202 protein-coding genes and 1 pseudogene (2 of these 203 only partly in view) are annotated in these 230686 nt (G+C 67.1%); 103 read left to right on the plus strand and 100 right to left on the minus strand.

Features of this window, described 5'->3' with window-relative positions:
• The 4 genes from F3087_RS27395 to F3087_RS27415 form a co-directional block, all read left to right on the plus strand.
• Positions 1–45, plus strand: the end of a protein-coding gene (locus F3087_RS27395; RefSeq protein WP_150404940.1) for a hypothetical protein. Its footprint begins 276 nt before the window's first position; the window shows 45 of its 321 coding nt (coding positions 277–321); its start codon lies off the left edge, out of view; the stop codon is at positions 43–45.
• Between the two features lie 281 nt (positions 46–326).
• On the plus strand, positions 327–1145 hold the full coding sequence (locus F3087_RS27400; RefSeq protein WP_223885381.1) for a DUF1460 domain-containing protein: 819 nt from the start codon (positions 327–329) through the stop codon (positions 1143–1145).
• Positions 1146–1159: 14 nt separating this feature from the next.
• Complete coding sequence (locus tag F3087_RS27405; RefSeq protein ID WP_150404941.1) at positions 1160–1672, plus strand: adenylyl-sulfate kinase; 513 nt, start codon at positions 1160–1162, stop codon at positions 1670–1672.
• A 473-nt stretch (positions 1673–2145) separates the two neighbouring features.
• Positions 2146–2793: a TMEM175 family protein gene (locus F3087_RS27415; RefSeq protein WP_150404942.1), complete on the plus strand. Its 648-nt coding sequence runs from the start codon at positions 2146–2148 to the stop codon at positions 2791–2793.
• Positions 2794–3290: 497 nt separating this feature from the next.
• Here the strand turns inward: F3087_RS27415 and F3087_RS47340 are convergent, their stop codons facing one another.
• Entirely contained in the window at positions 3291–5231 is a 1941-nt protein-coding gene (locus F3087_RS47340; RefSeq protein WP_317983937.1) for a lytic transglycosylase domain-containing protein, read from the minus strand.
• Between the two features lie 333 nt (positions 5232–5564).
• Here F3087_RS47340 and F3087_RS27425 point away from each other — a divergent pair, with 333 nt between their 5' ends.
• Together F3087_RS27425 and F3087_RS27430 are read left to right on the plus strand one after the other, a co-directional pair.
• Entirely contained in the window at positions 5565–7148 is a 1584-nt protein-coding gene (locus tag F3087_RS27425; RefSeq protein ID WP_150404943.1) for a beta-N-acetylhexosaminidase, read from the plus strand.
• 78 nt (positions 7149–7226) lie between these two features.
• Entirely contained in the window at positions 7227–8375 is a 1149-nt protein-coding gene (locus tag F3087_RS27430; protein ID WP_223885382.1) for a hypothetical protein, read from the plus strand.
• 80 nt (positions 8376–8455) lie between these two features.
• On the opposite strand, the gene F3087_RS27435 is transcribed toward F3087_RS27430, so the two are convergent.
• Both F3087_RS27435 and F3087_RS27440 read right to left on the minus strand, forming a co-directional pair.
• Positions 8456–8722: a hypothetical protein gene (locus tag F3087_RS27435; RefSeq protein ID WP_150404944.1), complete on the minus strand. Its 267-nt coding sequence runs from the start codon at positions 8720–8722 to the stop codon at positions 8456–8458.
• Between the two features lie 30 nt (positions 8723–8752).
• Positions 8753–9778, minus strand: a complete 1026-nt coding sequence (locus F3087_RS27440; protein ID WP_150404945.1) for an LGFP repeat-containing protein — start codon at positions 9776–9778, stop codon at positions 8753–8755.
• 358 nt (positions 9779–10136) lie between these two features.
• Here F3087_RS27440 and F3087_RS46090 point away from each other — a divergent pair, with 358 nt between their 5' ends.
• The 5 genes from F3087_RS46090 to F3087_RS27460 all read left to right on the plus strand — a co-directional run bounded on the left by F3087_RS46090 (position 10137) and on the right by F3087_RS27460 (position 14665).
• Complete coding sequence (locus F3087_RS46090; RefSeq protein WP_191094163.1) at positions 10137–10289, plus strand: hypothetical protein; 153 nt, start codon at positions 10137–10139, stop codon at positions 10287–10289.
• 2 nt (positions 10290–10291) lie between these two features.
• Positions 10292–11170: a hypothetical protein gene (locus F3087_RS27445; RefSeq protein WP_150404946.1), complete on the plus strand. Its 879-nt coding sequence runs from the start codon at positions 10292–10294 to the stop codon at positions 11168–11170.
• Positions 11171–11305: 135 nt separating this feature from the next.
• Positions 11306–12511, plus strand: a complete 1206-nt coding sequence (locus tag F3087_RS27450; protein WP_150404947.1) for a PucR family transcriptional regulator — start codon at positions 11306–11308, stop codon at positions 12509–12511.
• 153 nt (positions 12512–12664) lie between these two features.
• Entirely contained in the window at positions 12665–13975 is a 1311-nt protein-coding gene (locus F3087_RS27455; RefSeq protein ID WP_150404948.1) for a lipase family protein, read from the plus strand.
• 102 nt (positions 13976–14077) lie between these two features.
• Positions 14078–14665, plus strand: coding sequence for a hypothetical protein (locus F3087_RS27460; protein ID WP_150404949.1), 588 nt, complete (start codon positions 14078–14080; stop codon positions 14663–14665).
• A gap of 3 nt (positions 14666–14668) precedes the next feature.
• On the opposite strand, the gene F3087_RS27465 is transcribed toward F3087_RS27460, so the two are convergent.
• On the minus strand, positions 14669–15553 hold the full coding sequence (locus F3087_RS27465; protein ID WP_150404950.1) for an esterase/lipase family protein: 885 nt from the start codon (positions 15551–15553) through the stop codon (positions 14669–14671).
• Between the two features lie 501 nt (positions 15554–16054).
• Between F3087_RS27465 and F3087_RS27470 the strand changes: the two genes are divergently transcribed.
• Genes F3087_RS27470 through F3087_RS27480 form a run of 3 tightly spaced genes read left to right on the plus strand, consistent with a single transcriptional unit; the run spans position 16055 to position 18607 of the window.
• A complete protein-coding gene (locus tag F3087_RS27470) occupies positions 16055–17167 on the plus strand; it encodes a fatty acid desaturase family protein (RefSeq protein WP_150404951.1) in 1113 nt (370 codons plus the stop codon).
• A complete protein-coding gene (locus F3087_RS27475) occupies positions 17164–18081 on the plus strand; it encodes a DMT family transporter (protein ID WP_191094164.1) in 918 nt (305 codons plus the stop codon). The genes F3087_RS27470 and F3087_RS27475 overlap by 4 nt, the downstream gene beginning before the upstream one ends.
• Positions 18082–18133: 52 nt before the next feature.
• Positions 18134–18607: a nuclear transport factor 2 family protein gene (locus tag F3087_RS27480; protein ID WP_150404953.1), complete on the plus strand. Its 474-nt coding sequence runs from the start codon at positions 18134–18136 to the stop codon at positions 18605–18607.
• 8 nt (positions 18608–18615) lie between these two features.
• Here F3087_RS27480 and F3087_RS46095 read toward each other — a convergent pair whose 3' ends face one another.
• Positions 18616–19758, minus strand: coding sequence for a hypothetical protein (locus tag F3087_RS46095; RefSeq protein WP_191094165.1), 1143 nt, complete (start codon positions 19756–19758; stop codon positions 18616–18618).
• A gap of 158 nt (positions 19759–19916) precedes the next feature.
• On the opposite strand from F3087_RS46095, the gene F3087_RS27500 reads away from it, so the two are divergent.
• Positions 19917–21110 (plus strand): MFS transporter, encoded by a 1194-nt coding sequence (locus F3087_RS27500; RefSeq protein ID WP_223885383.1) that lies wholly within the window; start codon positions 19917–19919, stop codon positions 21108–21110.
• 45 nt (positions 21111–21155) lie between these two features.
• Here the strand turns inward: F3087_RS27500 and F3087_RS27505 are convergent, their stop codons facing one another.
• Complete coding sequence (locus F3087_RS27505; RefSeq protein WP_223885384.1) at positions 21156–24311, minus strand: FAD-dependent oxidoreductase; 3156 nt, start codon at positions 24309–24311, stop codon at positions 21156–21158.
• Positions 24312–24969: 658 nt separating this feature from the next.
• Here F3087_RS27505 and F3087_RS27510 point away from each other — a divergent pair.
• The 4 genes from F3087_RS27510 to F3087_RS27525 all read left to right on the plus strand — a co-directional run bounded on the left by F3087_RS27510 (position 24970) and on the right by F3087_RS27525 (position 31151).
• Entirely contained in the window at positions 24970–26910 is a 1941-nt protein-coding gene (locus F3087_RS27510) for a potassium transporter Kup (RefSeq protein ID WP_150404957.1), read from the plus strand.
• A 325-nt stretch (positions 26911–27235) separates the two neighbouring features.
• Positions 27236–27589: a CATRA system-associated protein gene (locus F3087_RS27515; RefSeq protein WP_150404958.1), complete on the plus strand. Its 354-nt coding sequence runs from the start codon at positions 27236–27238 to the stop codon at positions 27587–27589.
• An 8-nt stretch (positions 27590–27597) separates the two neighbouring features.
• On the plus strand, positions 27598–29310 hold the full coding sequence (locus F3087_RS27520) for a CATRA conflict system CASPASE/TPR repeat-associated protein (protein ID WP_150404959.1): 1713 nt from the start codon (positions 27598–27600) through the stop codon (positions 29308–29310).
• The gene (locus tag F3087_RS27525) at positions 29292–31151 is read left to right on the plus strand and encodes a CHAT domain-containing protein (protein WP_150404960.1); all 1860 of its coding nucleotides are present in this window, start codon (positions 29292–29294) and stop codon (positions 31149–31151) included. Before F3087_RS27520 ends, F3087_RS27525 begins: the two co-directional genes overlap by 19 nt.
• Positions 31152–31195: 44 nt before the next feature.
• Here F3087_RS27525 and katG read toward each other — a convergent pair whose 3' ends face one another.
• Positions 31196–33427 carry a catalase/peroxidase HPI gene (gene katG, locus F3087_RS27530; protein ID WP_150404961.1) on the minus strand — a complete coding sequence of 744 codons (2232 nt, stop codon included), beginning with the start codon at positions 33425–33427 and terminating at the stop codon, positions 31196–31198.
• Between the two features lie 194 nt (positions 33428–33621).
• Between katG and F3087_RS27535 the strand changes: the two genes are divergently transcribed.
• On the plus strand, positions 33622–34197 hold the full coding sequence (locus F3087_RS27535; protein ID WP_150404962.1) for a TetR/AcrR family transcriptional regulator: 576 nt from the start codon (positions 33622–33624) through the stop codon (positions 34195–34197).
• An 11-nt stretch (positions 34198–34208) separates the two neighbouring features.
• Here F3087_RS27535 and F3087_RS27540 read toward each other — a convergent pair whose 3' ends face one another.
• On the minus strand, positions 34209–34808 hold the full coding sequence (locus F3087_RS27540; RefSeq protein ID WP_150404963.1) for an HD domain-containing protein: 600 nt from the start codon (positions 34806–34808) through the stop codon (positions 34209–34211).
• A 141-nt stretch (positions 34809–34949) separates the two neighbouring features.
• Between F3087_RS27540 and F3087_RS27545 the strand changes: the two genes are divergently transcribed.
• Complete coding sequence (locus tag F3087_RS27545) at positions 34950–35741, plus strand: ferritin-like domain-containing protein (RefSeq protein WP_223885385.1); 792 nt, start codon at positions 34950–34952, stop codon at positions 35739–35741.
• A gap of 93 nt (positions 35742–35834) precedes the next feature.
• Complete coding sequence (locus tag F3087_RS27550; RefSeq protein WP_150404964.1) at positions 35835–36173, plus strand: hypothetical protein; 339 nt, start codon at positions 35835–35837, stop codon at positions 36171–36173.
• 22 nt (positions 36174–36195) lie between these two features.
• Here the strand turns inward: F3087_RS27550 and F3087_RS27555 are convergent, their stop codons facing one another.
• The 3 genes from F3087_RS27555 to abc-f all read right to left on the minus strand — a co-directional run bounded on the left by F3087_RS27555 (position 36196) and on the right by abc-f (position 39704).
• The gene (locus F3087_RS27555; protein WP_223885386.1) at positions 36196–37395 is read right to left on the minus strand and encodes a macrolide family glycosyltransferase; all 1200 of its coding nucleotides are present in this window, start codon (positions 37393–37395) and stop codon (positions 36196–36198) included.
• Positions 37396–37405: 10 nt separating this feature from the next.
• On the minus strand, positions 37406–38014 hold the full coding sequence (locus tag F3087_RS27560; protein ID WP_150405319.1) for a CatB-related O-acetyltransferase: 609 nt from the start codon (positions 38012–38014) through the stop codon (positions 37406–37408).
• Positions 38015–38096: 82 nt separating this feature from the next.
• The gene (gene abc-f, locus F3087_RS27565; RefSeq protein ID WP_191094166.1) at positions 38097–39704 is read right to left on the minus strand and encodes a ribosomal protection-like ABC-F family protein; all 1608 of its coding nucleotides are present in this window, start codon (positions 39702–39704) and stop codon (positions 38097–38099) included.
• A gap of 159 nt (positions 39705–39863) precedes the next feature.
• Between abc-f and F3087_RS27570 the strand changes: the two genes are divergently transcribed.
• Positions 39864–40478, plus strand: coding sequence for a TetR/AcrR family transcriptional regulator (locus tag F3087_RS27570; protein ID WP_150404966.1), 615 nt, complete (start codon positions 39864–39866; stop codon positions 40476–40478).
• Positions 40479–40488: 10 nt separating this feature from the next.
• Here the strand turns inward: F3087_RS27570 and F3087_RS27575 are convergent, their stop codons facing one another.
• Entirely contained in the window at positions 40489–41385 is an 897-nt protein-coding gene (locus tag F3087_RS27575) for an NAD(P)H-binding protein (protein WP_150404967.1), read from the minus strand.
• A gap of 69 nt (positions 41386–41454) precedes the next feature.
• Here F3087_RS27575 and F3087_RS27580 point away from each other — a divergent pair, with 69 nt between their 5' ends.
• Positions 41455–42276: a LysR family transcriptional regulator gene (locus F3087_RS27580; RefSeq protein WP_150404968.1), complete on the plus strand. Its 822-nt coding sequence runs from the start codon at positions 41455–41457 to the stop codon at positions 42274–42276.
• Here the strand turns inward: F3087_RS27580 and F3087_RS27585 are convergent.
• Together F3087_RS27585 and F3087_RS27590 are read right to left on the minus strand one after the other, a co-directional pair.
• A complete protein-coding gene (locus tag F3087_RS27585) occupies positions 42273–43034 on the minus strand; it encodes a MerR family transcriptional regulator (protein ID WP_150404969.1) in 762 nt (253 codons plus the stop codon). The genes F3087_RS27580 and F3087_RS27585 overlap by 4 nt on opposite strands.
• Positions 43035–43064: 30 nt before the next feature.
• On the minus strand, positions 43065–43919 hold the full coding sequence (locus tag F3087_RS27590) for an alpha/beta fold hydrolase (RefSeq protein WP_223885387.1): 855 nt from the start codon (positions 43917–43919) through the stop codon (positions 43065–43067).
• Positions 43920–44060: 141 nt separating this feature from the next.
• Between F3087_RS27590 and F3087_RS27595 the strand changes: the two genes are divergently transcribed.
• Positions 44061–44996 (plus strand): helix-turn-helix domain-containing protein, encoded by a 936-nt coding sequence (locus F3087_RS27595; RefSeq protein WP_150404970.1) that lies wholly within the window; start codon positions 44061–44063, stop codon positions 44994–44996.
• Between the two features lie 52 nt (positions 44997–45048).
• Here the strand turns inward: F3087_RS27595 and F3087_RS27600 are convergent, their stop codons facing one another.
• Positions 45049–45453: a hypothetical protein gene (locus tag F3087_RS27600; protein WP_150404971.1), complete on the minus strand. Its 405-nt coding sequence runs from the start codon at positions 45451–45453 to the stop codon at positions 45049–45051.
• A 201-nt stretch (positions 45454–45654) separates the two neighbouring features.
• Between F3087_RS27600 and hrpB the strand changes: the two genes are divergently transcribed.
• The gene (hrpB, locus tag F3087_RS27605; RefSeq protein ID WP_191094167.1) at positions 45655–48096 is read left to right on the plus strand and encodes an ATP-dependent helicase HrpB; all 2442 of its coding nucleotides are present in this window, start codon (positions 45655–45657) and stop codon (positions 48094–48096) included.
• A gap of 360 nt (positions 48097–48456) precedes the next feature.
• On the opposite strand, the gene F3087_RS27610 is transcribed toward hrpB, so the two are convergent.
• The 3 genes from F3087_RS27610 to F3087_RS27620 all read right to left on the minus strand — a co-directional run bounded on the left by F3087_RS27610 (position 48457) and on the right by F3087_RS27620 (position 52289).
• Positions 48457–49440 (minus strand): substrate-binding domain-containing protein, encoded by a 984-nt coding sequence (locus tag F3087_RS27610; protein ID WP_150404972.1) that lies wholly within the window; start codon positions 49438–49440, stop codon positions 48457–48459.
• Between the two features lie 65 nt (positions 49441–49505).
• A complete protein-coding gene (locus F3087_RS27615) occupies positions 49506–50654 on the minus strand; it encodes an ABC transporter permease (protein ID WP_150404973.1) in 1149 nt (382 codons plus the stop codon).
• 54 nt (positions 50655–50708) lie between these two features.
• Entirely contained in the window at positions 50709–52289 is a 1581-nt protein-coding gene (locus F3087_RS27620; protein ID WP_223885388.1) for a sugar ABC transporter ATP-binding protein, read from the minus strand.
• Between the two features lie 240 nt (positions 52290–52529).
• Here F3087_RS27620 and F3087_RS27625 point away from each other — a divergent pair, with 240 nt between their 5' ends.
• Positions 52530–53540: a LacI family DNA-binding transcriptional regulator gene (locus tag F3087_RS27625; RefSeq protein ID WP_150404974.1), complete on the plus strand. Its 1011-nt coding sequence runs from the start codon at positions 52530–52532 to the stop codon at positions 53538–53540.
• A gap of 13 nt (positions 53541–53553) precedes the next feature.
• On the opposite strand, the gene F3087_RS27630 is transcribed toward F3087_RS27625, so the two are convergent.
• Complete coding sequence (locus F3087_RS27630; RefSeq protein ID WP_150404975.1) at positions 53554–54000, minus strand: MarR family winged helix-turn-helix transcriptional regulator; 447 nt, start codon at positions 53998–54000, stop codon at positions 53554–53556.
• 87 nt (positions 54001–54087) lie between these two features.
• On the opposite strand from F3087_RS27630, the gene F3087_RS27635 reads away from it, so the two are divergent.
• The 3 genes from F3087_RS27635 (at position 54088) to F3087_RS27645 (ending at position 55357) form a co-directional block, all read left to right on the plus strand.
• On the plus strand, positions 54088–54477 hold the full coding sequence (locus F3087_RS27635) for a nuclear transport factor 2 family protein (RefSeq protein ID WP_150404976.1): 390 nt from the start codon (positions 54088–54090) through the stop codon (positions 54475–54477).
• 166 nt (positions 54478–54643) lie between these two features.
• A complete protein-coding gene (locus F3087_RS27640; protein ID WP_150404977.1) occupies positions 54644–55123 on the plus strand; it encodes a hypothetical protein in 480 nt (159 codons plus the stop codon).
• A 15-nt stretch (positions 55124–55138) separates the two neighbouring features.
• Positions 55139–55357 (plus strand): helix-turn-helix domain-containing protein, encoded by a 219-nt coding sequence (locus F3087_RS27645; RefSeq protein WP_223885429.1) that lies wholly within the window; start codon positions 55139–55141, stop codon positions 55355–55357.
• A 16-nt stretch (positions 55358–55373) separates the two neighbouring features.
• On the opposite strand, the gene F3087_RS47180 is transcribed toward F3087_RS27645, so the two are convergent.
• From F3087_RS47180 to F3087_RS27655, 3 genes are all read right to left on the minus strand, one after another.
• A complete protein-coding gene (locus F3087_RS47180) occupies positions 55374–55508 on the minus strand; it encodes a hypothetical protein (protein ID WP_263407240.1) in 135 nt (44 codons plus the stop codon).
• A 110-nt stretch (positions 55509–55618) separates the two neighbouring features.
• Complete coding sequence (locus F3087_RS27650) at positions 55619–56416, minus strand: hypothetical protein (RefSeq protein WP_150404979.1); 798 nt, start codon at positions 56414–56416, stop codon at positions 55619–55621.
• Positions 56417–56522: 106 nt separating this feature from the next.
• Positions 56523–57707 (minus strand): serine hydrolase domain-containing protein, encoded by a 1185-nt coding sequence (locus F3087_RS27655; protein WP_223885389.1) that lies wholly within the window; start codon positions 57705–57707, stop codon positions 56523–56525.
• Between the two features lie 249 nt (positions 57708–57956).
• On the opposite strand from F3087_RS27655, the gene F3087_RS27660 reads away from it, so the two are divergent.
• A complete protein-coding gene (locus tag F3087_RS27660) occupies positions 57957–59384 on the plus strand; it encodes a lipase family protein (RefSeq protein WP_150404980.1) in 1428 nt (475 codons plus the stop codon).
• 27 nt (positions 59385–59411) lie between these two features.
• Here the strand turns inward: F3087_RS27660 and F3087_RS27665 are convergent, their stop codons facing one another.
• From F3087_RS27665 to F3087_RS27680, 4 genes are all read right to left on the minus strand, one after another.
• A complete protein-coding gene (locus tag F3087_RS27665; RefSeq protein ID WP_150404981.1) occupies positions 59412–60503 on the minus strand; it encodes a sensor histidine kinase in 1092 nt (363 codons plus the stop codon).
• A gap of 69 nt (positions 60504–60572) precedes the next feature.
• A complete protein-coding gene (locus F3087_RS27670; protein ID WP_150404982.1) occupies positions 60573–61250 on the minus strand; it encodes a response regulator in 678 nt (225 codons plus the stop codon).
• Positions 61250–61450, minus strand: a complete 201-nt coding sequence (locus F3087_RS27675) for a DUF7489 domain-containing protein (protein WP_150404983.1) — start codon at positions 61448–61450, stop codon at positions 61250–61252. The genes F3087_RS27670 and F3087_RS27675 overlap by 1 nt, the downstream gene beginning before the upstream one ends.
• 251 nt (positions 61451–61701) lie before the next feature.
• Positions 61702–62622, minus strand: a complete 921-nt coding sequence (locus F3087_RS27680; protein WP_150404984.1) for an MBL fold metallo-hydrolase — start codon at positions 62620–62622, stop codon at positions 61702–61704.
• 116 nt (positions 62623–62738) lie between these two features.
• Between F3087_RS27680 and F3087_RS27685 the strand changes: the two genes are divergently transcribed.
• From F3087_RS27685 to F3087_RS27695, 3 genes are read left to right on the plus strand one after another with little or no spacing between them, the layout of a single operon-like run.
• Positions 62739–62945: a hypothetical protein gene (locus F3087_RS27685; protein WP_150404985.1), complete on the plus strand. Its 207-nt coding sequence runs from the start codon at positions 62739–62741 to the stop codon at positions 62943–62945.
• A complete protein-coding gene (locus F3087_RS27690; RefSeq protein WP_150404986.1) occupies positions 62932–64320 on the plus strand; it encodes an amidase in 1389 nt (462 codons plus the stop codon). The genes F3087_RS27685 and F3087_RS27690 overlap by 14 nt, the downstream gene beginning before the upstream one ends.
• 9 nt (positions 64321–64329) lie before the next feature.
• The gene (locus F3087_RS27695) at positions 64330–64917 is read left to right on the plus strand and encodes a TetR/AcrR family transcriptional regulator (protein ID WP_150404987.1); all 588 of its coding nucleotides are present in this window, start codon (positions 64330–64332) and stop codon (positions 64915–64917) included.
• On the opposite strand, the gene F3087_RS27700 is transcribed toward F3087_RS27695, so the two are convergent.
• Positions 64907–65539 (minus strand): TetR/AcrR family transcriptional regulator, encoded by a 633-nt coding sequence (locus F3087_RS27700; protein ID WP_150404988.1) that lies wholly within the window; start codon positions 65537–65539, stop codon positions 64907–64909. The two genes, F3087_RS27695 and F3087_RS27700, sit on opposite strands and share 11 nt — an antisense overlap.
• Before the next feature lie 71 nt (positions 65540–65610).
• Between F3087_RS27700 and F3087_RS27705 the strand changes: the two genes are divergently transcribed.
• Together F3087_RS27705 and F3087_RS27710 are read left to right on the plus strand one after the other, a co-directional pair.
• Entirely contained in the window at positions 65611–67752 is a 2142-nt protein-coding gene (locus F3087_RS27705) for a HelD family protein (protein ID WP_223885390.1), read from the plus strand.
• A 116-nt stretch (positions 67753–67868) separates the two neighbouring features.
• Positions 67869–68114, plus strand: coding sequence for a chitin binding peritrophin-A domain-containing protein (locus tag F3087_RS27710; protein WP_150404989.1), 246 nt, complete (start codon positions 67869–67871; stop codon positions 68112–68114).
• Here F3087_RS27710 and F3087_RS27715 read toward each other — a convergent pair.
• Both F3087_RS27715 and F3087_RS27720 read right to left on the minus strand, forming a co-directional pair.
• Positions 68089–69393 carry an MFS transporter gene (locus F3087_RS27715; RefSeq protein ID WP_223885391.1) on the minus strand — a complete coding sequence of 435 codons (1305 nt, stop codon included), beginning with the start codon at positions 69391–69393 and terminating at the stop codon, positions 68089–68091. The two genes, F3087_RS27710 and F3087_RS27715, sit on opposite strands and share 26 nt — an antisense overlap.
• 5 nt (positions 69394–69398) lie before the next feature.
• The gene (locus F3087_RS27720) at positions 69399–70001 is read right to left on the minus strand and encodes a winged helix-turn-helix domain-containing protein (protein ID WP_150404990.1); all 603 of its coding nucleotides are present in this window, start codon (positions 69999–70001) and stop codon (positions 69399–69401) included.
• A gap of 156 nt (positions 70002–70157) precedes the next feature.
• Between F3087_RS27720 and F3087_RS27725 the strand changes: the two genes are divergently transcribed.
• Together F3087_RS27725 and F3087_RS27730 are read left to right on the plus strand one after the other, a co-directional pair.
• Entirely contained in the window at positions 70158–71819 is a 1662-nt protein-coding gene (locus tag F3087_RS27725; RefSeq protein WP_150404991.1) for a bifunctional 3'-5' exonuclease/DNA polymerase, read from the plus strand.
• A gap of 127 nt (positions 71820–71946) precedes the next feature.
• Positions 71947–72690: a MerR family transcriptional regulator gene (locus F3087_RS27730; protein ID WP_150404992.1), complete on the plus strand. Its 744-nt coding sequence runs from the start codon at positions 71947–71949 to the stop codon at positions 72688–72690.
• Between the two features lie 58 nt (positions 72691–72748).
• Here F3087_RS27730 and F3087_RS27735 read toward each other — a convergent pair whose 3' ends face one another.
• The 3 genes from F3087_RS27735 to F3087_RS27745 all read right to left on the minus strand — a co-directional run bounded on the left by F3087_RS27735 (position 72749) and on the right by F3087_RS27745 (position 76117).
• Positions 72749–74269 carry an FAD-dependent monooxygenase gene (locus F3087_RS27735; protein ID WP_150404993.1) on the minus strand — a complete coding sequence of 507 codons (1521 nt, stop codon included), beginning with the start codon at positions 74267–74269 and terminating at the stop codon, positions 72749–72751.
• Positions 74270–74428: 159 nt separating this feature from the next.
• Positions 74429–75094, minus strand: coding sequence for a hypothetical protein (locus tag F3087_RS27740; protein WP_150404994.1), 666 nt, complete (start codon positions 75092–75094; stop codon positions 74429–74431).
• 87 nt (positions 75095–75181) lie between these two features.
• The gene (locus F3087_RS27745) at positions 75182–76117 is read right to left on the minus strand and encodes an alpha/beta hydrolase family protein (protein WP_150404995.1); all 936 of its coding nucleotides are present in this window, start codon (positions 76115–76117) and stop codon (positions 75182–75184) included.
• Between the two features lie 383 nt (positions 76118–76500).
• On the opposite strand from F3087_RS27745, the gene F3087_RS46745 reads away from it, so the two are divergent.
• On the plus strand, positions 76501–76650 hold the full coding sequence (locus F3087_RS46745; protein ID WP_223885392.1) for a hypothetical protein: 150 nt from the start codon (positions 76501–76503) through the stop codon (positions 76648–76650).
• A 72-nt stretch (positions 76651–76722) separates the two neighbouring features.
• On the opposite strand, the gene F3087_RS27755 is transcribed toward F3087_RS46745, so the two are convergent.
• From F3087_RS27755 to F3087_RS27765, 3 genes are all read right to left on the minus strand, one after another.
• The gene (locus tag F3087_RS27755; RefSeq protein WP_223885393.1) at positions 76723–77322 is read right to left on the minus strand and encodes a DUF1120 domain-containing protein; all 600 of its coding nucleotides are present in this window, start codon (positions 77320–77322) and stop codon (positions 76723–76725) included.
• A 71-nt stretch (positions 77323–77393) separates the two neighbouring features.
• Complete coding sequence (locus F3087_RS27760; RefSeq protein ID WP_191094168.1) at positions 77394–78125, minus strand: DUF2071 domain-containing protein; 732 nt, start codon at positions 78123–78125, stop codon at positions 77394–77396.
• Positions 78126–78320: 195 nt separating this feature from the next.
• Positions 78321–83777, minus strand: a complete 5457-nt coding sequence (locus F3087_RS27765) for an ATP-binding protein (RefSeq protein WP_150404997.1) — start codon at positions 83775–83777, stop codon at positions 78321–78323.
• A 355-nt stretch (positions 83778–84132) separates the two neighbouring features.
• Here F3087_RS27765 and F3087_RS27770 point away from each other — a divergent pair, with 355 nt between their 5' ends.
• The 9 genes and pseudogenes from F3087_RS27770 (at position 84133) to F3087_RS27805 (ending at position 92974) form a co-directional block, all read left to right on the plus strand.
• Positions 84133–86847: a LuxR C-terminal-related transcriptional regulator gene (locus F3087_RS27770; protein ID WP_150404998.1), complete on the plus strand. Its 2715-nt coding sequence runs from the start codon at positions 84133–84135 to the stop codon at positions 86845–86847.
• Between the two features lie 80 nt (positions 86848–86927).
• Positions 86928–87614: an alpha/beta fold hydrolase gene (locus F3087_RS27775; protein WP_150404999.1), complete on the plus strand. Its 687-nt coding sequence runs from the start codon at positions 86928–86930 to the stop codon at positions 87612–87614.
• Between the two features lie 251 nt (positions 87615–87865).
• The gene (locus tag F3087_RS27780) at positions 87866–88981 is read left to right on the plus strand and encodes a hypothetical protein (protein WP_150405000.1); all 1116 of its coding nucleotides are present in this window, start codon (positions 87866–87868) and stop codon (positions 88979–88981) included.
• A 33-nt stretch (positions 88982–89014) separates the two neighbouring features.
• A complete protein-coding gene (locus F3087_RS27785; protein ID WP_150405001.1) occupies positions 89015–89710 on the plus strand; it encodes a hypothetical protein in 696 nt (231 codons plus the stop codon).
• 9 nt (positions 89711–89719) lie between these two features.
• Entirely contained in the window at positions 89720–90202 is a 483-nt protein-coding gene (locus F3087_RS27790) for a hypothetical protein (protein WP_150405002.1), read from the plus strand.
• Between the two features lie 107 nt (positions 90203–90309).
• Positions 90310–91622: pseudogene (locus F3087_RS27795) on the plus strand (flavin monoamine oxidase family protein); the annotation flags it as partial.
• Between the two features lie 121 nt (positions 91623–91743).
• Positions 91744–92139, plus strand: coding sequence for a cyclic nucleotide-binding domain-containing protein (locus F3087_RS46755; protein WP_223885395.1), 396 nt, complete (start codon positions 91744–91746; stop codon positions 92137–92139).
• 73 nt (positions 92140–92212) lie between these two features.
• Positions 92213–92653: a protealysin inhibitor emfourin gene (locus F3087_RS27800; protein WP_150405003.1), complete on the plus strand. Its 441-nt coding sequence runs from the start codon at positions 92213–92215 to the stop codon at positions 92651–92653.
• 60 nt (positions 92654–92713) lie between these two features.
• Positions 92714–92974, plus strand: a complete 261-nt coding sequence (locus F3087_RS27805; RefSeq protein WP_150405004.1) for a hypothetical protein — start codon at positions 92714–92716, stop codon at positions 92972–92974.
• Positions 92975–93001: 27 nt separating this feature from the next.
• Here F3087_RS27805 and F3087_RS27810 read toward each other — a convergent pair whose 3' ends face one another.
• Positions 93002–93730, minus strand: a complete 729-nt coding sequence (locus tag F3087_RS27810; RefSeq protein ID WP_223885396.1) for an MBL fold metallo-hydrolase — start codon at positions 93728–93730, stop codon at positions 93002–93004.
• A gap of 265 nt (positions 93731–93995) precedes the next feature.
• Here F3087_RS27810 and F3087_RS27815 point away from each other — a divergent pair, with 265 nt between their 5' ends.
• From F3087_RS27815 to F3087_RS27830, 4 genes are all read left to right on the plus strand, one after another.
• Positions 93996–94931 (plus strand): SDR family NAD(P)-dependent oxidoreductase, encoded by a 936-nt coding sequence (locus tag F3087_RS27815; RefSeq protein ID WP_150405006.1) that lies wholly within the window; start codon positions 93996–93998, stop codon positions 94929–94931.
• A 150-nt stretch (positions 94932–95081) separates the two neighbouring features.
• On the plus strand, positions 95082–95735 hold the full coding sequence (locus F3087_RS27820; RefSeq protein ID WP_150405007.1) for a maleylpyruvate isomerase N-terminal domain-containing protein: 654 nt from the start codon (positions 95082–95084) through the stop codon (positions 95733–95735).
• 296 nt (positions 95736–96031) lie between these two features.
• Positions 96032–97990, plus strand: coding sequence for a cutinase family protein (locus tag F3087_RS27825; protein WP_150405008.1), 1959 nt, complete (start codon positions 96032–96034; stop codon positions 97988–97990).
• Between the two features lie 116 nt (positions 97991–98106).
• Positions 98107–98700 (plus strand): class I SAM-dependent methyltransferase, encoded by a 594-nt coding sequence (locus F3087_RS27830; RefSeq protein ID WP_150405327.1) that lies wholly within the window; start codon positions 98107–98109, stop codon positions 98698–98700.
• A 1-nt stretch (position 98701) separates the two neighbouring features.
• On the opposite strand, the gene F3087_RS27835 is transcribed toward F3087_RS27830, so the two are convergent.
• Positions 98702–100033, minus strand: coding sequence for an aminotransferase-like domain-containing protein (locus tag F3087_RS27835; RefSeq protein WP_150405009.1), 1332 nt, complete (start codon positions 100031–100033; stop codon positions 98702–98704).
• A gap of 86 nt (positions 100034–100119) precedes the next feature.
• On the opposite strand from F3087_RS27835, the gene F3087_RS27840 reads away from it, so the two are divergent.
• Together F3087_RS27840 and F3087_RS27845 are read left to right on the plus strand one after the other, a co-directional pair.
• Complete coding sequence (locus tag F3087_RS27840) at positions 100120–100737, plus strand: DJ-1/PfpI family protein (RefSeq protein WP_150405010.1); 618 nt, start codon at positions 100120–100122, stop codon at positions 100735–100737.
• A gap of 219 nt (positions 100738–100956) precedes the next feature.
• Positions 100957–101943, plus strand: a complete 987-nt coding sequence (locus F3087_RS27845) for an ABC transporter ATP-binding protein (RefSeq protein WP_150405011.1) — start codon at positions 100957–100959, stop codon at positions 101941–101943.
• Between the two features lie 4 nt (positions 101944–101947).
• Here F3087_RS27845 and F3087_RS27850 read toward each other — a convergent pair whose 3' ends face one another.
• Positions 101948–102823: an NAD(P)-dependent oxidoreductase gene (locus F3087_RS27850; RefSeq protein WP_150405012.1), complete on the minus strand. Its 876-nt coding sequence runs from the start codon at positions 102821–102823 to the stop codon at positions 101948–101950.
• Positions 102824–102873: 50 nt separating this feature from the next.
• Here F3087_RS27850 and F3087_RS27855 point away from each other — a divergent pair, with 50 nt between their 5' ends.
• Both F3087_RS27855 and F3087_RS27860 read left to right on the plus strand, forming a co-directional pair.
• Positions 102874–103281, plus strand: a complete 408-nt coding sequence (locus F3087_RS27855; RefSeq protein ID WP_150405013.1) for a MerR family transcriptional regulator — start codon at positions 102874–102876, stop codon at positions 103279–103281.
• 216 nt (positions 103282–103497) lie between these two features.
• Positions 103498–105237 (plus strand): alpha/beta fold hydrolase, encoded by a 1740-nt coding sequence (locus F3087_RS27860; RefSeq protein ID WP_191094169.1) that lies wholly within the window; start codon positions 103498–103500, stop codon positions 105235–105237.
• A gap of 4 nt (positions 105238–105241) precedes the next feature.
• Here the strand turns inward: F3087_RS27860 and F3087_RS27865 are convergent, their stop codons facing one another.
• The 12 genes from F3087_RS27865 to F3087_RS27920 all read right to left on the minus strand — a co-directional run bounded on the left by F3087_RS27865 (position 105242) and on the right by F3087_RS27920 (position 118807).
• Positions 105242–106819, minus strand: coding sequence for a carboxylesterase/lipase family protein (locus tag F3087_RS27865; RefSeq protein WP_150405015.1), 1578 nt, complete (start codon positions 106817–106819; stop codon positions 105242–105244).
• A 4-nt stretch (positions 106820–106823) separates the two neighbouring features.
• Positions 106824–107237 carry a RidA family protein gene (locus F3087_RS27870; protein ID WP_150405016.1) on the minus strand — a complete coding sequence of 138 codons (414 nt, stop codon included), beginning with the start codon at positions 107235–107237 and terminating at the stop codon, positions 106824–106826.
• Entirely contained in the window at positions 107234–108871 is a 1638-nt protein-coding gene (locus tag F3087_RS27875; RefSeq protein WP_150405017.1) for an AMP-binding protein, read from the minus strand. Before F3087_RS27875 ends, F3087_RS27870 begins: the two co-directional genes overlap by 4 nt.
• Positions 108872–108906: 35 nt before the next feature.
• Positions 108907–110082: an acyl-CoA dehydrogenase family protein gene (locus F3087_RS27880; protein ID WP_150405018.1), complete on the minus strand. Its 1176-nt coding sequence runs from the start codon at positions 110080–110082 to the stop codon at positions 108907–108909.
• Between the two features lie 2 nt (positions 110083–110084).
• Positions 110085–110936, minus strand: a complete 852-nt coding sequence (locus F3087_RS27885; protein ID WP_150405019.1) for an enoyl-CoA hydratase family protein — start codon at positions 110934–110936, stop codon at positions 110085–110087.
• A complete protein-coding gene (locus F3087_RS27890) occupies positions 110933–111463 on the minus strand; it encodes a MarR family winged helix-turn-helix transcriptional regulator (RefSeq protein ID WP_223885397.1) in 531 nt (176 codons plus the stop codon). Before F3087_RS27890 ends, F3087_RS27885 begins: the two co-directional genes overlap by 4 nt.
• A 1-nt stretch (position 111464) precedes the next feature.
• Positions 111465–112253, minus strand: coding sequence for an SDR family NAD(P)-dependent oxidoreductase (locus F3087_RS27895; protein ID WP_150405020.1), 789 nt, complete (start codon positions 112251–112253; stop codon positions 111465–111467).
• 5 nt (positions 112254–112258) lie between these two features.
• Positions 112259–114601, minus strand: coding sequence for a bifunctional salicylyl-CoA 5-hydroxylase/oxidoreductase (locus F3087_RS27900; RefSeq protein WP_150405021.1), 2343 nt, complete (start codon positions 114599–114601; stop codon positions 112259–112261).
• 128 nt (positions 114602–114729) lie between these two features.
• Positions 114730–115542 carry a siderophore-interacting protein gene (locus tag F3087_RS27905; protein WP_150405022.1) on the minus strand — a complete coding sequence of 271 codons (813 nt, stop codon included), beginning with the start codon at positions 115540–115542 and terminating at the stop codon, positions 114730–114732.
• A 12-nt stretch (positions 115543–115554) separates the two neighbouring features.
• Positions 115555–116571, minus strand: coding sequence for an ABC transporter substrate-binding protein (locus F3087_RS27910; protein WP_223885398.1), 1017 nt, complete (start codon positions 116569–116571; stop codon positions 115555–115557).
• 122 nt (positions 116572–116693) lie between these two features.
• Entirely contained in the window at positions 116694–118220 is a 1527-nt protein-coding gene (locus tag F3087_RS27915) for a dolichyl-phosphate-mannose--protein mannosyltransferase (protein ID WP_191094200.1), read from the minus strand.
• A gap of 101 nt (positions 118221–118321) precedes the next feature.
• Positions 118322–118807, minus strand: coding sequence for a carboxymuconolactone decarboxylase family protein (locus tag F3087_RS27920; RefSeq protein ID WP_150405025.1), 486 nt, complete (start codon positions 118805–118807; stop codon positions 118322–118324).
• 170 nt (positions 118808–118977) lie between these two features.
• On the opposite strand from F3087_RS27920, the gene F3087_RS27925 reads away from it, so the two are divergent.
• The 4 genes from F3087_RS27925 (at position 118978) to F3087_RS27940 (ending at position 123746) form a co-directional block, all read left to right on the plus strand.
• Positions 118978–119904, plus strand: a complete 927-nt coding sequence (locus tag F3087_RS27925; RefSeq protein WP_150405026.1) for an RNA polymerase sigma-70 factor — start codon at positions 118978–118980, stop codon at positions 119902–119904.
• 77 nt (positions 119905–119981) lie between these two features.
• Positions 119982–120785, plus strand: a complete 804-nt coding sequence (locus F3087_RS27930) for a DUF6585 family protein (protein ID WP_150405027.1) — start codon at positions 119982–119984, stop codon at positions 120783–120785.
• Between the two features lie 219 nt (positions 120786–121004).
• Positions 121005–121301 carry a WXG100 family type VII secretion target gene (locus F3087_RS27935; protein ID WP_150405028.1) on the plus strand — a complete coding sequence of 99 codons (297 nt, stop codon included), beginning with the start codon at positions 121005–121007 and terminating at the stop codon, positions 121299–121301.
• 21 nt (positions 121302–121322) lie between these two features.
• The gene (locus tag F3087_RS27940) at positions 121323–123746 is read left to right on the plus strand and encodes a WXG100-like domain-containing protein (RefSeq protein WP_150405029.1); all 2424 of its coding nucleotides are present in this window, start codon (positions 121323–121325) and stop codon (positions 123744–123746) included.
• 94 nt (positions 123747–123840) lie between these two features.
• Here F3087_RS27940 and F3087_RS27945 read toward each other — a convergent pair whose 3' ends face one another.
• Positions 123841–124263 carry a hypothetical protein gene (locus tag F3087_RS27945; protein ID WP_396897589.1) on the minus strand — a complete coding sequence of 141 codons (423 nt, stop codon included), beginning with the start codon at positions 124261–124263 and terminating at the stop codon, positions 123841–123843.
• Positions 124264–124534: 271 nt separating this feature from the next.
• On the opposite strand from F3087_RS27945, the gene F3087_RS27950 reads away from it, so the two are divergent.
• The gene (locus tag F3087_RS27950) at positions 124535–125500 is read left to right on the plus strand and encodes an Acg family FMN-binding oxidoreductase (protein WP_150405030.1); all 966 of its coding nucleotides are present in this window, start codon (positions 124535–124537) and stop codon (positions 125498–125500) included.
• Positions 125501–125985: 485 nt separating this feature from the next.
• Here F3087_RS27950 and F3087_RS27955 read toward each other — a convergent pair whose 3' ends face one another.
• On the minus strand, positions 125986–127218 hold the full coding sequence (locus tag F3087_RS27955) for an ROK family transcriptional regulator (protein ID WP_150405031.1): 1233 nt from the start codon (positions 127216–127218) through the stop codon (positions 125986–125988).
• A 143-nt stretch (positions 127219–127361) separates the two neighbouring features.
• Between F3087_RS27955 and F3087_RS27960 the strand changes: the two genes are divergently transcribed.
• The 11 genes from F3087_RS27960 (at position 127362) to F3087_RS28010 (ending at position 140263) form a co-directional block, all read left to right on the plus strand.
• The gene (locus F3087_RS27960) at positions 127362–128411 is read left to right on the plus strand and encodes a substrate-binding domain-containing protein (protein ID WP_150405032.1); all 1050 of its coding nucleotides are present in this window, start codon (positions 127362–127364) and stop codon (positions 128409–128411) included.
• Positions 128402–129925 (plus strand): sugar ABC transporter ATP-binding protein, encoded by a 1524-nt coding sequence (locus F3087_RS27965; protein WP_150405033.1) that lies wholly within the window; start codon positions 128402–128404, stop codon positions 129923–129925. The genes F3087_RS27960 and F3087_RS27965 overlap by 10 nt, the downstream gene beginning before the upstream one ends.
• A complete protein-coding gene (locus F3087_RS27970) occupies positions 129922–130980 on the plus strand; it encodes an ABC transporter permease (RefSeq protein WP_150405034.1) in 1059 nt (352 codons plus the stop codon). Before F3087_RS27965 ends, F3087_RS27970 begins: the two co-directional genes overlap by 4 nt.
• Positions 130981–131035: 55 nt before the next feature.
• Positions 131036–131932 carry an SMP-30/gluconolactonase/LRE family protein gene (locus tag F3087_RS27975; protein ID WP_150405035.1) on the plus strand — a complete coding sequence of 299 codons (897 nt, stop codon included), beginning with the start codon at positions 131036–131038 and terminating at the stop codon, positions 131930–131932.
• Positions 131925–132536 (plus strand): bifunctional 4-hydroxy-2-oxoglutarate aldolase/2-dehydro-3-deoxy-phosphogluconate aldolase, encoded by a 612-nt coding sequence (locus F3087_RS27980; RefSeq protein WP_150405036.1) that lies wholly within the window; start codon positions 131925–131927, stop codon positions 132534–132536. The genes F3087_RS27975 and F3087_RS27980 overlap by 8 nt, the downstream gene beginning before the upstream one ends.
• 72 nt (positions 132537–132608) lie before the next feature.
• Positions 132609–133553: a sugar kinase gene (locus tag F3087_RS27985; protein WP_150405037.1), complete on the plus strand. Its 945-nt coding sequence runs from the start codon at positions 132609–132611 to the stop codon at positions 133551–133553.
• Positions 133554–133570: 17 nt separating this feature from the next.
• The gene (locus tag F3087_RS27990) at positions 133571–134326 is read left to right on the plus strand and encodes an SDR family NAD(P)-dependent oxidoreductase (protein WP_150405038.1); all 756 of its coding nucleotides are present in this window, start codon (positions 133571–133573) and stop codon (positions 134324–134326) included.
• Entirely contained in the window at positions 134323–135468 is a 1146-nt protein-coding gene (dgoD, locus tag F3087_RS27995) for a galactonate dehydratase (RefSeq protein ID WP_150405039.1), read from the plus strand. The genes F3087_RS27990 and dgoD overlap by 4 nt, the downstream gene beginning before the upstream one ends.
• A gap of 502 nt (positions 135469–135970) precedes the next feature.
• On the plus strand, positions 135971–136825 hold the full coding sequence (locus tag F3087_RS28000; protein ID WP_150405040.1) for an alpha/beta fold hydrolase: 855 nt from the start codon (positions 135971–135973) through the stop codon (positions 136823–136825).
• Between the two features lie 237 nt (positions 136826–137062).
• Entirely contained in the window at positions 137063–138526 is a 1464-nt protein-coding gene (locus F3087_RS28005) for an MDR family MFS transporter (protein ID WP_150405041.1), read from the plus strand.
• 195 nt (positions 138527–138721) lie between these two features.
• Positions 138722–140263, plus strand: a complete 1542-nt coding sequence (locus F3087_RS28010; RefSeq protein WP_150405042.1) for a M28 family metallopeptidase — start codon at positions 138722–138724, stop codon at positions 140261–140263.
• Positions 140264–140338: 75 nt separating this feature from the next.
• Here F3087_RS28010 and F3087_RS28015 read toward each other — a convergent pair whose 3' ends face one another.
• Positions 140339–140590: a hypothetical protein gene (locus tag F3087_RS28015; RefSeq protein ID WP_150405043.1), complete on the minus strand. Its 252-nt coding sequence runs from the start codon at positions 140588–140590 to the stop codon at positions 140339–140341.
• A 93-nt stretch (positions 140591–140683) separates the two neighbouring features.
• On the opposite strand from F3087_RS28015, the gene F3087_RS28020 reads away from it, so the two are divergent.
• From F3087_RS28020 to crcB (F3087_RS28030), 3 genes are all read left to right on the plus strand, one after another.
• Complete coding sequence (locus F3087_RS28020) at positions 140684–141070, plus strand: sporulation protein (RefSeq protein ID WP_150405044.1); 387 nt, start codon at positions 140684–140686, stop codon at positions 141068–141070.
• Positions 141071–141256: 186 nt separating this feature from the next.
• Positions 141257–141745 (plus strand): fluoride efflux transporter CrcB, encoded by a 489-nt coding sequence (gene crcB / locus F3087_RS28025; RefSeq protein ID WP_150405045.1) that lies wholly within the window; start codon positions 141257–141259, stop codon positions 141743–141745.
• Positions 141745–142107: a fluoride efflux transporter CrcB gene (crcB, locus tag F3087_RS28030; protein WP_150405046.1), complete on the plus strand. Its 363-nt coding sequence runs from the start codon at positions 141745–141747 to the stop codon at positions 142105–142107. The genes crcB (F3087_RS28025) and crcB (F3087_RS28030) overlap by 1 nt, the downstream gene beginning before the upstream one ends.
• Positions 142108–142428: 321 nt before the next feature.
• Here crcB (F3087_RS28030) and F3087_RS28040 read toward each other — a convergent pair whose 3' ends face one another.
• On the minus strand, positions 142429–143505 hold the full coding sequence (locus F3087_RS28040) for a Fic family protein (protein WP_223885399.1): 1077 nt from the start codon (positions 143503–143505) through the stop codon (positions 142429–142431).
• 194 nt (positions 143506–143699) lie between these two features.
• Here F3087_RS28040 and F3087_RS28045 point away from each other — a divergent pair, with 194 nt between their 5' ends.
• Entirely contained in the window at positions 143700–145853 is a 2154-nt protein-coding gene (locus tag F3087_RS28045; protein ID WP_150405049.1) for an acyltransferase family protein, read from the plus strand.
• A 10-nt stretch (positions 145854–145863) separates the two neighbouring features.
• On the opposite strand, the gene F3087_RS28050 is transcribed toward F3087_RS28045, so the two are convergent.
• From F3087_RS28050 to F3087_RS28090, 9 genes are all read right to left on the minus strand, one after another.
• Positions 145864–148155, minus strand: a complete 2292-nt coding sequence (locus F3087_RS28050; RefSeq protein WP_150405050.1) for an ATP-binding cassette domain-containing protein — start codon at positions 148153–148155, stop codon at positions 145864–145866.
• 45 nt (positions 148156–148200) lie between these two features.
• Complete coding sequence (gene asnB, locus F3087_RS28055) at positions 148201–150057, minus strand: asparagine synthase (glutamine-hydrolyzing) (RefSeq protein ID WP_150405051.1); 1857 nt, start codon at positions 150055–150057, stop codon at positions 148201–148203.
• Between the two features lie 26 nt (positions 150058–150083).
• The gene (locus F3087_RS28060; RefSeq protein ID WP_150405052.1) at positions 150084–151565 is read right to left on the minus strand and encodes an aldehyde dehydrogenase family protein; all 1482 of its coding nucleotides are present in this window, start codon (positions 151563–151565) and stop codon (positions 150084–150086) included.
• A gap of 17 nt (positions 151566–151582) precedes the next feature.
• Positions 151583–152638 (minus strand): zinc-dependent alcohol dehydrogenase family protein, encoded by a 1056-nt coding sequence (locus F3087_RS28065; protein ID WP_150405053.1) that lies wholly within the window; start codon positions 152636–152638, stop codon positions 151583–151585.
• A gap of 11 nt (positions 152639–152649) precedes the next feature.
• Positions 152650–153843, minus strand: a complete 1194-nt coding sequence (locus F3087_RS28070) for a cytochrome P450 (protein ID WP_150405054.1) — start codon at positions 153841–153843, stop codon at positions 152650–152652.
• Entirely contained in the window at positions 153840–154901 is a 1062-nt protein-coding gene (locus F3087_RS28075; RefSeq protein ID WP_150405055.1) for a methyltransferase domain-containing protein, read from the minus strand. Before F3087_RS28075 ends, F3087_RS28070 begins: the two co-directional genes overlap by 4 nt.
• Positions 154902–154934: 33 nt before the next feature.
• Positions 154935–156734, minus strand: coding sequence for a gamma-glutamyltransferase family protein (locus F3087_RS28080; RefSeq protein ID WP_150405056.1), 1800 nt, complete (start codon positions 156732–156734; stop codon positions 154935–154937).
• Between the two features lie 11 nt (positions 156735–156745).
• The gene (locus F3087_RS28085) at positions 156746–158209 is read right to left on the minus strand and encodes an FAD-binding protein (RefSeq protein WP_223885400.1); all 1464 of its coding nucleotides are present in this window, start codon (positions 158207–158209) and stop codon (positions 156746–156748) included.
• Positions 158210–158367: 158 nt separating this feature from the next.
• On the minus strand, positions 158368–158847 hold the full coding sequence (locus F3087_RS28090; RefSeq protein WP_150405058.1) for a MarR family winged helix-turn-helix transcriptional regulator: 480 nt from the start codon (positions 158845–158847) through the stop codon (positions 158368–158370).
• Between the two features lie 103 nt (positions 158848–158950).
• Between F3087_RS28090 and F3087_RS28095 the strand changes: the two genes are divergently transcribed.
• The 13 genes from F3087_RS28095 (at position 158951) to F3087_RS28155 (ending at position 175919) form a co-directional block, all read left to right on the plus strand.
• Positions 158951–159703, plus strand: a complete 753-nt coding sequence (locus F3087_RS28095; RefSeq protein WP_150405059.1) for a VOC family protein — start codon at positions 158951–158953, stop codon at positions 159701–159703.
• Between the two features lie 8 nt (positions 159704–159711).
• Positions 159712–160908, plus strand: a complete 1197-nt coding sequence (locus tag F3087_RS28100) for an MFS transporter (protein ID WP_150405060.1) — start codon at positions 159712–159714, stop codon at positions 160906–160908.
• Positions 160909–161199: 291 nt separating this feature from the next.
• Positions 161200–161700 (plus strand): VOC family protein, encoded by a 501-nt coding sequence (locus F3087_RS28105; protein ID WP_223885401.1) that lies wholly within the window; start codon positions 161200–161202, stop codon positions 161698–161700.
• Positions 161697–162602, plus strand: coding sequence for an L-tyrosine 3-hydroxylase (locus F3087_RS28110; protein WP_223885402.1), 906 nt, complete (start codon positions 161697–161699; stop codon positions 162600–162602). The genes F3087_RS28105 and F3087_RS28110 overlap by 4 nt, the downstream gene beginning before the upstream one ends.
• Positions 162599–163483: an LLM class flavin-dependent oxidoreductase gene (locus F3087_RS28115; protein WP_150405061.1), complete on the plus strand. Its 885-nt coding sequence runs from the start codon at positions 162599–162601 to the stop codon at positions 163481–163483. The genes F3087_RS28110 and F3087_RS28115 overlap by 4 nt, the downstream gene beginning before the upstream one ends.
• Entirely contained in the window at positions 163483–164316 is an 834-nt protein-coding gene (locus F3087_RS28120) for a phenazine biosynthesis protein PhzF (protein WP_223885403.1), read from the plus strand. The genes F3087_RS28115 and F3087_RS28120 overlap by 1 nt, the downstream gene beginning before the upstream one ends.
• Positions 164313–165542 carry an aminotransferase class V-fold PLP-dependent enzyme gene (locus F3087_RS28125; protein WP_223885404.1) on the plus strand — a complete coding sequence of 410 codons (1230 nt, stop codon included), beginning with the start codon at positions 164313–164315 and terminating at the stop codon, positions 165540–165542. The genes F3087_RS28120 and F3087_RS28125 overlap by 4 nt, the downstream gene beginning before the upstream one ends.
• The gene (locus F3087_RS28130) at positions 165539–166339 is read left to right on the plus strand and encodes a tryptophan 2,3-dioxygenase (protein ID WP_150405063.1); all 801 of its coding nucleotides are present in this window, start codon (positions 165539–165541) and stop codon (positions 166337–166339) included. The genes F3087_RS28125 and F3087_RS28130 overlap by 4 nt, the downstream gene beginning before the upstream one ends.
• 50 nt (positions 166340–166389) lie before the next feature.
• On the plus strand, positions 166390–167454 hold the full coding sequence (locus F3087_RS28135; RefSeq protein ID WP_150405064.1) for a methyltransferase: 1065 nt from the start codon (positions 166390–166392) through the stop codon (positions 167452–167454).
• Positions 167447–168337 (plus strand): alpha/beta hydrolase, encoded by an 891-nt coding sequence (locus F3087_RS28140; RefSeq protein ID WP_150405065.1) that lies wholly within the window; start codon positions 167447–167449, stop codon positions 168335–168337. Before F3087_RS28135 ends, F3087_RS28140 begins: the two co-directional genes overlap by 8 nt.
• Positions 168334–170166, plus strand: a complete 1833-nt coding sequence (locus F3087_RS28145; RefSeq protein WP_150405066.1) for a non-ribosomal peptide synthetase — start codon at positions 168334–168336, stop codon at positions 170164–170166. The genes F3087_RS28140 and F3087_RS28145 overlap by 4 nt, the downstream gene beginning before the upstream one ends.
• A gap of 1 nt (position 170167) precedes the next feature.
• Positions 170168–174517, plus strand: coding sequence for a non-ribosomal peptide synthetase family protein (locus F3087_RS28150; RefSeq protein WP_150405067.1), 4350 nt, complete (start codon positions 170168–170170; stop codon positions 174515–174517).
• Entirely contained in the window at positions 174510–175919 is a 1410-nt protein-coding gene (locus F3087_RS28155) for an FAD-dependent oxidoreductase (RefSeq protein WP_150405068.1), read from the plus strand. Before F3087_RS28150 ends, F3087_RS28155 begins: the two co-directional genes overlap by 8 nt.
• 10 nt (positions 175920–175929) lie before the next feature.
• On the opposite strand, the gene F3087_RS28160 is transcribed toward F3087_RS28155, so the two are convergent.
• From F3087_RS28160 to prpD, 8 genes are all read right to left on the minus strand, one after another.
• On the minus strand, positions 175930–176658 hold the full coding sequence (locus F3087_RS28160) for a response regulator transcription factor (protein WP_396897587.1): 729 nt from the start codon (positions 176656–176658) through the stop codon (positions 175930–175932).
• 93 nt (positions 176659–176751) lie between these two features.
• On the minus strand, positions 176752–178188 hold the full coding sequence (locus F3087_RS28165; protein ID WP_150405070.1) for a flavin monoamine oxidase family protein: 1437 nt from the start codon (positions 178186–178188) through the stop codon (positions 176752–176754).
• Positions 178189–178723: 535 nt separating this feature from the next.
• Positions 178724–179587, minus strand: coding sequence for an ADP-ribosylglycohydrolase family protein (locus F3087_RS28170; RefSeq protein ID WP_263407241.1), 864 nt, complete (start codon positions 179585–179587; stop codon positions 178724–178726).
• A 91-nt stretch (positions 179588–179678) separates the two neighbouring features.
• Complete coding sequence (locus F3087_RS28175; RefSeq protein ID WP_150405072.1) at positions 179679–180152, minus strand: hypothetical protein; 474 nt, start codon at positions 180150–180152, stop codon at positions 179679–179681.
• A 185-nt stretch (positions 180153–180337) separates the two neighbouring features.
• Entirely contained in the window at positions 180338–181228 is an 891-nt protein-coding gene (locus F3087_RS28180; RefSeq protein WP_150405073.1) for an alpha/beta fold hydrolase, read from the minus strand.
• A 263-nt stretch (positions 181229–181491) separates the two neighbouring features.
• A complete protein-coding gene (locus F3087_RS28185; RefSeq protein WP_150405074.1) occupies positions 181492–182616 on the minus strand; it encodes a bifunctional 2-methylcitrate synthase/citrate synthase in 1125 nt (374 codons plus the stop codon).
• Complete coding sequence (prpB, locus tag F3087_RS28190; protein ID WP_150405075.1) at positions 182616–183530, minus strand: methylisocitrate lyase; 915 nt, start codon at positions 183528–183530, stop codon at positions 182616–182618. The genes F3087_RS28185 and prpB overlap by 1 nt, the downstream gene beginning before the upstream one ends.
• The gene (prpD, locus tag F3087_RS28195) at positions 183527–185032 is read right to left on the minus strand and encodes a 2-methylcitrate dehydratase PrpD (RefSeq protein ID WP_150405076.1); all 1506 of its coding nucleotides are present in this window, start codon (positions 185030–185032) and stop codon (positions 183527–183529) included. The genes prpB and prpD overlap by 4 nt, the downstream gene beginning before the upstream one ends.
• Before the next feature lie 154 nt (positions 185033–185186).
• Between prpD and F3087_RS28200 the strand changes: the two genes are divergently transcribed.
• Together F3087_RS28200 and F3087_RS28205 are read left to right on the plus strand one after the other, a co-directional pair.
• On the plus strand, positions 185187–186608 hold the full coding sequence (locus F3087_RS28200; protein WP_150405077.1) for a short-chain fatty acyl-CoA regulator family protein: 1422 nt from the start codon (positions 185187–185189) through the stop codon (positions 186606–186608).
• Positions 186609–186799: 191 nt separating this feature from the next.
• Positions 186800–188104, plus strand: coding sequence for a hypothetical protein (locus tag F3087_RS28205; protein ID WP_150405078.1), 1305 nt, complete (start codon positions 186800–186802; stop codon positions 188102–188104).
• Positions 188105–188110: 6 nt separating this feature from the next.
• On the opposite strand, the gene F3087_RS28210 is transcribed toward F3087_RS28205, so the two are convergent.
• Complete coding sequence (locus F3087_RS28210; RefSeq protein ID WP_150405079.1) at positions 188111–189694, minus strand: adenylate/guanylate cyclase domain-containing protein; 1584 nt, start codon at positions 189692–189694, stop codon at positions 188111–188113.
• A gap of 162 nt (positions 189695–189856) precedes the next feature.
• Between F3087_RS28210 and F3087_RS28215 the strand changes: the two genes are divergently transcribed.
• Positions 189857–191206: a M20/M25/M40 family metallo-hydrolase gene (locus F3087_RS28215; protein WP_150405080.1), complete on the plus strand. Its 1350-nt coding sequence runs from the start codon at positions 189857–189859 to the stop codon at positions 191204–191206.
• The gene (locus tag F3087_RS28220; RefSeq protein WP_150405081.1) at positions 191203–192726 is read left to right on the plus strand and encodes a YfcC family protein; all 1524 of its coding nucleotides are present in this window, start codon (positions 191203–191205) and stop codon (positions 192724–192726) included. The genes F3087_RS28215 and F3087_RS28220 overlap by 4 nt, the downstream gene beginning before the upstream one ends.
• 25 nt (positions 192727–192751) lie before the next feature.
• Here the strand turns inward: F3087_RS28220 and F3087_RS28225 are convergent, their stop codons facing one another.
• Positions 192752–193735, minus strand: a complete 984-nt coding sequence (locus F3087_RS28225) for an A4/G1 family peptidase (RefSeq protein ID WP_191094171.1) — start codon at positions 193733–193735, stop codon at positions 192752–192754.
• Between the two features lie 207 nt (positions 193736–193942).
• Between F3087_RS28225 and F3087_RS28230 the strand changes: the two genes are divergently transcribed.
• Both F3087_RS28230 and F3087_RS28235 read left to right on the plus strand, forming a co-directional pair.
• Positions 193943–195163, plus strand: coding sequence for a metallophosphoesterase (locus tag F3087_RS28230; RefSeq protein WP_223885406.1), 1221 nt, complete (start codon positions 193943–193945; stop codon positions 195161–195163).
• Between the two features lie 95 nt (positions 195164–195258).
• Positions 195259–195984 carry a L,D-transpeptidase family protein gene (locus F3087_RS28235; protein WP_150405083.1) on the plus strand — a complete coding sequence of 242 codons (726 nt, stop codon included), beginning with the start codon at positions 195259–195261 and terminating at the stop codon, positions 195982–195984.
• On the opposite strand, the gene F3087_RS28240 is transcribed toward F3087_RS28235, so the two are convergent.
• The 3 genes from F3087_RS28240 to F3087_RS28250 form a co-directional block, all read right to left on the minus strand.
• Positions 195964–196509, minus strand: coding sequence for an EF-hand domain-containing protein (locus F3087_RS28240; RefSeq protein ID WP_150405084.1), 546 nt, complete (start codon positions 196507–196509; stop codon positions 195964–195966). The genes F3087_RS28235 and F3087_RS28240 overlap by 21 nt on opposite strands.
• Positions 196510–196769: 260 nt before the next feature.
• Positions 196770–197570, minus strand: a complete 801-nt coding sequence (locus F3087_RS28245) for a crotonase/enoyl-CoA hydratase family protein (protein WP_150405085.1) — start codon at positions 197568–197570, stop codon at positions 196770–196772.
• Between the two features lie 24 nt (positions 197571–197594).
• The gene (locus tag F3087_RS28250; protein WP_150405086.1) at positions 197595–198746 is read right to left on the minus strand and encodes an acyl-CoA dehydrogenase family protein; all 1152 of its coding nucleotides are present in this window, start codon (positions 198744–198746) and stop codon (positions 197595–197597) included.
• A 120-nt stretch (positions 198747–198866) separates the two neighbouring features.
• On the opposite strand from F3087_RS28250, the gene F3087_RS28255 reads away from it, so the two are divergent.
• Positions 198867–199454 carry a TetR/AcrR family transcriptional regulator gene (locus tag F3087_RS28255; RefSeq protein ID WP_150405087.1) on the plus strand — a complete coding sequence of 196 codons (588 nt, stop codon included), beginning with the start codon at positions 198867–198869 and terminating at the stop codon, positions 199452–199454.
• 6 nt (positions 199455–199460) lie between these two features.
• Here F3087_RS28255 and F3087_RS28260 read toward each other — a convergent pair whose 3' ends face one another.
• Positions 199461–200087 (minus strand): LysE family translocator, encoded by a 627-nt coding sequence (locus tag F3087_RS28260; RefSeq protein WP_223885407.1) that lies wholly within the window; start codon positions 200085–200087, stop codon positions 199461–199463.
• A 160-nt stretch (positions 200088–200247) separates the two neighbouring features.
• Here F3087_RS28260 and F3087_RS28265 point away from each other — a divergent pair, with 160 nt between their 5' ends.
• Together F3087_RS28265 and F3087_RS28270 are read left to right on the plus strand one after the other, a co-directional pair.
• Positions 200248–202437 (plus strand): aminotransferase class III-fold pyridoxal phosphate-dependent enzyme, encoded by a 2190-nt coding sequence (locus tag F3087_RS28265; protein WP_150405089.1) that lies wholly within the window; start codon positions 200248–200250, stop codon positions 202435–202437.
• A 301-nt stretch (positions 202438–202738) separates the two neighbouring features.
• Entirely contained in the window at positions 202739–203479 is a 741-nt protein-coding gene (locus tag F3087_RS28270; RefSeq protein ID WP_150405090.1) for a response regulator transcription factor, read from the plus strand.
• On the opposite strand, the gene fabG is transcribed toward F3087_RS28270, so the two are convergent.
• From fabG to F3087_RS28375, 21 genes are all read right to left on the minus strand, one after another.
• Positions 203425–204129 (minus strand): 3-oxoacyl-ACP reductase FabG, encoded by a 705-nt coding sequence (gene fabG, locus F3087_RS28275; protein ID WP_150405091.1) that lies wholly within the window; start codon positions 204127–204129, stop codon positions 203425–203427. The genes F3087_RS28270 and fabG overlap by 55 nt on opposite strands.
• Positions 204130–204149: 20 nt before the next feature.
• Entirely contained in the window at positions 204150–206501 is a 2352-nt protein-coding gene (locus F3087_RS28280; protein WP_150405092.1) for an ABC transporter permease, read from the minus strand.
• The gene (locus F3087_RS28285) at positions 206498–207265 is read right to left on the minus strand and encodes an ABC transporter ATP-binding protein (protein WP_150405093.1); all 768 of its coding nucleotides are present in this window, start codon (positions 207263–207265) and stop codon (positions 206498–206500) included. The genes F3087_RS28280 and F3087_RS28285 overlap by 4 nt, the downstream gene beginning before the upstream one ends.
• Before the next feature lie 3 nt (positions 207266–207268).
• Positions 207269–208096: a class I SAM-dependent methyltransferase gene (locus F3087_RS28290; protein WP_150405094.1), complete on the minus strand. Its 828-nt coding sequence runs from the start codon at positions 208094–208096 to the stop codon at positions 207269–207271.
• Between the two features lie 20 nt (positions 208097–208116).
• Complete coding sequence (locus F3087_RS28295; RefSeq protein ID WP_150405095.1) at positions 208117–208875, minus strand: SDR family oxidoreductase; 759 nt, start codon at positions 208873–208875, stop codon at positions 208117–208119.
• Between the two features lie 6 nt (positions 208876–208881).
• Positions 208882–210174: a beta-ketoacyl-[acyl-carrier-protein] synthase family protein gene (locus F3087_RS28300; protein ID WP_150405096.1), complete on the minus strand. Its 1293-nt coding sequence runs from the start codon at positions 210172–210174 to the stop codon at positions 208882–208884.
• A complete protein-coding gene (locus F3087_RS28305; RefSeq protein ID WP_150405097.1) occupies positions 210171–210644 on the minus strand; it encodes a 3-hydroxyacyl-ACP dehydratase FabZ family protein in 474 nt (157 codons plus the stop codon). Before F3087_RS28305 ends, F3087_RS28300 begins: the two co-directional genes overlap by 4 nt.
• Positions 210645–210652: 8 nt before the next feature.
• The gene (locus F3087_RS28310) at positions 210653–211414 is read right to left on the minus strand and encodes an SDR family NAD(P)-dependent oxidoreductase (protein WP_150405098.1); all 762 of its coding nucleotides are present in this window, start codon (positions 211412–211414) and stop codon (positions 210653–210655) included.
• Positions 211411–211857 (minus strand): holo-ACP synthase, encoded by a 447-nt coding sequence (locus tag F3087_RS28315; protein ID WP_150405099.1) that lies wholly within the window; start codon positions 211855–211857, stop codon positions 211411–211413. The genes F3087_RS28310 and F3087_RS28315 overlap by 4 nt, the downstream gene beginning before the upstream one ends.
• Positions 211854–213188, minus strand: a complete 1335-nt coding sequence (locus F3087_RS28320) for a B12-binding domain-containing radical SAM protein (RefSeq protein ID WP_150405100.1) — start codon at positions 213186–213188, stop codon at positions 211854–211856. The genes F3087_RS28315 and F3087_RS28320 overlap by 4 nt, the downstream gene beginning before the upstream one ends.
• A gap of 16 nt (positions 213189–213204) precedes the next feature.
• Positions 213205–214506 (minus strand): beta-ketoacyl-[acyl-carrier-protein] synthase family protein, encoded by a 1302-nt coding sequence (locus tag F3087_RS28325; RefSeq protein WP_150405101.1) that lies wholly within the window; start codon positions 214504–214506, stop codon positions 213205–213207.
• Positions 214503–214991 carry a hotdog family protein gene (locus F3087_RS28330; protein ID WP_150405102.1) on the minus strand — a complete coding sequence of 163 codons (489 nt, stop codon included), beginning with the start codon at positions 214989–214991 and terminating at the stop codon, positions 214503–214505. The genes F3087_RS28325 and F3087_RS28330 overlap by 4 nt, the downstream gene beginning before the upstream one ends.
• A complete protein-coding gene (locus F3087_RS28335) occupies positions 214991–216307 on the minus strand; it encodes a beta-ketoacyl-[acyl-carrier-protein] synthase family protein (protein ID WP_150405103.1) in 1317 nt (438 codons plus the stop codon). Before F3087_RS28335 ends, F3087_RS28330 begins: the two co-directional genes overlap by 1 nt.
• On the minus strand, positions 216300–217616 hold the full coding sequence (locus tag F3087_RS28340; RefSeq protein ID WP_150405104.1) for a beta-ketoacyl-[acyl-carrier-protein] synthase family protein: 1317 nt from the start codon (positions 217614–217616) through the stop codon (positions 216300–216302). Before F3087_RS28340 ends, F3087_RS28335 begins: the two co-directional genes overlap by 8 nt.
• Positions 217617–217619: 3 nt before the next feature.
• A complete protein-coding gene (locus F3087_RS28345; protein WP_223885432.1) occupies positions 217620–218264 on the minus strand; it encodes an acyl carrier protein in 645 nt (214 codons plus the stop codon).
• Positions 218265–218327: 63 nt separating this feature from the next.
• Positions 218328–219695: an aminotransferase family protein gene (locus F3087_RS28350; RefSeq protein WP_150405106.1), complete on the minus strand. Its 1368-nt coding sequence runs from the start codon at positions 219693–219695 to the stop codon at positions 218328–218330.
• A gap of 130 nt (positions 219696–219825) precedes the next feature.
• Entirely contained in the window at positions 219826–220596 is a 771-nt protein-coding gene (locus F3087_RS28355) for a class I SAM-dependent methyltransferase (RefSeq protein ID WP_150405107.1), read from the minus strand.
• A gap of 6 nt (positions 220597–220602) precedes the next feature.
• The gene (locus F3087_RS28360) at positions 220603–221220 is read right to left on the minus strand and encodes an SRPBCC family protein (protein ID WP_150405108.1); all 618 of its coding nucleotides are present in this window, start codon (positions 221218–221220) and stop codon (positions 220603–220605) included.
• Positions 221221–221244: 24 nt separating this feature from the next.
• Entirely contained in the window at positions 221245–222294 is a 1050-nt protein-coding gene (locus tag F3087_RS28365) for an FAD-dependent oxidoreductase (RefSeq protein ID WP_191094173.1), read from the minus strand.
• Positions 222282–223604 carry an FAD-dependent oxidoreductase gene (locus F3087_RS28370; protein ID WP_150405110.1) on the minus strand — a complete coding sequence of 441 codons (1323 nt, stop codon included), beginning with the start codon at positions 223602–223604 and terminating at the stop codon, positions 222282–222284. The genes F3087_RS28365 and F3087_RS28370 overlap by 13 nt, the downstream gene beginning before the upstream one ends.
• A gap of 12 nt (positions 223605–223616) precedes the next feature.
• The gene (locus F3087_RS28375; RefSeq protein ID WP_191094174.1) at positions 223617–224630 is read right to left on the minus strand and encodes an AfsA-related hotdog domain-containing protein; all 1014 of its coding nucleotides are present in this window, start codon (positions 224628–224630) and stop codon (positions 223617–223619) included.
• Positions 224631–224766: 136 nt separating this feature from the next.
• On the opposite strand from F3087_RS28375, the gene F3087_RS28380 reads away from it, so the two are divergent.
• A complete protein-coding gene (locus F3087_RS28380) occupies positions 224767–225726 on the plus strand; it encodes an ACP S-malonyltransferase (protein WP_191094175.1) in 960 nt (319 codons plus the stop codon).
• The gene (locus F3087_RS28385) at positions 225723–226997 is read left to right on the plus strand and encodes a wax ester/triacylglycerol synthase domain-containing protein (protein WP_150405113.1); all 1275 of its coding nucleotides are present in this window, start codon (positions 225723–225725) and stop codon (positions 226995–226997) included. The genes F3087_RS28380 and F3087_RS28385 overlap by 4 nt, the downstream gene beginning before the upstream one ends.
• 5 nt (positions 226998–227002) lie before the next feature.
• On the opposite strand, the gene F3087_RS28390 is transcribed toward F3087_RS28385, so the two are convergent.
• Positions 227003–228127: an FAD-dependent oxidoreductase gene (locus tag F3087_RS28390; RefSeq protein WP_191094176.1), complete on the minus strand. Its 1125-nt coding sequence runs from the start codon at positions 228125–228127 to the stop codon at positions 227003–227005.
• 147 nt (positions 228128–228274) lie between these two features.
• On the opposite strand from F3087_RS28390, the gene F3087_RS28395 reads away from it, so the two are divergent.
• Positions 228275–228541, plus strand: a complete 267-nt coding sequence (locus F3087_RS28395; RefSeq protein ID WP_223885408.1) for a phosphopantetheine-binding protein — start codon at positions 228275–228277, stop codon at positions 228539–228541.
• 7 nt (positions 228542–228548) lie between these two features.
• On the opposite strand, the gene F3087_RS28400 is transcribed toward F3087_RS28395, so the two are convergent.
• Positions 228549–229235: an FCD domain-containing protein gene (locus F3087_RS28400; RefSeq protein WP_150405115.1), complete on the minus strand. Its 687-nt coding sequence runs from the start codon at positions 229233–229235 to the stop codon at positions 228549–228551.
• Positions 229236–229374: 139 nt separating this feature from the next.
• Between F3087_RS28400 and F3087_RS28405 the strand changes: the two genes are divergently transcribed.
• Positions 229375–230490, plus strand: a complete 1116-nt coding sequence (locus F3087_RS28405) for a mandelate racemase/muconate lactonizing enzyme family protein (protein WP_150405116.1) — start codon at positions 229375–229377, stop codon at positions 230488–230490.
• A gap of 15 nt (positions 230491–230505) precedes the next feature.
• Positions 230506–230686, plus strand: partial view of a cation:dicarboxylate symporter family transporter gene (locus tag F3087_RS28410; RefSeq protein WP_150405117.1) — the 5' portion only. The gene runs 1154 nt beyond the window's last position; 181 of the gene's 1335 nt are visible here — the first part of the coding sequence; the start codon lies at positions 230506–230508; the stop codon falls past the right edge of the window.

Raw genomic sequence — 230686 nt, forward strand, 5'->3', positions numbered from 1 at the left:
GCGAAGGGTGTCTTCAAGAAGAAGCCGTCGTTCGTAGAGGCTTGACGACATCTCGTGGGCCGCTGCGCATTGTGCGCAGCGGCCCATCGTCGTGTGTGCCCCTCATCGGGAGCGCCGCCGATCCCCTCCACCTGCGGCGCTCCCCACACCAGGACAGTGCGTCATTGCACATGTCCCTGTCGGTGCGCTGCCATCATCACCGGCTTCGGGGGCGGGTGGCTTGGACGAATCTGCTGTTGTCGCGACATGGTCGCGGCTCATCGGGGTTGACCTTCGGGCTACCGTGGGGGTGGCACCTCGATCGTTCTAGCCATGTTGGAGGCTTCTTGCGCACCCTCGCTCGCGTACTGCTCGTGCTGCTGGTTCTCGCCGGTGGGACGGCCTCGATGGTGCCTGCGGCGCTCGCTGAGCCCACGGTGCCGCCGGTGATCATCGATGGCGTCACCGTGGAGAAGATCGATGCGGAGCTGGCGGTGCGCAATGGTGCGCCGGCCGGGCAGAGCAAAGGTGAGTTGCTCGAGCTGCTGTCGCGGCAGTTCCTCGGCACGCCGTACGGCGCCAATATGCTCATCGGTTCCGAGACGCAGCGCGAACAGCTCGTCGTCGACTTCCGCCGGGTGGATTGCTTCACCTATCTCGATTACGTCGAAGCGCTCAGTCGATCCGCCGACAAGGACCAGTTCCTCTCGAACCTGGTCGAAACGCGCTACACCGGCGGACGCGTCGAGTTCCTGCAACGCAAGCACTTCTTCAGCGACTGGGTGAGCACGCCGAGAATCGCCGCCACCGACGTCACCGGTGCGGTGAGCACCGGCGCGGTGACCGTGGCCAAACGGCTCAACGCGAAGAGCGACGGCGGAACTTACCTGCCCGGATTGCCGGTCGTCGACCGCAACATCACCTACATCCCGAGCGCCGCCGTGAACGACACCGTCATCGGCGGACTCCGCACCGGCGACTACATCGGCGCATACACCGACGAGCCAGGACTCGACGTCACCCACGTCGGAATCTTCGTCATGACCCCGACCGGCCCCGTCTTCCGCAACGCCTCCTCGCTCGCCGCAAACAACAAAGTGGTCGACTCACCTTTCACCGACTACGTCCAATCGGTCCCCGGCATAGTCGTCTACCGCCCGCAGTAGTCGCCCCGCCGACCATGACAAGGTCCGAACCACTACTCGTCGTCATCCGCGGCAACTCCGCATCAGGGAAGTCGACCGTCGCGACGGCGGTGCAACGCCGATTCGAGCGCGGCGATTGCGCGGTCGTCGCCCAAGACACGGTGCGCCGTCAGATGTTGCGGGAATTCGACGAACCCGGCGCATTCAACATCCGATTGATCGAACAGATCGCCACCGCATGGCTACAGGAGGGCATGGTGGTGATCGTCGAAGGCATCCTCGACGCCCGCAAATACGGCCCGATGCTGAAGCGCTTGACCGACAGCACGCCCCAATCCCTGTTCTATGCTTTCGATCTGACCTTCGAGGAGACCCTGCTCCGCCACGCGACGCGCCCACAAGCAGCATCGATCCCGGAAGCGCTGCTGGCCGACTGGTACCGCGGCTGGCAACCCCTCACCTTCGTAGCGGAGACCAGGATCGATGCCACGTGGAGCATCGACGCGACCATAGATCGGATTCGCCGGGATATCGCACGTCATGGGTGAAGAGCGTTGCCTGAGGTTGTAATCCGCTGTGCTGTAGCAGAATCCACGAATGGTACGACCGCGATTCGCGCCGGTGGGGGACAGCAATCGGGTGCTGTCGCTCGCTACGCGCCGAACCGCCTCTGTGGTAGGCGAGTTCGTGCGCTACGGATCTGGAGTCGGGCCTTCTGGGGCGAGGATATCTTCGGCATCGTTGTATGGATGAGGTGATATCGGAGCGTCGCCGAAACCGCGGAAGTCGCAGCGCACCAATCGATATCCGGCATCGGTGAGGGTGGTCCACCGGGGGTCCCACATTCGCCGGTCGCATACACCTGCGTGCAGCAGGACTGCTGGTGGACCGTCGCCTGCCACATCGTGGGGGAGAGTCATCGCTCGGACGCTAGTTGTCGCCAGTTGTCCGCGCATTCGAATATCGCGGCCGTCGTTTTCGGTCGGCGCGGAAATTTCGGCGCGCTCGGTAGTCTCACACGATGACTGACCCAGTGACCAGCGATGCGCCCAGCCCCATTCGCACGGAACGGGGACTGGAGCGGCTGATCTTCTTCAGCGATGCGGTGGTGGCGATCGCGATCACTCTGATCGTGTTGCCATTGGTCGACAGCGCTCGTGAGGTCGCGGATACGTCTACATCGAAATTCTTGTCCGACAACAGCTATGGACTCCTGGCGGCCGGCGTCAGTTTCGTGGTGATCAGTTCGTTCTGGCGTGAACACCACCGCCTGTTCGAGCGCGCCACCGGCTACACACCACTGCTCGTGCGCCTCAACATGCTGTGGTTGCTCTGCATCGTCGCCCTACCGCTCGCCACGATCCTCGACGTCTACTCCCACCGCGGCGACCGTCTCGCCATCGGCATCTACCTCGGCGTGATGATCGCGGCGATGACACTCAGCCGATTAGCGGAACTGGTCCTCTACCGAGCAAACCTGCTGGCAGACGCACCCCAGGTGACCACGCTCGACATCGCAGTCCGCTGGATCTCCGTGGCAACAGTATGCCTGGCACTGACCATCGCCCTGGTGGTCCCACACGTCGGCCTGTGGTCCCTACTGCTATGGATCGCCGTAGGCCCGATCGAGAGCATGATCAAGCGCCGGAAATCCCACCAAACCACCTGAGCCGCAGCCAAGGCCCGAACGACTCGGTCAGTGATCGTCAGCGGGACATAGTGGAGGTGAAGTGCGAGTAGCGGCTCTGTCATGTCCCGTTGAGTGAGACGTCTGGCGAGGCGATGCTGTCGCTCGCGGGGAGGCCCGGGCAGGCGTCAGCGGAGGGCTGATCGGACTCGCCGAGCCGTAGCCAGTGCCCGAATGGCTCGGGGCGTGATCGTCGGCGGGACTTGGTGGTGGCGGAGTGGGAGTGGAGGCTCTGTCATGTCCCGTTGGGCATTGAGTGTTGGCTGGTGGTGCGAGGGGGCGGCTTTGCTTGCGTGGAGTCGGCGGTGGAGTGCCAACTTTGTCAGCGGAACTGCGGCCTGTGCGCAAGCGCGGGCATCTGTTGTCCGCGCGTGGCGATTGGGGCATGGCTACGTGGGACCTCGTTGAGGAGGAGTGCGAGTAGGGGCGCTGTCATGTCCCGTTGGGTGTCGAGTCGTGCCGTCCGACTGAGGTTGTAGTTACGGAGCTGGTGGCCTGGTGGTGGGGGCCGGCTGGGGTGGAATGGGTTTTGTGGTGGGGGCGGGTGGTTTCGGTTGGGGGGCTGGGGCGGCTGGTGGTTGTTTGGGGGCTGGGGCCGGGTCGGCAGGTTTGGGGGCTGGGGCGGCCGGTGCAGGTGGTGTGGCGGGTTGCTGCTTGGGGGTGGGAGTTGGTGCGGCCGGGTTTTGGTTCGGTGCTGGTGCGGCGGGGGCGGGGGAGGCAGGTTGCTTCGGTGCCGGTGCCGGTGCCGGTGCCGGTGCCGGTGCCGGTGCCGGTGCCGGTGCCGGTGCCGGTGCCGGTGCCGGTGCCGGTGCCGGTGCCGGTGCCGGTGCCGGTGCTAGAGCTGGAGCGGGTGCCGGTGCTGGAGCTGGAGCGGGTGCCGGTGCTGGAGCTGGAGCGGCGGGAGGGGGTGTGGCTGGTTGTTTGGATGCGGGGGTGGTTGGGATGGGGGTGGTCGGTTGTTGTTTGGGGGCGGGTGCGGGGGTGGTTGGGGGTGGTGCGACTGGTTGTTGGCTGGTGGGGTGGATTGGTGGGGTTTGAGTGGGCTTGGGTGCTGGTGGGTTCGGTGTTGTTGTGGGGGGCTGTGATTTGGGTGCTGGTGTGGCGGTGGGGGTTTGGGTTGACTTTTGATTGGTCGTCGGGGGGACCGAGGCGATTGGTGGCTGCGCCTGTGTCGAGGGGGTGGGTGTGGTCTGAGCCGGTGCCGGTGGTGTGGTGGTCGGCGTCGTTGTGGGAGCTGATGTGGTCGAGCTGGGACCAGTAGTTGTCGTCGAGCTGGGAGCCGGTGTGGTCGAGCTGGGTTGTGGTGTCGTCGTGGGGGTTTGGGTGGTTGTGGTGGTCGGCTGGACCGTGGGGGTGCTCGGGGTTGGTGGTGGGCAGAAGATGCCGCAGGGGATTGGTGCTCGGCCGGGGATGTTGATCATCACGTGGATTCTGAGTTCCAGTGTGCCCGTGGGGCTTTGTGGATCGGTGGTGGTGGGGGGATCCGTTGTGGGGAGCGGATCGGTGGTCGATTCGGGTGAGGGGGCGTCCGGTGCGGCGGGATCGCCGGGGGCGGCGGGGTCGGCGATGGTGGCGGTTTCGCCTACGCTCATGCTCGAACCCGCGCCGTCCGGCATGCCGCCGGTGGGGGTGCTGTCGGGGATGGGGGCGAGTTCGCCTTGCTTGGGTGCACCGCCGGTTTTGTAGGCGTTGGACCAGCTGAGCACCTTCGAGGCGTAGTCGAGGGAATTGTTGTAGCGCAGGACCGCGCGGATCTCCTGTTTCGGATCGCGCATATCCAGGTTGCCGGAGCACAGGTATTTACCCGCGCCGAGCACGGCGTCGAAGATGTTGTTCGGGTCGGTTTTACGGTCGCCGTTGCCATCCGCGGCATACAACGTCCAGGTACCGGGCAGGAACTGCATCGGTCCGACGGCGCGCACATAGCCGCCGTCGGACGCTTTGATGATTTCGTTGCCGGGCAACGTTCCGTCCAGCGCCGGACCGTAGATGATGCCGCGGGTGGTCCCGTCGGCGTCGGTGCGCCCGTTACCCGCGTGATTGGACTCGATCTTGCCGATGCCGGCCAGCAGATGCCACGGCATCCCGCAATTCGGCGTCGACGACTGTAACGACAGCTCGGCATTCCGATAAGCGGCGAGCGCGACCTCCGGAATACCCCGGGTCGGCACATTGGGCAGGCCGACATCGTGCAGCGGAACGGTCAGATCCGGCCCGGGATCGCCCGGCGGATCGGATTGCAACCGTAGCGATTCGGCGGAAGTCGGAACCACGCTGACCGATCGATCGGCGCTCTGATCATTGGGCGTCATCGCGGACGCCAGCACACCGTCGGGCACGTGATTACTCGCCACGGACCCGGAAATCAACAACCCGGCGAATACGAGCGCGGATGCGGTAATAGGACCGGAAATTCGCATCGGCACACCAAATCCTTCATCGACGTCGGTGGCGAACTGCACGGCGTCCGCCGATCGACGCGCGGGCGAGCATGAGACCTGTTGTACGAGTGGTTGTCACAGCGCAACGGCCGACCACCTGCCGTCAAGTTCCGAACAACCGGCGCAAGCATGACACGAAAGAACCCGCTCGAGATCCCCAGTAGAAGTGGGGAATCGGAGATGTTCATGTTCCGCCCCCGCGGCGGTGATCGATAAATATCCGCATATCCCCAGTTGGGAAGGTCCCCACTCATATCTTGCACGCTGATCCATACTTCTGGATGCCCCCTAAAGTTGTACCGGAGGTACGCTATGCGAAAGTTTCTATACCCCTTGGCATTCGGCGCCGCCGTGGCCTTGACCACGCTGGTGTTACCGGGTCAAACCGGTTTCGCCGCCGATAACCCGCAAACAACCGAGCGCGCTGTCACCGATATCGTCCCGGTTCCCGTGGAAGCCAAGGCCGATCCCGGCGCGAACTTCAAACTGACCGCCGCCACGGTGATTCGCGCCGAACACCAGGCCAAGGAAGTCGGGGAATACCTCGGCGGGCTGCTCCGGCCCGCCACGGGCTTTCCGCTGCCGGTGGTGGATCGATACGACCTGGCCAAGCCGGGTATCACCCTCGAGCTCGGCGACGCGGGTAACCGGGTCGGCGACCAGGGCTATCAGCTCACCGTGGCCAAGTCCGGGGTCACCCTGAAGGCGAACACCACCGACGGATTGTTCGGCGGCGTGCAGTCGCTGCGCCAGCTGTTCCCGGCGGCGATCAACAAATCGTCCGTGCAGAAACAAGATTGGCTCGTTTCGGGCGGCAAGGTGACCGACTATCCACGCTTCAAGCAGCGCAGCGCGATGCTCGACGTGGCCCGGCACTTCTTCAAGCCCGACCAGGTCAAGCGCTATATCGACCAGATCGCCCAGTACAAGGTGAACACCCTGCACCTGCACCTGACCGACGATCAGGGCTGGCGGATCGAGATCAAGAGCTGGCCGAAGCTGGCCGAGATCGGCGGCCTGACCGCGGTCGGCGGTGACCCGGGTGGGTATTACACCCAGGAGCAGTACAAGGACATCGTCAAATATGCCGCGTCCCGGCATATTACGATTGTTCCCGAGGTCGACATGCCCGGCCACACCAATGCCGCGCAGGCGTCCTACGGCGAATTGAATTGCGACGGAAAGCCCGTGCCGCCGCGCACGGACATCGAGGTCGGCTACAGCTCGCTGTGCATCGGCAGCCCGATCACCTACAAGTTCGTCGAGGACGTCATCCGCGAACTGTCCGCGATCACCCCGGGCAAGTACATCAATATCGGTGGCGACGAGGCCCATTCCACCTCACCGGCCGATTACCAGACCTTCTACAAGAAGGTGACGCCGATGCTGGCCACCTACGACAAGAAGGCGACCGGCTGGCACAACATCGTCGTGACCAACCCGCCCACGTCGGCCATCCCGCAGTACTGGGACACCGCCAACACCAATGCCGATGTCGTGGCAGCGGCCAAGCGTGGCAACAAGATCCTGATGTCGCCGGCCAACAAGGCGTACCTGGATATGCAGTACAACAAGGATTCACCGCTCGGCCTGCACTGGGCCGGTTACGTCGAGGTGCAGGACTCCTACAACTGGGATCCGGCCACCTTCCTGCAGGGCGTCACGGAGAACCAGCTGGCCGGCGTCGAGGCGCCGCTGTGGTCGGAGACCCTGCGGACCAGTGCCGACATCGAGTACATGGCCTTCCCTCGGCTGGCGGGCATCGCCGAGATCGGCTGGTCGCCGCAGGCGACGCACAACTGGGACAAGTATCGGGTGCGGCTGGCCAAGCAGGGCCCGATCTGGACCGCGCAGGGCATCAATTTCTATCGCTCACCGCAGGTGGACTGGAAATAGGAAATCGAATAACCATCGCAAGTTCGGTGTGTCCGAATTACAGGATCGTCCCCAAATACGATCCGGAAGGAGTCCGAGGTGTCGCTTTACAGAAAAACTCTGATCGCTTCATTCGCGCTACTGACCGGGCTGGGGGCGTTTCTCACCCCGGTGACTGCCGTGGCCCAACCCGCGGCCGCGGCAGTCGACACCGACGGTGACGGATTGCCCGACGTGTGGGAAACCAACGGATACGACGCCAACGGCGACGGCAAGATCGACGTCGATCTGCCCAAGATGGGCGCGAATCCGAAGCACAAGGACCTGTTCGTCGAGATGGACTACATGAACGGGCGCCTGCCGACCGCCGCGGCGCTCGACCGGGTCGTCGGGGTATTCGCCGATTCCCCGGTGACCAACCCGGACGGCCGCAACGGGATCGCCATCCATCTGGACGCGGGCAATGCCCGAGGCGCCAAATATGATCTCGGCGGCGGCAATCAGGTGCCCTACGACAGCAACCTGTCGCCGGTGGACGATCAGGTCGCGGCGATCAAGCGAACCAACTTCGCCTCGGCCCGTTCACACATTTTCCATTACATGATCTGGGCGGACTCCTACGACAATGGATGCAGCAGCGGCATTTCGCTGGGCATTCCGGCGGATACCTTCGTCGTCGCGCTCGGCCCGCAGTGCAACTGGAATCCGGGCGACAACGGCAACGTCGGCACGTTCATCCACGAACTGGGACACAACCTCGGCCTGAAACACGGTGGCACCGACCACGTCAACTACAAGCCGAACTACCTGAGCGTGATGAACTACAGCTTCCAGTTCAACGGTGTACCGAAGGTCGACGGCAGTGCGAACTTCGGTTACTCCAGCGTGAATCCTCCTGCCCTGAACGAGAGTTCGTTGCAGGAGCGGCAAGGGCTCGGTGCGGTCGCCGCCGGGTGGCGGACGGACTACTTCTGCCCGGACAACACCCGTAGGCGCACCCCCGGATCGGCGGACCAGCCGATCGACTGGAACTGCAACGGCTCCATCCAGACCGGCACGGTACGGACCAGTGTCAACAACGACCGGAACTACAACACCCTGCAAGCCCAGAACAACTGGGCCTCAGTGGTATTCGACGGGGGCAACGTCGGACCGGTCGGTGTCGAATCCCGGCAGTTGCCGGAGCGGTCGCCGGAGGAGATGACCAAGGCGGAGTTCGACCGGCTGCAATCCAGCCTGCACGAATAACGTTCGACGCCTGAACGATTCCGGCGGTGCACCCCCCACAAGAGGGTGCACCGCCGGGACTCGTTGGGGCGGAAGAAAATCTACCGGTTGACCGTCTCCCGATCGCGGTTCTTCGCGAACATCGCGATCACCGCGGTCAGCACCGCGCCGACCACGCCGCCGCCGGCCACCTGACCGATGACCTGCCCGAGATCCAGACCGGAGCCGGTCGCCGCCTGGATGATCGCGCCGGTGACGCCGCCGCCGACCGCGCCCGCGGCGCTATTTCCGACCAGGCCGAAGCCCTTGCCCGCACCGGCCATGTTCCCGCCGACCAGTCCACCTAGCACGCCCAATAGCCATTCCATTGTCGTTCCTTTCGGTTGGTGGTCAGTTGGCTAGCTGCGCGGTGCGTCGCGATGCATCTCGTGTGCGCCGGCGACTGTCGTGGCACCGCGCTGTGCGGCAGCGGCCGCGGCCGAGGCGGCGGTGGCGTCACCGCGCGGCGGCACGAATCCTTGCCGATTGCCCGTCGTTGTCGCCGTCGTGCGGGTGGTCGGCGTGACCGGTCCCCGGGTCGTGTGGGTCGGGCCCGACCGGCGACGGCCGAGCATGCCGAGCAACCCACCGACGACGGCCGTGATGGCCAGACCGATCGGAATGCCCCACCACCGGTTGATGCCCGAACTGCTGGAGTCGTCGGTGGCCTGGTTGTCGGGGTTCGGCACCGGATTCGGCACCGCGACATCGGGCGCGTTCGCCCGGAATCCCGGCAGGGTCGCGGCTAGCTCGGGCGGCATGGTCGCCAGTCCCTCGCTGTCGGACCACTTGATCTCGGTGCCCGCCGGCCCCACGAAGTTCGCGGTCGCGACACCGTTGTCGACGGTCATGTCCGAGCGCGGGTAGCCGAAAGGCCCGGTGATTCCGCCACTTTCACGCCACGCGTCGAGCACCTTGCCCTTGATGGTCCAGGCGCCCAGCTCCGGCTTCCAGTAGATCGCGGCGCCGCCGGCCTCGGCGAAGTCGTTGAACCGGCCGACGCCGTCGCCCGCGCCGGTCTCGTCGTTGGTGGGGAAGCGCAGCGGTCCGCTCGGTCCGCCGAGCGACTTGTACTTCACCAGAATCTCGCCGTACACCGCCTTCGCCCCGGTATCCGGCGAGAAGTAGATGACGCCGCCCTGGTAGGCGCGTTCGGCGCCGCCGGCCACCTCGGTGGCCGGGCCGAGCGGGGCGCCGAGGAACGATCCGGCTCCGCCGAAGTCGTTGTAGTGCGCGTCGATTGCATTGGTCGCCTCCGCGGATGGATCCGCGACCGCGGCCGGTGCCGTGGCCAGCAGCCCGGAAGCGAGTAGCGCCACCGCGTTGACCGCGAGGGTGGTGCGGCGCCGGGTCTTTCCTCGATGGATATCCAACAGTTCAGGCATGATCTCCTCGATTCGTCAGTGCGATGCGCGAGCCGCAAGGTGAGGGTCGCGCTCGAGTACAGGCGCGGTCGATCAGCTACAGGCGGGCAATTCCCCGCCTTCTCCGAGATCAAACACTGATTCTGCTGGAAATCCGTGGTCAGTGGCGGTAGAAGGAGGAAATCGACGTCCGGGGGCCGGTAGATCAGCTATTTGCGGGCCGACGCGGCGCCTGTCGGACGTTCAGCGGATACCCCGACCGCCGAACGGGGGTGAGCATTGCAGCATGGCGAGAATGCGGACGAAACGTTCCTCTTATCGGGTGGCCGGGCAGCCACCCGCGCGCATCCCGAATTCCACGCGGGGAGTGTGACTTTCGATGGATATCGTGGTCGTGCTGGTCACGCTGGCGATCGGTGCGATTGTGGTCTGGGGCGCGATCAGCGTCTGGACCGAGGACACCTACAAGCGCAACCGCCCGGACCGCACGCCGTGCGGGTTTCGTCGGGACGACGACGAGAGCGGCCGATAGGGATGGACGTCGTCATCGGGCTGCTCATCGCGTGGTCCCTGGGCAAGGCGCGCCGGGTGGGCATGCGCGTCAACGGTCTCACCGATCAGGCACTGGATATCGCGGTCGACCGGGTGTGGAATGTGGTCGCGGCGAAGCTCGGGACCGACCAGACGCTCGCGCGATTGATCGCCGAAGGCCGCACCGGGGTGGTCTCACCGGAGACCTGCGCCGACGCCGAACGCTCGCTCGCCGCGGCCGCGGACGCCGATCCGATGTTCGCCGCGGCGCTGCGCGAGGCGGCGGCCGGGCCGGGGAGCGCACCGCCGGTGCTGAGCACGCAGCAGTTCGCGGGAGTCTCGTTCGGGTCGATCGACTCCGGCGGCGGCTCGGTCGACATCAAGAACGAAAGCAAGATCGTCAACTATGCCCGGCAACATCCGGCGATAACGGTGATCGCCGTGGTTGTCGTGGTGATTCTGGCGGGGCTGCTGGTCGGGCAGCTCGCCGGGAAGGGGCCGCCGACAGCCGCGGAGTCGGCGACCGGTGACGCGCCGACGGCCGTCGCCCCGCGCGCCGAACCCGCGCCGAAAGCCAACCCGCGCGTCGACGCCTCCGCCATGATCGGCACCTGGTCGGCCTCGGACGGAACGGGCACAAAGACATTCAACGGAAGCGGCGGCTCCTGCGACGGCCTCTACTACAACCAGGGCAAACCCCTGGACATCGGCGGCCCGTCGACCTGCGTGCTCTCCAGCAAACCCGACACCACCGGCCGCTACACCCTCGTGGTCACCCAGAGCGTCAATCGCGCCAGCTACAAAGTCGAGTTCACCAGCACCGATCACGCCATCGTCTACGACTCCGCCGGCACCCGCCTCTACGAGCTCGAACGGTTCTGACCCGGGTCACCCTCTTGCGCCGAGGAATCCAACTGACTGAGACTGAAGGTCTGCTAAATTGGCGTTACCGGCGGTACCGGGTTCATTGAACCTTGAACGGCCGGACGGTACCAAACATCGTCGTTGGGAGTTGCCGTGACCGGAGCGGGCACCGTTGCCGCGTTCGACCGCACGACCCGCCGGGTCAGCACCATCGAGCGATTGCTCGCGGATGCGATCGCGTTGGTCGACGGCTTCTCCACGCAATCACCGGTTTATGACGTGCTGCCCAGCTCGCTGGTCGACGCGGACTTCGTGCCGGCCGCCGAGCTGAATGTGCGGCTGTTCTTCCGGTTCTGGCTCGACGGCAACCCGCCGACCGAGGAGGACACCCGCCCGCTGGTCAATCGCGCCGTATCGCTGCTGCACGACGGGATGCCGCTGGAGGAGGTGCTGGGCAATTATCGGGCGGGCGTCGATTTCCTCTGGTCCCAGCTGCCGACCACGGCCTCCCCGGCCGGTCGGGCGGCGCTGGCCGAGATCGGCCGACCGCTCTCGGAATACCTCTCCCTCATGACCGCCCGCATCGCGATGGCCTGTGTCGAAGATGCCCGCCGCCGTCCATCGGACGAGCTCGAACGCCGGCGCGGGATCGTCGACGCTCTGCTGGCCGGACGCGATCCCGGCGATTGGCTGGATGATCCGACGGTGCCGGTCGCGGACGCGTTCGTGGTCGCGGTGATTCGCCCCGGCGACCCAGGACCCGGCACACTGACCGAGCTGCGGCATCGGATCCACGACCTCCCTGGCGCCTTCCTGCGTCGCGATATCCGTGGCTGGACGGCCCTGATCCCGATCGACTCGCGCGCGGACAGCGCGGCGGTCATCGAGAATCTCTCGACTCGATTGGTACCCGGAATCGGTACGGGCGCAACGCCGTTGTGGATCGGCGTATCGCCCGCGGTGACCCGCGCGGCCATCCCGGAATCCTTCGCGGAGGCCCGGGTCGTCGCCGAGCTCGGGCGCTGCCTGGCCCGCAGCGAGGTGATCTGCCGTCGGCAGGACCTGCGGCTGGAGTACGCGGTGGCGGTCGACGGGTCGGTGCGCAAGGAACTGGCCTCGGTGCTGGAGCCGCTCGCGGATCAGCCGGTGCTGGCGGAGACACTCGGCGTGTTCTTCGCCAACGAGTGCAACCAGAATGCCGCGGCCCGGCTGTTGTTCGTGCACCGCAACACCATCACCTATCGACTGGCCCGGATCGCCGAACTCACCGGATACGACCCGCAGCGCCCGACGGAGGCGATGACCCTGTCGGCGGCGCGGACCGCACAACTACTGGAAGCGAAGGCGTTTTCGGCCTGATTCGCGCTCGCGGAGCCGAATTCTATGGATGTGCACAACTGTCCGGGACGGGACTCTGTCTGTTTGTCGGTAGCGAGCCGATCTCGCGCGGGGTGTACTGACACCAGTTCGGTCGTCGCATGACGCCGATCACAGTTGACGAGATGAGGGTGCATGTTCGGGGAGAGATTCACCTGGGCTGCGGTGCCATTGACGGCACTGTGCCTGGCCGTGTCCAGCGCCGGTATCGCGGCAGGCGATCCGTATCCGGCGTTCCCTCCGGACCAGAATCAATTGCCGCAGTTGCCCGCCGAGCCGCAGATCTACGACATGCTGCCGATCCCGGTGCCCGCGGAGGATCCGTGGTACGCCGACCCGGACGATCTGGCGTCCTACGCGCCGGGACAGATCATTCGATCGCGCACCGTGCAGACCCGGATCCTCGGCATCCCGTTCCCGGTCGACACCAAGCAACTGTTGTTCCGCAGCAACGACATTCACGACAATCCGATCGCCACCGCGACCTCGGTGATCACCCCGGGCATCCCCTGGACCGGCGGACCGCGGCCGGTGGTCTCCTTCCAGGAGGCGATCGACTCGACCAACTCGGCGTGCAATCCGTCCTACACGTTGCAGGTCGGCACCATGAAGGAAGCCGCGCTGGCGGTGGGATGGCTGGCGCAGGGCTTCGCGATCAACGTGCCCGACTTCGACGGTAAGTTCAATACTTTCAACACCTTCGACGAGGGCAAGATGGTGCTGGACAGTCTGCGCGCGATGAAAAATGATGCGTCGCTGGGACTTACGGAATCCGGGATCGGCATGTACGGCTACTCCGGTGGCGGTTCGGGGTCGATCCGCGCGGCCGAAATGCGCGAAAGTTACGCTCCCGACGTCAGATTGCTCGGCACCGCCATCGGCGGGACGCCCGGCGACCTGCGCTTGCAGGCGCGGTACGCGACCCAGCAGCAACCGGGGCTCACCGGGATCAGCAACTTCACCATGTGGCTCGGTTTCGCCGGGTTGTCGCGGGAGTTCCCCGAGCAGTTCGATGCGGCGAAGCTGCTGAACAAAGAAGGACAGGCGATTCTGGCGGATATGCAGAGCCGCTGCGTCTATACGGTGGCGTTGTCGGGCATGTACCGACCGATCAGCGACTATTTCAATCCCGGCATGACGTTGGAGAATGCGCCGGGCGTCATGCAGGTATTGCAGGAACAGAGCCTGGGACAGCACATTCCGGACAGCCCGATCTTCTGGTTCCACGGGATCTGGGACGAGCTGATTCCCGCGTCGGTGGTCCTGCCCGCCGTGAACGACTACTGGAATCGGGGCGCGGACCTGCGGTTCTACACGATGCCGCTGCCCGAGCACATCGTCAACGCGGGGGCGGGCTGGCCGCCCGCCGTGGCGTGGATCAGCGCGGTCCTGCGTGGGCTGCCGCCGGGGCCGCGATTCAAGGCTGATTTCCAGATTCCCGGCTAGGGCTTGGCCAGACTTTCGGGGTCTCGTGGTCGATTCGGCGGCCGCTTAGCATCACCTTGTCGATCCGTCGTAATAACGGCACAAACTTGGTGAGGACAGCCCGTGGTTTCGCTGCAACGCACTATCCGACTGGGCGCGACGGCCGGCGTCATGATGGCGCTGGCCTTCGCGGCGGGATGTTCGACCGAACCCGCGTCGGTCGCCGGTTCTCCGTCGGCCGCCGTGCCGCCCGTCGCTGCGGGTACGGCCGTCACGCGGCTGGTCGCGGATCAGGTCGCGATCCTTGGCCCCGTCGGTTACGACGGGATCGACCTCGGCATGACCGTGGCGCAGGCCAGGAACAGCGGGAAGATCGCCGGGATCGAGGGCTCCGACGAAGGTCTCGGGTGCCGGTCGTTCACCACCCGCGCCGGGTGGAGCGGTTATATCAACGAAGGCAAAGTCGTCTCGATCATTCCGGAGACCGTCCCGCGCACGCCGGAGGGGATTACCGCGGGGTCGACGGCCGCCGACGTCCGCGCGGCGTACCCGGATCTGAAACTCGGGGTGAACTGGAGTTCGGCGACCGTGCCCGGCCATCCGGCAAATCGCTACGGATTCATGGGAATTCGCCAGAGCGACGCCGCGACACCGCAAGCTGTCACGGCATTGCTGCTGTTCGCCGCGGACACGAACGTCTGCCACAACTAGCGCCTACTTCTGGGCCGATCCGACGCCGGTTCCGCAGGGAACCGGCGTCTTGTGTTCCGGGTCTAATGCGTTGAGCACCAACTGGATTGCGACCGGGTCGGACGTCATTGCCATGTGCTCGGAGAAGTCTCCGGGGCAGACGTCCTGCAAGGTGATGTTGTCGACGTCGGGGCCGGTGAGGAATCCGGTGGTGTAGGGCGTGGCGAATTCGTCGTATCTGGAGGCGATCACGGTATAGCTGACGCCGGGTTGTGTTTCGCCGCCGCTGTTGAGCTGCGTGATGAAGTCCGAGGTCGGCAGCTGTTCGGTGCAGGACGGGCACACCAGGTCGGTCGCCGGTGGGACGAGGGTGATCGGCAGGCCGACCAAACCCCAAGTGGTGCCGTGATTGTCGGGCGCGAGGCCGACCAGAGTGTGCACCTTCGGCGTGCCGCCGAGGTTCTTCAGGTAGTACCGCGGGAGCATGCCGCCCTGCGAATGGCCGACGATATCGACCTGCTGCGCACCGGTCGTCGCGAGCACACGGTCGACGAAGTCCGAGATCTCTTGCGCGGAGGCGCGCATCGGGCCGACGCCGGACACCGTGCCGGCGAGACCGCGGCCGAAGTCGAGCGCGTAGACGCAGTAGCCGGCCGCGACGAGCCGCGGCGCCATGGCGAACCAGTTGTCCAGGCGGTTCTCGAAGGTGCCATGCGCCAAGACAATTGGCCGCGGGTGGGCGGCATTCGGTTGGCAGGACCAGTTGTTCGCGCCGGGTGGGGACGGCACGACGTCCACATCGGACGAGCCCTGGATCGGTCCGGGCGCGTCGGCGACTGCGGTGGCGGTCGACAGCAAGGTGAGCGCTAATACGCTCAGTCCGGCCGCATGAATTTTGAAACCGCGCACAAAAAGCTCCTCATATCCGGTTCGCCGCGGGCCGAGTCGGGGTTTCTTGCTGGTAGCGCGGTGCCGAGCCTAGCTCGAGCCGCGCTGACCAGCATCTTGTGCGCCGGGAGCTGCGTCACACCGCGCTGCGGATTGGCATCGGGCACAAGTTTTCACGACGGAGCTGGGCACTGACACATCATCCGGTGCTGGAGGCGGTGGCTGTTCCGCGAATTCCTGGCAGCCGATAGAATGGCGTTCGACGGAATTCCGGACACTTTCCTCCGCTTTCCCCAGTTGAAATCCGGGCATGCGTCGCGTTATTCGATGTAAGATGTCGGATTTTGCTTGAATTCTCGTTACCGATACCTCGGAAAACCGGCCAGTCGGAATTACTTTACACACCAGAAATAACGTCGCGACACGCATTCGATCCGCCACTACCATCGTGATCCGGTAGGTCCAGTCACGGCGACCGAATGTGCTGTTGCCGTGCGGTAGTTCAACGGGGTGTATGCGGTAATGCCACAAAAGGACCGGGTTCAGCAGCGGTGTCGAGCGTCGAGACCACCGGTTGGCGGTTTCAAGCGGGAGCTCTCGCCGGAGGTCAAGGAAGCCGTCAAAGATATTCACAACAGCAGGGACAACTGGCACGGTCCGCTCGACCTGTTCGTCGACTGGTTGGTCATCTTCGGTGTGGTCATCACCGTCGTGAGCTGCGACTATCAACCTGTCGTGTACGTGATCGGCGTGCTCGTCGTGGGCGGTAGGCAGCGTGCGCTGCGCAGCCTGATGCACGAGGCCAGTCACCTGAAACTGACTCGGCATGGGCCGCTCAATAAGTGGCTCGGCCGAGTCTTCATCGCCTGGCCGGTTTTCTCCGGGCTGTCGTCGTACACGTGCGCGCATTGCGAACACCATCGCCACCTGTGGGACGATCGCCGGGATCCTAAATTGCTCGGCTATATGCGCCTCGGATTGGTGAATCCGCGCGACATGAAACAATTCGTCCGCCGGCACCTGGTGAAGCCGCTATTGCTGGCGCACGTGCCATTTCAGGTGACCGCGGACCTCATCGGACGGGACGAGGACCGTAAGGAGACACGCCTCCGCATTCTCTTCCTGGTGGTCGTGTCCGCAGGTTTTATTCTGACCGGATTCGGTCTCGACTTCCTGCTGCTCTGGGTGGTGCCGTATGTCACCTTCTACCAAGTTCTGCGGTACTGGAGCGATATCGCCGATCACGCCGGTCTGCGCTCGGACAATCCCTGGCAGGCGACCCGCAGCTGGGACGCGTCCTGGCTGGTTCGGCAATTCCTCGCGCCGCACAATTCCAACTGGCACCTGGCGCATCACCTGTACCCGGCGGTGCCGCACTATCGAATCCATCGTCTGCATAAAACCTTGCAGGCGGCACCGTCCTACCAGCAGGCGCACCACTGCGACGGCTTCTTGTTCACCCGCGGTCAATGTCGTCCCTCGGTGGTGCAGGACGTGCTCCGGCCGGAGCGATTGGCGCAGATCCGCTCCCGTCACCCGGACGGCTGCGAACACCGCGGCTCGGTACTGTCCGACTGTGTCCAGAGCTGCCCGGTGACCGCGCTGCGCCCGGTCGACGCGAGCGAAATCGAATGAGCCTCAGCGTAATCCGGGGCACCGAGCAGCGATCCGGAGTATGGTCCGGATCGCTGCTCGCCTTGGGCTCCAGCGTAGCGGTCGGTTCCGCGATAGCCGCGACGACGGCACTGACGACCTTTCCCATCATGACCGGGCAAGCGGTCAGATACGGCATCGCCGCCGCGCTCATGTTCCTGTGCTTCCGGCGGCAGCTCCCTCGGGTCACCAGGCCGCAACTCGTCCGAATCGGTGTGCTGGGCGCGACCGGCCTGGCCGGCTTCAACATCTGCTTGATACTTGCCCTGCAACGCGTCGACGCCGGAGTGGTCGGCGCGGTCGTCGGCGCCGTGCCCGTGGTGCTGGCGCTGTTCGGTCCGCTGATGGCCCGCCGCTCCCCGTCGGCGCGAGCGCTGCTCGCCGCCGCAATCGTGACCACGGGAGCGGTCGTCGTGCAATGGTCCGGTTCCGCCGACGACCCGGCCGGACTCCTGCTCGCCGCCGGCGCACTCGCCGGCGAATGCGCCTTCTCCCTCGTCGCCATCCCCCTGGTGCGTGAGATCGGCGCAAAGGCCACCGCCACCTACGCTGCGACAGCAGGCGCAATCCTCTGCGGAATCGTCGCCCTGGTAATCGACCTGCCAACCCTGCGCCTACCCACGCTGCCGGAATCCGCCGCCATCGGTTACCTCGCCGTCGTCGCCTCCGCCGGCGCCTTCCTCCTCTGGTACGCCGCGCTGGACCGCATCCCGGTCGAAACCGCCGGCGCCTTCGCCGGCGTCGTACCCGTCTGCGCCCTGATCACCGGAATGCTGCTCGGCGTCTCGCAAGGCTCCCTCGTCCGTTTCGCCGGAGCCGGAATCGTCGGCGTCGGAGTAGTCCTCGCCGCCCGCGGCCCCCGACAGCCCAAGCGGGTGCCGATCGACATCACCTGACCCGGTGGAATTGCGCTCGCGCCCGGAACTCGCCGGGTGCTAGGACATCTCGATGGGAACCGACTCCGATGCACTGACCGTGCTGATCGCCGAACGATCCTGCGAGCGACTGATCGTCGAGTTCGTCAGACGACTCGATCTCGGCGAACCCTCCACCGTCGCCGAGCTGTTCACCCCAGACGGAGTGTGGGAATGGCCCGCCGGCGACCGCCGAATACAGGGCCGTGCGGCGCTGCGTGCCTACTTCGGCTCCCGTCCGCCGGACCGCCTGTCCCGCCGCCTCTGCACGAACATCCTCGTAACCATCACCGCACCGGAAACAGCCACCGCCACAACCTATTTCACCACGTACCGCACCGACGGCCACTCCGGCGGCATGATCCCACCACAACCCCCGGTCAACGTCGGCCACTACGAAGACACCTTCCGCAAACTCGACGAAACCTGGCTGCTCGCAAAGCGCACCACGCACATCGCCTACGGCGGCCCCACCCACCGCCTCGACCAGGCCACGCCGACCCACTGAGCAATGCGTCAGCCGCCGTTCAACCAGCGCTCCTTCAAGAGCAGATGGTTGTCCCACCATGCGCGGACGACCGCGGGGTCCGAACCGGCGGGCGGCGGTGGGGATTCGCCGGGGAAAAGCCAGTTGGCGCTCGGGGCGCCGACGGTGGTGGAGGGTGGTGGGGCAGAGGGTTCGGGGGTGGTCGAGGAGGTCGGTGGTTCGACTCGATCGGTGGTGCGGGCCGGTGGTCTGACTACCGGGGGAGTCCATGTGGGTTCGTCCGGTTGGCTGGTGTCCGGTAGTCGGCTGGGTGGGGGCGGGTCTGCGGTAATCGGCTCCGGGGTGGTCGGTTTCGCCGATGCGTCGAGGACGTGGGCGACCGGTGGTCGCTCGGTGTGGAGCTGAGCGACGGTGAATCCCGAGGCGCCGAGGAGGGCGATGAGTGCGGCGGCGGACAGGACTAGCCGGCGCGGCCTGCGGTGCTCGCGCGGGGTGGGGATCGGCAGGTTCCGGATGTGTTCGGCGGCGACCAGCGCGGCGCCGCGGGCGGTTGTGTTGCTGAAGTCCGGCAGCCGGCGGACCGGTGCGCCGAATGCGTTGTGCAGCACGGTGGCGATCTCGGGTTCGGCGGCCGCCGCGCCGCAGAGCACGACGACGTCGGGGCGCACCGAGATCGCGTCCAGCATCGGCCACACGTGGCCGACCGCCCGGCCTGCCGATTCGGCATCCTGTACGCCGGACGGCCAGGAGTCGGCGGCCAGAATTCGCGCACGATCCGGTCCGATGATCGCGCAACAGGTGCGGTCGCCGAGTGCCTCTACCGCCAAGACATGGTCGAACGTCTCCAGCCCTGGCATGTCCTGAACCACCGCGAGCAGCGCCGACCGGATCGAAACCAGCGACGCCGACTGCCATTTCCGCGACGCAAGGAACGTGACCAGCGCACGTCGCTCGTCCGCCGTGCGATACAGCACGGCGACATCATCGATGGGGAGTTCGGCATCGCCGGTCAGACGATCGAGAACCGCGACGATCGCCGTGGTCGCGGGCCCGTCGTCGACCTGCTCACTGACCTCGCGCAGCAGGTGCGGCCGCGCGTCGGCGACGAATTCGCCGATGAGCAGCACCCCCCGCACAACCGTCCGCTCAGCAGATATTCCGACCGTCGCCATAACCATCACACCTCGAACTCGACAAACATCTCCGCAGAAGTTCGTCACGGGCCGGCCGGGCGATTGGTCGGATCGGCGATCAATCCGGAGCACCGCCCGGAATAAACCTTAGCGGTCATCTACTTAACGTTGATGTTCTTAGATGAGGAGTGATCGACATGATGACTGTTGCCGGCCCCACGGCCGTAGATTCCACCGTCGAAAAGGTGCCGCTACGCAGGTGGTTCGCGGTCGCCGCCGTGGCCTTGGGCACCTTCGCGGTGGTGACCTCCGAGCAGCTGCCTGTCGGCCTGCTCACCTCGGTCAGCGGCGCGCTCGGCATCTCGCCGGGCACCGCGGGCCTGATGGTGACGGTGCCCGGCCTGGTCGCCTCGGCGACGGCGCCGATTCTGCCGGTGGCGATCGGGCGGTTGGATCGCCGCGTCGTGCTGCTCGGCCTGATCTCGCTGATGGTGGCGGCGAATGTGCTGGCCGCGTTCGCACCGAACTTCGGCCTGCTGCTGGCCGCCCGATTCCTGGTCGGCATCGCCATCGGCGGGTTCTGGGCGCTGGCCGCCGGGATCGCGGTGCGCATGGTGCCGGCGAAGTACGTTCCGCAGGCCACGGCGATCGCGTTCGGCGGTGCCACCGCGGCCAATGTGCTCGGCATTCCGGCCGGCACGCTGATCGGCGAATTGACCGACTGGCGAATCGCTTTCGGCTTGCTCGGCGGATTGGGCCTGCTGGTGGTCGTCGCACTGCTGTGGCTGCTGCCCGCGATGCCCGCGACCGAGCCGGTGCGGCTGCGCACGCTTGGCGAACAGTTCCGTAACCCGGTGGTCCGGGCCGGGGTTCTGGTCACGTTCCTGATGGTGAGCGGTCACTTCGCCGCGTTCACCTTCGTCAGCCCGATCCTGCAAGACCTCTCGGGCATCGATAAGGCGATGGTCGGTCCGGCGTTGCTGGCCTTCGGCGTCGCGGGCATCATCGGCAACTTCCTCACCGGGGCGGCGGCCGGTCGCAATATCCGGGTGACCCTCATCGTCATCAGCACACTGCTGGCCGCGGTGCTGGCCCTCGTCGCGCTCGTCGGCGGTACGCCGGTCACCGGTGTAATCCTGCTGGTCGTGTGGGGTCTGGCGTTCGGCGGAATCCCGGTGGGCGTGCAGACCTGGATCTTGCAGGCCGCGCCGGGCTCCACCGAGGCGGCCACCGCGTTGAACACCTCGATGTTCAACCTGGCGATCGCGCTCGGCGCGTTGTTCGGCGGCATCATCGCCGACAACGTGGTCCTCTCGGCGGTCCTCTGGTTCGGTGCGGGACTCAGTGTCCTTGCGTCCCTGGTCGTCTCGACCACCCGGACCGCACGCTGAGGTTGTGCGGTGCCCTGCCTGTCCGAGGGGTCAGGCAGGGCACTGTCACATTGTCCGAACCGGTTGCCCGGCAGGCTTGTTCATGACTTCGCTGTCGAGATGCGCGAGCATCGACCAATCTCCGGCATAGAGGGCGTCCCGCGCGGTGACCGGCACCGGTAGTCGATTGCCCAGCGCCTGTTGTGCCGCAGCCAGATCGCCGGGATGGTGACCGAGGACGGTCGCGCCGACTACCCGCCCGTGCGACAGGATCAGGCGCCGATAAGACTCCGAGCGGTCCAGGACGATCACCTCGTCGCCGAACTCCGGTTCCACCTTTCCGGTCGAGAACAGCTCCAGACCAACACCTTTCAGGATCATGGCGGGCGCGGCACCGGCGAGGGGCCGGTCGTCACCCAGCGCGTTCACCGCCGCGACCTGCGCCTGCTCGGCCGCGATCGGCCACAGTCCGAACACCTGCCCGCCGAGTTCGGCGATGTCACCGGCGGCATAGACGTCGGGGACCCGGGTGCGCATCCGATCGTCCACCAGCACACCGCGTTCGACGGGTACACCCGCGCTGCGGGCCAGGTCGATATTCGGCCTGATACCGGTGGCAGTCAGGAAGAGGTCGCAATCGATCTCGCCTCCGTCCCGTAGCACCACGCGGCGAACTGCCGGATCACCTGTGACACTCTCCGTTTCGGCATGGCGCAGCACCTGAATGCCGGTCCTGGCGAAGTGATCGAGCACCAGTTGCGAGCATCGAGCATCGATCTGCTTGCCCAGCAGCCGATCACCGCGCTCGAGCACGGTGACGTGCAGTCCGAGCAAGTGCAACGCATGCGCGGCCTCCAGCCCGAGCAACCCACCACCGGCGACGACGGCGGTGGCGCAACGGAATTGCTGCGCATAGGAGCGGATCCAGATGGCGTCACTGGCCTCACGGAGTACGAAACACCCCGGCCGCGAGAGCCCTTCGATAGGCGGCAGTGCGCTGCTCGCGCCCATGGCGAGGATCAGCCGGTCGTAGGGGAGCGCCTCGCCGGTGCCGAGGAATACCCTCCGTCCCGCGAGATCGATGCTGGTAGCCAGGGTATTCAGCCAAGTGGTGATCTGATGATCGTCGTACCACTGTTCGGGCAGTAGATGCAGGCCCTGCATGGCCGAGCGCCCGTAGACGAGCCGCGAGATACCCATCCGGTTGTAGAGCGGATGCGATTCCCGTCCGACGAGATGGATCTCGCAATCGGGATGATTGCGCCGCAGGAAGTCCGCGGCCGTCACGCCCGCGATGCCGTTGCCGATCACCGCGACGCTGACGATGGACCGATCGAACCGCGTCGGCCGAAGCCGGTTCGTATTCCCGGGTTCCGGAGTCAGCGACACCTTGACCGCGCCACCGCTGATCCGCGCGCAGCAGGCCATCCGGGTGTTGTCGGCGAAACCCAGCCGCCGCAACGTATTCCGCTCGTCCTGCCCTGGCGGCGACAGACACGACATCCCGTCCAGCACCGCGACCGGATCGGCGCCGCACACGCCCATCCGGCAGCCCGCCTCGATCTCCTGTTTGCCGCGTTCGGCGACATCGAGCAGGCTCATCCCGCCGTCGGCCGCCACCTCGACCCCGTCGAAGCTGACCGAAGCCGCAGGCGCACTGGGCTTTTCCACGTCCTTCGGGCGGACTTTCGGCAACGCCAGTAAAACCGGTTCCGTGCGGGCACCGGTGCTCAGCGCGAATTGCAGTTCGACGACCCGGGTCCGGGCGATCCACACGATGGTTGCAAGCAGGATGAACGCGCTGATCGGCCAATGTAGCCACGGCGCACTGAGTCCCGTGACCGTCCCGAACGACCGAGCCAGCGTCGCCGCGGCGAACCAGTAGAAGATGTTGAGCGCCAGCGCCGAATACCCGACGCTGATCGTCGCGATGCTGAGCGGCGTCATCGCGTCCAGGGCGAAGAACAGGCCGACCGCGACGACCATGAACAGCGCGAGCACCGAATACCGCTGCCCCAGGCTGGTTTCGGTGCGCCCGGCCAGGGTGAAGAACCCGAGCACGAAGCCCGGCAACGCCGCCGCGAACAGCTTGCGCGGCGCGCTCCACGCCAATTCCGGATCGGTCAGATCCGCTTGATAGGCGGATCGCGGCTTGAGGTCGAAGCAATTCTTGGCGCAACCGACACACGGCTCGCAATGGCTGTTGGGCACGGTGACGAACGGTGTCTGCCCGTAGGCGCGTTGCAGCGGGAACAACGGACAGATACTGCTGCACCAGCCGCTCTTGCCTTTGAACAGGAACCCGCCGGTGAACGCGGCGATCAGGACCAGTAGCAGCACGGTGCCCGCGGCCACTCCGTTGCGATCCAAGCCCGCCAGCCTGGCGCCCGCGATACCGAAGAACAACGTGGTCGCCCCGAGATAGCCTCGGGCATATAACCAATCGGGTGGATTCTTACCGCGCGTGAAGCGGAGCACCCGCGGGATCTGATTCGTCGCGGCCAGCGGGCAACTGTTGCGCCACAGCCCCGGCGCGATCAGGAACAGGCCCGGCAGGAGCGGCACGACGACGCCGAAGAAGACGAACAATCCGCCCGCCGGCCGCACGAACATCGCGACGATCATTTCCAGATAGACGGCGATGCTGGCGATGCGCACCAGGTGCCACATTTTCCGCGGCATTCGACTGGGTATTTCGGTGGCGGCGGGGAACAGATTTCGCTTGCCGTCCGGATCGATATCGAGGATCCGGTTGGCCAGGGTGAACAGCCTGGTCGGTGGGGGAGCGACCGGCGTTGGGGCAGTGGGCGGTTCGCTCGGCGTTTCCTCGTCGATCCGGGCCAGCGGTTCGGTGACCGGGTCGTAGAGCACGATGATCTCGGTGTCGCCGAGCTGCACGGTATCGCCGGAGGTCAGCGCGGTGCGTCCGGTGAGCGGGACGCCGTTGACCGTGGTGCCGGTGCGGCTGCCGAGATCGACCACCGAGAGCGCGGTCGGGCTCGGCACTAGTCGTAGGTGACGCGGCGAGATGGCGGTGTCGGCCAATTGTTCGTTGTCGCCGTTGCGGCCGAAGGTGACCGGGCCGCTCAACATCAGCCGGCGGGCGGCCCGGCCCGGTTCTCTGATCTCGATCAGCGGCGGCCCGCTCAGCATTCCCGTGCGTCCGCCGAATCTTCGGAATCCATTGTGCCAGTTGGCTGTTCGATCGGGCGGCGCGCTCATCCGCGGCCTCCGCCCGGCAGCGCTCGATGCCTGCTGCCCTGATCCCCAACCAACCGGCGCCACGCGTCGGCGCGCGTTTGTACCCGTATGCACATCCGGTTTGACCTCGATCGTCACGTAAGTCAGGCGCCAGCATGCACGCAGCACTGACTACCTGTTATCCAATGGTGATGAACTAGCGACCGATCCGCGATGGGACTTGTGTAAAAGGGTACGTGAATTCATATGTCAATGCTGTGAATTCGCCACCGCTTCAACCGGTCCCGGCCTACACCCCGTTAAGTCCGGCTGTAGACCGCCGTGCGCAGCAGGGGCAGGTGACCTGCTTTCGCTTCTGATCTCCGCCGGTGCCGCAACCCCGACCAGCACGGATGCCGCACCGGGTTCGGCTGCGCGACAAGTCTTCTCGACCTCGATCCGAGTCCGGTCCGTGCCGCGGGAGCGTCAAGGGGGATGTCCATTTGCCAGCGCGTTGTCGCATCGCGTGTCGAGGCCACCTCGGGAAGTCACGATCGGGTTCGCGTACCGCGCCTTAACCCCTAGTAGCGGAGACCGAAAGTCGATGCCGCGTGGCGAGAGATCGACTCGCCGCGTGGTTACAGTGACGTGGCGGCAAACCACGGCACGATGGGTGCGTGCCGGGCAGCGAGGAGGCGTCATGAATACAGCGGTCGAGGTGACCCCTGCGGTCCCCGCGGGTGGCGGGGAGCGGAAGGTGCGGGCCGCGGTCGTTGTCGGTGCACTGGGTGTGGTGTTCGGCGATATCGGGACCAGCCCGATCTACACGATTCAGACGGTGTTCAATCCCGGCGATCCGCATCCGGTGCCGATCAGCACGGACAATGTGTACGGGGTGGTGTCGCTGATCTTCTGGTCGGTGATGATCGTCGTCACGCTGACCTACATCTCACTGGTGATGCGGGTGAACAACGACGGTGAGGGCGGGATCATGGCCCTCATCACGCTGCTGCGGCGGCTCGGTGGTGAGCGCGGCGGCCGGGCCGCGACGCTGTTGGCCGGGGTGGGGATCTTCGGCGCGGCACTGTTTTTCGGCGACAGCATGATCACCCCGGCGATCTCGGTGCTGTCCGCGGTGGAGGGCCTCAAGATCGTGCAGCCGGGGCTGGAAGAGCTGATCGTGCCGATCACGGCGGTGATCATCATCGTGCTGTTCACCGTGCAGCGGCGCGGCACGGCGGCGGTCGGCCGGCTGTTCGGGCCGGTGATGATCCTCTGGTTCGGCACGATCGGGGTGCTCGGCATAACCGGCATCGCCCGGCATCCGGAAATTCTGAAGGCGCTGTTGCCGACCTACGCGCTCGGTTTCATGTTCGGGCATTTCGGCATCGCGTTCTTCGCACTGGCCGCGATCGTGCTCGCGATTACCGGCGCGGAAGCGCTGTACGCGGACATGGGTCACTTCGGCCGAAAGGCGATCACCCGCGGCTGGCTCGGTTTGGTGCTGCCCGCCTGCGTGCTGAGTTATCTCGGGCAGGGTGCGCTGATTCTGGGTGACGAAAGCAATGTCGGCAGTCCGTTCTTTCTGCTCGCGCCCGGCTGGGCGCGGTTGCCGCTGGTGTTGCTGGCGACCGCCGCCACGGTGATCGCCTCGCAGGCGGTGATCACCGGCGCGTATTCGGTGGCGTCGCAGGCCGCGCAGCTCGGTTATCTGCCGCGGCTGCGGATCGCGCACACCTCGGAGTCGACCATCGGGCAGATCTACGTGCCGTGGATCAACTGGGTGCTGATGTTCTCGGTGCTGACGCTGGTATTCGCGTTCCGCAGTTCGGCGGCGCTGGCCTACGCGTTCGGCATGGCGGTGACCGCGACGATCTCCATCACGACGTTGGTGTTCTTCTATCTCGCCCGGATCAAATGGAATACGCCGCTGTGGCTGGTCCTGCTGGGCGCGGTCCCGCTGCTGGCGGTCGACGCGCTGTTCCTGGCCGCCAACCTGACCAAGCTCGTGCACGGCGCCTGGCTGCCGCTGCTGATCGGGCTCACCGCGTTCACCGTGATGAGCACCTGGGCCCGCGGTCGCGACGTCGTCACCCGCGCCCGGGAGGAAAAGGAAGGGCCGCTGCGCGAGTTCATCGACGAATTGCAGTATCAGGAGCCACCTTTGGTGCAGGTCCCGGGCACGGCGGTGTTCCTCAACCGCGGCATGGAGACCGCGCCGCTGGCGATGCGGGCCAATGTCGAACACAATCACGTGCGGCACGAGCACGTGGTGATCATGTCGATCAACACCCTCCCGGTGCCGCGGGTGCCGGACGCGGCGCGGACCGAGATCGACGCGCTCGGCTACGCCGACGACGGAATCATCCACGTGACAGCGCATTTCGGCTACATGGAAACGCCGAACATCCCGGAAACCCTGCGGCTGCTCGACCCCGCGCAGACCGAAGGGCGGATCTCGGTCGACGGCGCCTCCTACTTCCTGTCGAAGATCGAGCTGAAGCGCGGGACCGAACCGACGATGGCGACCTGGCGCAAGCGGCTGTTCATCGCCACGTCCTATATCACTGCCGATGCCGCCGAGTACTTCGGGCTGCCGGGGGAGCGGACCGTGATCATGGGCGAGCGGGTCGAGGTGTAGCCCGCCGGGTGCTGTAGATCGTTCGGCGGACACCGGATTCGAGCCGGCGTCAATACGCTGGATGGACTATGGAGCAGCACAGGTCTGTCATCGTCACGCCGCGCGGGGAACGCGGTCCGAGGGCGGCGCGTACGCCCTCGTCGCGGTGCTCGCTGTACGTCGTTCGGTGGACATCGCGCTCGTTCTCGCATCGATAAACTCTTGGTAAGCAAAGAGTTTCGTGATGCACGGTGAACGGTGATCCGGAAATTGACGTTGCGCGCCGGATCTCGCCGAAGGCCCGCGCCGGATCACTCGGCACAGCCCGATAGCTGAGGTGAGTTCCATGAGTGAGTCCGTCGACGGCCCCCTACCGCCCTTGCAGTGGGAGTCGCCGCTCGATGCGGAGACGCGCGACGACCTCGTCGAGGTGCTCGGGGAAATCGCGCAATGGCAGCTGCCCTCGCCACGCTGGGCGCACGTGGTCGATTCGGTCGAAGCCCTCGCCGTGGCGCTGGCGAACGGCGACACCCTCGCCGTCCGGGAGTCCATGGACGAGGTCGAACTGATGGGTCCGGTCCGGGCCACCCGCATCGGCGCCGGCGACCGCTCGGCGGCGCCGCACCGGGTGCTGGACCGAGTGCACAGCCTGGTGCACTCGCTGGGCGGCGATCCGGTCACCGCGGACGAGCACGAGTAGGTGACTCGATGGACGAGAACGGCTTAGCCGACCAGGAATTGGCGGTGCACGTGTTCGCGCCCCTCGACGGACCGTGGGCGGCGACGGCGGTACGACAGGTGCGCGCGATCTGGGCGCGCTGCGCGGATCAGCTCGGTATCGATCGACCGGTGGAAACCGTCGACCTGCCGGTTGTGCTGCCCGAGGGCAGAATTCGCAGTGGCGCCGCCACGGCGCTGGCGCTCGCGGAGGACCGCACCGGCGATTTCCAGATGATCGCCCGGCGCGAGCACGACATCCTGAGCTTCTCCCTGGTGCTCGCCGCGCCGATGGACACCGAGGATCGGCGGCTGCGCATCGGATCCGCGATCGCCCCCGGCTGGCGTCAATTCGACCGCTGGTGGGGGCAGCTGGCGATCGACGGCGCGGACGCCTTCCTCGGCACCGCCGTGCTCTACCAGGCGCAGCTGCCGGACGACGCGACCGTCGCGCTCGCACCGATCATGCAGTCGGCGTTGCCCTTTCGGCTGACCGCGGAACCCTGGTCGCGGCAACCGAGTCCAGAGGGGTCGGCGCTGGCGATGTGGGAGTTCGGCTCGGCCGCCACCGACCCGAACCGGATCTTCGTGGTCGGCGCGCCCGGCGGGCACGCCGCCGAGCTGAGCGCGTGGACCTGGAGCGACGGCGGCGTGGCGATGCCGCCGCTGGCCCGGTACCTCATGCACGCGGCCAGACTCCGCCACGCAGCTCGCGTCATCGGTGATGGAACACAGCTGCGCGAGTTGCAGCAGCAGGCCAGAGACCGAGTCGACGGCTTCACCATGCTGGTGGCCGCCCCGATCACGGTGACGGCGGCCGCGAATCAGATCCGCGGTCTGGCGTCCGCCGAGCTGACCTTGATTGCCACACTGAGTGATTTGCAGGACATGCGGTACACCGTCGAGATCGCCGAGCTCAACATGAAACTCGCGATGGCCGTGTCCTGCCCCGCCGATCACGCCCTCGCCGAACTGCTCCCGCAACGCGTCGGCGAGGCGAACCGCTTTCTCCAGGCGGCGCTGGACCGCGTGCAGCATGTGCGAAAGCTGCTGGCGGACTGGAACATCGGCCCGCAGGGTGCGGCGGGTCGAACGGAATCGGTTCTGGCAGAACGAGGTCCGAGCGAAACCGCACCGCCGTCCCGCGGCGAGCAGGCCGAGCTGCGCCTCGGCTTCGCCGTGGACATAGCCGGATACCGCCGTTGCGCCCCGGCGCAGAACGACGCCCAGCATCGGCTGGCCGCTCTGATCCGTGCGGTGGTGCGCACGCTCGGGTTCGACCTGGACGAAATCGATCGCGAAGGCACCGGCGACGGACTGCGGGTGTTCCTTCCATCGACCACCGAAATCCACACTGCGCTACCGATATTGCTGGGTACCCTGCGCGATCGGCTCGAACTCGACAACCAGCGCTCGCACGATCGCCTGCGGCTACGCGCCTCGGCCGTCGTCGGATCGTTCGGCCCGGGCGAGATCGGCCGCACCGGTGAGCCGGTCCTCGAGCTCATCCGGCTGCTCGACAGCGCACCGCTGTACCAGGCCCTGAACGACAACGCGGACTCCGATCTGGAGTTCATGATCTCGGGCCGGCTGCACGAGATCGCCGTGCCCCCCGAGCACCCGCTGCTCGACTCGGTTCGGTTCGATCGCCGCCGCGTGCGGACGAAGAACTACGACAAGGACGGATGGCTGTGGATCAGGTGACCGGGGTGGCTCGGGACGTGTTCAAGCGCAAGAAGAACCGTATCGACCCGGCGCTGGTGCAGCGGGTGGAGTACCTGAAACAACGCGTCGCCACCGCCGAGGAGGCCCGCACGCCCGACGAGGTACGCGCCGCCCTGGCCGAGGTGAACCTGTTCATCCTGGAGTTCGTGCCGGCGCTGGGCGCCGATCTCGGGAAGGCGCTGATCGCCACGGACGTGCTGCGCTGGGCGGTCATCCTGGAATCGCAACTGCCGGAATGCAATTGGTTCCGGGTCGCGTTGAACTCGACCATGCACGCGGGCGCCTACGCACACGTGACCACCCAGTTCTGGCAGAACGACGAGGCGCAGATGCCGCTGCGCGCGGCTAACCAGGTCGTCTTCGAGCTCGGCGCGTACGCGAACCACCGCTGCTCGATGCCCGCGTTCGCGCCGTTGCTGCTGGAGAACGTCTCGGGCCGCCTGTACAGCGCGACGCAGACCATGACCGCGATCCGCGCTGTCGACCCCGACCCGCAGAAGCTCATCGAGATCGCCCAGGAGAATCAGCGCTGGGGCGCTCAGATCGAGTCCGCGGAATTCGGGGATCCCGGCGACCGGGACACCCGGATGATCAATCGCCGGCTCGAAGAGTTCCGCGTCCAGCAGGTGAAGGCGGTGGAAGCTGCTCCCGCCCAGCGCATCATGCTCGAGGCCGAGGTCCGGCACTGTGTCACCGAGTTGGCCGCGATCCGCTCGGCGCGCGACGTCGTGTACGTGGTCGCCACTGCGCTCGGCGGTGTTGCCTTCCGCACCTATGGCGACGCCGCGCGCATCGGCCGGACGGTCAGCATCGACCTGCCTCGGTTCACCAGCCAGCGGGTGTACGAGTGGCAGGCCCGGATCGCTGACCTCTATCGGCATCAGGAGACCGACGGGCTGAGTGCCGCCGCGTTGTCCGATCAACTCACCGAGATCCTGACCGAACTCGGCGATGCGAGCCTGGCCGCCTTCCGCGTGCAATGGCCCGATCTGGGGGCTTTCGCCCTCGCCCCGGTCGGTGCCGCCGCCACGTTGCCGCTCGGCGGTGCGCTGGTGGACGGCAGGCCCGCGCAGTTGCACTTCGATATGACGGTCGTGCCCAGCGCCGGCATCTTGCTGTGTGCCACTTTGCATGCCAAACCGGCCTCCCGCAATGCGGTTGTCGCGGTCGACCCTTCGACCGGCGAGGACTATCTGCCCATGGTCGGGGCGGAAGGCGACGCGATAGCCGCCATACACGGAACACCGCCGGTGAACCTGAGGCCGAACGGCACTCGATCGGATGACGCTGAGCCAGGCCGTATTCGGTCCATGTCGCCGAACCGGCAACGCGAGATCATCGACGAACTGGCCCTGCACCCGGCGGTATCGCAGCCTGGCGGCGGCCTGCTCGACGCCATCGGGAACGCGTCGGTCGTGCACCTCGCCTGCCACGGCGTGCTGGTGGAGGAATCGGTGTTCAACTCGGTACTGCTCCTCGGCGAGAACCCGCTCTCGCTCAGCGAATTCCTCATCCGGCCGGTCGCGCCGGGTGGGGTCGTCGTGCTGTCCGCCTGCCACGTCGGCGGAGTCGTCACCAGCCTGCCGAACGAGCTACTCGGCTTTCCCGCAGTGTTCCTGTCGGCCGGTGCGCGCACCGTAATCGCCTCTGCCATACCGGTGGTCGACTCCCGCGCGACGCTCACCTTGCTGGAAGACCTTCATCGCGGCCTGCACGCCGGAGAAGAAGGTCACGTCGCCCTCCGGAAGGCCATCGCGGCGTCGTTCGAACGCGGCGACAGTTGCTGCACCTGGGCCGGATTCACCGCTTACGGAGCGTGATACAGCACGGTGACCGACCCGGCAGCCGGTCACCGTGGGATCGTTCAGACCAGGTCGAACCGATCGAGGTTCATCACCTTGTCCCACGCGGAGACGAAGTCCTGCACGAACTTCTCTTTCGCGTCGTCGGTCGCGTAAACCTCGGCGAGCGCACGCAATTGAGAGTTGGACCCGAAGACCAGGTCGACCCGGCTGCCGGTCCAGGTGGTCGCACCGGTGCTGCGATCGATACCGGAGTAGGTGCCCTCGTCCGCCGACGGCTCCCACTTCGTGCCCATGTCGAGCAGGTTCACGAAGAAGTCGTTCGTCAACGACCCGGTGGCGGAAGTGAATACGCCCAGCGACGACTGCTGGTAGTTCGCACCCAGCACACGCAGGCCGCCGACGAGGACGGTCAGCTCGGGCGCGCTCAGCGTGAGCAGGTTCGCCTTGTCGATCAGCAGGTACTCGGCCGGCAGCCGGCTGCCCTTGCCGAGGTAGTTGCGGAAGCCGTCGGCGCTCGGCTCCATCGCGGCGAACGACTCGACGTCGGTCTGTTCCTGCGTGGCATCGGTGCGACCCGGGGTGAACGGCACCTCGATGTCGTACCCGGCGGCCTTCGCGGCCTGCTCGACCGCCGCACAGCCGCCCAGCACCACGAGATCGGCGAAGGACACCTTCGTGTTGCCGGTCTGCGCGGCGTTGAACGACTCCTGGATTCCCTCCAGCACGGGCACGACCAGGGTGAGCTGATCGGGCTCGTTCACGTCCCAGCCGCGCTGCGGCTGCAACCGGATGCGGCCGCCGTTGGCGCCGCCGCGCTTGTCGCTGCCGCGGAACGACGAGGCCGCCGCCCACGCGGTCGAAACGAGTTGCGCGACAGTGAGTCCCGACGCCAGGATCTGGCTCTCGAGCGAGGCGATATCGGCCGCGCCGATCAGGTCGTGCGTCACCGCGGGGACCGGGTCCTGCCAGAGCAGGGTCTCCTGCGGGACCAGCGGGCCGAGGTAGCGGACGATCGGACCCATGTCCCGGTGGGTCAGCTTGTACCAAGCCTTGGCGAACTCCTGCGCGAGCTCCTCCGGGTGGTCGAGCCAGCGCCGGGTGATCTGCTCGTAGATCGGGTCGACGCGCAGCGAGAGGTCGGTGGTCAGCATGACCGGGGTGTGCGTCTTGCCGTCCACGTGCGCGTCGGGCACGGTGCCCGCGCCGCCGCCGTCCTTCGGGATCCACTGCCAGGCGCCGGCCGGGCTCTTGGTCTTCTCCCACTCGTAGCCGTAGAGGGTCTCGACGAAGCTGTTGTCCCAGGTCTTCGGGGTGGGCGTCCAGGCGCCCTCCAGGCCGCTGGTGATCGCGTCCTTGCCGACGCCGGTGCCGAACGAGCTGCGCCAGCCCAGGCCCTGCTCCTCCAGCGGGGCGGCCTCGGGCTCGGGGCCGACGTGATCGGCCGGGCCCGCGCCGTGCGTCTTGCCGAAGGTGTGGCCGCCGGCGATCAGCGCCGCGGTCTCGATGTCGTTCATCGCCATCCGGCGGAACGTCTCCCGGATGTCGGCGGCCGCGAGCAGCGGATCCGGATTGCCGTTGGGCCCTTCCGGATTCACGTAGATCAGGCCCATCTGCACTGCGGCGAGCGGGTTTTCGAGGTCGCGCTTACCGGAGTAGCGCTCGTCGCCGCCGAGCCAGGTGTGCTCGGGACCCCAGTAGACGTCCTCCTCGGGCTCCCACTGATCGACCCGGCCGCCGCCGAAGCCGAAGGTCTCGAAGCCCATCGACTCCAGCGCGACATTGCCGGTGTAGACGATGAGGTCGGCCCAGGACAGCTTCTTGCCGTACTTCTTCTTCACCGGCCACAGCAGGCGGCGCGCCTTGTCCAGGCTCGCGTTGTCCGGCCAGCTGTTCAGCGGCGCGAACCGCTGCATGCCCGCACCGGCGCCGCCGCGGCCGTCGTTGATCCGGTAGGTGCCCGCGGCGTGCCAGGCCATCCGGACGAAGAACGGTCCGTAGTGGCCGTAGTCGGCGGGCCACCAGTCTTGCGAGGTCGTCATGACGGCCTCGATGTCCTGCTTCACCGCGGCCAGGTCGAGTGTCTCGAACTCGGCGGCGTAGTCGTAGTCCGCGTCCATCGGGTTGGCGACGGCGGGGTTCTTCTGCAGGATCTTCAGGTTGAGCTGGTTCGGCCACCAGTCACGGTTGCTGCCGCCCTCGGTCGGGTACTTGAGGCGCGCGGTCGCTACCGGGCATCCGCCGACAGCGGGCTCCGTGTTGGCCTCTCCGATGGGCGGGTGGTCCTCGGGCACGGCAATTCCTTTCATGTGCGGGACAGCGGCGCCGGTAGCGCCGCGCAGCATCCGCTCGAACTCGACCTTATTGGATACGTTCAGAAGTATTACTCATTCCAATCTAGGTCGGAGCGGTTTCGAAAAACTGCTTCCGGCGGCACGATGAGACATATGTCTGTGACAAATGTCTAAGACGCTGATAGGCTCGCAGGATGGGAAATCGCGAAGACCTGTTGGCCGGAGCGCGCAAGGCCGTGCTCGAGCGCGGCCTCGCCAAGACCACCGCCCGCGATATCGCCGGCGCCGCCGGGGTGAGCCTGGCGGCCATCGGCTATCACTTCGGCTCCAAGGATCGGCTGATCACCGAGGCGATCACCGAGTCGATGGGCAGCGGGATCGGGGACGGGATGGACGCGGCGATCCGGGCCGGCGGGGACGGGCGCTCGCTGCGTGAAGCGTTGGCGCCCACCTGGTCCGGGCTGCGCGAGGTGATCGAGAACAACCACGAGGCGTTGCTGTTGAGCGCGGAGAACGCGCTGCTGGTCGCGCGCTCGCCGGAGTCGCAGGAATTCATGGTGCAGGCGACCGAGGTCGCGGTCACCGACCTCACCGCGACGTTCCGTGAGGTGCACCCCGAGTTGTCCGAAGCGCAGGCGCGGGCGGTGGCCACGCTCTACTTCATGCTCTTCCAGGGGCTGGCGATGACGCAGCTGATCGCGCCGGCCGCCACCGCGGGGGTGGACGGCGATCAGCTCGCGCTGGCCGTGCAGACGTTGCGCGACATGTGATTACGTGACCGCTAATCGCGGTCGAGCGGGTTCGCGGCGACTCGGGTGGCCATTCCGCTGCGCAGGGCGGCCGCGGGCGAGGTGTGCGGTTTGCGCTCGGCCTGGGCTCGGAAGCAGGCGAGGAATTCCGCGGGCAGGCCGAGGCGGGGGTGGCGTTCCAGGACGCTGCTGCGGAACTCCGAAGGCACCGCTTCGGCGCCGCGGCCCGAGATGTCCACTGACGTAGCGTATTCCAGCAGATGGCTTTCGGGGTCGAGAGTGACGTCGACGCCGTCGCCCATGTGCTCGACGATCACCTTGGCGACGTGCGCGCGCCGCTGCGCCGGCCACCCGGCGGCGGCGCCGAAAACCCAGGCCAGATGGCCGCCGGAAACCTCGAACGCGAGACCGGCATTGTCGAACTCTTCGACCAGGCCCAGATCGTGCAGCAGTGCCGCGACGTAGAGCAGTTCCGCGTCGAATTCGATGTCGTCGAGCTTCGCGCGCCCTGCGGCCCACAGGTACGAGCGGACCGAATGGTTGAACAGGGCGGGCGTGCAATAGGCCGCCGCTACCTCGGTCGCGGCCCGGCAGGCCGCGGAATCCGGAATAGTCACATCGTCGAGGTTCACGAGGTCATTGTGCCAGCGACGCGCCCGGATTCTCTGCACAGGATCTCCACATTCGACGCCAGGAACCCGCACAACCGTTGTCTAGGTTTGCCTGCACGGGAAGCTCGCCGTCGCGGCGGGCCGACGAATATGGAGGTCGGTATGCAGGGTGTGGACGAATTCTCCCGGTGGGTGGCCGAATTCGAGGCGAAACAGGTCGCGCGGGCCGCGACGGGGGATCCGGATTGGGCGCGGGGCGCGAATCTCGATGCGGCCGTGGCGCGTAGCGTGCAACGGTTTCAGGTCGGCGAGAGCGGGGATGGCGCGAATCTGATCGCCAAGGCCGAGGCGGCCGGCGATGCGCGGTACACCGCCGCGGTGCGATTGTTCATCGCGGAGGAAATCAATCACGCGCGGATGCTGGAGTTGTTGCTGAATGCCTGTAGGTGGAAAAGCATTCGCGCGCACTGGAGTGACGTGGTGTTCGTCCGGCTGCGGCGCGCGCTGGGTTTGCGGTTGGAATTGATGGTGCTGATGGTCGCCGAGGTGGTCGCGCTGCGTTATTACCGGGCGTTGCGCGACGGCACCGATGACGCGTTGACCACGCAGGTCGCCGGGTTGATCCTGAATGACGAATTGCGGCATGTGCCCTTTCATTGTCACCGGTTGCGGGTCGCGTTCGCCGGGTCCTCCCGCGCGGCCCGATTGATACCGGTGTTGCTGTGGTGGGTCGTGCTGATCGGCGCGACGGTGGTGGTCGCCGCCGATCACGGGCCCGCGCTGCGGCGATTGGGCGTCAGCCGAACCGGATTCGTGCTCGATGTGATCGCGTTGTTCAAAGTAATTGTGCCGACCGCCGTTTCGGGCAATTCGGTCACGGTGACCGGTGGTGGGCCGGTTCCGCTGCGGGCCGCGCTCGGGTTGGCGAAACCCGTAACCGGGTCGCGGTCCTGATCTGCGGGTCAAGCGCTTGCTTTACTGAGTGAGATACCCCGGCGCGCACCGGTTTTGGTTCGTCGGCCGGTCTCATCTGGCAGGGTGTCAGGTGTGACCGAGTTCAGCGACAGGGGCAAGCTGATGTACCTGGTCGAAATCTCCGAAGACGACCGAGGGAGCGCACTGTGGTGGCAGGTGACCAATACCGGTGGCGCCGCGCAGGTGGCGGCGGCATTGGTCGAGATGGCGGTCCGTCTGGAACTCGAGCTGCCCTACCATCCGAGTGAGGTCCGCTGCTGGTATCGCTACGAAGTGAGCTGGCCCGACGGGACGATATTGGAAGGGTTCGAGGGTGCGGTCGAACCTTTGCTCATCCCCGATGACCTCCGTGCGCTGGCGCGGTCGGTAATCGCGGTAACGGTTCGTGATCGGCGGCGGCGAACCGAATAAGTCACCCCCGCTTTGCATACCATCATCGGATGAATTTGTGGCCTTGCCTCAATGCATCTTTCTCGATGAGGTCCGCGGCGCGGCGGGTGCCGCCTTCGGCTTGCGTGTCGCTGCGCAGCTGAGCGGAGCGGCGGGCTACCGCCGGGTCGGTGGTGAGGGTGGCCAGGGCCGCTCGGAGGTTCTCGGCGGTGGCTTCGGCGGTGTCGATGCGCCGGGCCACGCCGAGTTCGACGAGTTTGTCGGCGTTCATGAATTGTTCGGCGCCCTGGGGTACGGCGATCATCGGGACGCCGGCCAGTAATCCTTCGCCGCAGCCGCCCATTCCGGCGTGAGTGACGAAGGCGTCTGCCTGGTTCAGGATTGCTCGTTGCGGGACCCAGGAGTGCACTTCGATATTGGGTGGAATGTCGCCGAGTTCTGTTGGGTCGGTGTACTTTCCGATCTGGAGGATGACGTGCCAGCCGGGGAGGTCGCCGAAGGCCTGGATGCACTGGCGGTAGAACTCCGGTTGGCGGGTGTAGGCCGAGCCGAGGGAGATCAGTAGGACCTTGTGCGCGCCCGCTGGACGGTCCCAGGGTTCGTCGGCGTTGTGTGGATTTAAGCAGGGGCCGACGAATGTCACTGTGTCGGTATCGGTTTCGTCGGCGTGCGGTTGCATCGCGCGGGGGATCAGTGCCAGCGCTTGGTCGGGCATGCCGGAGAAGGCGTCCACATCGGTGGTCGTCGCCTGGCAGTCGGCGAGCCACTGCGTGAACTTCGCTCGGTAGGCATCGGCACCCGGCAGCTGCCGAACGTGTGCTGCCACATCCTGTTCATAGCTCTTCCACGCCACGAACGAAGGCGACAGCTGCATGAGCGGGCGACGCTGCGCTTCGGCGAGCGCCCGACCGGCGTAGGCGCCGATGTCGTACAGGTAGAGGTCCGCGGGGTCGCTGTCATAGGCGTCGCGCAACTGCGGGAAGGACTGGATTGCGTTGTCGAGGAACAGCTCCATGGTCGAGATCGGATCCTCGGGCCAGCTATTGTCGGCGACCGGCAGCGTGGAGGTGCACGGGATCAGTTCGGCGCCGGCGCCGGTGATCAGGTCGCCGACGACCGGGTCGTTGGCGTAGGTGACGCGATGACCGCGGGCCACCAGTTCACGGATGATCTCCAGGCTCGGCAGGACATGACTGACTATGGGGATGCCGGCCATCGCGATATGGGCTGGGGGAGTGCGCATATGGGGTCCCTCATTTCAGTTCTGCGGCAGCGGATTCGAGGTCGGCGATGGTGCCCGCCATGATGTCGCGCACGTGGGCGGTGATGTGCTCGACGGGCCAGTCCCACCAGGCCACCGCCAGCAGCCGGGCAATGTCGGTGTCGGCGTAGCGAGTTCGGATGAGGCGGGCCGGATTGCCGCCGACGATGGCGTAATCGGGTACGGCGCCGGTGACCACGGAGCCGGTGCTGATGATCGCGCCGTGGCCGATCCGCGCGCCGGGCATCACCGTCACCCCGTTGCCGAACCAGACGTCGTTGCCGACCACGGTGTCGCCGCGGTTCGGCAGGCCGGTGAGCAGGTCGAAGTGGTCGGTCCAGGAGCCGCCCATGGTGGGGAACGGGAACGTCGACGGGCCGTCCATCCGGTGATTGGCCCCGTTCATGATGAACCGGGTTCCGGTGCCGAGGGCGCAGAACTTCCCGATGATCAGCTTCTCCGGCCCGTAGTGGTACAGCACGTTCCGGGTTTCGAACGCGGTCGCGTCGTCCGGGTCGTCGTAGTAGGAGAACTCGCCGACTTCGATCAGGGGCGAGGTGAGCAGCGGCTTCAACAGCACCACGCGCGGCTGGCCGGCCATCGGGTGCAGCACGGTGGGGTCTGCGGGAAGGTCGTGGGGCACGGCGAATCTCCTTCGGTGCGTGGATGATCGGGCTCGAGCGTCAGGCGGGGACTGATGCCCGGAGGTCGAGATGAGCGCCGCGCCAACGGGAACGCAGCCGGCGATCGTGGCTGACGATCACGAGGGCGCCGGGGTAATCGGCCAGGGCCGTTTCGAGATCCTCGACCAGAGCGGGCGACAGGTGGTTGGTCGGCTCGTCGAGCAGCAGCACATCGACGGGCTCGATGACCAACCGCGCCAGAGCAAGTCGCTGCCGTTGCCCGGTGGACAGGTCGGCCACGCGCGTCGTCAGCTGGGCACGATCGAACAGGCCGAGCGACATCAGGCGTTCGGCATGCCGATCGGTGTCGCCCGTGCGACCGCGGGCGAAGGCGGCCAGCAACGTGTCCCCGGGTTCGGCGGTCAGCGGCTCCTGCGCGAGGTAACCGACCTTTCCGCCACGGGTAACGGTTCCGCTGTCCGGCGCAAGCCGACCTGCCAGCACGCGCAGCAGAGTCGTCTTACCCGCACCATTCGGCCCGGTGATCAGCAGCCGCTCACCCGCGGCGACGGTGAGACTGGTCCGCTCGAGCCGGCCCGAGACCGCGATGCCGGTGGCGTCGAGCATGGTGCCGTGCGCCCGGCCGGCCCGCAGGCTCGGCGCGAAACGCAGCGGTTCCGGCGGTACCGGCACCGGGTTCGCGAGCAGCCGGCGCAACCGTTCCTCGGCATTGCGGACCCGGCTGGCCAGCGACTGCTGCACCCGCCCGCCGGCCCGGTCGTAGGCCATCTTGTTGTTGTCCTTCATCGCCCGGCCCGGAGCGACCTGGCGGGCGGTCGTGGCGGCGGTCTCGCGGAGTTGGCCGATGTCGTTCTGCCACTGCGCGTATGCCTGTACCCACCGCTGCCGCGCGGCCGCCTTCTCGGTCAGGAATCCCGCATAACCGTTGCCGTAGCGGATGATTCGCCGCCGGTCCGGGTCGACCTCGAGCAGGCTGGTCGCGACCCGCTCAAGGAAGGCCCGGTCGTGGGAGACCGTCACCGTCGTGCCGCGGCGGGTGCGCAGGTGGTCTTCCAGCCAGGTCAGGGCGTTGTCGTCGAGATGATTGGTCGGCTCGTCGAGCAGCAATACCTCGGACCCGGCGGCCAGCATGGAGGCCAGCCGCAGCCGGACCTGCTCGCCGCCGGACAATCCGTCGACCGTGCGTTCGCGATCGACCAGACCCAACCCCAGTCCGTGCAGCGCACGTTCCACCCGGGCGTCGGCGTCGTATCCGCCACGAAGCTCGAAAACTGTGGTCAGCTCGCCATATTCGGCCAGCCCGGACTCGTCACCGGCCGCCATCGCGACCTCGATGCGCCGCATCCGCTGTTCGATCGAACGCAATTCGCTCAGCGCCCGATCGATGACCTGCTGCACCGTCATCCGCGGCGGCAACTGCTCGTCTTGCGCGAGATAACCGACACCACCGTCGGCCTGCACGACGATCTCGCCGTCGTCGGGCACCTCCCGCCCGGCGAACATCCGCAGCAGGGTGGTCTTGCCGGACCCGTTCTCACCGATGATCCCGGTGCGCTCGCCCGCGGCGAGCGAACAGGTCACCTCATCGAGAACGAGCCGGCCGTTGAAGGACTTGCTGACCGCGAGCGCGGTGATCTGGGTTGGCATATGCACACTCCGAAGCATTCGAGGACGACGCGGTGGTCTGGGACCGCAGGGCCGGGTGAACACTTCGAATGAGCATCGGCATTACCTCACTTAGTGCGACAACTGTTGCATTAAGATAGCGCTACCGTCCCACCCCGTCAAGCAATCGGATGCCCGACCATGAATTCCGCACCTTCCCCCGACCATCTCCGGCCGCGGCCGGGCGGTCGCACCGCCCGCATCCGCGATCAGGTCCTCGACGCCGTTCGCGCGGAGTTGACCGAAAACGGCTATGACGCGCTCACCGTGGACACGGTCGCCGCGCGCGCCGGGGTGCACCGCACCACGGTGTATCGCCGCTGGCGCGATGTCGGCGGCCTGATCACCGACGTTTTCGCCGCGGCCAGCGACCTGGAGTGGCACCCCCGCGACACCGGCACGCTGCGCGGCGACCTGGCCGCGCTCAATCAGGAGATCCAGGACTCCTTGACCGAGGAATCATCGATTGCGGTTGCGCTGATTGCGGTTTCGTTCCGCTCGGCGGCGGCGGCCGGTGCGCTGCGGGGTCTGTGGGAAGACCGATACGCGCAATCGGAGGTCATCATCGAGCGCGCGATCGAACGCGGGGAGCTCCCGCCGCGCATCGACGCACGCGCTTTGCTGGTCGCCGCGACCGCCCCGCTCTACCACCAACTGGTGCTGCTGCGGACCCCGCCGGACCCGCAGCTCGCCGAGCGCGCGGCCGCCACCGCCACGCTCGCGGCGCAGGCAGGGGCCTTCGACGGCCCCTCCTGACCGGCAGCGTTCACCCCTGGACGGCCGGCTTCAGCACCTCCTCGCACCACTCGCGGAAGGTCGTCGGGCTCGCGGTCTCGGGGGTGCGCTGGACGCCGGCGTCGAGCCCGTCGTCCTTGGCGCGCATCATGTCGACGTAGCCCGCCACGAATGCCTCGCTGCTGCCGTATCCGGTCATCGTGGCGCGGAAGTCGTCGGCCGATTGCCGCTCGTAGCGCACCGGACGCCCGAGCACCTCGGACATGATGCGGGCCAGATCGTTGGACGAGAGATCCTCCGGGCCGAGCACCGGGACCTCGTCGAACCCGGTCCACGAGCGGTCCAGCAAGAGACCGGCGGCGGCCGCGGCGATGTCCCGGGTGGCGGCCGTCGGAGCCTTGTGGTCGGCGTCGACGATATCGGTGAACACGCCGTTGTCGCGGATCGAAACCACCTGCCGCAGCAGGTTATCCATGAAGGACGGGTTCGCGAGTGCCCGGTAGGCCACGCCGGTGCCCGCGATGAGGTCGTCCGCGGCCAGCGACGCGGTCACCAGCCCGGCGCGAGCGGCCCCGGGCGTGCCGCGGCCGAGTGCCGAGACCCCGACGACGTGTCCGATTCCGTTGGCGGTGAACGCTTTCGCGGCAGGCCGGGTGAAATCGGAGAACGCGACGTCCAGGCTCGGTGCCTGCGGGTTCGGCGGAAGCAGCCAGAAGACGGCGTCCGCGCCGGCGAACGCCCGGTCGACCACCTCGGCGTCGCCGTGCGAGCCGGTCACGACGTCGACGCGGGCCCGGACCGGGGCGGAGAGCTTCGCCGGGTCACGCACGATGACGCGCAGTTCCTCAGTGCGAGAGGAGTTTTCGTCGAGCAGGAGGTTCAGTAGGTGGCTGCCGATATTGCTGGTCGGTGCGGTGATGACGATCATGCTTCGAGTTTCGGGCCGATCGTCCGGTGCCGTCCAATACCCTTGCCGAAAAATTGATACCCTAAAGGTATGGATCTCGATCTGCGCAAACTCCGCTACTTCGTGGTGGTGGCCGAACAGCGGCACTTCGGCCGGGCGGCCGAACAGCTCTACATCGCCCAGCCCGTGCTCAGCCGGCAGATCCGGGCGTTCGAGCAGGAGCTGGCCTGCACGTTGCTCGTGCGGAGCACCCGCAGCGTGGAGCTGACCGCCGCCGGGCAGCAGCTCTACGAGGAGGCGCAGGGGATTCTCGCGACGGTCGACGCGGCGGTGCGGCGGGTGCACGACGTGGAGCGGGATGTCCGGCGGATCGTCGTCGCGTTCTCCGCGGGATTGCATGTGTCCGAAGCGATTCGGGCATTCGCGGAGCGTCATCCGGACGTCGAGACCGACCTGGTCCCGGTGCATTGGTGGGATCCGGCCGCGCCGCTGCGCGACGGCCGGGCCCAGATCGGTTACCTGCGAAGGCCGTTCGACGGCTCGGGGTTGCGCACCATCGCGATCGGGCAGGAGTCCCGGGTCGCGTGCATGCCCGCGACGCATCCGCTGGCGTCCCGTGCCGAGCTCACCCTCGCGGACCTCGACGGTGAGCGGATGCTCGACGTACCGACCAGGCGAACGGTCTCGCTGGAAGAGAAGTTCGAGCTCATCGCCTCGGGGCGGGGAATCGCCCTCCTGCCGCTGAGCGTCGCGGTGTCCTATGCCCGCCCCGATCTCGTCCATGTCACCGTCTCCGACGCCGAACGAATCGAGACGTGCCTGGCCGTTGCCGCGGACCGGCACGAGAAGGTGCTGCGCGACTTCCTGGAGGTCGCCGCCGCGACACTGCGGAAAGGCTACGCGGCCGTTTAGATTCGTTCGAGCTTGGTCCAGCCGGTCCAGCCGCGTTGTTCGAGCAGCTCGATCAGTCGGCGGATAGCGGGTGCGGTGTCGAATGCCAAGGTGTCGAGCAACTCGGCCAAGGATGGCTCGATAGCGCCGCCGACGTAGTCCTCGCCCTGTTCGTCCGCAAGTTGCGTGAGGTAGACGGCGATCTTGTCGACCAGCTCGATCAGCAGGCGGTCGTTGTCGGTCTGATCCAGGGCTCGGCTCAGGGTGCGATAGAAGTCGATGAGCGGCGGGTGGGTGATCTGCTCGCGTTTGCGGGCGATCAGCTCCGGGACCCGTTCGGGTGCGCGGGCGGCGAGCGGGATCCAGCCGTCGCGTTCGACCTGGACGATGCGTTCGTCGACGCCGAGCGTGCGCAGGTGCTCGAGAAACTCGACCACCGCCGGGGGTAACGCGAGGCTGTCGCCGGCGGCGAGGCGGGCGATTTGCTCGCGGTGGCGCCGGCGCTGCTGGATCTCCGCCCGCAATCGCTGGTCGATCTCCGCGACCGCGGCGGCGAGTTCCGCCGGGTCGGCGTCGAGCAGCTCGTGCACGCGCGCCAGCGGGACCCCGGCCTCGGCGAGCGTCCGGATCTTGATCAGCTCGACCACTGCGGCGGCGTTGTACCTCCGGTAGCCGAGGTGGTCCCGATCAGGCTCGGGCAGTAGACCTTTGGCGTGATAGTGGCGTATCGCGCGCACCGTCACCCCGGCATAGGACGCCAGCTCGCCGATGGTCAACATGGGACCAGTCTCCCCGCAACCGCAGGCTGTTCAATCGGTCCGGGCATGTGCGCTTCGGATGATCTGAGCGATTTCCGGGGCGTGCGTGACGACCAGGGCGTGCGTGGCATCGAGGCAGGTGGTGGAGATGTCCGGCCGTTCGCGCCGGAGTCGCTCGAAACCGGCCCGCCAGAGGCGATTGTGGCGCGGAGCCCGGCCTTCGGTGCTGTCGCCCGCCATTGACGTCGCCTGGATCAGGTGGATCGGGCAGTCGATCGTGCGGTAGCGGTCCAGGATTCCGGGGCCGACCACGTCGATGTCGAGGTCGATGCCGGATCGGAGCACGTCCAGTTCGAGGTTGAGGTCGAGGATTTCTCGCGCGGTGAGCAGTACTTGGCTCGGGGTGCCGCGCTTGGTTGTTTGTTCTGTGTACTCCCACAGTGCGCGGAATTCGGGCAAGTCCGCCGCGGTGATGAACGGTGCGGGTATCGGGTTCGCGCCATCGATGAGCACGAGTGCGCCGACGGTGCCGGGATGTTCGGCGGTGTAGTGCACGATCAAGTCCGCGCTGTAGGAATGGCCGGCGAGCACCGGTGCGGACAGTTCGAGTTCCGCCAGCACGGCGGCGAAATCGTCGAGGAACTCGGCGAACGAGTAGCGGTCGCCCGCCGACGAAAGGCCGTGCCCGCGCAGGTCGAACGTCACCACGTCGAAGTCGCGCCGCAACAGCTCGATGAGTTCGTGCAGCTCGGCCTGCGTCGAGGTCAGGCCGGGGGACAGCACCAACGCCGGTCCTTCGCCGCCACGCGACACCGGGATTTCGACGCCCGCCCGGCGGACGGTGAATTGGTCGGTATCCATGTTCATGCCGCCCATGTTGGACGATTGACCCAGCGTCAGGGTCAACCCCACAAGTCTGTATTGCCACGGCCCAGTTCGATTGATCTCACGCAATTGAGCGATACCATCGAAATGGACGGGGTGTGGTTCGCGGCGGTAACGTCCGCGTCTCCCGCCGGTCGACTTCCAAGTTCGGAGAAGCAGCTCATGGTCGCAGAAGCGCGTCGGATCAGCGTCGACTCGAGTGTCGCGGAACGCGGCCCGACGGCGCTGCGCATCGCGGTCGGCGGCCAACTGCGCAGGCTGCGCGAGGCTTGCGGCATCACGCCGCAAGCCGCCGGCGAACACATTCGCGGCTCGCACGCCAAGATCAGCCGGCTCGAGCTCGGCCGGACCGGGTACAAACAACGCGACATCGTCGATCTGCTGAACCTGTACGGGGTCGCCGATGACGAGCAGCGGGCGATGTTCCTGGACCTGGCGCGCAAGGCCAACGAGCCCGGCTGGTGGCATCGATACAACGACCTGCTGCCGTCCTGGTTCGAGACCTACCTCGGCTTGGAAGGCGCCGCGCGCACCATCAGAACCTTTGAGGGCCAACTGGTTCCGGGTCTGCTGCAAACCGAGGACTATGCCGCCGCCGTAGTCGCCGTCGGCTACGAGAACTCGGAGGTGGCGCGCCACTTCGAGCAACGCAATCAGCACCAGAGCATGGACCTGCAGGCCGCCCGCCGCGTCGAACTGCGTACCGAGCGGCAGCGGATCCTGAACGTGCGCGGCGGCCCCACCTTGTGGGCGGTCCTCGACGAGGCGGTGCTGCACCGCCCCGTCGGCGGCCCGAAGGTGCTGCGCGCGCAACTGGAACATCTCGTGGAAATGTCGAACAAGCCGCAGGTCACCATCCAGGTCCTGTCCTATCGCTCCGGCGGCAATGCCGCCGCAGGCAGCTCGTTCACCATGCTCCGCTTCGCCGAAGTAGAACTGCCCGACATCGTCTACCTCGAACAACTCACCACCGCCCTCTACCTCGACCGCCGCGAAGACCTCCATCTCTACCGAGAAGTAATGGACCGCCTGGCCGTCCAAGCCGAAACTCCCGCCGCCTCCCGCGCCCTGATGATGGAAGTCGCCGAGCGCTTGTAATCCCGCACCTCACCGCCTGCGCGGCTCGATGGACTGGCTTCCCAGCGGGAGGTCAGTCCCACGCGTAGAAATAGATTCGGCGGGCGCTGGTGCCGACCAGGTTGCCTGCGGGGTCGCGGAGTTCGGCGACGCCTGTGTTCTGGGCGTCGCGAGTGGCGAAGAAGGGTGCCTTGTCGGGGCGGACGGTGATCGGGTGCTGGCGCCATTGGGTTTCGCCGTCGCAGGTCACCGGGGAGTTGGTGGTGGTGCCGGTGGCCGTGGGGTGGCCGGGTTTGACCGCGGTGAGGCGGACGGTCAGGGTCCAGCGCTGTTGTCCCTTGGGGCACTGCACGTCGATGTAGGCGGTGGCTTTGCCGCCGGAGACATAGCTGTCGTCGTGTAGCCAGACCGGGTCGGCCGGCGCGGCCGGTACCGCCCAGAGCAGGCCGGCGACGAGTAGAGCGGTCAGCGAGGTCATCGGATCAGCCCTTCGGAAGCGCGGCATCGGGCGACGAACGGTGTCTGTCAATTGTCAGTCACAGCAACTGATTTCACGATGCAGACGTGTTTCTGATCCAACTGGGGAGCGCTGTTCGAAGTTGCTTCGGATCGCCGCGGGCGACGAACCATGTCACCGCCGATGTGGTCGTTCGGACCAGAGGTTGCAGACTGTTCGGTAATGAAACTGCCTGAACTTCCCGATCTGCCGGTCCGTGGCGCGCTCGATCGAATCGTCGCGACCCTGGCCGAGCACGAGACTGCCGTGCTGGTCGCGCCGCCGGGGACGGGCAAGACGACCTTGGTGCCGCTGGCGTTGGCGGCGGGGACCACGGGCCGGGTGCTGGTGGCCGAGCCGCGCCGGTTGGCGGCCCGCGCCGCGGCCGGGCGGATGGCCGCGTTGCTGGGGGAGTCGGTGGGGGAGACGGTCGGGTATTCGGTTCGCGGGGATCGGCGAGTGGGGAAATCGACCCGGGTCGAGGTCGTGACGTCAGGGTTGCTGGTGCGACGGTTGCAGGGCGATCCCGAGTTGGCGGGGGTGGATGTGGTGGTGCTCGACGAGTGCCATGAACGGCATCTCGACGCGGATCTGTTGCTGGCGTTGCTCCTTGACGCCCGAGCCGGATTGCGGCCCGACCTCGGAGTGCTCGCCACGTCGGCAACCGTTGCGGCGGAACGCCTTTCGGTGCTGCTGGGCGGAGATGGGGCCGCACCGGTGGTGGAGGTCCAGGGGCGGGCGTATCCGGTGGAAATGACGTACGTTCCATCATTGCCACGAGAACGGATCGAAGCGCACGTGGCACGCGCCACCCGGGCAGCGCTCGCCGAGACCGAAGGGGACGTGCTCGTCTTCCTGCCCGGCGCGGCCGAAATTCGCCGGACGACAACGCTTCTGGCTGACATGCACGGAGTCGACGTCGTTCCGTTGCACGGGCGACTCTCTGCCACAGGGCAAGACGCCGCGTTGCGGCCGGGATCGCAACGGCGTGTGGTGTTGTCCACGGCAGTGGCGGAGTCCAGCCTGACGGTGCCCGGAGTCCGAGCGGTAGTCGATTCGGGCCTGGCCCGAGTCCCCCGCATCGATCGGGGACGAGGACTGTCCGGCCTTGCGACAGTTCGTGTTTCGGCGGCGGTGGCGGCACAACGCGCCGGCCGCGCCGGACGTGAGGCCGCCGGCCGGGTCTGGCGCTGCTGGCCGGAATACGAGCACAGCACACTGCCCGCGTATCCGGAGCCGGAGATCCGGACGGCGGATCTGACCCGGCTGGCCTTGGAACTGGCCTGCTGGGGTACCGCGGACGGCCACGGCCTCGCCTGGTGGGACCCGCCACCACCCGGCGGTTTGGCCGCCGGCCGGGATGTGCTGCGCGCGTTGGGCGCGGTGGACGCTGACGGTGCGGTGACCGACCGCGGCCGAGCCATCGCCCGGATCGGCCTGCATCCCCGCCTGGCGCGAGCGCTGCTGGACGGGGCACCCGAGGTCGGCGCACGGGCGGCGGCAGAGGTGGTCACCGTCCTCGACGACGACACCCTGATCACCGGAGTCGATCTCACGGCCGGGTTGCGCGTGCTGCGACGTGAGCGACCGGCACGCTGGCGGAAAGAGGTCGAGCGACTGGCCCGGCTGGCCGATCCCGCGGAGGGCGTCGATGACCCGGCTTTCGTTGTCGCACTGGCCCATCCGGAGCGACTGGCCCGGCGGCGCGGACCGGGATCCACGAGTTATCTGATGGTCGGCGGAACCGCCGTCACGCTACCGCACGGCTCCGGGCTAGGCGACGCGGAGTGGCTGGCAGTCGGCGTGGCAACCCGCGACCCGGGCCGCTCCGACGGTTGGATCCGGTCTGCGGCGGTCGCCGACGAACAACTGGCCCGCCGCGCCGCATCGAACCTGCTGACGACCGCCGACGAGGTCGCTTGGACCGACGGCGACGTCGTCGCCCGACGCGTCGAGCGGCTGGGCGCAATCGTGCTGTCGGAGAAACCCATTCGTAACCCGAATCGCGAATTGCTCAGCGCCGCGATCCAGGACGGGCTGATCTCGACCGGTCTCACCCTCCTACGCTGGAATCCCGACGCGATCGCCTTACGTCAACGCCTCGAATTCCTGCACCGCACCCTCGGCGAACCTTGGCCCGCAGTCGATGACGACGCACTGCTCGCCGCGGCCGACACCTGGCTCGGCCCCGAACTCGCCACCGCCCGCAAACGCGCCGACCTCGAACGCATCGACGCCGGACAGTCTTTGCGCCGCCTGCTGCCCTGGCCGGACGCCACCCGTCTGGACGAACTCGCCCCGGAACGCCTCCAGGTCCCCTCCGGCAGCCGCCCCCGCCTCGACTACTCGACCGACCCGCCGGTACTCGCGGTCACAGTGCAGGAGGTCTTCGGCTGGACCGACGCCCCGCGCCTGGCCGACGGCCGCGTCCCCATTGTGCTGCATCTACTCTCGCCCGCCCAACGCCCCGTCGCGGTGACCGCGGACCTGGCCTCATTCTGGCGGAACGGCTGGCTGCAAGTCCGCGCGGACCTGCGCGGCCGCTACCCCAAACACGCCTGGCCGGAAGATCCGACCACGGTCCCCGCGCACCGCGGGACCGCCCGGAACGCGAGTCGTGGTTAACGATTCGGCACGAGCGGTCGAGGGGTGTGGCACGGCGAATTCGTGGGCGGTGGTTTGACGATCGGCACTGTGCAGACTTGATATTGCGGATCTGACCCCGAGTCATCTAATCCGAATAGGATCACCCCACCGATGACCACCATCGACGCGGCCACCATGCCGACAAACGGTCGCCAGAACTGGTTGCCGAGCAATCGGCACAACAGCACCAACCGCCACAATCGCCCGATCCACCACAGCTGCCATAGTCGCCAGGGTTGCCGTCGTCGCAGTTCATACATGGCACAGTCCCGTCGTCGCATAAGTTCAATCGCGCTGGCGGCCAGCGTGTTACGCGGCGATCGGGATCGTGCCGAGGAGTTACTTGCCCAGCTTGTCGGACATGTCGTACTGCTGATAGATCTGCGCGGCATTGGCCGGCGTCACCTGCAACGTGTCCAGAACCTGCTTCTTTTCCACCGGCTGCTGATGCAGCAACTTCTCCAGTGTGGCGACCGCCTGCTCGGCGCCGGTCGGATAAACGAACGTCGTCAGCAATTGACCGTTCTGGACGGCACGAATCCCACCGGTCGGAATGGCCAGCCCGTCGATGCCGATGATCTGAATCGAACCGGCCTTGCCCGCACCCTGAATGGCGAGCTGAGCGCCGAGCGCCATATCGTCGTTGTGCGCGTAGACCAGATCGATCTTGTCACCCTTGGACAGCCATTGCTGAGTCACCGTGGTGGCGTTGGCCTTCAACCATTTCGCCTCCTGGTCCTCGATGATGGTGATGTTGTGGCCGGCGATCGCGTCCCGGAAACCCTTGTCGCGGTCGATCTGTGGATGGTCGGACAGGATGCCGCGCAGTTCGACGACATTGCCGCCGTTGGGCAGCGCCTGCACCGCGGCCTCCCCGGCGAGCTTGCCGATGAGGTAGTTGTCGCCGCCGATGAACGAGTCGTAACAGTCGGTATTGACGTTGCGGTCCAAGATGATCACCGGAATCTTGGCGTCGCACGCCTGCTGCACGGCGGCGGTGAGCGGAGCCGGTTCGTTGGGCGAGACGATGAGTGCGTTGACCTTCTGCTGGATGAAGGTCTGCACCTGGCTCACCTGAGTCGCGCTGTCCTGGTGCGCGTCGGTGATCGGGAGCAGTTTGAAGTCGGGATGCTGCTTGGCGAAGTACTGCAATTGCAGGTTGAGCTGCGCCCGGTAGGGCTCGGCGTTGTTGGATTGCGAATAGCCGATGACGAATTGGCCGCCGTCCGACGGGCTCGGCGGGTTGGACGCGCAGGCCGCGGCGGCCACGGCCGTCGTGCACAGCGCGACCGCGGTGAGAACTGAGCGGCGAAGGGATCGCATTTTCACTCCTGGAAACAGGTGGTGGGCAACGACTTCGGCCTCGCGGCCGGGGTCGCGAAACGGCATCAGGTGCCGCTGCTTTCGTGCGGGCGACGATCGCCCGGCCCGCGGGGGAGCCGGCGGGCCAGCGGTCCGGTGAGACCGCGGAAGAATCCCGGCCGTTGCAGCACAACGGCTACCACGACGATCAGCCCCTTGATGATCAGCTGGGCGTTGTCGCTGACCGCGTTCAGGCCGAGCACGTTGTCGAGCAGGGTGAGGATGAGCGCGCCCACGAAAGTGCCGGTGATAGCGCCCTTTCCGCCGGCCAGGCTGGCGCCGCCGATCACCGCGGCGGCGATGGCGTCCAGCTCGTACCCGGTGCCCGCCAAGGGATCTCCGGACGCCCGGTAGGCGGCGTCGATCGGTCCGGCGAATCCGGCCAGCATGCCGGACAGGGTGAACACCGCGATGATCACCAGCGTCACGTTGACGCCGGAAAGCCTTGCCGCGGTGGGGTTACCGCCGACCGCGTAGATGTGCCGGCCGAACGTGGTCTTGGACAGGACCAGCTGGGTCACGACGCACACGGCGACGAAAGCGAGTACCGGATAGGAGATTCCGGCGGTGCCGAACAGCGGCAGCCAGGTGCCTTTGAACAGCGTGTGGCCGGGCGTGCCGAGCAGCGCGAACTCGGACGCGGTGGGCGTGAGACGCCCGTTCTCGTCGTAGACCGCCGTGCCGACGGCGACATTGCCCGACACCTGTCTGTCTATGCCGCGGACCACCGACAGCATGGCCAGCGTCATGACGAACGACTGAATCCGCAGCACCGTGGTGCCGAGTCCGTTGCACAGCCCGAAGAACGCGCCCACCAGCGCACATGCCGGGACGATCAGCCACGGGTCGAGACTGTGCTGGACCAGCAGCATCGCGGCGGTCATCGAGCCGATGCCGAGGATCGAGCCCACGGACAGGTCGATGCCCGCGGTGATGATCACCAGGGTCACGCCGACCGCGAGAATGCCGCGGGAGGAGAACGCTGTGATCGCGTTGGTGATGTTGGTCTGGTTCCAGAAGTACTGCCCCTTGGTGCTGATGCCGATCAGAATCACCAGCAACAGACCGATATATCCCTGTGCGGCACCCAGATAGGGCGTCAGCCGGGTAACGCGTAACCACATCGCCGACGCCACGGAACGCTGATCATCGGCCGGAGTCTTGCTGTCCGTCATTCGAGGTCCTGGTGAGTCGCACTGCGTCGGCTTGGAGTTCGTTTCGGTTCGGCCTCAACCGGTTTCGCGGCGCACCCCGGTCGCGGGCGCCCTGGCCATCGCCGCCGCGAGTATCGCCTCCTGGTCGAAGGGCGCGCCACGGGCCGGATCTCGATGGAACTCGCCGGTCAGGCGGCCCTCGCAGAGCACGAGGATGCGATCGCACATGCCGATCAGTTCGAGCAGTTCGGACGACACCGCGAGGATCGCCGCACCCTGCCGGGCCAATTCGTCCATCAGCGCATGGACTTCGGCCTTCGCGCCGACATCGATGCCGCGGGTCGGCTCGTCCATCAGCAGCACCGACGGATGGGTGAGCAGGCACTTGGCCAGCACGACCTTCTGCTGATTGCCCCCGGACAGCGTGTCCACGACGGTGGCCAGCGACGCGGTCTTCACCTTCAGCTCAACGACTTTCGCCGTGACCGCCGCGCGCTCGCGTTTCGCGTCGACCGTCCGCCACGGACGCAGGTAGCGATTCAGCGACGCCAGCGATGCGTTGAAGCGCACGGTGTTGGCCAGCATCAGGCTCTGCGCCTTGCGGTCCTCGGCTACGAGCGCGATGCCGTTATCGATGGCGTGCTGTGGACTGCGCGGCCGGTAGCGCCGGCCCGCGAGGGTGATCGTCGCGCTGACGCCGGTGGCCGCTCCGTAGAGGGCCTCGAGGACTTCGCTGCGGCCGGCCCCCATCAATCCGGCCAGGCCGACGATCTCGCCCTCGGCCACCTCGAAGGACAAGTCGTGCAACGGAACTGCGTCGCTGTCGACGGCCGGTGTGGTCGTCAGATGTTCGACGGTCAGGCGCACCTGCCCGCCCGCGTGCTGCTCGGCGCCGCGCGGGAACAGCTCACCGAGCGGTCGCCCCACCATCAGCTGGATGAGTTCGGTTCGCTGCGTGCCTTTCATCGGCCGCTGTGCCACGTACGCGCCGTCGCGCAGCACGGTGACGCTGTCGGCGATCTCCTCCAGTTCCTCGATCCGGTGCGAGATGTAGATGATGCCGACGCCGTGCCCGGTCAGGTTCCGGATGACGGCGAAGAGCCGCTCCACCTCCGCCTCGGTGAGCGCTGAGGTCGGCTCGTCCATCACCAGGATCTTCAGGTCGTGGTTGAGCGCCTTGGCGACCTCGATGAGCTGTTGCTCGGCGAGCCGGCACTGCCGAACCAGCCTGCGCGGCTTCAGGTCCAGGCCGACCCGGGCCAGCAGGTCGCCGGTGCGCGCGTCCATGTCCGCGCGGGCCAGCGTTCCCCAGGCGGTGCGGCGTTCCTGGCCGAGGAAGATGTTGTCGGCGATGGACAGTTCCGGCACCAGGTTCAACTCCTGGTGGATCATCGCGACGCCGTGCCGGGCCGCGTCCTTGGGGGAGCGCAGATGCACAGGGCTGCCATCGATGTCGATGCTGCCCGCGTCGGGGGCGAACACACCGGCCAGCACGTTCATCAAAGTCGACTTGCCCGCGCCGTTTTCGCCGAGCAGCGCCAGCACTTCGCCCTTGCGCAGGGTGAGCTCTACTCCGCGTAGCGCTTTCACCCCGGGGAATTCCTTGACGATGCCGCTCATGGCGAGCAACGGCGCGTGGCCATCGGTACCGGTCACGGGGCTGGCTCCCCCCTCGTCACCGGGTGGCTGCCGCGAGCGACTGGTCCACGTGGTGTGACGTCGGTCTCAGAAATCGATTTCTGTCACCCTAAATTTCGAGTCATCGAACCGTCAAGCCCGTTGAGCGCGCAATCTTCTCGGCTACAGTTGCCACCAGCAATTCTCGACCGCGAGGTGGGAAATCGTTTTCCCGCGCTCGTGGCGTCGGGTACTGGATCGAAGGGTGGTAGCCCGCAGATGGCGACGGTGACGATCCGCGACGTCGCGGCACTGGCCGGGGTGTCACCGGCCACCGTCTCGCGGGTGCTCAACGCCGATCCGCGGGTGGCGCCGGAACTGCGCGAGCGGGTGCGGGATGCGATCGAGAAGCTCAGCTATCGGCCGAACAGTCAGGCCAGGTCGTTGCGCACCCGGGCGACCAGGGTGCTCGGTTTGATCATCGCCGACATCCAGAATCCGTTCTTCACCGCGCTGGCCCGTGGCGTGGAAGATGCTGCGAGCGAACGCGATTACTCGGTGGTGCTGGCCAATTCCGATGAGAGTCTGGCCAAGGAGCAGCGGTACCTGGAGGTCGCCGCGGCCGAGCGGATGGCCGGGGTGGTGCTGGCGCCTGCCTCCGCCGCGAACAGCCGGATCGGCACGCTCACCGACCGGGGTATTCCGGTGGTCGCGATCGATCGGCGGCTGCGCTCGGCCGACGTGGACAGCGTGACCGTCAACAATCAGAAGGCGGCCAAGGAGGCGGTCGAGCATCTGATCTCGGCCGGCTGCAAGCGGATCGCGATGATCACCGGACCGTCCGACGCGTCGACGGCAACCGGGCGGCTGAGCGGGTATCGAGCCGCGTTGCGCCAGGCCGGAATCGAACTCGACCCGGATCTCGAGCTGCGCGGTGACTATCGGATCGAAGGTGGACGGGCCGCGGCGCGAGCGATTCTCGCGTTGCCCGACCGGCCCGACGGGTTGTTCGTCGGCAACAACTTGATGATGGCCGGCGCGTTGCATGCGCTCGCCGATACCGGCGTCACCTTCCCGGGCGACATCCTGCTGGCCGGGTTCGACGAGATGAGCTGGGCGGGGTTCGCGCCGCCGATCACCCTGGTGGAGCAGCCCAGCTACGAAATCGGCAGGCAGGCAACCGAATTGCTGCTGCGGCGGATCGCGGGAGAAGAGTTCGCGGTGCAGCGGGTTGTGCTGCCTGCTCGATTGCGCGTCCGGGAAAGTACCAGCCGGATCGTAATCGCCTGAGCGGCAGGCGGGTTCAGCCGAACGGTTCCTCGCGGACGAAACGGGTGAGCGCTGCGGCGAACGCTCGCGCCTCGTCCTCGGGCCAGCCGGCCAGGTGCTGATCGAATCGGCGGGCGAGCCGTTCGCGCATCACGTCGACTGCCCGCTGCCCCTTCTCGGTCAGGGTGAGCAGGGTCGCGCGCGCGTCGTCCGGGTCGGGGGAGCGCCGCACCAGTTCGGCCCGCTCGAGCCGGGAGGCGTGCCGGCTGGTCACCGATCGGTCCAGGCCGATTTCCGCGGCCAGCGCGGCCGCGCTGCGTGGGCCGAAGCGGCCGAGCGCGCTGAGCACCGGGTAGGTCGCCGGGTCCACCTCCGGGCCGAGCCCCTCGGTGAGTTCGGCGTAGATCCCCTCCCGAGTCCGCCGCCGCAGCAACTCGGCGATCGCCTCGGCGACGTGGGCGCCGACTCCCTGTTCTGTCATGGGTCAAAGAATAGCGTGCATCGAGCACGCATCTGTTGTACAGTCATATGCGTGCACGATGCACGCATATGATCGAAGGAGCTAGACATGACCACCGACATCGCCGCGGCCCTCAACGACCTGCTGTTCGACCGGCAGGTCGATGTCGACACCGCCATCACCCGGCACTTCGCCGACGACTATCGGCAGCGCACCGACGGCGTGTGGAGCGACCGCACGGAATTCGCCGACCACATCACCCACCTGCGCGGTGTGCTCACCGGCGGTCACGTCGAGGTGCACGACGAACTCGTCGACGGCGACCGCTACGCCGACCGGCACACCGTCCACGCCACCAAAATCGACGGCAGCGCAGCGGCTTTCGAGGTCCTGGTGTTCGCCGAATTCGCCGCCGACGGCCGCTTCCGGCAGATCATCGAAACCACCACCATGCTGTCGGGGCAAGACGAGGACAAGGGCCTCGGCAGCGCCCGCTGACCGCCGTGATCGGCCGCGCATCCCCAAACCTGGCGCGGCCGGCAGCGCTCGTCGAAGGAGTACGCTGAAAGTGCGCACGGGGGTGGTTCGACGTGAGGTCCCTAATGTGAGTGCGGCACATAGGAATTCGTTCAAGGGGGATGACGCTTTGTCATGTTTCGGCGAGATGACTATTCGGCCCGGCGTGCTGGCCTATCGGGGCGGACTGTCCGCCGCGAAGATGCACGCGCACCATTCGGTTCAAGTGCTGATCGCCCGATGCGGTGAGTTCGTCGTGGCCGATGCGGCGGGAACGCAGGTCACGTGCCGGGCGACGGTGATTCCGGCCGACGTCGCCCACGCGGTGGTGCAGGGGGTGGCCGAGGGCGAGATGGTCCAGCTGGCCGCCGAATCCGACGATGCCGCCGCGGTGAGCCGGACCGTCGCGCGGCCGTACTCCGCCGAAGCGTGGGCGGCCGCGGGGGACGCGCTGGCGAACCGACTCGGTGACGGCGAGTGGTGGGCCGACGGGTTGCCGTACGTGCGGTCGGCGGTGCGGCCGATGCGCCATCCCGCGCTGGCCTCGGCGCTGCGGCTGTTGCCCGACCGGATCGAGGAAGGTCAGGTTCGATTACGGGATGTGGCCGGCACGGTCGGACTGTCCTAAAGCAGGCTGGCGCACCTGTTCGCCGAGGAGATCGGGCTCGCGTTCCGGCCGTATGTGCGCTGGTTGCGGATGTGCCGGGCGATCGATCAGATCGCGCTCGGGCACAGCATGACCGATGCCGCGCACACCGCCGGGTTTTTCGACGGCGCGCATTTCACTCGGGTGTGCAACAAGACCTTCGGCATGTCCCCGGCGGTACTGACCAGCGACATGCAGTTCAGCGTCGATTCGTAGCCACGCCGGCGGCGGGTCAGTACGGGAACGCGGCGGTGAGCGCGCAGAAGAGGCCGAAGGCGCCGATCGTCACCATCAGCAGTGCGGTCAGCAGCGCGCCGGGGATGTTGTCGATGAGGGCAGGTTGGGTGGCGGTGCGCGACTGTGCCATTTCGAAGCCTCCGGGTAGCTGGGTGCTGGGGTCTGCACCGCGATTCCCGGTTGTGCGGGCGTCAAACAACGTCGGCGGAGATTTGTTCTCCGGACGAGCGTGACCAGCGACTACCGGTCGGACGGCGGCTGCAGGCTGATGCGGTCGGCGAGCGAGTCGACGGCATCCGCGTCGGCGTAGGCCTCGGTGGTCAGTTCGAGGAAGGCGGCCCAGCGGTCGATCCGCGGCGTCCAGCGGGCGATGAAGGCGTCGGCGTGTTCGGCCTCGCCCGGGGAGCCTTCGCGTCGCGCGCGGGCCGCGGCCTCGGTGGCGGCTTGCACGGTGTTCTGGGCGAGCGCGAGTTGCTCCCGGCAGTGGTCCGGGTCGGGAACCTCCGCGCGCACGGTCTCGGCCTCGACGCGCAGATTGAGCACGAGGGTGCCGAGGCGGGGATCGGCCGGTGACGTCAGCGGAGCCGAGGTGCCCGCGGCGATGGCCTTGTCGCGTCGTTCACGCCGCCGCTGTTCGTGTTTCTCGGCCAGCGCGAGCTGCTCGCGGTAGGTGTCGAAGTCCTCGACCGTGACCTCTGGGTAGGTCAAAGCCGCTGTGGCAGCAAGCTTTTCGAAGCCCTCGCCGTCGCGCACGACCAGGATCAGTTGCTCCAGGGAAGGGACGGGATCCGGCTCCTCGTCGAGGCGCGCGTCCAGCACGGAGTTCCGGTAGTCGACCAGGATGTCCGCCGCGACCCGGTCGAGCACCGCCGTGCCGACCTCGATGTGGTTGACGCAGGTGCGACCGGTGCACGGGTCGGGAAATCCGAGCTCACCGAGGCCGGCATCGACCACCGATTCCCCGTCCGTCCCCCGGCCCACGATCTCCCAGGTGTAGGTGCCGACGTCCTCTGCCTGCGCGCGATGGTGCTCGGACATGGCCCGAACGGTACCGGACTCGCCCCGCCGAGGTTCAATTCTCGGTCGGCCGCAACCCGACCGATCGCACCGTTGCCCTGCCACATCGACAGGGCAACAACCGTGTTCAGTTCGTGGCGCAGAGAACGGTTTCGACGAGTTGGTTGATGTTGTGAGTGGGCTCTGGGGTAGTGGGGACCTGGTTGACGATCACGGTGACGGAGCGGCCGTCGGTGGTGACGCCGCCGCGGGTTTCGAAGCCGTCGATGTCGCCGCCGTGGCCCCAGCTGTCCTTGCCGCAGGGGAGCCGGCTCTGCATGAGGCCGAGGCCGTAGCCGACCGGCGGACCGGTAACCGGAAGGGGGACGGTGGTTTTCATCTCGGCCAATTGGGCGGGTGGCAGCAGCTTTCCGTCGAGGAGTGCGGTGAAGAACTGATTGAGGTCGGCGCCGGTGGAGACCATCGCACCGGCCGCGCCGGCCGAGGTGACGTTCTGGTCGGTGTAGTCGATCAGCGTGCCGTCGAGGTCGGCGTAGCCGCGGGGGTGCGGCCCGCGGATCGTGGTTTCATCCGGGTCCGGATAGTAGGTGTCGCGCAGGCCGAGTGGCTCGATGATGCGGTGGGTGATCTCCGCGCCGAGCGGGTTTCCGGTGATCTTCTCGATCACCAGGCCGGCGAGGGCGTAGTTGGTGTTGGAGTATGCCCACTGGGTGCCGGGTTCGAAATCCGCGGGGGCGGTGAGCGCGTTGCGTACGACCTCGGCGATATCCGTTCTCCCCCAACGGACTTGGTCGGTGTTGGTCGATATCTGTCCCGGTTTCGGTGTCGCGCCGAACTCGGCCGCGTACTCGGGGATTCCGCTGTTGTGCTGCAACATGTTTCGGATCGTGATCCGATTCCCGTCGATGCCGGGGCCGTGCACCACGCCGGGCAGATACCGTTCCACCGGCCCGTCCAGCTCGACCTTGCCCTCGGCGACCAACTGGAGCAGGACGGTCGACACGAATGTCTTTGTGTTACTAGCGATCCGGACTCGAGCGTCGTCCGGGAACGGCGTGCCCTGTGCGCGGTCGCCGAATCCCGCGTTCGCGGCCCAGGCCTGACCATGCTCGGTGACCACGATCTGGGCGCCCGGCAGGTGATCCACCGAGACCAGATTGTTCAGCGCCTCAATGATTTTCGCCCGCCCGGCGGCGGCGACGGGCTCGACTCGATCCGTTCCCGTGGAACTGCATGACGTCGCCATCGCGGCGACTACTGCTCCGGTGGCCACCACGGCGGCCAGCGATCGATCCCATACCCGGATGCGCAAGACGATTCCCTTCTGTTGCGGACGCAATCACGGTATGGGGATACGGGTGGTTCCTCGATCCGGCAGGCCCCTCTCTTTCCGGTAGTGCTGGCACCCCCGATGGGACTGTGACCAGGGTCGTTATCGATCAGGACTATGAAACGCGCCACTTCTGAGTTACTGTGACACCGTGTATTGGTAACGCATATTTTCAGATAGCTGGATGGTTGTGGCGGGCGCGAGGGAGCGCCCGAAGGTGGAAGGGATCTCATGAAGCGTGCGACTACCCCGGGCGGTGCGGCAAGGACCTGGCGTCGAGCCACGGTCCTCGTCGGCGTCGCAACGATCCTCCTGGTCAGCGCCGCGACGGGCGCCGGCCCGGCGTCCGCGGCGCCCGCGAACGACGTCCCGATCCAGCCGTTGCCGGTGCTGGTCCTGCCGCCCGAGCTCGACCCGTTCTACAAGGCGCCCGCGGACGTGATCGCCTCGACCGAACCGGGCGGGATCATCAAAGCTCGCCAGATCACGCCGGCCCTGCTGTCGGTGGCGCCGTTCAATATCGATGCGTGGCAGGTGCTGTTCCGGACGAACGACAGTCACGGCAATGCGGTCGCCACGGTGACCACGTTGATCAAGCCGCGTGGTCCCGCGCCCGAGGGCGGGCTCAAACTGCTGTCGTATCAGGTCGCCGAGGACTCCACCGCCCAGTACTGCGCGATGTCGTATGTGGCGCAACAGGGTTCGATCCCCGCCGACTACGTCAACTCGGCCGAGACGTCGCTCGGCATCGCGTTGGGCGTCTCGCAGGGATGGGCGGTGGCGATCACCGACTATCAAGGACCGAACTCCGCGTGGGGCGCGGCGGTCCTGGGCGGCCAGGCGACCCTGGACGGCATCCGTGCGGCCGAGAACTTCGCGCCGTTGCAACTGACCGCCGGCGCGGCGACACCCGTCGGATTGATGGGCTACTCCGGCGGCACCATCCCGACCGGCTGGGTCGCCGAGAATCACGACACCTACGCCCCCGAGATCAATATCGTCGGCGTGACCATGGGCGGCATCGCCACCGCGGACTTGAAGGGCGTGCTGCGGTTCAACAACTTCAACTACGGCGCCGGGCTGATCGGCCCCGCGATGCACGGTTTCGCCACCGAATACCCCGAGGTCCAGAACGTGCTGGACAGTCGGTACGACTGGTTCGGGCGGTTCATGATGACGTTCAAGAGCTTCCTCTGCCACCCGCAGGGTTCGGTGCTGTTCCCGTATTGGAACTACCTGGGTTCGTTCACCGGATCCGGTGACCCACTTGACCTTCCGCAAGTCAGCGCCGCCATCAACGCCCAGGAACTCGGCAAGCGCACGCCGCACATTCCGATGTATCTGTATCACGCGCAGAGCGACGAGCTGATCCCCAACGCGGGCGTGGATCGGGTGGTGAACCAGTACTGCCAAGACCCCGGCGCGCGCATCACCTACACGCGAGAGTTCTTGGCGGAGCACATCTCCGGCATCATCGGCTGGTTGCCCAAGGGGTATCGATTCATCATCGACCGGATGAACGGCGTTCCCGCGCAGGCAGGTTGCCAGATCGACAGCCCGTACAACACACTCACCGACGGTGACTTCGTCGACCTGATCGGCAAGGAATGGCCCCAGATCGCCGCGCTGGTCACCGGATTCCCGGTCGGCGCGCACTGATCGCGTCCACCGCGTCGCGGCCGCGCGCTATCGGTGCCCGTGCGCCGGCAGCCACGCCGCGACGCGGAAGCCGCCGTCCGGCGCCGGTCCCGCCTCCAGTCGGCCACCCAATTGCGTTGCGCGCTGGCGCATTCCGTCGAGGCCGCGACCGGTGCCGTGCTCGTGCCGGTCACCGCCGCCACCGGTGTCGGTGATCGTCACGGCGAGTTGTCCACCGACGACCCGGAGGTCGACCTCCGCCTGTTTCGCGCCGGCATGACGCAAGACATTGGTCAGGGATTCCTGCACGATCCGGTACGCGGATTCCGCGACCGCCGGTGCGACGTCGATGCTTCCGTGCCGGTGCACGGTCACCTCGACGCCCGCCTTCGATATGGTCTCGGCCAGTCGGTCCAGGTCGCCGAGATCGGGCGAAGCCGCGGCATGGTCGCGATCGTCCGCGATCACGCCGAGCAGTCTGCGCACCTCGTCGAGGGCCTGTCTGCCGACGTCCTCGACCGCTTCGATGGCCCGTTTCGCCTTGGCCGGATGGGTGTCGAAGACATCGTTGGCAGCCGCGGCCTGGAGCACCATCAGCGACACGGTGTGGGCCAGCACGTCGTGCAGCTCGCGGGTGATCCGCGCGCGCTCCTGCAACACCATGCGGCGCGCTTCGGACTCACGCCGGGCCGATCTCGCGCGGCCGAGTGCGCCCCAACTCCACGCCAGCGCCGCCGCGCCGGACCACAGAAGCGCAGGTAACCACCTGTCGGTGACGCCGAGTGCGGCGACGAATAGCCCGACCGCCGCGCCGAGTCCCCACAGCGAAATTCGTGCCGGACGCAACCAGGCGAGCGTCGTCAGCACGATCAGGGCGACGCCGGGCCCCAGTTGCAGGTGCATCAATTCCAGGGTCGCGCCGACGCACAGCGAGACCAGGGTGACGAGCAATGGCCTGCGGTCCATCCACCAGACGACCGCGACCTGGCAGATCGCCAGCGCGATCGCGGCGAAGCGACCGGCCGGGGAGAGTGCGGGTTGCGGGATGAGCAGCGCCATCGGCGCGATCGTGGCGAGGGTGCACGCGACCAGCAGCACCCGCCAGCGTCGGGACAGGCGCGTCTCGAACAGATCCGGCACGCTGCCGACGCTACCGGGCCCGCGGAGCAGCGGACGACTCACCGATCGGCGCGTCCGGGACGCTCGAATTCACGAATCCCACTCGCTGGGCGATCGGGGCCGGACCAGGCCGAGGTCGTAGGCGAGCACCACCGCCTGCACCCGATCGCGGAGTCCGAGTTTGCGCAGAATGGCCGAGACATGGGTTTTCACGGTGCCTTCGGTGACGTCGAGTTTCGCCGCGATCTCGGCATTGGAGGCCGCCTGCGCGATCGAGGTGAGCACCTCGACCTCGCGGTTCGTGAGCTCGGCCAGGTGCGGAGTCGCCGCGGGCGCCGGGTGGGCCTCGGCCACGAATCGGTCCAGCAGCCGCCGCGTCACCCGCGGTGCGAGGAGCGCTTCGCCGCCGGCCACCACGCGGATGGCCTCGACCAACTCGGCCGACCGAGCATCCTTCAGCAGGAATCCGCCCGCCCCGGCCCGCAATGCCGCGTACAGCAATTCATCCTCGTCGAAGGTGGTCAGCACGATCACCGACGGGCGATGCTCCGCTTTCATCAATTGCTGAGTGGCCTGGACGCCGTCGACATCCGGCATCCGGAGATCCATCAGCACGATGTCGGGCAGCGTCTGTGCGGCCAAACGGACTGCCTCCGCACCGTTTTCGGCCTCGCCGACGACCTCGATATCGTCCTTGGTCTCCAGGATCAGCCGAAGTCCGGTACGCACCAATGCTTGATCGTCGGCGACCAGCACCGTGATCGTCATCAGTCTTTGACAGGTTCGGCGCCACTGCGTTTGGTCACCGAGTCGCCCGCGTCGAGCGAATCCCAGAGCGTCCGGCCGACCCGTACCTTCACCGTGCTCCCATCGTCGAGCCGCACCACCAGCCGACGGTACAGGTTGGCCCCGTCGAGCAAGCCACGCGATTTCTTGACCACGGTCCCGTGCCATTCCTGCTGCGTCATCTGATCCACTCCTCGCTGGTAGAACACTCGTCGCCGGCCGGTCGGCGCGGCGTCCGGTCCAGTGTTGCCGGTAGGGCGCACTCTGCACATCACCATGCAGCGGTAGTTGTCTCTCTGTCGAAAGTTAGAGATGCCGGTTGCGACCCGAGCGGAGACACACCGTCGCAGGCTGTAATCCGCTGATCGCCCGGCGACAACCAGGGTAGCCACGCGCATCGTTTCGCCCCGCGCGCACAAATCGGCTAACGATTTCACGCGCGGCGGAACGAACTGTGCGCGGTAGGCGGCTTTCGTGGTGCGGACGGGACGAGCCGGTAGCTGGATTCGTCGCCGACTACGAGGCCTGCGGTGGGGGCGGGGAAGTGGGTGCCGAGGATGAGAGTTTCGGTGCCGGTGAGGGATTGGAGTAGGGCGCGGCGGGAGGTTTCGGCCAGGTGGGGGTCGATGTCGACGCAGCTGCCGATGGTGGGGTCGGTGAATTGGACGGGGTGGTGGATGCAGTCGCCGGTGATCAGTGCGGCGCGGTTGCCGAGTTGGACGGCGAGGTGCCCCGGTGTGTGGCCGGGGGTGGGGAGGAGGCGCAGGCCGGGGATGACGTCGAGGCCGTGGTCGGGGACGTCGAGGATGTCCAGGAGTCCGGCGTCGTTGATGGGGTGGATGGAGTCGTCGAACATCTGCCGACGGGCCTCGTCCATGTCGTACTCGGCCCAGAACCGCCATTCGGTGCGGGAAGTGAGGTAGCGGGCGTTGGGGAAGGTCGGCGTCCAGGTGTTGTTGTGCCAGTGGGTGTTCCAGCCGACGTGGTCGGTGTGCAGGTGGGTCAGTACAACGAGATCGATGGACTCCGGGGCGTAGCCGGCGGCGTCGAGGCGCTGGAGGTAATCGGTGTCGAGGTTGTTCCAGGCCGGGTTCGCCCGGGTCTTGCCGTTGCCGATGCCGGTGTCGACGAGGACGCGCAGTCCGTCGATGGTCATGGCGAAGGTCTGGCTGTGCAGGTTCAGGGTGCCGTCGCGGTCGGCGAAATGTGGCTGTAGCCAAGGCTGTTCGGTGACCACGTCGGGAGTTGCGGCGGGGAGTAGCCAGGCTCCGGTGGGCGAGGGCAGCGCGATCTCGTCGATGCGGTGGACGGTGAGGTCGCCGACGGTCCAGGACTGTGCGGTCGCTGTGGGCATGAGAGTTCCTTCGACTGCGCGGTAAAAGCTATTCGTTTGCGTTAAGCGACGGTAGCTCCTACTCTAACGTTAACGCAAACTATTCGCTTTTGCGGGACCGACAATCGAGAGGGCTCATGTCTACACATCCGTTGACCTCGGCCGAAGCGGCCCGCTGGTCCGCTCGCGCGGGGCTGGTATTGCCGGCCGAGCGGCACGCCGGCCTGGCCGCCACCGCCGAGTACGTCCACTCCGTCGTCTCGATGCTGCGCGAACTCGACTTCGACGACCTCGCACCCGCCGCCGTCTACCGCGCCCAGGAAGGCCACGATGAAAACGCATGAGCTGACCATCACCGCGGCCGCGACGGCGATCCGCACCGGGGAGATCTCGCCGGTCGAACTGGTCGATGCGGTGCTGCGCCGAGCCGAGCAGGTGGAACCGCGGTTGGGCGCCTACGTCACGGTGACCGCGGACCGAGCCCGCGGCGCGGCGCGCGCGGCCGAACGCGAGATCTCGGGCGGACGCTACCGAGGTCCACTGCACGGAATCCCCATGGGGCTCAAGGATTTGATCGATGTCGCAGGTCTCGGCACCACGGCCAGTTCGCGCGTGCGAGCGACCCACCGCGCCGAGTCCGACAGCGCCGTCGCCGCTCGTCTGAACGACGCCGGAGCGGTCCTGCTCGGCAAGACGCACACCCACGAATTCGCCTACGGTCTGATCACCCCGCAGACCCGCAACGCCCGCAATCCCACTCGCGTCGCGGGCGGGTCCAGCGGCGGATCCGCCGTCGCCGTCGCCTCCGGGGCGGCGACATTCGCGGTCGGCACCGACACCGGCGGGTCCATCCGGGTCCCCGCGGCGCTCAACGGTGTCGTCGGACTCAAGCCGACCTACGGGCGGATCTCCCGGCACGGTGTGGTCCCGCTGTCGTGGTCGCTGGATCACGTCGGCCCGATCACGCGAACCGTCGCCGACGCCGGTCTGGTGCTGAATGCGTTGTCCGGGTACGACTCCCGCGATCCGGCATCGGTCCCGGCGCCCGCCGCCGGCCTCGACGGCCCGGCCGACCTGACCCACCTGCGGGTCGGAGTGCCGGCCAACTACTACTTCGACCACATCGACCCCGAGGTATCGGCCGCGGTCCGGCGAGCCATCGAGCGCCTGCGCGACCTCGGCGCTCGACTCGTCGACGTCGAAATCCCCATGGCCCGATACATCAAGCCCATCCAGTGGGGGTTGATGGTTCCGGAAGCCAGCGCCGCCCACGAGCAGACGCTGCGCACGGCCGGCGAGCAATACGGCGACGATGTCCGAGGCCTGCTGGAAGCGGGCGAGCTGCTGTCAGCGGGTGACTACCTGCGCGCCCAACGCGCCCGGACGATGCTGCGCCGCGAATGGGCAAGCATGCTGGAGAGCGTGGATGTTGTTGCGGCGCCATCGGTTCCGATCACCGCCGTTCCGGTCGGCCGGGAAACGGTGACCTGGTCCGACGGCACCACCGAAGCCGTCGCCGATGCTTACGTCCGGCTCTCCTCGCCCGCCAACATCACCGGAGTCCCCGCACTGTCGCTGCCGGTCGGCAACGACCGGACCGGGCTGCCGATCGGCATGCAACTCCTCGGGCACCCCTTTGGCGAAGCGACTCTGCTGCGAGTCGGGCGTGCCTACGAACAGGCCACCGCGAAGCTCGTCGGCACGGTTCGCCCGATTTAAGGTGACAGCATGAGTCGTAAGCCGATGGTCCGTCCCGGAGGGCGAAGCGCCCGCGTCCAACAGGCGGTCCACACGGCCACGCACGAGCTGATGGCCGAGGTCGGGCGCGACGGTTTGACCGTTCCGTTGATCGCCACCCGCGCCGGCGTCACCCCGTCGACGATCTACCGGCGCTGGGGTGACCTGCGCGAGTTACTTTCCGATGTCGCGGTCGAACGACTCCGCCCGGAAACCGATCCGGAAGATCACGGCACCCTGGCCGGCGATCTGACCGCGTGGGCCGAGCAGTTCCTGGACGAGATGAACTCGCCGCCGGGGCGGGCCTACATTCGGGACGCGCTGCTCGGCGATCCTGACGGTGCGAATGCCGGGCAGTGCTCGGAGTACGCCTCGGAACAGATCGCGGCCATCGTCGCGCGGGCGGCCGCCCGCGGCGAAGCGACCCCCGATCCCGAGATCGTCCTGGACCGCGTGGTCGCACCGATGATGTACCGCATACTCTTTCGGCCCAGTGCGCTGAATGCCGAATACGCGGGCCGGCTCGTCGACGACTTCTTCGCGGCGCACGTCGACGATCCGGGCGCGGTCAGCTCCTAGCCGCCAGTCCGCTCGCCAAGAGACCGAAGGCGGTCTCGGCCCGCGCCACCGCCGTGGGGTAGATTTCGTCAGCGCTCCGACCGGAGCGGATTGCCTGGGCATTGTGATACGTGAGGATCCGCTGTGCGCTGAACACCTGTGCCGCAACAAGATGCGCGGTGAATTCGTCGTTCGGCTCGACGGAAGTGCGCAGCGCGTCGGCGAGCTCCTGCTCCTGGGCGACCATGTATCCGGCGAGATGAGCCATCAGCGCGGGCGTCGAATACAGCAGGTTGTGGAACGTGACGGCTTCCGGAGTGTCGTTGAGTCCGGTGAGCGGATCGCGCTGAGCGAGTAGGTCGAGAAAGTTCTGCCGGAGCGCACTCAGCGCGGACGTGCCGGCCGGGCGTTCCCGGACAACGACCGCGGACCCGCGCCCGCCACCGATGAACCGGCGCAGCACCAGATCTTCCTTGGTCGGGAAGTAGGCGAACAGCGTGGGCTTGGAGACCTCGGCCGCCGCCGCGATATCGGCGACCGAGACGCCGTCGAACCCCGATTCCTGGAACAGCGCGAAGGCCGCGTCCACGATCGCCTGCCGCGTGCGGCTCTTCTTGCGCTCGCGCAAGCCGGGTTCTTCCATGCGGTCAGCCTAGCGAAATCCGACCGCGTAAATAATTTGACTCAGACATATAATTAACCGAGTAAAATTATATGTCTATCGAGGTGGGGGTTGACGCGACCATGCAGAACACTGATCACGACCACGTCGAACCCGAGATCCGGGTCGAGCGTGACTACCTGGGCGCTTGCCGCGCGGCGCTGGCTCGCATGCGGGAAGAGGCGGTCACCGCGCTGGCCACCGGCAGGGGCGAGGGCGATGCCTTCGACAAGATGCAGAATTTCGCGGCCCGGAAGTTCCACAAGCGGCAGATCGAGGAGCTGTCCGGGCTCGACGATGTGCCGTTGTTCTTCGGGCGGTTGGACTTCCCGTTGGGCGAGGTCTACGACACCATCCGGGATGTCGGCGCGCCCTCGTCGGCGCCCGACAGTGATCGCGTCTACATCGGACGTCGCGGCGTCAGCGACGAGGCCGGCGAACTCATGGTCATCGACTGGCGTGCTCCGCTCTCGCGCGCCTTCTACGAAGCGAGCCAACAGGATTCGATGCAGGTTCGAGTGCGCCGCCGATTCGGTTTCGACCACGCCGGTGCGCTGACCGCCTTCGAGGACGAATCGCTGGACTCCCGGTTCGCGCGGGCCGACGCGAGCGACCTGCTGGCCGCGGAGATCGAACGACCGCGTAAAGGGCCGATGCGCGACATCGTGGCGACGATCCAGCCGGAACAGATGAGCCTGGTGCGTTCTCCGCTGGAGCGCACGCTGTGTGTCCAAGGTGCGCCCGGCACCGGGAAGACCGCCGTAGGCCTGCATCGGCTGGCGTATCTGCTGTTCACCGAGCGGGATCGGTTGCATCGGGAAGGCGGGGTCGCGGTGATCGGGCCGAACCGGTCGTTCCTCGCCTATGTCCGCAACGTGCTGCCTGCCCTCGGTGAAGTGGAGGTCTTGCAGACCACGATCGATGAACTCACCAACTCGGGCATCACCGTCACGCGGGTCGAAGATCCGCGGACCGAGCGGATCAAGGGTGATGCCCGGATGGCCGAAGTTCTTCGGCGGCACCTGTTTTCGCGAATCCGGCCGCTCGAGGAGTCGGTACAGGTCAAGTATCTACAGCGCACGTGGCATCTGTATCCCGAGGAACTTGCCGACGAACTCGCCGAAGTGCGTGAGCGCGGAACCGATTACCGCGGCGGCATCGAGTTGCTCGCCCAGCGACTCGCACTGCTCGTGCTGCGCCAGATGGAGCGCAGCGGTAATCCGGCCGGTACGAATACGCTGCGTCAGCTCGGCCGGAACCGGGCGATCGTGCGCGCGGTCCAGCAGATGTGGCCCGAAACCGATGCTTTCCGAACGGTTTTCGAAATTCTCACCGATCCCGACGGGCTCGCTCGCGCGGCCGAGGGCATTCTCTCCGCTGACGAGCAACAGGCCATTCTCCGTACGTCGCCTCCGCGCAGCGTGAAAACGATGACCTGGTCCAGCTCCGACCTCGCCCTCATCGATGAGGCCTCAGGGCTGATCGAACGTCCGGCGAAACTCGGCCACATTGTCGTAGACGAGGCTCAAGACCTCAGCCCGATGCAGATCCGCGCGATCGGCCGCCGCGTCGCCGGTGCCTGCACCGTCCTCGGTGATCTGGCCCAGGCCACCAGCCCGTCCGCCGCCGAAGATTGGGCCGCCGTCCTCACTCACCTCGGCCGGCCGGACGGGCAGATCGAGGAGCTCACCCGCGGCTACCGAGTGCCCGCGCAGGTCATCGATTTCGCCGCCCGCCTGCTGCCTCACATCGCACCTGAACTGCGCGGCCCGGCGTCCTATCGTCAGTCCGTCGATGCCCTCCAAATCACCAGGGTCGCACCGGAAGACATCATCGAGACGATACTCGGCGCCTGCGTCACTGCGTTGGCCGACGACGGATCCGTCGGACTGATCATCGCGGACCGCGACCTCCCGGAATTACATCAAGCACTGTCCGCCAACGGATTACCGCATGTCGTCCTCGGCGTCGATGACGACACCGACGCCCGCCTGGCGCTGGTCCCGGTCACTCTCGCCAAAGGCCTGGAGTTCGACACCGTCCTGGTCGTCGAACCCGCCCGTATCGCCGCCGCGGAACGCCGAGGCCTGCAACGCCTTTACGTCGCGCTCACCCGAGCCGTCAGCAACCTGCACATCGTTCACGCCGACGCCCTACCGGACCCCTTGGTGCGAGAACCCGCGATGAGCATCTGATTCCCGGTGGGAGCGACCACTCCGCGGCCGAATCGGCGCGCTCCGCGCACGCGATGTGTCAGAGTTCTAGGTGACGGAAACATCAATCGGCGCAATGAGTTCGATGAGGTGGGCAGATGTCGTTCGACGAAGTCGCGGACCAGTTGGGCTACCAGGAGGGGGAATCCCGTCCGATGAGCAGCGCTCAACAGTATTACGCCGACAAGAACAGTCCGGAATGGTTCTGGGAAACCAGCAACGATGTCGCCTACCACTTTCGGTGCCCGGCCGGGTTGTGGTGGGATACAAAGCTGCTGACCTGCAACTACCCCGAGCAAGCATACGAATCCGCCGAGTTCATCCCACCTCCCGACGCGCTCTGATACCCTCTTCCGCCGCATCACCGCAGGTCTCGAGGCGAGGGATGGGGGAGGGCAGCAGGAACAGGAACGCGGTGAGGGCGGCGATGGTGGCGGTCCAGAGGGTGGGGCGCAGGCCGATGGCGGTCGCCAGCGTGCCGCCGGCCAGCGAGCCGAGGGGGCGGACCCCGTAGTTGACGGCCCGATAGGCGCCGAAGACGCGGGAGCGCAAGGGATCCGGGGTGATGGCGGTGAAGAGGGACGAGGCGGCGATATCGAGCCACATCATCCCGAGTCCGGAGCCGAATTCTGCTGCGGTGAGCAGGATCAGGACCACGGGTGCGGAGCCGTGTGCGGCGGGGATCAGCAGCATGGGCGCGGGGAAGACGAGGCAGCCGAGAACGAAGGTCGGACCGATGCCGATCCGGTCGGCGAGTCGGCCGGCGGTGAGCGCGCCGAGTAGACCGCCGACCGCGCCCGCACCCAAAACCAGTCCGACTGAACCAGGTTCGAGGTGCAGGGTGTCGATGGCGTAGAGCATGAACAACGCGACCACCATCAAAGTGAAGAAGTTGACGGTGGCGGTCGCGGCCAATGCGGAGCGCATGATAGGGGAGCGGGCGATGAACCGGATCCCCTCGGCCAACTGGCCGCGAACCGCTTGCTGCGCAGGCGGTTCGGCCGGTGTGATGCGGGACAGAGTGAGCGCCGAGACGAGGAACGACAAAGCGTCGGCGAGTAGCGCGACGGGCGCCGACAGCAACTGCACCAGCAGGCCACCGACGCTCGGACCCGCCATCTGCGACATCGCCCGGCTGCCGTTGATCAACGAGTTGCCCGCGACATACCGTTGCGGGGCAACGAGAGCCGGGAACAGGGGCGCGTTGCAGACGTCGAAGAGGACGGACAGCGTGCCCACCGAGAATGCCACGGCGTAGAGCTGGGCGAGGGTCAGTCCGTCGAACAGATAGACCACCGGGACGCTGGCGACGAGGACGAATCGACCGAGATCCGCCGCGATCATCACCCGTCGCCGACGTGCACGGCGATCCGCCCAGACGCCCGCATGCAACCCGAACAGCAAGTGCGGCAACCATCCTGCCGCCACGAGGTACCCCATCTGCGCGGCGTCGGCATGCGTGACCAGGACCGCAACCAACGGGATCACGACGAACGAAATCTGGTCGCCGAAGGTGGATACCGTCTGTCCGGTCCAGTACCGGCGGAAACTCACGTCGCGCAGGAGCTCCGGGAACCAGCGTTTTCTGTTGCTGGACAGCGAGATCGAAGGCGGAGCGGACACGACACTCAGCCCCGAGGATTGTCCCTGCTGGTGGCGTCCGAAGGAAAGGCCAACTGCAACAACGTGATCGGCCGCGATCCAGCAGGCCGCTTGTCCACATCGTCGAGCCGTTCCAGATAGGGCTGCACCAACTCTTGAAACTTCTCACCCAGCTCGGTCAGCTCGGCCACCGTCAAATGCAACACCGTGTCGCCGAACCGGGCAGCCGCCTGCCACTCGGTGGGCTCCTCGGCACGGGTCTGAATCCACCGCGCCATGAGTTCGAAGTACCGCTCGGCAACGGCCATTTCGAGCGCCTCCGTGGCGGCCGCCGCCGCAGGGTCGGCAGTGTGCGCCTCCCAGCTGGTGAACAGCGCGGTGGCCTGCCACGGCTTCTCCCGCCCATGACCACCCCCGGCCTCCTCCACCAACCCGTACTTCGCCAGCTGACGCAGATGAAATGAGCAGCTGGCCACACTTTCCCCGATGGCATCCGCCGCCCGAGTGGCCGTCATCGGCCCTGCACGCCGCAACAATCCCACCAGCGCCAGTCGCGTCGGATGCGCATATGCACGGAGCGCCCTCGGGTCGCTGAGCTGTACAGAGCTGGGCGAATGCTGATCAGCCACGATCTATAGATATCTTTAGAAAGGTTTCTTTACAAGAGATCAAAGGATGCGCGGATCGACGGCCGACCTGCCTGGTGACTCCTTCGCCGGGGGTGAATCGCGACTTCGGTGCGCGGTCGAGCGGATATGTCGGTCCCCGATGCCAGACTCTGGGGCATGAGATGGGCGGTGGCCGAAGCGGGCGAGGGGGGTGCGCGTCTGTGTCCGCTCGATCGGGATGGTTATCCGGCGGGGCCGGTGGTGGACGAGCCGTCGCTGGCGGAGGCGGTGCGCTCGCGTCCGGAGGTCGATCGGTGGGTCTGGCGGTCTACGGCGGAGATCTACCGGACGTTGCTGGCCGCCGGGGTTCGGGTCGATCGGTGCTACGACGTGCAGGCGGCGGAGTCGCTGCTGATCGGGCACGAGGAGGGTCAATCGGGTCAGCCGCGGTCGCTGGCTGCCGCCTGGGCACGACTGCACAACCTGCCCGTCCCGCTGGACGCGCCCGCCCGAGCCGCCGAGACTCAGCCGTCGCTGTTCGAGTCCGGCCCGGCCCCGCTGCCGTCCGGCACGGACGAATTCACCGCTCTGCTGGAGGTTTACGCGGGGCAGATCGCGCGCACGGCGAAAACCGAATATCCGGAGCGAATGCGGTTGCTCGTCGCCTCCGAGTCGGCGGGCATGCTGGTGGCCACGGAGATGCATCGGGCCGGGGTCCCGTGGCGTGCGGACGTCCACCGCGAACTGCTGGACAAGATGCTGGGCGAACGCTTCCCCGGCAGCTCGGAACCGCGCAAGATGGCGGAGCTGGCCGATGAGGTGTCGCGCGCGCTCGGCGTGCGCGTCCGGGCCGACCTGCCGCAGGACATCATCAAAGCCTTCGCCCGCGCCGGAATCCTGCTGTCCTCCACCCGGAAATGGGAGCTCCAGCGGATCGATCATCCGGCGATCAAGCCGCTGCTGGCTTACAAATCGCTCTATCGCCTGCACACCGCCAACGGCTGGGCCTGGCTCGAACAATGGGTGCACGACGGCCGCTTCCGGCCCGAATACCTGCCCGGCGGCACCGTCACCGGCCGCTGGACCACCAATGGCGGTGGTGCACTACAGATCCCGAAGGTGGTTCGGCAAGCGATCCGCGCGGACCCGGGCTGGTCCCTGGTCGTCGCCGACGCCGACCAGATGGAGCCGCGCGTCTTGGCCGCGGTCTCCCGCGACCCCGGATTGATGGAGGTCGCCGGCCGCGGCGACGACCTGTACGCGGACCTGGCCGCCCGCGCCTTCGGCGGCGACCGCGACCAAGCCAAGATCGCGCTGCTCGGCGCCATCTACGGTCAGACCTCCGGCGACGCGCTCACCCACATGGCCGAACTCCGCCGCCGGTATCCGGCCGCCATCGCCTATGTCGACGACGCGGCGCACGCCGGTGAGGAGGGACGTCTGGTCCGCACCTGGATGGGCCGCACCTGCACGCCGTTGTCCGCCGCACTGCCCGACGAGGCGGAACTACCCCAGGAGGAAGTGCGCTACGGCACCGCCGCGGCACGCGCGCGCGGCCGCTTCACCCGCAATTTCGTGGTGCAGGGCAGCGCCGCCGACTGGGCCCTGCTGGTGCTGGCGGGCCTGCGCCACGCGATGCACCAGGCCGGCCTCCGTGCCGAACTCGTCTTCTTCCAGCACGACGAGGTCATCGTGCACTGCCCGGCCGAGGAGGCCGCGCAGGTCGCGGAGATGATCACCACCGCGGCCGACAATGCGGGCCGGATCGCGTTCGGTCCCACACCGGTGCGTTTTCCGTTCACGACAGCGATCGTGGAGTGCTACTGGGACGCCAAATGATCGCGACGCACACCGCCATACAGAGGTTGACGTAGCGGCCGGTTGACCATGCCGCACCGGCATAGTTTTGACTGGAGTAGATGTCGGCGCCCTCGTGCCGGCAACTCCGATTCCTGAGGGGGCAGTCGTGGCGTGGAGTACTCGTCAGCTAGCCGATCTCGCCGGCACGAGCGTGCGGGCGGTGCGGCACTATCACGAGGTCGGGCTGCTCAACGAGCCCGAACGACGGTCGAACGGCTACAAGAGTTACGGCGTCGCGCACCTAGTGCGGCTGCTGCGGATCAAACGTCTGACCGATCTCGGCTTCTCGCTGGCTCAGATCGCCGAGATGGGCGAGGCCGCCGAACATCCCGAACAGGCGCTGCGCGCCCTGGACGCCGAGCTCGCGGCGAGCATCGAACGCATGCAACGCATTCGGGTCGAGCTGGCGCTGACCCTGCAGCAGGCCGCACCGACCGACCTGCCGCCCGCGCTGGCCCAGGCCGCCGCGCACGCGGAACTGTCCGACGCCGATCGCGCGTTCGTCGTCGTGCTGGCCCGGGTGCTCGGCCCCTCGGGCATCGACGCGTATATCGAGATGCTCCAGACCTACAAGGCAGATCCCGCGGCGGTCGAGTTCGACAACCTGCCCGCGGACGCCGACGCGAAGACCCGCCGCAATCTGGCCGCGCGGATGGTGCCGCAGGTCCGGACCATGCTCACCAAGCATCCGAATCTGTTGAACCCGTATGCCGACGCGCCGCGGGGTGCGCGTTATGCCTGGCAGACAGCGGAAGTGGCGGTGAACGACCTCTACAACCCGGCCCAGATCGACGTGCTGGCGCGGGTCGGCGAGGAGATCGAGGCCTCGCCCGAGCCCGGCTGGGTGTGAACTCGAACCGTCCGGCCATGCCGTGGCCGCCCGCGCGAGGAGGGCGGCCACGACTCGGTCAAGCCCCGAACCAGTGCGTGAGCGACTCGCGCAGCGTGCGTGCCGCGGTCTCGACAGGTTCGTCGATCGTTGCGGCCCAAGCGATGTGCGCGTCCGGCCGGATCAGGAGCGCATCGGCCGGGCGGTCACCGGTCTTCGCCGTGCGGATGTCCACCCGGTCCTGCCAATCACGCGCGATCTCCCGGAACTCCGGCCGATCCGCGAGGTCGAGCAGGACGGGCCGGGCGGCGCGCAGGAGTTCCGCGACACTGGTGACGCCGTCGTCCGTGTGCAGGGCGAGGTCGGGTGCGAACGTGCCGGCCAACGGGTGGTGTGCGGAACCGGGCATCGGATAACGGATATCGGCGTGGCCGACCAGCTCTCCCATCCGCCGCAACGCCGGCTCGTCGCTGACCAGTTCCTGGAACACCCGCCGCAACGCCTCCGCGGCCGGATCGTCGCCGCGCCGCAATGCCACCTGCGCTCGGGTTTGCAGCATCGCGCGGGCGCCGGCGAGGTGGCGTTCGTCGTGATAGGTGTCCAGCAGACCGTCCGGCGCCCAGCCGTTGATCTCCGCGCCCAACTTCCAGGCCAGGTTGACCGTGTCGAGCATGCCGACATTGAGCGCCGTGCCGGTGGCGGGGAACAGGTGGGCCGCATCGCCGGCCAGCATGATCCGCCCGTCCCGGTACCGCTCGACCTGCCGATCCTTGAACGTGTAGCGCGACAGCCGAATCGGCTCGCCCAGCGGCAGTTCCGCGCCGAGCACCCGGCGCGCGCTGGCCGCCACCTCGGCGATGGTCAGCGGTTCATCGTCGTCGTATTCCACCGACTCGTCCTCGGTGGTCTGCATGGACCACACGCCGTCCATGATCGCGAACGCGAACACGCCGCGCTCGGTCCGGGTGAAACCCGAAGGGACGAGGCCCAACCCGGGCACCTCGATATCGCCGTTGTCCAGCACCGTCACCGCATCCGGCACGGTGACCTGGGCCAGCCGGTTGACCTCCGGATAGGTGGTGCCCGGGAAGGGGATCGCGGCCAGCTCGCGGATCCGGCTGCGTCCGCCGTCGCAGCCGACCAGGTAGCGGGCGGTCACCTGCTGGATTCCGTCCGGTCCGCGTACCTCCGCGGTCACCGTGTTCTCGTCCTGGCGCACTCCGAGTACCTCGTGCCCGCGCCGGATCTCGGCGCCGAGCTCGCGCGCATGCTCGTCGAGCAGGCGCTCGATCTCCCGCTGCGGGATCGGCAACGCGTGCATCGGCACGTCCGTCATCCCGGTGAAGTCCAAATAGATGTTGCCGAACGGGAATCGGGGCGCGAGATGCGGATCGCTGCTGATCGCCTCGAACCGGTCGAGCAGTCCGCGGTAACGCAGCAGGTCCAGGATTCGGCCGCCGATGCCGCTGGCTTTCGGGGTGTCGCGTCGCTGCGACTGTCGTTCCAGTACCAGCGAACGCACTCCGGCAAGGCGCAGTTCACCGGCCAGCATCAGGCCACTCGGGCCCGCGCCCACGATGATCACGTCGGTGTCGGTCACTCGAAAACTCCCATTTACGCAGGTTCTGGCTACGGCGGATGAGTATGCCGTACCGCCCGGGCCTTGCGGCAAGCCCCGGGGTGCGCTATATGTTGGGAGGGGAAAAGGTGGGGATGTGAAGTTCCGGCAACCGATTGGCAAGGCCGCGAACGAATCTGGTCATACCAGCGCGGCCCGACCTTGCGCGTATTCGATGAGGTTCTCGGCGTAGTTAGACGTGTCCTGGTCCACGAGGCACGCACGGAGTTGCGTGACCGCACCGTCGAGTTCCGGTCCCGGTCCACCATCGGCGAGCAGGACAACGATCGCCTCCCACGTCGCGAACTGCGGGTCCGGATCGGCCAGCAGCTCATCGAGGTATCCGTCGGGTTCCAGTAGTCGAAGTGCCCGGCGCGCGTAGGTGTGCACGCGCTTGGGTAGTTCCGCGCGGATGGTGTCGACGTCCTCTTGCAGCGCGTGCCCGCCGGGCAGGCCCGGATCGACCCGCAACGACCACAGTTCGGTCAGGTTCTCCGGCAGGCCACGTTGGTCGAGCAGGCCGGGGCCGCTTGCCCGCTCGATCGGCACGGGGGACAGCCCCAACTGTGCGTTGCGCCAGTTACGGAACTCCCACCAGGCGAGCGGTGTCGCGCTCAGGTACAGCCCGAAGCGGAGTACCTGCTGCCCGTCGGTCCAGGTGCGCTGCGTCCGGGTGCGCCCGACGGAGGCCAGGCCGCCCGGCACCTCCCGCACCCACAAACCCTCCGAGCCCTCGAAACCATAAGGCTGCAGCAGTTTGCCCGCATCGCGCGTCAGCCGGCGCAGCGCCGAGTCCATTCCGACCATGTCAGCAGGCTAGCGGTACCCGCCGACATATTCGGATCAGCATGCATCGCACCGTGTTTCGCGGTATTCGGAGGACGCGTCTTCGGCTTACTTCGATTCGACCCGTCCGAGCGGGTCGGCGCCCGCCGCCAGCGCGTCCTGCGCCGACCGCCACGCGGGATCGCCCGGGAAGAACTCGCTGCGCAGGTAGGCCCAGGTGAGTCGCTGGACCGCGGCCACCCGCGCGGGATTCTCATCGGTCGTCTCGGCGACGTCATAGCCCGAGATCCCGCCGAGCCCGTGCTCCGCGTCGAAGAGGGTGAGCAGGGACTTGGGGCCGGGAGCGAGGAAGTACGGATCGGTGTGCCAGTCCGGACCGTTGACGGTCAGGTGCGCCGAAGCGTCTTTGTCGCCGGCGACTATCAACGTGGGGGTCGTCATCTCGGCGAAGTCCGTGGTCGAGAAGAACGAATAGTTCTGCGCGACGAACTCGGTGAGGGCGTCGCCGCCCCGGCCGGGCGCGGCCAGCAGCACACCCGCCGTGATTCGCGGATCTGCGAGGTTCACCTCGGTTCCGTCGACCGTGAGCCGCGCACCCAGCAGCACACTCGCGGTATGCCCGCCCATCGAATGCCCGACGACCGCGACCTTACCGCGGTCCAGCCGTCCGGAGAGTTGCGGCACGGCGGATTCCAGCACATCCAGCTGGTCGAGAATGTGCGTCATATCCTCCGCCCGCGACCGCCAATACATCGGCGCCCCAGGGGTATTGGGATCCAACGTCAACGTCGACGAACTCAGATGGGTGGGCTGGATAACGACGAACCCATACGCCGCCCAGAAATTGACAAGGGGCGCGTAGCCGTTCAACGAGGAGAGATTGTTCGAGTGCCCCTGACCATGCGAGAGCAGGACGATCGGCAGATCGCCGCCGGTCACGGGCGCGGACACGCGCAGTTGCAGATCGACGGGCCGACCGGGAACCGTCAGCGTTATCGGACTGACCGAGAAGACGGGAGTCTCGCCGCGGGTGTTCTCACTCATGATGCGTCTTTCCGTTCGATGACCGTCGCCGATTCCGTTCGGCGACTGCGGGTTTCAGTAGGGTCAGCGCTAACCGCATTGAAGCGGAACATTGCTCCGTATCAATATATGGAGCAATGTTCCGCTTTGTCAACGATCGTGTGTCGATCAGCGGGTCCCGCACTGATGATTTCGGGTCGTCCGCCGCGTCCACATGGGTGAGGACGGCAAGGAGGAATCGCGATGGCCGACACCCAGAAGCCGACACCGGCTGACATCCCCGATGATCGGAATGCCGTGCTCGACCTCCTCGAGCCACTCGTGGGGCACTGGGCGGTGGAGACCTCGTTCCGGGCGGGCTTCTTCGGACCGGATACTACGGCGCTGACCAGGGCATCCCGCGCATGTGGCGGACGGAACCGGGCTTCTCCCAACGCTTTTCCGGCACGTTCAGTTCAGACGGCTACCGGATCACCGGCGCGTGGGAGAAATCGATCGATGAGGTCATCTGGGAGCACGACTTCGATCTCAGCTACTTCCGGATCGCGCCTTGACGCGCGAGGTCGCTCAGCGCGCGGGCTTTTCAGGAGCGGTGGGTTTCGGTGCGGCAGTTGCCTGGGCCGGGCTTACAGGTAGACGATTTCCAGGGTGGCGGAGCCGTCGATGGGGTTGTCGTTGGTCAAGGTCAGGTTATTGGTCGGGGCAATGACGGCGCGCACACCGAGGTCCACGGTCAATTCCCGGACTCGCAACGGTTGATTGCCCGTTGTCAGGGAGGCGAACGCGATCTGGATCCCGGGCATCCACAGGTCATTGTGGTACCAGGTGGCACCCTCATCGGTGGAACCGATCGCTTGTACCGGCACGCCGTCTGCGACGGGATTGCGCAGGGCGATGGCGTACCAGCCCCATGACCGAGCGTCCTCGCCGCGCCCCAAGCCGAAGGCATCCGCGCGCGTGGCCGAACTCGCTCGCTGGTCGACCGCCTGCAACGCATAGAGACTCGCGGCCTCGCAGGTCACCGAGAGCTGCAGGGTCCGGTCGCCTAGGTTCGTCTCTCTATCCGAGTTCAAGTCCTTGGCGGAAATCTTGCCGTAGTCGACAACGCCGCCATTCGACAGGCTGGGAGTGCAGGCGCTCGGCGTGATCATGCCGGTGACCGACAAGTCGACCGAACTTGCCCGGCCTGCGGGCTGGAGGCTGATGGTGACCGTCGAGGTGGGCATGGTCATGATCCGGACTCCTTCGAATGGCCGAATGCCCACAGTAGCAAGAGATTACGTGCCGGCACTCCGGATCAGGCCATCGCCGGTAACTGCATCGGCTCGGTGACGTTCCAGTTGGCCGGTACCTCGCGCATGAGCAGCGTGCAGTCGAGAGTCGCACTGCCGCTGGGGAATCGGGTGGGGTCGTCGAAGAAGGTCGACCGGACGGCGTGGGTGTGCGCAGGGTGCACCTGCCAGGCGTCGGTGGACAGCTCGAGGCCGTCGAGCCGGCTGCCGTCACGGCTGGCGGAGTAACCGATGCGACCCTCGCGGAAGAAATCCGATGCGGCGGTCAGATCGGGAAACAGCATGCTGCCGCCGAACTCGTCGACCGTGCGTACATCCACGCTGACTCGGGTCGAATTGTCGCGGGTCGTGTAGGCGACATGCAGATCGCGCTCGCTCTCCACGACATCGAAGCGGGCGAAACTGTGCACCCCCGGGAACAATCGCCCGCCCAATGCCACATTCAACGATGATCCGCTGTCCCGCCGCGGAATATAGACACCGTTCTCGACCCCGTCCGGCCCGTCCCATTCGACGGCGATCCGATGCGCGGCATTCTCACTGCGCACCCCGACCGCGCTCGGCAGCCCGACCGGTCGCACCTGACCGAGCCGGGCGAGACAGATCCCCGCTACCGCCCAGTCGTTCGCCAGATGCGGCCGCAGCGGCGCGGGCAGCAGGTCCGCGACGACCTCGGGCTCGACGCGGTAATTGATCAGCAGTCGTCTCTCGATGATGCTCGAAATCTGCGGCATCATGGCGCAATTCCTCTCCCGGAGTTGGCTTCACCGCCAATGCGGTGGATCCCGAACCCCTCCGATTCCGACGGTACTCAGAATCGCGCGCAACGGCTCCGAGACCTTCGTCGCATTCGGCCCGGAAAATGCCGGAGGGCGGGGACCGATGCTGGTCCCCGCCCTCCGTTACCGCACGCGACAGCGCGCAGCTGTCAATCAGCCCAGACGCGCCTCGATCGCCTCGATGATCCGCGGCCGCAGCTCGGCCGCACTGATCACGGCGTCGACCGAACCGACCTCGACCGCGCGGTGGATGTTGTGCACCTTGTCGAACTCCGCGGCGACCTCGCTCAGCTTCTCCGTGCGCACCGACGACCTGGTCTCGTCGAGCTCAGCGGTCAGCGTCGCGCGGTCGGTGCCGGACGCGTTCGCCGCCCGCGCCGCCAGATCCCGCACCCGGGCATCGCCCGCGGTGCGCCGGTTGACATCACCGGCGAACACCACCGCGGCGGCCGGAGCGCCACCGAGCACCGAGGCGAACGAACCCTCCAGCGCGAGCACGGTCATGTTCGGGTTCAGCTGCTTGGAGAACACCACGAACGCGCCACCGTGGTACCGCGAGATCACGCAGAACACAATGGGCCCTTGGAAGTTCACGATCGCCCGGCCGATCTCGGCGCCGTACTCCAGCTGCAGCTTCTTCATCGACTCGGGCGAGCCGTCGAAGCCGGACAGGTTGGCCAGCACGACCAGCGGCCGGTTTCCGCTGGCCCCGTTGATCGCCCGCGCCGCCTTCTTCGACGACTGCGGGAACAGCGTGCCCGCGGTGTAGGTGTCGGGTCCGTCGGTGGCCGGGAAGCCGCGCCGCGGCACGCCCCGGGACTCGATGCCCAACAGGCACACCGGAATACCGCCGACGTGCGCGTCCTGCACCACCGCGGTCTCGGCGTCGGCCATGCCCGCCCAGCGCTCCAGCACCGCGTGGTCCTGGTCGGACACCGCGCGCATGACGGACCGAATGTCGAAGGGCTTCTTGCGATCCGGGTTCGCGGCCGCGGAGAAGATCTCGCCCACGGTCCGGAAGTCGCTGTCCGCCAGCATATGCGGGAAGTCGGAGATGTCGCGATCGATGGGATCGCTGGTCTGCGACCGCCGCGGTGCCTGCTCACCGGGTGCGATGTAGGTGTGGTCGTAGTGCGCCATCAGCACATCGCGCGCCGCGGCCAGATCCGGTGCCCAGTACTGGGCTTGGCCGTTCGGGCCCATCACGCGGTCGTAGCCGCCGATGCCGAAGTTGTCCTCGGCCGACACACCGCCGGAGAAGTCCAGCGCCTGCTTGCCGGTGAGCACCATCGCGGAGTCCGGCGTCATCACCAGGATGCCCTTGGTGTGCATGAGCATCGTCGCTTCGGCGTTCCAGTACGGCTGCGCGCCGACGTTGATGCCCGCGACCACGATGTTGATTTCGCGCCCGTCCTGGGTGAATTCGACGATCCGCTTGAGCGCGGCCGCCACCCAGTCCATGTTCTCGGTGCCGGACTCCATGGAGATCCGGGCGCCGGAGGACAGCGCGTACCACTCCAGCGGTACCTGCATCTGCTCGGCCAGGTCCAGCGCCGCGATGATCCGGCGGCACTCCGGTTCCGACAGCGCGCCAAGGGATTTCGTCGGATCGCCGAGCAGCACGACCCGGCTGATGCCCTCCGGGTACTGCGGGGTCGGCGTGTTGACCACACCGGCGACGATCGCCGCGGTGTTGCGCCCCTTCGGCCGGTCGACCGGCACCAGCGTGTAGTCGGCGGCGAGGTCGTACTCCTCGAATTCGCCGAGCAGGCCGGTCAATTCGTACGGGTAGACGGTGCCGCGGCTGCTGGCCCGGAGCACCTTCTGCCGGTACTCGTCGAGCGGCTCGATCACGTCGTCGGTGCGTTCGCCGACGGTGACCTCGGTGGCGTCGAACCCGATGCGCACCGCGACCTTGGTCAGCTCGCCGGACTTCGGGTCACGCTGACGCGCGATGAGCAGGATCTCCTCCAGCCCGGCGCCCGCGGTGGTCGGGCGCACGTGCCGCACGACCGTCTCCAGCTCGGCCGGGGTGACGTCGATCGGCGGCCAGATGTACATCACGATGCGGTTGGTGTTGAACCGATTCGCCGACGGCCGCATGGACTGCGCCCGGCGGATCGAGTCGAGACAGGTCGCGATGGCGATCTCGGCGGTGGGCAGCGCGAGCAGCCTGCCGTCCTGTTCGCGCAGCGCGGCCAGGTCCCGCACCTGGGCGAACGCGATGAGGCGCTCGTCGGACGGGTTCTCCTTGGCCACGCAGCGGAACAGGTACACCTCTTCGTCGTCCGAGGACGGCAAGCGGGTGAGGTCGAACTTGCGCAGCCGCTGCATCTGCATCCGCTGGGCGATGTACGGGTGCAGGCCGCGGATCAGGCGCTCCTCGGCCATGCCGGTGGCCGACGGACGGAAGGTGAAGTGGTGGTGCATGACCGCGCCGCCGCTGCCCGCGACCGCGACGGTGATCCGGTGCACCTGGCTCGGCAGCGCATACCCGCCGAGCACCTCGTGCAACGCCGACGCCATCGCGTCGAAGTCCGCGGGCTGCTTCTCCCAACTGAGGTAGATGTCGGCGTCGATGGACGCGGCGCCGCCCCTGGCCAGCTCGGTGAGCCCGTTCAGCACGGTGTCGAGCGCGTCGAACCGCACGGCCGCCGAAACCAGGCTCAGGCCACGGCGTTCGGCGATCACGAAGGTGCAGCCGGCCACCTCGCGGGTGTGCACATCGCTGAGGCCCTTGTTGCCGTAGTACCGACGGGTCAGCACCTCCAGCATGACCGTGTTGTCCCGGTTGCCGCGGACCAGTCGCTGACCGAGCAGCCGCACCAGCGGCTCGGTGCTGCGCACCATCTCGGAGATGCGCTCGGCCCGGTCCGGCGGACCCTGGTGCGCGTCGAGGTAGCGCAGGTGCTTGCGGATGTTCGTGTAGACGCGGGCGCGGTTGCGGCGCAGCAACGGCTGGCCGTACCAGGCGTAGACCAGGCCACGCGCGAGATCCGCGATCACCGGGACGCGGACCTGCGTGGCCGCGACGAGCCGCTCCAGGGCCAGGCCGACCGGCTCGCGCAGCGCACGATCCGGCATCGGCTCCTGCAACCATTCGCGCAGCAGCGTGGTGATGACCGTGACCGTGTCGGACGGGCGCTGCTGGGCGAGGAAGATCCGGAAGACCGCGGCTTCGAGTGCGGGGGTGCGGTCCAGCTCGGTGACGCCGTAGTGGCGCAGCGCGTTGGCGAGCTTGGCCTGGAACGACTCCGGCAGGCCGGCCCGTTCCACGTCGAGGCTCTGCAAGTAGGTGTGGAAGTACTCGCGCGGGCTGTGCACGTGGCTGTGGTTGCCGTCGTCCTCCGACGAACGATTCTGGCTCAGCTCCGCGAGGTCGGCGAACACCTGCATGAGCTCGAGTTCCTCGGCCAGCGGCCGTCGGCCGTCGGCGATTGCAGCCCGGCGCGCGGTGAGGTAGTCGCTGAGCACCCGGCTGTCGTCGTGCGGGTCGACGTCGTAGCCGAGCAGCAGGCTGCGCAGGTCTTCCTGGCCGCGGGCAGTGCGCTCGTGCGGCTGAATCTGGGCGGGCCCGACCGGCAGATCCAGCTCGACCGACCCGACCGCGGCTTCGGCCTCGGCTTCGTCCCCGTCGCCGAGCGGCTCGAGCCACATCAGCGGGGCACCGGTCTCCACCTGGCTGCCGACGGATACGGCGCATTCCTTGACCCGCGCCTTGAACGGCGCGCGCAGCACCGTCTCCATCTTCATGCTCTCCAGCACCAGGATCGGCGCACCGGCCTCGACCTCGGCCCCGACCTCGAGCGGCGTCGCGACGACCAGCGCGGGCGCGGGGGAGCGGACGACGCCACCCTCGTCGCGGCTGATCCGGTGGGTCACGCCGTCGACATCGACGAGGTGGACCGGCCCGTGCGTGCCGGTGGTCAAGCGATAGCGGGTGCCGTTGACCATGATCTGCCCGGTGTGCCGGTCGAAACGCTCGAGATCGACGTCGGCGGTGCGGATGTCACCGGCCGATTCGATGCCGATGCGGAACCGGTGCGCGCCGATGCGCGCGACGCGCACCCGGTAGCTCGCGCCACGCAGCTTGAGGTCGAGCGGCCTGCCGCTCTCGTGCTGGACCTGCGGACGCCCGCCGGACGCGGTGGACAGCAGTCGATGCTGTTCCGCGCGCTCGTCTTCTTCATAGGCGTCGATGGCGGCCGCGGCGAGCGCGATCGCGGAGTGCCGGTGCGAAACGAGGCGACCTTCGGCGCGGACCCGGTCGATCCAGCCGGTGTCGGCGCTGGCGTCGATCACCTCGGGCTGGTTCAGCAGGTCGAGCACGAAGCTCTTGTTCGTCGCGCCGCCCTCGATGATCACCCGGGTCTGCGCGACCGCGCGGCGCAGTCGGCCGAGCGCCTGCTCGCGGTCGCTGCCGTACGCGATGATCTTGGCGATCATCGAGTCGAAGTCGGCCGGAATCGTGTCGCCCTCGCTGACGCCGGTGTCGACGCGGATGCCCGGCCCGGCGGGCAGGTTCAGTCGCGCGATGCGGCCGGGAGCCGGGGCGAAGTCGCGGTCGGGGTCCTCGGCGTTGAGCCGGGCCTCGATGGCGTGTCCGCGCTCGATGGGCATGTCGCCCTCGAGCCGGCCGCCGGAGGCGACGTGCAGCTGGGCCCGGACCAGGTCGAAACCGGTGGTGTACTCGGTGATCGGGTGCTCGACCTGCAGGCGCGTGTTGACCTCGAGGAAGGCGAACAGCTGGTCGCCGGGGTGGTAGAGGAACTCGACGGTCGCCGCGCCGCGGTAACCGACCGCGATCGCCAGCCGCTCGGCCGAGGCCTTGAGTTCGGCGGCCTGCTCGGTGCTGAGCACCGGCGACGCCGATTCCTCGATGACCTTCTGGTTGCGGCGCTGCACCGAGCAGTCGCGGACGCCGAGCGCCCACGCCGTGCCCTGGCCGTCGGCGATCACCTGGACCTCGACGTGCCGGGCGCCGGTGACCAGGCGCTCCAGGAACACGACGCCGCTGCCGAACGCGCGCGCGGCTTCCTGCCGGGTGCGCTCGTAGGCGTCGACCAGGTCGGCGTCGTTGGTGACCACGCGGATGCCGCGCCCGCCACCACCGGCGGTCGCCTTGAGCATCAGCGGGTAGCCGATCTCGGCCGCGGCGGTCATGGCGGCTTCCACCGTCTCGACCGCGCCGCGGCTCCACGGCGCGACCGGCACGCCGACCTCTTCGGCGATCAGCTTCGCGCCGATCTTGTCGCCGAGCTTGCGCATGGCATCCGGGCTCGGTCCGATGAAGGTGACGCCGATCTGCTCACACAGCTCCGCGAACGCCGGATCTTCCGCGACAAAACCCCAACCGACCCATGCCGAGTCGGCACCGGTCGCGACCAGCGCCTGTTCCAGCGCTTTCAGGTCCAGATACGGACGCGCGGACGCGGGGCCGAGGTCATAGGCGATGTCGGCCTCGCGCACGAACGTCGCGTTCCGGTCGACGTCGGTGTACAGGGCGACGGTTTCGATCGGACGCGCGGTTGCCGCGGCCAAATCTCGGACGGCGTGGATGAGGCGCATAGCGGCCTCTCCCCGGTTCACGATGGCGATGCGGCTGAACACTCGCCGACTCCTTCCTCTCCTGAGCGCTGGCCCGGACGACGGGCGAGGGGTTGCAACTCTCGGTCCCGCGTAGTGTGCACCTCTTATCCAAATATGTGCACAGCGAACGGGTGTTACCGGCCCGTAGCGTGAAATTGCCTATCGCCAGCAGGTCCGGCATGTGACTTGTGCGTCGGGCCGGGGGCCGGTCACGGCGAATGAATCACATTGCGTACAAACAGTATCGACCCTCGATCGAAGATTCGTCTCGTGGTCGTCGAGCGGAGGGGCGATCATGGTGCGAAGAGGTTGTATTTCTGTTCGTCGGTGGCGTTAGCTGGGGGCAGAATCCGGTCGAGCAGGGGATGAGGTCGCGGTGTTGGTCGGTCGGAAGGTCGAGCGCGATCTGGTCGCGGCGTTCGTCCTCGGGCAGGGCGGTGACCAGCCGGTATTGGTCGTTCGCGGGGATCCGGGCGTCGGCAAGACCGCCGTGCTGGAGCTGGCCGCGGACATCGCGGGATCGCACGGTGTCCGAGTGTTGCGGGCGGCGGCGCTCGAGTATGAGGCCGAGCTGAAGTTCGGTGCGCTCAATCAGTTGCTGCATCCGTTGTCGGGTGCCATCGAGGGGCTCGGAGCCGTGCATCGGGATGCGCTGCGGGTGATTCTGGGGTTGGCGCCGGGCGCGATGCCGACGCAGTTGATCGCGGGTGCGGCGACGCTGGCGCTGCTGCGAGCTTCGGCGGAATCGGGCGCGCTGCTGCTGATCGTCGACGATGTGCAGTGGCTGGATCTGTCCAGCACGATGGCGCTGAGTTATGCGGCCAGGCGCTGGGCGGGCAGCGAAATCCGCCTGCTCGTCGCGGTGCGCGCGGACGCTGACGACGGTTTCACCCGCAGCGGGTTCCGGGTCCACGACCTGGCCCCGCTGGACGACAGCGACTCCGATGCGCTGCTGCTCACGGTGTATCCCGCGCTGACCGCGCGGGTGCGCCGCCGACTGCGCGACGACGCGCAGGGTAATCCGCTGGCGTTGCTCGAGTTGCCCGCAGCCTTCGAAAACGGGACATCTCCGGCGAACCTGCCCGCGGTTTTGCCGCTGACCGATCGGTTGCAGCGAATGTTCGCCGACCGGCTCGCGGGGTTGCCCGCGGGGACGCGGCGGATGCTGCTGTTCGTCATCCTCGCCGGTGCGGAGAACAGCATCACCGTGGACGACTGCGCGCCGACCCCGCGTGGGGCGGTCGATCTGCCGCCCGCCGAGCGTGCGGGGATCGTTCGCACGAATCCGCGGACCGGGCGAGTGGAGTTCCGGCATCCGCTGATCCGCGCGGCGGTCATCGAGCAGTCGACGAGTGCGGAACGCCGGGAGGTCCATCGCATCCTCGCGGAAGCGTTTGCCGATGAACCGCAGCGGCGGGCGTGGCATCTGGGTCAGGCGGCCGTCGGTCCCGACGAGGAGATCGCCGCGTCGCTGGAATCTCTGTCGCAGCAGATGATTCGTCACGGTGACGGCAGGCGTGCGATGGCCGCCATGCTGCGGGCGGCCGAGCTGAGTATCTCGGACGTCGATCGGGCTCGGCGCACCGCTCGGGCGGCTTATCTGGGTACGTCGATCACCGGGGACCTTGCCGATACCTCGCGTCTGTTGCTGGATGCGAATCGGGTGGACGCCCGCGAGACGCCGTCGTTGGAGGCGGCGGTCGCGGCGGCCGCTCAGCTCCTCAACGACGAAGGTGATGCCACGACCGCAAACCGGTTGCTGCTCGCAACTATTCGACTGCACGAGCAGGCGATCGGTAGCGGCGAGGACACCATGGTCGAGGCGTTGCACACGCTGCTGTACGTCGGCTTCTACAGCGGCCGGCCGGAACTCTGGGACGACATCCGCGACGTGCTCGAGCGGGCCGGGGCGCAACCGACGGACACGTTGTCGTTGCTGCACAACGTCTTTGCCAATCCGGTCGAAGCGACGCCGGCCGCGTTGCGGGACCTTACCGGTGCGCTGGACGGGCTGCGCTTCACCGCCGATCCGTTGCGGATCATCCGGGTCGCTACGGCGGGCGCCTACGTTGATCGGGTCGGCCTCGCGCGAGAAGCATTGTGGCGGGTGATCATCGACGGTCGCCATGGGGGAGCGGTCGCGAAAGCGATCGAAGCGTTGTTCCTCATCGCGCAGGTGGACTTCTTCGAAGGTGAGTGGGCGGAACTGATCGAGGTCACCGACGAGGGACTGCAATTGTGTGCCGAGTTCGGCTACTCGTTGGTGGCCGGGCCCGGCCGATTCCTGCGCGCACTCGTCGATGCCGCCCGCGGCGACACCGCCGCCGACCTCGCCGCCGAAGAACTCCTGCTGTGGGCCGCACCGCGCCGCCTCGCGACGTACGCCGGGTACTCCTCCCACATCCGATGCCTATCCGCGCTCGGCCGTTCGAGTTTCGACGAGGCGTACCGGCACGCCGCGTCGGTGAACGCGGCCGGGAGCTTTCCGCGCTATACGCCGCACGCGCTCTGGCTCGTCCTCGATCTCACCGAGGCGGCGGCGCGCAGCGGACGGACGGCCGAGGCGAGAGCGCACGCCGAGGCCGCTCTCGCCGCGGGTTTGCCCGAGCTTTCCGGCAGGCTCGGGATGCTGACCAAAGCCGCTCTGGCCGTGGCCGATTCAGCCGATTGGCGCGCCCTGTTCGAGGACGCGCTCGCGACACCGGGCAGCACCCGGTGGGTATTCGATTGTGCCCGAATAGAACTGCTGTACGGCGAACGCTTGCGCCGCGAGCGCGAACCAGCAGCGGCCCGAGCGCATTTGACCGCCGCGGCGCAGACCTTCGAACGGCTGCAAGCGATTCCGTGGCTGGAACGAACTCGCGCGGAGCTGCGCGCGACCGGCGACACCGAAGGACGCGGTGCGGCACTGACACCGCAGGAGCGGGCGGTCGCCGAACTCGCCGCCTCCGGTCTGACCAATAAGGAGATCGCCGAGCGACTGTTCCTGTCCGCGCGTACCGTCTCCACCCACCTGCACCGCGTCTTCCCGAAGCTCGGCATCACCACCCGCAGCGCCCTGCGCGACGCGATGAGCAGGCAACCCGGCTGAACTACGTCAATTGACGGATTCGGTGCGCCCGCCGCGAACCTAGATTCACTGGTGCCGAACAGCAGCAGAGGAGACTCGGTATGAGTGCGCAGAACAAGACCGTCGTCCTGGTCCACGGAGGTTTCGTGGACGGAGCCGGATGGCGGGCGGTCTATGACAACCTCACCCAGGACGGATTCGCCGTCCGCGTCGTCCAGAATGCGACCAAGTCGCTCGCCGACGACGCCGCGACCACACGCCAGATCCTCGACGACATCGAGGGCGAGGTCGTCCTCGTCGGCCACTCCTACGGCGGCGCGGTCATCAGCGAGGCAGGCACCCACGACAAGGTCGCCGCCCTCGTCTACATCACCGCCTTCGCACCCGACAAGGGCGAATCGGTCAACACCCTCATCAGCACCTTCCCGCAGGACGGCCCGCAGCCCCCCATCCTGCCCCCGCAAGACGGCTACCTGTTCCTCGACCGATCCAAGTTCCACGAGTCCTTCGCCGGCGACCTGTCCGCCCCCGACGCCGCCTTCCTCGCCGACTCCCAGGTCCCCTGGGGCCTCGAAGCCCTCGGCGGCCCCATCAGCGAACCCGCCTGGCGCGTAAAGCCCAGCTGGTACCTCCACGTAACCGAAGACAAAATGATCCCCCCCACCGCCCAGTCCTCAATGGCCGAACGAATCGGCGCAACCATCGTCCAAACCCCCGGCAGCCACGCCATCTACGTCTCCCGCCCCGCCGTAGTCGCCGACCTGATCCGAACCGCAGCAAGCGCATAGCAGCTGACCTCGGCCATTCACGGCCACTGTGCCTCAGCCAGATCGGAAATGAATAAAGGTGCTCTGAACTCCGACTCGTCGCCCCCTCCGAGGTCGAATGGATCGGGGTTCGGGGCACCTTTTCCGGTGAGGTAGGTACGTCATCGTCTCGACCTGTATGGTCTCTCGTGAGGCGGGATAGTTGGGGGATGATGTCCAATGTGTTTACGGAGCAATGAGTTCCGTCGCTGTCGGGGTGCCGTGGGCGAGGCATGACCGACTTCACGGTTGATGTGGCCGGTCTTGCCGGGTTCAGGTTGGATCTGCAGGACGTCGGGACCAACTCCTCATCGAACGCCACCCGCTTACTGTCCGCGCTGACTCTGCCGGTCGGCTCGTCGGGATTGATCGCGACGGTCGGCCAGTCGTTGGAGAAGTTCAAGAGTGCGTATTCCGCTGTGCAGCGATCGGATCTGACCACCATCGAAACGCTGGGTGCGGATCTTTCCACTGCGGCAACCAGTTACCGGGCAACCGACGATACGAACGCAACCGCGATGAACGCTATCGGCGGCTCGGGCACATCCAGTTCGTTGGGCGCCGAGCACGGAGTCAGCCGATTCACTGGTCTGCAGCAGCCTAATTTGCCTGATGTTCAAGAGGTTTCGTTCACGGTCCGGCAGATGGTCACTTCGGCTATCGAACTGATCTCGGTCTACGACGATCGCATGAACGAGGCCGTCGGCATCAAGCCCGCGGCAGACGTGCTCGCCCCGCTGGTCGCGGACTGGGAAGCCTTGCAAGCCGTTGGCCGGCGTATCGCCTTGCTCGGCATCAACGACTACGTCACGTCGGAAAATCTCATCGGCGGGACGAGATGGCTGCAGAGCAAGTGGTCCGGCGACGCCTCCCAGACTTTCGGAACATCCGCTAACTCCCTCGGGCAATCAGTCGCCGGACGGAGCCTCGACCTCGAGGCGGTGTCGAAGATAGTCGAGAACGGTGGTGCCTGCCTCGAGCGCTTGGTTTACAACCAGGCGGCGGGCCTGACCGACGGAATACTGCAGCCGATGACCGTTCTCGGCGCGACCTTCCCGCTGGGTGGGTGGGCGCCGTATGCGGGCAAGACGGTGAGCGCGGCAGCACAGGCGGATATTCGGGCGGCAGTCGAAGCGTTGAAGAAGGGGATGGAGTCACGCCAGACTGCAATCCGGACGGTCGTCGATCGGGTTGTGCAGGCGCTTGATTACACGCCCGGGCGGACAGTGCCGACTTTCCAGGCAAATGATTTCGAGATACCGGACAAGGTTGTAGTTGATCTGGGGGACAGGAAGTTTGGGTTCGGTGACAATATATGGTGGTCGGATAATATTGCCTCCGCCGTGTGAAAACAGCTCCGGTGGCATGGGTAGCGTGCGCTGATGGTCCAGATCCCCGGAATGCCTCCGACGCCGCCGACCGACGCGGGCCAGGGCGGCCACGGCTCGCAACCGTGGTACAGCCGATACGATGACATCAAATTCCTGGACACGATCGCGGTGGCGTTGGCCGGCGCTGACGCCGCTGGTCTGCCGAACGCGAAGGTTCACTTGGAGCATTACCTCGACAACACCGGCGATGACCTGAAGCTCGACCCGGACCGGATCATGAACGACGATGCCGGGCTGAAGCGGCACATCGATGGGATTGTGACCAAAGCCGTCCAGCTGACCGCGCTCGACGTAGCCAACCACGGCAAACCGGCAACGTTCCAATCGGCCTGGGAGGACTACACTTTCGCCAATCGGGACTGGTATCTGGCGATCGGTTCGGTCGAGGCCTGTGCCTGTGGAGTTGCCACGGTTACCCCTGGCGCGGATGGGGCGCAGCCGCACGTCGTACTCGACTACCAGTTCCACCTTTTCGACCGCTACAACTGGGATGGTACGAAAAAGACCGAGATCGGTGGAATCGAGTGGTCCGACCGCCAGCTGGGCGCATTGCACACCGCTGGATTGGCCTGGGAATTCAATATGATCGGGTCCTCGACGGTCAAACACTATGAGGGGGACTTGCCTACATATGGATCACTTACGTTGCCGCCTGGGCAGCCTCAGACTCCCACGCCGGGGCGGTGAAGTTGTTCGATGAGTAGACGCTGGGGGAGGTTGCGGGTTCTGACGTTGTTGGTTGTGGTGTCGTTGGCCGGAGTTGGGTGTGACAGCGTCATCGATCGTGCGGCGGCGCCGGACGTGGAGACGTCGAGTAGTCCTGAGCTTGTGCAGGAGGCGGTCGAGTACGGCGGGTGGGTACTGCCGGGGAACTCGAAGGTGCTTCTGGTCAGGAGGGAGGTGATCCGCGACCGGAAGTATCAGATCGCTGCTGAGATGTCTCCCACGGACTTCTCCTCGATGCTGGAACAGTCCCGGTTCACGGCGCCGTTCGCGAAGGACGTTCCGCCGTATCTGACCACGACGATTGCGGGCCCGGACTTGGCGACGTCGCCGAGTGTTCGACGCGCGCAGGAGTGGTTCACGTCGTCGGCGGGGAAGGTCATGCTTCGCGATGTGGTGGTCGATGAGCGGGACGCGAATACTCGGGTGGTTCATATCGAGTTCCGTGGGGTCTGAACTTAAATTGGCTGTTGTCTGTTTCTGAGTTCGGAAATGGTCGATTGGGTGGTTTACGATCTGATAAATATGCGTTGGCGCGCAACGGGATCCCGAATACTGTTGCGATGGAACCGCCGAGTGACCTTGCGTCGAACAATGACTCGGAGCCCACGCGGGCGGGGCGGATTCTTGTTGATGGGGCGGTGCCGTCGAGCGTTCTGGTGGTTGGGGCGGGGATTGCGGGATTGGCTGCTGCGCAAGCGCTTCGGAAGCGCGGGCATCCGGTGCGGGTGCTCGAGGCGCGGGACCGGATCGGTGGTCGGATCTGGACCGATGGTGACGGGGTCGACCTCGGTGCGCATTGGATTCATGGGACCGAGGGTAATCCGCTCACCGAATTGGTCGAACAACTCGAAATTCCGTTCAGTTATGTCGGAGGGGACAGTTCCTACACCGGGGGATTCGACAGTCTGATTCTCTTCGGGCCCGATCGGCAGATCGCTCCTGCGATGGCGAAGAGTCATACGCTGGAACTTGCCGACAAAGTCCTGCACGAACTCGAACGGCGCGCCGAAATTGCCCGGCGCCGTGACGATCCGGACAGGCCGCTGGTCGCGGTGGTCGATGAGATCCTCGCCGAGGCGGCTTACGGTTACGCCGACGAACAAGCCGTCCGCTATCACCTCAATGTGATCCTGCGCGAAGACGTCGCCGAAGATCCCGGCGGGCTGTCGTTCAAGTACTGGGAGGACGGCTACCGCGTCTACGGATACGGCGACAGCGTCCTGCACCTCGGTTATCAAGCGGTGGTCGAAGCGCTTGCCCGGGACTTGACCATCGAACTGGAAACCGTTGTGCAGCAGATCGATACCAGCGCCGGTGCCGTGCGGGTGACGACCAGCCGGGGAGTCTACGAGGCAGACAAGGTATTGGTCACCGTGCCACTGGGTGTGCTCAAAGCCAACGAGATCGACTTCAGCCCACCGCTACCCGAGGTGAAACGCCACGCCATCGAACGCCTCGGCTTCGGCACCCTCAACAAAATAGCCCTGCACTATGACGAAAGATTCTGGCCCGCAGACCAATACGTCTTCGGCTACCTCTGCCGCGAGACCGACAGCTATCCCACCGTGGTCATCAGCATGTGGAAGTCGCACGGCAAACCGATCCTGGTCCTGCTGCTCGGCGCATCGCTCGGCCGCGCCATGGAAACCTGGACCGACGAGAAGGTCAGCGACTACGCGACCACCGTCGTGCGCGACATCTTCGGCCGGAAAGCCCTGCGCCCGAACATATTTCCAGAACCGCATGGTCATCGGACCCGTACGCACACGGCTCCTACGCCTGCATCGGCGTCGACGCTTCCCCACGCGACCTCGACACCCTCGCCGAACCGGTAGGCGACCGCCTGTTCTTCGCGGGCGAGGCGACCAACAGCTACCACTGGGGTTGCGTGCACAGCGGCTACGAATCGGGCCTGCGCGAGGCGGCTCGCATCGCCGTTCGGCGTACGCCTGTTCGCGCCCCTGGTCGACGCCGACCTGGAAACCCTGGCCTCGATGTTCGACGAACTCACCTACGCCCCAGGCGATCCCGTCTGCCGCGAGGACGACGCCGCGCACGGCGTCTACGTGGTCGCCGAGGGCGAGGTGGAGGTCGACTTCGGCGGCGTCTACGACCGTGCCGTGCTCACCCGCGGCGCCGTCCTCGGCGGCCACGACCTGTTCTTCGAAGCCAGAACGAGTTCGGTCACCGCCGTCACGCCGGTCCGGCTCTACTACCTCGGCCACTACCGCTACAAGACGTTCCTCTACGCCTTCCCCGACGTCATGATGCTGATGCTCGCCGACTTGGTCAGTCGCTGGGAACAATTGGAGGAGGTGCTGGGCGCTGCGGCACTCACCGGCGCGCGGCGGATTCTGCGATCCCGCAGCGGGGGCGACATCGCGTCCTGACCCGGTGGCAAGCCCGAAGCAACTGGGGAGCAGTGGCATTGTGCCGAACTGCCCGCGCCGATACTGTGCGGCTATGAGCGACTCTCGGTACCGCCGCGGTCTCGCGCAACCGCTGTTCCTGTCCGCCGTGGTCGTCGCGCTGCTGCTCGCGACGGCAGCCTGCGGTGGCGTGGGCGAAAGCCATTCCACGCCAGAAACTCCGGCGGCGGCCACCAGTGTCGAGGTGAATCAGACCGGCGGCTTCGCCGGCGTCAACCAGGTCTATACCGTCGATGAAACGGTGGACAACCCACGCCGCGGCTCGTTGTTCGACATGGTCGCCGCCCCGGACTTCCGCACGCTCACCGACGCCTACACCGGCCCGAACGACTGCCGTGACTCCTACCAGTACGCGGTGACCGTCACCTACCGCGACGGCACCACCAAGAGCGTCAGCACCGATGAATGCAACGAGTCGCCCAAAGCGCTGACCGACATCATCGCGCTCACCAAGGAAATCGGCCGCCGCAGCTGAGGCCGGTGTCGGTCGTTCGGATGACTTGTCCGCTCTTTTCACCGGTCGCAAACTTGATTGATGTCACGCGCGGCCGATGCTGAATTCGAATCCATGGTCCGGGGATACCTCGTGGCCCGCGCGGACGGTTACCCGCACTCACCCAGCGCGATAGTCGCCCTGGCCAGGGAGTTGCGATTCAACGGCGGCGACCCCGTCCGCCTCCTCCTCGGGCTCGACGTATTCGCCGACCAGTTGGGTGAATACGAGGCCATCCTCGACCTCAGAGCCCAAATCGGCGCCGAGGAGAACGCACCGGCGCCGCCGAGCATGGTCGAATAATCCGCGCCGAACCCAACAGGTCCGATCTCAGGTCAGATGGTCGAAATCGCCACGCACCCAGCCGATATGGCGGTCGGCCGAACGGCGGATGATCGCGCGGGCATCGGTATCGATGGTCTTGCCGAAATTGTCGTAGAGACGGTCGAATTCGAACTCTTCGGCGGTCGTCGTGACCCGGTCGACCACCGCGCCCGACAGCGGAATGCGGTTGGGGTAGCTGCGCATGAAGGCGACCGTCTTGCGATCCGGGTTCGCCTGGATGGTGTCCGCACTGAACAACACACCCTTGCCCGCGGCCCCCGCCGCCCAGTGCAGAACCGAGCTGCCCGCGAAGTGTCCACCCAGCTGACGCACGGTGATACCCGGCAGCAATTCGAGCCGATCCGACCACGGCCTGATCACCGGATCCGGCCGCGCAACCCATTGCAGATCGGATTCCGGCACATACACCGGCACCCCGCCGAGTAACCGGCTCCACTCCACCTGAACGCCGTAGTGATGCGGATGACTGGGCACGATCGCAACGACCGCACCGAGCTCGAGCACCCGCCGCGCCGCATCCGCGTCGACATAGCCGGTCACGTCCCACAGCACATTCCCGGCTGCCGTTCGCACCAAATGGGACTCCTGCCCGATGCCGACCTCCGGCTCCACCGTCACCCCGAACATATCCGGCTCCAGCTCCCGCACCACCACCTTGTGGCCGTCCGCGACAAGCTTGTCCAGCGTCACCCACAACTGCCCCTCCGCCGGCACCCACTGCCGCTCATCGGCACAAATACGGCAGACCTCCGCCCCACCCGCATGCTCCACCGCACACGTCCGACAAATCTTCCACATATCGACCCCGTCCAATCAGGTACACCCACCCCTGTTTCTACACGCAGACCAAACCCCGCGCGCCGGCAATGGATTCTTACGTGGCTTTGCGGTCGGCTTGGCAATTTCTTGATGGAGAGCTTCCAGTCTTGGTGAGACGCCCGGTGGTTGCCGGGGATCGTGACGGAAGGAAGTGCCTGCCATGTCTCAGCCTCTCCACTTGACCGGTCGTGCCGGATCGACGACGAATCACGCAGGGCCGCAGCTTTTCTGGAGCCGCGAGAACCTTTCGCCGCCGGACGCGCAGCTCGCCTTGCCTGCCGATGTCGTGCGGTACTGGAGTGATCGCCATGTCGTGATCACCGGCGGAACCAGCGGCATCGGGTTGGTGGTGACCGAGTTGGCGCTGTCGGCGGGTGCCCGGGTGAGTGTGCTCGCGCTCGAAGACACTGGGCTGGAAAGTCTTTCGGCCTTCGCGGAGTCCGAGCCGCGACTGGCGGTGTTCGCCGCCGACGTGACGAACAAGGCGCAGGTCGACGCCGCCGTGGCGAAAGCCCGTACTCACCATGGCGATATCGGCGCGGTGATCGCGTGTGCCGGTATCGCCAGGCCCGACTACTTCGACCGCTTGACCGACACCGATTTCGTCCGGCACATAGCGGTGAATTACTTCGGTGCACTGCACGTTATCCAGCCGGCACTGCCGGACCTCCGAGCCGGCGGGCGCGGCAGCATCACGGTCATCTCGTCCCTCGCGGCGGTACTGCCGTGCTTCGGCTACGGCGCGTACAGCCCGAGCAAGTCGGCTGTGCGGACACTCTGTGAGGTGCTGCGCCAAGAGCTCAAACCCCAAGGTGTCACGGTCACCGTGGTGATGCCGCCCGACGTCGACACCCCGCAGCTGGCCGCCGAGGCCGCGACGAAACCCGCAGAGTTGCAGGCCTTGAGCTCCTCGGTACCGATCACGGCAACTGCCGTTGCCGAAGCCCTGCTGATCGGCGCCGCTCGTGGCCGCGCCTCGGTCGTACCGTCCCGGTCGGGTCGCCTGATGCACTGGCTCTCCGCCGTCGCACCCCGGTTGATGGCCTGGATCATGGACCGGACCATCGCCCGAGTCCAACGCCGCGACCCCCACTGATAACCCGAAGCGGCAGCGGCCAGCCGTGTTTCGAGCACGCTGGTCGCTACCGCCGATCCGGCCATCGACGGATTCGGGTCACCGCGATCCCGCCCGCCCGAGAACCCAAAACAGTTCGCTCCGACGCCCCCACACTGCTAATTTGCCGCGGTGGATCTCTTCTCACGCTCATGGACAGCGTTGCGCACGGCCGTCGCCGACCTCGAGGACCAGGACTTCCAACTCCCCTCCGGCTGCACCGGCTGGCTGATCCGAGACCTGGTGTGCCACTTGATCATCGACGCACAGGACGTGCTGATCACCCTCGTCACCCCCACCGAAGCAGAACCCACCCGCGACGCGGTCACCTACTGGAACGTCGTGGAACCCCCGACCGGCGACGACCCCCTCGACGCACTCATCGTCCGCCTGGCCGCCGCGTACCAGCACCCGGAACTGCTCAAACTCCACCTCGACGACCTCGGCGCCGCCGCCGGCCGAGCCGCGCTACTCGCGAACCCCGACACCCGCGTCACCACCCAGGACTACGTGCTCACCACGGCCGACTACCTCGGCGCCTACGTCATGGAATGGACCCTGCACCACCTCGACCTCATCGCCCACCTCCCCGACGCCGCCGACCCACCCATCGAAACCCTGTCGCACGCCCGCGAGACACTCGAAAAAATCGCCGGCGCACCGTTTCCCGCGTCGATGTCCGACAAGGACGCACTCCTGATCGGCACCGGCCGTCGCCTCCCCACCGACGCGCAACACACCGAATTGGGCGACTTGGCAACCGAACTCCCGTTCGCCCTCGGATAATCGCGCGCACGCCCGTATTCGATTGAAAGTGCTGCTTAAAGTATGTAAGTAGGACACCGCTCGGAGTTCACGGTTCGGGAAATTGATTTACCGTAGTCCCGGATCGACCGTTCGAAGGGCCCACATCGGCGTGGTGCTCCTTCGGCATGAATTCCATATATCGAAGCGCGGCACGCTACTTCGCCCGGCAAACAGCCCCCAGCGCAGTCCACTCGTCTCGCGGCGAGTGGCTGGGTGATGCGCGTGTCCGTGTGGCCGACCGACCGAATTCGGTAGTGAGGGTGCAGGTGTCAGTCATGCTTTCGTCCAAGCGGTGTGTGGTCGCCACGATGGTGACCGTCGGGGTTGCCGTCGGTTCGACTGCCGTCACCGCGCCCGTGCAGGCGGAGCCGACCGGGTGCGCGGTGACGTTCAACCTGTTCATCCCCGGCACCTGGGAGACCGACGAGGACGCCGATCCCGCGCAACCCGTCGGCATGCTCGCGCCGATCGCGGAGGCGATCCAACGCCAGCAGGGTCCGCGATCGGAAATCTATTTCACCCCGTACATGGCCCGCGCGTTCGACAACGGCTACACCTACGCCGACAGCAAGAGCACCGCGCTGACCAACGCCGGCGCGGTGCTGAGGGACTATGGCTCCCGTTGCCCCACAACAAGATTCACGATCAACGGCTATAGCCAAGGCGCCGACGCCGCAGGCGACCTCGCCGCCGAGATCGGCAACGACCGCGGCCCGGTTCCCGCCGATCGGGTCTTGGCCGTCGGCCTGCTCTCCGATCCGGGAGCGGGCACCAAGGGCGAAGCCGCCGTCGGCCCCGGCACCGCGGGCACCGGCATCGCCGATCCGCGACCGCAGGGCATGGGCAAGCTCTCCGGCCGGGTCACCTCGATCTGCGACCCGCACGACCTGTACTGCTCGATCCAGAAGAGCAACAACCCCCTGCTCGGTGCGCTGGGCTCGATCCTCAGCAAGGCCTTCAGCGGCGCACCGCCCGCGGACAACGGCTTCCCGCTGGCCGCAGCCCTGACCTCGGATTTCTCGAAGACCGACCTTCCCGGCCTGGCCACCTCCGTCGCCGGCCTGACCTCGAGCCTCGCCGCTCCCGTCGGCATCGACCTCGCGCGAGTCCGGATCAGCGCGAACAAACTGCTGGACACCATCAACCCGATGGCCGACCTGATCGACTCCGGCGCGGCCAACCCGGCCGCCACCGCCCGCCTGCTCGCCGCCCCGGACGGCACCGCCGAGCACCACGCCGGCGAGGTCCTGACCATGGCCGGGAAATCCGACCTGTCGGGTGCCGCGTCGGCGGTGCGCACGATCGCCGACACCTCGACCACACTGCTGGACCGCGGGGTCAGCACCGTCCCGTCGGGCTCGCCCAAGGCCCGCTCGCTGCGCGCCGCCGCGCACGCCGCCCGCGACCGCACGGCACCGCTGGCCTCCACACCGCCCGACATCCTGGGCTCGTCGACGCGGGTCCTGTCCCTGCTCAAGCCGAGCGTGCTGGTCGATCAGGCACTCGACGTCGCCGCCGACGTCACCACGTTCGACTTCCCCGGCATTCTCGGCAACCTCACGCTGCTGCCGCAGAAGATCGTCGCGATGGACGCCGCGGGCGCCCACCAGGTCGCCGGCGAGCTGAACAACCAACTGCAACCCCTGGTCGAACTCGTGGGAAGCGTTGACCTGAACTGGATTTCGCAGATCTTGGCGATCATTCCGGACACGCAGGGCTTCGCCGGGGTCGCCGCGAAGGTGACCTCGATCCTGTCCGGCGCCGACATCCCGCGGCTGGCGAACATCGTCGCCCGGATCCAAGACGTCGCCTGGTCGGTGCTCGCGAAGGTAGTCCCGCCGCCCGGCCAGGCCCCGGATCTGGTCGGCGCGGGCGCCGCGCTGTCCGGCCTGTTGCCGATCGGCGCCGACCTGGCGTCGGTGGCGTTCGACCTGTTCAGCGGCAAGGCGCAGGCGGCCCCGCCCGAGGTGCTCGGCAAGCGCGCCCCCGCGCCGGCCCACACGGTCGCTCAGCAGGACATCGCCCTCGACGACCTGACCGCCCCGCTCAGCCAGATGACCACCTTCCACGACATCAACCTGGTGAACCTCGTCGTCGACGGGCTGAGCGCCGCGAACTTCGTCGCCTCGGGTGTACACGCCAACTACGGATCCCTGGTCGTGGACGGCTCCGGCCGCAATGCTGTGCAATGGCTCGGCGATTGGATGAACCAGCGGATCGGATACGTCAAATAAGCGCCGCGGCAGTGCCATGATGAGGTGAAACCTGTCGGTCTCGGGAAGGTGACGACGTGGCGGAGCCGTCGAGTAATGATCCGTTCGGTGGTCGGCAACCGACCAGTCATGAGCGGATGACGGGGCTGCCCTGGGACGCGTCGTACCAGGACGGGCCCGCGCCTTGGGACGTCGGTGGGCCGCAGCCCGCGGTAGTGCGGATCGCAGCGGAAGACGGATTCGCCGGTGCCGTACTGGATGTCGGATGCGGGTCCGGTGAGAACGCGCTTTATGTTGCCTCGCTGGGTTTTTCGGTGCTCGGTGTCGACGTGGCGGAGACGGCGCTGGCGATCGGGCGGGAGAACGCCGTCGAGCGGGGGATCGAGGTCGAGTTCGCGGTGGCCGACGCGTTTCACCTGGAGCTCCTAGGGCGCAAGTTCGGGACCTTGCTGGACTGCGGGATGTTCCACACCTGCGGCAGCGACGAGCGGCCGGGTTATGTGGCGAGTCTCGCCGCGGCGATCGAGCCGGGCGGCACGCTGTATGTGTTGTGCTTCAGCGACATCGGACCCGATACCGGCCCGCATCCCGTCGGCCGGGACGAGCTCGTCGGGGTGTTCGAGGCCAGTGCCAAGTGGAATGTCGTTGCCATAGAACCGGATCGGGTGCTGACCAGGTTTCATGGCGATGACGGTGCACCGGCTTGGTTCGCGACGGTCAAGCGGATCTAGCTCAGCGGTAGGTGTATTCGTCGACGACTCGCTTGACCGTGCCCAGTGCTGCACGCAGGGTGTCGAGGTCCGTGGAGCCGAGCGCCAGCCGGACCGCATGCGGGACGTTGGCCGACGTGGCGAACGGTTCCGCGGTGGACACGGAAATACGTTCGCGCATAAGCGCTGCCGCAATCTGATCGGCTCGCACCTCCTCGGCCAGCGGGAGCCAGAGGAAATACGACGACGGATGGCCGATGTAGGACAGGCCGGTGAGAACGTCGCGCGCAATAACCTGCCGGGCTTTCGCGTCGTCGCGCTTCTGCTCCTCCATGCGCGCGACGGTGCCGTCCTCGATCCACCGGCACGCTATCGCCGTCATCACCGCGGGGGTGTTCCAGGTGGTCGCGCGGATCGCCCGCTCGATGGCCGGCACCGAAGCGGTTGGGGCCGCGACGAATCCGAACCGCAATCCGGTCGCGACATTCTTGGAGAGACCGGAGACATAGACGGTCCGTTCCGGCGCGAGCGAGGCCAGCGGCTGCGGTGCTTGCTCGATCAGGAAGGCGTACGCGGCGTCCTCGATGATGAGCAGGTCGTATCGGCGCGCGATGTCGACGAACCGCGCACGATGGTCCGCCGTCGTGACCGAACCCAGCGGGTTGTGCATCGTCGGCATCGCATAGACGGCGCGCACCCGCCTCGTCGCGCACAGCTGCTCGAAGCCGTCCAGATCGGACACATTGCCCGACAACGGAATTGGTGCCAGCTCCAAGTGGAGCGCGTTGGCGAGCACCTTGAACCCCGGATAGGTCAAAGCATCCGCCGCGACAACATCCCCCGGCCGCAGCATCGCCATGGCCGTCGCGGCCAGTCCATGCTGAGCGCCACTGACGATCAGCACTTGATCGCCGCCGACCGGCAACCCGAGCTGCGTCAACTGGCGAGCAACCGTGTCCCGCTCGTGCGCACGCCCACCATGCGGCTGATAACGCAACAGGGCTTCCACATCACCGGACGACGCGAGCTGACGCAACGCCTGACGCAGCATCTCGGCCTGGCCGGGCAGCGCCGGGTAGTTGAAGCTCAGATCCACCGTGTCGGCCGGGGTCGCGACCTGGTCGATGCCATAACTGGGCGGCACCGCCATCTCCCGGACGAAGGTGCCGCGCCCAGGCTCCCCGCTCACCAATCCCATGGCCTCGAGCTCCGCATAGACCCGCGATGCCGTCACCAAAGCCATTCCCTCGGCGGCCGCCAGCCGGCGATGCGTCGGCAGCCGAGTCCCCGACGGCAATCGCCCCGACCGGATGTCGGCCGCAAGCGCATCCACCACACTTTTGTATCTAGACACCCGCCGATTGTATGCATGACAATTTCTTGATTGTATTGAACGGACCGCAATACAGTGCGTGGCAACATCTTTGAAAGGACGCCGCCATGCATATCGCCATCCTGACCTTCGAGGGCTACAACGAACTCGACTCCCTCATCGCCCTCGGCGTCCTCAACCGGATCAAGAAGCCGGACTGGCGCGTCACCATCGCCAGCCCTGCGCATCGAGTCCGTTCGATGAACGGGGTCGTCATCGAATCGATGGCCACCTTGGAAGAAGCCAGTGCCGCCGACGCGGTCCTCGTCGGCAGTGGCAGCCAAACCCGCGAAGTCGTCGCCGACCCGGCCCTGATGGCGCGCCTGCGGCTCGACCCGTCCCGCCAGCTCCTCGCCGGACAATGTTCCGGCACATTGGTTTTGGCCAAACTCGGCCTGCTCGACGGTGTTCCCGCCTGCACCGACCTGACCACCAAGCCCTGGGTCCAGGCGGCCGGCGTCGACGTCCTCAACCAGCCGCTCTTCGCCAAGGGCAACATCGCCACCGCCGGCGGCTGCCTCGCATCCCCCTACCTCGCCGCTTGGATGATCGCGCGCCTGGAGAGTGTCGAGGCTGCCGAAGAAGCGCTGTATTACGTTGCGCCAGTGGGCGAAAAGGAAGCCTACGTAGCGAACGCCATGCGTAACCTCACCCCGTATCTGCACCCGGAACCCGCCACCGTATAGACCTCTGCCTCGCGCCCATCTGTGATCGGCGGTCGATCAGCACACTCTGAATGGACCGGGTCGGCCGTTTGTGTGTTATCCCAACTTCGGCTCGGTCCAACTGAATCGAGACCCTCGCGGTACCGCTCGGTTTACAGTGGATCGACGGTCCAGCACGAGATGTCGGGGGCGCTCGAGCCTCGCCGGTGGGTTCTCGTCGGGAATCTATGGAGGTCTAGCATGGGCGTCGCGGTCAGAGCCGAAGGTGTCACCAAATCCTTTGGCTCGCAACGAATCTGGCAGGATGTATCGCTGACGCTGCCCTACGGTGAGGTCAGCGCGCTGCTCGGCCCGTCGGGTACCGGCAAATCGGTCTTCCTGAAGTCATTGATCGGTCTGCTCCGTCCCGAACGCGGCTCGATCTATATCGGCGACACCGATATCACCACCTGCTCCAACAAGGAGCTGTACGAGATCCGCAAACTCTTCGGCGTGCTGTTCCAGGACGGCGCGCTGTTCGGTTCGATGACCCTCTACGACAACGTCGCCTTTCCGTTGCGTGAGCACACGAAGAAGTCGGAGTCGCAGATCAAGCAGATCGTCATGGAAAAGCTGGAGCTCACCGGCCTGCTCGGCGACGAGGGCAAACTACCCGGCGAAATCTCCGGCGGTATGCGCAAACGCGCCGGCCTCGCCCGCGCGCTCGTGCTGGACCCGCAGATCATCCTCGTCGACGAGCCGGACTCCGGCCTGGACCCGGTCCGCACCTCCTATCTGAGCCAGTTGCTGATCGATATCAACGCGCAGATCGACGCCACTATCCTGATCGTCACGCACAACATCAATCTCGCCCGCACCGTCCCCGACAACATCGGCATGCTGTTCCGCCGCCAACTCGTCATGTTCGGCCCCCGCGAGGTCCTGCTCACCTCCGACGAACCCGTCGTCAAACAATTCCTCAACGGCCGCATGCAAGGCCCCATCGGCATGTCCGAGGAAAAAGACGAAGCCCAAATGGCCCGCGAACAAGCAATGTTCGATGCCGGCCACCACCACGGCGGCGCCGAAGAAGTAGAAGGCATCATCCCCCAAATGGAAGCCCAACCGGGAATGCCCGTCCGTCAAGCAGTACTGCGCCGCAAGGACCGCGTCCGCGAAATCATGCACACCCTCCCGCACGCCGCCCAAGCCGCAATCCGTGACTCACTCGACCGAAAGAGCAACTGACCCATCAGTTTCCGGGTTTGGTGAATTCTTCGATCAGTACGGGATATTGCTCGCCGCCGTGTCCGGCGGCGATCGCGCGGTCGGCGATCGCCTTGAACAGCTTCGGTAGCTCGGCGTTCACGCCGACCGCTTCGCTTTCCTCGATCAGGTGCGTCATCGCCCGCACGTCTGTCTCCAGCGCCGACACCTCGGCGGGGTAGGCGCCGTTGTCGATCTGTTCGGCATAACCGGGTAGCCAGTCCGCCACGCCGGCGGCCATTTGCCGGGCGAACGGTGCGAACGTAGCGGCGTCGACGCCGGCCGTTTTCAGCATGGCGGTGCCTTGCAGCCACGCGTTCAGGACGCTCCACATCATGGCCAGACCGGCCACGTCGTACAGCGATGCCAGCCCGTGGTCCGCGCCGAGGTAGGAGACGGTGCCGAGTGCCTGAAGCGTCGACTCGTGCGTGTCGAAAACCGACTGCGGACCGCTGTGCAGAATTATCGCGTCGGCGGTCCCGATCGCCGGGGGAACGGCCATGATCGCGCCGTCGAGGTAGCGCACGCCGTGCTCCTCGGCCCATCGCGCCGCGGATCGGGCCTGGGCCGAATCGCCCGACGTGAGGTTGAGCAAGGTCGTACCACCCAGCTCGATATCGCTCGTGTCGAGCAGTTCGCGCACGGCCTGATAGTCGGTGAGGCAGATGATCGTCAGGGGGCTCGCCCCGAGCGCGTCGTCGAGCGTCGGAGCCAGTCGCGCGCCCGCGCTCACCACCTGATCGGCCTTGGCGGGCGTGCGATTCCACACGGTTGTCGGATGCCCAGCCTTCAGGAACGCGCTGGCCAGCGACTGACCCATGAGTCCGAGTCCGATGATTGTCACGGAGGTTTCGTTGTTCATGGCAGCATCATGAACGTTGATACCGGTGTGAAGGTCAAGTGAGGTTTTCGATGTTGATCGGTGAACTGAGTAGTCGGACGCGCGTCAACGCCCATCAATTGCGCTACTACGAAGCCCAGGGCCTGCTGGAGGCTGAGCGCGGCGCGAACGGTTACCGCGAGTACGACGAGACCGCCGTGCTGCGGGTCAAGCAGATCCGGCACCTGCTCGGCGCCGGGTTGTCGTCCGAGGACATCGCCTACCTGTTGCCTTGCGCTGTCGGCGAGGCCCCGGAGCTGCCCGGGTGCCCCGAATTGCTGGCCGCCATGCGAACCCGGCTGCGGCGGCTGGACGATCAACTCGACAAACTCACGCAATCCCGCGACGCCCTCGCCGATTACATCGACGCGGCCGAACGAACCGGTGGTGACGGCTATCCACCCTTCGATAACGCTGAATCGTTGCCCGTATCCGCCTGATTAGCTGGGTGTGCACGTAGCAATCAACCGAACTCGTCGGGATACCACCAGCGAGTTGGGCGGCGGCCCGGTGTTCGTGGACGAAGTCGCTGACAGAGTGCACAAAAGTCCAGCTCGCGATTCTCGTGTTAGTCAATGGAATGCCGGCAATCCTGTGTAGTTTGCTATTCGATAGCTCAAGTGTCTTTCATTCGATGGGGACCAGGGGAGTCGATCATGGCAATCAGGAAGTTCGCTGCTATCGCTCGGCATGTCGCGCCTCGGCAACCCGTTGCGCAACAGCAGCCGGAGGTCAGCACCGGCCCGTTGGCGGTGCTGGTCGCGGCGCTCGCGTTGGCCGCGATCTTCGCGCCAGCCTGTAGTAGATCGGAGTCGCCGGCCCGGCCGGCCGACAAAGCGTCCGTGCAGGAGCGCCCGGCATCGAGCGTGCAATGGGCGGCGTGCGAAGGCGAAGAACTCGCGAGCCTGGAATGCGCCACAGTGCAGGTTCCGATGGATTACCGCAATCCCGGTCTCGGACAGATAGATATCGCGATCAGCCGATCCGGCGCGAAAGATCCGGAACGACGCCTCGGCGTGCTGTTCACCAATCCCGGCGGCCCCGGCGGCGCGGGATTGGCCATGCCGACCGGATATGCCGAACAGCCGATCGGGCAGGTCTACGACATCATCGGCATCGATGTGCGCGGCGTGGGCAAATCGACGAACCTGGCCGCCTGCGCGCCCATCGACGAAACCCGATTCCCGATTTCCTCGCAGAGCCGGCCCACCGACAACGACCTGATCCAACTCGTCGAGCAGGCCAAGGCCAAGGAAGCGGCGTGCGCACAGACCGGCGGTGAATTCCGCCGCTATGTGACCACCATGAACACCGCCCGCGACATGGACAACATCCGCGGCCAACTCGGCGAGTCCATGATCAACTACCTCGGCGTCTCCTACGGCACCTGGCTCGGCGCGGTCTACGGCGAGATGTTTCCCGAGCACCTGAACCGGAATGTGCTCGACTCCTCGATGGATCCGCGGGTCAGCTGGCGCGAAGGCGATGTGAACAACGCCGCGGCGACCAAGAAGAACTTCGAGGACTGGGCCGCCTGGACGGCCGAGCGTGACGCGGTGTTCCAGCTCGGCGCGACCTCGTCGGCGGTGCGCGGTTCCATCGACACCATCGCTGACGCGATCACCAAGCACCCGGTCGGCGGCTTCGACAACCGCGACGACTTCGACGGCGCTGTAGGCGAATTCACCCGCTATCGCAAGTCCTGGGCGTCCTTCGCCAAGAGCATGCACTACGTGCTCGACGAGGTTCACGGCGCACCGCCGCGCCCCGAGGTGGACAAGAGCAACCAGCACGCCGTGCAAACGGCGGACGCCCTCGACGACGAAGCGGTCACCGAACGCGACGGCGACGACAAGGACATGTCCGACGCGGTAAACGCTGCTGTGCTGTGTGATTGGGACTGGCCGACCGACATGGAGGTCTACTTCCGCGACATGCGTTCGGCCCGAGACACTTTCCCGTACGGCAACACCGTCGGCCAGCTCGGCCCCAACGCCTGTTCCTTCCACACCGGCAAGGCCGAACCGCTGGTCAAGGTCGGCGCACCGAAATACCCACGCGGACTGGTGGTCCAGTCCGACGGCGACACCCAGACCTCGCTCGTCGACGGCCAGAATATGGCCAAGGCCCTGGACAGCGTGCTGATCGTGGTGCACAACGAAGGCGCGCACGGCCTCTACGCCGCCGAACCGGCGAACGTCTGCGTCAACGACGCCGTCAACGCCTACCTGCTCGACGCGAAACTTCCTGCCGCAAATGTGGATTGCGCCACCGCCGACCCGCCCATGCCGGTCCCGGCCAAGCCGGATCCGGCCAACCCCGACCCCGAAGCCACCATCCCGCTCCTCGGCGAAACCGCCGACCAGCTCAAGACGGAAGTCGATGCGGGCCCCTGATCGATCAGTTGTCCGAAAGTCCTTGCCAGATCCGGCGGGACGCGGCCAGCGGGTTGGCGGCGACCGTGGGTTCGCTGTTCCAGATCCGGGTCAGCGATCGGTCCGGCGTGAATTCGGGCCAGCCGGGATCTCCGGTGGTGGCGAAGGAGATCCAGGAGGAGCGGAGCTGTTCGGACAGCCGGAGCATGCTGTCCGGCGGCCGTGGTCCGCCGAGCACGAAAGTAGCTAGCGGGCTGTCGGTATTGCCGAGGGTGGCCGGGATATCGGCGACGTGGCAGGCGCCGAGGATGCCGCCGAGAGCCGGGCTGGCCCAGGTGAAGTCGTAGACGTGGCTGCGCCCGCCCGCGGCGGTGTGCGCCTCGGCGAGCCAGATGGCGGGCATGCGGAACATCGCGTCGGAGTACATGACCGTGTAGAGCTGCGCATCGGTGGAAGTTGGGTACGCGGCACGATAGGCGGCGGGCGCCGACGGCGGAAGTCCCAGATGCGCAGCGGTAGTGGACAAGTCGACCGTGCGCAGCCGAGTCCGGCGCGGGGTCGGCGGCAGGCCGTGCCTGCGCAAACCGCGGGCGGTCATGCGCGCGAAGGTCGGCAGTCCTTTGATCATCGCCGATGCGCTCGGCTGGAGCAGCCCGCGACTCAGCGCGAACAGAGTGAACTCGTCGTGCGTAGAACCGGAGATCAGATCGATGTCGCGGGCGACCCCCGAACTCAGTGCGAGCCAGGGCTTGTCCACCACGGTGACGCCGTCGATGATCGGGGTGAAGGCGGTGATCGCCTCCGGGGTGGTCCAGGCGCCGGGGTCGGCCTCCATCGCGGCGAGCGGCTCGTCCTGCACCGACAGCAGCGCGATCGGCGACTGCGTCGCGAGGTCATCGAGCCCGACACCGAGTGCGGCGGCGATGATCTCGGCGATCCGCCGCGACTCCGGCGCCGCCAGCAGGCGTGCGGCCGGGCTCTGCACGATGGCCCGGCGGAACAGTCCGCGCGCGGCGGGCGCGGAAAGCAAAGCGGCGATGGACAATCCGCCGCCGGATTCGCCGAACAGGGTGACGTTGTCCGGGTCGCCGCCGAACCCGGCGATATTGTCGTGCACCCAGCGCAGCGCCGCGGTCTGATCGAGGAAGCCGCGATTGGCGGGCGCGCCGGGCACGAAACCGAAGCCCTCGAAGCCGACTCGGTAGTTGAGCGTCACCAGCACCACGCCGCCGCGGGCCAGGATCGCACCGTCGTGCGCCGGATCGCTGGACGAGCCCGCCTTCCAGCCGCCGCCGTGGATCCACACCATGACCGGCAACCGGTCGCCCGCGCCGCCGGGCGTCCAGACGTTCACGCTGAGGCAGTCGAGACCGTCGGCGGGGCGCCACAGCGGCGGCGTGCCGGGCGTCAACGGCAATTGGGGTGGGGCGGAGCTGTATTCGAACGCAGGCCGGACACCGTCCCATGCGGCGACCGGGACCGGCGCCTGCATGCGCAGCGCGCCGTCCGGTGCGGCGGCGTACGGGATGCCCTTGAAGACGAAAAGCTCACCGTCGGTGCGACCTTCGACGGATCCGGCCGTGGTCTCGACTACAGCTCCCATGAGTTCACTCCTGCTCGGGTGGCGGCGAGTCCGGAATCACGGCCGTGACCTCGATCTCGACCTTGGCGTCCGGTTCGACGAGGCGGGACACCTCGACGGCGGTCATTGCGGCGCCGAACCCGCCGATGATCTCGCGGAAGGCGACGCCGATCTCCCGGTACGCGCGCACGTAGGCATCGACATCGGTGACGTACCAGGTCATTCGGACGATATGCGCGGGTCCGGCGCCGGCCTCGGCGAGCACCGCCACGATGTTCAGCAGCGTCTGGCGCACCTGGTCGGCGATGTCGTCGGAGTGGAACACGCCGTCGGCGTCCCAGCCGATCATGCCGGCCACGAACACCAGTTCGCCGCGTGCGGCAATGCCGTTCGCGTAGCCACGCGGGCGCGGCCAGCCCGGAGGTTGCAGGATCCTCATGCCGTGGCCGCCGAATCGCCGTGCACCGCACCGATTTCGCGCAGCCGAAAGCGTTGCAGCTTGCCGGTGGGCGTGCGCGGCAGCGCGTCCACGAAGGCGATGGCCCTCGGGTACTTGTACGGGGCCACCGTCTGTTTCACGAAGTCCTGCAATTCCTCCACCATTCCGTCGCGGGTCTCGATCTCCTCGCGCAGCACCACGTACGCCTTCACGATCTGGCCGCGATCCTCGTCGGGCACGCCGACCACGGCGCAGTCGGCGACCGCGAAATGCCCGGCCAGCGCGTCCTCGACCTCGGGTGCGGCGATGTTGTAGCCGGACGACACGATCATGTCGTCCGAGCGGGCCTGATAATGGAAATAGCCGTCCGGGTCCATGGAATAGGCGTCGCCGGTGTAGTTCCAGCCGTCGCGCACATAGACGGTCTGCCGGTCATCGGCGAGATAGCGGCAACCCGTTGGGCCGCGCACCGCGAGCAGGCCGATCTCGCCGGGGCCCAGGGTATTTCCGTCCTCGTCCACGACGCGTGCTTCATACCCGGGTACCGCCTTGCCGGTCGCGCCCGGTCTGGCGTGTGCTTCGTCGGCGGAGATGAAGATGTGCAGCATCTCGGTGGCGCCGATGCCGTCGATCAGTTCGATGCCGGTGGCGTCGCGCCATCGGGTGCGGGTGCTCGGCGGCAACGATTCACCCGCCGAGACGCATTTGCGCAACGTGGTGCCGCGCAGATCGTGGCGGGCGAGGATCCGGTACGACGTCGGGGCGGTGAAAAGTACTGTCGCACCGAAGGTCTCGATCGCGTCGAGCAGTTGCGGCGGACCTGCCTGTTCGAGCAGCACCGTGGACGCGCCGACGGACATGGGAAACAACAGCAGCCCGCCCAGGCCGAACGTGAAAGCCAGTGGCGGACTGCCGATGAACACGTCGTCGGGCTCCGGCCGCAGGATGTGCTGCGGGAAGCAGTGGCAGATCGCCATGACATCGCGATGGAAGTGCACGGTCGCTTTCGGCACGCCGGTGGTGCCGGAGGTGAAGGCGATGAGGCAGACGTCGTCGGCGGCGGTGGCGACGGTGTCGAATTGTCCGTCGTGGCGGGTCATCAGCGCTTCGAGTCCGTCGGCGGCGGGGCTGTTGAAATAGCGCACCTGATCCAGCGTCGGGCAGGCGGCCACTACCGCCTCGAGTCGCGATGCGAGCGCGGAATCGCAGAGCGCGTGCGTGATTCGCGCCTTGTCGACGATCTGGGTGAGTTCCTTGACCCGCAGCAACGGCATGGCCGTCACGGCAATGCCACCTGCCTTCAGCACGGCGAACCAGCACGCCGCCAGCATGGGGTTGTTCGGGGCATCCAGCAGCACCCGGTTGCCCGGCACGAGACCCATGTCCTGCACCAGCACGGCCGCAATGCGATTCGCGTGCTCGTGCAGGTCGGCATAGCTCCAGCGCGGTCCGCCGGGTGCCTGCACGCACAGCCGATCGCCGTCGCCGATTTCCAGCTGGCGATCGAGAAGCTCGGCGGCGCAATTGAGTTGGTCCGGGAACCGCAGCTCGGGTGCGTCGAACACGAGGTCCGGCCACTGATCGAGCGGCGGCAGGTGGTCGCGGGCGAAGGTGTCGATGTGCGCGCTTTTCATGGTCGAACCTTGTGGGAGAGAGGGAAAATCGTGGATCAAGACGCCGAATCGGTGGTGGCGTCTCGAAGGAGTTCGCGGGCGATGATCAGTTGCTGTACTTCGGTGGCGCCCTCGTAGATGCGCAGGGCGCGGATGTCGCGGTAGAGCCGCTCGACCGGCTGGTCGCTGACCACTCCGAGCGCACCCCACATCTGAACGGCGGCATCGATAACCCGTTGCGCGCCTTCGGTCGCCGCCATCTTGGCCATGGCCGCCTCGCGGGTGACGGGTCGCCCTTGATCGCGTTGCCAGGCCGCGCGATAGGTGAGCAGCGCCGTCGAATCGATCGTGGTCGCCATCTGGGCTAGTTCGGCCTGGGTCAGCTGGAAGTCGGACAGCACCCCGCCGAACATGCGGCGCGAGGTCGCCCTGGCGAGTGCCTCGGCCATGGCGCGGCGGGCGAAACCGACGGCCGCGGCGGCCACCGAGGTCCGGAAGACGTCGAGGGTGCGCATGGCGAGCGCGAAACCCCTTCCCGGGTCGCCGATCAGCTGGGTGGCCGGTACTCGGCAACCGTCGAAACGCAACCGGGCCAGCGGATGCGGGGCGATCACGTCGATGCGTTCGGCGATGTGCAGTCCCGGGGTGTCCGCGTCGACGATGAAGGCCGAGATGCCGCGGGCGCCTGCGGCTTCGCCGGTGCGGGAGAACACGACGTAGAAATCGGCGATGCCGCCGTTGGAGATCCACGTCTTCGCGCCGTCGAGGACATATCCGTCGCCGTCGGCGCGCGCGGTGCAGGCCAGCGCGGCGGCGTCGGAGCCCGCATCGGTTTCGGAGAGCGCGAACGCGGCTATCGCCTTACCGGCGGCCACCCGGGGCAGATAGCGCCGCTTCTGCTCCTCGGTCCCGGCGAGGCTGATCGCGCCCGAGCCGAGTCCCTGCATGGCGAAAGCGAAGTCGGCGAGCTCGTTGTGTTCGGCGAGGATCTCGCGGGCGAGACAGATTGCCCGCGTGTCGATCTGATCGCGGTTACCGCCGAACTCCGGCCCGGCGACGGTGTGTCGAAGCCAGCCCGCGTCGCCGAGCACGCGGACCAGCCGCCGGCAGCGGGCGTCGACGTCGGTACTGGTGCCGCTGTTCAGATGCTCGGTCGCCCAGTCGTGCAGCGCGCCGGCCAGTTTCCGATGCTCGTCCTCGAAAAACGGCCATTCCCAGTGTGCTTCGGTCATGGCTAGTTCCCTTCGAACTTCGGGCGCTGCTTGTCCCGGAACGCGTGATAGGCGCGTTTGAAGTCCTCGGTGAGCATGCAGAGGGCTTGCGCCTGCGCCTCGGCCTCGATGGCCTGGTCCACCGTCATCGACCATTCCTGGTGCAGCATGGTTTTGGTGATGCCCTGGGCGAAGGTCGGTCCCTCGGCCAGCCGGCGCGCGAGCTGTCCGGCGGTATCGAGCAGTTGCTCCGGCTCGGCCAGTTGGTTGTAGAACCCCCACGCGTAGGCCTCGTCGCCGGTCATCGCCCGTCCGGTGTACAGCAATTCGGACGCGCGACCCTGCCCGATGATGCGCGGCAGGATCGCGCAGGCGCCCATGTCGCACCCCGCGAGGCCGACCCGGGTGAACAGGAACGCCGTTGCGCTGCGGGCGGTTCCGACGCGCAGGTCCGACGCCATCGCGAGAATCGCGCCCGCCCCGGCGCAGACGCCGTCGACGGCGGCCACGATCGGCTGCGGACACGCGCGCATCGCCTTGACCAGATCGCCGGTCATCCGGGTGAACATCAGCAGCTCGGGCGCGGGCATCGCGATCAACGGGCCGATGATGTCGTGCACATCGCCGCCGGAGCAGAAGTTCTCGCCCGCGCCGTGCAGCACGATCACCGCGACGTCCTCGGCATAGGCCAAGCGGCGGAACAGATCTCGCAGCTCGGCATAGGAGTCGAAGGTCAGCGGGTTCTTGCGATCCGGCCGATCGAGCATGATCGTGCCGACACCCTCGTGCACGTCCCACTGGAAGTGGATGGCGGTGTAGCCGGCGAGGGTGACGCGGTTGGCCTCGCGCAGCGCGGGGTCGAGGTGCTGGGTCATGAGCGGTCCTGGTGATTCGATACGGGGGAGGGGTCGGCCGTTGCGGCGAGATGGACCCGCAACTGCCCGAGCAGATCGAACAGCGCCTGTTCGTCGCCGCGCCCGAAACCGGCGAACATCTCGGTCAGCCAGCGTTCGTGTTCGACGGCCATCTCTTCGAAACGCTCGCGCCCGAGCTCGGTGAGCCGGACCAGCGTCGCGCGCTTGTCCACCGGGTCCGGGATCCGGTCGACCCAGCCCTCGGCCACCAGCTGATCGGTCAGGCCGGTGACATTGCCGCCGGTCACCATCAGATAGCGGGACAGCGCGCTCATCCGCAGGCCGTCGTGATGCCGGTCGAGCTGGGCCAGATAGTCGAAGCGGGGGAGGGTCGTGGCGAACCGGACCCGCAGCCGGGTGCGGATCTCCTGCTCGATCTCGTTGGTGGTGGCCAGCAAGCGCAACCACAGCCGCACGTCGAGATGGTCGCCGGAGACCGTGCGGGCCTCCATGCCGATGCGCTCGTCCCCGAGCTCGCTGGTGGTCACCTCACATCACCTCCCCGCCGCTGATCGAAATCGACTGTCCGGTCAGCGAATCCGCGGCATCCGAGCAGAGCCAGGCGACGGTGGCGGCGACCTCGTGTGGCTCGATCAGCCGGCCCTGCGGGTTGTGCCTGGTGAAGGCGGCGCGGGCGGCGTCGGCGCTGCGGCCGGTCGTCTCGATCACGTGGGTCACGCTCTCCTGCAACAGGTCGGTGTCGGTGAAGCCGGGGCAGATCGCGTTCACCGTGATCGGCGTTCCCGCGAGTTCCAGTGCGAGAGAACGGGTCAGGCCGATCACGCCGTGCTTGGCCGCCGCATAGGCGGTGACATAGGGGTAGCCACGCAGCCCGGCCGTGCTGGCGATGTTGATCACGCGGCCACGGCCGCTCGCGAGCATGTCGGGGAGCGCGCTGCGCGTGCACAGGAAGGTGCCGGTCAGGTTGACGGCCAACATGTTCTGCCACAGCTCGTCGGTGGTGCGGCGCAACGGTGCGCTCGCCGCCTGGCCTGCGTTGTTGATCAGGATGTCGATCGCGCCGTGCTTCAGGCGAGCGTCGGTGAACGCGGCGGCGATGGCTTCCGGATCGGTGATGTCACAGGCAATGGCGTGCGCCTGCGCCGACTTCGGCAGTCGCGCAACGGTTTCGGTGGCCCGGGCGAAGTCGCGCGACAGCAGGGTGAGGCGCGCGCCCGCGCCCGCGAGCCGGTGCGCGATCGCGGCGCCGATGCCGCGTGATCCGCCGGTGACCAGCGCGTGCCGGTCGGCGAGATCGCGTGGGGTGTCGTCGGGCATGCCGGTCAGGCCTTCCCGGCCGCGGCGGCGGCCTGCTGGCGTTGGATGTTCGCTTCGAATTGCCGTTTGGCGGCGCGGTATTGCTTGGGCCAGCCGAGCTCGGTGAAGCCGATCTTGGCCGCCTCGGTGAGGGTCCAGGACGGGTTCGCCAGGTGCGGGCGGGCGATGGCGCACAGGTCGGCTCGACCGGCGGCGACGATGCTGTTCACATGGTCGGCCTCGGAGATCGCCCCGACGGCGATCGTCGGAATTCCCGCCTCCTGACGGACCCGGTCGGCGAACGGGGTCTGCCACATCCGCCCGAAGGTCGGCTGTTCCTGCTTGGTGACCTGGCCGGAGGAGCAGTCGATGAGATCGGCGCCCGCGTCCTTGAACCGCTTCGCGATCTCGACAGCGTCGGCGGGCGTGATGCCGCCCTCGACCCAGTCGTGTGCCGAAATCCGTACCGACATAGGAAGATCGGCGGGCCACGCCGCGCGTACCGCCGCGAAGACCTCCAACGGATAGCGCAGCCTGTTCGGTAGCGAGCCGCCGTATTCGTCGGTGCGCTGATTGGTCAGTGGCGAGATGAAGCTGGACAGTAGATAGCCGTGCGCGCAATGCAATTCGAGCCAGTCGAAGCCCGCCTCGGCCGTGCGCTGGGTAGCGACGACGAACTCGGCCGTGACCTCGTCCATGTCGGCGCGGGTCATCTCGCGCGACCACTGGCTCTGCCCCGTCAGATACTGCTGCGGCGACGCGGAGATCAACGGCCAGTTCGGTTCGTCGTCCTCGGGCGTGAGCGGTTGATCGGTGCCGTCCCACATGCGGCGGGTGGAACCCTTGGCCCCCGAATGTCCGAGCTGCATACCGATTTTCGCGTCGGTGTTGTCGTGCACCCAGCCGACGATGCGCTGCCAGGCCTGCCGTTGTTCGTCGGTGTACAGGCCAGGGCAGCCGGGCGTGATCCGGCCGGTCGCACTCACACAAGTCATTTCGGCGAACACCAGCCCGGCGCCGCCTTGCGCGCGAGCACCGAGGTGCACCAGGTGGAAGTCGCCGGGCACACCATGGACGGCCGAATACTGGGCCATAGGTGAGACGACTATCCGATTCTTCAACGTCACCGAGCGCGCCGCGTAGGGCGTGAACATCGGTGGGACGGAGGGTTCTTCGGCGGTTCGGGGCAGCCCCGCTCGCGCATCGAACCAGCGTTCGTAGTTCTCCAGCCAGCCCTTGTCGCGCAGGCGCAGGTTCTCGTGGCTGATCCGCTGGCTGCGGGTGAGCATCGAGTACATGAACTGCTCGGGTTCGAGTTGGTCGCAATACCGTTCGCCGCAGACCTCGAACCATTCCATCGCGTTCCAGGCGGCGTTCTGTAGGCGCAGCGCATCGACCGACCGGACTTCCTGGTAGTGCGTGAGCACATTGGGCAGATCCGCGGGTGTATCGCCGTGCTGGCCGAGTTGACGTACCAGCTCGATGGCGTCCTCGAGTGCCAGCTTGGTGCCCGAGCCGATGGCGAAATGCGCGGTGTGCACGGCGTCGCCCATCAACACGACGTGGCTGTCGCCGTTGTGCAGCCACCACTTCTCGCATTTGACCCGCTGGAAGTTCTGCCACCCCGACCCCGGCAGATGACGCGAGTTCGTCATCAACTTCTCGCCTTGCAGGTTGTCGGCGAACACCCGCTCGCAGAACGCCACCGATTCGTCCGGCGTGGCCTGGTCGAGACCGTGTGCCCGCCAGACGTGTTCGGGCGCCTCGACGATGAACGTGCTGGTGTTCTCGTCGAACTTGTAGATATGCGCCTGCAACCAGCCGTGCTCGGTCTCCACGAAGTCGAACGTGAAGGCGTCGTACAGCTTCTCGGTGCCGAGCCAGATGTAGCGATTCGGGCGGGTCACCAGGTCGGGTACGAAGACGTCCTGGTGCCTGCCGCGGATCCTGGAGGAGATCCCGTCGGCCGCGACGATCAAGTCCGCGTCGGGAAACTCGCTGTCGGAGGCGATCTCTCGGTCGAACTCCAGCTTCACCCCGACCTCTTCGCATCGAGCCTGCAAGATGTTCAACAGCTTCTTGCGGCCGATCCCCACGAATCCATGTCCGCCCGAACGCAAAACGCGTCCCTTGAACCGCAACTCGATGTCATCCCAATGGTTGAACGCCGACTCGATCCGATCCGCGGTGGTCCGATCCCACACCCGCATCGTCTCCATCGTGGCGTCGGAGAACACCACGCCCCATCCGAAAGTGTCATAGGGCCGGTTCCGTTCGACCACGGTCACTTCGTGATCGGCATTGAGCTGCTTCATCAGCAACCCGAAGTACAGTCCGGCGGGCCCGCCGCCGATGCACACGACCTTCATACGCTCTCCTCGAGTCGCGGTAGGAAGTACTTTACATCTAAAGCTTTAGGTATAAAGCACTTTGACCGATCTCGAAGCCGAGAGCTCGTGAAGGTCGTTCTAGCTGCGACGGAGGCGGACCGGCGGCCTCATTCGTTGCGCAGGTCGTCCTCGGTGGCGCCGAGCCGCCAGTAGCCGCGAAAGGTGACATCGGCCTTCGGGATACGCCGTTCGGTGACGAGGTGGCGGCGCAGCGCGCGCACGACACCGGATTCGCCCGCGATCCACGCGTAGGGTCGCTGATCAGGCAAGGCGGCGTCCTTGACCGCCTGCACGATCCGGCCGCGCTCGCGCTCGTCGTGCACCAGCCAGGTGATCTCGGCGTCGGCCCGGGTGCGCAGTTCCCGGCGATCGGCCTTGTGCGGCACCTCGATCCAGACCTTCGCGACGGTGCCCGCGGGCAGCGATTCGAGAATGCTGGTCGCGGCGGGCAGGGCCGTCTCGTCCGCGGCGATGAGGACGCAGCCGGCGTCGACGGGCGGGCGGAAGGCGACGCTGCGATTGTTGCGGTCGGCCGGTCCGAGGATGGTGACCCGATCGCCCGGTTGGGCCCGTGCTGCCCAGCGGGAGGCAGGGCCGCCGTCGGCGTGTGGGACGAAATCGATATCCAGCTCACCTGTTTCGGGCCGATGCTCGCGCGCGGTGTAGGCGCGCATCACCGCCCGGACCGCGGGATCGGCGGCCCGCCATTCGGCGAACCAGTTCTCCCCGGCCTCTTTCGGCACCCACGGCTTGGACTGACCGGGGTGCGGCAAGAACAGCGACAGGCTCTGATCACGACCGCCACTGTCGAAGCCCGCCAACGACGGACCGCCGAAGACGATGCGGAGCTGGGACGGACTGAGCAGCTCGGTCCGCAGGACCGGCACGTTCTCGAAGAAGCGAAAAGCTTGGGCGCGCATGGTGACTCCCGGTCAGATGACTTTGCTGGAGCGTCGGATGGTCGCCGCCAGATCCTCGAGCAGCGGTGCGGTGCCCGCGTGGGAGAACCGGTAGATCGGCTGCCAGTTGCCTATCTGATTGGCGCGCACCGCCGGCAGGCCGCGCCAGACCGGGTTGGCGTCCAGCGCTTCCGGGGTCAACCCGGTAGATCTGCGGTCGAGCAGGATCAGGTCGGCCGGGTACTTGTCGGTGTGCTCCCAGCTCAATTGCTCGAAGAAGTCGTCCTTGGGGAGTTGATCCGGCCTGACGATGTCCACCCCCAGCTCCGCGAAGAAGCTCAGGTCGGCAGAGGCTTTCGGATCCGAGACGTAGAAGATGCCCGGCGCGGCCGAGGCGGCCAGGACGCGCAGTCCCGGCCGTTGCGCGACCGCGTCCCGAACCGCCTGTGCCGCAGCGTCGAATCGAGCCTTCGCCTGGATTGCCTTGGGTGCGTTGAGATCCGCGCCGAGTGCGCGGGCAAGCTCGGAATAGCGGGCGATGGTCTCGGGCAGTGTCCGATGCGAGACCCGCACCGCCGTCACGTTCGGGTTGATCGTCAGGATCTTCGCTTTGCTCTCGTCCGGGATGTACCAAAGCCGGTCGGGCGCATACATATCGGTGACGAGGAGATCGGGTTCGAGCGCCGCGTACTTCTCCACATTGAACTCGCCCCAGTTGTTCCCGAGCACGGTCACCTTGCCGAGGTCGAGATCGCCGGCGAGCGGCGCCAGTTCGCCGGCCGGCGTGCGAGTTTCGCCGAAGACACCGACGACGCGATCCTGCAGGCCCAAATCCGCGAGCATCGCGGCCGCGCCGACGAACGCGACGATCCGGGACGGCACTTCCTTCGTGTGGACGGTGCTGCCCCGGTCGTCGGTGAACGACCAGCCGCCCGGCCCCGTGTACTGATCGTCCGAACGGGACCCGGAACATGCGGTGGCGACGGCGCCCAGCCCGACTGCGCAGGCGGTCGTGAGCAGGCGGCGGCGGGTGATATGGATTGTGTCCATGGCGGCCATTACAACGACAACTTACCAGTTAGGCAAGCCTCACCTACATGAGTTTGATCACCCGGTTGCCGGTGGTATTCGAGGTGAACGGCCAATGCTGTTGCCGCGGAAGGTAACCACGATCAATGCCAGCTCGGTAACCATAGATGCTGCTGCCAGTTCGACTGCGTGATCGGCATCGCGGTCAGGATCGGGTAATTCCAGACAAAGTTCGCGACGACCAGGCCCAGGTACAGGCAGACCACCAGCAGCCCGGTGTCACGACGCTCGCTGGACTCCGAGGCGCGTCCGAGGATCTGACCTAGCGCCAGCGCGAGCAGCATGACCAGGAACGGTGCCATCGCGGTGGCGTAGAAGTAGTACATCTGCCGATCCAGCACGGCGAACCACGGCAGCCACCCCGCGGCGTAGCCGGTGAGCACGGCCAGGTAGCGCCAATCGCGCCGGGTGACCGACTGCCACAACGCCCAGCCCAGCGCCGGTAGCGCCAGCCACCAGATCGCCGGAGTGCCGAGCAGCATGATCGCCCGCACGCACGCCGATTGCCCGCATCCGGTGGTCTGCGCGGGGTCGGGAAAGTGGTAGAGCATCGGCCGCAACCCCATCGGCCACGTCCACGGCTTGGACTCCCACGTATGGTGGAAACCCGCGGAATTGGTCAGGTGGGTGTGCACCTCGAGCACCTCGGAATTCTGGAACCACAAGGACCGCAACATTTCCGGCACCATCGAGAAGAACCCGCCGGGACCGACCTGGATGCCGACGGCATGCCGGTTGATTGCACTCTCGCTGGCGAACCAGCCCGCGAAGGAGCCCAGGTACACCCCGATCGCCACGATGACGAGCGCGAATGCGGCCGGTGCGACATCTCGGACGATCGTGCCGACGAACGGGCGAGGCACGCCGTAACGCCGTCGCGCGGCCATATCGAACCCCAGGCAAAGGATTACGAAGCCGACCATGAAGTAGGCGCCCGACCACTTTGTCGCACAAGCCGATCCGAGCAGTACCCCGGCCGCGAACCGCCACCACCGCACGCCCAGCCGAGGTCCGAACGAGGTCAACGCGATTCGTCCCTCGGCGTCGGCGCGTGCCATCCGTGCCCTGACCTCGTCACGATCGACGATCAGGCAGCCGAACGCCCCCGTGACCAGCACCGTCAGAAAGATATCGAGCATCCCGATCCGCGCCGACACCAAGGTCACGCCGTCGGCGATCAGCAGAATTCCCGCGATCGCGCCGATCATCGTCGACCGTGCCAGCCGCCGGACGATCCGAATCACCAGCAGTACCAACAGAGTTCCGGCGACCGCCGCCGAAAACCGCCACCCCAGCGGTCCGTACCCGAACAGCACCTCGCCGATCGCGATGAACAGCTTCCCAGCCGGCGGATGCACCACGACCACATACCCGGGGTTGTCCTCGATGCCCATCCCGTTGGTCAGCATCTCCCGCGCTTGCAGCGCGTAATACTTCTCGTCGAAGACCGGCGTCCCGCCATCGGTGGTCGAACTCAGCCCCGCGAACCGCGTCACCGCCGCGATCACCGTCAACGCGATGGTGACCCACCAACCGCGCGCGGTATCGCCCAGCCCGTCCTCAGTCCTCGGCCGCAGCACCGAGGGTCTGACCGCCGGCGCAACCCCCAAACCAACCACGCCCCGACCCTACGCAAACCGCCGGTCCGACGGCCGAACCAGGCCCCGCCCGGATCGGAAGATCTTGGGCCGGGCCGTAATTCGGGTCGTGGTCAGTTCACCAGGCTGTCGAACATGCCGGGCTGGTAGGAGCCGCCCTTCTGATGCACGATCACCGCGAGCCGGTTGGCCGCGTTGATCAGCGCGACCAAGGCGACCAGCGCGACGATCTGCTCGTCGTCGTAGTGCTTGCGCGCCTGCGCCCAGGTCTCGTCGGACACGCCCTGGTAGGCGTCGGCGAGCCGGGTGCCCTCCTCGGCCAGCGCCAGCGCGGCCTGCTCGGCCTCGGTGAACACGGTCGCCTCGCGCCAGACGGCGACCAGATTGAGCCGGAGCGCGCTCTCGCCGGCCGCCGCGGCGTCCTTGGTGTGCAGGTCGACGCACCAGCCGCAGCCGTTGATCTGGCTGACGCGCAACGACACCAGCTCCTGCGTGGGCTTCGGCAGCGACGACTGCACGATCGGCAGGCCGGCATTGGCGAACCGCTTGCCGAACTTGGCGCCGAGCTCGTTGGTGAACAGGTCGATACGGGGTTCCATGACTTCGTCCTCACTCGTGGTGTTGCATTGAACGAACACCAGATGCCGACGGCGCGGTCGTTGTGACAGGCGCGCGGACGTGACGTGCGTCATATGCGGGAGGTGTCACAAAAGCATTGCGCGCGGCATCTGGTGGGGTGAGAGCCGAACGCAGAGGTTAGGAGCCACCCATGGCAGGTACGTCGAAGACCGCGCCCGACCGGAATCAGGGCGAGCGGCCGGATCCGGCGACCGCTATGTTCGTCACCCATCGGAACCTGCTGTTCACCGTCGCGTACGAGATCCTCGGTTCGGCCGCCGACGCGGAGGATGTGCTGCAAGAGACGTGGCTGCGGTGGGCGGGCGTCGACCTCGAGCAGGTTAGGGATCAGCGCGCGTATCTGGTGCGGATCACCACCCGTCAGGCGCTGAGCCGGTTGCGCACGCTCGGCCGGCGCAAGGAGTCCTACGTCGGGTCGTGGCTGCCCGAGCCGCTGCTCACCGCGCCCGACGTGGCCGAGGACGTCGAGCTGGCCGACAGCGTGTCGATGGCGATGATGCTGGTGCTGGAGACGCTCGCGCCGACCGAGCGGGCGGTGTTCGTGCTGCGGGAAGTTTTCGATCTGTCATATGACGAGATCGCCGATGCGGTCGACAAGACTCCGGCCGCGGTCCGCCAGATCATTCATCGGGCCCGCGCGCATGTGTCCGCGCGCCGGCCGCGTGGCGTCGTTTCCCAGGCCGAGACGCGCGACGCGCTCACTGCTTTTCAACGGGCGATCGAAACGGGTGAGATGCAGGATCTGCTCGACATCCTCGCGCCGGACGTCGTGCTGCTCGGTGACGGTGGCGGAATCAAGCAAGCGGTCGCGCGGCCCATCGTCGGAGCCGACAAGGTCGCGCGTCTGCTCGCCGTCGGGTTCGAGCGGGTTCGTGCGGAGATGTCGGTCGAGCCGGTGCAGGTCAATGGTTCGCCGGCGCTGATCTACCGGCTCGACGGAGAGGTCGACACGGTCCTGGCGCTGCGGATCGACGACGGGCGGATCACCGGGCTGTACGCGGTGCGCAATCCAGAGAAGCTGTCGCACATGGCGAGCGAGACCGCGCTGCGCCGGTGAGTGCGGGTCGCGGCGGGTGTATGGGTTACGTCAATGGCGGTGGCCGAGGCGGTGGGGCAGGGGCATAGTCAGCCGTCGTGACGGATCCTGCGGGCAGTGGTGTCGATCTTCGTGCCGAGATCGGCCGGGTTGCGATGCGGGAGGATCTGGGTTCGCACCGAAGGGCCTATGCGGCAGCGAAACCCGAAATTCGGCGCTATGTCATCGAAGGTGTTGCCACGTTGGTGGCCGCGCTGGTATCCGTGTTCGGTTTCGTGAGTGGCGTCGCGGTGGTGGCCATCGTCGGGGTGACGGGCATGCTGATGGTCGGGGGTCGGCTGCTGTGGGATCTGTTGTGGCTGGTGTACATCCACGGCCGGAACCGGCGGGTTCGGCTGGATCTGTACGAGCGGGGGCTTGTCGTGATGGTCGGCGGCAAGGCTCGTTGCGTCCGGTACGACACGACGGTGCTGCGGCGCAATATCGTGGAGCACGTGGATTCGCCTGCCGCGAACCAGGTTTCGTATGCCTACACCCTGGTCGACACGGTGGGTGATCCGATTGTGCTGCGGCACGGGATCGAGCGTCCGGAGGAGTGGGGGCCGGAGATCGATCGGGCGATCACTGCGGCTCAGTTGCCGAGGGCCGTCGAGGTGCTGGCGGCCGATGGGTGTCTCGACTTCGAGTACTTCTGGATGACGCGGGCCGAGATCGGTGCGGGGGAACGTTCGGAACCGTGGTCGCAGGTGACGGGTATCGCGTTGAGCGCGGGGTGGGTCAGTGTCGGCGTGGCGGGGGAGTCTGCGCCGTTGGAATCGCTTCCGGTGAGTTTGATCCCGAACTTCACGATCTTTCGCACGCTCGCGGAGCGGATGCGGGCCGAGCATGCACGGTCGGTGTAGGTCGCTCGGGCGTAAAGGGCGCGTCAAGGGTCGTCGGGGCGTTCGGTGGTCGGCCTGATCGCCGTCGGCCGCGCGACCGGCACTGCTGTGATCGATCTCCTGAGAACCGTTGTCCAGCAGTATATGTCAGGGAACCGTCAAATCGATGCCGCGGATCTTTTCGGCGCGGTCCCGCGCTGACATCGTCTGAATTCGGATTGTTGGTGAAAGGGATCAGGCGTGGCGTCGAAGGTCGGGGTGACTCCGGAGCAATTGCGGAGTGCGGCAGGGAAAATGGGTTTGCTGCGGGATCGGATGAACGACATCCTCAGCACATTGGAGTCCTCGCTGGCGGCAAAGGGCGCGGCCTGGGGCGGCGACGGCTACGGCAGCACCTTCGCCGACGGCCCGGAAGGCTATGTGGCCGCGCACAAGAACCTCACCGAAGGCATCGGCAACACCGCCGTCACCCTCGACTCGTACTCCGCCGGGCAGTACAAGGCCGCGGACCTGCTGGCTCGAATGGACCGGCGGTAGAACGACTTCTGCTGATACCGCATGTCCATCACCATTCCCAGCGAGCTGCAATGGCTCGGCTGGATCGCCGGGTCGGACTGGCCCGACGGCGACGAAGACAAGATGTGGGCCATCGGCGCCGACTGGCGCCAGGCCGCCGCCGACATCCGTGCACTGCTACCGGATTTGGCCGCCGCCAGGAAGGCGACCATCGAGGCATACCCCTGGGGTGACGGCGTCGAGGAGATGACCGCCGCGCTGGACAAGCTCGATCGCGGTCCCGAATCGCTGGAACAGCTGGCCGAAATCCTCGACTACGTAGTCGAATCCGCGGATGCGCTCGGCACCGAGATCGAGTACACCAAGATCCTCGTCATCAGTTCGCTGGCCATGCTCGCCTTCGAAATCGCCGCGGCATGGTTCTTTCCGCCCACCGCGCCGCTGGTCGAGGCGGCGGCCATCGGCGTCACCCGGGTGGCCGTTCGGCTGCTCGGCCAGCGCGCGGTCAGTGCGATCGCCCGATTCGCGGCCAAGACCGGACTTGCCGCGCTCGCCAAATTCTCCGCGAAGCATGTCGTATTCAGCACGGTGCTTGGTGCGGGGCAGGACGCGGCGATCCAGGCGTATCAGGTCGGGGCCGGACATCGGGATGGTATCGATTGGAATCGGGTCGGTACGACCGCCTATACCGCCGCGGCGGCGGGTGCGGTCGGTGGTCCGGTCGGGGGACTGCTCGGAAAGGCGGCGACGAAAGTTCCACTGCCCGCTGGGCGTTGGAGTGGTGCGCTGAAAGGCGCGGCGGTCGGTGCGGGATCGGGGATGGCCGGCGCCCTAGGTGCTTGGGGCGTCGGCGGTTTCGCCAATGGATGGACGTGGGATCCGCGACTGCTGACCGGTGGTGCGGCTTACGGGGTATTGACCGGTGGCAGCAAGGGGTTTCGGCACGCGCCGCCCGGGCGTGGGCCTGGTGGGCGAGGATTCAATGCGCCGACCCCCGGACGGTTCGGCGGTGACGGCAGTTCCGCTCGGGTGCGCGTGGCAAGCGGTGCGGACGGTGCCGGCATTGGTTCCACGCATCGCTCGGGAGATTCGTCTGCCAACGGTGCCGGGAATCGGGACGTTTCTACTGGCAATCATCCGGGGGAGACGTCGAACCGGAGCGGGAATCAGCCTGAGGGCTCATCGAACACGAATTCCGGCGCTCAGGCATCGAGAGGCATCCAGCCACACCCTGCGTTCGCCGGCGGGGATGGAAGTCAGCCGAAGCCGTCGGTGACGGCGTCCGAAGCTCCGCGCACTGAGCCGTCGACGCCGCGCGCGGATACCGATGCTCGCTCGACCGGTGCTGAACCACGCGCGGGTACCCCCGAACGTCGGCCGACTCCGGCTGGAGCCGAGACACCCGTCCACGCAAGCACGACCGGAAAGGAGGCGTCCCAAAATCGCACTCCTGGAACGGAAAAGCCGCACGCTGAGTCGCGCGTGCCCGGTGCGGAACGGCCACAAACCGCCGAGGCGAGACGACCGGCCGAGGTTCCGGATCAGATCCGCGAGAAGCTCCGCGGGCTGGGCGTCGACCTGGAGGGCATGAGCCCCGAGCAGATACACCGTGCCGGCCTGGATGCGGCGACCCGTCGCCTTTCGGAACTGGTGACCTCGACAGCTGACCTGGATGCCGCGGGCCTGCCGCCGAACGAACACCTGACCCACCGCAAGGCTCTGCAGAGGCAGATCAACGAAGTCCTCGCCCTGCGGAATGACCTGCGATCCGAATTCGAGAACCCACGAAACTCGACCCCCGGAAAGCCGGACGCGACCACCCATCCGCGGCCGGAAACCTCACCGGGAAACGAGAATACGTCGAAGCCGACGGGGGAGCGTGTACCGACGGAGCCCAGGCGCCCCGCCGAGATCATCGATTCGATCCGGGAAAAGGTGCGAGCCCTCGGCGTCGATCCAGACGGCATGACTCCGGACCAGTTGCGCCGCGCAGGTACAGACGCACTCGCACGCCGAGCCGACGAATTCGCCGAGCAGACCACCGCTTTGGAAGGAGCCGGACTGCACCCGAACGACCTTCTACAACAGCGCATGGAGCTGCAACGGCAGATCGACGAATTCCTCACCCAACGCAAAGAACTCCGCTCGGAATTCGACCAATACAGCAAACAACCTGAGGCAGAAGGCAATCCGTCCGCCAACCCCCCAACCCCGGAGCAGCACCCTGCACCGGAACCAACCCGGCAACACCCAGAAGGCGAACGCCCACAACCCGCCACCCAGACACCCACCGCAGAACCTCACACGACGCCCGACGGCGAGCGAACCCCCGACGAGATCCCCGACACAACCTCGAAGATCCCATACACGCCAAGATACTTCGGCGTCCCACCGATCCCCGAGTACGAAGCACCCACACCGCCGGACGACGCCGTTTGGGAGCCAAAGCCGAAGCCCGAGCGGTAACCAGGCTGCACGCCGCACACGAATCTTATTGACCAACAGTAGCTTTGAGCAGGGAACGCCGCCGCATCCTTCAACGATCCGGCGGCGTCCGCCTCTACGGCACGTAGAGCGTCGCGAAACCAGGCGTGACCGTCGCGGAACTCGGCGAACTGACCATGAAGACAACCTGTCCGGCGCCGGTGTTCACCGATGCCTGCGCCGGGATCCCGTTCAGGCCGTCGGACAGGCGGGTGGCTCCGGTCGCGCCGGTCGAAAGGTTGACCCACTGCACGGGCGCGGTGAGCATGCACCCCCAGCCGCCCGGCTTACCGCCCGTGATCACCACGACGCCGGGCTGGTCGCCGACCACCGCCACGCACTGGATAGCGGGCGCATCGAAACTGCCGTTCGGATTTCCGAACGGGGCGGGGGCGATCTGAAACGGAACTGTCACCGCCGCGGTAGCGACACCGGCGGCCGATAACCCTGACGCAATACCGAGCATTGCGCCGAAACCGAGCTTACGAGCGAAAGTCAGCACAGCGATCTCCTGGAACGTTGGCGAAACCCGACCCGAACGCCGCCGAGCATATCCCCTCGCCGCTCGGTTCCGGACCGTGTTTCCAGCGCGAGCGACGGGCGGTACTACGGCGGTGGACGGCAGGGCTACGGCCGTGACGTGACGTATGACTCGATGACAGACTGCCGATTCGTAGTGAGACTGGATGGCGGTGTCGATCGTGAACGGCCTGCTCAGCCGTGGTGGTGCGGCACCGAATTATCTCGATCGGAAGGATGGTCTTGAGCTCATGGCATCGTCGCCGAGCATGGACACGGTCAAGATCGCCCTGGAGATGGCGGTCCGCGCCCCGTCGATCCACAACACCCAGCCGTGGCGATGGCGGATCCGCGACCATGCGATCGAACTGTGGGCCGACCCGCAACGCCATCTCGTCGCCTCCGATCCCGGACAGGGCAAGCTGATCGTGAGTTGCGGTGCGGCGCTGCATCATCTGCGCATCGCCCTGGCCGTCCTCGGCTGGTCCGCGACCGTGACGCACCTGCCCGACCCCGATGAGCCGAATCATCTCGCCACCGTCGAGACCACACCGCACGAGCCGACCCAGGCCGACATCGAACTCGGCGCCGCGCTGCTACAGCGCCACACCGACCGCCGCGGTTACCGTTCATTGGAGATTCCACCCGGGTATCTGCGGACGATCTCGGCCGGTGCTGCCAAGTTCGGCGCGGTAGTCCGCCATGTCCCGGAAAGCCTGCGCTTGCGGCTGGTGCAACCGTTTCAGGATGCCGTCACCCGCCACGCCGACGACCGCGACTACCAACGCGAACTCGCCACCTGGAGCGGACAGCGCCGGACGGCCGACGGCGTGCCCGGCGCCAACGTCCCGCACCCCCATCTCGTCGATCAGATTCCCGCCCGCGTCTTCGCCGGCGCCGAACTGATCGACCGCCACACCGACCCCGACGCCGCCGAATGGTTCGTCATCTGCACACCCCACGACGACCGCCGCTCCCAGCTCCGAGCCGGCGAAACCACCAGCGCCCTCCTCCTGGAAGCCACCCGCCTCGGCCTATCCACCTGCCTCCAAACCGAACCCCTCGGCCTCCCCGAACTCCGCGACGACATCCGCTCAACCGTCCTCTACGACTGCGCCTTCCCCCAGTCCATGATCCGAATCGGCTGGATACCAACAGATTCCGCACCACTGGCCCCGACTCCTCGTCGCCCGATCGAAGATACGATCGATCTGTAGTCGGAGGCTTCGGCGCGTAACCCGCTGCTATTCATTGATGTTCATGCTGTGAACACCAACAGCATGCTGTCGCACCACTACCAACTTCTCCCATTAGTGCATCGCCGACTCGCGAACTGAGGCGTGTCGTGAAAGCATCTGTGCCAGTTGACTATCGGATTGCCGGATAGTCGCGCGCCGAGAATTCGAGGAATCAAGATGCTCTTGTGGGCGACCGTCGGAACTGCAGCGCTCATTGTGCTGTTGCTACTCGGCGCTGCAGCGCGAGCCATGGATCCGCAGAGCCGGGCGGATCGGCGGCGGCGTCCGAACTCCGACTCGCGCATGTCGGCTGCGCAACGGCAGTGGCCGCAGTCGAGGCGCTAGTGCCACCTAGGCCGAGTTGACTCGGCGGATCGAACCCGGTCGGCGACCGTATTGTGGGACATGTTCGGCTCCAACGAGATTCGCGCTGCTCGGGATATGGTCCAGTGCCGCCGATGGCATCAGGGTGTCGGGGTCCGCAATGCGCGGCGGGCGGCGATCGAGCCGAAGGTTTCCCGGTCGGCCAGGAAACCCTCGAGGGCGAAGGTGGCGGCGCCGAGGCTGGCGGGGTTGTGGGGGAGGGTGGACAGTTGCAGGGTTACCGCGGCGAAGGGGTCGGTCATGGCGTGGCGAGCGGCTACGCGGCGGGTCACGTCGAGGAGCCGGGCGCCGAGGTGGTCGGCGATCAGGTCGCCGAAGACGATGGTTCGCGGGTTGAAGAGGTTCACCAGGTTGGCCACCGTCACACCCAGGTATTGACCGGTCTTGTCGATGACCTCCAGCGCTACGGCGTCACCACCGTCGGCGGCCTTGGCGATGGCCGCAATGGTGACGGCGTCGTCGACGTCGAGCAGCGGGCTGGACGGCGCGAGTTCGCGCAGGGTGCGCACGATGCCGGGCGCGCTGACATACGCCTCGACGCAACCCATTCGCCCGCAACGACATTCACGTCCATCGAGCACCAGGTTGGTGTGTCCCCATTCGCCCGCACTGTTGGTGACGCCGCGGTAGAGCATCCCCTCGACGACCACGCCGATGCCGACACCGGCGCGAAGCGTGACGACGATCAGATCGTCCACATCACGCCCGGCGCCGAACCAAAGATGCGCCGCCGTGCTGGCTTTGAGCGGATTGTCGAGGTACAGCGGATAGGAAAGGTGCTGCTCGAGCATCTGTGACAGCGGCACGTCGTGCCAGTGCCAGTACGGCGAGAACACCGAGACGCCACCGATGGGATCGACGAGCCCGGGCACGCTCAGCCCGACGCCGAGCACCTTGTCCGCATCCCCGGCGGCCAGCTCGCCGATGCCGCGGGTGATCAGCGCGACGACATCGTCGGGGTCGGTGGCCGCCGGGTCGACCGGAATCTCGACCGACCGCTGCACCGTCATCGCCATGTCGAAAAGGTCGAAGTGGATGGCGGTTTCGGCGATATCGACCCCGACCAGCCTGCCGCGATCGGGATTGATCGCGAGCTGGGCGCGCGGCCGGCCGATGCCCGGCGCGTCGTAACCGAGCTCGGCGAGCACGCCCACGTCCAGCAGTTCCGAGATCATGTTGCCGACCGTGGCGAACGACAAACCGGTCGCTCGAGCGATCTCTTGCCGGCTGATATGACCGACGGCGGCATACACCGCCTGCAGTACGCCGAACCTGTTGCGGCGTCGGATGTCGCGCGCGGTCAGCTGATACACGGGTCGGGACCTCCTCGTCCGCTGGTGGTCGCAAACATACCGAACCACTTCCGCCAACAGTATTTACAACAGTTATCTGAAGTCTTACTGTAACCGGCATCACTACACGACGCGAGTAGGCGTCAGATCACCGAGGAGTGCCCATGTCCTGGACCCATCGACGACGTTGGACCAGTGCCGTTCTGTGCGGGGTGTCGCTGGCCCTGGCCGCGACCGCCTGCTCATCGGGCAAGGAGGCCGACTCGGCCGCCAACGGACCACAGCATCAGACGGGCGCGGTCAGCCTGGTCTACGCGCAGAAACAGGGCGACCAGGAGTACTTCATCGGTGAGGCCGAGGGCGCCAAGGCGAAGGCCAAGGAACTCGGTATCGATCTCAAGGTCGTGAACCTGGGCAATGACGCGAACAAGGCGGTCACCGAGGTCAACAACGCGATCAATCAGAAGGCCAGCGGCGTGATCGTCGTGGTGCCGGACCCGTCGGTCGGCCCGCAGGTCGCCCAGCTCACCAAGACCGGCGGCGTCGCCCTGCTGACCTCGGACGACCAGGTCTGTACGACCGGCCCCGACCCGTCGAAATGCGCCAAGGACCAACTGGTTCCGCGCGTCGGCTTCAGCGGAACCCAGATGGGCACCGAGGTCGGCCGCCGGGCGGGCGAGGACTTCAAGAAGGCCGGCTGGAAGCCGGAGGAAACCGCGATCGTCGACGCCTGGAAGCAGGACGTGACGGTCTGCACCGACCGGGTCGAGGCGAACAAGAAGGCCTTCCGCGAGGCGGCCGGCGTGGACGTCAAGGTGATCGATGTCGGCACCGACAACACCCCGTCCGACGCGCAGAACAAGATCTCCGCGACGGTCGCGGGCAACCGATCGGTCAAGAACTGGATCGTCATGGGCTGCAACGACGAGAACGTCAGCGGTGGCGTCGCCGCCATCCAGAACTCCGGCTACGCCGCGGACAACGTGCTCGGTGTCGGCCTCGGCGCCTACCTGGCCTGCAAGGAATGGCGCGGCGGCAAGCCCACCGGTTTCAAGGCGGCACTGTTCATCAACGGTAAGGACGTCGGCGCCCTCGCGGTGCAGACGATCTACGACTACCTGAAGAACGGCAAGGCCATGCCCGCCGAGGCGTTCGCACCGACCACGATGGTCGACTCCGGCAGCTGGCAGCAGGCAGGCGTCACATGCAGCTGACCGGCCTGCGCGCCACCGGCCTCAGCAAGAGTTTCGCCGGGGTGCCCGCCCTGCGCGACGTGAGCCTGGACTTCCCGGCCGGCGCGGTGACCGCGCTCATGGGCGAGAACGGCGCGGGCAAATCCACCCTGATCAGGATCCTCGGCGGCGATCACCGCCCGGACACCGGTCGGCTCGAGCTCGACGGTGTCGCGCTCGAACCGGCCACCCCGGCCGACGCCCGCGCGGCCGGCATCCGGGTGATCGGCCAGGAACCGGAGATCGTGCCGCACGTCTCGGTCGCCGAGAACGTCTACCTCGGCGCGCTGCCGCGCCGCGCGGGTCGCCTGCTCGACCGCGCGGCACTGCACGAGCGGATGCGCACCGACCTGGCCCGGCTCGGCTTCGATCGCGACCTCGATCCGGACACCGTCGGATCGAAACTGACTGCCGCGCAACGACAGCTGGTCGAGATCATGCGGGCGCTCACCACCGACGCCAAGGTGATCGCCTTCGACGAGCCGACGTCCTCGCTGTCCGACCACGAAACCGAATCGCTGTTCGCGTTGATCGGCCGGCTGCGGGAGCGGGGCCTGGCGGTGATCTACGTGTCGCATCGGATGCGGGAGATCTTCCAGCTCGCCGATCGGGTCGCGGTCCTGCGCGACGGCGCGCTGGTCGGGGTGCGCGCGACCGCGGATACCGACGATCAAGAGATCGTCCGCATGATGGTCGGCCGCGACCTGTCCACGCTGTTCACCCGCGGGCCGAGCACGCCGGGCCGGGTTGTCCTCGGTGTCGACGCGGTCACCACCGACGACGTGCAGGACGTGAGCCTCCAGGTACGGGCCGGTGAAGTGGTCGCGCTGGCCGGACTGGTCGGCGCGGGCCGCTCCGAACTGGCGGGCGCGCTGGCCGGCGATCACCCGATCCGCTCCGGCACGGTGCGCGTCGACGGCAAGCAACTGCGGTTGCGTCAACCACGGGACGCGGTGCGGGCCGGCATCGGCTACGCGCCGGAAGAGCGCAAAGCCCAAGCCCTGCTGCTGCATCGCGGTGTGCGCGACAACATTTCGCTGGCCATGCTCGACCACCTGCGGCGGTTGCGCTTCGTCAAAGCGGGCGAGGAACGTCGGCTCGCCCAGCACTACGTCGACTCGTTGCGGGTGCGCACGCCCTCGATCGAACAGGAGGTGCGCAAACTCTCCGGCGGCAACCAGCAGAAAGTGGTGCTGGCCCGCTGGCTGGCCCGCAAACCCAAGGTGCTGATCCTGGACGAGCCGACCCGCGGCGTCGACGTCGGCGCGAAGGCCGAGATCTACCGAATCATCGAGGAATTGGCCGAAGCCGGGGTGGCGGTGCTGGTGATCTCCTCGGAACTACCCGAAGTGCTCGGCCTGGCCGACCGGATCGTCGTCATGCAGCACGGGCGCGTCACCGGCGAACTGGACCGCAGCGCAGCCAGCGAGGAGGCCATCCTCGCGCTGGCCATGGCCGCAGACCTGACGTCGAACACATCTCGAGGGAACCAATGACCGAGCAACAACTCGAATTGCCGCCGCCGGTGGCCACCGCCACACCGGCGCCCGCGCTGTCCCGCTATACCGCCGCGCTCACTCCGCGGCGACTGCTGCACGCGATCGGCCCGGGAAATCTCAGCCTGATCGGCGCGCTCGTGGTCATCGTCGCGATCTTCGGCTCGCTCAACGACGGCTACCTCGATCCGGCGAACCTGGCCGGAATCGGTGACGCGGTCACGGTATTCGGCCTGCTGGCCGTCGTGCAGACCGTGGTGATCATCTGCGGTGCGCTCGACATCTCGGTCGGCTCGCAAGCAGGCGTCGCCTCGGTGATCAGCGCGATGGCGTTCACCGCGACCTCGGGCAACGCCTTCCTGGGCATCCTCGCCGCGGTCGGCATCGGCGTGCTGCTCGGCCTGGTGAACGGGCTGATCATCGTCTACGGGCGGGTGAACCCGGTGATCGCGACGCTGGCCACGCTGGCCGCGTACAAGGGGCTGGCCCAACTGATCTCGGGCGGCAAGGCGCAAGGCTTCGTCCTGGACAACGACCTGTTCATCTTCCTGGCGCGCGGCAAGATCATCGGGCTGCCTGTTCCGGTGATTATTCTCGCGATCGTCGCGCTGGCCGTGCACGTGCTGCTGAAGTACACCGATATCGGTCGCAATATCTATGCCATCGGCGGAAACGACACCGCCGCACGGCTTTCCGGCATCAACATCAACAAGTATCTGATCGCGGTGTTCGTGCTCGCCGGTGTGGTGGCCGCGATCGCGGGCATCATCCTGACCGCACGCACCGGGTCGGGGCAGCCGGTCTCCGGCAGTGAAGGTCTGGAGCTGAAGGCCATCACCGCGGCGGCGCTCGGTGGGTGTGCGCTCAAGGGCGGTAAGGGGACGGTCGGCGGCACGCTGCTGGCGGTCGTGCTGCTCGGTGCTCTGGACAACGGGCTGAATGTCGTTGGCGTCAATACATTTTGGCAGAACGTCGCGCAGGGGTCATTGCTGGTTGCCGCAGTGGTCATTCAGCAGCGACGCAGCGGGGAACGTGCGGTCGGATTGCCGACCTGATGCGGAACCCGCACCGCCGCAGCCCATTTGACCTCCACTATCTCAGGAGCGAACCATGATCACCTTGCGCGCGCATCCGTGCGCTCCGCCGCCCGGGGTGCTGTGTGAAAGCCCGGTGTGGGACAGCAGGACCCAGGAACTGGTGTGGGTCGACATCCGCGGCGGTCACATCCATCGCGCGGTACTGGACGGACCCGACCTCGCCCTTCGATCGACGATCAGCTTGGCGCCGCCGGTCAGCGCGGTCGTGCCCTGTGCGTCCGGCGGTCTGGTCGCGACCGTGGGCGACACCGTCTATCGAATCGCCGACGACGGCGCCGCCACACCGATCGCCGCAATACCGTTGCCGGCGGACGGGATTCGGCGCCGTCTGAACGACGCGAAGGCCGACCCGCATGGACGCCTGCTCGCGGGCACCATGTCCGAAGACGGCGTCGAGGGGAGCGCCGCCCTGTACCGGCTCGACCCGGACGGTGCGCTGACCACCCTCCGCGACGGCGTCACCATCTCCAACGGACTCGACTGGAGCCCGGACGGCACCGTCCTCTACTACGCGGACAGCCCGACGAAACGAGTGGACGCCTTCGACTACGACATCGCCACCGGCACGTTCAGCGGTGGCCGGACCTTCGCGCGATTCTTCGGCGGCGACCCCGACGGCCTGACCGTCGACGGGGAAGGCTGGGTGTGGGTAGCGGTCTGGGGCGCCGGACAGGTGCACGGATTCGACCCCGCCGGGCATCGGCGCGTGATCATCGAGGTCGGCCCGTCGCAGGTGTCCAGCTGCGTATTCGCCGGGCCGGACCTGAGCGTCCTGGTGATCACCACCGCCGCCGAAGGCCGGGGCGCCGCAGAACCCGACGCCGGCCGGCTGTTCACCTGTATCCCGGGCGCCGTCGGCTTACCCGGAACCGCTTACGCCGATGCGGGGTTGGTGCGCAGCGATGGCTGACGACCTCTTGCAATTGAGTACACCGGTCATCGCGATCCTGCGCGCCCCGACCGCGTCCCGATTCGCCGAAGTCACCGCCGTGCTGCACGAATCCGGCATCACCGCAGTCGAATTCACGCTCACGAGCGACGGCGCCTTGGACGCGCTGCGGGACTGCGCGGGATTCGACCATCCGATCGGCGTCGGCACCGTCCGCACCGCCGACGACGCGAACCGCGCGGTCGACGCCGGCGCCGCCTACCTGATCACCCCGATCGTCAGCGACGACGTCATCGAACAAGGACTCCGGCTGGGCGTTCCGGTGATCTCAGGCGCGTTCACCCCCACCGAGATTCACCGCGCCTGGTCGGCCGGCAGCACCATGATCAAGGTCTTCCCCGCCTCGGTCGGCGGCCCGGATTACCTCCGCGCCATCCGCGCACCCCTGCCCGATATTCCTTTGGTGCCCACCGGGGGCGTTGCCCTCCAGGACGCCAAGGCCTACATGGACGCGGGTGCCACCGCTCTCGGGATCGGTTCCCCGCTCATCGGCGACGCCTGCACCGGCGGCGACCTCGACGCCCTCCGCGAACGCGTGGCGTTACTGCGCGAGGAGTTGTCATGAACGAGCGGCAGCCGGCCATCACCGAGGTGCGGTCGTGACCGGCAGCGCGCCGGTCGTGCGGGACGGATTGTCATGAGGGGCAAGCTGGTAACGCTCGGCGAGGCCATCGGAGTCGTGGCGGCCACCGATCCGGGGCCGTTGACTTCGGGTGCGGCGATGCGGATGGATTTCGCGGGTGCCGAAGCGACGGTTGCGATCGGGGTCAGTCGGTTAGGGCACGACAGCGCGTGGGTGGGCAGTGTCGGGGACGACGCGGTCGGCACGATGGTGCTGGATCGACTACGGGCCGAGCGAGTCGATGTGTCCCGCTGCCGAATTGATCCGGAGCTGCCGAGCGGTTTGATGCTGCGCGAGCGGCGGACCGCGGACCGGATCCGGGTCACCTACTACCGGCGAGGTCTCGCAGGTTCCAAGCTGTCGGTAGCCGAGGTCGACAAGGAGCAGATCGCGGCGGCGGGCGTCCTGCATCTGACCGGAATCACCCCGGCACTCAGCCAGACCGCGCGCGACGCAGTCCACGCCGCCTTGGACGCGGCCGTCGATGCCGGTGTCCTCGTGTCACTGGACATCAACTACCGCAGCGCCCTCTGGTCCCGATCCGAGGCCGCCGCGGAGCTGGCGAAACTGGTGTCGCGGTCCGACATCGTCTTCGCCGGCACCGACGAAGCCGCGCTCCTGGTGCCCACCGCGAGCCCGGCGGCAATGGCCGAATCTCTTGCCGCACTGGGCCCGTCACAGGTCGTACTGAAGCTCGGCGCCGATGGTGCGCTCGCACTGCACCGCGGCCGCCAGATCAGGCAACCGGTGCTCCCGGTGACCATGGTCGATCCGGTAGGGGCGGGTGACGCGTTCGTCGCCGGCTACCTCGCGGGCGTCCTCGACGGCGGCCCGGTCCGGCACAACCTGCGGTTGGCCGCGACCTGCGGCGCATTCGCGGTATCGGTACCCGGCGATTGGGCCGGCCTGCCGTTCCGCCGCGAACTCGACTTGCTCACCGGCACAGACATTCAACGTTGACCACGAAGGGAAGAGCATTGAGTCGCCTGTCAGACCGAGTCGCGGTCGTCACCGGTGCGGCATCGGGCATCGGGGCCGCCACGGCCCAGCGCCTCGCCGAAGAGGGGGCCTCGGTCGTCGTCGCCGATATCGCCGAAACCGGGGGAGCGGAGGTGGCCGCGAAGATCCGCGCGGCGGGGCATCGCGCCGAATTCGTCCGCTGCGACGTCTCGCGCGAAGAGTCGTGGGCGGAGCTGCGGGACCGGGTCAACGAACTGTTCGGCCCACTGGATGCGCTGTGCAGCAACGCCTCCAAGCAGGCCACCATCCCCGCGCACGAGCTGACCCGCCCGCAGTGGGACGAAGGTCTGGCGGTCAACCTGACGCCGCTGTTCCTCGGTGTGCGCACCTTCATCGACGATCTGCAATCCCGCAAGGGCAACGTGGTCGCCATCTCCAGCGTGCACGCCCAGTTCGGCCTGCCCGGGTACCCGGTGTACGCCGCCGCGAAGGGTGGTTTGACCGCCCTGGTCCGGCAACTCGCCGTGGAATACGGCGGGTCCCGCGTGCGATTCAACGCCATCCTGCCCGGCCCAGTTCTCACGCCGGTCTGGGACGACGTCGACGAGGACGGCCGACGAATGTCGGCCCGCGCCACCGCCCTCGACCGATTGGGCAAACCCGAGGAGGTCGCCGCCGCGGTCGCCTTCCTCGCCTCCGACGACGCCTCGTTCATCACCGGCGCGAACCTGGTCGTCGACGGCGGCTGGAGCGTACGAAAGGAGTCCCGGTGAAGATCACCGCACTGACCACCTACCTGGTCGCGCCGCGCTGGTGTTTCCTGCGCATCGACACCGACGAGGGCATCACCGGCTGGGGCGAACCGGTGATCGAGGGCCGCGCGCACACCGTCGCCGCCGCCGTCGGCGAACTGGCCGACTACCTCATCGGCAAGGACCCGATGAGCATCGAAGCGCACTGGCAGGTGCTCACCAAGGGCGGCTTCTATCGCGGCGGTCCGATCCTGTCCAGCGCGGTCGCCGGCATCGACCAAGCCCTCTGGGACATCACCGGCAAGGCCCTCGGCGTACCCGTCTGGCAGTTGCTCGGCGGCGCGGTCCGCGACCGGATCCGGGTGTACAGCTGGATCGGCGGCGACCGCCCCGACGACGTCGCCCAAGCCGCGCTCGAACGAAAACAGCAGGGCTTCACCGCGATCAAGATGAACGGCTCGGCCGAACTCGAATTGATCGACACACCACGCGCGACCACCGCCATCGTCGATCGCGTCGCCGCCGTACGCGAAGCCACCGGCGACGACTTCGACATCGCCGTCGACTTCCACGGCCGCCTCTCCGTCGCGATGGCGCGGCGAGTGCTGCCCCTGCTCGAGCCGTACCTGCCCTTCTTCGTCGAAGAGCCGCTGGTGCCCGAGGTGAGCGACCGGATCGGCGAGATCACCCGCGCGACCAGCATTCCCATCGCCACCGGCGAACGACTGTTCTCCCGGTGGGACTTCCACGCGGTGATCGACCAGGGCATCGCGGTCGTGCAGCCGGATCTCTCGCACGCGGGCGGCATCTCCGAGGTCCGCCGGATAGCGGCTCTCGCCGAGAGCCGCGACGTGGCGATCGCGCCGCACTGCCCGCTCGGTCCGATCGCGCTGGCCGCCTGCCTGCAGGTCGGTTTCGCCACCCCCAACCTGCTCATCCAGGAACAAAGCCTCGGCATCCACTACAACACCGGATCCGACCTACTCGACTACCTCGTAGACCCCACCGTCTTTGCTTACCGCGACGGCTATGTCGACCTATTGAACGCGCCAGGTCTCGGAATCGAGATCGACGAGAAGGCGGTGGCCCGAGCCGCCGAACTGGGCCATCGCTGGCGAAATCCGATCTGGTACCGCAAGGACGGTTCCTTCGCCGAATGGTGAATCACCCTGCCGGTGCGGTTGCCGGCCCGTAACAACGGAGAAACTGCCGTGGTCGCTTACATTCTGATTTCCGCCCTCCGACTCGCCGCACCCCCGGCCGAGCGGATGTACGAACCCGACGAGCACACCGTGATCGACGACCGTGCACAGGATGCGCGCGTCGACGACGACCCCGCAGCGCGGGTGGACGACGCGGCGCAGGTGCGTCCAGCGGCACTTGCGCCTCCACCGCGGGTGATCACGCCACTACAACGTGACCCACATCCACCCAGAGATATCCCGGCCGGGGGAGCCGGCAGCCCGCCCCGCAAGCAACGATTGAGAATCGTGCCGGACCCTGCGCGGCAGGTGAACCGGGGTGGTCCTCGGGAGCAGAAACGTGCCTAGCGGCCCACGACACTCGACCTGACGCCTCCGGCCGAAGCACGCTCAGGCGTAACGTTCGCTGTGCGTGCCTTCACCATCGGACGCACAGGTACCTCGGACGAACGGAGGACGCCGAGTGGACGTCGAGACCCGCGACATACCAACGCGATTGGGGACTCTCCACGTCCAGATCACCGGCACCGGCGACCCCATCCTCCTGTGGCCGAGCCTGTTGCTGGACCACACCCTGTGGCAAGCCCAAGTCGACCATTTCGCCCCGCGATTCACCACCATCGCCCTCGACCCACCCGGCCACGGCGCCAGCACTCCGCTCACCCGAACCTTCACCTTCGACGAATGCGCCACCTGCATCGCACAGATCCTCGACGAACTCGGCTTCGATCGCGCCCACATCATCGGCAACTCCTGGGGCGCGATGATCGGCGCGACCTTCGCCGCGCGCTATCCCGATCGCGTGTCCACCGCCGTCCTGATGAACGGCACCGCCTCACCCGCCCCGCGACGCCAACGCCTCGAATACGCCGCGCTGCTGGCCATCGCACGAGTGCTGCGCGGCATCCGCCCGCCCCTCACCCGCTCGGTCGTCTCCGCGTTCCTCGGCCCGACCTCGCGCCGAACCCGGCCGGAGGTGGTCGAGACCATGCTGCACGTAGCGCGCGCCAACAACGTCGCATCCGTGACTCCGGCAATCCGCAGCGTGGTTTCGCAACGACCGGATCAACGCCGGCTGCTCGGCGAGATCCGCACCCCCACCCTCGTCGTAGCGGGTCGTGAGGACGCGACTTTCCCACCCGCCGAGGTCGAGGAGATGGCGCGCTGCATCCCCGACGCCGAGTTCGTTCTGCTCGACGGCGCAGCCCATCTCGTCGCCCTGGAAGTCCCGGACACCGTCAACACGCTGATCGACGACTTCCTGACCCGGCAGCCACCCTCCAGCCACCCGTCGAATCCGCTGCATCCAGCGGAGTGATCCGGCTCACGATTCGATCTTGGGCAATCCGAGAAAATCCCGCTGAACAGCAGTGATGTCGCAGATAGCACGCATATATCCAGGAAAACCCGGTGATTTGTGTCAGTCCCACCCGGTTAACTGATGGTCGCCCGATGAGTTCGAGCACCCGAGTCCGTCTCATTCATTGTGGCGCCGGGACCTCGACCCTCCAGGGGCCACACGTGCAACTGTCAACCATCTGCCCGGAGGTATCCGATGTCCGCCCACGTATCCGCTCCCACCAAGGGAGGACGGACACCGCTCGTAATCCGGGTACTGGTACTCGCAACGTTCGTGGTGATCCTGAACGAGACCATCATGATCAACGCGATCCCGCGGCTCATGGCGGATCTCGACGTCACCGAGCGGGCCGCGCAGTGGGTCTCCACCGCGTTCATGCTCACCATGGCCGCCATCATTCCCACCACCGGCTGGTTCCTGCAACGGGTTTCGACCCGGCAGGCCTACGCGTCGGCGATGGGAATCTTCCTGGCCGGCACCGCGCTCTCGGCCATCGCGCCGACCTTCGAGGTGCTGCTGCTCGGTCGGATCGTGCAGGCCGGCGGCACCGCGGTGATGATGCCGCTGCTGATGACCACGCTGATGACCGTTGTCCCCGAACAGGATCGCGGCCGGGTGATGGGCAACGTCACCCTCGCCATTTCGGTGGCGCCCGCGATGGGTCCGGTGATCTCCGGATTGGTGCTGCAGGTCGGTTCGTGGCGTTGGCTTTTCGTGCTCGTGCTGCCGATCACCGCCGTGGTGGCCTGGCTGGGTCTGCGTCAGCTGGAGAACGTCGGTGAGCCGCAGGTCGGCGCGATCGACTGGGCCAGCGTGTTCCTCGCCGCGCTCGGCTTCGGCGGACTGGTGTTCGGGCTCAGCCGATTCGAGGTCGACAACCTGACCAGCCCGGCGCTGATCGTCGCCGCGGGCGTCGCGCTGATCGCCGGGTTCGTGTTCCGTCAGCTGAGCCTGCAGCGCTCCGGCACCCCGCTGCTGGATCTGCGCGTCCTGCTGGCCGGCACCTACACCAAGGCGCTGGTGCTGATGTCGGTCGCGTTCATGGCGATGCTCGGATCGATGATCCTGCTGCCGCTGTACCTGCAGAACCTGCGTGGTCTGAGCCCGCTGGCGACCGGCCTGCTGGTGATGCCGGGCGGTTTGGCGATGGGCCTGCTCGGACCGACCATCGGCCGGCTGTTCGACCGGTTCGGCGGACGGTTGCTGGTGATTCCCGGGTCGATCGGCATCGCCGCGTCGCTCGCCGGGTTCACCCTGATCTCGCTGACCATGCCGTACTGGCAGCTGCTGGCCCTGCACATCCTGCTGATGGTGTCGCTGGCCGCGACCTTCACCCCGGTCTTCACCCTCGGCCTCGGTGCGCTGCCGCAGCACCTGTACTCGCACGGCAGCTCGATGCTCGGCACCCTGCAGCAGGTCGCCGCGGCGTTCGGCACCGCGCTGGTGGTGACCGTGATGTCGGCCCGCAGCACCTCGCTGGTCGAGGACGGCGTCGACGCGGTCACCGCGCACCTGGACGGCATGCGGCTGGCGTTCCTCGTGTCCGCTGTTCTGGCGCTGGTCGTGATCGTAGCCGCGGTGCTGCTGCCGAACCGTGCTGCCGCACATGAAGATTCCGACGAGATCGAATCCACGACGCCCGAATTGATCAAGGGCTGAGGGTAATTCGACCCGACGAAACCCCCGGCTGCCTGCGCAGGCCGGGGGTTTCGTCGTTCACCGATCACCTGCTTCGGCCGCCGGATAACGCACCCACACAACCGTTTTCCCCACTTGGACTGGGGTTTCACTAAGCGGACATACCGGCTTAACCTCCGACCATCGGGATTTGTCCGTCCCTTTGGAGGAGCCCACATGCCCCACATCTTCCGCCGTGCCAAGGCTTATCGCGTTGTCGCGGTAGCCGCCGCTCTGCCGCTCGCTCTCTCGCTCACGCTGGCCGGGATTTCGCACGCCGATCCAGGCGCGCCACCCGAGCGGCAATTGGCCGAATCGGTCCAGGCGCCCAATATCAAACGGCATCTACAAGAGTTCCAGAAGATCGCCGATGCCAACGGCGGCACCCGCGCTTCCGGCACCCCGGGTTTCGACAAATCCAGCGATTACGTGGCCGGCAAGCTCCGCGGCGCGGGCTACCAGGTGACGGTGCAGAAGTTCGACTTCCCGTTCTTCCGGGAGAAGTCGACCGCGGCAATGTCCCAGGTCTCACCCGACGCCAAGGTCTACAAGCCGACCGCGCCGGGCAGCAGTGAACTCGGCGACTTCGTCACCCTGACCTACTCGGGTTCGGGGAATGTGCAGGGAACCGTCCAGGCGGTCGATCTGACGCTGCCGCCGGCTCCGGTGCCGAGCTCGACCTCCGGCTGTGAGGCCGAGGACTTCGCCGGCTTCACCGCGGGCAATATCGCCCTGATCCAGCGCGGCACCTGCCCGTTCGCCGACAAGGCGCGCAATGCCCAGACGGCGGGCGCGTCGGCCGTGATCATCTTCAACGAGGGTCAGCCCGGCCGTACCGACGCCTTCGCCGGAACCCTTGGCGGGCCCGGCTTCACGGTGCCGGTGGTCGGTGCGAGCTTCGCCGTCGGCGAGGATCTCGCGTCCCCGGCCAACACGGTGGTCAAGCTCAAGACCGATACCGAGAGCACGACCCGCACCACCAACAACATTGTCGCGGAGACCAAACGCGGCAACGCGGACAAGGTCGTGATGGCCGGAGCGCATCTCGACTCCGTGCTCGCCGGTCCCGGCATCAACGACAACGGTTCCGGCAGTGCGGGATTGCTCGAGGTCGCATTACAGCTGGCCAAGGTGCCGCCGAAGAACAAGGTCCGCTTCGCCTGGTGGGGAGCCGAAGAGCTCGGCCTGCTCGGTTCCGAGCACTACGTCGCGAACCTGCCCGAGGCAGACCGCAACAAGATCGCGCTGTACGCCAACTACGACATGATCGCGTCGCCCAACTACGCGTACATGATCTATGACGGCAGTGGGGGACCGGCCGGTTCCGCCGAGATCGAGAAGAACCTGGCCAAGTACTTCGACTTCCTCCGCCTCCCGCACGTCCCGACCGCGCTCGACGGGCGCTCCGACTACGGGCCGTTCATGACGGTCGGCATTCCGGTCGGCGGCCTGTTCACCGGCGCGGAGGGCATCAAGACGCCCGAGCAGCAGAAGATGTTCGGCGGTGAAGCGGGCAAGCCGTATGACGCCTGCTACCACAGCGCCTGCGACACGACCAAGAACATCAACGAGAAAGCGCTGGCCGTGAACACCGGCGCCATCGCCTACTCGGTCGCGACGTTCGCGTTCAGCGACAACCCGCCGAATCGCACGGTCGGGGCGAAATCTGTTCCCGCGCAAGGAAAGACCATGACCCAGCACGGTGGACTCGCCTTGTAAGTCTGGAAACAAGGCAGAACGCAACCCGGCGGCACATCACCGCCGGGTTGCGTTCTGTCGTGGCCCGGTTCGTCTCTAGGCGGTCGCGACAGCCGCTTCGGCGATGCGACGCATGCGGTCCACGACTGCGGGGCGGTCGGGAAAGACCGTCGCTTCCCAGTGTTCGAGCACGTCGAACAGCTCGATCTCGACGCCGTGCAGGGGGCGGGCTTCGGCGATGAGCCACACCGCGGTGGTGAACTCGGACCGGAACTCCAAGACCGAGGTCATCCCCTGGAGGAACTCCAGCGCGGCAGCTTTGATCCGATGGTCGACCGGCTCGTCCATCGCGTGATCATTTCACCTCGCCCGCACGATCCGCTGGACGCTGGCCGCTAGCCTCGAATCGAATGTTCTCGACGGCTACGGAGGTGCACGACCATGCAGGAATCGACGGACCCGATTCCCCTGACCGCAGGGCGCGCCGGTGACGACGTCGCCGCGCTCACCCGGGACCAGATCACGGACCTGGTCGGTGGACGAGCCGGTGCGGCAATGGTTTTCGGTGAACCGGTCACGGCCGACGGCATCACCCTCGTGCCGGTGGCGCGCGCGGGTATCGGATTCGGCGGTATCGAGGGCAGCATCGGCGGAGGCACGGACATCCGTCCGGTGGGTTACATCGAAATCAGTCACGGCGTGGCGCGCTATCGGCCGATTCGCGATATCTGGGGCCGGGTCGTCGTGCCGCTGGCGGCGATGGCCGCCGGTGTCGCCGCGCCGTGGGTGCTCCGATCCGTGCGCAAGCTCCGCGACATTCGCAAGTAGACGCGCCCCGCAACCTGCTGTCCCTGCCCCCGCACGCATCCCGCGTTGACACGACATATAATGGTTGCCGCGGCGGTGGGGCTCGCCGCTCCGGACATCGGATTCGGAACAACCGCGGGCATCGCCGGCCAACAGTCCCTACCCCATCACTCCGCTTTCGGGCGGCCCATGGAGTAGGAGACAGCCGTGCCCATCGACCCGCGTACACCCTTTCTCGTCGATCCAGACGTCGACCTGCACAGCCCTGACCAGCGCTGCGAGCTCGGGGATACCCACGGCGCGATCCTGGCCGTCATCGCGGCCGGCGGTGCGCTCGGGGCGTTGGCGCGCTACGGGCTCACCCTCGCCTGGCCCGCACCGCCGGGCGGATTCCCGTGGGCGGTGTTCACGATCAACGTAGCGGGGAGTTTCCTACTCGGCCTGCTGATGGTCGTCATCACCGAAATCCGCCCGGCCCATCCATTGGTCCGCCCGTTCCTCGGCGTCGGTGTACTCGGCGGATTCACCACCTTCTCCACCTACGCCAACGACATCAGGGCACTACTCGACCCGGACACAGTCCTGATCGCCGCCCTCTACCTGGTCGGAACGCTGATCGCGGCCTTGGTCGCCACCACCCTCGCCCAGATACTCGTCCGCGCCGTAGTCCGCCGCACTCAGGTCGAGGTGGCGTGATGAACGCACTGCTGGTCGTCGCCGGCGCCGTCCTCGGCGCACCCTTGCGCTACCTGCTCGACCGCACCGTCCAATCCCGCCACGACAGCCATTTCCCTTGGGGCACACTGGCCGTCAACATCACCGGCTGCCTGATCCTCGGCGCGGTAACCGGTGCAGCCCTCTCCGCCCCCTGGATGCTGTTGGCCGGCACCGGATTCTGCGGCGCCTTCACCACCTACAGCACCTTCAGCTACGAAACCGTCCGCCTAGCCGAACAACGCGCCTACCGCCACGCCCTCCTCAACGCCGCAGCAAGCATCGCCGCCGGTCTAGCCGCAGCCGTAATCGGCTACACCATCGCCCACACCCTCCACGGCTGAGCCGGCACCCGTTCGCCGCACACTCCGCTCGCGAACGGGACCTCATGGCGGTCGTACTCGCGAGTCGGCGCGGCCATGTCCCGTTTGCGATGGGTGGGGGCGGCGAAGGGGACGTGCCCAAACCGGAGAATCCGGGGTGACAACGCAGCCGCCCAATACGATCTCGCCTTGCTCTGCCAGCTCGAAGGAGCGGGCACTGGGGTAGCCGTATGCGATCCGCGTCATCACCGCGTCGCATGACGGACACAGCGGCCGCTCAGCGCTCTGTTCTGTCATGCCAACACTCTCGCACCGGCCTCGACCGTCCGGAAGTGCAATTCGTTATGCGGTGGCGTACGGATCTGTCAGTGTCGCTGGTGTGTGCGCGATTTCCAATGCAGCCTCGGGGAACATCGCGCCCGCGACATAGAAACGCGCGCGCGTGCGTCCGACCGGTGCCAGGATCTGCCTCCGCACGAGTTCGCGTAGATCACGTTGTGCCTGTTGCAGATTCAGACCCTCGTTCTGCTCGTAACGGGAGCGGCGCACGCGACCTGACATTGCGACGTCGTGCAACGCGGCGATGAGGCGTTCGTCCAGGCCGTTGCCGGCGGCGACATCCGAGAGTGCCTCCCATACCCGCCCGGAACGCACGAATCGCGCGTGAACGGTCTGTGCCTGCTGGTGATAGGCGATCAGATTGAACCGGATCCATTCCGAGACATCCTGATTCGGCCGGTACTCACTGCCGCGACGCCCCAGCACCTGGTAGTACTCCCACGTGTTGCCCGGACGACCCAACCACGCCTCAATCGAGGAGAATTCCGGAGCCAGCACGCCTTCCCGCGCGATCATCAACGTTTGCAGCGAGCGTGACATTCGGCCGTTGCCGTCAGCCCAGGGGTGAATTGAGACCAGATGCAGGTGCGCCATCGCGGCACGAACCAGTGGGTGCGACCCTTTCTCGATATCGAGCCAATCAACCAACTCTGCCATCAAATCCGGCACCGCCGCTGCTTCCGGCGCGGTGTAAGCGGCAATGCTCGGATCGCGCACGTCGGTCACATACACCGGACCCCGCCGCCACTGGCCGGCCGGTCGGCGCGCAGTGTGCCGGTGCCCCTGCAACATCCAATGCAGTGCGTTGAGAAGTCCTTTGCTGTACGAGAAATCCTCGACACCATGCAACGTCTGGATATAGGTCATCATTTGCTCGTAGGCGAGCGTCTCCGCTCGGTTTTCCTCCGAGACGTCTACGTCCCTCTCTCCGGCCATCAAATCCTCCACATCGACGGTGGCGACCTTGAAGCCTTCGATGGAATTGGACGCCGCCACCGCGTCTGCGGTCAGGAACTTCCGCAACCCCCCGATCAGCGTGTCTGGTGTGCGCTGTAGCTGGTTGCGCAGTGTGTCGCGCATACCATCCACTTCGGACAGCACGCGTTCGTCAGCGTCGCTCAGAGCAGGAGTAGGGAACAGTACAGGCCAAGAATAGGCTTGTCCTCGAGAGTCGTATCGAAATATATAAGCGTGACTTACAGATTTGTTCAGTGTTTCTTTAGTGGGAAAGTTTGGGGGGACTTTTTTGGGGAGAGTTGGTAAGAATGCGTCCCATGGTAGGGACTGTGCCCAGGGAAATGGTGGTTCGGCGGGGTGGGGCGGATGGGGTGGGGGCTGGGTTTCGGGGGGATGTTCAGGGGTTGCGGGCGGTTGCGGTGGTGGCGGTGGTGGTTTTTCATGCGGGGGTGTGGGGAGTGGGGGGTGGGTTTGTCGGGGTTGATGTTTTCTTTGTGATCTCGGGGTTTTTGATTACCGGGATGTTGTGGCGGGAGGTGTCGGTTACGGGGACGGTGGGGTTGGCTCGGTTCTATGGTGGGCGGGCTCGGCGGTTGTTGCCTGCGGCGGGGATTGTGCTGGTTGCTACCGCGGTGGGGGCTGCGGTGTGGTTGCCGCCGTTGCAGGCTCGGGCGGTGCTGGGGGATGGGATTGCCAGTGCGTTGTATGCGGGGAATTATCGGCTTGCGTTGAATGGGACGGACTATCTGGCCGCGGATGCGCCGCCGTCGCCGTTTCAGCATTATTGGTCGTTGGGGGTGGAGGAGCAGTTCTATCTGTTGTGGCCTGCGGTGATCATCGGGGTCGCGTGGTGCGTGCGTCGTCGGCGCAGGGCGGATCCTTCGCCTGTTCCGTACTTGATTGTTCTCTCGGTTATTGCTGCGGCCTCGTTCGCGGTTTCGTTCATCTGGACGCGTACGTTGCCGCCTTGGGCATTCTTCGCCTTGCCGGCCCGGGCTTGGGAATTGGCGCTCGGAGGTGTTGTCGCGCTGTCGGTTCCGGTGTGGCGGCGATTGCCGGAATCGCTGGCGACCGTCACCGGATGGTCGGGGTTGGCGTTGATTCTGTTCGCCTGTACCCGATTGGACGGGCGGACACCGTATCCCGGCACGGCGGCGTTGCTGCCGGTCCTCGGTGCGGTGCTGGTTATCGCGGCGGGCTGTGCCGCGACCCGTTGGGGAGTGGGGCGAGCGCTGTCGGCCGAGCCGTTGCAGGCGCTGGGCCGGCTGTCGTATTCCTGGTATCTCTGGCACTGGCCGGTGCTGTTGCTCGCGCCGCGGGTGATCGGGCACAGCCTCGATGCCGTCGGCGCGGTGGGCGCGGTCGTCACGGCGGGTGGTCTGGCGATGCTCACCCTGTGGTTCGTCGAGGACCCGGTTCGGTTCGCGGCACCGTTACGGCGTTCGGCCGCACTGAGTTTGGCGAGTGGCGGCGTGGTCACCTCGGTGGCCGTGGGTGTCGGGGTGGCGTTGCTCGTGTTCGTGCCCGCCCCGGTCGGTCATGGGGCGGCAGCGGAGGCGCTCACGGTGATGTCGGCGCCGGAGCCGGCGGTGACGGAGGCCGTCGATCCGCACGATGCGGCGGTGCGGCAGCTGACCGCGCAGGTGCAGGCCGCCGTCGCGGCTTCGGCCGAACAGCATTCCGTCCCCTCGAATCTCTCCCCGGCTCTTGCCGACGCACCCGGCGACAAGGCTGCGGTATTCGGAAACGGTTGCGTGCGTTCGTGGCTCGATACCGGCCAGCCCGAATGCGTGGCGGGTGATCCGGATTCGACCAGCAGGGTGGCCCTGGTCGGCGATTCACACGCCGCGATGTGGAGCCCCGCATTCGAACAGGTTGCCGAGCAACGACATTGGCGACTGGAAACGATGAGCAAGGTCACCTGCCCGCTGATGGAACTACCCATCACCAGCCCATACCTGGGCCGGGACTACGCCGAATGCGTACAGTGGCGCCACCAGGTCCTGTCCAGAATGCAAGCCGAGCGCCCACGCCTGATCGTGCTGAGCATGTCCCGCCGATACGGCGGCGACTTCGGTTTCACCACCTACGACCAGGCGTGGATAGACAGCCTGTCCCGCCTGACTACGCAGTTACGCGCAACCGGCGCGAATGTCCTTGTCCTCGGCCCGATTCCGGATCCGCACACCACCGCGCCGACCTGCCTGTCCGATCACCTGGACGACGCACTGGCCTGCTCACCATCCCGCCCGATCGCTGTCAACGACGCAGGCATAGCCGCCGAACGAGCCGCCGCAATGTCGGCCGGCGCGCAGTACGTCGATCTGACCGACCTGTTCTGCACGACGACTCGCTGCCCACTCATCGCCCGCAACAATCTCATCTACCGCGACGACAACCACCTGACGGTCACCTACGCCAAAACCCTCACCCCGATCATCGCCGCACTCGCCGACCGCGCCCTTGGTTGAGCTAGAAAGTTCAGCGATCGGCTCGTTCGAGATCGGTGCGCAGGTACTGCGCGGTAACCGACTTCTTGTCGGCGGCAAGCTGTTTCGGCGTGCCTTCGAAGAGGATTCGTCCACCGTGCCGCCCCGCGTCGGGTCCGAGATCGATGACCCAGTCGGCGTGTTTGACGACCTCCAGATCGTGTTCGACCACGATGACAGTGTTTCCGTCATCGACCAGCCGATCGAACAAAACGAGCAAGCGGTCGACGTCGGACATGTGCAGCCCGGTAGTCGGCTCGTCGAAAACGAAGACCGTGCCGGTATCCTGCAGGCGGAGCGCGAGTTTCAGGCGCTGCCGCTCACCACCCGACAGGGTCGACAACGGTTGCCCGAGCGTCAGATAGGCCAAACCGACCTCGCTGAGCGTCGCGAGCTTCCCGGTCACCTTCTCTTCAGCGAAGTAGGACAGACTCTCTTCGACGGTGAGCGCGAGCACCTCGGCAATATTCTTGCCGCGCAACGTCTTCGCAAGCGCCTCGGGCCGATACCGACTGCCCTCGCACACCTCGCAGGTCACCGTGACCGGATCCATGTACGCGAGATCCGTCTCGATTACCCCGCGCCCCTTGCACGCTGGGCAAGCGCCGGTGGAGTTGAAGCTGAAAAGCCCCGGCTCGGCATCATTCGCCTTCGCGAACAAACTACGAACCGTGTCCATGATGTCCACGTAGGTCGCCGGCGTCGATCGAGAGGAGATCCCGATACCCGACTGGTCCACCATCACCGCGTCCGGGTGCTGAGCCGCGAAAGTCCCTGAGATGAGCGAACTTTTACCGGAACCCGCCACACCGGTCACCGCGGTGAGCACGCCGGTCGGAATGCTCACGGAGACGTCGTGCAGGTTGTTCAACGATGCCTTGCGGATATCCAGTGCGCCAGTCGATTTGCGCACCTGCTCCTTCAGGCCGGTTTGCTCACGCAACCTCCGCCCGGTGAGCGTGTTCGCCTTCAACAGCTGCCGATAAGTCCCTTCGAACACGATCTCGCCGCCGTGCGTACCCGCTTCGGGCCCCATGTCGACGATCCGATCGGCAACCGCCATGACATCCGGATTGTGTTCCACGACCAGCACCGTGTTGCCGTTGTCCCGCAACTCGGCGAGAAGTTCGTTGAGCCGGTGTACATCTCGCGGATGCAGCCCCACGCTCGGCTCGTCGAAGATGAAGGTGAGATCGCTCAAACTGCTGCCGAGGTGCCGGATCGTCTTCAACCGCTGGCCTTCACCGCCGGACAGCGTGGACGTCTCGCGACCGAGACTCAGGTACCCGAGCCCGATCGACTCCAGCCGGGTCAGCGCCGTAACCGCAGCCTCGACAACGGGTTTGGCGACCCGATCATCGATATGCCCCAATTCGACGATCAGTTCACTGACTTCCAGGGCCGCGTAGTCGGCGATGTTCTTACCGTTGATCTTCGACGCGAGCGCGGCCTTGTTGAGCCGCCCGCCACCGCACACCTCACAGGTCCTGACCGTCACGACCTGCTCGACGTCCTTGCGTTCCTTCTCCTTCAGCGCATCGAGCCCGTTCTTGAGATAACGCCGATTGAACTTGGTGACCACGCCTTCGTACTCGTTGGAATGCGTCACGTCCTTGCCGGGGCGGCGAACCTTGAACCCCTCGCCGTACAGCAGCTTGTCCCATTCCTCGGCCGTGAACTTCGCCAGCGGCTTGTCCGGATCGAACAGCCCGGATTCCGCGTAGATCGTCCACGGGTAACCGCCGACCGCATACAGCGGCGACGTGATGGCCCCGTCGTTCAGCGACTTCTTCTTGTCGAGGAGCAAATCGAGGTCGAGTCGCGCGGTGCGGCCGAGACCCTCGCATTCGGTACACATACCCTGCGGAACGTTGAACGAGTACATGGACGATTCGCCCGCACTGGGCTTGCCGTGCCGCGAGAACAACACGCGCAGAATGGGATTGATCTCGGTCATGGTGCCGACGGTCGATCGGGAACTGCCGCCGATCTGCCGCTGATCGACCACGATGGCCGTCGACAGATGCGACATGCCTTCGGCGTGCGGCCGCTCGTACTTCGGCAGCCGGTTGCGAATGAACCAGGGGAAGGTCTCGTTGAGCTGCCGCTGCGACTCGACGGCGATCGTGCCGAACACCAGCGACGACTTACCGGAACCGGATACGCCCGTGAAGACGGTCAGCCGCCCTTTGGGGATCTCCAGCGACACGTTCTTCAGGTTGTTCTCGCGGACGCCTTGCAGCGTAATACTGTCGTTCGCTTGCCGACCGACTCGATCCGACATATCCACTCCCCTCAGCGTAACCCAGAACTAGTTTCCAAAAGGAAATTATACCAAGACGCTCACGTCGTAGGCGTCGATCCACTCGGCGAGGCGAATGGGCGTCTCGTTGTACAGCCCGCGCTCCTGCATCGATGAGGCGCTGGCCACCGGTGCGTTGAGATGCTTATCGATCGCGTCGAGATCGAACAACGGCAACGCCGGCGAACTGGGCTCCGCGACAATCTTTCCGAGTATCTGCTTGATCGCCCGGTCATACCCGGAATCCTGGGTGGACGGATACGGCGCCTTACGGCGTTGCACAATCGATTCGGGCAGCAGATCCGCGGTGGCAGCGCGCAACAGGCTTTTCTCCCGCCCGTCGAAGGTTTTGATCGACCAGGGCACGTTGAACACATACTCGGCCAGCCGATGATCGCAGAACGGCACCCGAACCTCGATCCCGCTGGCCATACTCAACCGGTCCTTGCGGTCCAGCATCACCGGCAGCCACCGCGTGAGATTCAGATAGCTCGCGATCCGCATTCGCCGGTCGTGCCCGGTTTCGCCGGCCAGGTGCGGAACCTCCTGGAGCGCCGTCCGGTACTGATCGGCGATGTATTCCGGAAGGTTCAACGCCGCCGTCAGATCGGGATTCAGGAACGCCGTCGACTGTTCGGTGATCGATCGCTCGCCGAGCGCGTGCCACGGAAAAGTGTCGGCCTGCACGGCCTTCTCGTCGTGGAACCACAGGTACCCGCCGAAGACCTCATCCGCGGATTCGCCGGAAAGAGCGACCGTCGATTGCTGCCGCACCGCGCGGAACAGCAGATAGAGCGACGGCCCGAGATCGCCGTCACCGAAGGGCAGATCCCACGCCCGGGACACCGCCGACCGGATGCTCGGCGAAACCAGATCCGCGTTGTTCAACAGGATGGTCTGGTGATCGGTCCCGGCGTGCCGCACCAATTCCTGCGCGAACGGTTGATCCGGCGCCTCCCGCAACGGCTCGGGCGCGAAGTTCTCCACCTGCCCTTCGAAATCCACCGAGAAGCTCCGGATGCGCTGACCGCCTTCGAGCCTGCGCTGCGCGAGAGCCGTCAACGCGCTGGAATCCAATCCGCCGGACAACAGCGTGCACAGCGGAACATCGGCCACCAATTGCCGGGCCACGATGTCTTCCAACAACTCTCGGACTTTACCGACGCTCGTGGGAATATCGTCGGTGTGCGGCCGGGACTCCAGTTCCCAATATTTCTCCTCGGTCCGTCGACCCTGGCGAACCCGAAGAACATGCCCGGGACGCACCTCGTACATGCCGTGTAACGGCGTCTGCCCGGGAACCCGGACAAACGACAGCACATCGCGCAGCCCGTCGAGCGTGAGCACCGCCCGGCTCGCCGGATGAGCGAGAATCGCCTTCGGCTCGGACCCGAACAGCACACCGTCGGCGCTCGGATAGTAGAACAACGGCTTGACGCCCAGCCGATCCCGATATAGCAGCAATTCCTCGACGCGACTGTCCCAGATCGCGAACGCGAACATCCCGTTCAGCCGTCCCACGAATTCCGCGCCCCACTCCAGGTAAGCCCGCAGCACGACCTCGGTGTCACTCCTGGTCGAAAAGCGATGCCCCTTGGCCGTGAGCTCATCCCGCAGCTCGGTGAAGTTGTATACCTCACCGCTGTAACTGATCGCCGCCAGCGGCGTGCCGTCGGGCAATGTCTCCGGCGTCACCATGGGCTGTTTGCCGCCCTCGAGGTCGATCACCGAAAGCCGCCGATGCCCTAGGGCGCAATGCGGATGAAACCACATTCCCTCGGCATCGGGTCCACGGAAAGCCATGGTGTCCACCATTTCCTGGAGAACCCGGCGCTCGGCAGTGAGATCACGATCGAAATCTACCCAACCGACGATTCCACACATCGTCTTATCCTTTCGCTATCGTCGTCTCACGCGAGCGTCGCCCACACGGTCTTCGGTTCCAGGTATGCGTCGAGCCCGGCCCGGCCCATTTCCCGGCCCACACCGGACGCCTTCACCCCGCCGAACGGGGCGGCCGGGTCACCGGGCGCCCAGGTGTTGAGGTAGACCGAGCCGGCTTGCAGGCGTGCCGCGAGAGTGTGTGCGTCGCTGAGGTTTTGCGTCCAGACACCGGCCGCGAGACCGTAGTCGGTGTCGTTGGCAAGGCGTACGGCCGCATCGATGCTGTCGAACGGAGCCGCCACCAGCACCGGTCCGAAGATCTCCTCCCGGCAGATCCGCATGTCCGGCGCGACATCGGTGAAAAGCGTCGGCCGAATGAAGAATCCGCCATCGGGGGAGGACGTGGGAATGTCTCCCGACGTCAGCGTCGCACCGGCGGCAACCCCGTCCTCGATGTAGCCACGAACCCGCCGATACTGCTCCGCCGACACCACCGGCCCGCATTCGGTCGCCGGATCCAGCGCAGGCCCGACCTGCGCACTCTTCGCCCGCGCCGACAATCCCTCGATCACCTCGTCGAACACGCTCTCGTGCACGAACAACCGAGACGCGGCATTGCAGGCCTGACCGGTATTGAAGAAGATCCCGTTGTAGCTCCCGGCAATCGCGGCGTCGAGGTCGGCATCCGGGAGAATGATGTTCGGGCTCTTCCCGCCGAGCTCCAACGTCACCCGCTTGAGCTGTGCCCCCGCCTTCGCGCCGATCTCCCGCCCCACCGAGGTGGACCCGGTGAACACGATCTTGTCGACACCGGGGTGATCCACCAGCGCCGCACCGGTCTCCCCGTCCCCGGTCAGCACATTGACCGTGCCCGCCGGAAAACCGGCCTCCTCGATCAACTCGGCAAACCGCAACGCGGTCAACGGCGTCTGCTCGGCCGGCTTGAGCACCACCGTGCACCCGGCCGCCAGCGCCGCCCCGACCTTCCACGCCGTCATCAACAGCGAGAAGTTCCACGGAATGATCTGAGCGCACACCCCGACCGGTTCTTTCCTGGTGTAGCACAACGTATTCGGCACCGCGACGGGTATCGTCTCGCCCTCGATCCGGGCCGGCCAGCCACTGAAGTAGCGGAATTGTGCTGCCGCGGCAGGCACGTCGAGCGCGCGGGTAATGGTGATCGGCTTGCCCGCATCGAGCGCTTCGAGCTCGGCCAGTTCCTCGCCGTTGCTCTCGATGAGGTCCGCCAGCCGCGCGATGAGCTGCCCGCGATCGGCGGCGGACAGCCGGCTCCACGGGCCGTCGAGCGCGGCCCGGGCGGCGGTGACCGCGGCCGCGACGTCCTCGGCTCCCGCGTGGGCGATCTCCGAAATGTGCCCGCCGGTAGACGGATCGACGGTACTGAACGTCCGGCCACTCGCCGCGGCGGCGAATTCGCCGCCGATGTACAGCAGGTGCGGCCGGGACAGGAACTTGCGGGCGGCAACGCCCACGGTGCTGATCTCCACGAGTCCTCCGGTCCGCGTCAGAAGCGGTCGATGACGGTGATGCCGTTGGTGGTGAAATCGCTCATCGCGGAAAGGACTTCCCCGGCACGGTCGAGTGAAACGGTGCGCTGCACCAGCGTCTGCGGCGTGAGCCGACCAGACGTGACCAGCGAGAGCAACTCCGGATAGCTGGAGTGCGGATTGCCGTGCGAGCCAACGACGGTCAACTCACCGATGGTGATGAGATCCATCGGCAGCGCGATCTCGCCGGAATCCGCCGCACTGGTCAGCCCGACCTGTACGTGCCGACCGCGTTTACGCAGCGAGCGGACGGAATTCAACACCGTCGCACTGGTGCCGAGCGCATCGATCGAGACATGCGCACCGCCGCCGGTGACCTCCTGGACCACCGCCGGCACATCCTGCTCGACACTCGCATCGACGGTGTGCACCGCGCCCTGCTCCTTGGCCAGCGCGAGCTTGCCCGCATCGATATCTACCGCGACCACGGAAGTTCCTGCGGCACTGGCGATCTGCACAGCAGCCAGCCCGACCCCGCCGACCCCGTGAATGGCAACCCATTCGCCGGGACGAACCTGCCCCTGCCCGGTGACCGCATGGAACGCGGTCATGAATCGACACCCGATCGCGCTGGCCGCCACCGGCGAGAGCTCGTCCGGCACCCGCACACAGTTGAAGTCGGCATTGGTGATCTGAACGTACTCGGCATACCCACCGTCACACCAGAATCCGAGCACCTGCATGTTGTCGCACACGTTCGCGTGCCCCGACCGGCAGAACGCGCACGTCCCGCACGCCAGGTGGAACGGTGTGGTGACCCGGTCGCCGATCCGCACAGTACGCACCTCGGGACCGACAGCGGTTACGGTGCCGACGATCTCGTGCCCCAGCGTGCGCGGCAACGCGACCTGTCCGCCCATCCACCCCCAATCACCCATCCACGCATGCCAGTCGCTGCGGCAGATGCCGGTGGCGAGCACCTCGAGCACGACGCCGTCGGGTCCCGGTGCGGGATCGGGGATTTCGCGCAACTCCAGCGGAGCGCCGTACTCGACAATCTGTGCCGCTCTCATGGCGGCTCCTCTCAGGAGATGCGCATGGGGAGTGTTTCCAGTCCCCGGGTGATGTTGTTCGGTTCCCGGACGGGGTCACCGGTGAGCTCCAGCGAGGTCGCTCGTTTGGCGAGCGCGGCGAACAACGCGTTCGCCTCCATCGACGCGAGAGTCCTTCCGGGACAGTTGTGTACGCCGAATCCGAAGCCGACCGTGTCGGCCGGATTGCGATCCGCCTGGAAACTGTCGGCGTCGGGATAATGGCGTTCGTCGCGGTTGGCCGCCCCGTAGGAGACCAAGACCCGGGCACCCTCGGGAATCGTGACGTCGTCGATCTCCCGGTCCTCGGTCGTGACCCGGGAGAAGTGCTGGATCGGCGTCTCCAGCCGGACGCCCTCCAGGAACGCGCCGGGGATCAGTTTCGGATCCTGCCGAATGGCCGCCCACTGATCCGGATTCTCGGCCAGCAGCCACAGGGTGCTGGCCACGCCGGCGATGGTGGTATCCAGCCCGGCGCACGCGTAGGCGCTCATGGTCATCAAGGCTTCGTTCTCGGTGATCTCACCGTGACCGGCTGCCTCCCAGACGATTTGGCCGAAGCTGTCCGGCAGCAACTTGTCCGGCGTCGCATCGGTGACGAGGTACTGCATGAGCGCCTCGACATCCGGAAAGGTCGACAGCTGACGATCTCCGGGCGGCCCGAAGTAGTTGAACGCGCCGAGCGCCCAGACCAGAATCTTGTCCCGCTGTTCGTCGCGCGGAAAGCCGATGAGGTCCATCACGATGTCCACCGGCAGCTTCGCCGCGAATTCGGTGACGCCGTCGAAGGTTTCGCGCTGCATCAGGTCACCGACCAGTTCGTCGGCGAGCTGCTCGATATTGCCCGCGACCTTGCGCACATACTTGGGCCGCAACGCATCGTCGAGGACCTTGCGCACGGCGCGGTGCCGCGGCGGGTCCATCGACAGCAGCGAGCCGTCGGACAGTTCGTTGGCCGTCGGGTTCATCGCGATGCCCTGGGCGGAACTGAACCCTTCCCAATCCACGAGCGCCGTGCGCACCTGGTCGTACCGGAACAGCCCGTAGAGATCGTGTTCGGTCATCCGGACGACCGGCCCCAGGTCACGCAAGGTCTGATAGCTGGGGGCCGGATCGAGGAGGGCCTCGGTCGAGAACAGGTCCAGACCGGTCTCGACCGCCGCGCCGGAGGTCTCTGTCGTGGTCACGGCTGGTCCTTTCCGGCCAGGTCGTAGAAGCACAACCGCGGCCCGGCCTCCGGTCGCGTGTACATCCGGCGGCAGGTCAGTTCGGACTTCTCGAACACGTCGAACCAGGCGGCCCGATCGCGCGGCAGTCCCTGACCGGTCAGCACATGGATGAGGAAGAAGTCGTCGTCGTTTTCCCTGCTGTCGTAACGGATTTCGGGCTCGCCGACCAGCAGGATCTTCAGCGCGGGGAACGTCGCCGAGATCTCGTTCAACAGGTCGATGACGGCCTGCTCGCCGTGCCGGAAATGCTCGTGCAACGCGCTCATCATGCACAGCCCGTCGGCCTCGAAGCATTCCTTGGGCCAGGTCTTAGGCGCGAACGCGTCCCCGACGACGAACTTGACTCGATCGGCGACACCGGACGTGCGGGCGTGCTCGTTGGCCACCGCGACGGCATCGGCATCGATATCCAGGCCGATACCGGTCAGCGAGGGGTCGCGCAGGCAGGCGTCCACCACCAATGACCCACCACCGCAACCGATGTCGAGAATGCGCTCGACCTTCCGGCCGCGCATCGCGGTCAGCAGGGTGGGCGTGTGGAACGCGGAGAACAGGGTGTCGCAGTGCGCGCCGAGCTTACCGCCGTCGCGGATCACGTCCTTGCCGTACACCGCCTTGCCGGTGAGCAGATCGCCGGTCCGGCTGGTGACCATCCCGTACGCGTCGACGTAGACGCCGAGGCGGGCCAGCGAGACATCGGTGGTGAGGAACTCGCCGAGCCGGGTCAGGAAGAACTCCTCGCCCCGGGTCTCGAGAATGCCCCGATTGACCAGGTACCGGAGAAAGCCGGGCCCCATCTCGGGATCTATCCCGGCCAGCAGCCCGCCGGCGGGGCTGCGCGGTCCGGACTTCAGCCGCTCCAGCAGCGGAGTATCGGCGATCGCCCGCACCGCGTGGCAGACGTGCATCGCGCTGATCATCTCGGGCAGGTCGGACAGGGTGAACGCCTGCCATTCCCGGCGCTGCTGCTCATCGGTGAGTTCGATGATCTCCGGACGATATTCGGTGGTCGTCATCGTTGTTCCTTTCGAAGATGGTGTCGTCCAGCGCTATTCGGCTACGGCGTAGGCGTGCCGCTTGCGCGGGCTCGCGGCCGCGCGGACGAACTCGTGGTCCTCGGTGAACCCGGTCGCGCAGACCCGGCCCAGCGAGTACGCGGGGACGAGTTCCACCTCGTGGCCGCGCTGTTCCAGCTGCTGGACGACCGCCGGATCACAGGTCTCCTCGGCGACCAGGACGCCGGGCCGGTGCGCGTGCGGGGTGAACGACGCGGGCACCTGATCGGTATGGAAGGCGGTGGTTTCGGTGGCGGTCTGGAAGTCGAGGCCGAAGTCGACGACGTTGAGGAAGAACTGCAACGTCCACTGGTCCTGCCGGTCGCCGCCCGGCGTGCCGAAGGCGACATACGGGCGGCCGTCGCGCAGCACGACCGTCGGGCTGAGCGTGGTCCGCGGCCGCTTGCCGGGCGCCAGCGAGTTCGGATGATCGGGGGTGAGGTAACCGCACTGACCGCGGGTGCCCAGCGAGAAGCCGAGACTCGCGATGGTCGGCGAACTCTTCAGCCAGCCGCCGCTGGGCGTCGCGGCGACCATGTTGCCGTGCCGATCGACCGCGGTGACGGTGACGGTGTCGCCCTTCGTCGTGGTCTCCTGCAAGATCGTCGGTAATCCGTTGCGCAGCTGCGACATCCACTCGGTCTCGGCCTCCGGGTAGTCCGGCACCGATCGTTCTGGAATGAACGAGGTACGACCGCCGGGCGCACCCGGTCGCAGCTCCAGCGCGGCCCGCGGACCGACCAGCGCCCGCCGTTCCCGGCTGTACTCCTCGTTGAGCAGGCCGGCCAGGGGCACGCCGCTGAATGCCGGATCCCCGTACCACGCTTCACGATCGGCCATCGCGAGCTTCGTGCACTCCGTCACGGTATGCAGATAGTCGGCACTGCCCAGGCCCATCTTCGCCAGATCGAATCCGTCCAACAGAGCGATCTGCTGGAGGAACACCGGCCCCTGCGACCACGGCCCCGGCTTGAACACCTGGTGCGCACCGTAGTTGTAGCTCGGTGCGGTCTCGACCGTGGCCTGCCAGCCGGCGAGGTCGTCGGCGGTCAGCAGTCCGCTGTGCCGCCTGCCGGTGGAATCCAGCATCGGACCCGACGCGAGGAACTCCGAGATCTCCTCCGCCACAAAGCCTTTGTAATAGGCGTCGTGTGCGGCCTGGATCTGCGCCTCGCGATCGGCCGACGCGGACTCCGCCGCCTTGATCAGCCGCTGATAGGTGTTGGCGAGCGCCGGATTACGGAATCGGCTGCCCGCCGCCGGCGCGACGCCGCCCTTCAGATACGTCTGACCCGACCCGGTCCACTCGTCGCGGAACAGCGGAGCGAGCACCTGGATGGCCTGGGCGGTCTCGGGCAGCAGCGGAAAACCGTTGTCCGCGTAGCCGATCGCCGGTTGCAGCACCTCGGCCAGATGCATGGTCCCGAACTCCGCGAGCATCCGCATCCAGCCACCGAACGCGCCGGGCACGCAGGCGGGCAGCAGCCCCGACCCGGGGATGCCGCTCAGCCCGAGCTCGGCGAAGGTATCGATGCTGACCGCGCGCGGCATCGGGCCCTGACCGCAGATCTGCTGCACGTCACCGCTTTTCGCGCGATGCGCGACAACGGACAGGTCACCGCCGAGACCGTTGAAGTGTGGTTCCACGACCTGGAGCACGAAACCGGCGGCGACCGCGGCGTCGAAGGCGTTGCCGCCGTTGGCCAGAATGCGCATGCCCGCGGCGGAGGCGAGCCAGTGCGTACTGGACACTGCACCGGTGGTCCCGGTCAGCTCGGGCTTGGATGGAGGCATGGGGAAACTCCCTAGTCGTCTTGAAAGATCTTGAGACCCGGCGCGAGAATGGCGCTGGGGTCGTAGCGAGTCTTCGCGGCCCGGAACGCCGCCCACTTGTCGCCGTAATGCGCCCGCCAGTCCTGCGCAGTGAAACGCAGCGAGCCGATCGGATAGAGCACGGCCCCGTACTCCGCGCGCGCATGGGCGAACATGCGGTCGTTGCGATCCAGCATTTCCTCGATGAACGCCGGATCGACGCCGGGCGTCTCGGCCACCGTGTTGATGTCGAGCACGAACACCCAATCGGAGCCGTTCGCCTCGGGCACCGGCGGCAGCGGCCGGGTCAGCTGCGAGCGCCGCTGCGGATACAGCAGGCTGATCCCGAACGGCCCGATATCGCGCGCGCTGAGCTGCGCCTGGACCTCGCCGACGTACTCCTCGACCACGGAACCGGACAGCCACACGTCGTACCACGGCTTGACCAGCCGATCCCAGCCCACCTCGGCGCGCATGCCGTCGACCAAAGTGTCGATCTTGTAGGCGTAATCCAGGTAGGTGGTGTCGTCGATCAACGCCTCGGTGGTCAGGCCCTCGGTGGCGACCGCGTCGTCCGGCGGGGTGGCCGGATCGTAAAGGACTGTCGCATAGAGCCGATGGGTCGGCGCGGAATCCGGCGAGTACAGCTCGGCGTAGACGTGGTCGATGGCCGGTCGCTCGATGAGCGTGCGCACATCGCGGAAGAACTTCGCGTTGTCGGTGTACTCCAGCACGTAGGAGCGGGCGCGTTCGGTCGCGGGCACCAGGTCGAGCACGGCCTTGGTGATGACGCCGCATTGGCCGAGCCCGCCGAGGACCGCCTCGAACAGGTCGGGCTTGTGCTGCGGCGAGCAGCGCTCGATCGCGCCGGTCCCGGTGACGACCTCGAGTTCCCGCACGTGATCGACGTGCAGCCCGGTGTTCAGCGCGCCGACCAGCCCGCCGAGCCCGCCCACCGAGAGCGTGCCGCCCACGGTCAGCGAGGTGTAGCCGGTGACGGCCGGCGGCGTCAGCTTCGGTGTCCGCGCGTAGGCGGCGTTGATCAGGTCTTTCCACAGGATTCCGGCGTCGACTTCGGCGACATCCTTACCGATGGAATGGATGCGGTTGAGGTACTTGTTCTCGATCACCAGGCCGTCGGTGAGACCCTGGCCGAGCGTGGTGTGCGCCGCGCCCCGGGTCGACACGCTGACGTCGTGCGCGCGGCAGAAGCGGATCATCGCGGCGATGTCCTCCGCCGAGCGCGGACGCAGGACCGCGGCGGGCTTGTGGTTGGTGATATTGCCCAGATCGGTGGCGACCGCGGCGCGCGACTCCTCGTCGACGAGCAGCTCACCCTCCAGCGCGGGCGCGGTAGCGAACGACAGTCCCGCGTTCTCGCCGGTGACCCACGTGCGTTCGAGCGGATCGAAACCGACTATCGCGGACTGTATGGTGCCGGCGCTGAATTCAGGCACGGCAAACTCCTTTCGACGCAATGGTTTCGGCCGATGGCAAGCACGATGGCTGCGGCCGATTTCCACTACATCGAACATATCCGGACGGCTATGTCCGGCACATCCAGAGAATCCTCAAGTTACTGTCAAATGCTCTTGAAGCGATATGACAGCGCAGGTTACGGCGAAATCGGCGCGGGCTGCGCGGCCATATGGATCGCCTCGGCGACTTTGCCGCACAGTTCGGCGAAAATTGCTTGCTCGGCCGGCGTGAGCACGGACTCGGCGATGGTGGCGTTGTCCCGCCTGCATTCGGCTGCGCGGTCGAGGAATTCGCGTCCGATCGCGGTGAGCGAGGTGGTCTGCTCGCGCCGGTCGGTGCCGAGCGCCGCCTGTTCCACCAGGTCCTGATCCTTCAGCACGCGCAGTGCTTTGGACATGGTCGGGCGCGAGACGCTCAGTGCGTCGCTCAGCGCCGACGGCGTCATCGGCCCACGCAGACGCAGCATTTCGAGCACGTCGTACTGCTGCCAGGTCACCCGCTCGGGGGTCGTCCGGGTGCGGCGCGCCACCAGCACACAGGTCAGGTGGGCCAGCGCGTTCTCTATCCCGTCCTGCCAGTCGAGTACCTGGCTGTGGTCGTTTTCGTCGACAGGCACTGGTCTCTCCTCACCCGGTCGTGGACTTGATTTCCCGTCGGAAACTAGTTTACAGTAATTAGTGCTACACCAACTCGTACTCTGTCATACAGGAGGAGTGGTTATGAGCACCTCGGGTACACACCCGACAACCGTGGGGTGGTTCGAAATCGCCGCCACCGATCCCGACCTCGGTAAGCAGTTCTACCAGGGGATATTCGACTGGCAATTCACCTCGTTCGGCCCCGGTTATTACACGATCACCGCACCCGGCGCGTCGGCGAGCATGGGCGCATTGCGCCGCGGCAGCGAGGACGCGCTGTGGATCAGTGTCGTATGCGACGACATCGGCGCGACGATTCCGCGCCTGGAAACATTGGGCGCCAAGGTTTTCGAGGATCCCGCGCGGACCGCCGCGGGCGATCTGCATGCGGTGATCACCGATGTGCAGGGGAACAAAATCGGACTGTTCGAACCCGCTGCGCGCGAGCAGGCGCGGCCGGCCCCGGTGCCGAACGGGACGGCGTGGTTCGAAATCGGCACAACGGATTTCGAGGCCACCCGGACATTCTATGAACACGCTTTCGGCTGGACCTACGCACGCGACGAGGCTGCCGAAGGGGCGGTCTACTACAGCGTGCACGCGGGCGGCGCCGAGGCGCCGATCGGCGGGACGATGGACGTCACCGCCCTGCCGAATCCGGCCGACTACGCGATACCGGGGCTGCTCGTCACCGACGTCGCCGACCTGCTCACCCGCGTCGAACACGCAGGCGGACAACGGCTTATGGACCCGTTCTCCGACGCGACCGGCCTGATCATCGGACAGTTCACCGACCCGTTCGGCAACCGGTGGACCGCGTTCGCCCAGCCGTGAGGGGTGCCATGCCGTTCGCCGTATATGTGTTGGGCCTGGGCGTCTTCTGCCTCAACACCACCGAAATCATGGTCGCTGGGCTGATTCCCGGCATGTCGAGCGACCTCGGTGTCTCCATCGCCGCCATCGGCTACCTCGTCTCGATCTTCGCCTTCGGCATGGTCGTCGGCGGGCCGGCCCTGATTGTCGGCCTGTCGAAGGTGCCGCAGAAGAAGTCGCTGATCTGGCTGCTCGTGGTGTTCGTGGTCGGGCAGACGATCGGCGCTCTGGCGCAAGACTATTGGGTGCTGGTGATCGCCCGGGTGGTGACCGCGCTGGCCGCCTCGGCGTTCTTCGGCGTCGGCGCCGCGGTCTGCGTGCGTCTCGTCGGCGCCGAACGGCGCGGACGCGCCATGTCGGTGCTGTACGGCGGCATGATGGTCGCTCAGGTCGTCGGCCTGCCGCTGGCCACCTTCATCGAGCAGCACTTCGGTTGGCGGGCCAGCTTCTGGCTGGTCGACGCGCTGGCGGTGGTGTGCATCGCCGCGGTCGTGGCGCTGGTCCCGTCCGGCGGCAATACCCAGACCATGGACTTCCGATCGGAGGTCCCGGCCTTCCGGAACCTGCGGCTGTGGGGCGCGTACGCGACCAATGCCCTGGTCATCGGCTCGGTCGTGGCCGGATTCACCTATCTGTCACCGATTTTCACCGATGCCACGCACTTCGCGCCGGCCACGGTGCCACTGTTGTTCGCCGTGTACGGGATCGCCACCGTGGTGGGCAATGCCGTCGTCGGCCGGTTCGCGGACCGGTACACGCGGCCGATCCTGTTCGCGGGCTTGATCGCATTGATGCTGGTACTCGCGGGTTTCGCGCTGTGCGTCGAGTACAAAGCGCCGACGATCGCCGCCACCGTACTGCTCGGCCTGATCGGCCTGCCGCTCAACCCGGCCATGGCGGCCAGGGTGATGTCGGTGTCCAACGAGGGTGCACTGGTCAACACCGTCAACGGGTCCGCCATCAACATCGGTGTCGTCATCGGCCCGTGGCTCGGCGGCATCGGGATCAGCGCCGGGCTCGGCCTCACCGCGCCGCTCTGGATCGGCGCCGCCATGGCGCTGGGCGGACTGCTGACGCTGATACCTGATCTGCTGCAACGCAATCAGGCCCCTGCGCAGACGGCGATGCAGCCGGTTCGCGCCGAGGAAGCCGGACAGAGCTCGTAGCCGCCGTCAATTCAGTTGCGGCGTATTATGTTTCATAGCTGAACCGGCCAGTTGGGCGGCGTCGCAGTGTGCGCGCCGCCCAATTGAACTCGAATCATCCAGCGCGCCGGAGTAACCGGTTTCGAGCGCATTAAACCCCTGCTGGTCAAAGGTTTTCGACAAGTGCCGACAACTGTTGTCTGACAGCGATTTAAGAGTTTCTTGAACCCCATTTGATTGCCCCTGACCTCGCTCTCCGTCGAGTATGGAAGGTGCTGGGACATTCCCTCCCACAGCGGTGAGGGACCCGCCATGAGCACATTCGCGACGGAAAGGCATCCGATGCACGGGCTTGACATCGCGCCGAGATTTCACCACCTCGCCATTCAGACCGACGACGTGGACGCCACGATCCGGTGGTACCAGGAATTCCTCGGCGCCACGGTGGAATGGAAGCTCGACAGCTTCTCGCCACTCACTCTCGAGCGACTGCCGGGAATCGAGAAGCTGGTCGAGCTGAAAACGGGGGACGTGCGATTCCACGTCTTCGACCGGGCCGCGCACACGCAGGGCGCCCCGGACCCGCTCGGCTACCAATATCAACACGTCGGTATCACCGTGGACCGGCCGGAAGACCTTGTCGCACTTCGGGAGCAGTGGCTGAAGGCGCGAGCGTCCACCGACCTGCACTGGGCCAGAGACGAGGCGCCGTCCGACATCGTGACCGACGCGGACGGCATGCAGAGCCTGTACGTGGTCGATCCGAACGGCCTCGAAATGGAATTCCTCTACTTTCCTGGAGCAGGGTCGTGAGTCGTAACGGACATGAGTCGAAGGGCCGCCGGCCGCCCGCATTGCAGCCCCACGTGCTGTTCATGCCGCCGCTGGGCGACGGCTTCGAGGGATCAGCGGACGCGGACAACGATGCCGCGGCCGCCGACCGGGAAATGCTGGACTACAAGGTATTCGGCGCGCAGCCGGTCGAAGCGGAACGGCTGTTCTGGTACCGCTGGATAGCCGGTCACCAGATTTCGTTCCTGATGTGGCGGGCCATGTGCGACGTGGTGTGGCTGCACGCCGACGAGGACGCCGAGAAGCCCGGCGAGCGCGAGCTCGACCTGCTGTCCGCCTGCGTCGACGGGTACAGCGCGATGCTGCTCTACTCCTCGACCGTTCCGCGGGAGCACTATCACGCCGATATCCGGGCGCGAATGGCGTTGCAGCACCCCGCATTCAGCGGCACCTGGGCGCCGGACTATCGACCGGTGCGCCGGATCTTCCGCGGCAAGATGCCCTGGCAGGACGATCCGGCGTGCGCCGCGCTCGACGCGGCCGTCGCCCGCAACGAGGCGACGCACAGTCACATCGCCGATCATCTGGTGCCGGACGGTCATTCGCTGTTGCAGAAATCCGCCGGCGCACCCGGCGTCAGCGTCTCCCGGGAGAAGGAAGACCTCTACGACAACTTCTTCCTGACCGTCCGGCGCCCGGTCAGCCACGCCGAATTCGCGGCCCAGCTCGATGCCCGGATCGCGGATCTCACCGCGGACCTGCGGCACAACGGCCTCTACCCCGACGTCGACGGCCACCATCACCCGGTCGTCACCGCGGAGTCCGACGCGGTGATGCGACCGCTGGTCGCCGACATCCTGCACGTGCTGGATCGGGCGGCCCGGCTGGTATCGGACATGCGACTCGAGGAGGCGCGCCGATGAAGCACGGCATTGTCCTACTGCCCGAGCACGAGTGGAAGGTCGCCGCCGACCGGTGGCGCGCCGCCGAACAGCTCGGCTACCAGCACGCCTGGACCTACGACCACCTGATGTGGCGCTGGCTCGCGGATCGCCCGTGGTACGGCTCGATTCCGACGCTCACGGCCGCGGCCACCGTCACCAGTTCCATCGGCCTCGGCGTGCTCGTGGCCACCCCGAACTTCCGCAACCCGGTCGCGCTCGCCAAGGAACTCGTGACCGTCGACGACATCGCGAACGGCCGGCTGATCTGCGGACTCGGCTCCGGCGCACCGGGATTCGATGTGAGCATCCTCGGTGGGCCGGACCTCGGCCCGCGCGAGCGCGCCGATCGATTCGAGGCGTTCGTCGAACTCCTCGACACCGTGCTCGCCCGAGGCTCCGTGACAAAGGTGTCACGCTGGTACACCGCGGCGGGCGTCGACTTCCATCCGCGCGCCGGCGACGCGCCGCGCCTGCCCTTCGCCGTGGCCGCGACCGGCCCGCGGGGCATGGCGCTGGCCGCCCGGTTCGCGCGGTACTGGGTCACGTCCGGACCGCCCAACGACTTCCGCATGCGGCCGCTGCGCGAGGTCGTGCCCATGGTGCGAGACCAGGTGCGCGGCATCGACGCCGCGTGCGAGCGGGCGGGCCGGGACCCGGCCACCCTGGGCAAGCTGTTCGTCGCAGACGCGGCGGTGGGCGGGATCACCGGTTCGCTGGCCGCCTACGAGGACGCCGCGGGCGAGCTCGAAGCGGCCGGCATCACCGATCTGGTCGTGCACTGGCCGCGCCTCGATCAGCCGTATCAGGGCGACGAACAGGTCGTCATCGATTTCGCCGAGAAGCATTTGGGAGGCGAGTGATGCGAGTACTACGCGTGGACATGTTCGGCGCGGCGCCCGGCCGGGGGAGCACCTTGGATGTGCTGATCCCCGCGGGCCGGTGCGACGACGGCGTGGTGGCGGAGGCCGCCGAGTATGCGCGCCAAGGCAATTCGGACGAGAGCGCCCTGGTGAGCGAATGCTCCCCGGCGCAACAGACTTTCGGGTCGCGAATCTTCAACACCGATGGTGAGACGCCGTTCGGCACGCATTCGCTGGCCGGGGTGGCCGCCTGCCTGGTCGGCACCGGTCAGCTGGCGCCGGGCGACGTCGGCCGGAAGGCCGAGGTCGGCTGCCAATGGTTGTGGACCGACGGCCGCGACGTACGGGTGCCGTTCGACGGACCCGTTGTGCACGAACCGATTCCGCACGACCCGGCGTTGTTCGGCTGGCGCCGGGGAACCTCGCACGCCGGTGGCGTCGGGCGGGCCTTCAACCTCGTTCGAGTCACCGAGGATCCGCGTTCCCTGCCGGTCCCGGACCTCGACCGGATGCGGGAGCTGGGTCTCACGGACCTCACTGCGTATCGCTGGGACCCGGATCGCCAGGAGGTGCTCGCCCGTGTGTTCGCGCCCGGGTTCGGCATCCCGGAGGACGCCGGCTGTCTGCCCGCGGCCGCCGCGCTCGGACTCACCGGGCTCGGCTTGACCGCGGACGGCCGGTCGCCGGTGACGGTTCGCCAGGTGACCGGAGACGGTCGCGAGTCCGTCTTCGGCTGCACCGGTGCGAGCCACGGCGACACCGCGAGCGTGCGGATCACCGGCCAGGTGTGGGTCCCCGCGATCGACGACGAGCAGAAAGTGAGTGAGGGATGAGCATTCGGTCGGAATCCGGAGCAACCATGCCGGCGCTCGATGAGGCCAGGCGCCGGGACGATCTCGATCCGCTGGCCCAGTACGCGCGCCAGTTCGCCACCGAGGGCTCCATCCACCTCAACGGGAACTCCCTCGGCCCGCCTCGCGGCAACCTCGCCGCCGAACTCGACCGCGTCGTGTCCGGCCAGTGGGCGCCGCGCCAGGTGCAGGCCTGGTTCCAGGACGGGTGGCTCGAGCTGCCCCGCACGGTCGGCGACAAGCTGGGCACGTTGCTCGGCGCCGGGCCGGGGCAGGTGCTGGTGGCCGGCGAGACCACCTCGACCACGCTGTTCAACGCGCTGACCGCCGCTTGCCGGCTGCGGCCAGACCGCCCGGTGCTGCTGATCGAGGCCGAGTCGTTCCCGACCGACCTCTACATCGCGAATTCGGTGGCCCGGCTCCTGGACCGCGAGCTCGTGGTCGAGTCGCGGGCCGGCTTCGATGAATACTTGCGGGACAACGGCACTCAGGTGGCGGCGGCGCTCGCCGCACCCGTGGACTTCCGCACGGGGGAGCGGCGCGAGATCCGCCCGATCACCGCGCTGTGTCACGCGGTAGGGGCCGTGTCGGTGTGGGATCTCAGCCACGCCACCGGCGTGCTGCCGGTCGATCTCGACGCGAATGCGGTCGACCTGGCCGTCGGGTGCGGGTACAAGTACCTCGGCGGTGGCCCGGGCGCACCGGCTTTCACCTACGTCCCCACCAGACTCCAATCGACCGTGGACTTTCCGCTGGCCGGCTGGCACGGGCACGCCAAGCCGTTCGCGATGACGCAGACGTTCATCCCGGCCGACGACATCGATCGGGCCCGCACCGGCACGCCGCCGCTGCTGAGCCTGGTCGGGCTGAATCATGCGCTCGCCCCGTTGGTCGAGGTCGGGATCCACGAATTGCACCGGCGTTCCCGGGATCTCGGCGAGTTCTTCCTCGAGTGCCTCGACGGCAGCCGCCCGGAGTTGCTGGATCAGCTCGCCTCCCCGCGCGACGCGGACCGCCGCGGTGGTCATCTCGCGTTGCGAATTCCGCAGGCGGACAAGGTCGAAAGCGCGCTCGCGGACAGCGGCGTGCTGGTCGACGCCCGCCCACCGGACCTGATCCGCTTCGCCTTCGCGCCGCTGTACGTGACGCACGAACAGGTGTCGCGGGCGGCCGACGCACTGTGCCGTGCCGTGGAGGGAGGGCGATGACCCGCGCACCCGAATATGTTGCGCCCGAGTACGTGACCTACGCGCACATGGACGAACTGCACGAGTTGCAGGTCCCGCGCAGCGAGGCCCGCGGCGAGCTGAACTTCATCCTGATCAGTCACGTGAAGGAGCTGCTGTTCCGCGCGGTGATCGACGATCTCGACACCGCCCGCCGCGCCTTGGCCCGCGACGACGTCGCCGGCACCTGCCTGGCGCTGGCCCGGGCGACCCGCACCCAGCGGGTGCTGGTGGCCTGCTGGGAGTCGATGAACGGCATGTCGGTCGACGAATTCGTGGCGTTCCGGGAGGTGCTCAACGACGCCTCCGGCACCCAGTCCTTCGCCTACCGTGCCCTGGAGTTCGTGATGGGCAACCGGCCGCGGCGGCAGGTGGAGGCGGCGATGCGGGACGGGCACGCGATGCTGCGAGCCGAACTGCTGGAGCCGTCGTTGTACGACGCGGTGCTGCAACATCTTGCCCGGCAAGGATTTTCGGTTCCCATCGAGTGTCTCGAGAAGCCGTCGGCGCAACAGCACGAGGCCGATCCGCTGGTCGAGGACGTGTGGCTGGAGATCTATCGGCACCCGGACCGGCATCCCGACGCGCACCGGCTGGCGGAGGCCCTGCTGGAGGTCGCGTACCAGTTCTCGCACTGGCGGGCCACCCACCTGCTCGTGGTCGAGCGGATGCTCGGCGGCAAGAGCGGGACGGCCGGCACCGACGGGGCACCGTGGCTCCGCGCCATCAACGAACACCGCTTCTTCCCGGAACTGTGGACCTTCCGCACCCGGCTCTAGACGCGCAGACCTCAGACAAATACCCCGACTGCTGGAGGAACACGATCACGATGACGGAAATGAAGACCGAGCTGACGAAACCGGTCGACCTCACCTCGCTTGTCCCGGTGTTGTTCGGATTCGCTGCTTTTCAGCAGCTGCGCGCGGCCTCGGAATTGCAATTGTTCGAATACCTCGACCTGAACGGCCCGTCCACCAGCGACCAGGCCGCCGAGGGGCTGGGGCTGCCCGCCAAATCCGCGCGTCAGCTGCTGCTCGGCACCACCTCGCTCGGCCTGACCGACCGTGCGGGCGACGAGTACACGCTGAGCGCGATGCTGCACGACGCGATGGCCGACGGCACTTGGCCGCTCATCCGCAACATCATCGACTTCCAGCAGCGGCTGACCTACCTGCCCGCGAAGGAATACGCCGAGTCGCTGCGGACCGGCAAGAACCTGGGTCTCAAGCACCTGCCCGGCAAGGGAAACGACCTCTACACCCGGCTCGAGCAGACGCCGGAATTGGAGGCGCTGTTCTTCCGCGGCATGCATTCCTGGTCGGAGCTGTCCAATCCGGTGCTGCTGCACCAGGTCGACTACAGCACCGTGACCAAGATTCTGGATGTCGGCGGCGGCGACGCGGTGAATGCGATCGCGCTCGCCCAGGCGCATCCGCACTTGAAGATCACGGTGTTCGATCTCGAGGGCGCCGTCGAGGTGGCCGGCGACAATATCGCGGCCGCCGGGCTCGGTGATCGGATCGACGTCGTGGCCGGCAATATGTTCGGCGATCCGCTGCCGCGCGGATATGACGCCGCGCTGTTCGCGCATCAGTTCGTGATCTGGTCGCCGGAGCAGAATCGGGCGCTGCTCGAGCGGGCGCACGCGGCGCTGCCGCCGGGCGGCCGGGTGATCGTGTTCAACGCGTTCGCCGACGACGACGGGCGCGGCCCGCTCTACACCGCGCTGGACAACGTCTACTTCGCCACGTTGCCGTCCGAGGAGTCGACCATCTATCCGTGGCGTGAGCACGAAGAGTGGCTCGTCGCTGCGGGATTCGGCGACATCAAGCGGATTCGCAACGAGGGCTGGACGCCGCACGGAGTCATCGAAGGGCGCAAGTCCGATGAGTGAGCCCACCCTGCTGGACCGCGAGTACTCGCCGAGTTCGGTCGCGCGGCACATGGACGGGTCGCTGCGGCGGTACCGGACGCTCAGCGACGCCGCCCGGTCCGAGCTGGACGTGCACATCGCCGTGCCGTACGGCGAGGGCCACGGCGAGCGCTGTCACGTGTTTCCCGCTGTGCCGCAAGGCACTCGGGGACCGCGGACGCCGGCGCTGGTGTTCGTGCACGGCGGGCACTGGCAGGAGTCCGGCATCGACGACGCCTGCTTCGCCGCCGAGCACGCGGTGGCGCACGGATGTGCCTATGTCGCCGTGGGTTACGGGCTCGCGCCGGATCGCACGGTACCCGGCATGATCGGCTCGGTGGTCCGGGCGCTCGACTGGCTGGTCACCACCGGGCCGATGCTCGGGATCGATCCGGAGCAGCTGCACGTGGCCGGTAGCAGCGCGGGCGCGCATCTGCTCGCCGCGGCGCTGACCGGTGAGGATGCGCCCCGAGTGCGCACCGCGTGCCTGCTCAGCGGCCTGTACGACCTCACCGAGATCCCGGAAACCTACGTCAACGACGCCGTCCGGTTGACCCCCGAACTCGCCCGCGAATGCAGCCCGCTGCGGATGCCGGCGCCGCGTTGTGACTCGGTCCTGCTCGCCGCCGGACGACACGAGACCCGTACCTATCTGCATCAGCATGCGGCATACGCGGAACATCTTGCCGCGCAGTCGGTCCCGGTGAGCGCGCAGATCGTGCCCGAGCGGGACCACTTCGACCTGCCGCTGGATCTGGCCGACCCGTCGACCCCGTTCGGCCGGACCAGTCTGCGGCACCTCGGCCTGGCGCCGCGCCGCCGAGGCGCATCAACACCGGAAGGAACGGTGACATCAGCGCGATGAAACCCACACTGACCGCCCCGGAGTCCGCCAGCACGGGCTCGGCCGAGGGCGCGACCACCGAGACCATCGTCGACGCGTTCGTGCGTGCGGCGCGCGAATATGCCGACCGGGAGGCGATTTCCGACGGCGACACCACGCTGACCTATGCCGAACTGGACAACGTCAGCAGCCAGATCGCGCGGGCGTTGCGTGATCGTGGACTGACGCCGGGGGCGCGGGTGGGGGTGCAGCTCGAGCGCAGCCTGGCCACGTATCAGGTGTTCCTCGGCATTCTCAAGGCCGGGCTCGTGGTGGTGCCGTTCAATCCGGTCCATCCGGCCGAGCACAAGTCGCGGATGTATCAGGTCGCTGAGCCGGTGCTTACCGTGACGGACTCCGCTGCGGCAGAAGGGTTTCCGGAGGATTCATGTCTGCCGGTCAGTGCTCTGCTGGCGGCTGCCGAGTCGTTGTCCACCGAATCCGGACCGTCTGCGGTCACGGCGGCGGCACCGGCGTTCATCCTGTTCACGTCCGGTTCGACCGGAGTACCCAAAGGCGTCGTGATCGCGCATCGCGGAATCGCCCGGGTCTCGCAGCATCTCGTCGGCTTCACCCCTGGCCCGGAGGATCGGTTCCTGCAACTCGCGCAGCCCGCGTTCGCGGCGTCGACCACCGACATCTGGACCTGCCTGCTGCGTGGTGGCCGGCTGACCATCGCGCCGCAGGAGATGCCGCCGCTCGGTGAGCTGGCGAGAGTGATCGCGCGCGAGCGGATCACCGTGCTGAACCTCTCGGTCGGACTGTTCAATTTGCTCGTCGAGCATCATTCCGAGGACCTCACACACGTCCGGACGGTGATCGTCAGCGGTGACTTCCCGTCCGCGTCGCACCTCCAGCGCGCGCTGGCGGTTATCGACGGCGACGTGTTCAACGCGTTCGGCTGCACGGAGAACTCCGCGCTGACCGCGGTCCACAAGATCACCCAGGCGGACCTGTCCGATGCCGAGATTCCGGTCGGCAGGCCGATGCCGACCGTCGAGATGTCGGTACGTGACGAGCATTTGGAACAGTGCCGGCCCGACCGGATCGGCGAGCTGTGCATCGCCGGGGACGGTGTGGCGCTCGGCTATCTCGGCGATCCGGAGCAGACCGAGCGGAAGTTCGTCCGGCACGACGGGCACCGGCTGCTGCGCACCGGCGATCTGGCCAAGCTGACCACCGACGGGGAGATCGTGCTCGCCGGGCGGACCGACCAGATGGTGAAGGTGCGCGGATTCCGGGTGGAGCCACGGCATGTCGAGGTGACCGCGGAGGCGTTCCCCGGCGTTCAGCAGGCGGTGGCGCAGGCCGTGCCGAGCGGCGGTGCGGCGGATCAGCTCGCGCTGTGGTGCGTGCCGGCGACCGGACACGAACTCGCGGAACGAGATCTGACCGAGTATCTGCGAAATCAGTTGCCCGACTACATGGTTCCGTCGATGGTCCTGGTCGTCGACGCCTTTCCACGCAACGCCAACGGCAAGATCGACCGCAAGGAACTCGGCACGCGGCTCGCGGAGCACAGCGTGGACGAGGCCCCGGAGGGCGTGGACACGAGTGTCCCCGTGCGGACCGAACCCGAGGACCGGATCGCCGCGGTCGTCCGCTCGTCGCTGGCCGACATCACCAAGACCGACGAGCTCGACCTGGATGCCGGGCTGATCGAAAGCGGTGTCACCTCACTGCAATTGATCGACCTCGGCGCCCGGCTCGAGGACCTGTCGGGCGTCGAACTGGCCCCCGACGAGATTGTCGGCGCGGGCACCGTGCGCGGTGTCGCCGACCTGATCCGCACCAAGCGTGCGCGAGGCTGACATGACGGCTACCGATCAACACACATCGAACGGCGCAGAACGCCGGCCGGCGTCCCCGGCCCAGCCCGGTCTGTGGTTCGACAGCATCTACGGCGCGGATCCGACGGCGTACAACCAGCCACTGGTGCTGCGGTTGGGCATTCAGCTCGAGCACCGCCACCTCGTCGAGGCGCTGGCCGTGGTGCACCGGGACCATGCCGCGCTGCGCACCACCTTCGATCTGGACGCCGACGGCGAGCTGCGCCAAGTGGTGCACCGCGAGCTGGCGCCGGAGATCGACGTGCGCGACCATCCCGGTGGTGACCTCGATGCGTGGGTGACCGAACAGGTGGCCGAGATCGCCGGGGTCGCTTTCGATCTGCGCGCGGGTCCGCTCGCCCGGGTCCGGCATCTGCGGTTCGGCGACGCGGGCGACAGCGTGCTGGTGTTCAACATTCACCACACCGTCTTCGACGGCATGTCCTGGAAGCCGTACCTCACCCAGGTGGAAGCGGCCTACACCGCGGTGGGGCGCGGTGCCGAGCCGCCGCGGGAAGACCGCCGCCAGGCCATCGAGGCCTACGCGCGCTGGGCCGAGCTGTCCGCCGATCCCGAAACGCTGCGGTTCTGGCGGGACAAGCTCGCCGACGCCCCGGCGGCCGCACCGCTCGGCCTGCCCGCCGAGGGGCCCGCCCGGCACGTGACCCGGCAGTCGGTGCTCGATGCCGAGATGTCGGCGCGGGTGCGCGAGTTCTGCGCCGCCGAGGGCGTCACCACCAGCATGTTCTTCGTCGCCCTCAGCTTCGTGATGCTGCACCGGCAGACCGGCCAGGACCATGTCCTGCTCGGCATTCCGGTGTCAGTGCGCGGCGCGGGTGACGCGGAGGTGCTTGCCCACCTCACCAATACCGTTGTGCTGCAACACCGGCTGGCGGACGGAACCACCGCACGGGACGTGCTGCGGGCGGCGAAACAGGAGGTCCTGGAAGGGCTCCGGCATCGGCACGCGCCGCTGGAGGCGGTCCTCGGCGAGCTGCGTTCGGCCGGTGGCAGCCAGGACGGGGCCCTGTTCAACGCGATGGTCACCGTAATGCCCGCCGCCGCACGTCGATTGGACCTGCCCGACTGGGGAGTGCAGACGTGGGAGCACGAGCCGGGCGGCGCCAAATACGACCTGGCGATCCTGGTGGACGAGACCTCCGACCACTTCACGCTGGTCGTCGAGCACGCGACCGCCGCGGCCGACGGCGAGAACTTCACCGACTACCTGGCGCAGCGCCTGCGCACCCTCCTGGACAGCGTGCTCACCGACTCGGACGTGCCGGTCGACGATCTGCGCTGGACCGGTGACGCGGAGCAGCGGGCGATCGCCGAGCTGTGCGCGCGCCGCAGCGATGCGCCCGAACTCGGCACCGAGCTGACCGCCGACCTGTTCACGGCGAGCGCCGACGCTGCGAGCACTGAGCCTGCGGTGACGGTGGACGGCACCGCGATCACGTACGCCGAATTGGCAACGCGCGCAGACGCGGTCGCCGCGAACCTGGCCGCCAGGGGAGTGCGCGACGGGCAGCCGGTCGCCGTGCTGATGCGGTCGAGCCTCGAGCTGATCGCGACGGTCATCGGGATCCTGCGCGCCGGCGGCAGCTACGTCACGCTCGACGCCGATCAGCCATGGGATCGACTGAACTTCACCCTGAACGACTGTGGCGCAGAGATTCTGGTGCGCGCCCCTGAGATCGACATCGCCGAGGCCTCGCTGCCGTCTGGGCTCGAGGTCATCGATGTGACCGAAATAGCCAGCGCCGACGCCTCATTCGAGGGCCGGCGGAAGGCGCCGGAGGATGCCGCGTACATCGTGTACACGTCGGGTTCCACGGGTCGTCCCAAGGGCGTTCGGCTGCCGGAGATCACGCTGGCCAACCTCGTGCACAACCAGGCTCGCTTCACCTCGGATCTGAAGATGCGCACGTTGCAGTACATGCCGCCGGCCTTCGACGTCTTCGCCATCGAGGTCTTCGGAACCTTGTGCAACGGCGGCACTTTGGTGATCCCGCCGGTTGCCGCCCGCACCGACTTCGAGGCGCTGGCCACACTCTTCGCTGAAGAGCGGGTCGAGCGGGCGTACCTGCCGTACGTCACGCTCCGCGAGCTGGCCGCAGTGCTGCGCTCGTCCACGGTGGAACTGCCGGACCTGCGCGAGGTGTACGTCACCGGCGAACGCCTGGTGATCACCGGCGACGTGCGGGCGATGTTCCGCCGAAATCCGGAGGCCCGGCTGATCAACGCCTACGGCCCGTCCGAGGCGCATCTGTGCAGCTGGGACCAGCTTCCGGCCGACACCGAGGAATGGCCGACCATTCCGTCGATCGGCCGCGTGGTCGCCGGCGTCGACGCGTACGTGCTCGACACGGACTCGACCGGCGTGGACCGGCAGGTGCCGTTCGGCGTCGAGGGCGAACTCTGCGTCGCGGGACCGGTCGTGTCGCCAGGCTACATCGGGCTGCCGGACAAGACCCGCGAGGCCATGGTCCCCGATCCGTTTGTCGACGGCCAGCTGATGTACCGCACCGGCGATGTGGTCGTGCTCGCCCCGGACGGGCGCCTGCACTACCGCGGCCGCAAGGACGATCAGGTCAAGATCCGCGGCTACCGCGTCGAACCCGGCGAGGTCGAGGCCGCGCTGGAGCGGGAGCTGGACGTGGACGCTGCCGCCGTGATCGTCGTGTCCGAGGGTGGCGACCGCGCGCTGCAAGCTTTCGTGCAGGGCGCGGCGGAACCGCCTACGAACTGGCGCGATCGGCTCGGCGCGGTGCTGCCCGGATACATGATCCCGCGGCAGGTCACCCGCCTCGACACCATCCCGGTGACGCCGAACGGCAAGACCGATCGCCGGGCGCTGGCAGCGCTGCCCGTCGAGTCGACGGCCGGCGACACCGATCATTCCGAGGTCGCCTGGACAGACTCGGAGCAGACGATGGCCGAGCTGTGGGGCGAGGTGCTCGGCCGCCGCCCGGCGACACCGGACGACGACTTCTTCGTCCTCGGCGGCCATTCGCTGCTCGCCGCCCGCCTGCACCGGCAGGTCAAACAGCACTTCCACACCGATGTAGCGCTGTCGACGCTGCTGAGCACGCCCACCCCGCGCGGCATGACGAAGAGCCTCGCCGACCGCTATGCCGCTGCCGCACCGGACCTTTCCACGGACGCCGAACTGCACGATCTCGTCGTGGGGGAGCGGCGCGAGCCCGAGCATGGCACGGTATTCCTCACCGGCGCAACGGGTTTCCTCGGCAGCCACCTGCTCGACGAACTGCTCCGCACCGAACAGCGGGTGCGCTGTCTGGTCCGCGCGGACACCGTCGCGGACGGCCGCGACCGCCTGCGCCGCACCTTCCGCAAGTTCGCGCTCGACCCCTCCGGACTCGACGAGGTGGACGTCTGCCTCGGCGATCTCGACCAGCCGCGGTTCGGTCTGGGCGACGACTACGACACCGTGGCCCGCGACGTGACCGAGGTCTATCACGCTGCGGCACATATCAATTTCGTGGTTCCGTATCACACGGTCAAGCGCACGAACGTCGACGGACTGCGGCACCTGCTCGACTTCTGCGGGATCAATCGCACTCCGCTGCGCCTGATCTCGACGCTCGGCGTCTTCCCGCCCGACTCGACCTCCGGTCAGGTCGGCGAGGACACGGTGCCGGGCGACCCCGGGTCCCTGGGCATCGGATACTCGCAAAGTAAGTGGGTCGCAGAGCAACTCGCGTTCCGGGCGCGGGCGGCCGGGCTGCCGGTCACCGTGCACCGCGTGGGCCGCATCGCCGGCCATCGCCGGACCGGCGCGTGCCGGCACGATGACTTCTTCTGGTTGCAGATGAAGGGTTTCGCGCTGCTCGGCTGCTACCCCGACGACATCGTGGAGTCGCCGGCGATCGATCTGTTGCCGGTGGACTACGTGGCGCGGGCCATCATCCGCCTCTCGGAAGGCAAGCCGGACAACGAGAATTGGCATCTCTACCACCCCGACGGACTCGACTGGCCGACCATCCTCGAAGCCATTCGCGCCGAAGGTTACGCGACGGAATCGGCCACCGGATCAGTCTGGATGGCCGCCCTGGAACGCGAGACCGCCGAGAACGACGACGAACGGCGCGGCCTCGGCCCGCTGGTGCCGCTCATGCGTGAGGGCGTGATGCGTCTCGGCGCGCACTCGTTCGACAACGAGAAGTCCAGGCGCGCCCTCGCCGACGTGGGATGCCCGTACCCGCAGGCGAATCCGGGCTGGATCCACCGGATGTTCGAGTACTTCCGCGCCGTCGGCGCCATCGCGCCACCGCCCGAGCGAGCTCATGGAGGAGACCAGAATGACTGAACAAGCGATGCGCTCGGTAGTGATCATCGGCGCCGGACCGGTCGGCTGCGCACTGGCCACGCTGCTGCGGCGGCAGGGTCTGGAAGTGGATCTGTTCGAGCGGCAGACCGAGTCGGCGGGCACCGGGTCCGGTCACTCGTTCAACCTCACGCTCACCTCGCGCGGGCTCGACTGCCTGCCCCAATCGGTGAAACGCCGTCTCTACCTTCAGGGCTCGGTGCTGGCCAAGCGGATCATCCATCACCGCGACGGCGCGATCTCGACGCAGGCGTACGGGACGATGTACAACCACCACCTGCTGTCCATCCCGCGCGGGATCTTGCAGGACCTGCTGCGCGATCAGGCGCTGCGCGAAGGCGCCCGGATCCATTACGGGCAGCAGTGTCTCGACGTGGACACCGCGCGACCCGCTGCGCTGCTTCAGGATCGAGACGGCTCGTCGAGCTGGGTCACCGGTGATCTGCTGGTCGGCTGCGACGGCGCCAACAGCGTGGTGCGCGACGCCATCGTCGCGGCGTATCCGAAAGATGTATGGATGACGCGGGATACGATCGCGCACGGCTATGCCGAGATCACCATGGACTACGGGGACGCCGACCCGACGGGTATGCACCTGTGGCCGCGCGGTGATCATTTCCTCCAGGCCCAGCCGAACCGGGATCAGACATTCACCACCAGTCTGTTCAAGCCGACGGCGGGAGATGATGCGCTGCGGCACTTTTCGGGGCTGCCGTCCGCCGAGTCGATCAGTGAGTACTGTGCGACCGAGTTCCCGGATGTGTTCGGCCGGATGGCGGAGGTCGGCAACGAGCTCGCCAGTAGGAGTCCGGGTCAGCTCCGGATCATCAACTGCGCCCCGTATCACCATCGGCGCGCGGTGCTGGTCGGTGATGCCGCGCATGCCGTGGTCCCGTTCTACGGGCAGGGCATCAACTGTAGTTTCGAGGACGCCGCCACGCTGGCGAGTCTGCTGGAGAAGTTCCAGGCCGCGGTCCGTTCCGAGGGCGGAACCGTCAAGACGGTCGCCGAAGTCGTGGTCGATGAATACAGCGACGTTCGGGTGCGGGCGGGACACGCGCTCGCCGAGCTGTCGATGCAAAACCTGGAGGAGCTCTCCGACCATGTGAACAGCCCGCTGTTCCTGGAGCGCAAGGCGCTGGAACGGCGGCTGCACGAGCTGCGTCCCGACTTGTACACGCCGCTCTACCAATTGGTGGCGTTCACCCACATGCCCTACGACGCGGTGCAGCGGGTGCAGCAGGAGTCGAGCGCGGTGCTGGACGCATTGTGCGCGGGGCGCGACGTGCGCGCGGACCAGGACGCCATCATCGGCGAGTTCGCCGAGCAGTACGGCGACACGTTCACCCCGCAGTTGACCCCGTCGAAGCAGCGGACGGGGTGAGGACGGCAGGCTACCCGGCGGCTCCACCGGCGCGGGCCGGCTCGGCCTGCGCCGGCTTGCCGCGGGTCGCCTCGTCGTTGAAGCGGAAGCCGACGCCGTGCACGGTGACGATCCAGTCCGGCGAGCCGAGCTTCTTGCGGACGCTGCTGAGGTGGGTGTCGATGGTCCGGCTGGCCAGCGACGTCACCTCGGCGTCCACGTCGTCATACCCCCACACCCGTTGGAGCAGTTCGGCCCGGCAGAAGACCTTCTGGGGTTCGGTGGCGAGCAGCCGGAGCAGTTCGAACTCCTTGCGGGTCAACTCGATCAGCCGGTTGCCGATTCGGACCTCGCGCAGCGCCGAGTCGATCTCCAGTTGGCCGACGATGAGCGCCGGTTGGGACATCATGTGTACGCGGCGCAGTAGTCCGCGCAGGCGAGCCATCAGCTCGCGGCTGTGATACGGCTTGACGACGCAGTCGTCGCAGCCCGCCTCCAGCGCCAGGACCTGGTCCAGTTCGAAGGACGAGAAACCGATGATCGGGATGTCGCTGGCCCGGCGAATTTCCCGGCATAGAGTGAGGCCGTCGAAGTCGGTGAAATCCAGATCGATGAGCACCACGTCGAAATCAGGATAGGACGCCATGGTTTCGGCTCCCGTAGTGGTCGGCTCGGGTTCGAAACCGTGCCGTTTCAGGTCATTGATCGTATCCTCGATCCCCTCGCAGTCCGCTACGATCAACAAGCGCGGATGAAGCAAAGCGCTCCTCCCTTCTGGTGTTGCGATTCAGTTGTCGGGCTGTTTGCCGCTGATCGCGGCCCGACGTATCGAGTCGGCCGCGACGGTGCGATGTCAGTGGGCAGATAGCTCGAGCAGAACTCGAATAGACGACTCGAGTGCGTAGTTCATCGAGCCGCCGTTCGGTTCGAACGCGGTGTGTTCACCGGCGAAATGTATTCGGCCCGCTGCCGTCCGGGTGTGCTCCATGAGCTCGCTGTGGCCCACTTCCGGCAGGATGTAGGCGCCGCCGGCGTAGGGCTCGTTGTCCCAGGCCACCGAGCTGCCGAGCTCGAAGTGGGCACGGGCGCCGGGCAGCATCTGCTCCACTTCGTGCAATGCGAAATCGACCCGCTCGTCCTCGGTCATGCTCGCCGCGGCCTGCGCGGGCCAACCGGTGAGCCAGCATTCGAGGATTTTGCGCGGGCCGGGTAGTCGCGGCGTGGCGTCGCGGACGGTGCAGATCGCGGTGTCCGCGGAGAGCATCAGTTTGTCTTCCGGCCAGAACTTTTTGCGCATCTGAAGGTAGATGCGCAGCACGGAAACGTATTTGAGGGTGCGGATCGCCGAATGCTTCGCGGCCGACAGTCCGGCCATCGACAGATTGAGCCGGCGCATGCTGCTGAACGGCGCGGTGACAACGGCCCGGTCCGCGCTGATCGTCTGCAACCGGTCGCGGTCGAGGAAGGTGACCTGTGCTTCGTGCTCGCTCTGGGTGATGCGGACTACCGGGCTGCGGTAATGGATATGGTCTTTCACCTTGTCCGCGAGCGCATGGGCGAGCAGGTCGGTGCCGCCCTTGACCTTGTACCACTGGGCTCCGGCGGCGGAGAACGAGCGTGGGCTCGACTCGTAGCGGGCCCAGGCCATCGCGGAGGCGGATTCCAGTTCGCCGCCGCGCATTTCGAGGAACAGCGGTTCGATCAGGGCGATCGCGCCGGCCGACGCGCCGCGGTCGGTGAGGATCCGGCGCACCGAGATCTGGTCCAGCTCCAGCAGATTCGGCGTCGGGGTCCACTCCAGGGCCGCGACCTCCGGGCCGATGTTCTCGTTGAACTTCGTGACGTACCTGGCGAACAGATCGGCGACGGTCAGGTGCTGCTCATCCGGATGGAGACCGAGCGCCTCGGCGTGGTCGGCGACCTGGTCCGGCCGGATGCGAATGCCGTTGCGGTAGTAGCTGAAATCGGTGTCGACGAGATCGCTCGGCTCGGTCTCTAGCCCCATTTCCCTGAGATAATGCATGGTGTAATGGCACTGTTCGGTCACCGTCATCGCGCCGGCCTCCGCATGCAGGCCGTCGGAGAAAGGGTGACGGAACGTCCAGGTTCGGCCGCCCGGCCGGTCACTGGCTTCCAGAACGGTGACTTTGGTCCCTTGCTTCGCCAATTCGAATGCGGTTGCGAGACCGGACAATCCGGCGCCCACAATGATGGCGGAATCGATGTTATTCTGAGACGGGAGACCACCGTCGAAGGTATGTCGGACGTCTTCTTGTGTAAGCCCCTGCACTGCTTTCCCTCCGGTGAACTGCGCTTGATTTCCACCGGCTCAACAATGGTATTCTGAACCGAAATCATAAGACAAATCATCACGCTGACGGAAATTTAGTCATCATCGATCTTCAACCCAATGGGATGAAATTATCGTATCAAGGTGCCCGAAGGCGAGCAAACAAGTTTCAGTAGCCAGAATTTAGCTCGGCGAGGGTGGTTCACACCTCTCTGCCTGGATGGCGTTTGCTTGTCGCTGTGTGACCGTTATCACACAATGGCTCCTGTTTGGCTCGCAACTAACCGCAGGCGACTGCCGACTGAGTGGTCTCTCTGTTGGTTAATATGCCTAGTCAAATTCGGTACTGGGCATGGTATTTCGAGTTGGTCAAGCGTTCAAGTATGGACTAGGGCTAATTGTCTGCAATCGGCAAGTGGCGGATAGCCGACCGGTCGGTCTTGCATTCGTGTGATCAGATGCCAAGCGGCTGCGCGGGCGAGCAGTAGTGCGCTCTGTCGGTGATGCCGACCATCTGTGAAAAGTATTGTCGGCGTCAATCTGTCGCCCATTCGGGAAGTGGTTCGCGTGCGGCGAGCCATTGCTCGGGGATTCCGCGAATGCCGCCACGCCGTCCGATTCCCGTGTGGGCGGCCACAATTCCGCCGACGATCGCGGCCGTCGTATCGGCGTCGCCACCGGCTTCGACGCAGGCGGTAATAGCGGAGGGGTAGTCGTCGAGGAAAGTCGCGGCGGCCCACAGTGTGAATGGGATGGTGTCCTGAGCGCTGACTTCCGCGCCGTTACCCAGCTCGTAGGCGGCTTCGGCTACCGTGCGGCCCAATAGCTTTCGGGCTCTGTGGATACCGTCGGACGTGCGGCCGTCGACCAGATAGGGTTCGACTGCCTGTAGCAATTCGATTGGGGTGCAGCCATTTTCACGAGTCGCCGCCGCATGCGCGGTTGCGGCGGCGACCACCATCGCGCCGACTATCGCCTCCGGATGCCGGTGGGTGACCTCGGCGGACAGTGCGGCCTGCGCGGCCGCTCGGTCCGGGTCGCCGGCGAAGTACGCGCCGAGCGGGGCCACCCGCATCGCGGCGCCGTTGCCCCAGGAACCGCGACCCTCGAACGCGGCGCCGGCCGCATCGTGCCAGGGACGTCCGTCGCGAATCTCGTGCAGCACAACGACTGTGCCACCGCCGTAGCCACGATAGGGCTCGCAGCGATCGGCGAAGACGGCCGCGAGCGCGTCCTGGTCGATGTGCCCGCGGGCGCGGATCTCCGCGTAAACCGAACACGCCATCTCGGTGTCGTCGGTCCAGGGCCACGGGGCGGCCGGCGGTCGCCCGGCGAGTAGATCGGGTACGGACCGGCCGGGAACGAAGAACTGCGCGCCCAGCGCATCACCTACGGACAAGCCCTCGAGGCTGTCGGAAACAATATCGGATATCAGTGGCATACCCGCGCAATAATGCCGATCGCGGCGGGTGAACGCAACCTACATTCGTTTACACGCGGTTCGGGTCCGCGTTGGGCATAACGTGCGCCACGATGCACTGCTCGATATGGGTGAGCCATTCGTAGCCCTGCGTGGTGCCCGCGATCCACGCTGCGGTCGCACCGCTGAGTACGTCGCGTGGGGGCGGCGGGCCGGGATCGTCGGCCGGTTGGGGTGCGCCCTGGCGATTCGGATTATCCGCGGCGTGGCGCCCCAATTCGGGTTCGGGCGTGGGCGCGACATCGCCGAGCGGGTGTTCGTCGAGCGGCAGGTCCGGTACTGTTTCCGGCCCGCTGTCCGGTGGTGACGTGACCGGGCCGGTCGGCTCGCCCACCGTGGTGTTGTGAGCGCGGCTGGCCGTCGGCCCGCTGCTGTGCGATGCGCCTCGGTCGGCGGTGACCAGGGCGGTGAGCAGCGCGGCCGTCGATACCACGGCCAACCGCATCGGGACGTCAGGCTTTTGTGGTGCGCGGTGCTTACCCATCGGCTACTTTCCGTCGATTACCGTCGGGTTTGAGAGTTTAAGACGCGCAACCAATTCCGGCTACCAGTGTAAGTTCTTCTTCACGAAAGTTAAGCCGGCGCCGAACTCGGCACCTCGAGGGGATTATTCGGTAACGCGGCAATGTAATTCAGTAGAACACATGCCGATTCCGTAGAAGCCCAACTTTACTCGCCGGCGTCGTCTGCCGTACGCACCATTCTGGCGATCTCCCGGACGATCAGATCCGGGTCGGTGGCGGGGACGTTATGGCAGGAGTTCTCGGCCATGACGTGACGGCCGAGCGGCGATCGGTCGGCCCGGTGGGCGTGGGAGGCGATGGCCGCGGCACGCATGGCGGCGTTCATGCCTTCGCCGGCCAGCGCTCCCGAGATGACGGTGACCGGGACCGACTCATGGTCAGGTGGGTTACCGCGCCAGGTCGCCAGCTCATCCAGGAAGGTTCGCGCCTGCTGTCGTTGCGTACGAATCACGCTGGGAAGGAACGCCTCTCGCTCCATATCCCGCCGAACGTCGTCCGGCGCGGCCCGCAGTTGCCCCCGAAACAGCACCTTCATCAATCCCAACCGGGCGAGCACGCCACTCACGGCGATCGCGCCACGCTCCAGCCGCCGGAACCCGGGGCCGAACAACACGTCGGCGGCTTCGTCCGTGGGATCGATCAGTACGAGCCCGGCAATCCGATCGAGCCGCCGAGCCGCCGCCAGCCGGACGATCGGCCCACCGGCGCTATGTCCGACCAGCACGAACCGACCGGGCCCGAAATGGTCCAGCACCTCGTTCAAGTCGTCGGCCATCCGGCTCAGCGTGCGATCCGTCAAATCCGGTGCACTGCGCCCGAGCCCCGACCGGTCATACGCGACCGCCCGCGCAAACCGCGCCACTCCCGGTTGCACCATCGCCCATGACCACCGCGCCACAGCCGACCCCGCCTCGAACACGACAGTCGGTTCGGTACCGGATTGGGCGCTACCCAGCACCGTCGCGTGCAGCCGCCGCCCGTCTCGCGTCTTCACCCATTCCGACACACCCTGAGTGCGCTGCGCGATATCGGTCATGCTTCCCCCCCCAAATTCTCGGCATGGCACGACAATCGCGCCCCTCCCTGCCCTGACCCGCGAATCCAATTCCCGGCGAGTGAACTCCACACACTCGCTGAGATTCCGAGGATCAGTCGACCGTCACCGGCCACGCTAGTTCATAGCAGGACGAACGACCTGACTTCAAACGCAGACTCGTTTGGGCGCGATGATCCGTTCCCGCCCGCCGCGATACCTGACGCCTCGTGATCGTCAGGCGGGGGCGGCCAGGAAGCTCAGGGTCAGGCGAGGACCGAACGCTGTGGCACGCCGACGTATTCGCTCAGCGGGCGGATCAGCGCGTTGGATTCGCTCTGCTCGATGATGTGCGCGGCCCAGCCGGTGATCCGGCTCATCACGAAGATCGGGGTGAAGATCTCGATGTCGAACCCGAGCAGGTAATAGGCCGGGCCGGTGGGGAAGTCGAGGTTGGGCTTGATGCCGGTGGCCTCGTTCATGGTGCGTTCGAGGATCTCGTACATCTGGACCCACTTGTGCCCGTCGGTGGCCGCGGCGATGTCGACGAAAGCCTGCTTCATCGTCGGCACCCGGGAGTCTCCGTTCTTGTAGACCCGGTGCCCGAAGCCCATCACCTTGTCCTTCTTGGCCAGCTTGTTGCGCATCCACTGCTCGGCCAGGGCCGGGTCGTCGATCGCGATCATGTCGTGCATGACCGCCTCGTTGGCGCCGCCGTGCAGCGGGCCCTTGAGCGCGCCGATGGCCGCGGTGACCGCGCTGTAGATGTCGGACATGGTCGAGGTGACCACGCGGGCGGCGAAGGTCGAGGCGTTGAAACTGTGCTCGGCGTAGAGGATCAGCGAGACTTCGAACGCCTTCACCAGCTCCCGGGACGGGATCTTGCCGAAGCACATGTTCAGGAAGTTCTCCGCGAACCCGAGATGCGAGTGCGGGGCGATCGGCTCCTGGCCGTGCCGGCGGCGGTGGTCGGCCGCGACGATGGTCGGCAGCACCGCCATCATCCGTAAGGCCTTGGCGCGGTTGGCCGCCGGGCTGCCGTCCGACTCGGACGGGTCCTCGGCGCCCAGGTAGCTGATCGCGGTGCGCACCACGTCCATCGGGTGGCAGTTGTCCGGCATCTTCATGACCAGCGACAGCAGCGACCGATCGACGCGCCGGGCGGCCCGCTCCTGCTGGCAGAACCGTTCCAGCTGAGCGTCATTGGGCAGCTCGCCGTACCACAGCAGGTAGGCGACCTCCTCGAACGAGCAGTGCTCGGCCAGATCCTGCACGGCGTAGCCGCGGTAGGTCAGCGAGTTGGTCTCCGGCACCACCTTGGACACCGCGGTGGTGTCCACGACGACACCCGCAAGCCCCTTATAGATAGTTGGTACGGCGGTCTCCCTCATCACTGGTCCTTCCCCAGGCTGAAATTGAAGACGTCGGAATCGAATTCGTTGTAGCGCTCGTACTGAAGCAATTCGTAGAGGCGACTCCGGGGCTGCATCCGATCCAGCAGACCCGCTTGGGTGCCCTCGGCGAAGATCTCCCGCAACCCGTTCTCGGTGGCCCACATCGCCAGGCGCAGAGTGGAAACCGGGTAGATAACGGCGTTGTAGCCGATCGACTCCAAGGTTTTGGCGGTGAGCAGCTCGGTCTTGCCGTACTCGGTCATATTGGCCAGCAACGGAATCGAGACAGCCGCCCGGAACTTCGCGAAATCGGCTTCGCTGTAGAGCGCTTCGGTGAAGATCAGGTCCGCCCCGGCGTCGGCATAGGCCTTAGCCCGCTCGATCGCCGAGTCGATGCCCTCGATGCCCGCGGCGTCGGTGCGCGCGCAGATCACGAAATTCGGGTCGCGCCTCGCGGATATGGCCGCCCGTAACCGGCTCACCATCTCCTCCGTCGGCACCACACCCTTCCCATCGAGGTGGCCGCAGCGTTTCGGATTGATCTGGTCCTCGAAGTGGCAGCCCGCGATCCCGGCGTCCTCGAGAAACGTCACGGTGCGCGCCGCGCTCATCGGCTCACCGAATCCGGTGTCGGCGTCGATGAGTACGGGCAGATCGGTGACCCGCGCGATCTGCTGTCCGCGCTCGGTCACCTCGGTCAGCGTGGTCAAGCCGATGTCGGGCAGCGCGAGATCGGCCGAAACCACCGCGCCGGAGACATAGACCCCCTCGAACCCGATCTCCTGAATCAGCTTGGCCACCAACGGATTGAACGCACCGGGGAAGCGCTGAATCGAACCCGACGCGAGTCCCGCACGGAAGGCCGCGCGCTTGTCGGCGGCCGAGGTCGCGGCAGCGAGCAGTCCGGTCATGAGAACAGTCCCTTCGGCAGCTGCGGTGCCCGCGCGAGCACCTCGTCGGACACGGTGAACGAAAGCTGGGACAGCTCAGCGGCACTCAACTCCGCGGTGCGCTGGGCGACGTCGAGGAAGCGATCCTGCTCGGCCGGTGCGATGACGCCTTCGGCCAGGGTGCGGAACTTCGCGATGTACTGCTCACGGGCGAACGGACGGGCACCGAGCGGGTGCGCGTCGGCGATCGCGAGCTCGTCGACGATCACCTCACCGCTCTTCAGGGTGACCTCGGCCCGGGCGCCGAACGCCTTCTCCGCGGGGTCGGTGGAGTGGTAGCGCCGGGTCCACTCGGGATCTTCGGCGGTGGAGATCTTGCGCCACAGCTCGACCGTGTCGGGCCGCCGCGCGCGCTCGGGCGCGTAAGACCGTTCGTGGTGCCAGGTTCCGTCCTGCAACGCGACCGCGAAGATGTACATCACCGAGTGGTCGAGGGTCTCGCGCGAGGCCGTCGGGTCGAACTTCTGCGGATCGCCGGAACCGGTGCCGATGACCACGTGGGTGTGATGGCTGGTGTACAGCACGATCGAGGCGATCTGGTCGAGATCGCCGATGCGGTCGCGCATCCGGCGCGCGAGGTCGATCGGCGCCTGGCTCTGGTACTCCGCGGAATGTTCCTTGGTGTAGGAGTCGAGGATGGCCCGCTTGGGCTCGCCGGGGCCGGGCAGCGGCACCGAGTACTCGGCCTTCGGACCGCCGAGCAGCCAGGCGATCACGCCGTCCTCGCCCTCCCAGATCGGCGACGGCGCGCCTTCGCCGCGCAGCGCCCGGTCGACCGCCTCGACCGCCATCTTGCCCGCGAAGGCCGGCGCGTAGGCCTTCCAGCTGGAGATCTCGCCCTTGCGCGACTGCCTGGTCGCGGTCGTGGTGTGCAGCGCCTGGCCGACGGCCTGGTAGATCGTCTCGGCGTCGAGACCGAGCAGCGTGCCGATCCCGGCCGCGGCGGACGGGCCGAGGTGGGCGACGTGGTCGATCTTGTGCTCGTGCAGGCAGATCGCCCGCACCAGGTCGATCTGGATCTCGTATCCGGTGGCCAGGCCGCGGATCAGGTCGCGGCCGGTGCGCCCGGCGTGCTGGGCGACCGCGAGGATCGGCGGGATGTTGTCGCCGGGGTGTGAGTACTCCGCGGCGAGGAAGGTGTCGTGGAAATCGAGTTCCCGCACCGCGACGCCGTTGGCCCAGGCCGCCCACTCGGGGGAGTAGCTGCCGCCGACACCGAACACGGCCGCACCCGGTTGGTAAGGGTGCGCCTGCGCTTGGGCGCGGGCATTGGCGACCGGGCGACGGGTCAGCGACGCCGCCGCGACCGAGGCGTTGTCGATGATCCGGTTGATGATCATCTCCGCCGTTTCCGGCGCCACCTCGACCTGGTCGGTGGCGACCTCGGCGATGCGCCACGCGAGGTGTTCGTCGCGCGGGAACTGCTCGGCGGAGCGGTGGGTGCGAACGAGATGATTCTTCACCGTGGAAATCCTCCAGACATCGATGTATGCGTTCTATTTCGCACGCTACACACAACGATTCACCAGGGAAATACCTCGCAAATGCCTATATTTGCGGAAGCAAACCGGCAAACTTGTGAAAGTTGTGTAAGACGATGGTGCTAGATTTCGGAATATGCAGAAGATGTACGCGGGCGGGCGGCTGCGCGCGCTGCGGGAGCAACGGGGGCTGACCCAGACCGGGATGGCGACCACGCTCGGGCTGTCGGTCAGCTACGTCAATCAGCTGGAAAACGACCAGCGCCCGCTGACCGTGCCGGTGCTGCTGCGGCTCAACTCGACCTTCGATCTGGACATGCAGTTCTTCGCCGCGGACACCGACGCGCGGCTGCTGGCCGATCTGCAAGAGGTGTTCGCCGAGGAAGCCGACGGGGTCGCGATCACGACCACCGAGATCGACGAACTGGTTTCCCGGATTCCCGCCGCCGCGCGGGTGCTGGTCGGCATGCATCGCCGGTTGCGTGGCGCGACCGAACAGCTCGAACGGGTGTCCGCCGGAATCGACTCCCATGATTCGGGCACCGGGATGCCCTACGAGGATGTCCGCGACTTCTTCTACGACCATCGCAACCACATCCCCGATCTGGATGCCGCCGCCGAAGAACTGTTCACCCGGCGCGGATTCACGCTCGGCGGGTTGGATCTGCAGCTGACCAGGCTGTTGCGCGAGGAGCACGATATCGCGGTCGTGATCCGTACCGATGATCCCGATCAGCCCGGTCCGAAGCGCACTTTCGATCCCGGCACCCGGATTCTCACCCTCGCGCGCAGGTTGTCGGCCGGGCAGCGGGCGTTTCAGCTCGCGACGCAGCTGGCGTTCCTCACCCAGATCGACACCATCGACGCGGTCATCGCCCGGGGTGACTCGCTGGCCGCGCAGTCGCGCGGGCTGCTGCGGGTCGGACTGGCGAACTACTTCGCCGGGGCATTGATACTGCCCTACAACGCTTTTCACGACGCGGCGGAGGCGCTGCGGTACGACATCGACCTGCTGTCAGCGAAATTCGAGGTCGGGTTCGAGACGGTCAGTCACCGCTTGTCCACGTTGCAACGGACCGGCCGGCGCGGTGTGCCGTTCTTGTTCGTCCGCACCGACCGCGCCGGAAATATCTCGAAACGGCAGTCCGCCACCGCATTTCACTTTTCCCGAGTCGGCGGCAGCTGCCCGCTGTGGGTCGTGCACGAGGCGTTCGGCAGTCCCGGGCGCATCCGGACGCAGATCGCGCAGATGCCCGATGGCCGCCGCTATCTGTGGCTGGCCCGCACTACCGACGAGAGCACCCCGGGATATCTCTCGCCCAAGCGCGACTTCGCCATCGGACTCGGCTGCGATCTCAGCTACGCGCACAAACTCGTGTACTCCCACGGACTTCCGATCGATGACCCGAGCACCGCCATCCCGATCGGCCCCGGCTGCAAGGTATGCGAACGTGCCGATTGCGCCCAGCGGGCGTTTCCGCAACTCGGCCGGCCGATCCGGGTCGACGAGAACAACGCCCTCAACATTCCGTACACCCCGGGTGACCAACGCGGCTGACCGGCTCGGTGGCGACGGCTCGCGAAATTAAATTTCATTGGTACGGAAGTCGGCGGCATTATGGTTTAGTACCTCGGGCCGATTTCCGGAAATTAGATGATGCGAAATGGTGCGTTTCACCGATACAGGGAGTTGACCGCAATGGCGCGTGCCCTGCGCTGTAGCGGCTATGGCAACTCTAGGAGATTTGTGTGACGTACCGGCTTGGGGACATCGATTGTGTCAGCGCGCGGGGGCATTCCGCGCTGGGTGGGACCCTGGCGATACAGGCGGTCTGGCATTACGACCGTCCGGTGGACAAGGCCGCACTCGCGGATTTTCACGCGGCATTGCGGCACGGCAGGCTGGGACGGGTGGTCGCGGCCGCGATGATCCCGGCGGCCGGTGATCGGTGGAGTGCGCGAGCCGAATTCGATCCGCTCGAGGTCTCGGAGCCGCCGATTCCGCGCGGCGAGCTCGAATCGTGGATCGCCGCGCAGGGCCGCGCGGAGTTGCACACCTTCGGCGGGCCCGCGTGGCGGTTGTCGACGACGGCCTGCGACAACGGGGACAGCGCGGTGTCGCTGCTGGCCTCGCACACGATCGCCGATGGGCGCGCGTTCTGCGACGCGATCGCGGAGGCGGTCGCGGACAAGCGGTTCGAGCCGAAATACCCGACCGACGAATTCGGGCGGATGCGCCTGCTGTACGGCGATATTCGCGATGCCGCGCGACGTGGCGGTGCGCTGGTGAAGGCGATCGGGCTGGCCGCGCAGTTGGCGGCGGGCAGGCTCGGCGAGCCCGACGCGGACACGGGCAACGACCAGGACTTCCGCCTGCCGACCGTCGACGCGACGATTCCGGCGCCGCTCTGGCATGCCGCCGCCCAGACCCGGGGTGGGAGCGCGACCACGCTGGCGGTCGCCGTGACCGCGGCCATTGCCACCGAGATCGGTCGCACCGACGAAGCGGGGCGGGCCCGGATGATGATGCCGGTCAGTACCCGCACCGAGGCGGATCGGCGGGCAAATGCCTTGGCCTCCATCGACTTCGAGGTAGACCTGCGGAACGGACCGTTGACCGACCTGGCCCCGTTGCGCGCGGTGATGAAGGAGAAGCTGAGCGCCGCCGTCACCGGTGAGCGGCCCGTGGCGCCGTTGATTCCGATCGCGGTTGCGTTGCCGCGCAAGTCGTTCGGCAAGCTGGTGCGCAAAGTCGCCGCCGACGCGACCGTCTCGGTGTGCTCCAACCTCGGCGAACTCGACCCCGAGATGCTCTGCGTGGATGGCCGCCCGGCCTCGAAGATCAGGCTCGGGCTGGTCAATCAAAGCCTGGACTCGCTGACTGTGCTGGCCGCGCGTGGCGGCAATCTCTACGTTTCGCTGTTCGAATCCGACGGTCAGATCACCCTGCGCTGCAACGGGTTTCATTCACCGAAGCTGGTCGATGTCGAGCAGCTGACCGCGGTGGTCCAGCGCGTGCTCGCCGCGTACGAGCTGTCGGCGACCATCGAATAGCGGTGCTCAGGCTCGCGCCGCCGCGGTGTCATCGACCGGGAGCGGCGCGAAAGTCTTTGTCGGAGTGGAGCGGCCGCGCAGCATCAACGTGTCGTGCGGCTGCCACCACCGGGCTTCGTCGGGAGCGTCGGCAATTGTGTCGTGGGCGACCAGTATTCGTTCCGGCACCGTCTTCGCCTTTTCGGTGAGCCGGGCGGCCACATTCACCGGGTCGCCGATGACGGTGTATTCGTAGCGGCGCTCGGCGCCGATGTTGCCGGCCACGACGATTCCGGTCGATATTCCGATCGCGGCGTCGAGTTCGGGATATCGCTCGGCGAGGGCGGCCAGTTCGGTCCGTAACGATCGAGCGGCGCGTAGCACCGCGGCGGCATGCCCGATGGTGTTGTCCGGCGGGCCGAATACGCACAACGCGGCGTCGCCCTCGAATTTGTTCACCCATCCGCCTTCGGCGCCGACACACTGCACGACCGCGGCGAACATGTCGTTGAGCATGGTCACCATCGATTCCGGCGGCAGGCGCTGGGCGAGCGAGGTCGACCCGATCAAATCGACGAACAGCACGCTGGCCGGGCGGCGCTCGCCACCCACCCGCACACCGCCGGTCATGGCGAAGCGGGCGACCTCGGTGCCGACGTGCCTGCCGAACAGGTCGTGCAGGCGTTCCCGCTCGCGCATTCCCTCGACCATGTGGTTGAACCCGGCCTGCAACTGGCCGACCTCGCCGCCGTAATCGACGGGGATCTGCGCGGTCAGGTCGCCGTTCTGCACCCGTCGTTGCGCTGCCTGCAAGCCGACCACCGGCTCGACCAGCGACCAGGCCATCGCGGCGGTGAACGCGAGACCCGCCACGACGCTCAACCCGGCGAGCACGGCCAGCGACACCGGCAGCCAGGCGCGTTCCGCGGCCGTCAGCCCGAGCGCCGCGGTGCCGAGCAGCACGACCGGGACCGCGCCGCTGAGCAGCCAGGACAGGATCAGCCGTCCGCGCAGCCCGAGCACGGCGCCGGCCGGCGGCGCCTCGCCGGCCAAGACGACCCGCAGGACCGGCCGGGCCACCCGTTCCAGGAGCAGATACGACAGCGCGCCGCTGGTCAGCCCGCCGAGCGCGATGATGATGCCGACCCGCGCCGTGTAGAGCACCGGATATTGCAGCACGGCATGCACGACCGCGATCAAGATCGCCCCGAGGAACCAGCCGCCGAACTCATCGATCGCCTCGGCGGAGGGGAAACCCAGCGTCAGTGACCGTTCCTGCACGGTCGGCGCCCGCCGCTGGCGCACCCAGCCGAACGCCCGATCGGCTCGGCGCTCACCGCGATGGACCCCGATGAGCACCGCGACGGCGAAGTACACCAGCCCGAAGGTGCTGACCACGATGGCGTCGTGCCGGAAATGCGCATGCCCACCGGTCCACGGAATGCTCAGCACAGCCAACTGCACCGCGACCAAGACGAACCCGACCCCGTTCGCCGCGATCGCCGCGCGCCGCCCGGTGTGGCGCTCGAATGCCGACGCGACCGCGTCCCACAGGTTGTCGTCGAACGGCAGGTCCGAGGGGTGCCGGACGTCTGCTTGATCGTCGATCATGAGGAACCCTCTTCCTAGGCCGTCATGGGTAACGCCCAGCACCGAGGACACCGTGTGCCGATAAAACCGTACGACACTTATCGGAGCCGGGTTCGGTCACTCTTGGATAAACATCGCCGAGGCTTTGCCGGGGCGGGCGAATCGGGTGGTTCCATGTGCGACATGGACCAGCGCGGTGACCTGCGGGGGATCGTCAGTGATCTGCTGCCGGAGCTCACAGACCTGCTCGAACAGCTGATATCGATACCGTCGATCGCGTTTCCCGGCTATCCGGTCGAGCATGTGCAGCGTGCGCACGATCGTATTGCCGACGAGTTGCGCAAGTCCGGTATCGAGGACCTGCGGGTGCTGGAACTGCCCGATACCTCGCCGGTCGTGTACGGGCGCATTCCGCCTCCGCCGGGCGCACCGACGGTGTTGTTGTACGGGCACTACGACGTTCAGCCTTCGGGTGACGAAAAGCTCTGGAACACACCACCGTTCACGCCGGTCCAGCGGGACGGCGCGATCTACGGCCGCGGTGCCGCCGATTGCAAAGCCAACGTGGTCGCGCATATCGGTGCGCTGCGGGCGCATGAGGGCAAGCCGCCGGTGGGGATCATCGTCGTCATCGAAGGTCAGGAGGAGTACGGGTCGGCGTTCGACGACTATCCGCCTGAGCAGCCCGACCTGTTTCAGGCCGACGCGCTGTTGATCTGCGATGCGGGCAATATTCGCGCGGGAACGCCGACGCTGACCACCGCGCTGCGCGGAGTCGCCGACGTCTTCGTCGAGGTCCGTACCCTCGCCGCGCCCGTGCATTCCGGCCAATTCGGTGGTGCCGCACCGGATGCGCTGCTCGCGCTGATGGCCGCGCTGACCACCCTGCACGATGCCGACGGCAACGTCGCCGTCGAGGGACTGCGCCGGGACACCTGGACCGGCGCGAACTACACGGACACGGAGTTCGCCGAAATCACCGGCATGGCACCGGGAATGCCGTTGCTCGGCACCGGTCCGATCGGCGAGCGAATCTGGTACGGGCCCGCGATCACGGTCATCGGACTCGACGCGCCGCCGGTGAAAACCGCTGCGTCCGCGGTTGTTCCGCATGCGCGCGCCTATCTGAACGTGCGCGTCCATCCGGAGCAGGATCCGGCCGAAGGGCAGCGGGCGGTCATCGATCACCTGCGCAAGGTCAAGCCCTACGGCATCGAACTCGAGGTCACCGGCGGTGACGTCGGACGTGGATTCGCCGCTGCCACCAGCGGTCCGGCCTATTCGGCCATGCGCGAAGCGATGACGAAGGCGTGGGGTGCCGAGGTGGTCGATTCGGCGATGGGCGGCTCCATTCCGCTCACCAACTCGCTGGCCGCGGTCAATCCCGGCGCCGAGGTGCTGCTGCTCGGCGCCGAGGACGCCAAGTGCAACCTGCACGGCTTCAACGAGCGAGTCCTGCTGAGCGAAGTCGAGAAGGTCGCCCTCGCCGAGGCCGAGTTCTTCGAACTCTTCGCCGCCGGGGTGCGCCGGTGAGCGACGTCGAAACAGTAAAGGTCGCACCGGAATCCGAGCCGCCGGCGCAGAAGACGCGGTACTTTCCCTCCACCTACACGATCCTCGCCGGGGTGGCCGTGCTGGTGTGGCTCGCGGCGTTCGTCATTCCGCCGGGCGCCTACGACGTCGACGACAAGAGCCATCCGATCGCCGGGTCCTACCATCGCATCGAAGATGCCAAGAACTTCGGCGCGCGGCTGCGCGATCTGTTCCTCTCGCCGATCAACGGTCTCTACGGCATTCAGGACGCCAAGTCCGGTCAGGTCGGTCCGGACCTGTCCGGCAATCTTTACGGTGCGGCAGCGGTATTCCTGTTCGTGCTCGCCGTCGGCGCGTTCATCACGGTCGCCTTCGCCACCGGCGCGCTCGACAGTGGCATCGGGCAGTTGGCCTTTCGGCTGCGCCGCCGGTCCTCGCTGCTGATCGTCGGCGTCATGGTGGTGTTCGCGATCGCCGGCACGGTGGAAGGGTTCGCGGAGGAGACGCTCGGGTTCTACGCGCTCCTGGTGCCATTGACCTTGGCGCTCGGCTACGACCGGATGACCGCGGTCGGCGCGATCATCTGCGGGGCCGGTGTCGGCATGCTGTGCTCCACGGTCAATCCGTTCGCCACCGGGACGGCGTCTTCGGCCGCCGGTGTTCCGATCGGTGACGGCATCCTGCTGCGAATCGCCATGCTGGCGGTGCTCACCGCGGCAACCGTCGGATACGTGCTCTGGTACGCGCGCCGGGTCAAACGGGATCCCGGGAAGTCCTGGTCGGGTTGGCAACCCGGCGATCGCGACATCCGAGCGGAAGACCATGCGCCCGCGGCGATGACCCGTCGTCAGGCCGCGGTGCTCTGGCTGGTCGCGCTCACCTTCGCGTTCATGATCTTCGCGATCATCCCGTGGGCGGAGGTGATCAACGGACCCGGGGCGGCGGCGTTCGAGTGGGAATTGGGTTGGTACTTCCCGGAACTCACCGCGCTGTTCCTGGTCGGCGCGGTGCTGATCGGGCTCGTCGGTGGCCTGGGCGAGAACAAGATGTCCGAGGCGGTCGGCAAGGGGTTCGGTGATTTCGTCGGTGCGGGCATGGTGATCGTGCTGGCGCGCGGGGTCACCGTCATCATGAACAACACCGAGATCACCAGCACCGCACTGCATGCGCTGGAAGGCGTGGTGACCGGCACCTCGTCGGCGTTGTTCGCGATCGCGGTGTTCCTGGTGAATGTGCCGCTGGGCTTTCTGATTCCGTCGAGTTCCGGGCATGCCACGCTGGTCATGCCGATCATGGCGCCGCTCGCGGATTTCGCGAATGTGCCACGGTCGCTTGTGGTTACCGCTTGGCAGTCGGCGTCCGGGTGGGCGAACCTGGTCACACCCACGACGGCGGTGGTGACCGGTGGTATCGCCCTGGCGAAGGTGCGCTACGACCGGTATGTGAGATTCGTTGCGCCGCTTATGGGGATCCTGTTCGTACTCATCTGCGTGTTCCTCGCGATCGGCGCCTGGGTCTGAACTATCGGGGCACGGCGCCGGACAGTCAGGCAGGCCAGCCGCTTCCGCGGAACCGTATATCGGTGTTGCTGCGTACTCCGTGTGGACCGACGGCGAAGATCTCGTAGTCGATCGTCGACTGGGTGAGGACAGCGCCGGTGCCGCTACTGATTTCGGTGACGTAGTGCGGGTTGGTGCCCAGATCGATCTCGGTGGATTGGGAACCGCCGACGCATCCGACGAACTTCACGTCGTTGAATCGGGGAACCAGATGCTGTGGTGCCTCGACGATCCACTCGGCGCTCGATCCGGAGGAGACGATTCCCGGTGGCGGATCGAATCCGACACTGGTGTTCTGCGGGTTCGTCTTGTTGGAGATGGCGACGAACCCGCGGCTCGGATTCGGTGTGCAAACGGTCAGGGCGATCTCGTCGAAGTCGGCGACCACGAAGTTGTCGATCCGGACCGGCGGGTTCGGATACCACTCGAAAAACGCGTAGTAGCGGACGAATCCGTCGTAGCCGGGGCCGATCCCGAGCCAGCCGACGATGCCCGCCTGCACGACCTGCTGGTCCACGATGTACCCGTTGAGGCCGATCCACACTCCGATGGAATACCGGCCGTTGGGCAGCCCGCCCGGCGGCACGAAGATCCGGGGCACGTGGAAGCTCGCGCTCACGGTGTTCAAGGCGGGCCCGTCGCCGCGCCCGACGACAGCGCCGGCCCAGCCGTCGGCGGAGAGCAACTTGCCCTGCGCGTCGCGCCGGTCGGGATCGATCAGCGCCAACGAACGCGAGCGTCGCTCGCTCAAGATCGGATCGATGCTGAACTCCGGGGTGATCATGCGATACGAGTCGTCGATCGTGGTGTCCCACAGGGCATGCAGCCGCGGTTCGCGCTCCGGGTCCGGCTGGCGGGGGTACCCGTAGCGATTCAGCTCATCGGGTGCCGCCCGGCGTGGACTGAATCCCGCGGGTGGCTGCTCGTAGCGGCGAAGCCGGCTCAGTAAATCCAGGTCGGACGTGGTCATCGGAGTGTCCTCTCGCCTCGGACGCGAGGTCTTGCGGGGGTGGTTATCGGCGAATACCTCGAGCATGCGACGAACCCGGCGGTCCACGCAGCATCCGCGTGTCACTCAGTGGCACGTATTCGCGGATTGCCGTCGCCACAGCCACACGGCGCGCAGGGCGACAACGCGCTGAAGGCGCAGAAGTGTTGCTCGACCTAGAGTGATGCCGTGGTTGTCGCAGGCGTGGGAATCGTCGTACTCGGGGTGTTCGGCGGGCTGCATTGGTATGTGTGGCGGCGGCTGGTACGGGATACGACGATGCGCGGATCGATCGGGCGGCGGGTGGGTACCGCGGTGATCATCCTGGGGCCGCTCCTGCTGATCGGTGCGTTTGTCGCCGAACGGGCCGGGATTTCGTTTCTGGCCATCCAGATTCTCGCCTGGCCTGGATATATGTGGGGCGTGCTGTTCCTCTACCTCGTGCTGTGGCTGCTGGTCGGCGAGGTGATCCGGCCGTTTTCCCGGCGATGGATCAATCGCGGCTCCGCGGTGGTCGAAGATGCGCTCGTTCCCGCGGGTGCACCCGACCACGTCACGCCGGATCAGCCGGTCGATCCCGCGCCGGTTTCGCGGCGGCTCTTCGTTTCTCGCGCGGTGGGTGGTGCGGCGGCCGTCGCGGCGGTGAGCACCGTCGGTTACGGCACCTATGGCGTGCTGGCCGGTCCGCGAGTGAAACAGTTGACGGTGCCGCTGGCGAATCTGCCGCGCGCCGCGCACGGCATGCGGATCGCCGTGGTCAGCGATATTCATCTCGGCCCGATTCTCGGTCGCGGGTTCGCCGAGCGGGTGGTCGAGACGATCAACGGCACCCAACCGGATCTCATTGCCGTGGTGGGCGATCTGGTCGACGGTAGCGTCGAACACCTGCGGTCTGCGGTCGAACCGCTGTCGCGACTGAAGGCGCGACACGGGGCATATTTCGTCACCGGCAATCACGAGTACTTCTCCGGTGCCGAAGAGTGGATCGAGCACGTGCAGGAACTCGGAATGCACATGCTGGCGAACAGTCGCGTCGAGCTGCCGTATTTCGATCTCGCGGGCGTCAACGATATTCAGGGCAAATCCATCGGTCAGGGACCGGATTTCACCGCCGCCCTCGGTAACCGCGACCTCGCGCGCACCGCGGTGCTCATGGCGCACCAACCCGTGCAGATCCACGACGCGGTCAAGTTCGGCGTCGATCTGCAACTGTCCGGACACACCCACGGCGGCCAGGTATGGCCGGGCAATCTGGTTGCGGGACTGGCCAATCCGACCGTCGCGGGCCTGGAGCGATACGGCGACACCCAGCTCTACGTCACCCGCGGCGCCGGCGCGTGGGGTCCTCCGGTCCGGGTAGGCGCCCCCTCCGACATCACCGTGATCGAGCTCGCGTCGAAACAGGCGTAACCGGAACAGCGCCCTGCCCCGGTAGCGGGTGCAATCCGGTCGTCGCACCGTGTGCCGCCCGCGTGAGCGCGGTGTTCCGCAGTAGCGTCGCTTGCATGGCCGCTACTCAGTGCGTTGCCGGGCTCGTGGTTTCGTTGGTTGCTGCCGTCACGACGAGTTCGACGTACGGCGATCCGAGTGTCGAGCTTGCGGCGGTGTTGCACGCCGTGCCGACTGTCACCACCCAGGTGGTCGTTGTGCACGCGCCTATCGCGGCGACCACGTGGGCGATGTTGGAGACCTTCGAGAAGGTCGACGGGGCGTGGCAGCGTGTGTTTCCGGCGATGGTCGCCAGAATCGGTACCGACGGGTTCAGCGACCATCATCGGGAATCGGTGCCGTCCACGCCGACCGGCGTCTACGGTTTCGGTCCCACCGTCTACGGCGTCCAGCCCGATCCCGGGACGCGTTACCCGTATCACCAACTCGTCGAAGGTGATTGGTGGAACGCGAACCCGACATCGTTCGGCTACAACACCTTTCAGCACGGCACCGATCCCGGTGGCGCTAGCGAAGCCCTCTGGCAGACGACGCCGCAATACGACTACTTCGCCTTCATCACCTACAACGTCCCGCCGGTCCCTGCCGCAGGCAGCGCAATCTTCTTGCACGTCAACGGATCCGGCGACACCTCCGGCTGCGTCACCCTCGCCCGACCCGATCTGCTCCGCGTCCTGCGCTGGCTCGACCCCACCCGGACCCCGCGCATCGTGCTCGGCCCGGACGACGAGTTGGCACAGGTCGCCGAGCGCTGGGGTTCGTCAGCTGAGCGGACCCAGTAGCCAGTTTCCCGGGGCGTTTTCGTCGTCACTGAGGTAGAACTCGGTGATGGCGGTGCGGAATTCCTGGTAGCTGAGCGCACCGTCACCGTCGCGGTCCAAGCGACGGAACGCGTCGCTGGAATGCGTCGAGTCGATGCCGAGGCCGTCATACATTCGGACGTACTCGTCGAAACTGAGCGATCCGTCGCCGTTGGTGTCCACGATCCGCATGAAGGCATCTGCGATGGACAGAACCGCGTCTTCGAAGTTTTCCGGCGCGGTCACGCTCGACCCCATGACCTGCACGAACTCTTGCCGATCGAGCTTCCCGTCGCCGTCGCTGTCACCTCCGGCCAGGAGCAGGCTCCACCATTTGTCGAACGCATCGTGCAAGGCCTTCGCGTTCTCCGGGGCATCCCCGCCCGGCAGCGCCGTGAACAACGCGGCCATCTGATGGAAATCATCCGCGGAGAGATAACCGTCCCGACCCTGATCGAACCAGTCGAAGACAGTGTTGAACTTCCGATTCTTCGCGCTATCTGCCATGAGTCTGTCCTTCTCGCCGGCCGAGCACCTCGGCCGTGGATTACCAGGTTGCGGCTGCGGGGCCGCCCGGAGCGGGCCGGACACCCGTTGCGGGACCGGATTGTCGAAAGATCAGATCCCACCGAAGAACAGCTCAATTGTCTGCCTGAACCATTGCGCGGGTGGCGTTTTCGGCGCATGCACCGGTCCGCAAAAGCCACGTCGGCGTGTCGCCCGTGGTGTCGGGCGTCGGTATCACTCATACCGATGGTTGCTCGGTATCAGGCGTTCGGTCCTTTCGAGGCGTCGAGGTCGGTGAAGTCGCCGTGTCGGCCTGCGCCTGCGGCGAATCGGGCGGCGCCGGCGAGGGTGTCGGCGAGGAAGGAGGTTGTGCCGTGTTCGAATTCGTTGGCCAGGGCGGCGGTTTCGGTGCGGCCGGACTGTTCGAGGGTGGAGAGGCGGTCTTGGCGGAGGCAGGTCTGGGGGAAGCGGGTGAGGTCTTGGGCCAGGTCGCGGGCCGCGGTGAGGGATTGGCCGTGCGGCACGATGCGGTTGGCCAGGCCGATGCGGTGGGCTTCGGCGGCATCGACCGGGCGGCCGGTGAGAATCAGGTCCAGGGCGTGGCTTTCGCCGATGAGGCGGGGGAGCCGGACGGTGCCGCCGTCGATCAGCGGTACGCCCCAGCGGCGGCAGAACACGCCGAACACGGCGTCCTCCTCGACCACGCGCAGGTCTGCCCAGATCGCCAGTTCGAGGCCACCGGCCACCGCGTGCCCGGAGATCGCGGCGATGACCGGCTTGGACAGCCGCATCCGGGTCGGGCCCATCGGGCCGTCGCCGTCGGGCTCGGCGTGGTTTCCGCGATCGGTGCCGAGTGCCTTCAAATCCGCTCCGGCACAGAATGTTCCGCCGACGCCGTGGAGGATCGCGACGGACGCGTCGGGGTCGCGGTCGAAGTCGCGGAAGGCATCGGCGAGCCCGGCGGCGGTCGGGCCGTCGACGGCATTGCGGACCTCGGGCCGGTTGATGCCGATCAGGGTGATCGGCCCGTCCCGCTGGACGAGCACGGTATCTGTGGACATGGAATCTCTTGTCTGCGAAGGGGTCTAGAGCGACCGGGCGATGAGTTCTTTCATGATTTCGTTGGTGCCGCCGTAGATGCGTTGCGCGCGGGAATCGGTGTAGAGCCGGGCGATCGGATACTCCTGCATGTAGCCGTAGCCGCCGAACAGTTGCAGGCAGCGATCGATGACCTGGCCCTGGATGTCGGTCACCCAGTACTTGGCCATCGACGCGCTGGTGGTGTCGCGTGCACCGGCGAGGAACCGCTCGACACAGTCGTCGACGAAGACCCGCGCGACCCGGGCCAGGGTGGCGCACTCGGCCAGCTCGAAGCGGACGTGCTGAAATCCGAACAGCGGCTTGCCGAACGCGTTGCGCTGCTTGGTGTATTCGATCGCCAGCTCGACCGCGAGTTCGGTCGCGACGACACCGGCCACGGCGATCTCGAGTCGTTCCAGGGGCAGCTGCGACATCAGTTGAATGAAACCCTGCCCCTCCTGCCTGCCGAGCAGGTTGGCGGCGGGTACGCGCGCCTCGTCGAAGAACAGTTCCGCGGTGTCGCCGCTGTGCTGGCCGAGCTTGTCGAGCACGCGGCCGCGGCGGAACCCGGCGCACTCGCGGGTGTCGACCAGCAGCAGCGAAACCCCGTGTGCCCCAGCGTCGGGATCGGTTTTCGCCGCGACCAGCACCAGATCCGCGGAGCCGCCGTTGGTGATGAACGTCTTCGCGCCCGAGATGACGTAGTCGTCGCCGTCGCGTCGCGCCCGGGTGGTCATCCCGGCCAGGTCCGAACCGCCGCCCGGTTCGGTCATCGCGATCGCCGCGATCACCTCGCCGGTGGCCATGGCCGGCAGCCAGGACCGTTTCTGGTCCTCGGTGCCGTACTCCACCAGATACGGCGCGACGATCCCGCTGTGCACGATGTTGCCGAAGCCGGGCTCGCCGATGCGTGCCTGCTCCTCCAGCATGATCAGGTCGTGCGCGGCGGTGCCGCCGCCACCGCCGTATTCGGCGGGCACCGCCATGCACAGCAGGCCCAAAGCGCCCGCCGCCTTCCAGAACTCCCGGTCGACGTGGCGCTGCTCGGCCCAGCGGGTCAGGTGCGGGACGGCCTCGCGGGCGAAGAACGAACGTGCGGTGTCGCGCACCGCGATCATCTCTTCGCCGGTCGACCACGTCGGCGTTGTGCTCGGCATATTTCATCCATCCGTGAGGTGGGCGCCCTCGACACGCAGGGCGAAAGGTTCTGGGCGGCAAGCGTGCGCAAAGTGAAACAGTCCGATCGTACTGTTGTCAACGCCTGAGATGATGCACCCATGGGTCGTACGGAAGGTCGTCAACACAGCGATGCGGCGCGCAGTCAGCAAACCCGCGATCGGATCCTCCGTGCGGCGGTCGACTGCCTGATCGAGGACGGCTACGCGGCGACCAGCATCGGTGCCGTACAGGCCCGGGCCGACGTCTCCCGCGGTGCCTTGCTGCACCAATATCCGAGCAAGGCCCAGTTGCTCGTCGACGCCGTGCGCCATCTGTCCGACCAGCAGATGCGCGAGGTCGACGCTAGTGCGAAGACGGCAGCTCCGGACCCGGACTGGACGGCGGTCCTCTGGCGCAGCTTCGCCACCCCGCTGTTCGGCGCGGTCCTGGAGCTATGGGTGGCCGCACGCACGGACGAGGAACTGCGCAGCGCGCTGCTACGGCATCAGCGGGAGCTGCACGGCAACATTCGGGCATCCATCCTCGCGCAGGTGGCCGAACCCGTGCCGTCGAACTTCGACACGATCTTCGAGATGACCCTCACCTATTTCCGCGGCTTGGCGCTGACGACGATTCTGAGCACCAAACACCGCGACAAGCTGCTCGATGATTGGCGTGCAATCATCAGCACCGGATCCGCGGAGTGAATGAGACTAGTTGCTCTGGAAGGCGATTCGGACGCCGAAGGCGACCAGCAGGGTGCCCATGACGGTATCGAGTGTGCGACGGACGCTCGATCTTGCGAGTAGTCCGCGCAGTGCGTCGACCACGTTGGCCAGCACCGAGAACCAGATCAGGGAGACGGCCGCGGCGATCGCGCCGAGGGAAACGGTATCGGTGACCGTCGGTGCGGCGGGGACGAACTGGGGGAGCAGGGCGAGGAAAAATACCGCGACCTTCGGATTGAGCAGGTTGGTCAGCAGGCCCTGACGGAACGCCGCCAACGCGCTCGGTCCGCCGGTCGGCAGGTCCGCGGTCGTCTCGTAGCCGCCGCGGCGCGCGGCCAGGAGCGCGCGGACACCGAGCAGCATCAGGTAGCCCGCGCCGACGAGCTTGACGATCGTGAAGGCCAGCGCCGACGCCGCCAGCAGTCCCGCGACACCGAGCGCGCTCACCACCGACCACAGGAATACCCCGCCGGCAATCCCTGCCGCACAGGCCATTCCGGCGCGGCGGCCGGACAGCGCCGAACTCCGGGTCACGATGAAGAAGTCCGGTCCCGGCGACATGGCGGCCACCAGGATCACGCCGCCGAGGGCGAGCATCTGCGCTGTAGACATCACCTCGCCACCCTAGCGATCTCGATGCCGGCCGGACAGCCGGATTCTGCGGGCAATCGGCTGCCGTCGGTCCAATTCGCGGAGTCGTCGGATAACCGTTGACGTGCACGTCGCCGTTCGGCCGATGTAGGGCCGGGTTTCCCGGCGATACGCTGCTTTGATGTCGACTGGGGTGACTTCGGAAGACGCGCGCTGGGCCCGGCCGGAAATTCGGATCGCATTTCCGGGTAATCACGACCGGGTGCGGGAGATATTGGCCGAACGGGTAGCGGCGAAATCGCCGAACATGGTGCTGGCCAGCACCTATGTTCCGCCGGACGGCGCGGTTTCGGCGTATCTACTGCATCGGCTGCTCAGCCGCGGCGATTCGACCGGAACCGCATGGCATTCGGTGTTCGTGAATTCCGGGGTCGAAGCGCTCGGCACGGTGGTGAAATACCTGCGCAACCGGCACAATCGCGGCGGCGCGGCCGGAGCCTGCCGCATTCTGGTGCTCGACCCGACCGGGACCGCGCCGTACGCATTCGGGCACGCGGTGCCCGGTCTGTCCGCGATCGTCGCGGACGGCATGCTGATTGTCGGCAGGGTCGAAGAGTTTCTGCGCCGGGTCGGCGCGGAGTGGACATCGTATGTCGTGATCGTCGACGGTCTTTCCGCTGATGTGCTGACGCCGGTGCGCGCGGCGCTCGAGGTCGCGCGCGAGCGCGGCGCGGTGGTGGCGTGGGGTCTCCTGGGCGACGAGGCCGCGCTCGCTCCGCTGCGCGATTCGGTCGCCGTCGCCGATCTGGTGCTTCTCGGCGAGGTCAGCGCCGGCAACGAGATGCCCTGTGGCACTGTCTCGTTCACCAGGGAGATGTTCGCGCTGTGGAACAACACGATGGACAGCATCGCGCACGTGTCGACGTTCGGCGGCAACGGGCTGGCCATGCGGATGTTGTCCGAGACCTTGGTTCGCTGGCGGCCGATGGATCGCCACGAGCATGCGGCGGTAATCCGGATGCGGCGCAACAGGTTCACCCGCAGTGCGCGCCTTCGTATGCACAGCAATACCTGGCAGACCAGGGCGATCGACCTCGCCGCCATCAACCTGACCTTCGACGAAGCGGGCGGCGTCCGGTATCGGCACGGCACGCGCGACTATGTCGACCTGGCATCCGGTACCGGGCCGGCGTTCCGCGGGCACAACGTGCAGGCGCCCGGCGTGATCATGACGGCGGGCACGGACGGTGACGAGACATCGAGGCTGGAAGGCACATTGGCGCGGCTGACCGGGCTACCGATCATGCTGCCCGCGGTGAGTGGACAGAGCGCCGTCGACAACGCGCTACTCGCGGCGCTGTGCGCGCGGCCGGGCCGCGCGACGGTACTCACCTGTCGCGGAAACTATTCCGGCAAGGGCCCGATGTCGCTGGCCTTGAGCCGGACCAGTTCGTTCTTCCGCGACCGTGACGAGCATGCCTTCAGCCCGTATCCGATCGAGGTGATCGAGGCCGATATCAACGATCCGGCGGCATTGCGGCGCGCGCTGCGACGCGACGATATCGCGGTGGTATGGCTGGAAATCGTGCAGGGCTACGACTGCGTCGAAATTCCGCAGGCGGTGCTCGACGAGATCGAACGGCGGCGCGCGGCCGCCGGTTTTCTGGTCGGGGTGGACGAGATATTCACCGGTTTCTGGCGCTGCGACACCGATAACTTTCTCGCCTGCACCGGTCGCGGTTTCCGGCCGGACCTGGTCGCGCTGTCCAAGGCGCTCAGCGACGCGCTGGTGCCGATCGGCGCGGTGATGATCTCGGATGCGGTCTTCGAGCAGATGTCGCGCACCGCACCGGATTCGGCGCGGTGGCTGCGCACGCATTACCGAAACGATATGGCAGCCGGGCTCGCCCGTGCGGCAATCGAAGCGGCCGAACACGACCGATCCGGGGCGGCCGATATCGAGATGGCGATGGACTCGATGCTGCGCCGGGCCGTGCGCTCACCATTGTTCTCGGAGTTTCGGCGAGTCGGATTGCTCGGCAGGCTGGTGCTCTCGCCGCGGGCGATCGGCACGCGACCGCGACCGTCGGTGCAGAATTACGCGGAGGCGGTGGTCGCGCGACTTATCGGAAAGCGTTGCGGCGCAATTACTTTGCAAATGCGGATCGCGCCGAGCACGGCAGGCGACGGCGCGGGCGAGTTGATCGCGACGATGGCCGAGGTCGGCGAGTTTCTCGAACGCCTGCCGCGCTGGACAGTGGATCGGACCACGCTCAGCTCATTACTGGGTACAGCCGGTCGGGAAATTGCCACGACGCTGTTGCGGGTACGTGAGAGGTGCGGTGACCGAAAGGATAGAACGCACTATTGAGAATGGTTCCGGCAGGCATATGTAATCGACAGTGTGCACATGAAGAATCGTTGATTTGCACAATGTATTCGGGATGAAACAACGAAGTCATACATCATTTACGTGCTACCCTGGTGAACATTCGCTGGGACCGATAGGAGCGTGAGATGTTTTGTCACGCAATGGAACTGATCATGTGGAGCGGCCCGCCCCGCACCTTCGCGATGCGATTACCGGATCCATTGAGGCACCGACCCCCGAGTCGGTGAGCGAGTGCTGGGGAGTGAGCGTGTCGGCGCACCGGCCAGTCACCATTCGATTGGTGGTCTGTGCGGACAGCGCCTTGATGCGTTCGGGTCTGTGTGTTCAATTCGATCGTGAGCCGGATATCGATGTCGTGGACGATGTCGCCGGTGGACACAGCCTGCTCGGCGCAATCAAAGCACACGCGCCCGACGTGGTTCTGCTCGTCGGCGCCGTCGAAGGAAAGCATCGCCTCGCCGAGATCGTCGCGGCATCGAAGGTGATCATGGTCATGACCGAGGAGGATGTGGCGCGCGCGGTGAAGCTCGTGCGGACCGGCGTGCGTGCGCTGCTCTCGTCGGGTTGCTCGCCGTTCGAATTGCTCTGTGCGATAAGGGTTGTCGCGGTGGGCAATCGACTGGTGGTGCCGCCGCAGATCGTCGGCGGCCTCGATCATGTGGTGGCCTCCAGCGTCACCCGGAAGCTGGATATTCAGGTGGCCGGAAGCCTGACCCGCCGGGAAGCCGAGGTCCTCGGACTGCTCGCGCACGGCCGCTCGAACGCGGAAATCGCACGGCAGCTTTCGGTTTCGGCGACGACCGTGCGCAGTCACGTGCACCATGTATTGCAGAAGCTGGCCGTCGGGACGCGCGGGCAGGCGGTCGCGGTGGCCTACGAGACCGGATTGATCGCGTTACTCGACAACAGCGCGGACCACGGGCAACCGCACCCGGCCGCACCGGGCAACGGGCTGCGCCGCGGCCGTCAGTGGCCCATGCCGAGTCCGCCGTCCACCGGAATCACCGCGCCGGTGATGTAACCCGCGTCGTCGCCGGCCAGGAACGCGACCACCCGGGCGATCTCGGCGGCGTCGGCGATACGGCCGAGCGGAATCTTCCTGGTGACCTCGGTGCGCCACTGCGGAGTCAGCGTGGCGGTCATGTCGGTGTCCACGAATCCCGGTGCGACCACATTGACGGTGATACCGCGGGCGCCGAGTTCGCGCACGAGCGAGCGCGCCAAGCCGATCATGCCCGCCTTGGACGCCGCGTAGTTGGTCTGCCCGGCCGAGCCGAGCAGCGCGGTCACCGAGGACACCAGGATGATCCGGCCGCGCCGCTGGCGAATCATGGTCCGGGCGGCCCGATTGATCACCCGGAACGTGCCGACCAGGTTGGTGTCCACCACGCCCGCGAAGTCGGCCTCGGTCATCGCCGCGAGCAGCACGTCTTTGGTGATGCCCGCGTTCGCGACCAGCACGTCGACCGCGCCGAGCCGCTGTTCGATCATGGTGAACGCGCGATCCACCTGCCGCTGATCGGTGACATCGCACGGCACGGCGAACAATCCGTCGGGCGCCGCACCGGAACGCGTCGACACCGCTACCGGCTTGCCCCGGCGCGCGAGCTCGCGGGCGATAGCCAGGCCGATGCCGCGATTGCCGCCGGTGACGAAGGCGGAATGGTTCATCGGCGCACCTCCGGGCGGGCTCAATCGGACCGTTCGCGCATGATCGCGGCGAGATCGAGACGGCGAACGGCGCGCAGCCCAGGCAACAGCGACCCGGCGGCGACCGCCAGGATCGCGAGCGCCGCGATGCCAAGGGTGCTCGGCCGGACGACCGCGTCGAGCTGGAACTGGTCGTTGGTATAGGTGGACAGGAAAGCGCGGCCGCCGAGCACCCCGAGCGCCAGCCCTGGTGCGAGGCCGAGCAGCGTCATCAGCACGTTCTCGCCGGTGATCAGGCGTGCGATCATGCCGGGCGGCATCCCGCCCGCCCGCAGCACGCCCACCTCGCGGCGGCGCTCGGCGATGTTGATCGACATCGTGGTGAAGATGATGGCGAAGGCCAGCACACTGCCCAGCGCCAGCATCACGCCGACGAACACGAAGAAGAATCCGGCATAGCGGTCGATCAGCCGATTCAACTCGGCCAGATCCTCATACGCCGCGATGCCGGGACGACCGGACAGCTCGCGCCGGAGTTGATCGGGGCCGGCGCCCGGGGCGATGCGCAGCAGGGCCGAGCCGACCGGTATCGGCGTGCCGGCCAGCGCGTCCAGCTGCTCGATCGATACGTAGGCGAAGGTGCCGATCGGTTCGTCGAGCACGCCCGCGATGGGCACCTGAACAGGCTGCACGCCAGGCACTTTCACCTCGACCGTGTCGCCGTTATCGACCTTCAGCAGGCGTCGAATGCCCTTGCCGACCAGCAGGCCGTCGCGGGAAACGGTGGAGCCGGTGACCGGACGGAGGCCGTGCATCGTGGTGTCGCGGGGGAGCGCGATGAGTGCGGTCGAATAAGTTGCGCCGCCCGCGGTCAGGGTGAGCGGTAGTCGCAGCATCGGTTCGGCGGCCACGACCCCGTCGGCGCGGGTCAGCTCGGCCAGGCGGCGCTGATCGACCGGAGCCGTGAAATCGACTCGTGCGTCAGCGGTTTGCACCTGATGGAACGATACGTCCAAGGCCTGGGCCATGGTGTCCAACATGATCCACGACGTGAGAATGACCAGCAGCGCCAGCGCGGTGCCCAGGACGGTGCACCCAGTGCGCCGCGGGTTGCGGGCGATAGTGCGCAGCACGAGCAGCCATCGCGCGGGGAGTCGGCGCAGCGGTGGAATCATGCGCTCGGGCAGGCTGATTCGGCCGGGCCGCGGTGGCATGGGGCCGCGCATCGCGGCCGCGGGCGGGGTACGGCAGGCAAGCAGCGCCGGCGCGAGGGTGCCGAGTGCGCCCGCCGCGACACCGAAGATCAGCCCGCCGAGGACGGTGATCGGCAAGATCTCGACGACCGCCGCCGACTCCGGCAGGCCGATCGCGCGGAGGTAGACCTGGCTCAATGCGCCGGATCCGGCCAGTCCGAGCGGGATTCCGGCGATCGCCCCGGCGAGCCCCGCGACGATCCCGTATTGCAGGTAGTGCCAGAGGATTGCCGCACGGTCCACGCCGCCGGCCAGCAGTACTCCGATTACCGGGCGTTCGGTCCGTACCCGCCGATGTAACAGGATGTAGGCCACCAGTCCGGCGGCGCTCAGGAACAGCGACGGGAACAGATAGGCGAGGCGACCGAAGGCGTCGATGTCCATGCGCAGCAACCAGTTCGACGGCTGATCGGCCCGGTCGAGCACCTCTTGCGCGCCGTGACTGTTCGCCATGCGCCCAAGCTGTTCGAGCGCAGGGGGATTCGGTGAGCCGGCGAATCTGACCAGGGTCTGGTCGGTCGCGCCCGGGGTGAGCGCGCCGGCCAGCGGCTCGGCCGCGAAGATCACGCCGAAGTTGTCCGGCAGCGCGAACATGTCGAGGCGGCTGCGCGCGGGCCAGAGGTACTCGGCCGAGGACACGACGCCCGCGATCGGGACGTCACGCCAGCCGTCTGGGCCCAGCACCGAAAGCGTTGCACCGGTAGTCAAACCGAAGTGCTCGGCCATGTGGTGTTCGACCAGGATCTCGTTCGCGGCCGGATAACGACCGGACAGGATGACCGGGGAGTTGATCTCGGGTGTGCGGTCCGGGGGAATGCCGATGATCCGGCCGCGCAGCTTGTTCGCGCCGACGCGCAGCGGCACGTCGGCCTGCCGGCGCACGAGGACGTCGGCGACGCCGGGCACGGTGCGCGCCGCGGCGGCGATGGCGGCCGAATCGCCGCCGGTCACCCAGACATCGGCGAACCGTTGCGTCGCGAAGGTTCCGGCATAGGAGGCGGTCAGGTTCCGGTACGCCCCGTAGGACGCGGTGAACAGCGCGACCCCCAGCACGACGATCATCGTCTGCGCGGCGAACTGCGGCCATTGAATGCGGATGTCGCGCAGCAGTTTCCGGCGCAGCGACGGATGCCCGGTCACCAGCAGACCTCGATTGCCGTCAATGGTGCGTCCTGGCGTACGTCTTCGACGACGCGGCCGGAGCGCATACGCAGCACCCGGTCGGCGATGGCGGCGATCGCCTGATTGTGGGTGACCAGCACGACGGCGCGACCATCGCGATGGCACAGATCCTGCAGCAGGGTGAGTACGCCGCGCCCGGTATCCAGATCCAGTGCGCCCGTTGGTTCGTCGCACAGCAGCAGGCGTGGCCGGTTCACCAGTGCGCGCGCGATCGCGACCCGCTGCTGCTGCCCGCCGGACAGCTGGGCCGGGAAGCGGTGCGCCTGCTCGGTCAGTCCGACCTCGGCGAGTACCTCGCGGACTCGGGACCGGACCGCTCGGCCGGTCGATTCGGCCAGTACCGCGATGTTTTCGGCCGCGGTCAGGGTCGGGACGAGATTGAAGAACTGGTAGACGAAACTCAGCGACTCCCGGCGCAGCGTGGACATCGCCTTCGCGTCGAGGCCGGTCAGCGCCCGGCCGTCGACGCTGATATCGCCGGTGGTCGGCGCTTCGAGGCCGCCGAGCACGTTCAGCAGCGTGGTCTTGCCCGACCCCGAGGGACCGAGCACCACGAGCAGTTCGCCGGACGTGATGGTCAGATCCAGCTCCGCCAGCGCGTGCACGGCCGTGTCTGCGCGACCGAACGTCTTCGAAACACCGTGCAGCACAGCGAGCGTCGACTCGGCAGGAACGGTGGTCGTGCGCTGATCGTGCCCGGCGCGGCTCGCGGAGTACGCCATCGGCTACGCGGGTCCGCGGGTGGCGCGCACCCGGACCTGACCGAGGCGCCGGGCCGCGCCCTGTTCGGCGAGCGTCTCGAAGAATGCCAGGCCGTCGTCGAAGAGCTTGTCGCCGAGCACTTCCCGGCCCTGCTTCGCGAAGCGGCGATACGACTCGGCCCAGCGCCGGTTGATCGCGACGAACATCGCTGTGGTGTCCCGAATGCCGATGTCGACGAATCCGGCGTGGGCCAGTAGCCGCCGATAGCCCGACGGCGTCTGCGGGAACAGACGGCCATAGACGGACAGGGCGCGCAACGTGTCCGGGTCACGCGGGTACGGACCGGTGAGCACCTCGTCGGTGAAGACCAGGCGGCCACCGGGTTTCAGCACCCTGGCGCACTCGGCCACCACCCGATGACGGTCGGGCACGATGACGAGGCTGTCCACGCTCACCACCGCGTCGAATGTCGCTGCGGGGTAAGGCAGTGCGCGGGCGTCGCCGTGATCGAAGCGGATCGGCGGGCGCACGGCGGTCCCGGCGCGCCGGGCGATCTCGATCGCGGGTGCGGAGTAGTCGAGGCCGGTCATCGCGCAGCCGGTGGCCTCGGCCAGGTAGCGGGCGATTCCGCCGGTGCCGCAACACAGATCGAGGCCGGTCGTTCGCGGCGCCAACCCGGTGGCCCGGGTCAGCTCGCGCAGCTGATCCCTGGTGGTCCAGCTCAGTTGGCCGAGATAGCCGCCCCAGTCTTGCCACAGGTAGGCCATCATGGCCTGCCCGGAGGGGGTCAGCGTGATCTGACGGTGGGTCAGGTCGTAGATTCCCCGGGTTTCCTCGATCACGGTGCGCACGAATGCCTCCTAGTCGGTCGTTATCCGGACGTCAGCGAGGCGCCGCCGTCGACGACGATGGTCTGGCCCCGGATCCAGCTCGCGTCGTCGGTGCACAGGAAGGCGACGACCTTGGCGAGATCCGCTGGCCGCCCGGCCCGCCGCATCGGGCCGACCTCCGCGACCTGCCGCATCCATTCCTGCGCGCCGGCCAGCGCGCGCACCGAATCGGTCTCGATGAGCCCGCCGCAGACGGTGTTGACGTTGACCCCCGGCGCGAGCTCGACGGCCAGGTAGCGGCCCATCGATTCGATCGCCGCTTTGCAGATGCCGAGTCCGCCGTAGCTGGGCAGATAACGCCGCCCGCCCATGCTCGACAGCAGGACGATGGCGCCGCGCCCGTCGGGCATCAGCTCGTAGGCCGCGCGGCAACCGAACAAGGCTGCGGTGACGTTCGTGTCGAGGGTGTAGCGCCAGTGCGGGGTCTCGAGCGCGAACAACGGTTTCATGATGGCCGACGCGGCATTGTTGACGTAGAAGTCCAGCCCGCCCCACTGTTCGCCGATCTCCGCGAAGAGGCGTTTCAGCTGGTCTCTTTCACCGACATCGACGCGCAGCGCGAGCGCCCGCCTGCCCTTGCGTTCGATCTCGGTGACCACCTCGCGGGCGGCGGATCGTTTGCGCCAGTAGGTCAGGATCACGTCCGAGCCGCGGTCGGCGAACTCGAGCGCGATCGCCCGGCCGATGCCCCGGGAGCCGCCGGTGACCAGGACGGAGCGTCCAGCCAGATCCGCTGACACGGCACCTCACCTCGCTTCTTGCCATGCGCCGAGCACCAACGCGGCGACTTCGGGACCATCCACGTTCCGGCTGAGCGTGACCGCGTAGCGTGCGTCGAGCGCACGCGGCCGACCCACGACGCTGACCGCACCGGCGGCCGTATCGAGCCGCTCGAGGTTGAGCGTCGGCGCGATAATGCCGTCGCGCACGCTCAGACAGGCGAACGCCGCCTCGGCGACGTCGGTGGCCGGGCCCATGTGGCCCGTCGCGGCCTTGGTGCCGGTGAGCCGGATGGGCCGTTCGCGCGCCAGGGTTTTCGCGATGCCACGCAGTTCGGCACGATCGCCGTCCACCGTGGCGTCACCGTGCCCGTACACGTAGCCGATCTGCCCGGGATCGATGTCGGCATCGGCGATGGCCCGCGTGATCGCGTCGCGGACGCCGCTGCCGTCTGGATCGGGGGCGACCGGCCGGCCCCGATCGGTGGCGGCCCCGAAACCGGCGATCTCGGCCAGGAGGTCCGCGCCGTATGCGCGGGCCAACTCGACCTCGGCGAGGACGAGCGCGGCCGCCCCTTCGGCGCAGATGTATCCGTCGCGATCCCGGTCGTACGGCCGCACCGAGCGCGCACCGCGCGCACAGCCGGAGGTCAACCCGAACTCGCGCAATGCGAGACGGGCGAATTCGTCTGCGCCCGAATCGGTTCCGCCGCAGACGGCCACGTCGACCCGTCCGTCGCGGACGGCGCGGAAGGCACGCCCGATCGCGCACAGGCCCATTGCCGAGCCGTCGACCAGAGTGCTGTTCGCGCCGCAGATCTCGTGCCGGATGGTGATCTGGCACAGCGCCGCGTTGGGCAACCCGGACAGCAGGAAGTCCGGCTTGGCCCGGTGCAGTGCCGCGTGGCCGAGCCGTCGGTAGTCGAGGGTGCCGTCCGGCTCGCGCGCGGTGGCCAGCACCGGTGCGAACCGGTCGAGGTAGTTGTGTTCGTCCTCGTTCTCGTTGGAGCCGATATAGATTCCGCGCCGCGCGGTCGCCGCGGCCCGGAAGACCGGTCCCGCGTCGGCCACCGCTAGATCGGCCGCGAACACGCCGAGCCGGGAGGCCCTGGTCAGCCGTTTGAGCTGCTTACGGTCGGCCGCGGCGACGGGATGTTCGGTATCGTCGACCGCCCCGAAATAGCCCAGCTCGGAGGGACTTTCGCTGTCCTGTCGCCGTAGCCCGGTCTCGGCCGCCAGAATTCGCTGCCATTGCGCGCGATAGTCGGTGCCCATGCAGGACAGGACGCCCGCACCGACGACGGCGACGCGGCGCCTCATCGCCCGGTCACCTTTGTGCCGTTGAGCCGCAGCACCTGATAGTGCCGCCGGGTGCTGTCCGGATCCTCGAATTCGGCTAATGGGTAACTGCGACAACGGAAGGTCGCGACGGCGATCTTGCGCCCGTGCGCCTGCGCGGTGCCGCGGAAATCGATCTCGGCCGAGTGCTCCGGTGTGCCGCCGTCGAGTCGGTCCACCTCGACGGTCAGCCGATCACCCGGCACCGCGAAGTCGATGAACTTGCTGTGCTGCACCGCGCTCAGCACGACCGTCGTCTGGAAGTCGCTGCCGGTGATCACCAACCAGCGAGCCAGCTGGGTCATCGCCTCCAGCACCAGCACGCCGGGCAGGATCGGCTGCTGGGGAAAGTGATCGGCGAAGTAGTCCTCGCTCATCGCGGCGTTCTTCACGCCGGCCGCCCGGCGTCCGCCGTCCAGTTCGGTGATCGCGTCAACCATGAGAAACCGCACGGGAACTCCTATCCCACTCCGCCGACCAGGATGGCCTGCCCATTGAGGTACGTACTCTCGCGTGCGCCGAGAAAAACCGCGATATCGGCGACGTCGTCCGCCTCGATCGGCCGCGGCATCGCCGCGCGCCGGGCGAGATAGCCGGCGACCGCGCGGATGTCGACGTCGAAACCCCCGAAGTACGCTCGGCTGACGCCGCTGTCGGCCAGCGTCGGGCAGATGGCGTTGACGCAGATGCCGCGCCGCCCGACCTCCTGGGCGACGCTGCGGGTGAAGCCGAGCACCGCCGCCTTCGCGGTCGCGTACGCGACTTCGTCGGCGCCGCCGGTCATTCCGAGCGCCGAGGCGACATTGACGATCCGGCCGCTGCGCCGCGGCAGCATCCGGCGCACCGCCTGCCTGCTGCAATAGAAGACGGTGTCGAGGTTGATCCGGAGCATGCGGTGCCAGTCGGCGTCGGTGTGGAAGACCAGCGGTGAGCGCAGCGCTGCGCCGGCGTTGTTGATCAGGACGTCGATCCGGCCGTAGGTTTCGTCGGCGTGCGCGAACAGCCGCGTCACGTCGGCGGGCTGGGTCAGGTCGGCGGTGAACTCGGTAATCGGCACGGCGGCAACGGCTTCGATCGCCTTCGTCGTGTCCCGCAGACGGGTCTCGTCGATGTCGGTGAGTACCAGCGACGCGCCCTCCTCGGCGTACCGGGTGGCGATGGCCGTCCCGAATACACCGGCGGCGCCGGTGACGATGGCGACGGAGTCGGCCAGGCGGTTCATGCGCTCACCGCCCCCTGCGCGGTGAGCAACACGTAGGCGACGGCGTAGTCGCCGTCGTGACTTAATGACACTGCGGCACCGGTGATTCCGAGTCGCTGTGCGATGGCGAGCAGACGGTCGTGCAGGAGCAACCGTGGTGCTCCGGCAGACCGGAAGACCTCGATGTCGCGCAGTCGCCGGGTTGCCGGTGGCAGCCCTAGGCCGACTTGCAGCGCCTTCAGCGTGGCCTCCTTGGCGCTGAACCGGGCGGCGAAATGCGGTGCGGGATCGCGGAAGCCGGTGCAGTATTCGATCTCTGCCGGTCGGAACACCTTGCCGGTGAACCCGTTTCCTGCGGCGAGCAGCCCGCGCACCCGGCCGACGGCGGCGATATCGACACCGACCGCCATCGGCGTCGTGCCCGAGATGGCCGGCAGCAGAAGCGAGGTCGCGGTGGCGGTCATGGCAGTCGCTCCGCGCCGACCGAGCCATAGTGCCGTTCCACGGCTCGCCGGTAGGCCAGGTTCAGGCCGATGATGGCCCGCTTCTTCGCCGCGGACTGCGGGCCGGGCAGCGGGCGGTCAGCGGTGTGGCGACGCAGCCGCTGCCGGGTCACCGCGCGGGAATAGGCACTGGTGTAGAGGAATTCGAGGCCGTCTTCGAGCTGTCCGGCGGTCATCGACACCGGGGCTACCGAGGCGCGCAGGTGCGACGGCCCGCCCGGGCCGGGATCGATCATCCGGCCCGCGCGCCGATGTTGTTCGTAAAGTGGCACGCCCGGGCCGCTGCCGAGCGGGTTGAAGTGGCAGATCTCGATCTCGTTGTCCACGACGAACTCCAGGGTCCGCTCGAACACGTCCGGGGTATCGCCGGCGAAACCGAAGACGAACGAGCCGATCACCCCGATGCCCGCGTCGTGCAGCCGGGCGATGTGGCCGCGGTAGTCGGTCGGGCGGCTCCATGCCTTGTCCGAGGCGACCAGGTTCTGCGGATGCACCGATTCCAGGCCGATGAACACGAGCATGCACCCGGCCCGCCCGGCGGCCTGCGCCAGCGACTCACGCTGGGCGATGGTGATCGTGGCCTGACTGCCCCACAGCACCCGCAGCGGTTCCAGTTCGGCGAACAGGGTGCGCGCGTAGCGTGGGTTGCCGACGATGTTGATATCCGAGAACTGGACGAAATCGCCGGTGCGGGAATCGATCTGGGCGAGCACCTGATCGATCGGCCGGGTGCGGAACGACTCGTGGTGGTAGCGGGTCTCGATGCAGAAGTTGCACGAGAACGGGCAACCCCTGGTGGCCTCCACCGGAAAGACATAGTCGTGCGGCGGCAGGTGTTCGGGACCGTACTGCGGCAGCGTCGCCAGATCGACGGGGCCGCCGAGGTAGCGCGGGCGCAGGCGGCCGGCCGCCGCGTGGTCGAGCACCTGCGGCCACACCTGCTCGACCTCGCCGCGGATGACGGCGGCGGCGCCGATCCGCTCGGCCTCGGGGTCGTAGCTGGGGAAGTATCCGTCGATGATGACCGGCGTGCCCAGTTCGCCGAAACCGCGGACCAGTTCACCGGTGCGGCGTTCGCCGAAGAACTTCGAGGTGACGGCGACCAGGTCGACGTCGGCGAAGCGGCCGAAATCGGTGATGGGCGTGGCGTTCTCGTCGATCACCGTGACCCGGTGCGCGACCGAGGTCATGGCCGCGCGGTAGGCGAGGTTGACCGGAACCGGGTTGAGCATGCGATTGCCGTAGATCACGCTCTTGTCCCGAACATCGGGGTTCACCAGTAACACGTGCATGTGCGCCATCCCATCCTCAGACCGGTGCCATCGCGTCGCCGGCGGCGCGGCGCACCACGAGGGTGCCGTTCTGGCCGCCGAGGCCGAACGAGTTGGTCAGCGCCACATCCACCGGCAGCCGCCGGGCCGTGCCCGGCACGTAGTCGAGATCGCATTCGGCGTCGCGATGGCGATAGTTGACGGTCGGCGGCACGAGGGCGGTGCGCACGCTCAGTACGGTGCTGATGAACTCCACGGCCCCGCAGGCGGCGATGAGATGGCCGGTCATCGACTTGTTCGCGGTGATCGCGAGCCGGGTCGCGGCGCGGCCGAAGACGTGCTTGATCGCGGTGGTCTCCACCCGATCGTTGAGGATGGTCGCGGTGCCGTGCGCGTTGACCAGACCGACCTGATCCGGAGTCACCGCCGCGTCGGCCAGCGCCGCCCGCATCGCCAGCGCGGCGCCGTCGCCGTTCGGGTGCGGTTCGGTGAACCGGTGCGCGTCGAGCGAGCGGCCGAACCCGGCGACCTCGGCGTACCAGGGCGCCGATCGGCGACGGGCATGCGCCTCGGTCTCCAGCACGACCATGCCGGCGCCCTCGCCGACCACGAAACCGGTCCGGGTCGCGTCGAACGGGCGGCCGGTGCGGCCGGGCAGATTGTCGGTCGACGGTGCGCCGAGCGCGACGAGCCCGGCCAAGCCGAGCGGGTTGATCATGGAATCCATTGCGCCGCAAAGCACGACGTCGACGCCGCCGCGCCGGAGCAGGCGGAACGCGGTGCCGATGGCGTGGGCACCGGCCGCGCAGGCCGAGGTGATCACGGCGGTCGGCCCGGTGACGCCCAGATGCCCGGCGAGCAGGCCGATCACCAGGTCCTGCGGGTCGCGGATCAGCGAGACCGGATTGATCGTGGTCGGCCCGGCCAGCGGGGCCGGCAGCCGGAATCGGCCGTGGTCGTCGAGATGCCCGGCGATGTCGTCCATGCCGACGATGCCGAGGCCTGCGCCGAGCACCAGTCCGACCCGGTCGGTCGCGCGCACCGCGATCGGGCCGCCGGTCCGGGTCAGACCGCTGTCGGCGAGAGCCATAGCGCAGGCGGCGAGCGCGAACCGGGCCTGCCGGTCGGCGCGCAGCTCGGCCGGGAACGGGCCGTCCCAGTAGTCGTGCAGGTCGAATTCGGCGACCTCGGCGGCGATCCGGGTCGGCAGCGCGGACGCGTCGAACAGCGTGATCGGCCCCTCGCCCGACGTGCCTGCCACCAGGTTGGCCCAGAACTGGCGATGGCCGAGCCCGATCGGGGTAACCGCGCCGAGCCCGGTCACGACCACCCGGTTCACGGGGACACCGTCCCGCCCGGCACGGCCCGGATCCGGTCGAGTGACCAGCCGGAGTAGTAGCGGAACCGGTTTTCCTCGGCGGCGATCTCGGCCGGGTCGGTGATGTCCTGGAGCACATAGTTCAGCCGCGCGATGCGCGCGACGGGCCTGGTCTCGTCGTAGGCCGCGCAGCTGAGCTGTGCCCAGCGCTTGCTCAACCCGAGCATGCGCGCCTCGACCCGCACCGCCCGGCCCGGCGGGAGTTCGCCGACGATCTCGGCCCGATCGATGAGGCACAGGAACGCCGAGACGGTGAAGTCGGTGCTCAGATGGACCAGCCAGCCCGCGACCTGCGCCATCGATTCGAGCAGCAGCGAGCCGCTGAGCAGCCGGCGGCCCGCGTAGCCCGCGGCGAGATGGTCCTCGGTGAGCGAGACGTGTTTCACCGCGACCATGGACTCGCCCTTGCTCGCCTCCAGCACCCGGTCGTAGAGCAGGAATCGCATCACGTCCCCTTCGCCTCGAACGGACCGAACACGACGCACTCGCTCTGCCCACGGAACCCACCGGCCAGGCACGCCACGGCGGTGCCCGCACCCATCCGGCGCGGACCGTCGCACACCAGGTCCAACCCCGAATCCGGTTCGGGAAGACAAAGATTGGCGATCGCGGGCACCCGCCGTTCGGCCAGACTGTGCACGGCGAAGACGCTGTGCAGCGGCAGCGCGGCCGCCAGCGGGTGGCCGGTGGCGCCCTTGGCCGAGGTCACCGGGATATCGGGTGCGTGCCGGCCGAGCACGGCGCCGATCGCGGCCGCCTCGGCGGCGTCGCCCGACGGCAGTCCCGGCGCGTCGGCGTACACGCAACCGAGCCGGTCCGGGGTCAGCGCCGCGTCGTCGAGGGCCGCGGCGAGCGACTGTTCGATCGCCGTGCGCGGCGGGTGCGGTTCCGGCCCTGGCGGTACGCCGACCGCCGCACCGTGGCCGAGCACCTCGGCGAGCACGTGCGCGCCCCTGGCCCTGGCGTGCGCTAGCGTCTCGAGCACCAGTACTGCCGCGCCCTCGCCGGGCACCGTTCCGGTACGGTCCCGATCGAACGGCCGGCACGACCCGGACGCCGGATCGGTGGTCCGCGCGACGATGCCGAGGTACAGCAGGCGTTGCAGGGCAGACAGATTCAGCCGCGGGCTGACCCCGCCCGCGAGCATCACCTCGGCGTCGCCGTCCTGCAGCATGCGCAGTGCCGCGCCGATCGCCTGCCCGCCGGCCTCGCCGAACGGGCTGAACGAGGCGTTCGGCCCGTGCAGCCCGTACTGCATGGCGATCTGGCAGAGGGTGGCGTTGTTGAGCATCACGATGGAGACCATGGGCGAAATCGAGCGCCAGCCGGTGCGGCAGAACCGTTCGATGTCGAAGCCGGTCGGATCGTGCAGTGACCGGCGGGCGGCTAGTTCCAGGTCGGCGATGTCGTAGTCGATCATGGTGACGCCCAGCGTGATTCCGGTCACGTCGGCGTCGACGTTGCCCGGATGGATCTTGGCCGAGGTCATGGCCTGCCCGGTCGCGGCGAAGGCAAGGTGTGTGTGCAGCCGCATGCCCCTGGCGGCCTTGCGGTCGGTGATCCAATCTGCGGCGTCGATGCCGCCAACCTGTGCTGCGGCGAGTGGCCGGTCGCCGTCGGCGCGCAGCTCGAGGTCTTCGGCGAGCCTGCGCAACGGCGCGACGCCGGAGTCCCCGCGCAGCAACGCATTCCACTGCGATCGCGCATCGTTGCCGAGCGCGGACACCGCGCCGACGCCGGTCACCACCACGCGTTCAGCCATGGCCGTTGCCGTCCGCCCGGCCGGGCCAGCGGCGCAGCACGATGCTCGCGTTCTGGCCGCCGAACCCGAACGAGTTGCTCATCGCGACTCGAACCTCCTGCGCGCGAGCGGTATTCGGGACATAGTCCAGATCGCAGTCGGGGTCGGGGAATTCGTAGTTGATGGTGGGCGGAATCAGGCCGGTGCGCAGCACGTGCAGGCAGGTGACGCATTCGATCGCGCCCGCGGCGGCGATCGTGTGCCCGATCATCGACTTCTGCGAGCTGATCGGGATGGCGGCCGCCCGGTCGCCGAAAACCTTGTGCACGGCACGGGTTTCGGCGCGATCGTTGATCAGTGTCGAGGTGCCGTGCGCGCTGATGTAGTCGATGTCCTCGGCACGCAGCCCGCCGTCGGTGAGGGCGCCGGACATCGCCAGCACCGCGCCCGCACCGTGCGGCGGACTGTCGGTGATGCGGTAGGCATCACACGACGTGCCGTACCCGGCCACCTCGGCCAGCGGTTCGGCGCCGCGGCGCAGCGCGTGTTCGAGCTCCTCCAGCATCACGAAGGCGGCGCCCTCGCCCATCACGAAGCCGCAGCGTCTGCGATCGAACGGGCGACTCGCGGCCGCAGGGTGGTCGTTGAACCGGGTGGCCAGCGCGGTGAGCAGGTCGAACGAGGAGATCCCGAGGAAACTGAGCAGCGAATCACAGCCACCCGCTAGCACCGCGTCGGCGTCGCCCTCACGGATCCAGAGGGTGGCCTCGCCGATCGCCTGGGTACCCGACGCGCAGGTCGACGACACCGTCATGGTCGGCCCGGCCGCGCCGCACAGGTGGGCGAGCGCGGCCGCGCTGGCGTTCTTGCGCATGCTGTGCCGGTGCGTGGCCAGCAGGCCGGCGAACTCCGGGCCGGGACCCGTTGTCCCCGTGCCGATCCTGTGCTGGAGCAGCTCGTCCAAGACGCCGATGTCGTACATCTGGCCGGAGGTACCGACACACACCCCGAATCGCTGCGGAGGTGTATCGGTCAGTCCGGCCAGCCGATTCGTCGCGAGCCCGGCGGCGAGGCCGAGCCGGACCGAGCGGGGCGCCGATCGCGACAACGCTTCGGCGCCCGGCGGATACTCGGTTGCCGCGAGGAACTCGTCGTCGACCTCGGCCGCGACCTGGGAGCCGAGCCCGGAGGCGTCGAATCGGGTGGTGGTGCGAACTCCGGAGCGACCGTCGACGAAGCCACGGAAGGTCGTCTCGGCATCCGCGCCGAGCGGCGTCACCATCTCCGCCGCCGTGATGACCACCCGTCGCGGGTGTGCCTCGCCGGACACCGGTCACTCCGCGACGGCGTCGGCCGGGGCCGGTGCGGTCGCTGCCTCGGCTTCGGCCGCCTGCGCCCGGCTCTGCCGGACCAGTCGCGCCACCTCGTCGAGCTCGCGGATCTCCTCGAACCAGATCTGGTTCAGCTCGTCGCCCGGTATCGCGGTGAGTTCGGTTGCGCACCTGTCACATTCGGCGTGGAACTCGCCGTCCTCGTTGCGCAGGAACGTCCGGCCGCCGCCGCAGGCGTGGCACTGCTCCGGGATGGTGTCGAGCAGCCGCCGGCACAGCCCACCCCAGGTGTGCACCGTCCACAGGGCGGCCACGTCTTCGACGCGCATCCCGGGCTCGACCTTGCTCAGGTCGACCCCGAGGAGACGTTCGCGGACCAGATAGGCGCCCAGCGGGGTCAGCCTGCGCAGCGTGTCCACCGCCGCTCCGGCGCCGAACACATCCTCGGCCTGTTCGTTCAGGTCGTCGCGCGGCACCGAGATCGGCAGGAACTGCTCGAGCCGGAAGGTGATGTCCAAGAAGTCGATCGATTCCGCGCCGAGCTCCGGAATCAGTAATTTGTCCGACGTGACGTCGGCTGGTTCGACGGCGAGCGCCAATGCGACCGCGCTGCGTACGATGTCGTCGAGTTCGTCCGAACTCAGCATGGACCCCACGGCGTTCCTCCTCGGATCGGTGTACATGGTGGATTTGCTTGTGCGATAACGGGTTCAGCCTTTAGCCGTGAGCCGGGAGTACCTGGCCAGCACGCCGTCGAGGCGGCGGTAGAGCTCGTCGACCTCCTCGGTGGTGATGGTGAGCGGCGGGACGATGCCGATGGTTCCGCCGAGGCCCTCCGCGCCCTGGCTGCCGATGATCAGCCCGCTCAGCGCGAGCCGGTCCTCGATTACCTGCCATTGCTGTTGCGGGATAGGCTCTTTGGTGTCGCGGTCTTTGACCAGTTCGATCCCCATCAGCAATCCCGCGCCGCGAATGTCGCCGACGATCGGGTACTCGCGCAGATGCGCGAACTTGTCGAACAGGTACTTGCCGGTCTGGCGCACCTGATCGACGATGCCGTCGCGCTGCATGATGTCCAAGGTGGCCAGCGCCGAGGCGCAGCACAGCGGATTGCCGTTCGTGGTGCTGCCGGTCGCGATGAAACCATCTACGGCAGAGAGGAATTCGCGGTATACGTCGTCGTGCACGACGACGGCGCCGAATGGTAAATAGCCGCTGTTGATGCCCTTGGACAGGGCCATGAAGTCCGGTCGCACATCGAAGTAGTCGGCGCCGAACCATTCGCCGAGCCTGCCGAATCCGGTGATCACCTCGTCGTAGGCGAGCAGCAGGTCGTTGCGGTCGCAGATCTCGCGCAACCGCTCGTGATATTCGCGGGTCGGCACGATCGCGCCGCCGACCCCGAGCGCCGGTTCGACGAGCACGCCGGCGATATTCGCCGCTCCGAGCCGTTCGATCATCGTCTCGACCGCGTCGGCGCAGGCGAGCGTGCATGTTCCGGCGCAACCGGATTCGCATCGATACGCGTACGGCGAGGGTGCGTGATGGAAGCCGGGGGTCAACGGTTCGAACTGTCTGCGGAACCGGCGGAACGCGGAGCCGGTGGCGCTCAAGGCGCCGTAGGTGACCCCGTGATAGGCCCGATCCAGGGCGATCACGCCGAGCTTGGTGGTGTCCTCGCCGAAGCGCAGCCGCTGATATTGCCGCATCATCTTGATGATGGTTTCGTTGGCCTCGGAGCCGGTGGACGCGAAGAAGACAGTGTTCAGGCCGTCGGGGGTCACCGCGGCCAGCCGGCGGGCGTACTCATCGGCGGCCCGATGCGTGGCCCGCTCGATGGGGAAGTACAGCAGCTTGCCCGCCTGCTCGCGGATCGCCGCGATGATCTCGGGGTGGGCACCGCCGAGGCTCAGATTGCACAGTCCGCCGAATGCGTTGAGATAGCGGTTGCCCTCGGTGTCCACCACCCAGACGCCCTCGGCCGAGGCGATGCTGATGCCGCGCCGGCGAAAGCCGCGCATGTTGGTGAATCCGTGCCAGAATGTCGAATCGGTCTCCGCCGCAATCTGATTCGGCATGACACTCCTCGCGTCGCCAGTTCTGGAAAACGGACCGGAGGGAAAGATGTTCCGGGCGAACCGGTTCCGTCTGAGACGACGATAACCTTGGGTACGGCCCTGTTTCCTCGGCCGAATGGTCACACCTGGCTCAACACTTGGTGGAGGTGACCGTGCCGCTCCGCTGAGTATCGAGTGGCCGATCGGGCCCGGCGGTCAAAATGGCGAGGTCCCATCCGGCGCGTCGGCAGGTGAGTCCGGCGGCGGTGGCCTCGGCGACGATGGTTCGCATTTCGAGCGCCCACCACTGCACGGTGCTCACCGACTCCCGCACGGTCCGCCCGTCCTGCACCACCCGGCACATCGTGGTCAGTTCGATCCGTCCCGGGTCGGTGGGGCGTGAACCGAGCCAGATCTCGTGGTGTCGCACGCCGAATCGCGCGACGCCGACCCGAATCGGCCGGACGGTGCGGGTGGCGGGAAACGGCGCGGCGTCCACGACCGCCCGGCAGCCGGGGGCCAGCCGGTCGGCGAGCAGTCGCCACAACGCGTGCCGATCGTCCGGCGTGAGATATCCGAGCACCCCGCACGCGACCATGCCGCCGATCTGGTCGGGCAGCGTGGTTTCCGCGAGGGTGCCCGCGGCGATGGTCACCCGCGGTGCCAGCCCGTTCGCCTGTACCCGGCTCGCGAGTGCGGCGCGCATGGCCGGGGAGGGCTCGATAGCCAGGATCGGGACCGTGGCCAGCGCGGCGCCGATGATCGCGACGACCAGGCCGGTGCCGGCGCCGACATCCACGATCGGCGAATTCGTTTGTACGGCAGCGGACATGGCCTTAGTCAAGGCGGCGGCCCGCGGCTTCCAATAGGGCCGTCCGGCGATGTCGTAGAACTCCGCCGCAGCACCGTAGTTGTCGGCCACCACGGATCACCGCCCGGCGCTGGGCGCGAGCCGCAAGCGGTGTTCGAGAATCTTCTGCATATTGCGCAGCTCCAGCACATCGCAGGCGTGGAACAGCGGCCACATCGACCCGGGCCATACCCGGCCGCGGCGCGGGGAAAGCTGCGGATACGGATTCTTGTCGTAGTACGGGTGCCGCCAGATCGTCCACGAGACCAGCGCGCCGCCGCGGCGCTGCACGTGGCGGGCGGAGAGCACCCGGCCGCAGAACACCATCCACAGGTCATCGCCCTGATCGAACGCCGACTCGTAGTCGACGGTGCCGACCTCGCGATTGCCGGTGATGCGCAGGTGGATCGTGGTCTCCGGGTCGGTGGCGTCCACGCCGACGTAGCGGCCGGTGTCGCCGTCGGGGCGGAAATCGCGCATGCTGTAGGTGAATTCCTCGACGCTGCGGATATCGAGCAGATAGTCGTAGAGGACCTCGGGCGGACAGTCGACGTGCTGATGCACGGTATACACCTCGGGGTCTGCGCCCGCGCGTAGCTGCCTGGTCAACGCGATCAACCGGCTGGTGGCGTCGGCGCGCGAGACCGTCTCACACCGGAAGAGTCCGGGGATATCGTCGAGCGGTGTGCGGGTCATGGGTCCTCCCTCGGCGAGTGGGCGCTACAGCGGGGTGCTGTTCCAGCGGTTGAGCATCATCACCTCGCCGAACACCCGGGCTCGATGCTGTTCCGCGTCGATCCGGGGCATCCGGCGGCGGGCGAACCGGGTGAGGGCGGTGTCGATGTGCGCCGCGTCGACGCGCACCAGTTCGTCATCGAGCACCGCCGCCGATTCCATCGCCAGCGAGGCGCCGATGCCGGTGCTCGGCACCAGGCCGGCGGCGGCGTCGCCGAGCAGCACGATCCGTCCTCGAATCCACTGGGGGACGGTGACTTCCACCAGATCGAGGCTCTCGACCCGGTCGGCGTCCGGCAAGGTGCGCAGGATCAGGCACTCGTCGGCGCGGCGCGGATCGCGCGGCGGCCAGTGCCCGGCGGCCGGGTCCGCGCCGTCGAACGAGCCGGCGATCGCGACGAAGCAGGCGACCCGATCCTGGGTCGGATACGCGGAGATGATCCGCCGCAGCCCCCAGGTCTCGTGCAGCTCGCCCGGCGGGGTGACGTCGCGATGCGCCCACCACCACCAGATCCGCCAGCCGAACCGGTGTTCGGCGGTGCGCAGCTCCGCCTGCCTGCGGGTGCGCGAGCGCATGCCGTCCGCGCCGACGACCAGGTCGTAGTCGCGCTCGCGGCCGTCGTCGAACCGGACCCGTACGGTCGAGCCGATCTGGCGCATCCGATCCACCTCGGTCTCCAGATCGACCGGTGTACCGCCGTTGGCCGACTCGAGGATGGCGAGCAGCTCGGCGCGCGGAGCCGCGCGGGGCAGCCCGTGGCAGGCGTCGATGCGTTCGAGATCGAAGGTGCGCAGGATCGTGCCGTCACGATCGTGCACGACGTAGCGCCGCAACGGCACGCTCAGATCGATGAAGGAGTTCCACAGCCCGAGCCCGTGCAGGATTCGACTTCCGGCCGGCCACAACGCGATCGCGTATCCGGTGGGGCTGTAGCTGCCGATGGTGTCGATCACGGTGGGGCGCAGTCCGCGTTGGCGCAGCCGCGCGGCGAGGGTGAGTCCGGCGATGCCGCCGCCGACGATCAGGATTCGCACCCGACCGGTCCCTGACGTGTGGTCGAAAGCACGGCGGCGGCAGCGTTTTCGCCGGAGCGGCAGCACGCCTCGACCGAGGCGCCGAGCAGGTAGTCGCCGGCCAGGGCGATGCCGGTGAGCGGGGCGAACGCGTCGGACAGCGCGTCGAGGAAGTCGCCGTGGTGCGGCAGGTAGCCGCAATAGGCGTGTGGCCAATGACGAATCGCCGCAGCGGTTCTCGGCTGAGGTACGGTCCCGAGGTGGGTGCGCAACTGGTGCTCGGTGTCGGTGACCAGGCCGAGCACGTCGGCGTCGGCGGGATCGGTCAACCTGCCGTGTTTGCCCGAGAAAGTATATCGGACAACATTTCTCGTATCCTTGCCGTAGCTGCCCGCGTTGCTGCACGGCTGGTCGTCGAGTGCGATGGCGCGGACATCCGCGGCGAACACGTCGTGTGTGTAGCGCACCACCGCGACCGTGGCCGGGAAGTAGCGCACCGAGTGCAGCAGTCCGGCAACGGTGTCCGACAACGGCGCGAGCAGCGGTGCCGCCGCATGGGCTGGGGTGCAGACGGCGACGGCGTCGTAGCGTGCCTGGGTGGCGCGCCCGCCCGCGTCGAACAGATGCAGGACAACGCCGCCGTCGAGCCGGGTGATGCCGGTAACCGTTGTGCGATAGCGGATCTCGACCAGGTCCGCGATGCGCGCCAGCAGGGTGGACAGCCCGGTGGTCGGCTGATCGAAGGTGTCGATCAGCATGCCCATGTTGGTCGGAAAGTTGCCGTAATAGGCCTCATCCGGCTCGGCGCCGTTCATCCGGACCGTGATCGGCCGCAGGAAGTTGGCGCTCGTGCGCTTGCCGAAATGCGCCGACAGCGGCCGATCGTCGTGGCGCCCGAGCTTTCTCGCGAGATCGGAGCCGAGGAACCGGGCCTGGTCCGCGGACTTCACCTTCCTGGCGATGCGGTCGAGGGCGGTCAGGTCCCGCCAATCACACATCCGCAGAATCCCGTTCATCGTCGTGACCCGGTTGTCGCTGTCGAGGCGGACCAATCGGCCCGCGACCACCCGGGAGGTGTTGATGCCGAAAGGCTCATATCCGGTGCCGCCGAGCAGTGCCAGCAGCGCCCGGAATCGGGTGTAGCGGCGCCCGATGTTCTTGCCGCCGAGCAGTATTTCGCCATCGCCGAGTTCGGCGACACCGAGCCGCCCACCGATTCGATCGTCGCGTTCCAGGATCTCCACCGCGCAGCCCGCGCGATGCAGCGCGAGCGCGGCGGCGATACCGCAGACCCCGGCCCCGACCACCGCGACTCGCTCCGGTGTGCTCACCTGGTTCTCCCGTCAGCCCGAACCGGTTTCGTCGAGCACGGCGAGGGTGATGACGCCGAGCGACTCGCCCGCCTGGTCGAAACCGACCCGCACCCGATGCCGCCGACCGGGGCCGGGGTCGCTGGAATCGGTGATCGTGGCCCGGCAGTCGGTGCGTAACTCAGGTTCGCAGAAATTGCCGAAATCGACGTCACAGCCGACGATCACGGCCCGGCGCGGGTCGGTGCCGCGGTGTTCGGACAATGTGGCCAGGCAGGCCTGCCTGGCCGCCTCCAGCAGCAACATGCCGGGCACGTGATCCATCGGATGGTCGAAGAACACCGGATGCGTCGGATCGAAGGTCAAGTCGCACTCGATGCTGTCCTCGCCGCTGGCAATCTCGTTGGCGAGCAAGATATTCCGCGACTGGCCTCGCCCGGCTCGGTTCGGGGCGAGCAGGGTGACCTGGTCACGCGGGCGCGCCGGTTCGGGGCCGAGCGCGAGCGTCTTCGTCCGTGCGCGTTCGCGAATGTATTCGTAGTAGTGCAGCGGCAGCGGCAGCCATCGGCCGCCGGCCCGCCCGCATTCGTGGCCGTCGACAATGATGGTCACCGGGTGCTGCGCCAATCGCTCGGAGGTGCGCGCGTTGACGATGGTCACCACGCGCGCCGGATCCGGACCGGCGCGCAGCCGTTCAGGTGCGAAGACGTCGATGCGCATATCGCGAAAGACCAGGAACTGGTTGTCCGGCACGTTCACGAACTGGTGCGCGACATACTCGGTCACCTGCCGGGTGACCTCCATGATCGCGATCGTATCCAGGTAGTCCGGATTGCCGTTGTCGTTGAAGAGCATATGGCTGCGCGGGAGCATGGCGGCGACGGCCCATTCGCGTTTGCCGATGACCGCCGCGTCGGTGAGGAAGACCTCGTTGACCGCGGCGCGATGCACCAGCGAGCGCGGCACCGTCTGCTCGAAGCTCAACTGCGCGAGCGCCGTTCGGTCGGCATCCGGCGCGGGGCGGGTGGTCACTGCGGTTTCGTCCACGGTTGCCTCTCCGGGATACGCGACTCGAACTACGGCGAGCGTATCGACGGGATCGGCCCGGATCATCGTGCGTTCGCTGAAGCGATCTCAACGTCTGACCGAATACCGATGCGGCAGCGAGCGATACGGTCGAGCTGTGCTCGATAGCGACGACAGGGTGAAAGTGCCGACCCGGTCCGGCGAGCCGACCGGATGCGCGTTGATCTTCCCGGGGCAAGGCGCGCAGCGACCCGCCATGGGGGATCGATGGCGAGACACGCCGCAATGGCGGATCGTCTGCGAGGTCTCCGAATGGACCGGCTACGACCTGGCCGAGCTGATGTTGCGCACCGGTGAACAACGTTTGCGCCGTACGGATTCGGCGCAGTTGTCGGTCTTCACCATGTCGCTGATGGCCATGGACTATCTGACCGAGCACGGCATGGTCGGCCCGGTGCGCGCGTGCGCCGGGCACAGCCTGGGGGAGTACACGGCATTGGTGGCGGCGGGCGCGCTGACACCGGCGACCGGTGCGCGGCTCATCGCGGCGCGCGGCGCGGCGATGCGCGCGGCCACCCGGCAGCGACCGGGGACGATGGCCGCGGTCCTCGGCGCGGGCAGCGACACCGTCGAAGCGCTCACGGCCGCGGTCCGGGTCGCTGGCGCTCAGGTGTGGGTGGCCAATGTGAACGGGCCGCGGCAGGTTGTCGTGTCCGGCACCGTCGACGGGGTGGCGGCGGTGGCCGAGGAGGCCCGGAAATCCCGGCTGAAAATCGTGCGGATTCCCGTCGACGGCGCGTTCCACACGCCGCTCATGGCCGCCGCGGCACCGCCGTTGCGCGACGCGCTGGCCGCGGCCGAATTCCGGCCGAGCGGCATTCAGGTGGTCGCGAATGTGGATGCGGGGCTGTACACCGCCGAGCGGTGGCGGGAGCTGGCCGAGCGGCAACTGACCGCGCCGGTGCGCTGGACCGCGGTGATCCGTCGACTGACCGACCTCGGCTGTGCGCGGCTGATCGAGGTCGGGCCGAGCCGGGTGCTCGCGAAATCCATCGGGCGCGGCGAGTCGGCACCGGCGGTGCGGTACTTCGGCTACCCAGGGGAGCTCGGCACATGAAGCCGCGGCAACGGTGGGCGGACCATCGCCGGAATCGGCTGAGCGAGCTGGACTGTGTGCATCTGCGCCTCGACAGCACCGGGCATCCGATGCACTGGATGCTCGGCTTGCAACTCGAACCCGGGGACCCGGTGACGCTCGAACAGTTGCGTGCGCGCGTGGCGAGTCGCGCTCGCGCGCACGAGATGTACCGGCTGTGCCTGCCGGAGCACTTGGGTCGGCGACCGAGATTTGTTCGGGCAGAGGTAGATCCGCGGGAACGCGTGCAGGCGGCCGTGGTGCGCGACGGGGATGCGCTGTCGCGCTTGATAGAGCGGCTCATGGCCACGCCGATGACCCGTATCGCGCCGCTGTGGGACATCATGTTGGTCGACGAGCAGGACCGGAGGAGCCAGACGGTCCTGCTGCGGGTGCAGCACTGCCTGAGCGACGGCTTGGCCGGGCCGGGCTTCGCCGCGCTGGTCGTGGACGCGACGGCCGCCGACTTCGCCAGATTCGTCACCGCGCCGCGGTTTCCGTTCACCCGGTCCCTCACCTGGCGGACCTGTATTGAGGTGCCGCGGCAATATCGCGCCGCGCGTACGGTGCGCCGAGTCGGGCGAGTGCTGCCGTTCCCGCCGCAGAACTGCGTGCGGCAGATCGCGACATTCGCCATTCCGCTGTCGCGGCTACGCCGGAACGCGGCCGTGGCCGCCGGGTCGAGCACCGAGTATCTGCTGGCGAGCGCCGCCGAGGCCTATCAGCGGGTGGCGTCACGCGGTCCGGGGGACGTCCTGCGAATCATGCTGCCGGTAACGCTCGACGAGGAGCTGCGCCACACCGGCAATGCCACCGCGTCGGCGTTCCTCGACCTGCATATGTCGGGCACACGGATGACCGATCGGGTCCGGGCGGTACGGGAGCAGCTGGCCGCCATCGACCCGGTGGCACAAGCCAGGGCGCTCGCCTCGGCCGGCGTGGATTTGCAGTATCTGCCGTGGCGGGCGCAGACCAGGTTGATGGCGCGGATGGTGCGCGACACCTGCCAGCTCAGCGTGAGCATCACGCCGGGATTTGCCCGGCAGCACAGGATATTCGGCCGTGCCGTGACCGGCACGTTGCCGCTGTCGCCGCTGATGGCCGACGAACTCATGGTCACCACCCTGATCCTGCGTGATCAGTTGAGCGTCGGCGTGGTCGCCGATCCGCGGGTATTGCCCTGTGCGCTGGCAGAATTCGCCGATGAACTGCGGGAGCTGCTGTTCGAGGCCGGTGAACCGTTGTCGCGGTAGCCGATTCATGGGTTCCAGCGGGTGATCTCCGAGATCACCGCGTTCTCCGGCAGCGCGCGCACCATGGCGTTGCGCACGGCGGTGCCGAACCTGGTGCGGCGCAACATCACCGGAATCAACCACCGCGACCGATTCTGCACCGCGTCGACCCTGGCGCGGCGACGGAGCACGTAGCGCCGCAGCGCGTCGGGCACCTGGGCCGCCTCGACCTTCGACAGCTCCTCGGCCAGGACCAGCGCGGACTCCATCGCCATCGACGCGCCGACACCCGCCGTCGGCAGGAAGGCCGCGCCCGCGTCGCCGAGGAGCACCACTCGGCCGAACCGCCAGTCCCGCATGCGCAGATCGGCCAGATCGAAACAGCCGACCCGGTCGAGGTCGTCGAGCGCGTCGAGCATCCAATCCCGCTGCCCGGCAACGCCGTACAGTCGATCGCGAAGCTGCGCCGGGGTCGCGGGGGCGTCCGTGGCGCGCAGCGCGGCCGCGCAGCCGACCGGTCCGGTGGTCGGGTTGTAGCCGAAATATCGTGCAGTGCCCCAGAACTCGTGCGATTCGTCGGGCGCGACGCCGATGCCCCGCGTCCACCAGGTCCACAGCCGCAGACCCGTGCGGCGCATCGGCACGTCACCCGCGACCAGTCCGCGGAGGCCGGAATCGATGCCGTCCGCGCCGACCACCACGTCGAATTCGGCGCTCGCACCGTCGTCGAAGCGGGCGAGGACCACGTGCCCGTCCTGTTCGATACTCGTCACGGTCCGGGCCATCTGCACCTCGGTGCCCCCGGCGTAGGATCCGAGCAGCTCGATCAGCTCGGCTCGGCGCAGCGCGCGCGGGACACCGTCACCGAGGTGGCCGCGAAAGTCGAAGTCGCGCAACCGGGCACCGCCGTCGACGTGCGTCGAGTAGGTATTGATCGGGACCGTGAGCGCGTCGAACCGGCGGCCCAGGCCCAGATGCTCGACCACCAGGCGGCCCATCGGCCACAGCGTGATCACATATCCGACGTCCCCGTACCGCGCCACCCGCTCCACGACCGTCGGTTCGATTCCGTTGCACCGCAACGCCGCGGCCAGGGTCAGGCCCGCGATGCCACCGCCGACGATCAGGACTCGCGGCGCGCTCGTCCTCATGGCGGCGAGTCTATTTCGGCGAGGCGATGGGCTCATCGGCCGAACGTTGATCTGTGCTCGACGCCGGTCGCAACCACGCCGTTCGTTGAGACCCACTCGGATCATTCGATCCAAGACCCCTCCGGCACCGGTCATTACGCTCGAATCGTGTCCGATCACACGCTGCCGATCGTGCTCGATATCTTCGAGACCGACCTCGGCATGGACGTCCGGCAACCCGATCCCGGGACCATCCTGCTCGGCGACCTGGGCTTCGATTCGGTCGCCGTCGCGATCGGGACCGTTGCCATCGAGGAACGCCTCGGTGTCCGGTTGACCGTGCGTCAGTTGCTTTCCTGCTGGACGGTCGCCGACATCGTCGAAGCCGTCGACGCAGCGTTGCCGGTCGCGGCGCCCGACTACCGCGGCGAGTAGGCGCGGGTCAGTCGTGCAGCGCGGCGAGCATGCGCTCTTTGCCGGAAAGGATGTGGGCCTCCATCAGCCGGCCCGCGGTCACGGTATCGCCGGCGGCGATGGTGTCCAGGATTTCGCCGTGCTGGCAGTTGGAAACGGTTCGGGCGGCGTCGGATTCGAGGCCGTGGCGGCGGAACAGGTGCAGTTCCTTGGAGACGTCGTCGTAGAGATCGGCCAGGCGGGGATTGCCGGACAGGGCGACCAGGGTGCGGTGCAGGTCGACATTGCGCGGGTAGTAGTCGTCGACCGCGGGGACGGCGGCTTGCAGCTGTTCGACCTTGGCGCGCAGCTCGGTCAGTTGCTCGGGGGTGATGCGTTCGGCGGCGAGGCGACCGGCCAGGCCGAACAGGCTGGCGCGGATGTCGTAGAGCTGGGCGGCCTCGGCGACCGAGACCTCACGCACGAACATCCCTCTGTTGGTGCGGAATTCGACGAGCTTGCCGCGTTCGAGTTGGCGCAGCGCCTCGCGCACCGGGCCGCGGCTGACGCCGAGCCGCGCGGCGAGTGAGGACTCGTTGATCCGGTCGCCGCCGCTGAGCGCGCCCGCGATGATCAGCTGCTCGAGTTCCTCGGCGATCACCTGCAGGAGCGAACTGGACTGATGTTCGGCCACTCGCCGTTGCAGTGCGGTCATCGCCTGCGTCTGTTCGGTCATCACCGTCGCTCCCTCGCCCACACCCGCCAACAGCTCCGCAGTTTCGCATAGTGAACAGTCAATTGCAAATCGTTGACAGTTGACGATTTCCGCGCGCAGACTCACTGCACCGTCCACAAGTGAGAAGAAGGAGGACGGAATGCAGATCAAAGACATCCGGGCCAGCGTGCACACCACCTCGATCGACGTACCGCTATTGAGCGAGCGGGTCGACGGCTACGGCCGCGAGGAGCAGCGCGAGTTCGTGTTCTGCGAGGTGGAGACCGACGAGGGCCTGACCGGCGTCGCCCTGACGGGGCACTTCTTGGCCAGGGCGGTGGTGGTCGCGCTGGAGCGGCACTTCCTGCCCGCGGTGGTCGATATGGATCCGCGCGAAGTCGAGGCGATTCATCAGAAGGTCTGGCGGACCTTGAATCCGCGCACCATGACGGGCGTCGTGTCGAGTGCCCTTTCGCTGCTGGACATCGCGCTGTGGGATATCCAGGGCAAGGCGGCCGGGCGCTCGGTCGCCAGTCTGCTCGGTGGCGCGCGCACCGAGGTTCCGGTGTATGTGACGTTCGGCTTCCCGCAGTACGACCGCGAAACCCTCTGTGCCGCAGCGCAACTGCAACTAGACCAAGGCGTCACCGCGTTGAAGCTGGTGGTCGCGGTGGACCAGGGTGGCTGGCGCGAGGACGCGGTGCGCATCCACGCGGTCCGCGCCGCGGTCGGCCCCGACATCGATCTGATGATCGACGCCAACTACCTGTTCACCCCTACCGAGGCCGCGTGCCTGTGCCGCGCCGTCGAGGACGCGAACCTGACCTGGTTCGAGGAGCCGCTGCACCAGAACGACGCCCGGGCGCTGGCGGATCTGCGGCGGCACACCAGGATTCCGCTGGCCGCCGGGCAGATGGAAGGGCATCGATGGCGGCTGCGTGAACTGGTCGAGCACCAAGCCGTGGACATCCTGCAACCCAATGTCTGCTACTGCGGCGGGTTCACCGAGGCCCGCAAGGCCGCGCATCTCGCGCAGATCTACAACCTGCCGCTCGCGCACGGCGGCGGCTGGCCGCTGTTCAACCTGCACACGCTGGCCGGGCTGATGAACGGCTGGATTCTCGAATGGCACCTCGGCATGGTGCAGGTCGGCGAACTGCTGTTCCCGGACGCCCCTAAACCGGTGGACGGACGAATCACCGTGCCGGACAAGCCAGGTCTAGGCCTGACGGTCGATCGCGCGGCGTTGCGCGACACCCTCGTTCGTGATCTGTGATGTGCGGCGATTCCCATGAGCGACACAGCAATCGCGGCCACGCCGGAGTCGACGACCTCGCATCCCCGGTGGCGCAGGCTGGCCACCAACACCAGCTTCCAGGTGCTGGTCGCGGCGATCCTCGCGGCCGTCTTCGGCATCGTCGCGCCGGACGCGGCGGCGAGCATGCAGCCGATCGCGAAGGCGTTCATCGCGC

It is taken from the genome of Nocardia colli (genome assembly GCF_008704205.1).
Classification (GTDB): Bacteria; Actinomycetota; Actinomycetes; order Mycobacteriales; family Mycobacteriaceae; genus Nocardia; species Nocardia colli.

What these genes read in the sequence shown, in the direction of transcription:
- F3087_RS27405 (WP_150404941.1), top strand. Translation starts at nt 1,160, where the DNA reads ATGACAAGGTCCGAACCACTACTCGTCGTCATCCGCGGCAACTCCGCA.
- F3087_RS27415 (WP_150404942.1), top strand. Translation starts at nt 2,146, where the DNA reads ATGACTGACCCAGTGACCAGCGATGCGCCCAGCCCCATTCGCACGGAA.
- F3087_RS47340 (WP_317983937.1), bottom strand. Translation starts at nt 5,231, where the DNA reads ATGCGAATTTCCGGTCCTATTACCGCATCCGCGCTCGTATTCGCCGGG.
- F3087_RS27425 (WP_150404943.1), top strand. Translation starts at nt 5,565, where the DNA reads ATGCGAAAGTTTCTATACCCCTTGGCATTCGGCGCCGCCGTGGCCTTG.
- F3087_RS27435 (WP_150404944.1), bottom strand. Translation starts at nt 8,722, where the DNA reads ATGGAATGGCTATTGGGCGTGCTAGGTGGACTGGTCGGCGGGAACATG.
- F3087_RS27440 (WP_150404945.1), bottom strand. Translation starts at nt 9,778, where the DNA reads ATGCCTGAACTGTTGGATATCCATCGAGGAAAGACCCGGCGCCGCACC.
- F3087_RS46090 (WP_191094163.1), top strand. Translation starts at nt 10,137, where the DNA reads ATGGATATCGTGGTCGTGCTGGTCACGCTGGCGATCGGTGCGATTGTG.
- F3087_RS27445 (WP_150404946.1), top strand. Translation starts at nt 10,292, where the DNA reads ATGGACGTCGTCATCGGGCTGCTCATCGCGTGGTCCCTGGGCAAGGCG.
- F3087_RS27455 (WP_150404948.1), top strand. Translation starts at nt 12,665, where the DNA reads ATGTTCGGGGAGAGATTCACCTGGGCTGCGGTGCCATTGACGGCACTG.
- F3087_RS27470 (WP_150404951.1), top strand. Translation starts at nt 16,055, where the DNA reads ATGCCACAAAAGGACCGGGTTCAGCAGCGGTGTCGAGCGTCGAGACCA.
- F3087_RS27475 (WP_191094164.1), top strand. Translation starts at nt 17,164, where the DNA reads ATGAGCCTCAGCGTAATCCGGGGCACCGAGCAGCGATCCGGAGTATGG.
- F3087_RS27480 (WP_150404953.1), top strand. Translation starts at nt 18,134, where the DNA reads ATGGGAACCGACTCCGATGCACTGACCGTGCTGATCGCCGAACGATCC.
- F3087_RS46095 (WP_191094165.1), bottom strand. Translation starts at nt 19,758, where the DNA reads ATGGCGACGGTCGGAATATCTGCTGAGCGGACGGTTGTGCGGGGGGTG.
- F3087_RS27500 (WP_223885383.1), top strand. Translation starts at nt 19,917, where the DNA reads ATGATGACTGTTGCCGGCCCCACGGCCGTAGATTCCACCGTCGAAAAG.
- F3087_RS27505 (WP_223885384.1), bottom strand. Translation starts at nt 24,311, where the DNA reads ATGAGCGCGCCGCCCGATCGAACAGCCAACTGGCACAATGGATTCCGA.
- F3087_RS27510 (WP_150404957.1), top strand. Translation starts at nt 24,970, where the DNA reads ATGAATACAGCGGTCGAGGTGACCCCTGCGGTCCCCGCGGGTGGCGGG.
- F3087_RS27515 (WP_150404958.1), top strand. Translation starts at nt 27,236, where the DNA reads ATGAGTGAGTCCGTCGACGGCCCCCTACCGCCCTTGCAGTGGGAGTCG.
- F3087_RS27520 (WP_150404959.1), top strand. Translation starts at nt 27,598, where the DNA reads ATGGACGAGAACGGCTTAGCCGACCAGGAATTGGCGGTGCACGTGTTC.
- F3087_RS27525 (WP_150404960.1), top strand. Translation starts at nt 29,292, where the DNA reads ATGGCTGTGGATCAGGTGACCGGGGTGGCTCGGGACGTGTTCAAGCGC.
- F3087_RS27535 (WP_150404962.1), top strand. Translation starts at nt 33,622, where the DNA reads ATGGGAAATCGCGAAGACCTGTTGGCCGGAGCGCGCAAGGCCGTGCTC.
- F3087_RS27545 (WP_223885385.1), top strand. Translation starts at nt 34,950, where the DNA reads ATGCAGGGTGTGGACGAATTCTCCCGGTGGGTGGCCGAATTCGAGGCG.
- F3087_RS27555 (WP_223885386.1), bottom strand. Translation starts at nt 37,395, where the DNA reads ATGCGCACTCCCCCAGCCCATATCGCGATGGCCGGCATCCCCATAGTC.
- F3087_RS27560 (WP_150405319.1), bottom strand. Translation starts at nt 38,014, where the DNA reads ATGGCCGGCCAGCCGCGCGTGGTGCTGTTGAAGCCGCTGCTCACCTCG.
- abc-f (WP_191094166.1), bottom strand. Translation starts at nt 39,704, where the DNA reads ATGCCAACCCAGATCACCGCGCTCGCGGTCAGCAAGTCCTTCAACGGC.
- F3087_RS27570 (WP_150404966.1), top strand. Translation starts at nt 39,864, where the DNA reads ATGAATTCCGCACCTTCCCCCGACCATCTCCGGCCGCGGCCGGGCGGT.
- F3087_RS27575 (WP_150404967.1), bottom strand. Translation starts at nt 41,385, where the DNA reads ATGATCGTCATCACCGCACCGACCAGCAATATCGGCAGCCACCTACTG.
- F3087_RS27580 (WP_150404968.1), top strand. Translation starts at nt 41,455, where the DNA reads ATGGATCTCGATCTGCGCAAACTCCGCTACTTCGTGGTGGTGGCCGAA.
- F3087_RS27585 (WP_150404969.1), bottom strand. Translation starts at nt 43,034, where the DNA reads ATGTTGACCATCGGCGAGCTGGCGTCCTATGCCGGGGTGACGGTGCGC.
- F3087_RS27595 (WP_150404970.1), top strand. Translation starts at nt 44,061, where the DNA reads ATGGTCGCAGAAGCGCGTCGGATCAGCGTCGACTCGAGTGTCGCGGAA.
- F3087_RS27600 (WP_150404971.1), bottom strand. Translation starts at nt 45,453, where the DNA reads ATGACCTCGCTGACCGCTCTACTCGTCGCCGGCCTGCTCTGGGCGGTA.
- hrpB (WP_191094167.1), top strand. Translation starts at nt 45,655, where the DNA reads ATGAAACTGCCTGAACTTCCCGATCTGCCGGTCCGTGGCGCGCTCGAT.
- F3087_RS27610 (WP_150404972.1), bottom strand. Translation starts at nt 49,440, where the DNA reads ATGCGATCCCTTCGCCGCTCAGTTCTCACCGCGGTCGCGCTGTGCACG.
- F3087_RS27615 (WP_150404973.1), bottom strand. Translation starts at nt 50,654, where the DNA reads ATGACGGACAGCAAGACTCCGGCCGATGATCAGCGTTCCGTGGCGTCG.
- F3087_RS27625 (WP_150404974.1), top strand. Translation starts at nt 52,530, where the DNA reads ATGGCGACGGTGACGATCCGCGACGTCGCGGCACTGGCCGGGGTGTCA.
- F3087_RS27630 (WP_150404975.1), bottom strand. Translation starts at nt 54,000, where the DNA reads ATGACAGAACAGGGAGTCGGCGCCCACGTCGCCGAGGCGATCGCCGAG.
- F3087_RS27635 (WP_150404976.1), top strand. Translation starts at nt 54,088, where the DNA reads ATGACCACCGACATCGCCGCGGCCCTCAACGACCTGCTGTTCGACCGG.
- F3087_RS27640 (WP_150404977.1), top strand. Translation starts at nt 54,644, where the DNA reads ATGACTATTCGGCCCGGCGTGCTGGCCTATCGGGGCGGACTGTCCGCC.
- F3087_RS47180 (WP_263407240.1), bottom strand. Translation starts at nt 55,508, where the DNA reads ATGGCACAGTCGCGCACCGCCACCCAACCTGCCCTCATCGACAACATC.
- F3087_RS27650 (WP_150404979.1), bottom strand. Translation starts at nt 56,416, where the DNA reads ATGTCCGAGCACCATCGCGCGCAGGCAGAGGACGTCGGCACCTACACC.
- F3087_RS27660 (WP_150404980.1), top strand. Translation starts at nt 57,957, where the DNA reads ATGAAGCGTGCGACTACCCCGGGCGGTGCGGCAAGGACCTGGCGTCGA.
- F3087_RS27670 (WP_150404982.1), bottom strand. Translation starts at nt 61,250, where the DNA reads ATGACGATCACGGTGCTGGTCGCCGACGATCAAGCATTGGTGCGTACC.
- F3087_RS27675 (WP_150404983.1), bottom strand. Translation starts at nt 61,450, where the DNA reads ATGACGCAGCAGGAATGGCACGGGACCGTGGTCAAGAAATCGCGTGGC.
- F3087_RS27680 (WP_150404984.1), bottom strand. Translation starts at nt 62,622, where the DNA reads ATGCCCACAGCGACCGCACAGTCCTGGACCGTCGGCGACCTCACCGTC.
- F3087_RS27685 (WP_150404985.1), top strand. Translation starts at nt 62,739, where the DNA reads ATGTCTACACATCCGTTGACCTCGGCCGAAGCGGCCCGCTGGTCCGCT.
- F3087_RS27690 (WP_150404986.1), top strand. Translation starts at nt 62,932, where the DNA reads ATGAAAACGCATGAGCTGACCATCACCGCGGCCGCGACGGCGATCCGC.
- F3087_RS27695 (WP_150404987.1), top strand. Translation starts at nt 64,330, where the DNA reads ATGAGTCGTAAGCCGATGGTCCGTCCCGGAGGGCGAAGCGCCCGCGTC.
- F3087_RS27700 (WP_150404988.1), bottom strand. Translation starts at nt 65,539, where the DNA reads ATGGAAGAACCCGGCTTGCGCGAGCGCAAGAAGAGCCGCACGCGGCAG.
- F3087_RS27705 (WP_223885390.1), top strand. Translation starts at nt 65,611, where the DNA reads ATGTCTATCGAGGTGGGGGTTGACGCGACCATGCAGAACACTGATCAC.
- F3087_RS27710 (WP_150404989.1), top strand. Translation starts at nt 67,869, where the DNA reads ATGTCGTTCGACGAAGTCGCGGACCAGTTGGGCTACCAGGAGGGGGAA.
- F3087_RS27725 (WP_150404991.1), top strand. Translation starts at nt 70,158, where the DNA reads ATGAGATGGGCGGTGGCCGAAGCGGGCGAGGGGGGTGCGCGTCTGTGT.
- F3087_RS27740 (WP_150404994.1), bottom strand. Translation starts at nt 75,094, where the DNA reads ATGGTCGGAATGGACTCGGCGCTGCGCCGGCTGACGCGCGATGCGGGC.
- F3087_RS27745 (WP_150404995.1), bottom strand. Translation starts at nt 76,117, where the DNA reads ATGAGTGAGAACACCCGCGGCGAGACTCCCGTCTTCTCGGTCAGTCCG.
- F3087_RS46745 (WP_223885392.1), top strand. Translation starts at nt 76,501, where the DNA reads ATGTGGCGGACGGAACCGGGCTTCTCCCAACGCTTTTCCGGCACGTTC.
- F3087_RS27755 (WP_223885393.1), bottom strand. Translation starts at nt 77,322, where the DNA reads ATGCCCACCTCGACGGTCACCATCAGCCTCCAGCCCGCAGGCCGGGCA.
- F3087_RS27760 (WP_191094168.1), bottom strand. Translation starts at nt 78,125, where the DNA reads ATGATGCCGCAGATTTCGAGCATCATCGAGAGACGACTGCTGATCAAT.
- F3087_RS27775 (WP_150404999.1), top strand. Translation starts at nt 86,928, where the DNA reads ATGAGTGCGCAGAACAAGACCGTCGTCCTGGTCCACGGAGGTTTCGTG.
- F3087_RS27780 (WP_150405000.1), top strand. Translation starts at nt 87,866, where the DNA reads ATGACCGACTTCACGGTTGATGTGGCCGGTCTTGCCGGGTTCAGGTTG.
- F3087_RS27785 (WP_150405001.1), top strand. Translation starts at nt 89,015, where the DNA reads ATGGTCCAGATCCCCGGAATGCCTCCGACGCCGCCGACCGACGCGGGC.
- F3087_RS27790 (WP_150405002.1), top strand. Translation starts at nt 89,720, where the DNA reads ATGAGTAGACGCTGGGGGAGGTTGCGGGTTCTGACGTTGTTGGTTGTG.
- F3087_RS46755 (WP_223885395.1), top strand. Translation starts at nt 91,744, where the DNA reads ATGTTCGACGAACTCACCTACGCCCCAGGCGATCCCGTCTGCCGCGAG.
- F3087_RS27800 (WP_150405003.1), top strand. Translation starts at nt 92,213, where the DNA reads ATGAGCGACTCTCGGTACCGCCGCGGTCTCGCGCAACCGCTGTTCCTG.
- F3087_RS27805 (WP_150405004.1), top strand. Translation starts at nt 92,714, where the DNA reads ATGTCACGCGCGGCCGATGCTGAATTCGAATCCATGGTCCGGGGATAC.
- F3087_RS27815 (WP_150405006.1), top strand. Translation starts at nt 93,996, where the DNA reads ATGTCTCAGCCTCTCCACTTGACCGGTCGTGCCGGATCGACGACGAAT.
- F3087_RS27825 (WP_150405008.1), top strand. Translation starts at nt 96,032, where the DNA reads ATGCTTTCGTCCAAGCGGTGTGTGGTCGCCACGATGGTGACCGTCGGG.
- F3087_RS27830 (WP_150405327.1), top strand. Translation starts at nt 98,107, where the DNA reads ATGACGGGGCTGCCCTGGGACGCGTCGTACCAGGACGGGCCCGCGCCT.
- F3087_RS27840 (WP_150405010.1), top strand. Translation starts at nt 100,120, where the DNA reads ATGCATATCGCCATCCTGACCTTCGAGGGCTACAACGAACTCGACTCC.
- F3087_RS27845 (WP_150405011.1), top strand. Translation starts at nt 100,957, where the DNA reads ATGGGCGTCGCGGTCAGAGCCGAAGGTGTCACCAAATCCTTTGGCTCG.
- F3087_RS27850 (WP_150405012.1), bottom strand. Translation starts at nt 102,823, where the DNA reads ATGAACAACGAAACCTCCGTGACAATCATCGGACTCGGACTCATGGGT.
- F3087_RS27855 (WP_150405013.1), top strand. Translation starts at nt 102,874, where the DNA reads ATGTTGATCGGTGAACTGAGTAGTCGGACGCGCGTCAACGCCCATCAA.
- F3087_RS27860 (WP_191094169.1), top strand. Translation starts at nt 103,498, where the DNA reads ATGGCAATCAGGAAGTTCGCTGCTATCGCTCGGCATGTCGCGCCTCGG.
- F3087_RS27865 (WP_150405015.1), bottom strand. Translation starts at nt 106,819, where the DNA reads ATGGGAGCTGTAGTCGAGACCACGGCCGGATCCGTCGAAGGTCGCACC.
- F3087_RS27870 (WP_150405016.1), bottom strand. Translation starts at nt 107,237, where the DNA reads ATGAGGATCCTGCAACCTCCGGGCTGGCCGCGCCCGCGTGGCTACGCG.
- F3087_RS27875 (WP_150405017.1), bottom strand. Translation starts at nt 108,871, where the DNA reads ATGAAAAGCGCGCACATCGACACCTTCGCCCGCGACCACCTGCCGCCG.
- F3087_RS27880 (WP_150405018.1), bottom strand. Translation starts at nt 110,082, where the DNA reads ATGACCGAAGCACACTGGGAATGGCCGTTTTTCGAGGACGAGCATCGG.
- F3087_RS27885 (WP_150405019.1), bottom strand. Translation starts at nt 110,936, where the DNA reads ATGACCCAGCACCTCGACCCCGCGCTGCGCGAGGCCAACCGCGTCACC.
- F3087_RS27895 (WP_150405020.1), bottom strand. Translation starts at nt 112,253, where the DNA reads ATGCCCGACGACACCCCACGCGATCTCGCCGACCGGCACGCGCTGGTC.
- F3087_RS27900 (WP_150405021.1), bottom strand. Translation starts at nt 114,601, where the DNA reads ATGAAGGTCGTGTGCATCGGCGGCGGGCCCGCCGGACTGTACTTCGGG.
- F3087_RS27905 (WP_150405022.1), bottom strand. Translation starts at nt 115,542, where the DNA reads ATGCGCGCCCAAGCTTTTCGCTTCTTCGAGAACGTGCCGGTCCTGCGG.
- F3087_RS27910 (WP_223885398.1), bottom strand. Translation starts at nt 116,571, where the DNA reads ATGGACACAATCCATATCACCCGCCGCCGCCTGCTCACGACCGCCTGC.
- F3087_RS27920 (WP_150405025.1), bottom strand. Translation starts at nt 118,807, where the DNA reads ATGGAACCCCGTATCGACCTGTTCACCAACGAGCTCGGCGCCAAGTTC.
- F3087_RS27925 (WP_150405026.1), top strand. Translation starts at nt 118,978, where the DNA reads ATGGCAGGTACGTCGAAGACCGCGCCCGACCGGAATCAGGGCGAGCGG.
- F3087_RS27940 (WP_150405029.1), top strand. Translation starts at nt 121,323, where the DNA reads ATGTCCATCACCATTCCCAGCGAGCTGCAATGGCTCGGCTGGATCGCC.
- F3087_RS27950 (WP_150405030.1), top strand. Translation starts at nt 124,535, where the DNA reads ATGGCATCGTCGCCGAGCATGGACACGGTCAAGATCGCCCTGGAGATG.
- F3087_RS27960 (WP_150405032.1), top strand. Translation starts at nt 127,362, where the DNA reads ATGTCCTGGACCCATCGACGACGTTGGACCAGTGCCGTTCTGTGCGGG.
- F3087_RS27965 (WP_150405033.1), top strand. Translation starts at nt 128,402, where the DNA reads ATGCAGCTGACCGGCCTGCGCGCCACCGGCCTCAGCAAGAGTTTCGCC.
- F3087_RS27970 (WP_150405034.1), top strand. Translation starts at nt 129,922, where the DNA reads ATGACCGAGCAACAACTCGAATTGCCGCCGCCGGTGGCCACCGCCACA.
- F3087_RS27975 (WP_150405035.1), top strand. Translation starts at nt 131,036, where the DNA reads ATGATCACCTTGCGCGCGCATCCGTGCGCTCCGCCGCCCGGGGTGCTG.
- F3087_RS27980 (WP_150405036.1), top strand. Translation starts at nt 131,925, where the DNA reads ATGGCTGACGACCTCTTGCAATTGAGTACACCGGTCATCGCGATCCTG.
- F3087_RS27985 (WP_150405037.1), top strand. Translation starts at nt 132,609, where the DNA reads ATGAGGGGCAAGCTGGTAACGCTCGGCGAGGCCATCGGAGTCGTGGCG.
- F3087_RS28005 (WP_150405041.1), top strand. Translation starts at nt 137,063, where the DNA reads ATGTCCGCCCACGTATCCGCTCCCACCAAGGGAGGACGGACACCGCTC.
- F3087_RS28010 (WP_150405042.1), top strand. Translation starts at nt 138,722, where the DNA reads ATGCCCCACATCTTCCGCCGTGCCAAGGCTTATCGCGTTGTCGCGGTA.
- F3087_RS28015 (WP_150405043.1), bottom strand. Translation starts at nt 140,590, where the DNA reads ATGGACGAGCCGGTCGACCATCGGATCAAAGCTGCCGCGCTGGAGTTC.
- F3087_RS28020 (WP_150405044.1), top strand. Translation starts at nt 140,684, where the DNA reads ATGCAGGAATCGACGGACCCGATTCCCCTGACCGCAGGGCGCGCCGGT.
- crcB (WP_150405046.1), top strand. Translation starts at nt 141,745, where the DNA reads ATGAACGCACTGCTGGTCGTCGCCGGCGCCGTCCTCGGCGCACCCTTG.
- F3087_RS28040 (WP_223885399.1), bottom strand. Translation starts at nt 143,505, where the DNA reads ATGCGCGACACACTGCGCAACCAGCTACAGCGCACACCAGACACGCTG.
- F3087_RS28045 (WP_150405049.1), top strand. Translation starts at nt 143,700, where the DNA reads ATGGTAGGGACTGTGCCCAGGGAAATGGTGGTTCGGCGGGGTGGGGCG.
- F3087_RS28050 (WP_150405050.1), bottom strand. Translation starts at nt 148,155, where the DNA reads ATGTCGGATCGAGTCGGTCGGCAAGCGAACGACAGTATTACGCTGCAA.
- asnB (WP_150405051.1), bottom strand. Translation starts at nt 150,057, where the DNA reads ATGTGTGGAATCGTCGGTTGGGTAGATTTCGATCGTGATCTCACTGCC.
- F3087_RS28065 (WP_150405053.1), bottom strand. Translation starts at nt 152,638, where the DNA reads ATGAGAGCGGCACAGATTGTCGAGTACGGCGCTCCGCTGGAGTTGCGC.
- F3087_RS28075 (WP_150405055.1), bottom strand. Translation starts at nt 154,901, where the DNA reads ATGACGACCACCGAATATCGTCCGGAGATCATCGAACTCACCGATGAG.
- F3087_RS28080 (WP_150405056.1), bottom strand. Translation starts at nt 156,734, where the DNA reads ATGCCTCCATCCAAGCCCGAGCTGACCGGGACCACCGGTGCAGTGTCC.
- F3087_RS28095 (WP_150405059.1), top strand. Translation starts at nt 158,951, where the DNA reads ATGAGCACCTCGGGTACACACCCGACAACCGTGGGGTGGTTCGAAATC.
- F3087_RS28100 (WP_150405060.1), top strand. Translation starts at nt 159,712, where the DNA reads ATGCCGTTCGCCGTATATGTGTTGGGCCTGGGCGTCTTCTGCCTCAAC.
- F3087_RS28105 (WP_223885401.1), top strand. Translation starts at nt 161,200, where the DNA reads ATGAGCACATTCGCGACGGAAAGGCATCCGATGCACGGGCTTGACATC.
- F3087_RS28115 (WP_150405061.1), top strand. Translation starts at nt 162,599, where the DNA reads ATGAAGCACGGCATTGTCCTACTGCCCGAGCACGAGTGGAAGGTCGCC.
- F3087_RS28120 (WP_223885403.1), top strand. Translation starts at nt 163,483, where the DNA reads ATGCGAGTACTACGCGTGGACATGTTCGGCGCGGCGCCCGGCCGGGGG.
- F3087_RS28125 (WP_223885404.1), top strand. Translation starts at nt 164,313, where the DNA reads ATGAGCATTCGGTCGGAATCCGGAGCAACCATGCCGGCGCTCGATGAG.
- F3087_RS28130 (WP_150405063.1), top strand. Translation starts at nt 165,539, where the DNA reads ATGACCCGCGCACCCGAATATGTTGCGCCCGAGTACGTGACCTACGCG.
- F3087_RS28135 (WP_150405064.1), top strand. Translation starts at nt 166,390, where the DNA reads ATGACGGAAATGAAGACCGAGCTGACGAAACCGGTCGACCTCACCTCG.
- F3087_RS28140 (WP_150405065.1), top strand. Translation starts at nt 167,447, where the DNA reads ATGAGTGAGCCCACCCTGCTGGACCGCGAGTACTCGCCGAGTTCGGTC.
- F3087_RS28145 (WP_150405066.1), top strand. Translation starts at nt 168,334, where the DNA reads ATGAAACCCACACTGACCGCCCCGGAGTCCGCCAGCACGGGCTCGGCC.
- F3087_RS28150 (WP_150405067.1), top strand. Translation starts at nt 170,168, where the DNA reads ATGACGGCTACCGATCAACACACATCGAACGGCGCAGAACGCCGGCCG.
- F3087_RS28155 (WP_150405068.1), top strand. Translation starts at nt 174,510, where the DNA reads ATGACTGAACAAGCGATGCGCTCGGTAGTGATCATCGGCGCCGGACCG.
- F3087_RS28175 (WP_150405072.1), bottom strand. Translation starts at nt 180,152, where the DNA reads ATGGGTAAGCACCGCGCACCACAAAAGCCTGACGTCCCGATGCGGTTG.
- F3087_RS28180 (WP_150405073.1), bottom strand. Translation starts at nt 181,228, where the DNA reads ATGACCGATATCGCGCAGCGCACTCAGGGTGTGTCGGAATGGGTGAAG.
- F3087_RS28185 (WP_150405074.1), bottom strand. Translation starts at nt 182,616, where the DNA reads ATGAGGGAGACCGCCGTACCAACTATCTATAAGGGGCTTGCGGGTGTC.
- prpB (WP_150405075.1), bottom strand. Translation starts at nt 183,530, where the DNA reads ATGACCGGACTGCTCGCTGCCGCGACCTCGGCCGCCGACAAGCGCGCG.
- F3087_RS28200 (WP_150405077.1), top strand. Translation starts at nt 185,187, where the DNA reads ATGCAGAAGATGTACGCGGGCGGGCGGCTGCGCGCGCTGCGGGAGCAA.
- F3087_RS28210 (WP_150405079.1), bottom strand. Translation starts at nt 189,694, where the DNA reads ATGATCGACGATCAAGCAGACGTCCGGCACCCCTCGGACCTGCCGTTC.
- F3087_RS28215 (WP_150405080.1), top strand. Translation starts at nt 189,857, where the DNA reads ATGGACCAGCGCGGTGACCTGCGGGGGATCGTCAGTGATCTGCTGCCG.
- F3087_RS28225 (WP_191094171.1), bottom strand. Translation starts at nt 193,735, where the DNA reads ATGACCACGTCCGACCTGGATTTACTGAGCCGGCTTCGCCGCTACGAG.
- F3087_RS28235 (WP_150405083.1), top strand. Translation starts at nt 195,259, where the DNA reads ATGGCCGCTACTCAGTGCGTTGCCGGGCTCGTGGTTTCGTTGGTTGCT.
- F3087_RS28240 (WP_150405084.1), bottom strand. Translation starts at nt 196,509, where the DNA reads ATGGCAGATAGCGCGAAGAATCGGAAGTTCAACACTGTCTTCGACTGG.
- F3087_RS28245 (WP_150405085.1), bottom strand. Translation starts at nt 197,570, where the DNA reads ATGTCCACAGATACCGTGCTCGTCCAGCGGGACGGGCCGATCACCCTG.
- F3087_RS28250 (WP_150405086.1), bottom strand. Translation starts at nt 198,746, where the DNA reads ATGCCGAGCACAACGCCGACGTGGTCGACCGGCGAAGAGATGATCGCG.
- F3087_RS28255 (WP_150405087.1), top strand. Translation starts at nt 198,867, where the DNA reads ATGGGTCGTACGGAAGGTCGTCAACACAGCGATGCGGCGCGCAGTCAG.
- F3087_RS28260 (WP_223885407.1), bottom strand. Translation starts at nt 200,087, where the DNA reads ATGTCTACAGCGCAGATGCTCGCCCTCGGCGGCGTGATCCTGGTGGCC.
- F3087_RS28265 (WP_150405089.1), top strand. Translation starts at nt 200,248, where the DNA reads ATGTCGACTGGGGTGACTTCGGAAGACGCGCGCTGGGCCCGGCCGGAA.
- fabG (WP_150405091.1), bottom strand. Translation starts at nt 204,129, where the DNA reads ATGAACCATTCCGCCTTCGTCACCGGCGGCAATCGCGGCATCGGCCTG.
- F3087_RS28285 (WP_150405093.1), bottom strand. Translation starts at nt 207,265, where the DNA reads ATGGCGTACTCCGCGAGCCGCGCCGGGCACGATCAGCGCACGACCACC.
- F3087_RS28300 (WP_150405096.1), bottom strand. Translation starts at nt 210,174, where the DNA reads ATGAGGCGCCGCGTCGCCGTCGTCGGTGCGGGCGTCCTGTCCTGCATG.
- F3087_RS28310 (WP_150405098.1), bottom strand. Translation starts at nt 211,414, where the DNA reads ATGAACCGCCTGGCCGACTCCGTCGCCATCGTCACCGGCGCCGCCGGT.
- F3087_RS28315 (WP_150405099.1), bottom strand. Translation starts at nt 211,857, where the DNA reads ATGACCGCCACCGCGACCTCGCTTCTGCTGCCGGCCATCTCGGGCACG.
- F3087_RS28320 (WP_150405100.1), bottom strand. Translation starts at nt 213,188, where the DNA reads ATGCACGTGTTACTGGTGAACCCCGATGTTCGGGACAAGAGCGTGATC.
- F3087_RS28330 (WP_150405102.1), bottom strand. Translation starts at nt 214,991, where the DNA reads ATGCGATTCCTGCTCTACGACCGGGTGCTGGAGGCGAGCAAGGGCGAG.
- F3087_RS28335 (WP_150405103.1), bottom strand. Translation starts at nt 216,307, where the DNA reads ATGGCTGAACGCGTGGTGGTGACCGGCGTCGGCGCGGTGTCCGCGCTC.
- F3087_RS28345 (WP_223885432.1), bottom strand. Translation starts at nt 218,264, where the DNA reads ATGCTGAGTTCGGACGAACTCGACGACATCGTACGCAGCGCGGTCGCA.
- F3087_RS28350 (WP_150405106.1), bottom strand. Translation starts at nt 219,695, where the DNA reads ATGCCGAATCAGATTGCGGCGGAGACCGATTCGACATTCTGGCACGGA.
- F3087_RS28360 (WP_150405108.1), bottom strand. Translation starts at nt 221,220, where the DNA reads ATGACCCGCACACCGCTCGACGATATCCCCGGACTCTTCCGGTGTGAG.
- F3087_RS28385 (WP_150405113.1), top strand. Translation starts at nt 225,723, where the DNA reads ATGAAGCCGCGGCAACGGTGGGCGGACCATCGCCGGAATCGGCTGAGC.
- F3087_RS28390 (WP_191094176.1), bottom strand. Translation starts at nt 228,127, where the DNA reads ATGAGGACGAGCGCGCCGCGAGTCCTGATCGTCGGCGGTGGCATCGCG.
- F3087_RS28400 (WP_150405115.1), bottom strand. Translation starts at nt 229,235, where the DNA reads ATGACCGAACAGACGCAGGCGATGACCGCACTGCAACGGCGAGTGGCC.
- F3087_RS28405 (WP_150405116.1), top strand. Translation starts at nt 229,375, where the DNA reads ATGCAGATCAAAGACATCCGGGCCAGCGTGCACACCACCTCGATCGAC.